A 230,686-nucleotide genomic window follows, 5' to 3' on the forward strand; every position below is an offset into this window, starting at 1 on the left:
CCTGCCGCCAGCGTTCAATCTGAGCCATGATCAAACTCTTCAATTAAATATATCGAATTATGAATCGTCGTATAGACACTCTTAACGAGTGCCCACACAGATTGTCTTGTCTAAATTGTTAAAGAACATAGCGACCTCGCCGCTATCTCACCGTAAGCACTTTGCTTCTTGGTGACTCACCCTGTTCGAGTGAGGTGCGCATTATACGCTGGAAGTTTTTACTGTCAACACTTTTTGAAAATTTATTTTCTGAAGCGTTTCTTCGAAACTCCCGTCTTTACTGCCTTACAAAGGTAGTAGAGACTAACTTCGCGGTGTCTGCCGTTTGGCTTTTCCCCCGAAGCGGATGCGCATTTTACTTATCTGCAGACTTTCGTCAATAGCTTTCTTAGAATAAAAAGCAAAAAAGCGACCGAGTGGTCGCTTTTTGTTCATAATGTTCAGTTATCGCTGATATCTAAGTTGAATACTCGGTTCTTCTCGCAGTATTAAACAAGACGAAATTAAGATAACAAGTCTTTACCCGTTTTTCTGTTCATCGCTGGGTTGCTCTACATCATTGCGCTTGGCACTTTTAAAATCTGCATCTTCTTCATGGTCGCCAACGACATCATCTAAAGTAACTTTATCAACTGTTCTAAATGTATTGATAGGACCAGCAAGTGCATATAACGCAAAAACAATAAATAAAACTAGCGCTGGTTCAGTTGCCACCACAATGAATATAAGTAGTACAAGTAGCAACGCGACAAATGGAACCTTTCCATGCCAGTTCACTTCTTTAAAAGAGTTATATTTAAAATTGCTTACCATAAACAAGCCAGCAAGGCCTGTTACTATAGCGACAACAATACCGTAGTCTGTACCGTTAACATCGTACTCTACGCCAACCCACACAAGGCCAGATACAACCGCCGCAGCTGCTGGGCTTGCTAACCCTTGGAAGAACCGTTTGTCTGCTATACCTACTTGCGTATTAAATCTTGCCAACCTTAACGCGGCTCCTGCTACATAAACAAACGCAGCAAGCCAGCCCAGCTTACCTAGCTCGGTTAACCCCCAGTTATATGCCACCAATGCTGGAGCCATACCAAACGACACCATATCTGCCATAGAGTCATATTCAGCACCGAAGTCACTTTGCGTATTAGTCATACGAGCAACTCGACCATCGAGCCCGTCAAAGATCATGGCGACAAAGATAGCAACAGCCGCAGCTTCGAAACGACCATTCATAGATGACACAACCGCAAAAAAGCCTGAAAACAGACCCGCAGTAGTTAACAAGTTGGGGAGCAAGTATATCCCTTTACGCTTTTGTTCAGACATATGTCCTCATAGCTCTACATATATAATGGTGTAATTATTCCATAGATATTGGTTTGCGCATAGTAAAGTAAGGAATGTTGGCTTTCGTAAGAAACATTATTAGTACCTTTTCCGCATTTTTTATGAGGTGACTAAATAAGCTCCTTGCTTTACCGCCCTCGTTTTCACACATAATAAATCTGTTTGCCTGCAGCCTATAAGCAATAACAAAGTATCAAGGTACATACCTAACTCTCTGACTCATTTATTTATCATCAGTATTCATCAATGCGCGTTTAGTACACGCCATATTTTGTGCCAAGCACTCATTTCAGAGCGCCAATCACAAGCTGGGCTTCAGGAGTCTTACTATGTACAAATCTTGCAATTCAAAATTAGGTCAAATATTTCTAGTTTTACCTATATTGTTCGCATTTATAGTGACCGCATCTCCAGCCTACGCAAAGAAAAATAAAGACTTTTATAAAAACTGTAATTCAAAAAGTGCGAAGCACGCTTGCAACTCTTCTTTAAAAGAAAATACACATAGCAACGATACAAACAAACCGTATGACCTAATGGCCGATGGTGTATCTTATGGAACTAATGCTGCAAACTCTAATGTAACCGTTAATGGAGTGAAAATTTCACTGGCAGCCTTTGCAGATACGCAAAATATTCACAACGAAGTTGTTGTTGGCGCTAGCTTAGAAAAAATATCTGACAAGTGGGCATATGGCGTTACAAATAATGATGAAGCCGGTTATTACGGATGGTCAGATCATGCGATAGACAACGTAAATCATTACAGCCCAGGCAGCGATAATGCTTATTATAGTGGCATGACAAATGTTGAACGTGATTATGATTTTGTTTTGTTGTCTTTTGATAAAGCAGTCACGCTCACGGGAGCTGGATTCTCATGGCTCGCAAATTTAGACGATAGCCAAGTTTCAGTTGCAGCACTTAATAATACGTCGCTACTAACGTCGGGCACCAGCACGTGGAGCAATATTGTGGACGATGCGCTAACTACAGGTTCATTTGACATAAAAAGCACTGGCAATTCTAATTATGCGGCCAATTTCACATTTAAAGATGCCGCAAATTACTGGCTAGTTGGTGCATACAATACTGTTTTCGGCAATATTGGTGGGCGTATTGGAAATGATGCGTTTAAATTAGCAGCTGTTGATTTTTCTGTTAAGGAAATTGCGGAGACATCAAACACGACTGAAGTGTCAGAACCTGGCACTGTGGGCTTGCTAATGGCTTGTTCTTTGTTTGTAATGTTGCGTCGTAAAACTCTGTTTAACTAAACTAGACTTTAGATCAATGATAAGTGGTACAACCTGTCAGTTTTTTACTCCAACTACCTTGCGCAAATCCAAAACCGATTAAAAACCCAAACAAATCAAACCACTAAAAAACTGGTACAAAACCTGCACTGTATAAGGCAATTTTGTGAAACTAATTCAAATTCGGTAGTAGTCCATATGAAGTATTTAGGTTTGGCCACAGTTTTTCTTTTATTTTCTGGGAACGTGTTAGGTAGCGACAGCAGTTTAGATGAGGGTACATACTCGCTGGTCAATAGTGGTGTATTGTATTCATTGGTAGGCGATTCTAAAAACGGGACCCTAGTGACTACGATTGATGGTAAAAAGATTTATGTAGGTCTTACAGCGTGGTCAGATACAGGACGCTACGATAGCACTAGGGACTCGTTCGGAGGAGGTTGGACTTACTCTAGGAAACAAGGATTTAAGTACGAACAAGGAGAAGATGACGACTTGGTCGTAGACCAAGGTCGCCTCGATAGGTGGACAAACTCGGGCAGCAATGCGGTAGGTTATGGCCTCATAAATAAGGACTCGACTAAGCAATATGATTATAGTGTCTCGAGCGATTTCGGCGATGCGCATACAATCGATAATAGAAGAACAGGTAAGGACAGAGGAAAACAAGACTTCGACATGGTTCTGTTGTCTTTCAGCGAAAAAGTCACGCTAACGTCTGGCTCTTTCTCTACCATAGAACGGTTCAACACCGACCAATCATCAAAAGAAGTATCTGTGGTTGGACTTGACGATATTGATAAGTTCCAAAGCGGTGGAAACTTTACATGGAGTGATATTGTGCCCAGTAGCGCCAAAGGTGCAACGGGCCATTTCTCAGTAGAGAGTCAAGTCGGCAGCTATCATCAATCTAAATTTATTGGTTTGAGCGCCGCTAGATATTGGTTAGTAGGTGCATACAATACCATTTTTGATGGCGGTGCTTCTCAGGAAAGCGATTTCGGCTTCAAGTTGTCTGCACTTGGGTTTTCTATCAACAACACTCCTGATACCCCTTCAACTGAAGTTAGCGAGCCAGGTGCTCTTGCTCTAATGAGCTTAGGCTTGGGTTTAGTGCTTTACAGACGCAAACGTCGCGCTTAATTGTTTTAAAACAGTTAAAAAACACGTATCTTTACAAGGTGGCTGAGGCCACCTTTTTTTATGCTATTTTTATGCTTGAGTAGGGCAAACCCAAAGGTAACTATGAACTTGTTTAATAATAAAAAGCGCTTTGTTAAACGCGCTCTCTTCTTTGTCATCGCCACCTCTTTTTTCACCGTGAACGGTTTTGCCACAACATCAGAGGATTACGAGAAGGCGTTAACGGCGTTTAATCAAAGTGAGTATGACGAAGCCTATATACACCTTAAAAACAGCCTGCAAAAAGACCCTGAAAATTTAGCCGCTAAAATTCTCATGGGAGAAATCCTACTTATCAATGGTTACCTTACCGCAGCTGAAATAGAGTTTGTTGAAGCATTAGAAATGGGGGCCGATATAAACTTAGTCGCTGAGCCTCTAGGGAATACCTGGCTATTTTTGAACAAATACCAAGATATCGTCGACTTTAGCGAACTTGACAAGCTCTCTGGTGACTCTGAGCAAGAATGGCTGCTTATCCGCGCCACTGCATGCATTCGTTTAGAAGATGAAGCCTGTGCGCTTAACGATTACAACGCACTCTTATCTCGCGCCCCCAACTTTGTGCCTGCGATAAATGGTTTAGCCTCAATTGCTCTTCAAAACGAAGATTTAACGAAGGCGTCGACGCTCATCAACAGAGCTATGGATGCAGAGCCAGAAAACGCGATAACGTGGCGATTGAAAGGGCAACTTGCTTATCGTCAGGGCGATAAAGATGCAGCAACTGCACACTTACAAAAAGCATTAACCTTTAATCGGGACGATCCCATTGCTCTGCGTAATCTCGTAGACCTCTATTTAGAAGCTAAAGACTACGACACCGCTAAACTGTTTGTAGACGAGATTATTGAAGATACACCGAATGATCCGCTTGCCATACTTCTCAACAGCTGGCTTCAAAGTAGAGACAACGAACAGGCAATAGATAATGAAAAGCTAAAAGAGCTGAATGAGTTTATGGCGCAGCTAGACCCAGAACTTATTACCTCACAACCTATGCTTTTGTACATCAGCGGGCTAACTAACTTTTTCAATAACAATATGGAAACTGCAGCGAAGGATTTCACTTCTTACTTGCAAAAAGAGCCTGACGATCTGCAAGCAGTGTTGATGCTAAGTCAGGTTTATATGGCCACACAGCAGGATAAGCAAGCGCTACTACTACTTGAACGTCATCAGGAAGCGCTTATGGAAGACCCCGATTCAGCACTTATGCTTGGCAATCTTTTTATAAGCCAAAACAAAGCGTTTAAAGCAGAACGTTTACTGCAAAACTTAGAGTATAAATATCCTAACGAAGGCAAGTTACAGCTTTTCAAAATTAAACTGATGGCCGCAAGAGGCAAGCGAGAAGAGGCACTTTCTATATTAGAAGACAATCTACCAGCGTACCGTGATAACGGAGGATTCCTATTTACTTATTCGCTAATGAACTTGCAAGCCGAAAAATTTGATAAAGCATTGAATGGCGCAGAGCTCCTTAGTGCCTTATTTCCTAATGAAGCCGAAGTGTATAACTTGAAGGCCGGAATTCTAATACGTCAGGGACTTCTTGAAGACGCAAAAACCAATATAGAAAAAGCGCTGGAACAAAACCCTACGTTATTCCCAGCGAAATTTAATTTAGCCGCCACGCACAGTAGATTAGGCAATGTTGAGCAGTCTAATCAGCTTATCGAAGAGCTATTAACGCTATCTCCTCAGCACAACGAAACATTGATGCTCAAAGCATTTAACCTTTCAAAAGAAGGTGAGTTAGATAAGGCTAAACAGATTTATCTAGATATTCTCACGCTATCACCATCAAACATGGCGGCAAGAGAACGCCTTTCATCTTTATATCAACAGCAGGGCGACACCAAAAATGCGCTGTATCACTTAGATCTACTGCTAAAAGATGATTTTGATAATGCAGACTATCTTCTACGTAAGGCTGCATTGCAAATACAAACCAACGAACGCGCTGATGCAGAGAAAACATTAGGTATTGTTCGCAACTTTATCAACAATGATGTGGGTAAGTTAATCACTTATATGGAGCAGGTTCGCGCTATTGGTAACAACGAAGCAGCAGAGGCTGCCATGGCAAGAGCCTATGAAATTTCCAACGGCAATACGTTTGTTACCTTACGCTACGCGAGCCTTTTACTAGACCTACAAAACAATGAGAAAGCGAAAACATTACTAAGCAGCCTATCGAAAGAACAGCAGCAGAGTCCGGTCTATCATTTCTTAACGGGTAGGCTTAATGCTAACCTAGACAAAAGCGAGTCCGCAGTTAACGCTTATAAACGCGCATTAGCTATTGATCCAAGTTTTGCCCAAGCTTTCATTGCTATCTATAACTATGCTCTCAACGAACAGTTTGTGGATGTTTTTCTAAGCACTGCCCGAGAGATGGTAAAAGAAAACGGAAACAACCTACTGGCCAAAAATTTATTGGCGCAGTATTTATTTTTTATCCGAGATTTTGAAGAGTCTACTACTTTATATGAAGAGTTGGTTGAAGAGCCTAATTTACTTAACCCAGCAGAAGCCTATAATCGACTGGCAATAATGAGCATAGAGAATTCACTCGTTACCGCGAGAAACTATGCGCAAAAAGCCTTTGAGCTCCAACCAAACTCAGCAAGTATTTTAAATACCTATGGCCATATAAAGGCGCTGCGAGGTGAGTATGAGCAAAGCTTAAAAATGCTTAGAGACGCTTTTGCCAGAGATGCTAAAGATCCAAATATTCGCTATCACCTTGGCTATACCCTCGCAAAACTCAACAGAATCGATGAAGCGAAGAAAGAACTTGAGTATGCGGTAAATGTAGAGCGCCCATTCTTCAAGCGCCCTCAAGCAAGGGCACTATTGGAGAGCCTATAAAAAGCGCTGCATAATTGGGCATGAGTAGTTCGTCAGCTACACACAGCACGCACAATTTCTTACATACTTATCCATCCCACCGATGCCTGGATTAAAGGTATTGGTGGGGTCTAGCTCTCGGTAGAACTTTTGAAGACCATCTTCCGCTGTATACAAATGCCCTACGTTATGCTCAGCTGGATATTTGGCTCCACGGGTGTCGAGCAATGCGAGCATATCAGCTTTAATTTGTTTGGCATCTGCGTCCTTTTTAAGCACGTAGTCTTGATGAAATACGTGGCAGAAAAAGTGTCCGTAGTAGAGAGATTTATCAATATGCTCTGAGATATGCGCAGGTAGTGTTTCCAGCCAGTCTTCGTCATTGCGCCTAAGTGCAATATCCAGCGCTAACACTTCTCCCACATCTTGTGCGTGAAGCGTTTGATAACGAACGGCTGCACCCGCTGCTGCAAACCTGAGTAAAAATGCCCTTGCCGCTTCTTCTTTATTGCAAATAATAAATTCCCCGTTCCCCTCTTCATCAAATAACCGGCTTAAATAATCTTTGGCCTCTTGAACACCTTGGTTACTCATTTTAATAATAAGATGATGCTCGTATTTATCTCTGAAATTAGTTAACGAACGAGGTAGAAACGCGGGAAATAAGCCGCCTACAAACTGCATTACTTTGTCTGTGAGGTGACTTGGAAACAAGGGCGATTTATTCAGAACGGCGTCAATACGTCCCTTCATTGCGAAAAGTTTTGGAAGTGCATCGGTACCCAAATGATGGATACTCAGGCACGTATCTTTGCCATACTTTTCTGCAATATTAAACATATCTCTGTGCAAATACTCCCCTACCTCAGGTAGCTGGGAAAACTGCTCCAAAAAATCTCGCCTTATGCGCGTCAAGACATTAGGGTCATTGGTTCCCACGTAAAAAGTTTGCTCTTCGTCAGGCACCTCAAACGTATCTACGATTACCGCAAAAACAGCGATTTTGCCCGCACATCCGCTTGCTTCATAAAGGCGTGTTGTATCAGCGTTAAATCGGCTTGGCGTATCCGCACTTGTGTCTCTTACTCTTTTCTCATAGTCACTGGCCGAGGCTTTTTTATCCCATTGCAACCCGTCTTTAGAAAAACGACCTGAAGAGAGGTTTTGAATTATATCTTCGGGTGAGCTTCCTAAATCGATACCTAAATGATTAACAAGGGTTAAATTACCCTCACTATTTACTTTGGCAAATAGCGAGAGTTCGGTATAAGCCGGCCCGCGTTTAACCAATGCACCGCCCGAATTGTTCGCAACCCCGCCGATAATTGAGGCGCCTAAGCAAGAGGAACCAATAACAGAATGCGGCGCTCGCCCCATGGGTCCTAGCATTTTCTCAAGCTTGTGAAGCGTGGCACCTGGGAAGCTTAAAGCCTGCTTTCCCTCATTAAGCAGTACTATCTCATTCATCGCTAAGGTGTTAATAATTACCACAGGCCTGTCATAGTCGTCGCCACTTGGCGTAGAACCCTCGGTCAACCCCGTATTAGCAGCCTGCATGATGATAATACAGTTTTCAGCCACACATACTTTGAGCACTTCCCAGTATTCCATTAACGTTTGAGGGAATAAGACAGCGAGCGCCTCGCCTTTCCCAGAACGCCAGCCCGTTCGATAATGCTTAGTTCTTTTGCGCGAATGCGAGACAGCACCGTCACCTAAAACGCGCTTAAACTGCTCAATAATTTTGATTGTTTCCACCTGCATTTTCTCTTGCTGCCCTACTACTATTTCAGTCACTTAGATCTTCAGCCACTTGTGTCTAGCTATTGAACGCTTATGTATATTGCTAGTTTTCTTATACCAATCATCATAATCTTTGAGGGGATTTAGCCCAACTAAAATTGCAATAAAAAAAGCGGGTGCCTCGCGACACCCGCTTAATCGTATCTATAGTTTGTTACCTAGCGCCGTGGCTATAAATGTATCTTATCGCTTGCGAACCGCACGGGGTAACACTTAAACAAATAGCAGAACATTCTCCCTTCTGTTTCCTACTCGCTTACGATAAACAGTTTTTCATTGTCTGCATCTATTCTCACTGTCGACTCTGGCAGTAAAGCACCGCTTAACAACTGCTGCGCCAGCGGATTTTCAATTTGCATTTGAATAGCTCGCTTGAGCGGTCTTGCACCAAAGACAGGATCAAAACCTGCTTCTGCAAGTTTATCCATTGCCCTGCCAGATAGCGTGAGCTTATAACCTTTATCTGCAAGCCTAGCACGTAGCGATGCGAGCTGTATCTTAGCAATTGCCTTAATTTGCTCTTTACCCAGCGGGTGAAATACTACAATGTCATCTACACGGTTTATGAACTCTGGGCGGAAGTGCTGACCAACCACATTCATTACTAGTGATTTCATTTCTTCGTACTGACTTTCATCGTGCTTGTCTTGAATAACATCAGAACCAAGGTTTGACGTCATTATCACTACGGTATTTTTGAAGTCTACAGTACGTCCCTGCCCGTCAGTCAAACGCCCATCATCAAGAACTTGCAGCAGAATATTAAATACATCTGGGTGTGCTTTTTCCACCTCATCAAGCAAAATGACTGAGTACGGCTTGCGACGAACAGCCTCAGTTAGGTATCCGCCTTCCTCGTAGCCTACATAACCTGGAGGCGCACCAACGAGTCGTGAAACTGAATGCTTTTCCATAAATTCAGACATATCGATACGGATCATCGCGTCTTCGGTATCGAACATAAAGCCAGCCAACGTTTTGCAAAGTTCGGTTTTACCAACCCCTGTTGGGCCTAAGAAAAGGAAAGACCCGATAGGCCGGTTAGGATCAGCAAGCCCGGCACGTGTACGGCGAATAGCATTTGATACCGCATTCACTGCCTCTTGCTGCCCCACAACACGTTTGTGCAACACATCTTCCATACGAAGTAATTTGTCACGCTCTCCCTCCAGCATTTTAGACACAGGGATACCTGTCCAACGAGAGAGTACATCGGCAATTTCAGCATCGGTGACTTTATTTTTCACCAACTTAGTTTCGCGAGTTTCATTCTCTGCAGCCTGCTCTAATTTAGACTCCAACTCAGGGATACGTCCATATTGAAGTTCAGACATTCTATTGAGATCTGAAGCTCGGCGAGCAATTTCTAAGTCTAACTTCGCTTGCTCTAACTCAGACTTTATGGTCTGAGTGCCCTGCATAGCGTCTTTTTCGTCTAGCCAGACCTTTTCAAAATCAGCATATTTAGTTTCTGCCTGCTCACGCTCTAGCTCAATCATTTCAAGACGCTTGTGACTCGCGTCGTCGGTCTCTTTCGCTAACGCTTGCTCCTCTAGCTTTAATTGAATAATTCGGCGTTCCAGCCTATCCATATCTTCTGGTTTTGAGTCAATTTGAAGGCGAATACTCGATGCCGCCTCATCAATTAAATCAATGGCTTTGTCAGGTAGTTGGCGATCACTTATGTATCTGTGAGACAGACTTGCTGCTGCTACAATAGCAGGATCGGTAATGTCTACTGAATGGTGAAGCTCGTAGCGCTCTTTAAGCCCCCGCAAAATAGCGATGGTATCTTCTACACTTGGCTCTTCAACAAGTACTTTCTGGAATCGGCGTTCAAGTGCTGCATCTTTTTCTATGTACTGACGATACTCATTTAATGTTGTAGCGCCAACACAATGAAGCTCGCCTCGAGCAAGTGCGGGTTTGAGCATATTCCCTGCATCCATAGCACCATCACCTTTACCTGCACCAACCATAGTATGGAGTTCGTCTATGAAAAGGATAACGCGACCTTCTTCCTTCGATAATTCATTAAGTACAGCTTTTAAACGCTCTTCAAATTCACCACGATATTTGGCCCCAGCAATGAGAGCTCCCATATCTAGAGACAATACTCGTTTGTTTTTTAAACCCTCTGGCACTTCGCCATTTATAATACGCTGAGCCAAGCCTTCTACAATAGCGGTTTTACCCACGCCAGGCTCACCAATGAGTACAGGGTTATTCTTTGTCCGTCGTTGTAGCACTTGTACTGTTCGGCGGATTTCGTCGTCTCTGCCTATCACTGGATCTAATTTACCCTGCTCTGCTCTTTCTGTTAGGTCAGTTGTAAACTTCTCTAGTGCTTGGCGTACGTCTTCTGCATTGGGGTCGGTTACCGTTTGCCCCCCACGCATATCATCAATAGCGGCTTCAACGATATCCTTAGTTACATTTAGGCTTCTAAGTATTTCACCGAGTCGCCCTTTGTCGTCTATCGCTGCAACGACAAATATCTCAGACGTGATGTAGTCATCTTTGCGTTGTTGCGCAATTTTGTCGCACAAGTTAAGTAAGACAATACTGTCCTTACCCAACTGTACTTCACCACCAATACCCTCAATTCGCGGTAGGCGCTCTATGGCCTGGCTCAATGCAGAGCGCAATGCGTTAACATTAATTTTTGCCTGATCAAGTAAAGGACGTACAGAGCCACCTTGCTGATTCAGCATGGCAGTCATTAAGTGTACTGGTTCAATATATTGATGGTCTCGACCCAATGCGAGTGATTGAGCATCGGATATAGCGAGCTGAAACTTGCTGGTAAATCTATCTAATCTCATAACCTCAACCTTTAAATGAAAATTTGTTTATATTCTATTAATGGGAGCTTATGAATGACGATTCAAGTAACTATTGCTAAAGATGATAAAAAACTTGATTCAGCGCAATGTTATCGAAAACCAATAGCGCTCACAATTCGACCTGTGGCTTTGGCATTATCATGCGTAGCTTTGCGGTGGGAGTAAAACATATGGCTTTCACAATAAGTGCACAGGCAGCTTTGTGTTACTTGGTTCACGCCAAGACTATTAAGCTGTAATTGTGCGATTAGCGGTAAATTTAAATAGTACTTATCGGAGTTTTTACTGGGTGTTACAACACCGTCATATTGCGAAAATCGAAATGCCACGCCACTGTCTACTTCGTAGCACTTGTTACAAATAGCTGGACCAATCCACGCCATAATACTGCTTGGAGAATTCGAAAAGCAGCGCAATGTCTCAGCAATGATTTTTATATCTAATCCTTTCCAACCAGCGTGCACGGCCGCCACCTCACTACCTGCTGTATCGCAAAGCAGGATGGGCACACAATCTGCGGTCATAACCGCACAAAATTGTTCAGGTTTATCTGTATATGCGGCATCAGCCGTTACCGCTGTAGTTGGAAGAGTAGCAACGGTGCATCCGTGCACTTGTTCAAGCCAGGTTATTTTTGAGCTGAGTGGCAGCTTTGAGCGGTTTTGTTTTACCACCGCTAAATCGTCACCAACATGAGCCCCAACATTGAGGCCCTCATATATACCGCGGCTTATGCCCCCATTTCGCGTAGAGGTATAAGCTACAACATTATCAGGGCATAACCACGCTGGTGTAATAAGGTCAGTTTTTGAAAGCATGCATTTAAATCATATCTTCAGGATTTTCTTTTGTATCTTGCCTTACCGCTTCCAATAAATCTTGCATATCTCTGGGCAGTGGCGCTTTCCATGTCATCCACTCTTCACTTTCTGGGTGAAACAAAGATAACTGAGCAGCATGAAGTGCCTGACGCTGAAACCCTCTAAGGGTATCTATAAAGGCGTTAGAAGCCCCTTTGGGTAATCTGGGTCTTCCACCATATGTTTGATCGCCTAGCAGTGGATGCTTGAGATGCGCCATATGGACACGTATTTGGTGAGTACGCCCAGTCTCCAGCTTCAAACGCAAATGCGTGTATGCTCGAAATTTCTCAATGACGCGAAAGTGCGTTATTGCTGGCTTGCCATCTTCTCTAACCGCCATATGCGTGCGTTTCGTTGCATGACGTCCTATTGGCTCATCAACCACTCCACCAGCAACCATTGTTCCCATAGCAATGGCCTCGTACTCTCTGCTCATTTCTCTGCGCTGAAGCTGATCCACTAAATGAGTTTGAGCGGGTACAGTTTTGGCTACGACCATTAAGCCGGTGGTATCTTTATCGAGCCGATGTACAATTCCGGCTCTTGGCACGCGGTCTATATCAGGAACGTGATTAAGCAAAGCATTGAGCACTGTACCGCTAGGATTGCCTGCTCCAGGGTGAACTACTAAGTCGGCCGGCTTATTGATTACTAGAATATGCTCATCTTCAAAAACAATATCCAGAGCGATATCTTGAGCTACGCTGTTTACCTGAACTTCCATTTCTGCGTGAACAGTGATGACTTCATCTATTTGCATTTTATGGCGTGGCACTGTAATTACTTCGCCATTCACGGAAACGTTACCGTCTTGGATCCAAGTTTTTAACTTAGAACGTGAATATTCAGGGAACAAATCGGCTAATGTCTGATCTAACCGTAGACCAAAGTGTGCGGCTTCTGTAGAAGCCTCTAATTGAATTGTGTTTGGCACTTGCGTCATAACACCTAACATTACGTGTAAAAAGGGTATTATAACAAGGAATCACCCTGTACACTGCGTTGTTTGCGAATTTGTATAGTTTTTCTCTTCGTTAGTACGTTAGAATAAGAAAATCGTGTTGTTATTTAGCACATGAGCTCAGACAGCGAAGTTGTAGAAACTGTTTAGCAGGATTATAGAATTATTATGAAATCATTTCGTCTTTTAGCACCTGTACTCATTGGTACTGTGGTAACGCTAGCGGGTTGTAGCTCTTCAGAATCTGAAGAAGAAAAAATTGTGCTTGCTAATATGGGTGCTCAGCAGCTCTATGAGAGAGCATCAGAAAGCATGGAAGTGGGTAACTTCAGTGCTGCGGCGCAAACACTCAGTGCCCTAGATTCTCGTTACCCGTTTGGACCGCTATCTCACCAGGTTCAACTCGACCTTATTTATAGCTATTACAAGTCAGGAAAGATTGACGAAACGCTTGCGACTATCGACCGTTTCATTCGCTTGAACCCTAATCACTCTGACGTGGATTATGCATACTATATGCGCGGTCTAACCAACATGGAATCAGATAGTAACCTCTTCCAAGAGCTGCTGACCATAGACCGTTCAGATAGAGACCCTTCGAAATCTCGCCAAGCGTTTGAAGACTTTAGGCGTTTAATAGAGCAGTACCCAAACAGCAAATATGCTGCTGACGCCAAAAAGCGTATGCTACATATTAAAGACCGGCTAGCTAGGTATGAGATTGCGATTGCGCGCTTTTACATGAGAAGACAGGCCTATGTAGCTGCGGCTAATCGCGGTCGCTATGTCATAGAGCATTTCCCAGATACTACACAAGTAAAGGACGCTCTTGAAATTATGGTGTCTAGTTACGAACAGCTTGGCTTGGACGACCTAAGATTACATGCGATGAAAACGCTTAAACTCAATTTCCCAGACAGTGACTTTATCAGCTAAGACGCGGGGCTTGCTTACCCTACGTTCTCAAAGCTAGGTACGCAAAGCTACGTTAGTAAAGCCATTTTCGCAAAGGCAGCCTGCCAAAAAGACAATAAAAAACGCACCTTTCGGTGCGTTTTTTGTTTATCTTCCGAATGACTCAGAAACTAAGAGTTACCTAAAAAATAAGTGACTGAATGGATTTAGCAGCCTTGCCAAACCAGAAGTAAAATGTAGCGGTTGGTCAACAATACTAAATACTAAACATCCCTCTTTAGTATCAGACCTTGGTGTGTGTGTTTTATTTCCGTCCATAAAAATAAAATCTCCAGTATCATAGTCACTCAAACCATCACTGAATTCACCATCGATGACTAACGTATATTCCGTGCCTCTGTGGGTATGCTCGGGAACGCTTCCTCCACTACCCATGAATATAAAATTAGCGACTCCTTGATTGCCTAAGTCCACAGGAGCTTGCCACAATTTACCCACTAGACTTGACCAGTTCCCTGTTTTATCGACATAACGATGCAAAGTTCTTGGCAATTTAAATGAGCGACCGTCCAATTCTATCGATACCGTTCGCTCGCCAAGATTACTGGCGTAGCTTGATGAACTACCGTCAACCTCAATTGACGAAGGTGATTGGGTAATCTGCGAAAGCATATCACCAAACTGCGCAGACTCATCAAAACTCTCTTCAATTTCAGACACCAACTCTGCTGCTAGTTCTTCAGTTTCGCTCTCAACGCGAAGCTGACATTGCTCACACATGTCACAATGAGCCGACACTAACAGAGAGACCGCGGGTGTTAAACTGCCCTCAACGAATTCTTTGAGTTGTTGAGAGCTAGGATGAAACTTAATCATTGTCGTTCAGCATACCTTTTAGACGTTGAAGCGCCAGGCGAGTCCTAGACTTCACAGTTCCCAATGGAATAGACAGTTCATTCGCAACTTCTTGCTGAGATTTACCGTCTATGTAAATTGCTTCAATAACCGCTTTTTGCTTAACCGGTAACTCTTCGAATAAATAACCGATTTGCTCCAATGTAACCTGTTCATCAAGAGGGGCTTCATTCAAATCTGCAGTCTGTTCGCACAGAACAGGCCACAAATCATCAGAGCAAACATCCTCTTTACGGTTCTGTAGCTTTCGTAGCATGTCAAATCTAATGTTTCGTGCGATTGTAAAAATCCACGTTGATGGTGACCCTTTCTCTGCATTAAAAAGGTGTGCCTTTTGCCATACATTCGACATTGTGTCTTGCACCAACTCCATAGCTAGTGCTTCATTGCCCATTTGCTTTAGGGCATAAGAGCGTAGACGTGGAGCAAAATAATTAAAAACTCGGGAAAATGATCGTTTACAGCGAGCGTCAGCAACCGCTACAAGGTGTTCAGACATTTCGGTAGCACATTCTTTAGGTTTGATTGTGCTGTTGCTTTGTTCCAATGGAATTCCAACTAACATAGTATTCGTCCGCCTTTCCGTTTTGGTGCTTTCATTCTACGGGTTTCTGACTTAAAACGTTCGGTGAAATCGCATATTTTAGGTTACGATTTTGTAATAAAGGTAGCATGGTTACGCTATCAGTGTAGACAGATACTTGAGCAAATTCGTGCATTCTCGTTGTTGTAGAAAATGCTGTTTTTGCGCTCCATCTACGGGAAGCAACTCCAACCATCTATTCAATACCCAATTGGGACAATCAAATTTTGGTTCATCATACAATGATGCTAGCTCTTCGTAATTTCCGAATATTTCTTTAAGTCGCTCGTCCATAGGCGCTAATTGCTGGGATGAAAGGTCACAATTCCAAGATTCAATTGGATTACATATACCCGTTCTTAGTTCGTCGTGTTCAACGTGTATATCTTCCACCTCAACTAGGTGAGAACCAGCAACCTTTATGCCAAGCAAGCCATCGTCAAGCATATCAAAGTCTACCACCGTGGCATATGTACCTATTCGATGTATGTGTTCGTTAGCCGATTTATCGCCATTTGCATTTAACATACACATAACAAAGCCTTTGTTTTCGGCGCACGCCTCTTTCACCATGCGAACATACCGCGGTTCAAAAATGCGCAAGGCCATGCGACCTTCTGGTAACAGATGGGCTGATAAAGGGAACAAGGGAAAACGTTTATTACTCATACACCACACTTCCAAGAATACATAAGGAGTTACGCGAGTGGGAATGAATTGGATCCATGTCGGAAAATTTTTCACACTGTGGTTTTAGAAGGTGATCTTATTGGCACGCTGTCTTGTAAAGTTGAGCTTTCTTTTATTTTCTGCAGTAAAAGAATGAAATGAATTCAAGCGGTTGTGGTTAGAACAAAAAAGCATCATTGTTACACGACGATGATTCACATTTGCAGATTCGATCAAATTGCTGAGCATAATTTCAAAAAGACAACGCAAGAAATCTATATAAGTTGTACTTTATAAGCGCAAAATAGGCTTTAAAGTCACCGTGTTAATTACCCAAAGCGCATATACACAGAGGCGTGTGAGGAAGATAGAATGGAAGTTATTCAACGTTTTTGTAAGATTTACACAGATATTTGTAAAATATCTACCGATGATCTTGCCAGTATCTATGCAACCGATGTTTTGTTCATAGACCCGATAACAACACACCAAGGCCTCACCGAAGTTAAGTCCTATTTTAATAACCTCCTGGAACAAGCTGAAAGCTGCAAGTTTGATATTGCTGACATTTTTCTATGCGCTCGTGATGACCTTTCTAATTCACGTGTGACCCACATAGCAAATTGGACAATGAAGCTTGTACTAAAAGGTAGCGAAAAGGTGATCACGCTTGATGGCACTACTCAGCTTGGGGTGAGCAACAACATGATTGTTTACCACAAGGATTATTACGATTTGGGCGAAATGGTGTATGAGCACGTACCCGTATTAGGTTTTATAATTAAGAAAATCAAAGGGAGGCTCGCCAGATGAAAACATTGCTAATCACTGGAGCAACATCAGGTATTGGAAAATCACTTGCAGAGCATGCAGCCGATAGAGGGTACAAGGTAATCGCATGTGGCAGAAATGAAGAAGCATTAACTAATCTTGCAAAACACGAAAACATTTCACCATGTCAGTTCGACGTGTCTAACCTCGAAGATACAAAAAAAGCGCTAAGTGACGTGGAGTTCGATATTGCAGTTTTAAATGCAGGTACATGTGAATACGTCGATATTGAGGAGTTTGAAGCTGATATGTTTCGTCGTGTCTTCGAACCCAATTTTTTCGGCGTAGTTAACTGTGTAGATGCCTTCGTCAATAAATTAAAAAAAGGTGATAAATTAGTTATTGTTGACAGTATGGCTAGACTCCTTCCCTTTACTCGCTCACAAGCCTACGGCGCCAGCAAAGCGGCATTACACTATTTTACCAAGAGCTTAGAAGTAGACTTACATGATAGAGGTGTAAAGGTGCAAGCTGTATCGCCGGGCTTCGTTGAAACGCCACTGACTGATAAAAATGACTTCGATATGCCAATGAAGATCACCGCAGAAGAGGCGGCTAGAAGTATGCTCGAAGGAATAGAAGGAAATAAACGTACTATCTTTTTCCCAAAAATGTTTGGCTATATATTAAGATTCATGAATCTATTACCATCAGGCCTACAAACACGTTTGTCCCTGTCGATGCGCAACGAAAAATAAGTAGTTTAAGAGAACGTTAATAATGACAAAAAAAGTAGCAATTGTGGGTACAGGTATTTCAGGTCTCACCTGTGCTCATCTTCTCAATAAGAAAAATGATATTACCGTATATGAAGCAAACGACTATATCGGTGGACACACGGCAACAAAAACCATTACTGATGAAGGTGAAACCCACGACATCGACACAGGGTTTATCGTTTTTAACGATTGGACTTACCCTAATTTCATCAAACTAATGAATTCTTTAGGCGTTGATTATCAACCAACTGAGATGAGCTTTTCGGTGACCAGCAAAAAAGCGAATCTAGAATACAATGGCAACACCATCAATAGTTTGTTTGCCCAACGCAGAAATATTTTACGCCCCAAATTTTGGCGAATAGTTCGAGATATTCTTAAATTTAATAAAGCCTGTAAGGCGATGGTTGCAGATAAAAGAGACACCTCCGCGCTGACATTACAAGATATTATCGATGAATTGGGGCTTAGCGAAGACTTTGCGCGGTATTACATTCTTCCTATGTGTGCTGCCATATGGTCGAGCAGCTTAGAGCAAACTCGGGGGTTCCCTCTCACCTTTTTCCTGCAGTTTTTCAACAATCATGGACTGCTCAATATTACAGACCGCCCCCAGTGGTACACCATCAAGGGCGGCTCTCGCCAGTATATTGCGCCTTTAATTGAAGCGTTTAAGTCGCAGATAAAATTGTCTTGCGGTGTTAAGAATGTCAGTCGTATTGGCGATAAGTGGTCTGTTACAGATGTAACCGGGAATACAGAGGAATTCGACGACGTGGTTTTTGCGTGTCACAGCGACCAAGCACTGGCTATGCTCGAGAACCCAACCGACCTGCACCGTGATATTCTTGGCAACATCCCATATGGCGATAACGACGTTGTAATGCACAAAGACGTGGGCCAGCTTCCAAAACGCAAACTTGCTTGGGCCAGCTGGAATTATCGACTTAAAGAAGATACGACCGAAGAAATGCGTCCAGCTTCGGTTACTTACAACATGAATATTCTGCAGCGTCTTTCCGCCAAGAACACTTACTCAGTCACGCTCAACAACACAAGCGAAATAGATAAAACGCAGATTTTAGGCGAATATCAATACGCCCACCCGCAATACAGTGCCACGATGGTTAAAGCACAGCACCGCAGAAGCGAAATTTGTGGTGTAGACAATTTGCATTTTTGCGGGGCGTATTGGTACAACGGGTTTCATGAAGACGGTGTTGTAAGTGCGCTTGACGTTTGCAAACGGTTTGGTGAGACATTGTGACAGCAGTTGATACTGAAAGTGCAATTTATCGCGGTACCGTTTACCACGAGCGTTTCAAACCAACGCAGCACAAGTTTTTATACGACATTTATCTGTTTTGGCTAAAACTTGATGAAGAAGAGCTTACTGCCCTGTCTGAAAACCTGAAGCACTTTTCTATTAGCAGTTGGGCCAGAGCAAGGTTTAAACGTCAAGACTATCTAGATGATGACAGCAAGCCGCTAAAAGACGCAGTGCTCGACAAAATGACGTCATTAAACGGTAATAAAGCACTCAGCGGTGAAGTTTTTATGCTGGGGCAGCTAAGAATGTGGGGGCTTTATTTCAGCCCAGTTAATTTTTATTACTTAAGGCAAAATGACGGAAGCTTCTCTCACATGCTTGCTGAAGTGAGCAATACCCCGTGGAATGAGAGGCACTATTACTTAGTTGACTTAGCGACACAGGATGACACAAAAAAAGCCTTTCACGTCTCTCCTTTTAACCCAATGGATATGACCTATAAATGGCGAATTACGCAGCCTTCAGATAGACTGTCATTGGTAATGGATTGTTTACGACAGGACAAAGAATTCTGTGCTGGAATAAATTTGAGCAAAATTACTTTAGATAATGCGAATCTAACTAAAGTGATGAAGCGTATACCTAGTATGACAATGAAAACTGTATTGGGAATTTATTGGCAAGCGCTTAAATTATTTTTAAAAAAGACGCCGCTATATACACACCCAGAAAAGAGTCAGGAAAAATAAAAAATGTCTTTTGGTGAATCTGTATTACTCTCTACGTCAGAGGTCTCGGTTGTTGACAAGGCCTGTAGAACGCTCTTCCTTAAATGTTTAAAACACCTACCCCTTGGTAGGTTAACCATTCAAGAAAACGGCGACACTATTGCAACATTTGGCAATGAGCATGACGAGCTGTCAGCTATCGTTAATATAAAAGATGTAAAAGCATATCGAAGCCTATTGCTTGGCGGCAGCGTAGGTGCTGGTGAGGCCTACATGGATGGGCACTGGGACAGCAATGATGTCACTGCAGTAGTGCAAATTTTTGCGCGTAACTTACCCACACTTGACGAGTGGGAAAATAAGTTTAAATGGTTAACTATGCCGGTGATGAAACTGCAACATTTCACCCGCAGAAACACCACAAGCCAAGCAAAGAAGAACATCGAGGCGCATTACGACTTGGGTAATAAACTTTATACTCGCTTCCTTGATGGCACTATGATGTACTCTTCTGCTATTTATCCAGACCCAAATGCATCACTTAACGAAGCGCAAAACCACAAGCTTAAAACCATATGTGACAAACTAAAACTGGATGAGAATGATCACCTGCTAGAAATTGGCACTGGCTGGGGCGGCCTAGCGGTATATGCCGCAAAACATTACGGATGCAAAGTAACCACCACGACTATCTCTGAAGAGCAATACGCTTGGGCTCAAGAATGGATAGAAAAAGAGCAAGTTGAAGACAAGGTAACCCTATTAAAGAAGGATTATCGATTACTTGAAGGTAAATACGACAAGCTTGTTTCTATTGAAATGATTGAAGCGGTAGGCCGTTCGTTCTTGGGTAACTTTTTTGAAAAATGCTCTTCATTGTTAAAAGACAATGGCTTAATGCTTTTACAGTCGATTACCATTGACGACAGACGCTATGACAGTTACTCCAAAAGCGTAGATTTTATTCAGAAATACATATTCCCTGGCGGATTTTTACCATCACAATATCAGCTGAACGCTCACCTTAAAAAGCATTCAGATATGATGATAAGAGACCTGCACGACATTGGTATCGACTATGCAAAAACGCTTAATCACTGGTATGAGGCATTCATAGCTGCAAAGGATGAACTGTTGCAGGATGGATACGATGAGCGCTTTGTACGTATGTGGACTTATTATCTGAAATATTGCGAAGGTGGTTTTTTGGAAAGAACGATAAGTACGGTGCAATTGGTTATATCTAAGCCTCAATACCGAGATTTATTGGCGCGCTAGCGCTAGCTTTTCTTACTAATAAAAAAACGACGCAGCTGCGTCGTTTTTTGTATGATAAGATTTTTAAAACACTTAGGCTTACACCTGCTCAGCTTAGCCAAGCTTAAATAATAAATCGTTGCCTCTATTTACAAGTATCTAGAGCTAATCATTAACTACGGAAATGGGTTTTGAGATCATAGGCTCACCCTGGTTAATATTAATTTCCACTCTTCGATTCTTCGCTCTGTCTTGGGGAGACGTTGCGTTTTCTACAATAGGCTTTGTGTCTGCCAACCCAACCACCGACATTCTACTCTCATCGAAACCTTGAGCCGTTCGCATTGCCTCGGCAACAGCGACAGCACGCTGGGCGGACAGGTCCCAATTTGAACGGTATAGCTCGTTAGCAATATGCTGACCATCGCTATGACCGGATATTGCTATCTCGCCAGGTACATCTGCAAGTAAAAATCCGATTTTTTGTATAATCGGCTTGAATTGAGGTTGCAGGAAAGCAGAGCCTGCCGAGAATGAACCGTTCTCTCGAATTCGAATAGTAAGCTGTTGCCCTAAAGACTCCATTTCTATTGAACCGTCTAATATTTGCTTTTGCAGTTGCTGCGCCACTTTTTTCATTAGCTCAGCCGTTTGCGATTGTTCAGAGCTTTGTGAGGCTGATGAAGAGGAATCCGTAGCAGTCTGTTGAGCCTGTCCACCGCGCTGTTCGCCACGCTGTTTCTGCCTACCCCCAGCAGAGTCTTCATCGCCCGCTTGAAACTCAAGCATTTGCTGAGTCATTTCGATAGTTTGCTGTTGAATAGTTTCTATGGGGGTGGGATCAGGCTTACCTGGCCTGAATTCCATAGCAATAACGCTTGTTCCCTTGGGAATGTCCTTTACCTCTATCTTGTTTTGAACCCCGAAAGCAAATTTCATTGAACCCGCTATTTGCTTAAATTTTAAAACGTCCATTTCTGAAAATGAGAGCAAGAGTACAAAGAAGCACATTAATAACGACATCAAATCGGCAAATGTACCCATCCACGCAGGAAGGCCTTCGGGTGGGCACTTGGGACATTCTTCTTCAGCCATTACTCTTCCTCACCTGAGCCGCGCTTACTCGCTGCTAAGTAATTCTTTAATATTCCGTCGATAACGCGAGGGTTTTGGCCATCAGCAATGCCCACAATGCCATCTAGTATCAGGCTTTGATTAAGCTGCTCTTCTGCCGCTCTGTTAGACAACTTCACAGCAATAGGCAAACAAACGATATTGGCAAAAAAGGCACCATACAAAGTTGTTAACAAGGCTACCGCCATTGCCGGACCGATAGATTTAGGGTCATCCATGTTAGACAACATAGCTACCAAACCAACTAACGTGCCAATCATGCCCATGGCTGGAGCCACATCGCCCATACCTTTAAATATAGTTGCACCGAATTCGTGACGGTCCGATGTCATCTTGATATCTTTAGACAGGGTTTCTCGAACTACCTCAATATCGTGACCATCCACCAGCATGTCCACACCCTTTTGCATAAACTCATTGCTTATTTCGGCCTCTTCCAAGGCTAGAAAACCTCCTTTGCGGGCAGCGTCAGCCATTTCAACGATCTTCTCAATCAACTCTTCAGGTGGCTCAATTTTAAACATGAAGGCTTTTCCGGCGATTTTACCGGCACCAAAGAATTGGCCTAATGTGAACTGAGATAGCACAACAAATAAGCTTCCACCGAACACGATGAGAAGCGAGGGTACGTTGATAAACATACTCATACTACCGCCCATCAACATTGCCATTACAACAAAGCCGATGGCTCCCAACATACCTATGACCGTTGCTAAATCCACTTACTCTTCCCCATTTATGCGCAGCCAATGCTATTGATATACTTTGATTCTATCGGCAAAGTATAGAAAATCTAAAACAACATAGTTGAAAAATATCACAATTATGTGAGTTCGTTTATGCAAAAATAGATTTTTAATCCGTTTATTTCTCGGTGACAATTATCAAATTGTTTTAGGTTAATTGTTCTTGATTAGTTGTAGCTCTACTTTGAACAACAATCCACCGTTAGGTTAACCATAGGCAGTAAAGTTTTAGCTGACCAGAGAGATATACTTAATATGAGGACAAACCATTTGACCCTTGTGCAACCGTCCGTTAAGGTTCGCGTTATGTTATTGACGCCTACAGCTGAGCTCTCTTATGACAACAAAAAAGGACACTGCATCGTTTGAAGAAACGCTTGCCGAATTGGAATCTATTGTCGATGAAATGGAAACTGGCGACCTTCCGCTTAACAAAGCGCTGGAAAAGTTTGAACGCGGTATAGCGCTGTCTCGCCAGGGTCAAAAATCTCTCGAAAATGCAGAACAAAAAGTTCAAATTCTTCTAAATGAACAAGGCGAAGACGTATTAAAATCGCTGCCAGAAAGTGAACAACCCTAATCTGCTCACTTGTTAGCCACAGGTATCCTAATGAATTTCTCTGCTCTGCATCAGCAAGTAAAGCAGCAAACTGATGCGTCCTTGCTACAACTAATTGAAGAGTTACCCGATTACGCTCCGTCACTCAAAGCGGCCATGCGGCACGCTCTACTAGCTGGTGGAAAGCGAATGCGTCCCCTACTCGTTCATGTGGTAGGCAACACGCTAGATGTGCCCAAAAAAGATCAAATAGCCATCAGTATGGCTATTGAGTGTGTTCATGCCTACTCGCTTGTGCATGACGACCTCCCTGCTATGGATGATGACGATTTACGTCGAGGTATGCCCACTTGCCACATTGCTTTTGATGAGGCAACTGCAATTTTAGCAGGTGATGCGCTTCAAACACTTGGTTTTAGTATATTAGCCGATTCGCCAATGAGCGAATACGGCGACGCCCATAGAGCAAAGCTTCTCAGTATTTTGGCGAAAAGTGCAGGATACCTTGGTATGTGTGGAGGCCAAGCAATAGACTTGGCAAGTACAGGGAAAACCATAGACATAGAGGCATTAAAAACCCTTCATACGCTCAAAACAGGTGCGCTGCTTCGCGCTTGCGTAGAAATGATTGCTACTGTGTGCAGCACATTGGACAAAGAGGCGGAGACAGATCTCATGCTCTTTGCCAATAATATCGGGCTCGCATTTCAAGTCCAAGACGATATTTTAGACGTAGAAGGTAGTAATGAAAGTTTAGGTAAGCCTGCAGGTTCCGATGAAGCACTCGGCAAAAATACTTTTCCTGCAAAACTCGGGCTGAGTGGCGCTAAAGATGAGTTAGCAACACTTCACGAGAATGCACTACAAGCATTAGCCCGTTTACCTTACAATACAGATAGTTTAATCGCGTTTAGCGAGCTTTTGGTAAAACGTGACCATTAGCCACGCGCCATGTTGAAAAGATAATAAAAAAATGAGTTTAGATCTCCAACATTATCCAACGCTTGCCCTTGCGCAAACGCCGGACAAACTAAGGAAGTTACCACAAGATAAGCTCCGCGATCTCGCTGATGAACTTCGCGAATACCTGCTGACTTGTGTGAGCCAAAGTAGCGGGCATTTTGCTTCTGGCCTAGGCACTGTGGAATTAACAGTTGCGCTTCACTACATATACAATACTCCTTTCGACCGTCTTCTTTGGGATGTGGGACATCAGGCATATCCGCATAAAATCCTAACCGGTCGCGCGGAGAAAATGTCTACAATAAGACAAAAAGACGGCCTGCACCCGTTTCCATGGCCGCTTGAAAGTGATTATGACACCTTTGCAGTGGGCCATTCATCCACCTCAATAAGTGCCGCGTTAGGCATGGCTGTTGCCGCTGAAAAAGAAGCTAAAGGCAGAAAAATTGTATCAGTCATCGGCGATGGTGCAATGACTGCGGGCATGGCCTTTGAAGCCATGAATCACGCGGGTGATATCAAAAAAGACATGGTTGTTATTCTCAACGACAACGAAATGTCTATTTCGGAAAATGTTGGTGCACTAAACAGTCATTTAGCACGCCTGCTTACGGGGAATCTTTTTAATTCAATCCGTGACGGTGGTAAAAAGCTGCTGAGTAACGTGCCGCCAATAAAAGAGTTTGCTAGCCGTGCCGAAGAACACTTGAAAGGCATGGTAGTGCCAGGCACTATTTTCGAAGAACTAGGGTTTAACTACATCGGTCCTATTGACGGACACGACGTGAATGCGGTTGTTGACACTCTTCGCAACATGCGTAAGTTTGAAGGCCCTCAACTACTGCATGTAGTGACCAAAAAAGGTAAAGGCTACGCGGTTGCAGAAGAAGATCCTATCAAGTTTCACGCTGTTCCCAAGTTTAACCCTGCTGACAATGCGCTTCCAAAATCTAAAGCCACAGCTCCTACCTATTCTGCTATTTTCGGGCAGTGGTTGTGCGACATGGCCGCTAAAGACTCAAAGTTAATGGCTGTTACTCCAGCCATGCGCGAAGGCTCCGGTATGGTGGCGTTTTCACAGCAATATCCAGAACAGTACTTTGATGTGGCTATAGCAGAGCAACATGCGGTCACCTTCGGAGCTGGTTTAGCAAAAGAAGGTCTCAACGCTGTCGTTGCGATTTACTCTACATTTTTACAACGGGCATACGATCAGCTTATACACGATGTAGCTATTCAAAACTTACCGGTTCTTTTTGCTATCGATAGGGCTGGCATTGTTGGCGCAGACGGGCCTACACACCAAGGTGCTTTCGACATTGCATTTTTACGCTGTATTCCCAACTTAATTGTTATGGCCCCTTCGGATGAAAATGAGTGTAGGCAAATGCTTTACACTGGCCATATAGCACAGCAACCTGCTGCGGTGAGATACCCCCGTGGTGCAGGAATGGGCGTAACACCAGATGAGACCATGACAGCGCTGGAAATAGGCAAGGCTCGAGTACTGAAAGAAAGCACCGCAGAAGCTTCCAAGCGCGTTGCGATCCTTAACTTTGGCTGCCTACTACCACATGCTCTTGAGGCCGCAGAAAAGCTCAACGCCTCGGTGATAGACATGCGTTTTGTCAAGCCCATAGATGGCGACGCCATTGCACAAGCAGCCAGTAATCACGATGTATTGCTAACGCTTGAAGATGGTTGCGTTATGGGTGGCGCCGGTAGTGCTGTTTTAGAGTACCTTCAACAACAGGGTATAATGAAAACCGTTAAGATACTGGGGCTACCTGATAGCTTCATATTACAAGGTACACAGCAAGAAATGTATAAAGAGCATGGGCTTGACGCAGAAGGAATAATACAAACCGCTGAGCAACTACTATCTTAACTCTTTTGAGTTTTGATAAATTGGCAAATTTTTTAAAGCATGAAAAAAGCCCTCGCCGAAGAAGTTACTCTTCAGCGAGGGCTTTTTACTGTAAGTAGAATACTGAAAATTAAATTATCGTTTCTAAAGAAGGGTAAGCACCGCAGGCCAAAGATTAATCGCTATGTGCAAACATCCGCAAGCCATAGCACCGGCAAGCAGATCGTCCAACATAATCCCTGTTCCGCCGTGTAATCTTTTATCAATAATGCCGATAGGCCACGGTTTTAGTATGTCGAAGACTCGAAATAACAAAAAACCAATGACAAGGGTAGATGCCGTGACTGGCAAAAATAAGAGCGTTACAAACATGCCGGCTATCTCGTCCCACACGATAGAGCCATGGTCGTGCACTTGCATATCATCAGCAGTTTTACCACATAGATAAATGCCAATCACCGACGCCATTAGCGTTATCGCAATGAAAGAGAGAGTGGATACTTGAGCGAACAGTAAAAGTAAAGGTATCGCGGCTAACGAACCAAATGTACCCGGCATAACCGGAACAAGACCGCTGCCAAACCCTAAAGCCAAAAAGTGCACCGGGTTTTTCATACTCACTCTTGCACGAAACTCAGCCTGCATAAAAAGCGCTCATTCTAAAACGTGTGTTCGTAGCCGCTAGATTGCTTCGGCTCGTATTTTTCATCATTTTTATACAACATTAACTTGTCTGAATGACCGGTTAGTTGCCCAATACAGGTGACTTTCACGTTAGAGCTGGCGATAGAAGTTTCAAGACTGCCCCGCTGCTCTTCAGACACAGTGAAAAGCAACTCATAATCATCGCCTGCAGAGAGCGCGTATTCTATCGCTTCTTCTTGTGTTACCGCGCTCGTTAATGCGCGAGATAATGGAAGGCGATCGACATGAATGTTAGCACCACAGCCAGAAGCGCTAAGAATATGCTTCAGGTCCGAAATAACACCGTCCGATACATCAATACAAGAAGATGCAATACGGCGCATAGCGGTACCTACAGCAACTCTCGGAGTCGGAAAATAATGTCGATTGATGAGAACATCTCTGGCCTCTCCAGACACATCAAGCTTACCTTGAAGAATATCCAAGCCTGCACCTGCATCTCCCAAAGTTCCGCTGACGTAAACCCAGTCTCCCGGTTTAGCACCGCTGCGGGTAAGTTCAGAGCCCGGAGGAATAAAACCTTGTGCGGTAATAGTCATCGCCATGGGGCCTTTTACAGTATCACCACCAATGAGCTGAACCGAGTAGTATTGTGTAAGCTCGTACAGACCTGAAACGAAATCACTTAACCATGTTTCTTCTACTGCAGGAAGTGACAGCGATAGGCTTATCCATGCAGGCTCAGCCCCCATCGCAGCGAGGTCGCTAAGATTAGCTGCTACGGCTTTGTAAGCTACTGACTTTGCGGGCGCGTCTCTTAAAAAATGTACATCTGCTACAAGCGTATCGGTAGTTACTGCCAACTGCTGATTTTCAGGTACCATTGTCACGGCACAATCATCACCAATACCAATAACTACGTCTCGTCTTTTGTGGCCGCCAGCAGAAAAGTAGCGGCCGATAAGGTCGAATTCTTTCACGGTATTTATTAAAACCTTAAGTAACGTCCAGTGTCACTGAAATAGGTTAATCACGCTCGTCTTTTCGCAGTGTTTTCACTGCTTTGTCGAGTGCACCATTTATGAATTTATGACTATCTTCAGCACCAAATGATTTAGCAAGCTCAATGGCTTCATTAATAATCACGCGGTATGGCACATCGATGCGTTCAGTGAGTTCCAGTGTTGCAATGCGAAGAATCGCTTTTTCAATTGCATCCAACTCTTCTGGTAATCGGCCAAGATAAGGCTTTATCGTCGCATCCAACTTACTTGCGTTATGGGCTACTCCGCGCAGTAGCGCTTGGAAATATGCCATATCGACCTTCTGCATGTCGTTACTGGTTGCTAACGCCAGTTCAACTTGCTGAATATCGTTATGACTCATTTGCCATGAATAAATGCCTTGTAAGGCTAACTCACGGGCTTTACGACGAGCTGAAACTTTCACTAAATAATTACCTTAAAGCTTTTCAACGGCATCGATAACGTTAACCATTTCAAGCGCGCCTAGTGCAGCTTCTGCACCTTTGTTGCCCGCTTTAGTGCCTGAACGCTCGATAGCTTGTTCTATTGAATCTGTTGTGATGACACCAAATGACAAAGGCACGCCGTATTCTAATGATACTTGCGCTAACCCCTTATTACATTCACCAGCTACAAAGTCGAAGTGTGGTGTTCCGCCGCGGATAACCGCGCCTAGTGCAATGATGCCGTCAAATGATTTTTTCTCGGCAAGTTTCTTAGCAACGATAGGTAGTTCGTACGCACCCGGTACTCTTACAACCGTAATGTCATCACTGTTCACTTCGCCGTGACGCTCTAGGGTATCAAGTGCACCTTCTAATAAGCTTTCAACAACAAAACTGTTAAAGCGTGATACAACAATGGCGAATTTTTTGCCCGTCGCACGGATGTTACCTTCAATAACTTGCATGTTTTCATTCCTCGAGAAAAAGCGGCGCGAAGTATACCATAACTGCGCCTAAACTAAATCGATTGTTTCTTTACCCAACAATTTTATTGTGCAGACCGCGCAATCGTTGAAAAGAAGGTTGATATTAATTAAAAGCAAATTTGTTCGCCGCCGAAGTAATTATGACGGCGATGCCTTTTAGAAATAAGGCCTATTCAATGCGCTACAGGGCTAATCGTGAACGTATTCCACAACCTCTAAGCCGTAACCTGATAGTGCATGATACTTTATGGGTTTACTTAACAGCCGCATTTTGTGAACACCCATCGATGCCAAAATTTGACTGCCCACACCTATTGTGCGTGAAGAACCTTGCCAGTCTGCACCAGCGGGGCGCTCTCCCCTATCTTCTGCAGCAAAGCGACGCACTTGATTTTCAATTTGTTCGTCTTTGCCAAGTAACACAAGAACTCCACCCTCATCGGCTATCTTTTGCATACCCTGAGACAATGTCATCGAGCGGTTGATACCACGGGTAGACCCGAGCAGATCACTGAATGTATTGTGCAAGTGAACGCGAACAAGCGTAGGCGTATTTTCTGAAACCTCACCCTTTTTCAACGCAAAGTGTAGCTGATTATCGATGCTGTCTTTGAATGTGTGCAGTTCGAAGTCACCGTACTCTGTAGGCATATTACACTGAGCAACTTTCTCTATCGTTGTCTCATTGAGATTTCTATATTCAATAAGGTCGGCTATTGTTCCAATCTTCAAATCATGCTTTTTGGCAAACGTTTCAAGCTCTGGCCTACGAGCCATAGTGCCGTCTTCATTTAAAATTTCAACAATCACACCAGCGGGTTCAAGACCTGCTAAACGCGGTAAGTCCACGCCGGCTTCAGTATGACCCGCTCGATTTAATACACCTCCCTCTTTTGCAATAAGAGGAAAAATGTGGCCGGGCTGCACAATATCGGTGGCTTTAGCGTCTTTGGCTACAGCGGCCTTTATTGTTGTGGCGCGGTCGGCAGCGGATATACCCGTTGTAACCCCGGTAGCCGCTTCAATAGAAACGGTAAAGTTGGTGGAGAACTGAGCTTCGTTTTTATCAACCATCAATGGCAGATTGAGCCTACGGCAACGTTCTTGTGTCATTGGAAGGCACACTAAACCTCTAGCATGGGTTACCATGAAGTTAATGGCTTCTGGCGTAACGTGTTCTGCCGCCATTATAAGATCGCCCTCGTTTTCACGATCTTCATCATCCATCAAGATAACCATCTTGCCTTGACGGATATCTTCAATAATTTCTTCTGATGTATTAAATGCCATATTCTTTCTTCTTGTAGGGTTATTTTTTTAAAAATCCATTCTCTGCTAGAAAGGCCATATCAATGCCTTTCGCGGCTGGCTCAGCCGCCTTGTCACCTAACATTAGGCGCTCTAAATACCGAGCAATGACGTCAACTTCCAAATTCACAGCAGTACCTATCTTATAGGTACCTAGTACTGTCTCTTTTAGCGTGTGTGGAATAATCCATAACATAAATTCGGCACCATTAACTTCATTAACGGTTAAACTCACGCCGTCTACGGTTATGCTTCCTTTATGTGCAATATACTTTGCAATGGCCTCTGGAGCCTTTACCCAAATTTCAACATAGTCAGTGTGTTTAATAATTTGGCTGACTTCTCCAACACCATCTACGTGGCCAGATACAATATGACCGCCGAAACGGTCTGTAGGCCGCATCGCTTTTTCTAAGTTAACAGTAGACCCAACGCTGTAATTCTTAAAGCCAGTCAACTTGATAGTCTCAGTAGAAACGTCAGCGCAATAATAATCATCACCTGCATCGGTTACCGTCAAGCAGACGCCATTAGTTGCAATGCTATCGCCAAGGGCTACATCAGTCATATCTAAATGCTGAGAAGATACAGTTAGCCGAATATCTTTGCCTCGGTTATCTAACTTTTGAATTGTACCCAGAGCTTGAATAATACCAGTAAACATAGCTTTCCTCTTTGCCGCGTTTAATCTCGCGAGCTATCTGTGTCCGGTCGATATACAAGCTTAATGTCGTTACCAACCTGACGATTTTCAATAAGCGTGAGTGAAATAGATTGCTCAATAGAAGTATAGGATGGCAGATTCACCATACTCATGCCTTTATTTCCCAATAACATAGGCGCTTGATAACAAATAAATTCATCAACTAATCCAGCGTCTAATAGTGCGCCTGCCAAACCAGGACCTGCTTCTACCCAAACCTCGTTATATTGCTTGTCACCAAGTGATTGCATAAGAGCCTCTAAATCAACTCTTCCCTGCTTTGGTGTGATGGTTAAATAGTGGCGAGCGGCCGTGTCAGGGTGAGGGTTAATGGTGGCTATGAGCGTTGTATTTCCGTCCTTCAAACACTGATAATCTGAGTTAACTACCTCTTTACTATCCACCACCACGCGAGTAGGTTGACGAATTCTTTCAAGTGGATAGTGGCTAAACTGCGCTTCGTTTGCCCGTACCAATAAGCTAGGATCGTCAGCTATCACCGTGCCAGAGCCAGTAAGCACGCAACAACTACTGGCGCGATAGCGCTGCACATCTCTTCGGGCCTCAGGGCCTGTTATCCATTGGCTTACACCATTTTCTAACGCTATTTTGCCGTCTAAACTTATGCCGAGCTTAACTCTGACAAAAGGTTTTCCTGTAAGCATGCGTTTAATAAAGCCAGGGTTAATTGCCGCAGCCTCTGCAGCCATAATACCGCTTACCACTTCAATTCCTGCTTCCTGCAATTTTCGTATCCCATTGCCGCTCACATTTGGGTTAGGATCTGTCATTGCAATGACTACCTTGCCAATGTTGGCCTTTATAAGTGCTTCAGCACAAGGAGGAGTACGACCATAGTGGCTGCAAGGTTCAAGTGTGACATAAGCTGTAGCATTGCTAAGCGTGTTTCGACCAGCTTTACTGGCTTGCTTTAACGCGTGTACTTCAGCGTGAGGTGTTCCGGCCTGTATATGAAAACCTTCGCCAATACATTGATTGTTTCCATTAACAATAACACAGCCTACTCTGGGATTGGGCGACGTGGTGTAAAGCCCTTTTTTGGCAAGTTGAATGGCTTTCGCCATCCAATAATAATCAGATTTTATGCTTTTATGCTGCACGTGCTGTCCTGTAGTCAGTCTCCGAGTCTCGCGATTTCTTCACCGAATTCTCGTATGTCTTCAAACGAGCGATAGACCGACGCAAACCGCACATAAGCTACTTTATCTAGCTCTTTTAACGCTTTCATGATGAGTGTACCAAGAAGCTCACTTTCAACTTCTCGTTCACCAGTTGCTCTGAGTTCTGATTTAAGGGATAAGATGCACTGCTCTACTTTTTCAGTACTGACGGGGCGTTTTTCGAGCGCTCGTTGTAAACCCGCCCGCAGTTTATCCTCATTAAAAGGCTCCCGCGAACCATCGCGTTTTATCACGCGGGGCATAACTAGTTCGGCACTTTCGAAGGTAGTAAAACGCTCATGGCACTGGGCGCATTCGCGTCTTCTGCGTACTTGATGCCCTTCTGCAACTAGCCGAGAATCGATGACTTTTGTCTCTTGCGCTGAGCAAAAAGGGCAAAACATAGAATATCCTTTATTATTGCGTACTTAGCCTAAAACATCTCTGCATTAGTACCAAAGTACGCAATAAAAGACAATCTTATTTACTTAAGCGTAAACAGGATATTTTGAGCACAACGCAACCACTTCACTTTGAACGCGTTTGATAACAGACTCATCGCCCATGTTATCAAGAACATCGCAAATCCACGTTGCTACTTGCTCTGCCTGCTCTTCTTTAAAACCTCTGCGAGTAATAGCTGGGCTACCAATGCGAAGTCCGCTTGTTACAAACGGAGAGCGAGGGTCGTTTGGCACTGAGTTTTTATTAACAGTTATATTTGCTGCACCAAGGGCCGCGTCAGCATCTTTACCAGTGATATCTTTATCAATAAGGTCTAATAAGAATAGGTGGTTGTCAGTACCGCCAGAAACAATTTTGTACCCGCGGTCTTGCATTACTTTGACCATCGCTTTCGCATTTGCAACAACCTGCTGCTGGTAAACTTTAAACTCAGGTTCAAGTGCTTCTTTAAATGCCACGGCTTTAGCAGCAATAACGTGGCAAAGTGGGCCACCTTGGTTGCCAGGAAATACCGAGCTGTTAAACTTTTTGTAAAGCGTTTCGTCGCCGCACGATGAAAGAATCAGACCGCTACGAGGACCCGCAAGGGTTTTGTGTGTCGTTGTGGTAACAACGTGTGCATGCGGTAATGGGTTAGGATATACACCCGCGGCAACCAAGCCCGCAACGTGAGCCATATCGACAAGTAAGTATGCGCCTACGCTATCAGCGATCTCTCTGAACTTAGCCCAGTCAACAACGCCTGAGTATGCCGAAAAACCACCTATGATCATTTTAGGCTTATGCTCTTTCGCCAAAGCTTCTACTTGCGCGTAATCAATTTCGCCCGTTTCATTGTTTAGTCCGTACTGAACAGCGTTGTACGTCTTGCCCGAGAAATTAACATGAGAACCGTGGGTAAGGTGTCCGCCCTCAGAAAGGCTCATACCTAATACAGTATCACCAGCATCTAGTAACGCCATAAATACGGCAGTGTTTGCCTGAGAACCTGCATGGGGCTGTACGTTCGCGTATTCAGCACCAAACAGCTGTTTAGCTCTATCAATGGCTAGTTGCTCAACTACGTCAACATGCTCACAACCGCCATAGTAACGCTTACCCGGGTAACCTTCGGCATACTTGTTAGTAAGCTGAGAGCCCTGAGCTTCCATCACACGTGGGCTACAATAGTTCTCAGAGGCAATAAGCTCGATGTGATGTTCTTGACGCTCAACTTCATTTGCCATTGCTTTGGCTAATTCTGGATCAAAGTCAGCTATGTTCATTTCGCGAGAAAACATGGGGGCTCCTTAACTGCGATTATTTTTTGGCATGATGCGTCGGATATGGACTGCATAATTTTGCAGCCATATTCTAGTCATTTTCGGATGCTTGTATACCGCTTTATGGCTAAATTAATTTAAATGGCGTAGGTTTAACGTAAATCGCAGGCTACAGGCACATCAGACCTGTTTTTCTAGCGCTTTTACACGGTCAAAAAGGCTACCAATCTTTTGTAAGCGCACCGCATTTTTACGCCATTCTCTGTTTGTTTGTGCTGGTTGTCCTGATGAATAGACACCGGGTTGTGTAATGTCTTGTACCACCATGGTGTAACCTGTTACCTGCACATTGTCGCAAATGCTGATATGGCCATTGATTCCTACCCCACCAGCAATGATCACATGCCGGCCGATGTTGCAGCTTCCCGCAATACCAGTAGCACCGCAAATACAGGAATGGTCACCAATAACGCAATTGTGACCAATTTGAACTTGGTTATCTATGATAACGTTAACACCTATAACCGTATCGTCTAGCGCGCCTCGATCGATACTAGTATTGGCGCCAATCTGACTGTCATCACCAATGCGCACACCACCGAGTTGGGGAATAGGCAACCAAACGCCCTTATCGTTTGCATAACCAAAACCCGACGAACCGATAACGGTTTGGCTGTGAATAGTTACCCGCTTTCCTATTACAACACCGTGATACACAGTAACGTTTGGATAGAGTGTACTTCCCTCTCCAATATGAGCGCCTTTTCCAACGACGGTATTGGCACCTATGCTCACGCCATCACCAAGCACAACGTTATCCTCAATAATAACGTTGTGGCCTAACACTACATTGCTACCTATCCGCGCCGAAGACGCTACTTTTGCAGTATCTGCAATACCGGTTGCTACCACGGGTGTCGTGTCGAATAACTGCGCAATGCGAGCAAATGCAACGTGTGGATTGTCTACGATAAGCGCCGCCCCGGTTACGCTCTCTTTTACATTTTCGTGAACAATCACCGCTCCAGCATTTGTGCTTTTCAACTGCGACTTGTACTTAGGATTAGTTAAGAAAGAGATTTGGTGACTTTGCGCACCAGACAGTGTGGCAACTGAAGATATAGTAATGCCGCTATCTCCCTGAACAACCCCACCTACGTGGTTGGCAAGTTCTTCTAAACTATAATGACCTTTATCAATGGTTGTCATACGCTTCATTACCTATTTAATTTCTGACCGTTTGTATACTTTATGTTGCCGTAACTCGTTCAACTCGTTCAACTCGTATCGACTTTCGAAATAACAAAAACCGTTTTGCTAGTTCAGAGGTACGTTTTTTCGCTAAGTTTAACTGATTTCTTTTCATGCTTTGATGCAATATTGGAATTTGATGCATTAAGCGAACAAAAAAAATGCAACTGCCGCATACAATGGCTTTACGCACTGGCGCGAGCTATAGTGTTGCGATTACAATGTCATTTTATTTTCACCGCGTTTTTAGCGAGGTTAGAGCATGGCTCAGTACGTTTATAGTATGCACCGCGTTGGCAAAATTGTGCCACCGAATCGACAAATTTTAAAAAATATCTCTCTTAGTTTTTTTCCAGGAGCAAAGATCGGAGTTCTAGGCTTGAATGGCGCAGGTAAATCGACATTGCTGCGCATAATGGCAGGCATTGATACCGAGATCGAGGGCGAAGCCCGTCCACAGCCGGGTTTGAAAATTGGTTACCTCTCTCAGGAACCAAAGTTAGACGAGACTAAAGATGTGCGTGGCAACATCGAAGAAGCCGTAGCCGATGTTAAACATGCTCTCACCCGTCTAGACGAAGTTTATGCAGCTTATGCAGACCCAGATGCTGACTTTGACGCCTTAGCAAAAGAACAAGGTGAATTAGAAGCAATCATTCAGACAAAAGACGGCCATAATCTTGATAATGTACTTGAGCGAGCCGCTGATGCGCTGAGACTTCCTGCATGGGATGCCGATGTAAGCAAACTTTCGGGTGGTGAGAGAAGACGGGTTGCACTATGCCGTTTGTTGCTGGAAAAACCTGAAATGCTATTACTTGATGAACCGACGAACCACTTGGATGCTGAATCGGTAGCCTGGCTTGAGCGCTTCTTACACGATTACGAAGGAACCGTTGTAGCGATTACCCATGATAGGTATTTCCTGGACAATGTTGCTGGATGGATTCTGGAGCTTGACCGCGGTGAAGGTATTCCATGGGAAGGTAACTACTCATCTTGGCTTGAGCAAAAAGAAAGTCGTCTTGAGCAAGAGGAGCGCGTTGAATCGGCCCGCAAGAAGAGTATTAAACAAGAATTAGAATGGGTTCGCTCTAACCCTAAAGGCCGCCATGCAAAAAGTAAGGCTCGTATGGCTCGCTTTGAGGAACTGTCCACTAGTGACTACCAAAAACGCAACGAAACCAATGAGCTCTTTATTCCACCTGGAGAGCGACTGGGCGATAAAGTCATTGAAGTGTCGAACTTGAAAAAATCATATGGCGACCGTGTTCTCATTGATGACCTTTCGTTTAGCGTACCTAAAGGTGCCATTGTGGGTATTGTGGGGCCAAACGGGGCTGGTAAATCTACCTTATTTAGAATGTTAACGGGGGCAGAACAGCCTGACTCGGGAACGATTGATTTAGGTGACACCGTAAACATTGCCGCTGTCGAACAGTTCCGAGACCACATGAATGAAAAAAATACTGTGTGGAAGGAAATTTCAGACGATCAAGATATTATTCGTATTGGCAACTTCGAGATAAACAGTCGCGCCTATTGCAGCCGCTTTAACTTCAAAGGCAACGACCAGCAGAAGTTTATCAAAGACTTGTCGGGTGGAGAGCGAAACCGTGTGCATTTAGCTAAGCTTTTAAAAGCCGGCGGCAACGTGCTTTTACTCGATGAGCCCACCAATGACCTCGATGTGGAAACACTCCGAGCATTAGAAAATGCTCTGCTTGAGTTTCCGGGTTGTGCCATGGTTATCTCGCACGATAGATGGTTCTTAGATAGGGTTGCAACTCACATTATGGACTATCGTGATGAGGGGAATATTAACTTCTTTGAAGGGAACTATGCCGATTATGAAACCTGGCTCAAACAAGAGTTTGGTAAAGACGTCGTAGAGCCTCACCGTCTTAAATACAAACGTATGGCGAAATAAAAATAGCTTTCAAAGAGGCCTTCTTAACTGGAGGCCTCTTTTTTCCCCTTCCACTTTTTCTATACACCATTTCGACACTACGTAAACTCCGATGCACATGAATACAAAAATATTTATTCTTACGTGACATTGCGAACCTGTCATTATTCACCAATACTGAGAGTATCAAGGTATTTTTTAAGATTTTATGTATGACAGATAAGCGCCAGTTCCAGAGGGTTGAATTAGACGTTCCCGGAACACTCGCCCACGAAGGTAAAGAAATACACGTCATTGTTCATGATGTATCGTTGCAAGGGATAAAGCTGCTTGCTAGCGAAAGCGCTTTATCAATACTCCCTTTTGATAGTCACGACCCTTACGTAGCGACATTTCAAGCTAATGAAGACAGCCCTGAAATTACACTTTACATAGAACAGCTTTATCGACATGCAGATACCCGACAGTCGCTGGTTTCTCTGGGCTGTAAAGTCGCCCGAATGGACATTAACTGTGTAAGTGCACTCAGGCGGCTAATTGCGTTAAATAGCGAAGATGAAGGCATTGAAGAGAGGGATTTAAACGCCCTAGTCAACGCTGTTTATCAGCAAGAATCTAAGGCGGGTTAAAAACATTGGAGGGTGAAGTAACGCTATTCAGTATCTAACGATCACTCCATAAAGATCACTCGATAACGATCACTCCAAAGCGTTCAGTGCTTCGCTAAGCCGAGCAACAGGTATAACTTTCATCCCCTGCATAGTCTGCTTCGGCATATTTGCTTTTGGTACTATAGCGCGTTTGAAGCCATGCTTTGTAGCCTCAATGATCCGCTCTGTACCGTTGGGAACAGGTCTTATTTCTCCTGCCAACCCCACTTCACCAAAAACAATGAGATCGTTGGGAAGCGAACGGTTTCTAAAACTGGAAATCATTGCGAGTAAAAGAGCTAAATCTGCACTGGTTTCCGTTACTCTTACCCCACCAACTACGTTCACAAATACATCTTGGTCGTTCATTTGAACATTACCATGACGATGTAGAACAGCGAGCAGCATCGACAAACGATTTTGATCGAGTCCTACGGCAATTCGTCTTGGGTTCGACATTTGCGAGTAATCAACCAAAGCTTGAATCTCTACGAGAAGAGGCCGAGTTCCCTCCCAAATGACCATCACACTAGAGCCCGGCGTTTCATTCTCATCACGACTTAAAAAGATTGCCGAAGGATTTTTTACCTCCTTGAGCCCCTTTTCTGTCATTGCAAAAACACCGAGTTCATTAACAGCACCAAAACGGTTTTTGTGGCTTCTTAGGGTGCGGTAACGACCGTCACTTTCCCCTTCCAGCATCATTGAGCTATCAATACAGTGCTCTAGCACTTTCGGCCCCGCCAAATTACCGTCTTTAGTAACGTGACCGACAATAAACATAGCAATATGGTTTTGTTTGGCAAAACGCGTTAAATAGGCCGCACTTTCTCTCACTTGAGACACGCTGCCCGGCGCAGACTGAACATCGGCAACATGCATAACCTGAATAGAGTCGATGACCATAATTTTTGGACTTTCAGCCAAGGCCAGCTCGCAGATAGTTTCTACGTTGGTTTCTGCCAGCATCATTAAGTTGTCATCAGGCAAAGCAAGGCGCTTTGCCCTCATTGCAACCTGTTGCAGAGATTCCTCTCCCGTAACGTAAAGGGCTTTCTCTGTTTTAGCCATCTGACACATCACTTGTAGCAGCAGCGTACTTTTTCCGGCTCCAGGAGACCCGCCGATCAACATAGCAGCTCCTGGAACAATACCGCCACCTAATACTCTATCTAACTCTTTAAAACTGGATGAGAATCGGGGAAGTGCCTCTAGATCGATGGCGTTTAGCTTTTCAACTTTTGCTGCCGTTTGCCCAGCGTAACCTGAATTTACCTGTCTAGTTGCGGTTTTAGCACTTGCCACCACAAATTCGCTTATCGTATTCCACGCTTTGCACTCTGTGCATTGTCCCTGCCACCGAGGAAATTCTGCGCCGCAATCGGAACACACGTAGGCAGTTTTACGTTTTGCCATTTTCCAGTTTTATCCACAAGTTAAAAAGAGTATTCTATCATTAAATGGCGTTAGTTTAAGTACAAGGCTTTCTTGAACTTAACCGAGAAAAAGACGGATGCCGGCCAAGGGTGCGAGGTTAAGGACTTTTCACACATAGCCGATAAAAACTAAAATGAAAAAGTAAACAGTGAAGTTGCGCATAGATGAGTCAAGACTTAGCACAGTATAAAGACATAATCGAACAGTTGAAGCCTGTGGTGAATGAGCCTGAGTTCAATCAGGTATTGCAGCAAGTTGCAGCTGATGTTCCCAAAGAAAAGCGCTTTCTTATAAAAATGGAAGTAAAGCGTCTGGCTAAGCCGTGTCTTCGCACAATCGACCTTCGTGGCAATGTTGATGGCAAGTGTAAAAAATATACCCATGAAGGTCGAAATCACTTCATGGACGACATCGCTGTTGATAAATTCGAAGAACAACTTCGAATATTTGGCCGTTACACCTATGGTGTATACGAAGCAGTGCAAAGCACAGAAAATAACTTCCGCCTTATGCAAGAGCGAGAAATTGCGCAAGAGAGAGCAGAAAGAGCACAGCCCGATGCTAGGAAACGTTCTGCGGTGCTCGAGCAGTTCAAAGTAGATACGGTAAACCTGCTAGATTATCAGCAGCGCAATACCGAACGCATGAATTTTGCTGTGGCGGTGGAGATATTCAACCAGTACAATGAGTCTATGCGGGGCCTCAGTGTTGATATATCACTTGAAGGATTACAAGTTAAACTCCCCAAAGATATTATCTTCGAGAAAGGTGAACTACTTTTCGTTTATTTCAGAGGGCTTGAAAACGAATTCACTTTAGATAAAAAGCACGGTATTGCTTATCGATTAGTGAAGATTTCCGAAAAAAACGATGTAAAATATCTAGCCTTCCAAAGAGCGGTAGACCACCCAAATAAAAGCTTCGATAACTTTTTAGAAAGTTTTATACACGGCAATAAACGCCGTTATAAAGTGAATATGAATAACACCATTGAGGCTATCACCAGTAAAATATCTGAACAGTACTTTTCACCCAGAAGCCCTACTTTGCCAGTTTACATTGACGTGGTAAACGAAACGCTCGTTCCCCGGTTTGCCATGATGAATGAAGTAAACCGGGAAACTATTCAGTACTGGCAAGATGAAGAAAATACCTGCCGCTTGAGCTTTCTACTGACTCAAGAACGTTTGCATCACCTGCTCAGAAAGTCAGACGAGGTGAGAGAATGTTTTATTTTTAGCTTCACCCATCTGCAAAATAGCAAGGTCTATTTTTACTCGGCATCTTATGAAGAGCTGCAACAAAAAGAATTACTAAAACAGGTATTTTTAGGCTTTGGGTCGAAAAAAGCGAGTTGGCGAGTATTTAAGGTAACGCTTACGGACATGACTCCAGAGCAGGCCCATATTCCACTTTCTATTCCTGATTCTGTGGGTAGTAAAGTAAAAAAACTAAATACCCCTCCCTCTGCACGTTTAATGGGGAGACTCAAAAATCTGCGTTATTTAGCCCATGTGACAGACGTGACCTCGTTGACGGGACAAGAAACTTACAGCGATTTTAAATTTAACCGTGAAAACCTTACTTATTTAAAGAACTTTGGACACCCACGCAATCGAGCCCCTTCAAATATAGAAATAGTTCGATTTAAGAATGAAGAACAACGCATAGAAAGCCGCTATCGACTGCGTACGCATATTGAGGTGCGCTTTAACGGCGAAGATACGGTTCACAAAGGCGTTAGCGAAGATATTTCTGTAAGGGGCTTAGGGCTTCGGGTGGAATTAACCAAAGAATATGGAGGCAGCCTGGAAGATCGTGTAGAGGTGGCTTTTCCGCGCCTTCAATCGATTACAACTGCTTTTGATGTTATGAACCTTCAATACGACATTGTTTATCATAATATCGAAAAGAACATCTTACACCTGAAAGCTGCACCAGGAGAGGAAGGTAAAACCGCCCGAAACTTCTTTGAAGAGTTAATAAAGAAAAACAAAGCCAACCTTCAAGCTGAGTCTGATGAAGAAGAAATTCCGGGTATGGGGCAAGCGCTACGCTGCATAAATGCGAGAAATGCGACCTCTTTATCATTCCTGATGAGCAAGGAAGGAGTACGGTATACGCCTCAAGCAGGTATTATCGGGAAACAGGATGAACGGATTACTTTGCTAACCACGCAGTATGCAGAAAGAGGAAAAGTGAATCTTGAATTCTTATTCCGCGATCGAAAGCAAGACTCGCCGTTCGTACAAAGCGGTATAAAAACTGTCAAGCTGGAAAATATGCCGTTGCGCCAAGAGCTTTTTGTTTCTTTCGACAATTCTCAAAAAGATTCTCGAATGGCTATAATTCCTCGCTATTCCCATAAGTTCGACAACAATCAGCAAAGAAAGAGCTTCATAAGAGAAGCCATGAATAGAGGGCAGTTCATTGCTATCCATGTGATGTTAACAACAACGGGCAAACCCGATCTCTCTATGCTGCAAACAGAAATTAACTACGTCACCATGTACGCGATGCACAGAGCAAGAGAGCTTGAGAAGAAAATGTGGAGCATTGCCGCTTGCTCTCATCTTATTGATGTTACTGATGAAGTCTTAATTCGCTACGGCTTTAGCAGTGAGGAGATTACTCAGAATAGAACGCCCTTAGGCACTTCTCAGCATCAAAGCGCCTGACTTTAAGAGAAGCCGATTTCAGCATACAAAGCTAGGTGGCTGAAATCGGCTCGCTACTATTCGCTTAAAAAGTAGAGTAAAGAATGAAGACTACCGGTTCGAATTGCCACGTCGGCTTTTTCGTTGACCACAGGCTTGCCATGACACGCCACACCCAGCGCAGCCTCTTTCATCATAACGAGATCATTTGCTCCATCTCCCATTGCTACGGTTTGCTCACTATCGATGTTCCATTTTGCAGCAAGTTGTTTTACGGTCTCTGCTTTCACATCTGCATTGACTATTTCTCCAACTACCTTCCCAGTAAGTTGACCGTTGTCGACTTCCAGCGTGTTTGAGGTAGCAAAGTCCAGCTCTAGTCGTTGTTTTAAATGATCAGCAAAGTAGGTAAAACCACCCGACGCGATGGCCAGTTTCCATCCATGCTTTTTGAGTTCGCTCAGTAAGGCTTGGATCCCCGGCATTATCGGCAAGCTGTCGCGAATTTTGCGAAGATGCTCTACAGGTACACCTTCTAAGCAGGCTACACGATGGTTAAGGCTTTCGTTAAACGCAATCTCTCCCCTCATGGCTTTTTCTGTAACTTCAGCCACTTCTCTACCAACATCAGCTAGCTTTGCAATTTCGTCAATACATTCAATGCCAATAACTGTACTGTCCATGTCCATGACCAACAAGCCACCTTTTGACAAAGATGGCTGTGAAAGCTGCAAACCAATGTCTATGTTGAAAGTTGCAGATAACGCAGTCAGCATTGCTTTTAATTCGGACTTGTTGTCTTTTATCAGGTTACCTCTTGCCACTACCACATCATCACCTAGCTGCTGGTGTAAATGATGGAACGCAAGCGTCCCCGTGTCGAAATGTGACTGAATGTCAGATAACACATTGCCAACAATATAAGGCGTTAATGCTTGACCTATAATGGTTAAAGACGCGTGAAAGTCTACGTCGGTACTCTGTCCGTTTATTAAACCGGCTAACGCTGATGATGAATGGATACTATCGCTTTCCTTGTCGCCTAAACGAGATTTAAAAGTGTCGAGCACGGCTGGGAGTTCCTTAAACATTGAAGTGGGCTAATGCTACCCAATTGGGCGCCGTAATAAAATATGGTCTTTCAAATTAGTAAGATTTATCCTACTGTTATCGATACGTTTATCCCTTTACGGAATTTTATATTGGCAAAGGCCGAAACACCATTAACAACTGCATCAGTAAACCATTCCCACTCTCTTTACACCGTTATAAAAAGAGTGATGCATACGCTATTGGCTAGTCTTGTTATTGCTCTATTAGTTGCGTTATTGCTTATGCTGCAACGTTACCAACAAGAGTGGCTGCATGCTCAAACCGCCTATGCGGGAAACAGTGCCGCCCGTCAATACGCCAAACTATTACAACCGCTAATGAGCAAGCCTGACGCCAATGACGATAAGAGTGCCAATGCATCTGTTGCCCCTCAACTCGGCAACCTCAAGTCAGTAATAAAGGTTTTAGCTGACGAGCCCCATGTCCTTGGTATCTCAGTATTTGATGAAAAAGGTCGATACCTCGCACCTTTACCTAAAACTGAAAGTGTAGTCAGTCTTAATCGATCGCACGACGTGCTGCCTATCACGTTTGTTGAATCGATTGTTAGCGAGCAAGGACGAGTTGTTGGCTACCTCCACATACATATGGACACAGAGAAAGTGTTAGAGGCGCCGTTGTCGCTTCGCTCTCAGCTGTTTGTGATTGCGGTAATAGTTTTATTTATTGCGTTGGTAGTAGGCATTTACGTGACAAGAGGCTTTTACAAATTCCGGCCTTGGCTATTGGATGCCATCACTCAAATATTAAAAAGGCGATTGTAATTTGTTGTCGTTATATTAATAAGCTCAGATGGCTCGATGTCGCTAAGCGCTGTCATTGCGTCTATCACATCGGTAATAAAGCGTGGCATATTGGCCTTACCTTGTCTCCCCGACATCGGCATATCCGGTGAATCCGTTTCTAGTAATATTCTGTCAGAATAGTAGCGGATAAGATGAGCTACTGTATCTCGCGTTTTCTTCGCACGTTCATAGGTAATTGTTCCGCCAACACCAAGATAGAACCCTTTGTCGATATAGCGTTCTGCCACATCGATACTGCCCGAAAACGCATGTATCACGCCAGAGCCTGAAAATACCGATGACTTAAGTGCTTCAAGTAGCAGGTGGTGAGACTTACGATGGTGGAGAATAACTGGCAGGCCTTGCGCTTCTGCAAGATTGAGATGGGCGTGAAGGCTTTGCTTCTGCATTTTCATACATACAGAGACATGACCGTCTAACCCTGTCTCACCAATAGCGCGAACGTTACTATCAATGGTCTTTTCTAACATAGCCAGTGATTCGGACAATGACTGCTCATTCTGCAAAAGAAAATAAGGATGTAGACCTATCGCGATATCAATCGGCAAAATATCAGAATACGTATTTTGGTAGTATCGTAATGTACTCCAAGACTCGGGAGTGATCCCCGGTACCATGAGCCTCTTCAAACCATTTTGTTTTGCAGTCGCTAATACGTGTGGGATGTCGTCGCATAAGGGGGGCAGGTTAAGATGGCAATGACTGTCTATCATGTTCCCCCCTAATCACGCGTATTCCAATTAAGGCATAAGCCGTTGGGTATTCCACTGGCCTTGCTCGTCTACATTGTATTCAATTCGGTCGTGGAGCCTATCTTCACCACCTTGCCAGAATTCGATTTGATGCGGCACTATTCTAAATCCGCCCCAAAAATCGGGCACTGGCAGTTCTTTGTTAGCAAATTTATCTTTTAGCTGCTGGAACTGAGTAAGTAGTAACTCTTTACTTCCAATGGGCTTACTTTGTTTGGACGCATAGGCTGCCAGCTGACTGTCTTTTGGACGAGAAAAAAAGTAGGACGCATTTTCAGCCGTTGACAATTTCTCTACTACCCCGCAAACCCGCACCTGACGCTCCATAAAAAACCATGGAAAATGGCAAGAAACCTTAGGGTTTGACGCTAGCTCCTGAGCTTTGCGACTTCCCAAATTGGTGAAGAAAACAAACCCGTTTTTATTTACATCTTTAAGTAATACTATGCGCTGAGAGGGTTGACCAGTTGAATCAACGGTAGCCACAGTCATAGCAGTTGGATCAGGTATGTTCGCGTCAATAGCGTCTTTAAGCCACTTATCGAACAGTTGAAAAGGAGTGTCGGTTAAGTCAGACTCACTCAAGGTTCCCTTTGAGTATTGCCTACGCATATCAGATATAGCCATCAGTCTCTCCCGCGCAACCTAGCTAAAACTACTTTTAAAAAGCGTTAATAGGTTGCGCATATACGAAAATCTACAAGACCTTAAAAACGGAAAAGGGCTAGGAAGGGATCACATACTACAGGTTGCTGTCATCGCCATAACCCAGTGAGCGCAAAGCGCGCTCGTCATCAGCCCAACCTTGCTTCACTTTCACCCAGAGTTCTAGAAACACTTTATTATCGAAAAGGTTTTCCATATCTTTGCGTGCATGCTCGCCAATGGTTTTTAGATGCTTTCCGCCCTTACCTATGATCATCCGTTTTTGTGTTTCACGCTCAACTAGAATAAGACCGCTTATTCGATAGACGCCGTTTTCGGCCATTTTGAACTGCTCTATTTCCACCGTAGTAGAATAAGGTAATTCGTCACCGGTAAAGCGCATTAGTTTTTCGCGGATAATTTCTGCGGCCATAAACCGACTTGAGCGGTCGGTAATATAGTCCTCAGGGAAAAAGAATTCACTTGGGGGTAAAGATTTAGCCACGAGCTCGCGAATATCATCAACCATTTTGCCCTGCTTCGCACTAATGGGGACAATATGTTCGAAACTGTGTTTTTCACCAAGCATGCGCAAGTGAGTAACAAAGCCTTCTCTGTTCTCAACCTTGTCCATTTTATTAACGATGAGATAGCACGGTAGGTTAGACTGTTTGACCTTGGAGAGCACCATTTCATCTTCGGCATTCCAGCGATCGCCTTCAATCACAAACAGTACTAAGCCCACCTCGGCAAGTGAACTTGACGCAGCGCGGTTCATGTAGCGGTTAATGGCGCGCTTTTCGTCTTGGTGAAGCCCTGGCGTGTCAACATAAATAGCTTGGTACTCACCGTCAGTATCGATACCCAGTATGCGGTGTCTCGTGGTTTGTGGCTTTCTTGAAGTAATACTGACTTTTTGACCAAGCAGACGATTAAGCAAAGTGGATTTACCAACATTCGGACGGCCTACAATGGCAACTAGACCACAGCGTGTCTGCGGTTCACCTTGATCAATATTAGTCATCGAGCTTCTCCAGCGTTAGACGGGCTGCTTCTTGTTCGGCCTTACGGCGGCTATTGCCAGATGCTTTTACTGGCTCAGCCAAGCTTTCCACTTTGCAGCTAACTTGGAAGACTTGCGCATGGTCCTTACCTGAAATGGACAGCACTTCGTAGGTAGGAAGAGGAAGTTTACGACCTTGTAAAAATTCTTGCAGTCGCGTTTTATTGTCTTTTGGATGGGCATTGGGGTCGAGTTTGCTGATCCTGGTTTCCCAGAGTCTGTCGATAACACCACGAACTTCGTCCATGCCAGAGTCTAGGTATATGGCGCCAAGCAGTGCTTCAACGGCATCAGCTAATATAGAGCTTCGGCGATTGCCACCGCTTTTTAATTCACCGGGCCCCAAGTTCAATAGCTCACCCATACTCGCCTCTCTAGCCAACTCGGCAAGCGTATCGCCTTTGACCAAAGTAGAACGCATTCGGGTTAACTTTCCTTCAGGCACATCGGGAAACCGCTTATAAAGGGTTTCGCCAATAATCATGCCTAATATGGCATCTCCCAAAAACTCCAGACGCTCGTTGTGCAGCTTAGCTGCGCTTCTGTGAGTAAAAGCTTGGTCCAGCAAAGCCACATCGTTAAATGTATAGTCTATCGCCTTATAAAGACGATGATATTTATCGATTCCTTGCATCAATGAATGCCGCCTACGCGTTCAAAGCGAATGCCTGTTGGTATCCACGAAGGCAACACATCTTCTTGCTTACGTTCAAACTCAAATGAGACCCAGATAGCGACGGCTTTACCCACTAGATTTTCATCAGGTACGAAGCCCCAAAAGCGGCTATCTCGACTGTTGTCTCTATTATCACCCAACACGAAGTAATGGCCTTCAGGCACTATCCACTCGTTGCGGCGTGTTCCTGGCTGGGTGTAAAAATTCACCGGAGAGATATCGCGCATTGGGTGGCGTAAAATATCATGCTCGATATCACCAAGGGATTCTGTGTAGCGCATCAGCTGTGCCATATCTTGCACAAATTCACCTCGTTCTTGAAACGAAAGTGGAACAGCCTCTAATTTAGGACAATTGTTTTTATCTGTGCATTTAGGTTTTATAAATACCTGCTTATTTTGATAAACCACGGTATCACCCGGCATGCCGACTACGCGTTTTATATAGTCAATTCCAGTGTCTTCAGGATATTTAAACACAACCACATCACCGCGCTCTGGAGCACCAGTTTCAATAAGCTTGCTACGAAAAACAGGGTCTTTCACGCCATAAGCAAACTTTTCAACTAGAATAAAATCCCCTACTAACAGCGTTGGCATCATTGAGCCTGAAGGTATTTGAAACGGTTCATACAAAAAAGACCGCAATACCAATACAAACGCAATAACCGGAAAAATTTGCTGGGCGGTATCGACCATATATGGCAACTGAGGATCTTCACCATACCCCGCGTTCTCTGCTGTTGATGCCGCCTGCAATCGAGCTTTGCGCTTTGGCGCAAACACTAGGCTATCGACTAGCCAAATAAGCCCTGTAATTAGCGTTAGCGCCACTAAAATCAGGGAAAAGTAGTTCGCCATTATTTACCTACCTTCAATACTGCAAGGAACGCATCCTGTGGCAGTTCAACGTTACCCACTTGCTTCATGCGCTTCTTACCTTCCTTTTGCTTTTGAAGTAGCTTTTTCTTACGACTAACGTCACCGCCGTAACACTTAGCAATAACGTTTTTACGTAATTGCTTAACCGTGCTACGCGCAACAATATGGTTTCCAATAGCTGCCTGAATGGCAATATCAAACATTTGTCTTGGTATTAATTCACGTAATTTTTCAACCAGTTCTCGACCGCGGCCCTGAGAATTTTCTCTGTGCGTAATAACCGCTAACGCATCCACTCGTTCCCCATTTATTAGAATATCCACACGCACCATGTCAGAGGTTTGGAAGCGTTTAAAGTTATAATCTAACGAGGCAAAACCACGGCTAGTCGACTTTAAGCGGTCGAAGAAATCTAGTACAACCTCAGCCATAGGAAGCTCGTATGTCACTGCAACTTGTTTGCCGTGATAGGTCATGTTTGTTTGCATGCCGCGCTTTTCTACACAAAGCGTAATAACATTGCCAAGATATTCTTGCGGAACCAAAATATTCGCTTCGACTAGAGGCTCTCGAATTTCTGCAATATCATTCACCGGCGGCAGTTTCGCTGGACTGTCCACCGTCAGGGTTTCACCCTTTGTGGTTTCAACTTCGTAGATTACTGTTGGCGCTGTGGTGATAAGACCTAAATCGTATTCACGCTCTAGACGCTCTTGAATGATTTCCATATGCAGCATGCCAAGGAAACCAATTCTGAATCCAAATCCAAGCGCTGCTGAACTTTCTGGCTCATAAAACAAAGACGCATCGTTCAGGCTTAGCTTTGCAAGCGCATCGCGGAAATCTTCATAGTCGTCAGAGCTAATTGGGAATATACCGGCATAAACCTGAGGTTTGATCTTCTTAAACCCTGGCAGCATTTCGGTAGCAGGCGCTTTGGCTAATGTGATGGTATCGCCTACCGGCGCACCTTGAATATCTTTAATGCCGGCAATGATGAAACCAACTTCGCCAGCTCTAAGAATACCTGTATCCAGAGGCTTTGGCGTAAATACACCAATTTTATCAACTTGATGAATTTGTCCGTTCGACATGATTTGTATCTTGTCTTTTTTGTTGAGTTGCCCCTCAACAATACGAACTAGCGACACAACCCCTTGATAGTTATCGAACCAGGAGTCTATGATCAGCGCTTTAAGCGGCTTTTCTCTATCTCCCTCTGGCGGCGGGATTTTGTTAACAATAACTTCAAGTACATCTTCAATACCAATGCCTGTTTTCGCAGAGCAGCGAACGGCCTCTAGTGCGTCAATGCCCACTATATCTTCGATTTCTTCTGCTACGCGGTCAGGATCGGCTTGAGGTAAGTCGATTTTATTCAAAATCGGAACCACTTCCATATCCATTTCAATTGCAGTGTAACAATTTGCTAGTGTTTGAGCTTCTACGCCCTGACCTGCATCAACAACCAGCAGTGCTCCTTCACAGGCAGCCAAAGAGCGCGACACCTCATAAGTGAAGTCGACGTGTCCCGGAGTATCAATGAAGTTCAACTGATAAGTTTCACCATCTTTGGCGTTGTATTCCAGCGTTACGCTTTGTGCTTTAATTGTAATTCCGCGCTCTTTTTCCAAATCCATGGAGTCAAGAACCTGTTCAGCCATTTCACGGGTGGAAAGTCCACCACAATGCTGAATAAGACGGTCAGACAAGGTCGATTTACCATGGTCAATATGGGCGATAATACTGAAGTTACGAATGTGCGATTGTTGCATAATGCTGGAAATTACCTGCAGAAAAATTCATTAAACGAAAAATACCACTCGCTTTACGCTAAAACGTAAACGCGGCGCGTGCGGATTTTACCCATTTATCCGCTGAAAAGCGAATTAGCAACAGCATATTTTGCTAAAAGGCGTATGCGATGAGATGAACTGTTAGTGAAGGAAGGTGGAAAGAGATTGTTGTGATGATTTACTAAGGATGCAAATGCGATGAGGTTGAGCGGGCTAAGGATTGTTAGAAAGCAGGTTGATACAAGGTGGACGGTAAGTGAGCTTTAGAATAGTTGAAAGCAATAAAAGCTTACGTTAAGGGCATTATTACTCATTATCGGCAAAATGAGTGTTGAGTAACACGGGTTGATACTTTGATGATTCAACACGACGCAGCTTTTTCGCAATGTATTTATACACAATAACTGTCGCAACTACGCTAGGTAAAACACCCCACAATTCCTGCGTAAGATTCATTTGCTGTAGAAAATAAGACGCAAGTGAGAAGCAAATAATAAAAAAGATTAGGGGCAGTAAATAAAGCCATGCCGATGCACTAAGCACACCCGCTTCAGGTATACCAATAGTGACATTTTGCCCCACTTTCACCGTCATAGGGGTAGATAATGTTAGCCGCTGCGTCTTAGGCGCTAGGGCACGAGATATTGCGCCGGTGCCGCAGTCGCTCTGCGCCTGGCAACTGCTGCATGTTGACTTTATCGCAGCTTCAACTGTCACTTTGTCGCCCTCTACAGCAACGACTCTTGCTGACTCTTTAATCATTGTTTTTACTAACTGAACTGATTGATGTCGCTATGGCTTTCGCAGTTTGTAACGGTATTTCGCCAAGTATCGTCACCTGCGCTTTACCCGCTTTCAACGTAAGAAATGTACTCACTTCATTACGTAAGGCTATATCGCCACCTATCGCCTCTTCAGCAGGCTGGACATAAACTGAAACGTCTACTAATCCATCACTGAACATTTTGTATTCCACTACTTGTCCAGTTAACGCTAAACGTCGAGTATCTCTTTTCACTTCGCTCATACCAACAGGTAAATAGTTAACCTCCCACCCGTGCGCTCGCGACTGTGTACTTGGCATTGTTATAGGGTCTGGTAATGACGATTGATTGATGCGAGAAAAATAAACAGAAGGCGTTTCCGTGATAGTGAACGCACTCACTTGAATTTGTTCTAGCACGCCCCCCTGCAAATCGAGCATGTTGAGTTTTAATAGCATGCCAGACTCTTCATCTAGCCAAAGTTGGTAGCCAAAACGTGTGTTATCTCGACTCACCACTCGTATTTGCTGCGCCGGACGCCCAGCTACCCTCGCCCTGCCAACAAGCACAAACTCATAGCTTTGCAGCAGTGTCTCTGGGTTGTGCAATAGAAGGCTTGGAATGGGCCCATTGATAAAACGCGAACGGATGCTGTATGGCTGGGTATCAGGTTCGAAAACACTCACGATGCTGTCAACACGAATAAGCTCTCTGCCTGGCCCATTTTGCAGATTTAACTGCTCTACCTTGGTCCCATCATCAAGAACCGCATGTCTCCACAGATAGGGAACCGTTTCCTTACCCACCGTCGTTTGCACGAAAGAAACTTGGTAATTTGCCGAAGTAATGAGTGACTGGAGTCGCTTGAGCCACTCTACCGACGTTGTAGGCGAAGCGCTGTCATCACTTTCTTGGTTCGTAGGTTGCAAGTTTGATTGGGCATTTGACGAAAATGGCGTAACAAAAGAGAGTGTGAGTAAGAAAAAGAAAACAGATTGATTACAGCGCATTTTTCCTTGCCTTTAAAACAGACATACCAGCACGACTAAATGCTGGTATGTGAAGAAACTAATTGAACACTTTTTACACAATTAATTACGTGACCTCGTAGGATAATTGATCGTGCTCATTGGACTGATAGTGGTTAAGGACGATCTGGTTCCTCAGATACCTTTTCCTCTTCATCTATCTGTACCTGTTTCAATTTTACTTGCTGCTCGTGGTCTGCGATAAGCGCATTAATTTTGCGTTTTTTTGCCAGCACTTCGTTCATATCGTTACGCGGTAACGTTCGTGTTTGTTCTAGGCTAACTGGCGCAAGACCACCCTGAGGACCAGCAGTTGGGGCCGTAGTGAAAGGTTCAGACGGCGCCGGTTGATTCAAATGCTGAACCCCTAAAATAACTGCTAACGCTACTGAAGCTGCCACGGCGAACTGTCCAGATTGTGCAGCAAATGGAATAACATTGCCAAGCACAGGGATAGAACGCCATCGAGATGTTTTTGGTGCAACAATCGCTGGCTCATTATCTAGCGCAGCAGCGATACTCGCAGTAAGGTCCATTTCTGGCGCTACGCTCGCTTCTTTTCGCATTGTACTTCGGATGACGTGGTATCTCTGCCACTTAGCTTGAAGCTCCTCATCTTGCTTTATAGCATCGATGATTTTATCGTCTTCTACTTCACCATCCATGAATGCGGACAATTTTTCTTGCTGTTGCGTCATATATTCATATCCAGATCGACTTGATCGTTAACTACCCTAACACAGCTGTTAGTCATCTCAGAAAAAAGAAAGTTCATCTTTTTTAGAATTTATTTAAATTTAATTTTCTAACAGCGGTTGAATCACTTTGTCTATTGCTTCTCTTGCCCTGAATATGCGAGATCTTACTGTGCCAACAGGACAAGACATAACACTTGCTATCTCTTCATAGCTAAGACCTTCAATTTCACGCAGCGTAATTGCCATTCGCAAATCGTCGGGAAGCTTTTCGACCACTTTAAACAGGGTTTCCTCTAATTCATCAGAGAGTAAACTGCGCTCTGGTGTAGATTGCTCTTTAAGCGCATCACTTCCCTCATAATAGTCAGCCTCTTCTGCGTCCACATCACTAGCAGGTGGCTTTCTCCCCTGGGAAACGAGATAGTTTTTCGCGCTATTAACCGCTATACGGTAAAGCCACGTGTAAAAAGCACTATCTCCACGAAAATTAGGTAACGCCCGATACGCTTTAATAAAGGCTTCTTGTGTAACATCTGCTACGTCGCCAGTATTTTTCACGTACCTAGAAACTAAATGCATAACTTTGTGCTGATAACGTGTTACCAACAAATTAAATGCGTTCTTATCTCCACGTTGTACTCTTTCGACCAGCTGCTGGTCGGTTATCTGCTCGCTCATTCGAGCCATTACTCCCTACTTCACATACACAATAGCTCTATTAAGCCTGTGTGTAGACGTGTTCTTCTAAAAAAAGTTCTAATAAAGCATTAAATATTTTAAAAATACTTTACTCACGCCCTAAGAATTATTGTGTTTTGCCACTCATCCATTAGACTTGCCGAACCTTTGCTCGTTTGAAATGATATGAAAATACATGAAATCTGGATCGTCTTCACTAACTTCCACACCAAATGGCATAGAACATCGGTGTGATGTGTTAATAATCGGGAGCGGCGCGGCTGGTTTAAGTTTAGCATTAAAGCTCGCAGATCACTGCCAAGTCATTGTGTTGAGTAAAAGCGACAGAAACGAAGGCTCTACTCGCTACGCACAAGGCGGTATTGCCGCGGTATTCGATGAGCAAGATTCTATCGACGCCCATGTTAACGATACATTGAACGCAGGCGGAGGCTTGTGTGAGGAGCCGGCGGTTCGCTTTACTACAGAACGAGCCAAAGAGGCACTAGAATGGTTAATAAGCTATGGCGTGCCCTTCGACAGAGAAAAAACCGAATCTGGCGAAGACAAATTTCACCTTACTCGTGAAGGGGGTCACAGCCATCGCCGTATTCTTCACGCTGCAGACGCGACCGGCGAAGCGTTACAAATAACGCTAAACGACGCTGTATCTACGCACCCTAACATTCATTTTTTTGAACGTTATAATGCAATCGACCTCATTCCTTCACAAACAGAAGAGAATACCTGTGTTGGCGCCTATGTGTGGAACCGTCAACAAGAACATGTAGAAGTTATTCGCGCCCCCTTTATCGCTCTAGCAACTGGGGGTGGAAGCAAGGTTTACCAGTACACCTCTAATCCTGATGTTTCGAGTGGCGATGGCATTGCCATGGCGTGGCGCGCAGGATGTAGAGTGTCTAACATGGAATTTAACCAGTTTCACCCTACTTGTTTATTCCACCCGCAAGCACGCAATTTTCTTATTACTGAGGCATTACGAGGCGAAGGCGCCAACCTCTGCCATGCTGACGGCACTCGGTTTATGCATAAATTTGATGAGCGCGGTGACCTTGCCCCACGAGATGTGGTAGCGCGCGCCATTGACTATGAGATGAAGCGACTTGGCGCAGATTGTATGTATTTAGATATCAGTCACAAACCTGCTGACTTTATCGTTAAGCATTTTCCGAATATTTATCGAAAATGTCGCTCTCTGGGTATCGATATTACGCGAGAGCCTATTCCTGTGGTACCGGCAGCACATTACAGCTGCGGCGGAGTTGTTACAGACTTCAACGCAAAAACTGACTTAAATAACGTTTACGCCATTGGTGAAGTAGCCTATACCGGCCTTCATGGCGCGAACCGAATGGCGTCGAACTCGTTACTTGAATGCGTTGTTTTTGCTAGCGCCGCTGCAGACCATATTATCAGTAGTCTTCCGACACAAGATTGTGATGAAGTGATTGCGCCATGGGACGAGAGTCAGGTGTCGAACTCAGATGAAGAAGTCATTATTCAACATAACTGGCACGAACTCAGACTGTTCATGTGGGACTACGTTGGTATCGTTCGCACTGATAAACGCCTAGAGCGCGCTATGCGCCGTATCAAATTGCTCGAACAAGAAATCACTGAATATTATTCTCACTTTAGAGTAAGTAATAATTTACTTGAATTGAGAAATCTCGTGACGGTTGCCGAACTTATTGTTCGTTGCGCTATGGCTAGAAAAGAAAGCCGTGGACTGCATTTTAACCTAGACCACCCTGGTCAACTGAGTAACCCTAAACCCACTGTTTTAGTGCCGCGGAAACAGTTGTCGGGTGAAGATGTAGGTGCGTTAATTACTGAAGGCAGCTTTAGCGGAATGTCATAACGGCGTTTCTCATTGCCTCTGATAACCCCGATAGCCCGCTTGAAGCAACAGTCTGGTTAGGGCGCGTCAGAGGCAGTAATTAATAATCAATTTGGGCAGATAAATGCGTGATGGTATCGTCGATACTACTCACTTCTAACTGAACACTCTCTTTTGCGGCCGATGGACAATGCGATGGAAGTCGATAAATTGTCAGCACTTCTGGCAATAGCACTGGCTTTTTAAACGTACACACTATTCGTTTAATCTTTTGCGTATGCGACTCATCGCCATCGCCTAATCGAGAGGCTACACAGGCCAACGTCCACATTCCATGAGCGATTGCGCGCTTAAATCCAAACACCTTTGCAGAGAGCATCGATAGATGAATGGGGTTGTAATCTCCCGAAATAGAAGCGTAGCGCCTACCTGTGTCTGATGTTGCGTCAATTTTTGCGATAAGTTCTCGCTGCTGGTTTTCCAAAACCTGAGAAGTTGTATCTCTGCCCTGCTCGCCGAATTTGCGATGTGTATGAGTCGGCTTAGGAGCAACATGTACGGCTTTCACTTTTACCAAATAGCTACTTACTGCACGATAAACAGATTGGCCGTTTTGCAATGCATCAAGCACTATGTCTACTTCCCAGCCTTTAGTATGTGCTCGTACGTCATTGAACCTCACGCGACACTCAAAAGGCTCGCTGAAATCACAGTCTTCAATCACATGTACATCATTGGCACAGTGAATTAAACCTAATAGAGGAAAAGGGCTTTGTTTGTCGAGCAAGCAGCGCATTTGAAGCGGTAGCGACAGCATTTGTAAATAAAGTGGATGCATTTTGTCGCTGTTGGGCCACGCAACTTCCTCACAATATTTACTGTAGTGTTTGTTATCAATACGCAGAGTTTTTGTATGAATTCGTTGCGGCAGCCTAGGCGGCTTGAATTGCATTAGTTGACGCTTGTCTACACGTTTAAATAGCGCTTTTGAATATTCACTTAGCATACATTTCGTCCCTCGGGCATGTTGACCTAAGCCTTTTTTCTAACATAATTTACTGCTCTACAGAGCCTGCGATAATCCCGCTCGGAACATTCACCTTTTAAAATCCAACCAAAGTGCGTGTGGCTACGACTAAAACACTTTGTTTTCACACGAGCCGTCTCAAGACAAATTCCCCATGGATATAATTGAGATGAGCAGTGAATTTGAAAGGCACTGTTTTGCTCTGTGTCGCTGGAGATGTAAGTCACGAGATGCTGTTTAATGACTTTGTTAACGCTGCGATGGCCCCCATTATCGTCATAGCTAACGTATATGCCCCCCTCATCCGTCAACGTAAAATCGAAACTTTCTTGGTGGTGTCTATACCTAGTATCATGTCTAAGCGACGAACATACCCATAAGACTAAGGCGACAGACGCAAAAATAGTTACCGTCGCCATATCAATCCATGTTGAAAAGGCATCGGGCAACGACATCAAGCATACAAGACAAATTAAGCTTAAGGCGGCCCGATTAAGCGCAGTTCTATAACACGTAAAAGTTACGTGTATTCTATACTTTGACACGGTTTACGACAGTGGACACCATCGCAGCTAATTCAGGGTCTTCGCATTTTTGATGTCCCATGAACCATGCGTACAAATCAGGATCGTCACTGGTTAGCAAGCGTTCAAATGTTTCTTGATCTTTATAAGTCAGCTCGTCGAACGCTTGCTCTACAAAGGGAAGCAATAATACATCTAATTCCAACATACCTCTTCGGCATGCCCACTTTAGTCTCGCAAGTCTTTTGGGTTCAAACATAAATTTTTTCAACCTTATTTGTTATCCCTAAATAGTACCACGGGCGTCGTGCCAGGATCACTGCTCTTTTGGTCTGATAACAAAACTAACAGTAACTTAACGCTTAGAATTTTAATCTTATTTAGCTCGCCCCTTGATAAAATCGAGTTTTGCCATACCTTGACATAACGAACAGCAATAAAAGAGTTTGACCATGTCTCATTCCAATACCTTACTTACCTTAGATTCACTGCCAACCGATTACACGGTAGAGCTAAACGGCAGTATGATCATTTCACTAGAGGGTGAGCAGGCAGATAGCTACTTACAGGGCCAATTAACCGTTAATATAAATACGTTAGATGAAAAAACGGTTCGCCACTACGCGCATTGCGACAATAAAGGTAAAACATGGTCTTCAGGGCTTATTGCCCGTTATGGAACCAAAATCCTTTTACTGACAAATAAGGATGCAGGCGCTCGCACTCTTGCTGAGCTTAATAAGTATGGCGTTTTTTCTAAAGTCGACATTGTCGATAACAGTGAAGAAATGCATGCATATTTTGTATCTCGTTCAGCGGCAAAGAATTTATTAGGCCCGCTATTTTCTAACTCCCCTTTCGTAAACGATGAGTCTCCTGAGCCTCTTATCAGTCATCAAGCCAAAGAAGGCCTGTGTTTTGAAACTGACACCAAACAACCTGGCTATGTTGTAATACTGAATGCCAGCGCAAGTGAAAAACTCAGAGAAAACATAGCTGAGCACGCCATTGCCTCATATTCACACACCGTGTACGACGCAATAAAAATATCCAATGCGCACGCTCAAATTAGTGGTGATACTGTGGGCGAATACGTCCCGCAAATGCTCAATTTGCACGCACTCAATGCGATAGATTTCGACAAAGGCTGTTACATGGGTCAAGAAGTTGTTGCAAGAACTCGCTTCTTGGGTAAAAACAAACGCGCAGCATACGCTTTTCACGTTGCAGAAAGCGTTGAGTTATCAGCGGGCGATACGGTTGAAAAACAGCTTGGCGATAACTGGAGAAGGGCTGGTCAAATTATCAGTGTTGCTAAGCTGGAAGGTGAGACATGGTTTATGGCGGTGCTATCAAATGAAACAACCGAAGAAGATTTACACCGTTTGGCTGATCATAGCGCTATAACCTGTTACCCTTGCCCCTTGCCGTATAGCATAGAGCAACAAGCCAGCAATATCGTCAAGAAACGTCGATAGGCGCAGCGGCAACCGATTTACATTCATTTACCCTCACGGGACAACTTAGGATTTTTTATGACTATTACCTCTGACAGCGTTGTTACACTTCACTACACTGTTTCAACCGAAGATGGAACCACTCTGGACTCATCTGAAGGAAAGGAACCGCTAGTTGTGTTACTCGGTCAACGCTTCCTTATTGAGGGACTAGAAGACGCACTAATTGGCAAAGAAAAAGACGAAAGCTTCAATGTTTCTGTTGCACCGGAAAAAGCATACGGCGAGCGAATCGACGAGCTAGTACAAACAGTTCCACGCTCTATGTTCGAAGGCACAGAAGTGGAAGTAGGCATGTCATTTCGTGCAACAACACCTCAGGGCGAGCAATCGGTCATTATCATAGAAACCACCGATGACGAAGTTGTTGTTGACGGAAATCATCCTCTTGCAGGTATTCCGCTAACGTTTGACGTTAATGTTGTTGATATTCGTGAACCTACCGCAGAAGAGCGCGAACACGGTCATGTGCACGGACCAGCAGGTTGTGGACACGACCACTAAAGTGGGCGAATCTGAATATCAAAAAAGGGAGCTATTTCGCTCCCTTTTTTAGTGCATTTTGACAAGTTTCAAAACTTATATAGCGTCTTCGTTTTGCTCACCGGTACGAATTCGCACAGCGCTTTCTACGTTATAAACAAATATTTTGCCGTCGCCAATTTTACCCGTTTTAGCTGCTGATTGAATGGCATCTAAGGCTTGCTCAACGCGTTCGTCGTCGAGCACTAGCTCAACCTTGATTTTAGGTAGGAAATCAACTTGGTATTCAGCTCCGCGGTAGAGCTCCGTATGGCCTTTTTGCCTACCGAAACCTTTTACCTCGGTTACTGTCATCCCTGCAATACCGACTTCAGCTAAGGCTTCCCTGACATCGTCCATTTTAAATGGCTTAATGATAGCTTCGATTTTTTTCATGATTACAACTCATCGTAAATTGTTGGAATGGGTACACGCTTGTGTTGTGTACGTTCATAAATATAAAGCAATTTCTCTTCCACTTCAGCAGGCACTGGCTTACCTTCGAGAAAATCATCAATCTGATCATAGGTCATACCCAGCGCCAACTCATCGGCTTTCTGCGGCGCAAGACTCTCTAAATCGGCGGTTGGCGCTTTAGTAATAATATTATGTGGCGCTCCCAAATGAGCAGCTACAGCGCGAACTTGTCGTTTGCTCAGCCCAAACAAGGGTGCAAGGTCACATGCGCCATCACCATATTTTGTGTAAAACCCTGTAATATTTTCAGCTGAGTGGTCTGTACCCAACACAAGTCCGTCTACCATGCCGGCAATTTCATACTGAGTGACCATGCGGGTACGCGCTTTCACGTTCCCTTTTACAAAATCTTGTTTGGCAATACTGTCGGGCAACAACCCTGCAGCTTCCAATGCTTGGCTTGTCGAAGCGTGTATTGCATCTACTCCCGGCTGAACGTTTACCGAAACTGAATGCGTGGGCTCAATAAAGTCTATAGACTGCTGAGCATCGTCTTCATCTGCCTGAGTGTCGTAAGGCAGTCTTACCGCTATGAACTGGTAGCTTTCGTGATTTTCATGGTTTAGTTCATTAACAGCGAGTTGTGCCAACCGACCTAACGTGCACGAATCTATGCCACCGCTAATTCCTAATACTAAGGCATTTAACCCTGAGGTAAGCAACTGCTTTTTAATAAATGAAACTCGTCTCGCAACCTCAAATTCAACATCGATTTCAGGAAGCACTTGCATCTCTTTAATAACTGCTTGTTTTTGCATCATAATATCCACGTATATTTTAAGCGTCTTAGTAGGAGAGTTTACGATAATATGAATGTAGATGTTAGTGGCAACGTAAAAGGCCACGTGTCATAGTATTGAGCGTCATTAGGTTATCGTAAAGACGTATAGCGAACCATGCGCAATAGGAGCAACATATACCCTATTGCGCAGAGTTTTAGTGTACGCTAAAACATACGCCATTTGTGCATCAAATTTAATGCTTCGGATTAAAAAAGTGTCAGACTTTCAACATAAGCTTTGAGTAGTAATGATAAAACAACAAAATCAACATAGTCGAACTCAACCTGATTTAGCGTTAGGCCCTCGGCAAGCGGGTCTCACGCTGCTTGAACTCTTAATTGCCGTCGCTATCGTTGCTATTATGTTAACGACAGTGGCACCTGCCATTCAAAGCATACTCATCAAAAGCAGAATTACGTCTGATTTAAATAGCTTAAGCGCTGTGGCTCAACGCGCCCGGTTTACCGCAGTCGACGAGCAATCGAGGGTTGTTATGTGCCCTACAGCGAACTATACAAGCTGTGTAACCGACTGGAAAAATGCGACTATGATCTTCGTTGATGCTAACCTCAATGGCTCAAGAGACGCCTCTGAAGAACTCATTACCACCAGCGATCCACTTAACAGTGCAAACTCTATATACGGTATATCCGGTGCTATCACCTTTGATGAGCAGGGCGGTATTAGTCAAGCTGCCACCATTACTTTATGCCCGAAAGATAACAACACCGAATATGCCTCTGCGCTTCTGTTATCTCTTTACGGGCGAATATCAGTAGCAGTGGACAGCGACGGTGACGGAAAAAAGGAAAACCTTTCTGGTGCTGCGCTGAGTTGTTCATAAGACAAGAAATAGTATAAAGATAAAAATCTAAAACCTGCTCCAGCAAGCTTTAGGGAGTAACTCGCTGGCATTAACAATTAGCGTACTGCAAGGTGACTTTTTGTCAAAGTATGTGAGTATAGCTTTAAATTCATAATGGCTTGCAGTACTCGCCACCTCTTTAATAAGTACGCCACTAGCATCGATATCAGGTAAGTGAGATAAAGAAACGTATGCACCAGTGCTAAGCCAATGACGGGACTGAATAGACTGAAGCTTTATCATGTGACTTTTGGCCAAAAACCTAGACGTTAGCCTTTGACTTTCTTTAAACGTCTGCATTGTCAGCAAGCTTAGTATCGCCACAATAGATATCGTTATTAACAGCTCCACTAAAGTAAAGCCCCTAGAATCACATTTTGAATTCCCTTCCATAGTACAGATTACCTTCTACGCCATTCACCGATACATTAAGCCTATCAAGTCATTTAGAAAGGGATAACCGATCTTGAGCACGGTTTTAGACGTGAGAGCTCCTCACAACACACTACACAGAGGCATGTCGCTAATAGAATTGATGGTGGCATTAGCAATTTTAAGCATTGTACTGACTCTTTCACTGCCATCCTTCGCTAAATGGCAAGAAGCTAACGAATTCAAACAGGCGCTTAGACATATGACACAGCTCGCCGAATCGGCAAAAGTGGCTGCCATATCATCACAGTCTGATATATCGGTGATAGTAGATATTAACTCGGGACAATGCGCTGGAGTCAGTGATTTGTCCTTATGCGACTGCACCGTTAAAAATGCCTGCAGGGTAAATGGCGTGGAACATATTTTTACCGCTGAAAGCCTTAAAACTAAGCTGACGACCTCTGACAACAAAAACCGTCTTATTACCTTTGATAAATTTGGTGCAGTGGATTTTGGGCACAACACCACTGTAAATGTGCATAGCGCCTCTTATTCTGGAAAAGTAGTGATCAGCGCATTAGGGCGAGTAAAGCAATGCTCTTACGGACACCTTGCCGGAGTAGCGAAATGCTAGCAAGCATAATTAAGTATAAAGGCAAGAGTAAACAAAATGGGCAGATCTCGGGTCGACAGATCTCGGATCGACAGATCTCGGGTCGACAGGCCGCGGGTCGACAACACCCGGGACAGATTAAAGTGAAAAGGAAGCAAACAAAGCGAGCAGAATACCGCACTTTAAAAAAGGGGCCATATAACGGATTTAGTCTCGTAGAATTACTCATCGCTATCAGTATAGCGGGTATTTTAATGGTATTTGCGACCCAGCATACTGCCTACTTCTACTCTAACTTATTAAAAGTGCAATTCGCGATTGCCATTGAAGAAGAGCTTGACGCCCTTGAACACGTGATATCAACACATCTAGAGAAAGCCGGATATCTGCAGCAGACAAAAGTCGTTCAACTTGCACTACCTTCAACATCGCTGGCTTCAGTAGCTATTTCACAATTTGGCAAAGAGGCTGCGAATAGTTGTATCACTTTTTCCTATGACCAAAATAGTGACGGTAAAGTAAGCACCTCACCCAACGAATTTTTTGGATTTCGACTTCGAGACAAAGCCATAGAGTATCGCGTAGCCAAACGAACCTGTAAGCAAGCCTACTGGCAAGATGCTACCGATAGTAAAGACATTCAAATAGACGACTTTTCAGTTGCTACTTCCGCCCTCACGTCATGGGGAGCCAGCTATACAGTAACCATAAAAGCATCCAGTCGAATAATGTCGAGTGTGAAGGCTACTAAAGTTTTTATCGTAGAGGTGGCGAATGTTAGACAAAAATAGAAAAGTACTCACCGCACTTACCATTAAGCTTAAGCATACAACCGATAAAAAACAACGTGGCGTGTTTATTATGGCATCTGTTTTAATGCTGCTCGGTATTTCTGCGTTCACTTTGGCCAGTATTAGTGCGGCCGTAAATCGCCATAAGATAATGAAAAGTACCACATCGACGGCGAAAGATAGCTATACCGCAACAAAAAATGAACTTCGCCGTATAGGTTCGCAGTTGCGTGTTGTGCCAATGAGCTCGATAAAATCGACCAACACAAATATGTCCCATACTATCTTAACAAGTAACTATGAGGGAGCAAACTCTCAGCCACTTAAAGTATTCGACGTTACTGTTACCCATCATGATAGTCACTTTGACACTGAGGTGAGCCAGCGCTTCCTTAACTACCCTGCCATACTTAATATTCCAAGCATTTTTCAGTCAACGTCCTCCGATACAAACATTACGCAATGGTTGTTTAATAGGAGTGTTAGCACGCTGACAGCAAAATATTTTCCACTTAGTAATACCACAAACGAGTGTGTAGACCTTAAAGAGGCGACTATGCACTGGGTAACAGGAGACTGCGAATTAAACTATAACGATGTCGACCACAGTAGCGCGTCGACCCCAATGCTGCTTATTGTTGAAGATGGAGATGTTCTTGTTACCGCAGGTACGCCTTTCTACGGCATGATAATAATGCTGTCAGGCAATACCACTAAACACAGCGTTACCATAGAACACGGAGCAAGTATACAAGGTGCACTATGCTCAAATACCCCAATATCGCTTCAACAATTTGGTTCAAACAGTTACGCCAAGCAAGTTCTACTCAACCTTCAAAAAGCCCCTAAACTTGCAAAAATAATGTCTATTCCCGGAAGCTGGTCTAATAATCTGAAAAAGGAATTGTAAAATATGAACGAAATCAACAAGCAATCGAAAGCAGGTGATAGTGTTAGCAGTCAAGGAGGTGGTGCTTTGATAGAAGTGCTGATCGCAAATGCTTTGTTTCTCACAGTTACGGCGGGGCTGATGAGCGCCTTTGGCCATACTGAGTCTTTGTGGAGCGCATTAAAAAGTGCAGAAACGTCTCACCAGATGATAATTAACAAACAGCGGGAAAACATTATTTCTGAGCCATACGAGCAGACTTGGGATGATATACAAAGGCTCACCCCGATTAACTCTGCTACTTAACTGTATTGCCACATAAAGACAGTACTTTTAGCAAGACCAGCAATACTCTCCCGAATCTAGAGAGCCGTTATTATTTTTGTCCCACCCTTTGCGTCCATCGCTAAAATAGAATAATGCGCCATCGCTAGCCTGACCTGAGCCACTCACCGGCGTTGCTTTGAGTTCGTAACTGGTTGCGTTGGCAGCGACAATAGTTAAATTATAACGCTTGTTCGCCGCATTTTCAGATGACGGTGAGTAAGTAGCAAAAATAGCGGGCGCCCCAGTATTACTGCCGCCGCTTCCTGCGCCTTCGTAGCTGAATGAACCACTTTGATGCCGCTCCATAGCAGCAGCAAATGCAAGCAAATCTGCCTGTCCAGTCCCTCTATAGCCATCTGCAATAACGCCCTGGTAAGACGGATACGCAATACCAGCAATAATGCCAATAATGGTGACCACAATCATCAATTCTATTAATGAAAAACCTTTTTGGCTTTGTTTACTCACAATCACTGCTCTCGCTCTGTTTCAGAATGCCAACTGCCCCGCTGAATGCGCTCAAACCTGCCATAAATATTTTGACCCAAGCATTCAAACTCAGAAGCACACGCTTTATCATTACCGTCTTCATCAACCTCAATTACCGCAGAAACACATTCTGTTCCCAAGCAAACCACTGGGCTAATGATATTTTCAATCAAAATTTTAGTGTCTGGCGCAATACCTGTTTGCTTCAGATCGGCGGAGCGATCGTCGTTATCAAGAATGCCGTTGATGTTTAAGTCGGTCAGTGCATTACCATTAAACATACTTACTAGATACGCCCTACTATTCCCAGTAGGAGGTGCACATGCGCTTGTACTGCTAGAAGATGGAACATAGGTTGTAAAGAAAACCTTATAATCAATGATGAGCGGTGAGGAAAGAACTTTTTCTCCCCCGGTTGTCAAATTCAGATACCACCCTGATTTATTGGCAAAATCTTGAGCGGCAATTTTTCTTTCCGATTCGACACTGCTGGTTAACGCATGACTCGTCGCATTGTACATGTCACTCTCATACACGGTCGGCATAAAGGTGTAGTCTCCATCGGTATCCCGATTGAAAACTCCATCGTCTTTTAGCATATAAAAATTATCTTCAACCACTGTATCAAGTGGAGAAGCGCGCCAACCACTGCCTATGGCAACACCATAGTAAAGTTCATCACGCAACGCTATTTCTGTGACATCTGGTCCGTAGTAAAAGCGTCGATTCGACTCTGCTGTATCGCCACCAAAGTCAGCCAGTCTAGCCCCTTTAATAAACTCTGCTCCAGTCTCACCGTTATAGATATCTAATCGGAAAAGTTGGCCACCCGTATCACTCACATACATATGGTCGGCTAAACCATCGTTATCTCTATCGATAACTGAGATTCGCCCTGGAATACTGTATTGCATTGAAGGGATAGTTAAATCGGCCCCTTCATTACTGGCATGCCATAGAAGTGCTCCAGTATCGGCATCAAATATAAATACAGCGTTTCCGAAGCCGTCACTCGCTCTTACCATTCTGTCATCTTGAGCGTTATCATAACCGCCTCCGACAATCATAACGTTTTTAACCGAACCACCCATTTTTACTTTTGTTATGGTAGGTCTTGACCACGTTTCACCTAACTTAGCCAATGCGCCAGCGCCACCTTCAATCTTGTATTTTAGTACTGGTGACGTTTTCTGAGTAACGTCGAAAACATAGTAATTTCTGCCACCTCTTCTCATGCCGACATAGAGATAAGTGCTGCTTCCCACCGTTCTCAGAACCATATCTCCGTCTATTCCATATTTATGATTAAACGACGAGAGATCTTTATAGAAATGATCAAGATTTGGTAACAGCTCTTTGGGCATAATGGCAAAATTCTCAGCGCCGGTCTCAGTATCAAAGGAGTGAATCATACCGTGATTGGTCGCCACAAATATTGCAGAGTCATTTTCACCGTAGTTGACAATAATAGGCTGAGAATGAATAGGGTCGCCCATTCTAGGCACAAAGTCGCTTGTGCTGCCATCACCATCAGAGTCTTTTACATCAACTCCTCTTGCCCACTTTAAAAGTACATCTCTAAGGGCCTCTGCATCATCTTCATCTGCAATCCCTAAATCCGACTCTGTGATTGATTCATTGCGCTCGTGCAGTTCATTGGCACTTCGAACTATGGCGCCTGTACTATCAAAAACATACAAGTTTCTCTCTGACGAGAGTTTGCTCGCGGCTCCCCCTTCACGCACATCTTTGCCGTCGGCTAATACTGACCAATAGCTGTGAGAATTTTCGGAAAAGAATCCTGTCACGCTATCAACAGCACTGTTGCCATTTTGATCTAGTACCTTGTCCCCGCTAAGTTGATAGCGCTTTAGGTTTCCTGGCCATATTGCCCCCTCGCTGGGCTTAAACAGTGCAAAATACAGCTCGTCGCGATGAGTTAAACGGTTTAGCTGGTTCACCGCCACACCGGGTGAGACGAATGTGGCATTAATATCCTTAACAGAGCGTAAAATCGTATTGAATGCCTCTAACAAATCTGCACTATTATCAGCTTGATAAAAACCACCACCACTTTGAACAGCAAGTTGATTCAAAAAGTTATTTGCCGTACTGTTCGCGGCAAAACCAATGGTATGAGTAATAACGCGGGGACCAATGACAGAGGTCTCTGCTTCACTAATATTACGCACTAAATCAAGTCCACATTTTTCACCGCCGCTACCGGTACAGCTTTCACCTAGTAGAGCCTGTATTTTATTTACACTGTGATTGTTATTTGCCTCACCGTCAGAAAGCAACACAATATGGTTATTAGTTTGGCATTGAAGGTCTGATACTGGCGATATATAGCTGGCGCCTACCGGTATACGCTCATTGATACAGTTACTGTCAGACAAGTTATCTTCCAAGCAACCAGAGGGTCGAATGGGATCTGCACCGATATAAGAGGAACGGTGGCTGACTCGTGTGCTCCTTCTGACAGTGCTACTTACATCACTTTTCCCTCTCTCCAGCCCGTAATCCACCGCATTGCCGCCATAATAGTTGGCTGCTTCATAGAGTGTATCAACTATCGGGGTAAGACCATTTGCACTTAATTCGTCCACTTTACTCATCAAGTGTTCACGCACAGTGAAAGAGGCCCCGGGCGTTGCTGCACCGTTGTATTTGATGACTAATCGAGGCGCAAGTGACGCCTCGCCAGAATAAGTGAATGCTCCTCGATATCCTTGGAAATCATCAAAAACAAACGCCATATCGTTTCCAGGTCGCCAACCAGAACGATCGACTATTTCCTTTAATATACTGCTAATATTAGGGGTTCGGTAATCACTGTAGCTGTAAAAGCTGGGCATTGACCAAACCAAGCCCGATGTTTTCGGGAGATCTCTCAATGTATATTGAGCTCTGTTCCTGTTTCTTCTGCCATTTGTATTAGGGAAAGATGCTGCGTCATCTTGAGCGACGCCGCGAATTTGCATACTTGCATTTGAAGTTGTGGTCGTATCGTAAGCACTGAACTCTATGAATGCCTCTTCTATTTCTGCACCTTGAGGCAAATTTATGTTATTAAAGCGTACCGCAATATAACTGTTATATAGATTGCTAAACGACAATACATCCCCAGTATTAGGGTAACCGTTCGTGTCCTCCTCGTAATTCTCTCCTTGAGATGCTACTTGGTAAACACTTTCACCCTGCGTACACCCTGTAGCGGTAGTATCGTCATAAGATACAACAAGTTGAGGAGAGCCGCTCAACCCCTCGTCAATCGCTCGTGCTTTTCTATCACTGAGGGGGTTAATACTTGAACCTTCAATCAGTATGTTGATACTTTTTCCACCACACCAATCTGAAAGATTAATCACCTCTTGCAAAACATTGCTTATATCCGGCGTGGTAACCACTTCACCTGATGTTGGAAAACTGTTGTTTGTTGTCCATTCTACATTGGCCGCGGTTTTAACACGGGATGAAAGGTTATTTGAAGAAGCAGAGAATTCAGACCCGCTTGCAGATGCCTCTGCAGATATTACTAAAGAAGTATCAGCTATATCAAAACCTTCTGAAGTAAAACGGATATTAGCGCTTACTATGCTTGCTCCCTGGGGAATTTTTAGACCATCAAAGCGCAAGCCTGATGTAACTGTGTTAGTACCTTTACTTAAGATCAGTTCATTTGACTCTGTAGTGACTGAGCCGTCAATTTCATGGGCATCATTGTTGTTTTTACCGGTAGAGAGCACAATTTCAGGTTTTACCGCATCGTCGATATCTCTTATCGGATAAAGAATGGGTCCGCCGTAATCGGAGAAGCGCATCAGTCCTGCATTGATGTTGGTAGCAGATCCTAATGCATTTTTAAGTGCATTCTGTACTCTTAACATACGAGATTGAGTTGTCCCATCGTAATTTCCCATACTTCCCGAAGAATCCATAATAAAGAGCACATTCGGATTATAAGTAACAGCACTATCAGCATTGCCGAGGTAGATATCCAGATCATCGCCTAGGGCAGAAAAACCGATACAACTAAACAGAACGCTTGATGTTAAATAACTTATTAACTTTTTCATAATGCTACCTATTGAGATGCCGGACCAAAAACCGAAGCGGCAAGCGAGTTTGCTACTACTGTAGGTTTCCCTGTCACTTTTCCACACCCTCTAATAATAAAAACATGGCAATTCACGTTACTACCGCCAATGACGTTGCTCGACCCGCGGCATGCTTGCTCTCTAATAAACGCTGTTCTCGACCAGCTTTTCGTCTTCATAGAAGATTGATAGCTTCCCGACGTTACATGCCTGCTGCCAGTAGTAAGGCCCCCTGCTGTCATGTGTCTATCGGTCCAATCACCTTCATCAAAACAACTCATATCATCAACATCGGGGTCGAATATTGTTCCCTGTCGCGCTTCCGAAAGCGGGTCTGTTAGCGTATCGTCTGCTAATAGCACTTCGTCTTCAGATTCAAAAAACACGCCGGCTATGGCTGATTCAGCTGCATCAAAAGCCAAACCGCTTTGCTGCATCGACATAGCCATTTTTGACTGAGATAAACTACTCGTTACAGCGCTCACACCCAGTACCGTAATTGAGAGAAGTACTAGGAGCGCGAATACCATTACCAAACCATGCTGTTTCATCGTGAACTCCTGACAAAGTTTTTCATATTTCGAAGCGCTAACGTTTTAGAGAAGACCTGATAATAATGTGCGGTGTCCATGGTTTTTTCTGCTTCGTTAAGTAGTGCAAACTTTTGTGCGGTAGTTTGCCTGACCTCGTTTTGATAGCTTTTAAGCATAAGTGCCCAACGCAATGAGACCACAAGTTGGTTACTCGCGCGCAGGTTGGCTAATTGATCAGCAGTAACATAAGAAATAGCCTGCCCCTGCGACGTCATTATTTCGTCCGATACACCAAATTGTATTTGAAAGCTTTCAACATTATCTAACAATGTCACCGTAATAGGAGACACAGTTTGAGACTTAAGTCCTCGCAATACGCGGCCGTCATACCCCGTGCATTTAAGCTCGCTACCCACGACAAAATAATGATTTACAACGTGGAATTCTGTATCGACAGGATAACCGTGACGATTACCAGTACAGTCACTCGTGCCAAGTAAGCTAACGACTAGCTTGTCGCTTCCTCCACTGCCCGTTTGAACGGTGCCGAGAGTAGCATTGTTGATAAAATCTCCGGCCAGAGCTACCGAATTGTTTTGCACATAGGCAGCTTCAGCGACAATATCCACCGATGTATCTATATTTGCAGTGATTAAATCGTAACGCCCCACTTCGTAAAACTCTTTCGAAAGCCGGCTCATTATAAATCGACCTGACTCCTGAACTTGAGAAACGGCCTGGTTTAATTTATTAGTTACACTGCTGCTTACTAGTACCTGAATAATTGCGCCAGAAATGATTAGCCCTAAGGTGAGAGTTATCATTAATTCCACCAATGAAAAACCTGCATGCTTCTTATTTTTAGCAACAATATTGTTACCTTGAAAACCGTTTGCAGAATGCAAATTCATAGTGTTATATCCTTCAAAACACAGGCATTGCTTGTGCCTGTTGAAGGGTTGCAACGGGTGTTTAGCGTATACTTTTGGTTGCCCGATGACGATACTGGCCACGATAGTATAATTTCAATACGAGAACCCGCGCTGCAGGTATATATATCGGCGCTGTTGTTATCATTACACCCTACCGAAATTGTTGTTTGGGGATTAGTTTGAACTGCCGAACACGACAAGGCCCAACCGTCATATTGCGCCATCTGTTGTTCAGAACATTCGTTATTTTCACAATTTGGGACAGCTGCGGGTTTAGACAAGCAAAAACACTGATAAGGCTGAGTTGAACCAGTACAGCTGAGCGAAGAAAAATTGTAGGGCGATGTGGAGAAATAGGCATTATTTACTACCATGCCGTCACCTACCGTGGCTGGGCGTGCAGCAGCTCTAAGTCTCTCAGCTACTTGCGCTGCGACTAATTCTGCCTGGGTTCTGCTGATTGCATCTTTGTTCGCAAAAGAGCCCACAAACTGCAAAGCGGCAACACCTAGCAGACCCACCGCTAAAATAAACAGCGTGATAAGGATCTCAATCAATCCTACGCCTTTTTGAGAGGTGATGTGGTTGTCCTTAACGTGCTTCATTGTTTCCTTTAGCGATTCTATATTTACTTAACCAGCTAGTCGTCGTTCACACTGTTGCCAGTTCAGCAGTTTAGACTCAAAAAATCTCAAATTAAGTATCTTTGATTATTAAAACGTATAACTTTATGAAAATAGTCTTTTAATGATTCACCTTTACTATTGTAACGACTTATATCTCGACCCAACAGCATTATAGATACTTTCCTTAAGCTGATGATGCAAAAAACGAAAGGTTTAATGTCCAGTATCGGCATATAATTTTGACCGTTATTGGTATGATTATCCATTCTTTTTAGCTTATTAACAGTAGACAAGAGCATAAAAAAACCGCAGCTTTTTGCTGCGGTTTTAAGTTTATCGTGTAGTTGCGGCTGTGGCATTGTTTGAAGGTTTGAGGGCTAGATAATAATCAGCTTACCTGCTTTACGCGCAGCTCCTTAGGAACAGCGAACTCAACATTTTCCTCTCTGCCTGAGCGCTCCGACGCTGACACCGCGCCCCATTCTTTAAGGCGATCGACGACGCCTTGAACCAAAACCTCGGGAGCTGATGCCCCGGCTGTAACGCCAATGTGATTTACATTCTCCAACCACGATTTCTGGATACAATTCGCGTCGGCAATCAAATACGCTTTCGCCCCTATCTTTTCTGCCAACTCACGCAGACGATTTGAGTTTGAACTATTTTGCGCTCCAACTACTAATAGCACATCGCAATCGGTTGCAAGGTCTCGCACTGCATCCTGACGGTTTTGCGTTGCGTAACAGATATCATCTTTACGAGGCCCTTTGATAGCAGGAAACTTTTCTCTCAAGGCATCAATAACGTCGGCGGTGTCGTCTACCGATAAAGTAGTTTGGCTGCAGTAATAAAGGTTAGACGGATCTTTAACTTCTAGCTTTTCAACGTCACTTTCTGACTCAACCAGGTAAATCCCGCCATCATCATTGCTGTACTGGCCCATGGTGCCTTCAACTTCAGGGTGACCCGCATGACCAATTAAAATACACTCAGTGCCGGTTTTACTCGCTCGCGTTACTTCCATATGTACTTTTGTTACTAGAGGGCAAGTAGCATCAAACACCTTTAAACCGCGTGATGTGGCGTCTTTGCGTACGGCCTGCGATACGCCGTGAGCAGAGAAAATAACGATACTATCATCTGGCACCTCGTGAAGTTCGTCCACAAAAAGAGCACCGCGTTCACGCAGTCCATCAACAACAAACTTGTTATGAACCACTTCGTGACGTACGTAAATGGGTGGCTCAAACATTTCAAGAGCCCGCTCTACTATGGTAATTGCACGGTCTACACCAGCACAAAAACCCCTTGGGTTTGCTAGATGAATTTGCATATTCTAATTCTCGCTTTGGGCGTGCGTGCCTGGTTTAACATCCAAAATTTCGACATCAAAAATGACAGTTTGCCCCGCCAATGGATGATTAAAATCTACAGTAACCGAGTCTCCTGCGACGCTGCGAATGATTCCGGGTATTTCAGATCCATCCGGCTGCGCAAAAGCCAGAATCATACCTTCCTCAATTTTGAGGTCTGCACCAAAACGGCTTCTGTCCATGTAGTGCATATTATTAGGATTTGGCTCACCAAAGGCGTCATTGGCCTCTAAAGTAAAGGCTTTTTTATCACCCTTTTTCAAACCCACTAAGCACGCTTCAAAGTTAGGCGTAAGACTACCGTCTCCCATCACTAATTTCGCTGGCTTGTTGTTTACGCGGGTGCTGTCTGCCGCAGAGCCATCTTCCAATTTCAAGTCGAAGTGAAGAATAACTTCACTGTCATTACCTATTACCAATGATTCTGTCATATTCAATCCGATTACTGCTGAGAGGTTTTGCTGTTATCAGCCTGTGTTTTGTCTTCGCTTTTATCGCCATTCTTAAGCATATCTACGATAAGTAAAGCCGCACCAATAAAAATTGCGCTGTCTGCAATATTAAAGGCAGGCCAATGCCAGTTGTTTACGTAGAAGTCGAGAAAATCGATGACATAGCCATGCACAAGTCGGTCATACACATTGCCTAAGGCGCCACCTAAAATAAATGAAAATGCCACCGGCAGCAGTTTTTGTGAACGCGGCGATTGCTTTAGCCACCACAAAATGACAGCGCTGATCCCTATCGCTATAGCGGTAAAAAACCACCTTTGCCACCCGCCGGCGCTGCTTAAGAAGCTGAACGCTGCGCCGTAATTATGAACATGCGTTAAATTGAAGAAAGGAAGAACTTCTATCGATTGATACAGGTTCATCGAGTCTAAAACCGCGTACTTGCTCCACTGATCAAGTGCAAAGGCGACGACACTGATCCACAGAAAACGAAGACCAGTGTCACGAAAAAGCCCAGTTTTTGACGACGTCATATTAGGCATACTGGCGGACTTCCCCTTCACCATCGATGTTCGTTACGCAGCGACCGCACAACTCCTCGTGGCCTGCGTGTGAGCCAACATCTTCAAGGTGATGCCAACAGCGAACGCATTTTTCACCTTTCGCTTTGCTCACGCTTAACCACAAACCATCAACATCGGTTTCTTGGGCACCTTCTGGCTTAGCTTCTACACGCTCAAGTGAAACGCCAGATGTGATTAGCACAAAGCGAAGTTCATCACCAAAGCTTGATAGTGTTTCGAACAGCGAATCTGTCGCAAATAAGCTAATGCTTGCTTCTAGTGAGCCGCCTAATTGCCCCTCTTTACGGGCTTTTTCCATGGCTTGGTTGGCCGCATCTTTCACTCGAATAACGTCGTCCCACAGTGAATCACTGAATGTATCACTTTGAGTAAAGTCGTTAAAACCGTTATACCAAGTCTCAGTGAACACAAACTCACTGCGTTCGCCTGGTAACTCTTCCCAAATTTCTTGAGCTGTAAAGCTTGTGATTGGAGCAATCCAACGAACAAGTGCCTCAACGATGTGATACATAGCAGTTTGACATGAACGACGGGCGATACCGTCAGATTTCGCTGTGTACTGGCGATCTTTAATCACATCAAGATAGAAAGAGCCAAGCTCAATTGAGCAAAAGTGGATTATTTTCTGGGTAACAACCAGAAGGTCGTAACTTTCATACAACTCGAACAACTCGTCTTGCAGAGCTTTCGCTCTTGCTACAATCCAGCGATCCAGTGCAACCATCTCACTCTCAGGCACTGCATCTTCCACTTTAAAGCCGTTCATATTCGCCAATAAAAAGCGCGCGGTGTTTCGTACCCTGCGATAAGAATCGGCGGCGCGTTTGAGAATTTCATCAGAGACGGCTATTTCACCGCGATAGTCGGTAGACGCTACCCATAAACGCAGAATATCGGCACCCAATTTGTTTGTGACTTCTTGAGGTGCCACAACATTGCCTAAAGACTTAGACATTTTCTTGCCGTGTGCATCAACGGTAAAGCCGTGGGTTAAAACTTCTTTATATGGCGCGTGTCCGTGCATTGCAGTAGATGAAATTAAAGACGACATAAACCAACCGCGGTGCTGATCCGACCCCTCTAAGTACAAGTCTGCACTTGCCGGTAGGTCTTCTCGGCGGTCAACCACAAAGTAATGGGTCACACCAGAATCAAACCATACGTCCAGTGTGTCTGTTACTTTGTCATAGTGGTCAACGTCACTACCCAATAGGTCGGCGTCATCGATGTCCCACCATGCTTGGATACCTTTTTTCTCTACTTCCAGTGCCACTTTTTCCATTAACGCAGAAGACTGTGGGTGTACTTCGCCCGTTAACTTATGCACGTATAAAGGAATGGGTACTCCCCAAGTACGCTGGCGAGAAATACACCAATCGGGTCGCCCTTCTACCATTTTTTCAATGCGGTTTTGACCCCACTCAGGGATCCACTTAGTTTGTTTTATTTGTTCCAAAGACTCAGCACGAAGACCTTTATTGTCCATGCTGATAAACCACTGAGGGGTAGCACGGAAAATAATAGGCGTTTTATGGCGCCAGCAGTGGGGATAGCTGTGCTCGTATTTAACATTGAGGACAAGGTTCCCCTTCTCTTCAACCGTTTCGATAATAGATTCATTTGCTTTGAAAACAAACTGACCGGCAAATAGCGGCGTGTTTTCAAGGTACACACCGTTATTACCAACAGGGTTGTAAACTTCAATGTCGTATTGCTTGCCCACGTTAAAATCGTCTACACCGTGCGCAGGGGCAGTATGAACACAGCCAGTACCCGACTCAGTAGTAACATGAACGCCCAGAATTAATGGGATTTTGATATCAAGAAACGGGTGATTGACCTGTAGCTTATCAAGAGCATCACCAGTACATGTTGCTACTTCGCGGAATTCTTCTACACCGTAACGCGTCATACAGCTCTCAAGCAGATCTTGAGCCACTACATACCAATCATTCGACGGCTGAACTTCCACAATGGTGTAAGTAAGCTCTGGATTCAAACTAATTGCACGATTTGCTGGTAACGTCCAAGGTGTTGTTGTCCAAATAACAACGCCAGCGTTGTGAGCTAACAAGTCACTTTCTTCAACGCCAAAGGCGGCCGCAATTTCCTTGCTGTCAGCAACGGGAAATTTCACATCAATGGCAGGTGAAACCTTATCTTTGTATTCAACTTCTGCTTCGGCTAGTGCCGAGCCACAGTCCGTACACCAGTGAACAGGCTTAAACCCTTTTTCAAGATGCCCTGAGTCTACAATTTTGCTGAGCGCTCGAATAATGTCGGCTTCAGAAGAAAAGTCCATAGTTTTGTAAGGGTTGTTCCACTCACCAAACACACCAAGACGTTTGAAGTCGGCCATTTGACCATCTATTTGCTTTTGTGCGTAATCGCGACATTTTTGACGAAACTCTGCAGCTGTTACTTTATTGCCTGGCTTACCCACTTTCTTTTCTACCATTAATTCAATAGGTAGACCGTGGCAGTCCCATCCAGGTACATAGGGCGAGTCAAAATCGGAAAGCGTTTTTGACTTTACAATAATGTCTTTTAGAATTTTGTTAACCGCGTGTCCAATATGAATGTTACCGTTCGCGTAAGGAGGGCCATCATGAAGTATAAAAGGCTTCTTGCCTTTTTTTGCTTCGCGGATCTTGGTATACACCCCTTTTTCCTGCCAGTCTTTAAGCATCTTCGGCTCGCGCTGAGCAAGGTTACCGCGCATGGGAAACGCAGTTTCTGGAAGGTTCAATGTGGCTTTGTAATCACTCATAAAATTGTATTATCCGGTTACCTTAAGTTTCATCCAATGTCTCTGTGACACTGCGAAGGCGTTATATGATGCGGTTGCATTTACATTTGGTTGCTTTTACATTTAAATGCGCGCTGCGACTTTATCACGATTAACTATGCTAATAACAGACGCGCCTTGGCGGCATCTGCCTGTATTTGTTCTTTTAATGCTTCAAACGAAGCGAACTTAATTTCATCTCTAATTTTGGCCATGGGCAGCACGGTTATGGGTTTGCCATACAAATCTGCCGATAGGTCAAAAATATGTACTTCCAATTGGTTACGAACGCCGTCAAGGGTTGGTCGCGTGCCGATATTCGCTACACCGTCATAGTGCTTACCGTCAATGTCCACACGCACGGCAAACACGCCATGAATCGGTGTTTTAAACCGCTTGAGCATAACATTGGCGGTGGGAAATCCGATGGTTCTGCCTTTCTTTTCACCATGTACAACACGCCCGTGAACGGCAAAAGGGCGCCCTAACATCTCTGTTGCCAAGCTAAAGTCGCTTTGCGCAAGCGCATCTCTCACCGCAGTAGAACTTATTCGATGAGCATGCATAGTAAAACTTTGCGTACTGACCACATCGAAACCATAACGACGGCCAGCTGCCTCAAGCATGGTGAAGTCGCCCTTGCGACCAAAGCCAAAACGGAAATCATCGCCAACGACTAAAAATTTAACGCCAAGTTTATCCACCAGTAAATCGTGAACAAAGGTGTCGGCGCTTTGTTTTGCAAACTCAGCGTTAAAACGAACAGCAAGCAGTCTATCAACACCCTGCTGCCTCAACAGCTCGTATTTCTCACGCAGAGGACTTATTCGAGCAGGTGCTTTTTCTGGCGTAAACACTTCTTCAGGCTGTGGTTCGAATACCATAACAGTGGCGGGTAACGACAGCGAGCTCGCTTTTTCCATCACGTTGGCAAGTACGGCCTGATGTCCTCTGTGGACGCCATCAAACTTACCAATCGTTAGAATACACCCCTTATGGTGGGGTTTTACATTATTTAGCCCGCGGATAAATTCCACTGTTTACCACTACCTTTTTAACTGCTAGAAATTTAAAGCTCGCGATTATAGCCGACCCCGCCTCTAATACCAAGCATACAAGGGCTGGCAAAACTTTCCTTGCTCAGTAAAGACATTAGAAACGTTGTAATATGATTATAAATAACAAACAACGATTGCCATTTTGAGATGTTTACTCACTACTGCTTACTCACCACCACTTCTAAAATGACGAGGCCTCATCCCTAACAGCACCATGGTAGTCAGGAAGCCACCAACGGACAGTAATATGGTGATACCTACGTCTTTCATTTGCTCTATAAGTGCAAGATCGAAAAAAGCCAAGCCGCTGTCGCGATAGTAAATTATTACGCCCATAACAGCACTTGCTAGTAAAACACGCGCAATGAAAAATAATGACGTGCGACTTAATTCAAATACTCCTTGTTTACGCAGCGTGATGTAAAGCAAAGCGGCGTTAAGCGTAGCTGACATACTGGTAGCAATAGCTAAACCGATATAGCCGAACGGAACGGCAAAGATAAGATTAAACACCATGTTCGCCACCATGCACCAAATACCAAATTTTACGGGCGTTTTCGTGTCTTGACGGGAATAAAAGCCAGGGGCCAGTATTTTAACAAGCATAAAGCTGATTAAGCCAAAGGAGTACGCTGTTAAAGAATAAGAAGCCATTATGGCGGTATCGGCGGTAAATGCACCTCTTTGAAAAATAACCGTCAAGATAGGGCGAGCCATAGTACCAAGGCCTACAGCAGCTGGAATGCCAAGTAAACACACCATTCGAAATGCCCAGTCGATATTTGCAGCGAACGCTTTAGGATTGTTTGTTACATGGTTTCTCGATAGCGTTGGCAATATCACTGTGGCAATGGCTATACCAAAAAGACCTAGCGGAAACTCTAATAACCTATCTGAATAGTAAAGCCAGCTAATAGAACCTGTAACTAAGAAGCTGGCAATGAAGGTGTCAAATAACAAGTTTATTTGCCCTACAGACACACCGAACAATGCCGGTATCATTAAGGTTCTTACCTTTACAACATTTTCGTCGTGCCAACCCCATTTGGGTTTCACCAGTAGTCCAGCTCGAAATAAGAAGGGTAGCTGGAATAAGAATTGAACGATGCCGCCAATGAATACGCCCCATGCTAAGGCAAACGCAGGCTGAGATAAGCTAGGCGACAGGTAGATTGCGCACAAAATAATGCATACGTTCAGCAACACGGGAGTGAATGCTGCAACGGCAAATTTATTCAAGGTATTTAAAATGGCCCCAGATAGCCCGGTTAACGATATAAAGGCTAAATAAGGAAAGGTGATTTTTAGCATTGCCGAGGCGAGCTCGAATTTGTCACCGGCCTCATCCCCCTGTAGCCAGGCAACAAACCACCCGGTACCAAAAAGTGCCGCGAGTACTGGCGATGCAATAACTCCCACAATAGAAACCAAAAAGACAATACCGCCTAACGTTCCGCTTACCTTTGCAACAAACTCGCGCAGTTCTTTTTTATCATCGTTGTTATGTACTTCTGTCAGCACAGGAATAAATGCCTGAGCAAACGCTCCTTCTGCAAATAGCCGACGCAAAAAATTGGGGATTTTATTGGCAAAGAAAAAAACATCAGCAGCTGCGCCGTCTCCCATAAGCCTGGCGACAACCACGTCTCTCACGAGACCTAACACCCTTGAAACTAGGGTCATTATGCTAACTATTAAGCCAGATTTGATTAACTTCCGTGACACTTCTGCTTCCGATGGACTATAAAGAGGGGGATAAGCAAATCATGATAACCAAAGGCGATAGCAGGTGAAATGATTTATTCAAAATAGTTGTGCATTTCTATCTATTTTATTGCTATAATCCGCGCCCGTTATGGGATGCAATGTTTTTGTATAGCTTTCGCGACGAATGCGCAACGTGTTGAGCACATCTACTGTTTTACAATAGGCTGTGTTTAATAGATTGTGCTTTCAAAATGACCAACGAATCACATCGTGAAATCGTTTGACAATTTAGCGATTGGTAGGCACAATCCGCACCCTCGTTTTTGACATGAATTTATTTGGGAGTTACACCTTGGCTAACATTAAGTCTGCTAAGAAACGTGCAATCCAAGCCGAAAAGCGTCGTCAGCACAACGCTAGCCGTCGTTCTATGACTCGTACAAGCATCAAAAAAGTAGTTGCTGCTATCGCTCGTGGCGATAAAGAAGGTGCACAAGCTGCATTATCTGCTGCTACTCCAGTACTTGACAGAATGGCTACTAAAGGCTTGATTCACAAAAATAAAGCTGCTCGTCATAAGAGTCGCCTAGCTGCACAAATCAAAGCACTAGGTTAATCTTTACGATTAGCAATTAAAAAGCGCCTTTCGGCGCTTTTTTTATGTCTATAGCTTTTTCAAATAAACTTGAGGCCAAAGTCGCTTTCGCGTAGCCCCACTTTCATAACGCGCTCTTAGCTCATTTTTCTAATGGCACTTGCAGGCGCAATGCGCATTATCCAATGCAATACAGCCCACGGCCACGCGGGTACAAAGGCGTTTGCTTTTTCTTTTTCAATAGCACTTACCATTGCGCGACAGCCAACATCGGTATCGACAATAAAAGGGACTTTTTCCACTTTTTCATTTATTTCGCTGCGAATAAACCCTGGATGGATACACGTCACCTTGATAGGAGTATTCATCACATCCATGCGTATTCCCTCAGACAAAGACGTCAGCCCAGCTTTGGTTGCAGCATATACTGTCATCGCTCGCCTAAAACCTCTCACTGCGCTGATAGACGAAATTGTCACTAAATGTCCGCTATTTTGTTCTCTGAATATGGTCATGGCAGCTTCACACTGCGCCAGCGCAGACACAAAGTTGGTTATCGCCGTTTGCTTATTTGCGTGAAAATAACCCGTGCCAATAGACGCCCCCTTCCCCATACCGGCATTAACAATAACTCTATCCAGAGATCCTAAGTCTTGCTTGAATGCATCGAACACCTCAAACACTGCATCGTGATCATTAACATCTAAAGAACGAATTGCCACTTTGATATTGGGGTTAAGCGCTAGCAACTCTTCTTTCAATGTTTCCAGATTTTCAAAACGCCGTGCGCACAGCGCCAAATTACGGCCTTTCTTTGCAAATTCGATGGCCATGCCTTTGCCCAGTCCAGAGCTTGCGCCGGTAATCAGAATATTTTCTCTCGTTGTCATTATTTTTTTCCTGATGCTTTTATGGCTTTATTGCAACGCCATAACAAATAGTGAATGAAGATCCAAAACCGTTTAAACGCCGGGTTGTTAGTTTGACCGTGGTGATAACGATAATAAATTTGCTGGGCAATACCGGCTAAGCGGAAGAGTCCGTAAACTTCATAAAAGGTAAAGTCGTCTATCTCTATTTCCATTTTATTGCAGTAATAAGCAACTACTTGCTGTCGCGTTAGCATCCCCTCTAAATGAGTTGGCTGACGCCGTGTTGACTGCGCTAGAAAGTCATCGTCTGCATTTACCCAATATGCAAGCGAATTACCTAAATCCATTAGCGGGTCGCCCAGTGTTGCCAGCTCCCAGTCAAGCACGCCAATGATTTCTGTATAGTTATCTGGATTTAGCACAACGTTGTCGAAGCGAAAGTCGTTATGAGTAATGCAAATGCGTTCATTGTCAGGCATATTTTTTTCAAGCCAATGCATAACCTTTTTTCCCGACGGTACGTTCCAGGTTTTAGCTTTACTGTAACGCTGACTCCACCCGCTGATTTGCCGTTCTATATAGCCACTGCCTTTGCCTAAATGAGACAAATCGGCCTGTTTATAATCCACCTTGTGAAGTTCAATTAAACTATCAAGTACATTTGTGCATAACTGAGCAGTTTGTGCCTTAGTAGTAGCTAAATTTCGGGGCAAGTTTTTGCGAGGAATAACACCGGTAAACTTCTCCATCACATAAAAGTCTGTGCCAATAACGCTTTCATCTTCACAGTAGGCATACATGTTTGGAACATATCGATAGACAGGCTTGAGTGCGTGCTGAAGTCTGAATTCTCGGCCCATATCATGAGCGCCTTTTGCTTTCGTTCCCGCAGGCGCTCTACGAAGGATCAGTGAAGTGTCTTTGTAATCTAAACAATATGTCCAATTTGATGCGCCTCCCGAATATTGAGTAACGGAAGGAAGAGACGAGCAATTATCACAGCTTGCTTTTACTTGGTCTGATAAATTTTGCTTAAGCCACGCATTCACAGCATCAACATCAAGCTCTTCACCCTGTCTTACATTTTGTGCTTTGTCTACAACACTCTTATTCATTATCTCTCCGCTTGGTTCGGAAATACTCAGACATTCGCTTTATGCTGCTCTACACGCTACTACAAGAAAGCGCGCTGTGCCCGAAAAACCCGTTATGCAAAAAAATCCATTACGCGCTTTGTTTAGCCATCGCCTTTTTCATTGCTTTTGTTTTCGATAGCATCATATTTATGTAACGCTTCGACGGGAGAAGTTTTTTCAATAGATATGCCTGTTTACCTAACTTATGGGTCAAAATTAAGAATCGTTTGGCCATAACCTGCTCATAAACGATATTAGCCACATCTTCTTTACTAAGGTCAGCTTTTGCAAAAAGCTTTTTGAGCATTGTGTGCGATGCAGGATTTGAACTGCGCATCGACTCATCAAGATTAGTTTTGAAAAAACTTGGGCATACCACACTAACATTTATATTATCAGGTGCTAGCTCAAGCTTAATTGTTTCAGAGAACGCCACTACTGCGGCTTTCATTGCGTTGTAGCTTCCCATATATGGAATGGGGGTTAATCCTGCTTGTGAGGCGATATTGACGAAATAACCATGCCCTTGAGTTTTCATCATAGGTAAAAATGCTCTACTCACGCGCACCATTCCCAGCATATTGATATCACATACCCACTGCCATTGTTCGAGTGTTTCATCAAGTAAACTTCCCCCCGTAGCAACACCGGCGTTGTTGAAAACGTAGTCGACGCCTTCCCACTTTGTACGCAGTGTACTGGCAAGCTTTCCTACATCGGTATCCGAGGTGATATCACAAGAAATAAAAAATGCGTCTGCGCCAAGGGACGTTAGCTCATGTACGGTCTCGTTACCTCGCTCACTGTTCACATCGGCAATGCAAATTTTAATTTTTTCGTTCTTCTCTGCCCATTTGATAGCAAGGGATTTTCCCAGACCTGTTGCTCCACCTGTCACCACGATACGCATATTGTTTTTCTCTTATTATATTTTTATGTGCTCTTTAAATGTTCGAAATTTTTAACAACCTTATTGCTAGGGCGTGTTGAGCATTGCTGACGAAACATTTTATTTACATCCCGCAGTTTACTTACTTTTTCAGTAAATTCAAAAATGTATGCTTACCTAACAAACTGCTGCAATGGAGGAGAATGCGTGGAGCGATGCCATAGAGGTAGAAGATTCAAGGTGAGCATGTAAACGAGAAATACACATATCAATGTTCTTCGTTATTACAATCTGTGCGTTTGCTTTTGTAAAATAACTGACAAAAAAGTATGTCAAAAACGTCACATTGCACTGTTATCGTTTGCAAAAACACGAGAGAAACTATGTTTACTGTCAACGACGTTTTAACCAAACATTACCCTCAAGTTGCGAACAAGCCATTATTGTTTAAGTCACTGTCTTTTGCCCTTAGCCATCTGCTGCACGAAAAAGACATTCAAGAGTTTGGAAAAACCTATCCGCACTACCATGACATCGATTTTGTTGAACAAGTTTTAGCCTATTTCAATATTAGTTACTCTACCAGAGATATTGAAAAAGAGCGTATTCCCCATGAAGGGCGAGTGGTTATTATTGCAAATCACCCTATTGGATCTCTCGATGCCCTAGCACTAATAAAGTTGGTAAGTGAAGTTCGCCACGATTTAAAAGTAGTTGCGAACGAAATGCTTATGGCTATTTCGCCGCTACACGACATGCTTTTACCGGTTAATAACATGGAAGGTGGCACGGCCAAGCAACATTTATCGGCAATACATTCACATCTTGCTGAAGAGGGCGCCGTATTAATTTTTCCTGCAGGCGAGGTATCTCGTCTTCGTCCTCAGGGTGTGCGTGATACCCATTGGAACTCAGGCTTTTTGCGCATCGCGCGCCAAGTAAAATCCCCTATTCTTCCGGTTTATATCGACGCCAAAAACAGCCCACTATTTTATGGCGTTTCGATGATTTATAAACCCCTCGCCACTGCTTTGCTAGTTAAAGAGATGTTCAAGCAGCGACGCAAACACCTGCCAATACGTATCGGTGAACTCATTCCGTTTGAGTCTTATCAGCGACCATCAATAAACATTAAAGAAAAAGTAAAACTGTTTAAGCGACACCTTTACCGAATTGGCAGTAATAAGAGTGGTGTTTTTGAAACGCAGGCGCCTATTGCTATGCCCGAAGATAGAAAAGTCCTTTCTCAGGCCATTCGAAACTGTGAGCATTTAGGTCAAACCTCTGATGGGAAATCGATTTATTTATACCAGCATAAACACTGCTCTCCCGTAATGAGAGAAATAGGTCGACTGCGCGAGATAGCATTTAGAGCCGTTGGAGAAGGAACCAACAAACGACGGGATATCGATCAGTACGACTCACACTATTATCACCTTGTGCTGTGGGATGCGGACGATTTGGAAATTGTTGGTGCATATCGCTTCGGCGACGCTGAAATACTCTCTAAAGCTAACCATGAAACCGGGCTTTACTCTGCAACACTGTTTGATTACGGCGATAACAATGACGCACTTTTTCAACAAGGTTTAGAGCTGGGAAGAAGCTTTGTTCAACCTCGCTATTGGGGTAAGCGTAGCTTAGATTATCTCTGGTACGGCATTGGTGTATTTTTAAGTCGCTACCCAAAATATAGGTATTTGTTTGGTGCAGTTTCACTAAGTAACGCTTACCCTGAGCCAGCAAAAAATTTGCTAGTGCAGTTTTACTCCACGTACTTCCCTCCAAAGTTCGGAAATGCTAGCTGTAAGCGCCCCTTTCAGGTAGGAAAGGACATTCCACATGTGTTTAAGGGTGACAATTACAAAGTGGAGTTCACCCAACTAAAACACTTACTGGCCAATATGGGGGTGAATGTGCCAACACTGTACAAACAGTATTCAGAAATTGCCCGTACTGGCGGTGTTGCTTTCCTCGGCTTTAACGTAGACCCAGACTTTAACGACTGTATAGATGGGTTAGTGGTAGTGGACACTATTGAAATAAAAGACAAAAAACGAAAAAGATACTTAGAACATGAAGAGTTAAAGGAAACGGCCTAGGCAAGCCTACCGCCCTTTTTGTTTGGCAACATGAAAACTTATTTATGAATGCAGCTGTAACGTTGTGATGTTGGCATTTAATGCAATAGATTGGTATAAGAGACGAAGTTTCGTTTAGACCCGTCATTTGTCTAATGCGTGCATCCCAGTAAACGGCCGTAAGAAAGATAAAGGTTTTTCATGATAAAAATAATTGTACTCGTTCCATTAATCTTATCGCTACTATGGTTTGGTTATTTACAAGCAAATAAATACACTCTGGAACAAGGCAAACAGGGCTTTCTCTATATTTTGGTTTTGTCTGGAGTTATAGCGCTGTTTTACACCCTTATGATGTTCTTAACACATTAGAAGCAGCCATTCTCCCTCCTCAATCGTTTTTACTGCGTGGCGTTTCAGTTTCGCTGCAATGTGGCTGTTTTTTATCGCTGATATTTTCCGGCGTCGTCAACGACATCAATAAGCGGTTCAGTGTCAGCTTCAATACCTGCTTTAAAGTTTCACTTCAATCCTTCCAATGCATAAGACAGCCTCAGAGCATGGCTAGCGCTTTGTTTACAAGCGCTCTTTAAATGCATATGCATTTGCTCCTAGCGTTGCGTTATGAACTTTACCTACAGGTAGGCGTACCCATGTGTAAAGAGGCGTCTTATGACGCCGTTCAATAACGATACGGCTCTACAAACGGTTTATTCAAGTATATGAGAATATTGAAATAATAAAGCGCTAAGCTTGGTCCTCGACGTTTTATTTCGGGATGCTATTTAGCAGACTACTTTTACGCTTTCAGATTGAATTGCCGCCCTTGCTTTAACATCTACCCTGTTACGAATACTCGGTATCAGTAAGCAATTAAGGCATTGCCCGAGGAGCTAAACATAAAAGGAAAATCTGCATGTCTGATAAAATGAAGTGCCCCATCGCCGGCGGTTACGAAACGATAGAAAGTAAACGTATTGGTGGTGCAATAGGCACTCCACCTATGAATGCTAATTGGTGGCCAGGTCAACTGCCCATTGAGCTGCTGCATAGCCAATCTCCCGCTGCAAACCCGCTGGGAGAAGATTTTGATTACCCTGCCGCCTTTGCATCTCTTGACCTAGACGCTGTAAAAAAAGATATCTTAGAACTGTTAACTAGCTCTCACGATTTTTGGCCCGCAGACTACGGCAACTACGGACCGCAAATGATCCGCATGGCGTGGCACTCTGCAGGCTCGTACCGTGTATTTGACGGCAGAGGTGGCTCTGCACAAGGCCTTCAGCGTTTTGCTCCACTTTATTCATGGGAAGATAACGGCAATATTGATAAATCTATCCGTTTACTCCAACCCATCAAACTGAAATACGGCGACAATATATCGTGGGCAGATTTGATCATGCTCACGGGAAATCTCGCTCTTGAGCAAATGGGCTTTAAAACCTTTGGTTTTGGTGGCGGCAGAATTGACTGCTGGGAAGCTGACGATGCGACTTATTGGGGGCCAGAGACTGAAATGGCCACTCAAGACAAACGCTGGACAGGCGAGCCCGGTACCGAAGACTACGATCTTGAAAATCCGCTTGCAGCATCACGTCAATCATTGATTTACGTTCATCCCGAGGGCCCGTTTGGGAATATGGACCCTGTATCTTCAGCCCAAGAAATACGTATCACCTTTGGCAGAATGGGAATGAACGATGAAGAAACCGTTGCTTTAATCGCGGGTGGGCACGCATTTGGAAAGAGTCACGGTGGCTCTGACAAATCTCACCTTGGGCCAGAGCCAAGCGCTGCTCCCATTGAAAGCCAAGGACTTGGTTGGTTAAACAGCAACGGCACGGGTAATGCCCAATACACCACAACGAATGGTATAGAGGGTGCGTGGACATCAAACCCCACACGCTGGGATCATGAGTACCTGAAAAACTTGTTTAAGTTTGAATGGGAACAAACGGAAAGCCCCGCCGGTGGTAAGGCTTGGCGCCCTAAAAATGGAGAGGCAGCAGATCTCATTCCAGATGCACATGTGGAAGGACTTCGCCATCCTCCTATGATGATGACAACAGATATAGCCCTGATAAAAGATCCAGCCTACAAAGAAATATGTGAAAAGTTTTTAGCTGAGCCAGCATTGTTAGACGACGCGTTTGCGAAAGCCTGGTATAAACTGATTCATAGAGACATGGGGCCTAAAAACAGACTACTAGGCCCTGATGTCCCTGATGAGACTCTTATCTGGCAAGATCCCATTCCCAAGTGCGATCACGAGCTTATCGACGAAGACGATATTGCCGCATTAAAGGCGAGCATTCTGGCCAGCGATCAAAGCATATCTGCTCTTGTTAGCGCGGCATGGGCATCGGCCTCTACGTTTAGAAAAACAGACCTTAGGGGCGGCGCAAATGGTGCAAGAGTTCGCCTTGACCCTATGATTAATTGGGAAGTCAATAATCCAAAGCAATTAAAGAGTGTTCTGCACACCCTTGAGGACATTCAAAAAACCTTCAACGATGCGCAAACAAGTAAGCGAGTCTCCTTGGCCGACCTGGTAGTATTAGCTGGTGGCACTGCGATAGAAAAAGCAGCAGAAGAAGCTGGTATCGAAATCATTGTGCCTTTCGACGCCGGTAGAATGGATGCAACGCCAGAACAAACCGATGAGCACAACATATCGTTTCTTGAACCCCACGCAGACGGTTTCAGAAATTATATAAAACCAGGCAGTTCGTTAGAAGATCGTACGGTAGATAGCGAGCGTATGTTAATCGATAGAGCTCATTTATTAGACCTGACTGCGCCAGAGTTGACAGCACTAGTTGGCGGTCTTAGGGTGCTTGATACCAATTTCGACGGCTCTCAGCACGGCGTATTTACGCAAACGCCAGGTGTATTGAGCAATGACTTTTTCGTCAACCTACTCGACATCAACACCAAATGGGCTCCTGTAGACGACAAGAACCAAGTGTTCAATGGTAAAGACGTGGCTACAGGTAAAAAGAAATGGTCGGCTACTCGCTGTGACTTAGTGTTCGGTTCAAACCTGCAATTAAGAGCGGTTTGCGATGTTTACGGAGCATCTACTGGGCATGAAAAGTTTGTGAATGCATTTGTTAAAGCCTGGTATAAAGTAATGAACTTAGATCGTTTCGACTTGCAAAATGAGCATTACCGCTCATAGCTTTTTGAGTAAAAACTGATTTACCTGAAAGCCTAGCCCAAATAGCTAGGCTTTTTATTTTACTGCAAATCAAGGATGGAACACTTTCACGCTATGACTAGCTCGGTAAATGACAACGTGCAAGTGCGCGGAACGCGCGTTCACAATTTAAAATCTCTCGACGTTGATATCCCAAGAAACTGTATTGTCGCTTTTACAGGGATATCTGGGTCTGGTAAATCTTCTCTCGCATTTGGGACTCTATTTGCCGAAGCACAGCATCGTTACCTAGACTCAGTATCACCCTATGCCCGACGACTAATAGATCAGATTGAAAAGCCTGAGGTAGACAGTATTGAGGGTTTACCACCAGCAGTTGGACTTCATCAGCATAGGGGGTCTCCTTCAGTGCGTTCTTCAGTAGGTAGTATCACTACCATATCGAACAGCCTACGCATGCTATATTCCCGCGCCGGTGAATATCCAGAGGGACAGAACATCATCTATGCAGATGCGTTTTCACCTAATACCGTCGAAGGCGCCTGCGATAAATGCCAAGGCATAGGCAAAGTTTTTGATGTTACCGAAGATAAACTGGTACCAGACCCACACCTCTCTATTCGTGAAGGAGCAATAGCGGCTTGGCCAGGTGCATGGCAGGGTAAAAATTTGGTGAGAGTACTGCTATCACTGGATATTGATGTAGACATTCCATGGAATGAACTGCCTGCAGACACGCGTCAATGGATCTTATTTACCGACGAGTCACCTCAAGTTCCTGTTTATAGAAATTATAACTTGGCGCAAACTCGTCGTGCGCTAAAAGACAACGAACCCGCTAGCTATAAGGGAAAGTTTGTCAGCGCAAAAAGCTATGTGCTTGAAACATTCAAATATTCACAGAAAGAAAAAATAAAGCGGCGTGTTGCCGAGTATTTGAACGTAGCTACCTGTTCTCAATGCAATGGTAAGAAGCTTAAACAGTCGTCGCTCTCTGTAACGCTTTGTGGCAAAGATATTATTGAGTTTTCACGTCTTTCCCTAAGTGATGTTGCTTCACGACTATCTGACTTGCTCGAAAGCGTTGCAAACCAACAAAACGAAAAAGCGAAGGTGTTGAATAATATCGCTAACGATATTCTCGCGCGACTTGCTCCAATTATTGCTCTTGGCCTTGGCTATCTCTCTTTAGAACGAAGCACAACTACAGTGTCTGCCGGTGAACTTCAGCGTTTGCGTTTAGCCACACAAATCAAATCTAAACTTTTCGGCGTTGTGTACATTATGGATGAGCCGTCTTCGGGCCTACATCCAAACGACATTGATGCGCTTTTAGCGGCTTTTGATGAACTTGTTAGTGCCGGCAATACTGTATTTCTGGTAGAGCATAACGTACGTGTAATAAAGCATGCAAATTGGGTGGTAGATGTGGGCCCTAAAGCTGGAGACGGTGGAGGCCAAGTCGTATTTAACGGCCCAGCAGAAAAGTTAAAAAACGCAACTGAGTCAGAAACATCGCAATTCTTATTTAATAACGCCCTCAGCCTTCCCCGCTTCAATCGCAAACCTACTGGCTGGCTTTCGTTAAAGAATATCTATAAAAACAACTTAAAGGGTTTGGACTGCAAGTTCCCCCTTGGCACGATAACAACGGTAACTGGGGTGTCTGGCTCGGGTAAATCGAGTTTAGTCAGTCACGCCCTAGTTGAATTAATTAAACAGGCGCTTACAAGCGCTGGCAAAGGTAAGAGCACCGATCGGAGTTTAGATAAAAACTCGCATTTAGACGTTGATGAAACAGCACTTTTAAACAGTGACAAAGACGAGCCTGCTAATGGACACATAGCAGGTGGCTTGGAACAGGTAAAACGTCTGGTCGTGGTAAACCAAGCTCCTATAGGCAGAACGCCTCGCTCTAACTTGGCAACATACACAGGTCTTTTCGACCACGTGAGAAAACTATTCGCCGCTACCGCTTCTGCAAAACAGTTGGGCTATAACGCTGGCCGCTTTTCATTTAACACCACTAAGGGTAGATGCGAGAATTGTGAAGGTGTTGGCTTTGTCTCAGTAGAGCTTCTATTTATGCCAAGCGTTTATTCCCCCTGCCCGGTTTGTCATACAAAACGATACGACGAAGATACGTTATCAGTAACATGGAATGGCCTTTCCATTGCCGATGTTTTATCACTGAGTGTGGCAGAGGCGCACGAGATATTTGCCGACGAAGCCCCTATTTGTCGGGCACTAGAGGCATTGCAGCAAGTTGGGCTAGATTATTTACGGTTAGGTCAACCTGCAACCGAGTTATCTGGTGGCGAAGTCCAGAGAATAAAATTAGCAACCGAATTAAAACGGGTTGAAAAGAAGAACGCGCTTTATGTCCTTGATGAGCCTACCACAGGACTGCATCCAGCTGACATAAGCTTGTTAATGGCACATTTGAATACCTTGGTCGATGAAGGCAGCAGCGTAGTTATGGTAGAGCATAATATGCAGGTAGCGTTTGCTAGCGACTACATTATAGATATAGGCCCGGGTGCAGGAATAGAAGGTGGTGACGTTGTGGCACAAGGAACACCTCAAGAAGTATCGGCAAACAAAAAAAGTAAAACTGCTCCCTTTTTAAACGTCCAATAAAAAGGGCACCTTTCGGTGCCCTCTTGTTTCTATTCGATGCGCTTTGTACTATTTCGCTGTTTTTACTATGACGCTCTTTTTACTATGACGCTTTGCGCAGAATAGAACAGCACGCTTATATGCTTTCAGCGACAGTAACTTCAGCCTGTGAGCGAAGCGCTTCTATATATTGCTCGTACATACGCTGACCGTTCATCTGGCCTAAACGCTCTTTTAAGCTATTGCCTAGTTCAGCTTCTAACACTGGTGCATCGTTAACGCCTTCAAGCTGAACCACAGCTACATCGCCATTTACTGTTGTTGCAACATCGATATTACCATCACCCTCTGGCGCTAGCGTAAACAATGTCTCTACAACAGCAGATGCCAAGTTATTACTATTTCTAGCTACAGCTTGTGCCGTTTCCCAAGACACCGACTTTTCAGAGAGTAAAGATGATACATCATCACCTGCACGAACCTTACTCGCTACGTCTCTTGCCCAAGCCTCTGCTGCTTCTTGCGCTTTTGTTACTTTTACAGAGGCTTCAATACTTTCTCTAACCTCATCAAGAGACTGTGTGCGTTGAGGCTCGTGTTCGATTACACGAACGGCAACAATATTTTCATCATCTATTTCAATGATGTCACTATTTACACGTTCATCTATTAGCTCTGGAGAGAAAGCAACCTCTAATACTGCCGGCGAGTTAACACTCTCTGGTGCAGAAGTGCGGCTAAACATAGTGGTTTCCTGAACAGGAAGGTTTACGGCATTGGCTGCATCTTCTAACGTATCAGGCACCTCAAACGCAATCTCAGCTAATGTGTTTTGAAGCTCGAAATACTTTTCCATTGCTTGGTCGTAAAGCAATGAATCTCGGATGTCACCAGCAACTTCTTCGAAAGACTTTGTTTGAGCTTCATTGATGTCGGTCAGCTTAATGATGTGAAAACCAAAATCGGTCTCAACAATATCAGAGATATCACCCACACTTTCTAATGAAAAAGCGGCTTCATCAAATGCTGCATCCATCATTTCAGGCGTTATAAAATCAAGATCACCACCGTTTTCTGCAGAAAAAGTATCATCTGAGTTTTCTGACGCCAAAGTGGCAAAATCAGCACCGTCATCGAGTTGTGCTTTCAGCGCTTCAATTTCTGCTCTTGCGGCATCAACATCATCACCTGACTCAATTAGGATATGTGATACACGACGCTCTTCTTCTTTTCCGTAGCTCGCTAAGTTATTCTCATAGTAAGTGCGCACTGCATCTTCATCAACAGATACTCTGCTCTTAAGGTCTTCTACGCTCAACTTCACGTAAGCTAACTTTACTTTCTCTTCTGTATCAAAAGAGGCAATATTGTTGTTGTAGAAGGCATCGATGTCTTCTTCGCTCACTTCTACGCTATCAGCAAAAGCATCAGCACTTACAACTGCATATTTTGCATCACGAGTTTGACGTTGTAATGTATTTGCTAGCTCTACTTCGCTGTCCAGAGAGAACGCAGACGTTGTTAACGCCGCGGCTAACTGATTTTGCGTCATTTGAATACGAAGATAATTGCGAAAGTCCGTGGGGCTAAACCCATTTTGACGGAGAATAGTTTGGAAGCGTTCATTATCAAATTGACCACCAAACTGAAATTCAGGCATTTGAACAATCGTTTCTCTAATTTGCTCGTCACTAACGCGTAGGCCCAGTTCCGTCGCCTGCTGCTGTATAAGCTTCTCAGCAATTAGACGATCTAAAGCGTTACGGCGGAAGTTAGCCAAGTACTCTTCACTTGAGAAAAGCTGAGCGACACTCTCGCCAAACTGCGACTCCATTTGTGCCCGCTGGTTTTGATAGGCACGGTCTAGCTCTTGGGCCGATATTTCTTCGCCATTTACTGTGGCCACCGCTGAGGTGCCTGGTGATGTAAGGTAGCTACCCACACCCGCAAATACGAAACTCAAAACGATTAGCGCAATGATTGCCATCGCCCATGGGCCTTGAGAACCTTCTCTGATTCTTTCTAGCATGATTATTCTTCAACTCCGTTGCTTACTACTGATACCCGATTAACTCTTTAAGCTAGTTATGAGAAAGATTAACCGATGGTAAATAAGCGATGATTATAACCTAATGCCGATGAAGATAAACGACCTAAAACAACTAATCTGTGTGTTCCGAAGACAGTTTTATCACGTTTACCGAAAAGCAAACCTATTCGCGGCGGGGTTATTGATTATGTTACTGACAAATAAAAAAGGCGATGGACCAGCCATCGCCTTTTTCTATATTTTTTAACTTAGTTACAAGCGTCTTTCAGAGCTTTACCGGCTTTGAAAGATGGAACTTTCGCAGCTGAAATCTGAATAGTCTCACCAGTTTGTGGGTTACGGCCACTGCGAGCTGAACGTTCGCGAACTGAGAAAGTACCAAAGCCTACTAGTGCTACTTGGTCGCCGTCTTTAAGCGCGGCTGTTACTGAGTCAGTGAATGCGTCAAGCGCGCGCCCAGCAGCTGCTTTAGAAATATCTGCACCAGCAGCGATTTGGTCGATAAGTTGAGACTTGTTCACTATTATGATCCCCTTCGATTGTTATTATACTGTTTGTCCAAAATTATGATTGGACGTTATAACAAGCTTGATTGTTAACATCAAGCATCTGTCACAATTAATTAACTTTTAAAATTAACCGCTGCAATCCCTTTTGTGGCAAGGCTTCAAGCGATAACCATTTTAAGGTAACACAACTTTTCAGTCTTGAAAGCCCTAATTTGGAAAAAATCAGCAATTCTTTAATTTTACGTACATTTTTTAATCAAAAATTAAAAATAATCGGCTGCACCCCTTTAAAATCAAGCATTGCAGCCAACTAGTTTTGCTATTTATTCACCACTTCAAAGCTTTCTACCGGCTCCTGAAGTGCAATATCTAACACATCATCAATCCACTGTACTGGGTGAATAGACAAATCTTTTTTCACGTTATCTGGAATTTCTTCTAGATCGCGCTCGTTATCTTTTGGAATAACGACGGTTTTTATTCCACCTCGGTGAGCCGCTAAAAGCTTCTCTTTTAGACCGCCTATGGCCAATACTTCGCCACGCAATGTAATCTCACCTGTCATGGCTACATCACACTTCACAGGGTTACCTGTAAGAGAAGACACTAACGCGGTGCACATGGCAATACCCGCACTTGGTCCATCTTTTGGCGTTGCCCCTTCTGGAACATGCACATGAATATCGCGTTTTTCGTAAAAGTCGCTGTTAATGCGCAGTTTATCAGCACGACTCCTCACAACTGTCATAGCCGCTTTGATAGACTCCTGCATAACATCGCCAAGGGAACCGGTGGAGGTCATTTTACCTTTACCAGGTACCGATGTTGTCTCGATTGTCAGTAAGTCACCACCTACTTGCGTCCACGCCAAACCGGTAACCTGACCAATTTGGTTGTCTTTATCCGCTTTGCCATAGTCGAAGCGCTGTACGCCAAGATAATCTTTTAAGTTATCTTGAGTAACCGATACCTTGCCTTTGCTCTTCTTGAGTAGAATATCTTTAACAGCCTTACGACAGACTTTAGAAACTTCCCTTTCAAGGCTACGAACCCCGGCTTCCCGAGTATAATAACGAATCATACCAATCACTGCCGAATCGGTAATTTCTAGTTCTTTCGCCTTTAAGCCATTGCGCTCCATTTGCTTACCTATAAGATGGTTTTTCGCAATGTTAAGCTTCTCATCTTCGGTGTAACCAGACAGACGAATAACTTCCATACGATCTAATAATGGACCGGGAATATTCATACTGTTTGATGTTGCCACGAACATGACGTCTGAAAGATCGTAGTCTACTTCTAAATAATGATCGCTAAAGCTGTTGTTCTGCTCTGGGTCGAGTACTTCTAAAAGCGCTGAGGCTGGGTCACCGCGCATATCCGACGAAATCTTATCAATTTCATCTAGCAAGAATAATGGGTTTTTCACCCCGACTTTTGCCATTTTTTGCACTAGTTTACCAGGTAACGAGCCTATGTAAGTGCGGCGGTGACCGCGAATTTCAGCTTCGTCTCTCACGCCACCTAAGGCCATGCGAACATACTTTCTGCCAGTCGCTTTCGCAACAGATTGCCCAAGGGAGGTTTTACCTACACCAGGAGGCCCAACAAGACACAAAATAGGCCCTTTCAGTTTTTTCACGCGCTGCTGAACGGCGAGATATTCAAGAATGCGCTCTTTAACTTTTTCCAACCCGTAGTGATCTTCATTAAGAACACTTTCCGCTCTCGCTAAGTCTTTCTTCACAGGCGAGCGTTTATTCCACGGCACATTGGTAAGCCACTCGATATAGCTACGCAGCACGGTAGCCTCAGCAGACATTGGAGACATCATCTTCAATTTTTGAAGCTCAGCCTTGGCCTTGTCTTCCGCCTCTTTTGGCATCTTCGCGTCGGCAATCTTTTTAGCTAGCGTCTCAAATTCGTCTGGAGCATCGTCAAGCTCGCCAAGTTCTTTTTGAATGGCTTTCATTTGCTCATTCAAATAGTACTCACGCTGGCTCTTTTCCATTTGCTTTTTAACGCGTGTGCGAATTTTCTTCTCTACCTGCAGCAGATCGATTTCGCCTTCCATCAACGCCATTAAGTATTCAAGGCGCTCGTTAACGCCCTGCATCTCTAAGACCTTTTGCTTTTCAGCAAGCTTGAGCGGCATATGCGCAGCCATGGTGTCAGCTAGCCTAGCAGCGTCTTCAATCCCGGTTAGCGAAGTAAGAACCTCTGGTGGAATTTTTTTGTTAAGCTTTACATAACCTTCAAACTGAGACACAGCAGAGCGAATAAGTACTTCTTGCTCACTTTCTTCAATGCTCTCATCATCAAGCTGATCTACATTGGCAACAAAGTACGGCTCTGATTGCTTATAGCTTTCGATTTGGCCGCGTACGCTCCCCTCAACCAGCACTTTTACTGTGCCATCAGGCAATTTCAATAGCTGCAGTATGGTCGCTATTGTACCAACGGTATAAATATCATCAGACTCGGGCTCATCTACGCCAGCGTCTTTTTGTGCTACTAAGAAAATTTGTTTGTCGTTCTCCATTGCCGCTTCTAGGCAACGGATAGATTTTTCACGCCCTACAAAAAGGGGTATGACCATATGCGGGTATACGACCACGTCCCGCAGGGCAAGCACAGGAATTTCAATGCGATTTTCACGCTCAACTGTCATACTTGTTCTCAATTAGTTTTCCGATGTCGTTTTATATGGGGATGTAAGGGCAAAGTTCAATCAAAACTTATTAAAGTGCGTTAATTCCCTACACCCTACTCTCAAATGTCTCTTTTCGGGACATTCTTACTACGTGAACTATACGAAACCGATACAAATATTATTGATATCGAAGCACTTTAAATCGCAATTTTTAGATGTTCACCTGACAACCATTATCGATTTTTGCGCTGATGGCAACCGTTTGATAGTAAATCTAGAATAAAGGATAGTTTTTTAGGGCACATTCGCTTAAATAACGACCAAAAATAGGATTTGTTTGCGTCAAAGACTTATTCACGATGCCGCACATCTATAGCAACACATACGCTTTAAAAACAAAAAAGGCCCCGAAGGACCTTTTTAAATAATCAAACCCGTAAAACACTCACTAGGTTGATGGATTCTGTTTGCGTGTTAAAGCAATTATTCAGACGCCGCTTTTTTCTCATTACTGTCGTAAATCAAAATAGGCTTAGACTCGCCGCGGATAACGGTTTCGTCAATTACCACCTTACTCACATCTTCCGTAGAAGGTAGGTCGTACATTGTCTCTAGCAACACTGCCTCAACGATTGAGCGGAGACCACGAGCTCCAGTTTTGCGCTCCATTGCTTTTTTTGCAATCGCATTAAGCGCATCTTCACGGAATTCAAGCTCAACATCTTCCATAGAGAATAGCGCACCGTACTGCTTAGTAATCGCATTTTTTGGCTCGCGAAGGATCTGTATAAGCGCTTCTTCGTTAAGCTCTTCTAAGCTGGTTACAACCGGTAGACGACCAATAAACTCTGGAATAAGGCCATATTTGACCAAATCTTCTGGCTCAACTTGCTTAAACAATTCACTAATTTGCTTACCGTTTTCTTTAGATTTGACCGTTGCGCCAAAACCAATGCCGGTGTCCTTCTGAGCACGTTGCTCGATAACTTTATCAAGCCCAGCAAATGCACCGCCACAAATAAACAGGATCTTCGACGTATCAACCTGCAAGAACTCTTGCTGAGGATGCTTGCGGCCACCTTGAGGAGGAACAGACGCTACTGTGCCTTCAATAAGTTTAAGCAAGGCCTGTTGTACACCCTCGCCCGACACATCACGAGTTATAGATGGGTTGTCTGACTTGCGTGAAATTTTGTCAATTTCATCAATGTAGACAATACCACGCTGAGCTTTCTCTACGTCGTAATCACATTTCTGAAGGAGCTTTTGAATGATGTTTTCAACATCTTCACCTACGTAGCCCGCCTCAGTTAACGTTGTAGCATCGGCCATGGTAAACGGCACATCTAATAGCCTAGCAAGCGTTTCTGCTAGAAGCGTTTTACCACTTCCTGTAGGCCCTATAAGAAGGATGTTACTTTTACCAAGCTCTACACCGTCGTGCACGTCGCCGTTGCGCAAACGCTTGTAGTGGTTGTAAACCGCAACAGAAAGCACTTTTTTAGCGTGATCTTGCCCTATGACATAATCATTTAAATGCTCGTGAATTTCTGCGGGTTTAGGTAAAGCATCCTGCTTTTGCTTAGGCGCAATTTCCTTTATTTCTTCGCGAATGATATCGTTACATAACTCAACACACTCGTCGCAAATGAATACGGACGGCCCCGCTATCAGCTTTCTCACTTCATGCTGGCTTTTGCCACAAAATGAGCAGTACAGTAGCTTGTTATCGCCGTCACCGCTTTGCTTATCACTCATTACTTTTGCCTCTGCCTTGCCTGAGCCTTAGACCAAATCACACATAATGTTGGCTCAGATTTACTATAACTATACTACTTTGTTGCAGCAACGTCAGAACGGTTTGCTAAAACTTGGTCAACAAGTCCATATTCTTTCGCATCGGACGCATTTAAGAAGTTATCGCGATCCGTATCTTTAGCTACTTTCTCGTAGTCTTGGCCGGTGTGCTCAGCCATTAGGCGATTCAATTTCTCTTTAATGTAGAGTATTTCTTTCGCATGTATTTCAAAATCTGACGCTTGGCCCTGGAAGCCGCCAAGTGGTTGGTGAATCATAACGCGAGAATTTGGTAGGCAATAACGCTTCCCTTTAGCACCTGCAGATAGCAGGAACGCGCCCATACTTGCCGCTTGCCCCATACATACAGTGCTTACGTCAGGTTTGATAAAATTCATTGTATCGTAGATTGCCATACCGGCTGACACAGATCCGCCTGGCGAGTTGATATAAAGGAAAATGTCTTTTTCTGGATTTTCCGCTTCTAAGAACAACATTTGCGCAACGATAAGGTTGGCCATGTGATCTTCAACTTGCCCCACTAAGAAAATAACGTTTTCTTTTAATAGGCGAGAATAAATGTCGTAAGAGCGTTCACCTTTAGAGGTCTGCTCTACTACCATTGGAACAAGTGCATTCATAGGGTCAAACGGAGTGTTAGTCATAACTACCTTTATTATCTAGCGTTAAAAACAAAAATGCTCGGAAGGCTCCGAGCATTTAAGCAGTTGCTGACAAGTAATGTCAATCAGACAGTAAAAAATTACGCCTGTTTGTTCATTACCTCGTCAAAAGCTTTTGTTACTTCAGTAACATTCGCTTGCTCAAGAACCCACTCGATAGCTTGCTCTTCAAGCGCAACGTTTTGCATTTGCTGCATTAGCTCTTGGTTGTTGTTGTAGTACTCTACAACTTCACTTGGATCTTCGTACGCTGAAGCCGCAGTTTCGATCATCTCTTTAACGCGTTCTTCGTCTGCTTTAAGCTCGTTTTGCTTAATAACTTCACCAAGTAAAAGACCAATAGATACACGACGCTTTGCGTTATCAGTAAATAATTCTGCCGGCAGGTCTGGCAAATTCTGACCACCGCCTTGCTGGCTAAAGCGCTGTTTTGCCTGTTCGCGAAGTGTATCAACCTCTTGGTCGATAAGTGCTTGAGGAACTTCAATTTCGTTGGCTTCAACAAGCTTAGAAATAACGTCTTCTTTCACTTTGGCTTTCAAGGTTTGGTCTAGTTCGCGCTGCATATTCTTGCGCACTTCAGCTTTAAGTGCGTCAACACCGCCTTCCTCTACACCAAACAGTGTTGCAAACTCTTCGTCTACTTTAGGAAGAGATTGACCTTCAACTTTCTTCACTGTTGCTTGGAATACCGCATCTTTACCTTTAAGGTTTTCAGCATGGTAGTCTTCAGGAAAAGTCACTTCAATAGTTACTTCTTCACCTGCTTTAGCACCAACAAGTGGCTTTTCAAAGCCAGGAATCATTCGGCCTTGGCCTAATTCTAGTGCGAAGTCTTCAGCTTTTCCGCCTTCAAACTCTTCGCCGTCAATAGTGCCAACAAAGTCGATAACAACTTTATCGTCTTTCTTCGCTTTGCGCTTAACTTCTTTCCAAGTAGCGTGCTGCTTTTGAAGCGTTTCCATCATGTTATCAAGATCTTCGTCAGTAATCTCAACTACTGGCTTTTCAATCTCAATATCACCTAAACCTTTAATTTCCACTTCAGGATAAACTTCGAAAGACGCCGTGAACTCAAGGTCCTTGCCATCTTCGTCTGTGGTCAAATCGAACTTCGGCATACCGGCAGGTTGAATCTTCTCTTGGATTACTGCTTGGTAGAAGTTTTGCTGCATAACATCGCCAGATACTTCTTGACGAACTGCTTGGCCGAAACGTTTTTTGATTACGCTTACTGGCACTTTTCCTGGGCGGAAGCCGTTGATGCGCTGTGTTTTCGCCAACTGTTGTAGGCGTGATTTAACTGCTGAATCAACCGCGTCAGCTGGAACGGTGATAGTAAGACGGCGTTCTAAACCCTGGGTCGTCTCGACTGAAACTTGCATTATATTACCTCAACTATACGCCTTTTAAGGCGTTTTGTTCTCAATCCCCTCACCCGCCATGCTTTTAGGCACATCACTCGGGGAAGAGGTCGTTAAAATTCGTTTATGGTTTCAAAGTGGTGAGAATTCAAGTGTAGAAACAGAATTCATATATAAAAACACACAATTTGAAATAAACGCATTGGTTAAAAAAAGACGCGGTAGTATACAGCCGCACACGATGAGAGTCGAGAGGGAAACACAAGTTTGTAGCGCCGATCTGTTTAGATAACCCACAGATAGTGGAATTATTGCATCAAAACAGAAAGTTTTAGCTCGTTTGCCGGATTAGCGAATACGCTGAAATTTGAAAATATAGGGAAAAAGCAGTGGTCGGTGAGACAGGATTTGAACCTGCGACCCCTTGTACCCAAAACAAGTGCGCTACCAAGCTGCGCCACTCACCGACTGTAAATGCTGAAAGAGCTTTTGAAAGAAGCTTGAAACTATGGTGCGGAAGGAGAGACTTGAACTCTCACGCCGTGAAGCACTGGAACCTAAATCCAGCGTGTCTACCAATTCCACCACTCCCGCGAAAAAGTGGGGTGGACGATGGGACTTGAACCCACGACAACCGGAATCACAATCCGGGGCTCTACCAACTGAGCTACGCCCACCACTGAGGTGTTTGCTAGTTTACATGCGAATTGATAAACATGTAAACGTAAAGATTCTGCCAATTTAGTCAGGACCTACCTGACCCGCATGGCGCGCCCGGCAGGATTCGAACCTGCGACCCACGGCTTAGAAGGCCGTTGCTCTATCCAGCTGAGCTACGGGCGCTCGACGAATCTTATTGCAAGTTTTCTCACAAAGGTTATTGCAAGAAAATGGTCGGTGAGACAGGATTTGAACCTGCGACCCCTTGTACCCAAAACAAGTGCGCTACCAAGCTGCGCCACTCACCGACTGTGTAACTGCTTTCGAAGCGTTTTGCCTCTGTGCCGTTACGGGGTGCGAATATTACTGACTTGCCCCCACCTCGTCAAACACTTTTTTAAATAAAAAAAACAACCGCTCACAAAGCACGCATTATTGTGTTTTTTTGAACAAAAAGAGTACTTTTTAGCCAGAGCGAAAGATATTTTCTCGTTTAATTGTCCAAATTAAGACTGTTCACCGAAAACTAAATTAATTCATAAAAACTAAAGGGAATTGATCTTTGCTGTAGATTTAGCCCAAAATTCTTACAACAAAGCTCAGCATGCACGTATATTAACTGAAATTTTGTTCTCCAACGTATTTCAATGTAGAAAAACATCTCACTCAGAACACTTTCCTCTGGTTTCAGTTACCCGTTTTGTGAAACAATAAAGGTCAATCATTAATGACTTTATGACTGAAAATATGACCGCTCACCTTATTGACGGCAAATTAATTGCCAAACAAGTTCGCCAACATGTAGCTTCTTACGTCACCTCCTTAACACAAGCTAAAAAACGCCAGCCGGGTCTTGCGGTGGTATTGGTAGGTAGTGACGCTGCTTCACAAGTATATGTTTCGAATAAGCGTAAAGCATGTGAAGAAGTCGGTTTCGTGTCTCGCTCTTTCGATCTCCCCTCAGATACGTCGGAAGAAACGCTGCTTAAATTGGTGGATGAACTTAACGATGATAAAGAGATAGACGGTATTTTAGTTCAGCTTCCGCTTCCTGCAGGGCTTAACGCCGAACGAGTACTAGAGCGTATTCATCCTCATAAAGACGTGGACGGGTTTCACCCATACAATATCGGTCGTTTAGCTCAACGGATACCAGCGCTTCGCCCCTGTACGCCAAAGGGCATTATGACGATGATTGAGTCCACTAAACGCCCTGTTAAAGGTTTAGACGCCGTTATTGTTGGCGCATCGAATATTGTTGGTCGCCCAATGAGCCTAGAACTATTATTAGCGGGCTGTACGGTAACAACGTGTCATAAGTTTACGCAAGATTTAAAGAGCCATGTTCAGCGTGCAGACCTTCTTGTGGTTGCGGTAGGTAAACCTAACTTTATCCCAGGTGACTGGATTAAGCCTGGTGCCATTGTTATCGATGTGGGTATTAATCGAGTAAGTGACGGTTCGTTAGTCGGCGATGTCGAATTTGATAAAGCGAAAGAGCGTGCGGGTTGGATAACGCCGGTTCCGGGTGGTGTCGGCCCTATGACAGTAGCAAGTCTTATCGAAAACACGTTAGAAGCTTACGTTAAGTACCATTCGTAAAAAATGGCAACTAATCGGTTATGAACTTGCCTTCACTCAACGCCCAAGCAGATCAAAATACCCATTTCATTGAGGCAACAATGAAATGGGTAGATGACATTGTGATTCGCCACAACTTTTGCCCGTTTGCTTCTTATGTGAGAACTCCTAACCAGATTCATTGCTGCGTAATAGCAGGCAATACAGGAGATGTGTTAGAGGCGCTTTACGATGAGTTATCTCGGCTGGAAAAAGACAACAATGTTGCGACCACATTAATGGTTCTGTCTAATAGTGTTTTTGCTGATTTTGATGAGTATTTAGACGTGCTCGCTATTGCTGAAGCCATGCTAAACGATTGGGGTTTTTCGAGTAAATATCAGCTTGCCAGTTTTCACCCTCATTATATGTTTGAAGGCAGCGATACGGACGCGCCTGAAAATTTCACTAACCGCTCACCCTACCCTATTTTGCATATCATTAGAGAGCGTGACATTTCTCGTTTTATGAAAAACGAAAATGACGCAGAAAAAATTTATACCCACAATATCGCAAAAGCAAAAGAGCTTGGATGCCCATACTTTCTTGAAGCGCTGTCAAAAATAAAAGCAGAAAACACAGTAAAAGACAGCGAAAAATGACGGCAGAAAACACGTTTACGATTCAAAAAATTGCCACTATTTCCACGCCGTTTAACCAAAAGTTTGGAATACCGCGACAGCCCAACTTAAGTGTAGCGAAAGGAATTATTACCTTTGAGGACACCTTTGATGATGCGAATATGCTGAAAGGCATTGATAGCTATAGTCACCTCTGGTTACTTTTTATCTTTCATCAAACAATAGACAGAGGCTGGAAAAGCACGGTTAAAGCGCCTCGTTTAGGCGGTAACTCAACCATGGGCGTTTTTGCCAGCCGCAGTACCCACAGACCCAATGCTACAGGCATGTCTGTCGTAAAAAATAGGGGCCTGCATCTCATAAATGGGAAAAAGAAACTCATGGTTGAGGGCGTAGACCTTGTTAATGGTACTCCCCTGGTTGATATAAAACCTTATCTTCATTACGCAGACAGTGTAGATTCCGCTACCGATAGCCTTAACCAACTTCGACCTATACCTCAACGAGAGGTGGTTTTTGAGAATAATGTAAAGCCTCAACTTACAGAGGTAAGTCGCCGCCACAGTGACTTTACACAATTAGTATGTGATGTATTGGCGCAAGACCCACGCCCAGCCTACAAACAACCTTTAGATAACGACGACAAAACCTACAAAGTCTCGCTATACAACTTCGATATTAGTTTTATCGTAAAAGGAGGCATTGTTGTGGTTACGCAAATTGTTGCGCTATGAAAATTTTCGAGAAAGTACCTGTGAATATGTCTTTTTAACTAATTGTGCAGCTGTACCTAGAAAATTCCTCCAAGAAAATTCCTCAAACGCAGAATGGGTCTAAACCGTAGACGTTTCTCAACAGTTTTTTCAAAAGCTTTCTTCACTCAACATAGATTATTTCAACATAAAGCAACGAGTGTATAGCCTAATGGCTCTCACTTAATTAGAATAGATAAGATCACATTTTAATTTACAGGAATACTGGTTTACATGCGCACTAGTCAATATTTGCTCGCCACGCAAAAAGAAACACCCGCTGATGCAGAGGTTATCAGCCACCAGCTAATGTTACGTGCTGGAATGATTAGAAAGCTAGCGTCGGGGTTATACAACTGGCTTCCTTCAGGCCTTCGCGTTCTCAATAAGGTCGCTAATATTGTTCGCGAAGAGATGAACAAAGCCGGCGCTATCGAAATACTGATGCCTGTCGTGCAGCCGGCAGATTTGTGGGAAGAATCTGGTCGTTGGGAAGAATATGGACCTGAATTGTTGCGTGTAAAAGACCGCCACCAGCGTGATTTCGTGTTAGGCCCCACTCACGAAGAAGTTATTACCGCCCTCGTTCGCAACGAAGTTAGCAGTTATAAGCAGCTACCGCTTAACCTGTACCAAATACAAACTAAGTTTCGCGATGAAGTCCGTCCTCGCTTCGGCATTATGCGTAGCCGCGAATTTACGATGAAAGATGCGTACAGCTTTCACTTAGAGGATTCTTGTTTAGAAGCCACTTATCAGAAAATGTATGACGCCTACAGCAATATATTCTCTCGATTGGGTTTAGATTTTCGTGCTGTTATCGCCGATTCTGGTTCAATTGGTGGCAATCATTCTCATGAGTTCCATGTATTAGCAGAGTCAGGGGAAGACGCCATTGCGTTTTCTAATAAGAGCAATTACGCCGCTAATATTGAAATGGCACCGGCTACGGCCCCTGAGAAAGCATCTGCCTCTGGCGCTGCACGTGAAACCAAGCCTGTATCTGGTCACACTTTAGAAGAGGCTCTTGGCAGTATTGATATTGCAACTAGCAATGCGGTAAACGTGTTTGTGGTTAAAGGGGCTGAAACTAGTGAAGACAACGCTGACGCTGCTCTAAATAGCGATGAAAAGTGGGTTGCCCTTGTACTTCGAGCAGACCATACATTAAACGATATTAAAGCCGAAAAAATTGATAGCGTTGCTACACCGCTTGTTCAAGCTTCTGCTGAAAAAGCGGCACAAGTGTTAGGTGTTTCTCCTTTATTTGCAGATGCAACCAGCCTGAACATTCCTACTTACGTTGATTCAAGTGCTGCAGCACTCGCCGACTTTACTTGCGGTGCCGGTGAGCAAAACAAATTAGCTATCAATTCAAATTGGCCTGAAGAGATAAACGCGGTTGATATTCGTAACGTAGTCGCTGGCGATATATCTCCTGACGGTGAAGGTACCCTTGAAATAAAGCGCGGCATTGAAGTAGGTCATATTTTCCAACTTGGCAGGAAGTACTCTGAAGCCATGAATTGCGGTGTTTTAAGCGAAACAGGTAAGCATCAAACGTTAACAATGGGATGTTACGGTATCGGTGTATCTCGAATTGTTGCTGCCGCGATAGAGCAAAACCACGATAAATTTGGCATAAAGTGGCCAGATGCCATAGCTCCTTTCAAAGTGGCTATCATTCCCATGAACATGCATAAATCACATCGCATTAAAGAAACAGCCGAAAAGCTGTATGAAGAGCTATTAGGCTTGGGAATAGACGTACTTTTTGATGATAGAAAGGAACGTCCAGGTGTTATGTTTAATGACATGGAATTAATTGGCATACCTCATAGTATTGTTATTGGCGAAAGAAACTTGGATAATCAACAGGTTGAATATAAAAATAGACGAACTGGCGATAAACAGTTATTAGATCTCAGTGCCGCTAAGGATTTCGTAGCCGCGCTCTAACATCTGACGTTGCCCGAACAATGAAGAACGGGGTGGGTATATGCGGTTAACATTTTACGGTGTAAGAGGGTCGATACCCACACCCGGAGCGGACTTTGTCCGCTACGGCGGCAATACAGCCTGTGTACATATAGAGCTTGAGGACGGCACGGATATCGTCCTCGACTCGGGTACAGGCATCCGCTTGCTCAGCCCCTATCTCATTCAAAAAACAACACCCATTAATATTTTACTTAGCCATAATCACTGGGACCACATTCAAGGCTTTCCCTTCTTTACGCCTATTTATCAAAAAGACCGAGAGATCAATATTTTTCCAGGACAGACCAATTTGGATGAGCCTGATCAGATCCTTAGGCAAATGGAAGGCTCTTTGTTTCCTGTGCCTAGAACTGCCCTTCATGCAAATATAACAATACAGCATCTTGATGCTCAGCAAGATGTCTTTTCTATTGGAAGTGCAACCATTAAGCGGGTTCCTATGAACCATCCGGGTAAGGGAAGCGCTTATTGTATCGAGGCAGATGGCTATAAAGTGGCGTACATCACTGACAACGAGCTTTACCCTCCCTACAAGAAAGAAACTGATTTTCAAACATTCGCTACCTTTGCCAGTAACGCAGATCTATTAATCCATGACGCTCAGTACATGGGGTCAGATATGCCCGCAAAGAATGGATGGGGACACTCTGTGGCAGAAGAAGCTGTTAAACTTGCTATGGCAAGTAACGTTAAGCGACTCGCGCTATACAGTCATGACCCCGAAAGAACAGACGATGATATAGATTTTGTGGTTTCTCATTGTAATGACTTCGTATTAGCTGCAGAATCACCACTGCATGTCTTTGCATCAGCAGAAGGCCAAGTTTTGGACTTCAACCAACCGTAACTATCACCACGGAGAATAAAAGGTGACTTTAAAGCCTTTGTTATTTATAGCACCAGTCGTTTTATCACTCGGTGTTATCACTACTTCTGTCGCGCAAGAATCTCAAAAGTCAGATAGCCCTCAAACCTCTCAATCTACAGAATCACCCAAGTCTGAAGAATCGTCGCAAGATAACGATTTGTCTTCCGCTATAGAAGAAGGCATCGAGGTTATCGATATTATTAAACGAGACACCACAACTCAAAGTGCCCTCGATAGTCGCTTAGAAGGCGACAAAGAAGCGTTAGATAATGTATTTGCTATTACTCAGCATCGCCAAAATTACCTTCTCCCTTTTACTCATATAAAAAATCCTAATTCGGCGGGTAATCAAGACCTTACGGAAGAAAACGTTGACAGCAAAGAAGCAAAATTCCAGTTAAGTATGAAGCTGCCACTTTACATGGAAGATACTGGTTTTGATGGCGTGTATTTTGGATTTACGCTTACGTCATTTTGGCAGTTATATAACAGTGAAGTATCGAAACCCTTTAGAGAAACCAACTACGAGCCTGAAGTTTTTTGGCAGAAAACCGGCGACTACTCAGTTCTAGGCTATAAGTTTAATACTTTTCAAGTAGGCTTCAACCATATGTCTAATGGGCAAAGTGGACTTCGCTCAAGAAGCTGGAACCGCATTTTTGCCTCAATTGTGTTTAGCGACGACGATGATATTTATTACTTAAAGACCTGGTACCGCGTGCCGGAAGATGAAAAAGAAGATCCTTTAGATCCAAGCGGCGACGACAATCCAGATATACAAGATTTTTACGGGCGATTCGAATTTGGTTATGGCCGTAAAATTGGCGCATTTAAAATGCTTGCTCTGTGGAGAAACAACTTAGATTTCAATGATAATCGAGGCAGCATTCAATTAGACGTGACCTATCCTATGTCAGATCGTTACGATCTTCTCATTCAGTACTTTAATGGCTATGGAGATTCATTAATCGATTATAACCGTTCTCAAGAGCGTATCGGTCTTGGTTTTCAGGTAAAGTTCCTGTAGGTGAAAGCACTTCTAAGTGAAAGCCCACTCTAGGTAAACGACTAGTCGATAACCCCTGCAGCTCGATAGAGTTGAATATGCACATCTACCAGCGCGTCAATATCGCGCTGGTAACCACCACCAATCACGGCAGCTATAGGTAACCCTTTGTGCTGCGCCAACTCAAATACCATTTTATCCCGCTCGTACACCCCTTGCGTTGTTATGTGCAGATGGCCTAAATCATCATTAACGTGTACATCAACGCCGGCATCATAAATTATGGCATCGGGCTGATACTGTCGGAAAGCCAGTGTAATAGCTTGTTCTAATGTCGATAAATACTCATCGTCTGCCGCCCCTTTTACAAAGCCAATATCAATATTAGAAACCTGCTTTCTATGTGGAAAATTCTTTTCACCGTGCAGAGACAAGGTAAAAATATCATTGTCATTTTCGGCCAGCTTGGCAGTACCATCCCCTTGATGAACATCTAAATCGATAATTAGAACATTATCAATACCCGGGTGCGTCTGCATGGCCTTGGCCGCCAGATAAAGATCGTTAAACAAACAAAAACCTGAGCCAAAATCTGCAAAAGCGTGATGATACCCACCGGTCAAGTTTAGCGCTTTGCCCGTTTCGATGGCGAGATTTGCGGTTAAGCATGTGCCTGCAACTGCCGTTCTTGTGCGCTCGATAAGCTGCTCAGACCAAGGAAAACCTATGCGTCGCATGGCTTTTTTATCAAGGTTGCCAGTTGTGAGCTGCTGAACATACTCTGGGGAATAAAAACGCATTAGAAGATCGTTTTCTATCGGGTTTGGCTTACTGAACTGAGACGCGCTAATCCCCCGCCTCATTAGCTCATCTCTAATACCCTTGTATTTCTCTATTGGAAACCGATGCCTGTCGGGAAGCGATAATTGACTGTAAATAGGATGGAACACCAGCGGGATCATAAACTATTGATTCTCTTCAGACTGTATTTAAACAAGCTTAATAACTTACGTTAAATACTGTCAAAGCCCGCTTAGCGGGTCAAACTGTTCACCACCTTTTCAACGTTGTGTGACATATTCTTCATTGAACGAGACATATCGTCGCGCTGTGCTAGTTGATGATAACGCTCAGCCGAAGACACAACATTGCTAATAATAGACTCTACCTGGCCCAATACGGCCTCTTGTTCATCCGCGGCTTCATTGAGCGCAACCACTACACTGGCGGTTTCTTGAATGTCTCTTACTACCGTGTTTAATCGCTCAAGCGCCGACTCAGCTTCGGCTGCATTGGTGTCTGAAAGCTGCTTACCTGAGGTCATGGCGGTTACAGCTGTTTTCGCTTCCGACTCAAAACTACTTAAAATATCGTTTATTTCTCTGGTAGATTGCTGCGTTTTAGCTGCAAGTGCTCTCACCTCGTCAGCAACAACCGCAAAACCCCTTCCATGCTCGCCGGCTCTCGCAGCTTCTATCGCAGCATTTAGCGCAAGCAGGTTAGTTTGATCAGCAATTTCATTAATTACATTCACCACTTTAAGGATATTAGTACTGCGTGTTTGAAGCTCAGTTACAATATCACTCGACTCTGTAACCGTTTGTGCAAGCTGCTTAAATCCGACGTTAGCCTTTTCGAATGTCTCATAGCAGCTGGCAACGTTTTGCTCAGAATTATTGGTTGCAACGGCAACTTGGTCAGTAATCGCCACAAGGTTTTGCACAATACCTTTTAACTTATCAGTACTGGTATCTAAAGAGCGAGATGTCTCTCTTTGCTCGCTGGCCCCTTCCATAATGGATTGACTAACACTGTCTAGAGTAGAAAATGCGCCACTCATTTCCCTTTCCGCATCTTGCAACTGCTCTACAGATGACTTCAGCTTACTCTGCAACGCACGGGCTGAGTTAGCTAAAACGCCTAGTTCGTGATTACTTGAATAAGTGAGTGAATAATCGTAATCACTATTTGCTAAATTTGAGATACAGGTAGCAATTTGCTTGGTTGGCTTAATCACCTGCGAACGCAATCTCGCAATAACATAGCTAAGAGACGCAATTGATAAAAGAACTGCAGCAATGAGGATAAGCCACAGCATATTACGAGTATCACTCTTGAGCGTTTTGATAGCGCCAGCTGACTGTGAGGCAATATCATCAGCAATGCTGCCTAAGAGCTTTGCAGGCTCTCTATCGATGCCGCGTACGTAACTATCCCCTACTTTTGGATCGAATCCAGAATTCACAAAAGCCTCGTAACCTTCGCGATATTTTGTAGCCATAATACCGTGAGCTTTTTGAAACTGACGTATTTCTGTCTTGGCCTTTGCGCTAATTACGTCGTTTTGCAGCATCGCAGTAAATTTTTTAGTGATTTCCTGCTCTCGAGCTTTAAATCGTTCCCAGTATTTTTCAAGGTCAGCTTGGTTATGACCGCGAAGAAGCACATTTTTCCACTCTTGAACCTGTGTTTTAAACGTACTTAGCACATCGTTGACATTACGCTCTGATTGCACAAGCGTATTTTCAAGCTCATCAAATGCGTTAAGCAGAGTAAATGACTTGAGAATTGAGGCGCCATTGAGTAAAACAAGAAGAAAAAAGCTAGCGAGAACAGGCGTTATCACTAAACGACTGATGCTTGTGTAATTGAACACGAGGAGGCCTTAACATTTGGAAGTACTCCTTTATTGAATGATATTTTTGTGACATTTACGTGACAGAAAAGGTATTAAACCAAATACTTAATTATACCTAGTTATAACCAAATAGTGTTTATAGTCTATCTGCGATCTCTGTTTGGAATTTCTATCTAGTCTTTTTTTATCGTCTTTGTACTTGGGCTTGTCGTTTGTAATTTCCAGCAGGTCTGCGCTAACAAAAAAGAGCCCGAAGGCTCTTTGCAATGTTAGTTATCAGAGATGGTTAAGCCCCTCAAGCTTATTCCCACTCAATCGTAGCGGGAGGCTTGCCTGAAATATCATAAACCACACGGGATATACCATCGATTTCATTGATAATACGGTTAGACACTTTACCTAAGAAGTCATAAGGTAAGTGAGCCCAATGCGCCGTCATAAAGTCGATGGTCTCAACAGCTCGCAAACTTACTACCCAATCGTATTTACGTGCATCGCCCATAACGCCTACAGAGCGAACCGGTAAGAATACGGTGAATGCCTGGCTCACTTTTTGGTATAAGTCTGCGGCGTATAGCTCTTCAATAAAGATGGCATCGGCACGACGCAAGAGGTCGCAGTACTCTTTCTTAATTTCACCAAGAACACGAACACCTAAACCAGGACCAGGGAACGGGTGACGGTAAAGCATGTCGTACGGCAAGCCAAGCTCTAGGCCAATCTTACGCACTTCATCTTTAAATAACTCACGCAGAGGCTCAACAAGACCTAACTCCATATCATCAGGCAAACCGCCAACGTTATGGTGAGATTTAATTACATGGGCTTTACCTGTGGCTGAGCCAGCAGATTCAATGACATCGGGATAAATAGTGCCTTGTGCTAACCATTTTGCATTGGCAAGCTTGCCGGCTTCTTCATCAAAAACACGAACAAACTCGTTACCAATTGCTTTACGTTTGAGCTCAGGATCTTCAATGCCTTCTAAACGCGCTAAGAAGCGTTCTTCTGCATCTATGCGGATAATGTTTAACCCAAAGTGGTCGCCAAACATTTCCATTACCTGGTCAGCTTCGTTCAGGCGTAATAACCCATTGTCTACAAAAACGCACGTAAGGTTTGTACCAATAGCGCGATGCAACAACATGGCAGTAACCGATGAATCTACACCACCAGATAGGCCTAAAATAACTTCATCGTCGCCTACCTTTTGCTTAATGCGCTCAATGGCATCTTCAATGATTGCACCCGCTGTCCACAGTTTTTCACACTTACACACATCCATAACAAAATGCGTTAATAACCGCATACCTTGACGAGTGTGAGTCACCTCCGGATGAAATTGAACTCCGTAGAACTGTTTTTCTTCATTGTACATTGCAGCATGAGGACAAGACGCAGTTTGCGCAATGGTCTCAAAACCTTCGGGAATAGCTGACACTTTATCACCGTGGCTCATCCATACATCAAGGCGGGCTGCACCATTGTCGCCAATCGCATCTTCAATTTTATCGAGTAACGGGCTAGGCTTGATGACTTCTACTTGCGCATAGCCAAACTCTCGTTTGTCTGAACCAAGTACTCCACCACCAAGCTGATGCGCCATGGTTTGCATGCCGTAGCAAATCCCCAACACCGGCACGCCGGCATCGAACACGTAATCAGGTGCTCGGGGAGAACCTTCTTCGGTTACCGACTCTGGCCCGCCAGACAAGATAATACCCTGTGGATTAAATGCACGAATTTGTTCTTCGGTTACATCCCAAGCCCAAAGCTCACAGTAAACGCCAATTTCGCGAACACGACGTGCTATTAGCTGTGTATATTGCGAGCCAAAATCCAAAATAAGAATGCGTTGAGCGTGTATGTTTGAACTCATAAAAAGCCTTTTTTTCTTTTCAACCACTAAGCCACATTGCTTTATCATAGCGTTATATAGCGAGGGCAAAGTGTTTGTAAACAACCTGTCCGAGGCGTGGATGCCGAGGCCAAGCTCCCAATGGGTGGGTTTACAGCGTGGTTGTGTCAGACACTATGCCCACGCTGAACGGTAACTCGCCTTAACCTAGACGGTAGTTAGGCGCTTCTTTAGTAATACTCACGTCGTGCACGTGGCTCTCACCCATACCTGCAGATGTTACACGTACAAATTGAGCTTTGGTGTTAAGCTCTTCGATGGTCGCACAGCCGGTTAACCCCATTGCTGAACGAAGTCCACCCATTTGCTGGTGAATGATGTTCGCGATAGGACCTTTATAGGCTACGCGACCTTCAATTCCCTCGGGCACCAGCTTTTCAGCATTATTTGACTCTTGGAAATAGCGATCTGACGAACCGTGGCTTTGATTCATTGCGCCTAACGAGCCCATACCGCGATATGACTTATAATAACGGCCTTGGAAAAGCTCTACTTCTCCCGGAGCTTCTTCAGTTCCGGCCAACATGCTGCCTACCATTACGCAGCTAGCACCTGCGGCTAGCGCTTTTGCAATGTCACCAGAGAAGCGAATACCGCCATCCGCGATAACAGGAATGCCGGTTCCTTCAAGCGCTTCTGCCGCGTCAGCTACTGCTGTAATTTGTGGCATACCACATCCAGTAACAATACGCGTAGTACAGATTGAACCTGGACCTATACCTACCTTAACAGCGTCTACGCCCGCATCAGCTAACGCTTTAGCCCCTTCGCGAGTGGCAACGTTTCCAGCAATAATTTGCACTTCGGGGTAGTCTTTGCGTACCTTCTTCACGCGGTCGATTACGCCTTGGGAATGACCATGAGAGGTATCAATTAACAGCACATCTACGCCAGCGTTGACCAATAGTTCAATACGCTCATCGGTACCCGGCCCTACACTAACTGCAGCACCAACGCGCAAGCGACCTAAAGAGTCTTTACACGCATTTGGCTTATTTTCTGCCTTTTGGAAATCTTTTACTGTAATAAGCCCGGTAAGCTTGAACGCGTCGTCCACAACAAGGATTTTTTCGATGCGATGTTCATGCATTAAATCGAGCACTACGTCAGAGCTAGCGCCCTCTTTAACCGTAACTAGGTCATCTTTGCCTGTCATTACATTGCTGATTGGAAGCTCTAGACGCTTTTCAAAGCGAAGATCCCGACCTGTTACAATACCAATCAGGTTGTTTTCTTCATCTGTCACTGGGAACCCCGAGTAGCCTTTGCTTTTCGATAGCGCAATGACATCGCCTATGGTGGCGTCTTTCGTTACGGTAACAGGGTCAGATACAACGCCACTTTCATACTTCTTCACCTCAAGTACGTGCTTTGCTTGCTCTTCAGGCGTCATATTTTTGTGAATAAAACCAATACCACCTTCTTGAGCCAAAGCAATGGCCAGCGGCGCTTCAGACACTGTATCCATAGCGGCTGATACCATAGGGATATTCATAGTTACACCGCGCGTAAGACGCGTTTGTAAGTTAGCTGTATGAGGGAGGACGGTTGAGTGGCCAGGAACTAGCAACACATCGTCAAAAGTAAGGGCTTCTTGGATGATACGTAGCATGCAACAACACCTATTCAGTTGAGGGTTAATTGCGGCGTGATTGTAGTGTTTTTTGGTTTTAAGGTAAACTCTATTTGTATTAAACCGAGTGATTTTTTTTATGTTTACAAATTCGCCATCAACATCTCGACAAATTTTAACAGTCACCAAGCTAAATCGATTAGCTCGAACCGTACTTGAGGGCGAAATTGGCCTAATTTGGCTGTCCGCTGAAATATCCAATTTTGTGTGTGCGGCATCCGGACATTGGTACTTCACGTTAAAAGACAATAAAGCCCAAGTGCGAGCAGCCATGTTCAAAGGTGCGAACCGCTCGGTACGTCAGCGCCCGAAAGAAGGCGATAAAATATTAGTGAGAGCGTCGGTGGGTCTTTACGAGGCTAGAGGCGACTATCAATTAGTTGTCGAACATATGGAGAGCGACGGTGAGGGTGCGTTAAAGCAAGCTTATGAAGCGCTTAAGATGAAACTTCACAGCGAAGGCTTGTTCGATGCCGCCACTAAGCGAAGCTTGCCAACGCAAATAAATCGTATAGGCGTTATTACATCATCAAGCGGCGCTGCTCTGCACGATGTACTTAGTGTATTAAAACGGCGAAGCCCACAAACCGAAGTTATTGTGTACCCTTCTATGGTACAGGGAGAAACAGCTCCTACCCAATTGATTAATGCACTAAGAAAAGCAAACGAAAGAAATGAAGTCGATGTTTTGCTTCTTACTCGTGGCGGTGGTTCATTGGAAGACTTATGGTGTTTCAACAACGAAGCATTAGCTCGCGAAGTGTCTGACAGTGCATTGCCCATTGTGAGTGCTGTTGGCCATGAGGTCGATTTTACTATTTCTGACTTTGTTGCAGATTTGCGTGCCCCTACTCCATCGGCTGCAGCTGAATTACTTAGCCAAGACTCTCTAGAGATAGACCGAAAACTAGTTCAGCAGCGAGAGCGCCTCAAAAGAGTCCTGTCGCACACTTTAGTGCACAATAAACAGAAGCTCGCTATTTTGCGCCAGCGCCTACAAAACTTACATCCGCAAAGTAAAATACAGCATCAATGGCAATCGCTAGACCGTTTGCAAATGCAGTTGCTTCATCACATGAAACAAGATGTTGCTAAAGCAGACAGAAAACTACAATCGCTCATAAATAGACTTAACACACATAACCCAGTGCAACGACTTACGCAGTCTAAAAGTGCCCTCAACTATGCTCAGACAAGATTGGTTAATGCCACCACTGCGCTATTGAGGAATAAGAAAAATCGCCTGGCATCTGGAGCGTCTCTACTTCAATCGGTAAGCCCCCTGTCTACGTTAGCGAGAGGCTATAGCATTACGTTGGCGAATAAATCTGCCATTACTAGTGTTGAAGCGGTAAATACTGGCGATACAATCACAACTCGGGTGACGGACGGTGAAATAACCAGTACAGTAACTAAAACTCGGAAAGAATAGTTCATCAACATGATAGTTAAACAGTATTGTCCATACGGCATGATTTCTAAGTTGCCAATTCAATGATGAATTGGTGTCGCAAGGAGTTAGCGATAAATGCCGGTGCTTCGCAAAAAGCATCCCGACTCACACTGCTTAAATTGGGGATGGCATTGGTTAGGCAAGCGTGTTTGGTAACGACTTGTTTGGCCTTGCTTGCTCACACCGCTAGTACTAAAGCTGTGGCTTCAGGTATAAATGCTGCCACACAAGATTTGATTAACGCGAGTTCAAGCTCTAGCGTTATAGCCGTTCCAGTATCTGCATTTTCCACTTATCCGTCGTCTCTTGTTGTAAGGCAGTGTGAAGAAAACACGTTAACAGAATCGGCTTTAGAAAATAGTGCATGCCAAGAAGACATCATTGCGCCAGATACATTTATTGATGCGCTCCGGGAATCGTCATTCTTCTCTTCTTTACATCCCTATGAAGAAAAAAGTGACTATCAGCTGCTTATTGCAAATGTAAGTAACGAAAATGCACACTTAGCGGAAATAACATTGCAGTGGCGCAGTATGGAGATAGCTTCACACGTGCTTCAAGTAAACGTGCCGAAAATTTCGCAAAACGGGAAAGCACACTATGCCGCTGAATTAGTAGCTCAATGGCGAGACCTCGCAATTAAGCAAAACTTATTTTCTGCCAGCTACCTTTACCAAGCACTTGACGCTAGCAACTACGAACGTGAACTTGTTGTGCCACAAACGGTGGGCGAATTCAAAAAACTCGATACGCAATTGTATGCAGACCCTTTTAGTGGGGCTATCACAAGATATGTTCACCCCACTTATGAAGAAGCGTTACTTGATATCATCGTATATCCCTTCACGCATAAGTTGAGCAAGGAGAATAACCTACTACTTAATGAGCAGTTGAAGGCAGATTTAGAAAAAGCAGGTGAGATAGCCAAGGCGCAGGAATTGACGTTAACTCTTGCTAATCCAGCTGCGCCCTATAAATCTAAAGGAGAGGAAAACGGCTGGAGGCTGGGTATTGCAGCACAATCAGAAAAATCCCCCACGCTCTATGCGACAACTTACGTATTCAGAAAACACGATAAAATAATCAAGATAGCGACAACTTTTCCCGCTGACTTTTCCGACCCACTTGTCGACGAACTTATGCAGAACGTCGATGTGCCAAAAGAGTCGGTACTTATGCGAAGCATAAGAGAGTTACTTTAGCGCGAAGCATAAGAGAGTTACTTTAGCGCGAAGCATAAGAGAGTTGCTTTAGCGCGCTACACAAGAAAATTGCTCAGGTGCAGCGCAAAAGTAGATAGATCTAAACAGCTATTTTTTATCTTTATAAAACGACATCATTCGACGGCGTTTTCTTTGCTGAGCAAGGGTAAGATTATTCTTCTTACCTTCAAAGGGGTTATTCCCTTCTCTAAACTCAATTTTTATCGGCGTTCCCATGATCTCCAACGCCTTTCTGAAATAATTCATCAAGAATCGCTTATAGGAGTTAGGCAAGTCGTCAACTTGGTTGCCATGAATAACAATAACAGGAGGGTTATATCCACCCGCGTGAGCATACTTCATCTTCACGCGTCTTCCTCTTACCAGAGGTGGCTGATGGTCGTCCTGCGCCATTTCCATAATTTGCGTTAGTATTGACGTATTAATTCGCTTAGTCGCGCTTTGATACGCTTCCTGCACAGATGCAAACAAATTTCCCACGCCAGAACCGTGAAGTGCCGAAATAAAGTGAATACGCGCAAAATCAACAAAGCCTAGGCGTCTGTCCATTTCCCGTTTTACATCATCTTTAACATCAGTGCTTAAACCGTCCCACTTGTTTACCGCTAAAACCAAAGAGCGACCAGAGTTTAAAACGAACCCTAGTAGGCTTAAGTCTTGATCTGTAATTCCTTCCCTTGCATCAATTACCAACAATACAACGTTAGCTTCTTCAATAGCCTGAAGGGTTTTCACAATAGAAAACTTTTCTACCGCTTCATTAATTTTCTTGCGCTTTCTCACCCCAGCCGTATCGATAAGCACGTATTCGCGCTCATCTCGCTCCATTGGAATATAAATACTGTCGCGAGTTGTACCCGGCTCGTCGTATACCACTACTCGCTCTTCGCCTAAAATGCGATTGGTGAGCGTAGACTTACCAACGTTAGGTTTTCCTACAATAGCGAGCTTAATGGGCAAGTCTTGAAGCCGTTGACGCTGTGCTTCTGCATCCTCTTCTCCTTCAGGCTCAACCTCTTCTACAATTTCCATATCTGGAAATTCAGATTCCAGAGGTGCCAAGCCATCTTGCAACAACTGGCTTACGCCTCGACCATGAGCGGCAGCAATTTGCTTCACTTCACCCAGGCCAAGTTTATAAAACTCAGCGCTTTCACTGTCGCCGTCAATGCCGTCTACTTTATTGGCAACAATGAATACTTTTTTATTGATGCGACGAAGATGGTCCGCAATACCTTGGTCTGCCGGCAACAGGCCAGCTCTGGCGTCAACCAAAAACATCACAACATCAGCCTCTTCAATGGCAAGAAGAGACTGCTGAGCCATTTCAGCATCTATGCCTTCTTCGTCTCCTGTTATGCCCCCGGTATCAACTACAATGAATTGACGTCTTTCGAATTTGGCTTGGCCATATTTTCGATCCCGCGTAAGGCCGGGAAAGTCTGCAACAAGTGCATCGCGAGTATTAGTAAGACGATTAAATAAGGTCGACTTTCCCACATTGGGACGGCCAACCAGAGCAACAACGGGTAACATTTATCAGATCCTAGAGGTCATGAAAGCTAAAAAGCACAAACCGCAAGCGTTAAACAACGAATTTATCCGTGCTAAAAATACCAGCACTTATGCTTCGTTTACTACTTGCGGTTTTTGAATGGGCGCATTATACCCTTTAAGGGGGTTAATACCAATTCAGATTAACAGGAGAAAGAAATAGCAAAGGGAAATACTTAAAAACAAAAAGCGCCGTTAAGAACGACGCTTTTAGAGTACTGTAAATGTCATGCTTTTCGAGTAAGGTTGTTTACTGTTTTTTAAGACAACTTACTCAGGGAGCGTTCAATTTAAGGGACATTCACCGACACCACCACACCATTACGTGTGACAGCAACAACAGAGTCTTCTACTACAATAGGAGCAGCGTAGATAGCGTCGTCTTCATCGTCGCCACCCACATCCAAGCGAGCTACAACTTCTCCACTCTCTTTTTCTATCCAGTGTAGATAGCCCCAATTATCACCAACAACTACATACTCACCAACCGGTGTAGCTGCTGTTAGCGAGCGTTGCTTGAGCAGCCCCTGCGACCAAAGCTCTACGCCATTTCGTCTGTCTAACGCGAAAACGTTAGAGGTATTATCAACAACGAAGATTTGGTTGCCGTCAATGTTCAAGTTACGGAATGATGAATACTCACGTTTCCAAATAACACGACCAGAGCGCAGTTCTACTGCGGCAAGCGTACCGTTGTAAGATACGGTATAGATAGTTCCGCCATACAGTACCGGCGTAGTATCAATATCTACAATCCGCTCTAGCTCTGTTGCGCCTGTTGGGGTTGAAATAACGGTTTCCCATGCCAGTACACCAGAGTCGATAAGATTCACCTGGATTTTTCCAGTAGGCGCTCCAACAATGACACCGCCATTCGACGCAATAGGACCGGAGATACCGCGTAATGTTAGTGGCGGAGTATCACCTTCATGACGCCACAGCTGCTCGCCGGTGCGAATATTAAAGCCGAATAAACTTCCAGCTCCGGTGTTTACTACCAAAATACCGTCATCGGCCGCAGGCGCTGCCAAAATTTCCCCAGGCACACTTGCATCCCACACCAAATCGCCGGTTTCGGCATCAAGGGCTGCGATATATCCGTTCTCAGTGCCAACGAAAAGGTGCTTATCAGCGACAAAGATACCGCCTATACGAGCGCTTTCACCGCTGCTCCACAAATTGCTTACCGAACTAAGCATGCCTTCTGAGCGAAATGTAGCAAAGTTTTTCTCCCACACGACTTCGCCAGAGTCTGGCTTCATTGCCACTACGTTGCCGTGACGGTCTGCTGCATAAAGTTTGTCGTACGCGTATACAGGGGTTAGACGAGAAAAGTAATGATTTACCCCGTCGCCAATGTCTCGCTCCCACTCTATGGCTGGCGAAAACTTCGCTTCAATGGGCTTTAAGCGACGAATTTCAAGCTCTTCTTCATCGGCAAACCAGTCTGAAACCGTTGAACATCCAGATAGAGTAATCGATACCGCCATCGCCATGGTAACAGCGCGAGCAAAACGACCTTTACGGCCACTGGTATTGTGAAACAAATTGCGTACCTCTTTAATTTTTATCAGCCTTTCAAAGCGCGATTACTGTGCTGCTTCAACAGCAAGATTATCGAGTTTCATCTGCAAAAGCGGATTGTTGGCATTTTCTTCTAGTGCACTTGAGTATGCTAAACGAGCTTCGTCGAACTTATCTTGCTGCTTATAGATATCACCTTTCAATTCCGATACCTGTGCAGAAAACGCTTCGTTTGCAACCGTGCCAAGCGTAGACAACGCAGCGTCAAGCTGGTTCATTTCAATTTGTACTCGCGCTAGTCGAACAGATGCTAGCTCTTTCATTTGAGCGTTGTCAGCAAATGTAATCACTTGATTCAAGTGAGATGCTGCCGCGTCTAGATCGCCATCCTCAACTGCTTTTTTCGCTGCCAAAAGACTTGCAATACTGGCATAGCCAGTATCTTTATTTTCTTCGATGAACGCCTCTAAGCCAGCGCTGTTGCCTTGCTCAGAGAAGTTCTCTACCGCTTTTTGATAGGCGACTGAAGCGGCTTCTTTGCTTTCAGTTTGCATATCTGAATATTGGCGCCAGCCAAAAAGACCGCCTAAACCAAGTGCTGCACCGACAATAATAGCCGTGCCATGCTCTTTCCAAAAACGCTTAATCGCTTCTACTTGTTGTTCTTCTGTTGCGAACTGTTCCATGATGTCCTCTTTTTATTTCTCGCCCAGCAGTTCAGATACTTTTTCGCAAAGGCTATCAAAACTCACTGTAACTTGCTCTTGACCATCGCGTAGTGGCTTTACTCCCACATTGCGTGACTGCATTTCGTCCGAGCCTAAAAGTAGCGCTAGACGAGCACCGGTTTTATCCGCGCGCTTTAATTGTTTTTTAAAGTTCCCGCCGCCACAATGCATCATGATGCGTGCGTCGGGCAATCTATTTCTTAGGTGTTCAGCCACTTCAATGGCATAAGACTGAGTATCATCGCCCATGGCAGTTACATAAACATCGGCGAAGCTATCGTCTTGTGCTTCTTCACTCAGCGTGGTGATTAGCAGCACTAAACGCTCTATACCCATAGCAAAGCCAACCGCCGGTGTAGTCTTACCACCAAGCTGCTCTACCAAACCATCGTATCGTCCACCAGCACAAATAGTTCCCTGAGCGCCTAAGCTATCGGTTACCCACTCAAAAACAGTGCGGTTGTAATAGTCTAAACCTCTAACTAATCTCGGATTAACTTCGTATGCGATACCGGCTTCGCTCAGCCTTGCACACAAGGTTTCGAAGTGTACTTTCGACTCTTCATCTAAATGGTCGATTAAAGACGGCGCATCGGCTATTGCAGCTTGAACGTCCGGGTTTTTGCTGTCGAGTACGCGAAGAGGATTAGTTTCTAAACGGCGTCTTGAGTCTTCATCAAGTTGGTCTTCTCTTGCTTTTAAAAACTCGACCAGTATATCGCGATATGCCGCTCGTGCTTCATTAGAGCCCAGCGTGTTAACTTGGAGCTTAACGTGCTTTTCAATGCCAAACGCTTTCCAAAAACGAGCGCTTAGCAAAATAACTTCTAAATCGATATCCGGACCATCAATACCGTAGGTTTCTACACCAAACTGATGGAACTGGCGATAGCGTCCTTTTTGCGGACGCTCGTGGCGAAACATAGGCCCCATGTACCAAAGGCGCTGCTGCTGATTGTACAAAAGTCCGTGCTCATTGCCGGCTCGCACGCAACTCGCTGTGCCCTCTGGACGAAGTGTTAAGCTATCGCCATTTCTGTCTTCAAAGGTATACATCTCTTTTTCAACGATATCAGTGACTTCACCGATAGACCGCTTGAAGAGATCTGTACTCTCAACAATAGGGGTACGTATTTCCTGATAACCGTAGTTCGCAACGACTTGGCGAAGTACCGATTCTACTTTCTGCCATGTACCGGATATTTCCGGAAGGCAGTCATTCATGCCTCGTATTGCCTGAATAGTCTTAGCCACGTGAAATTCTCATACTGCTAAATAGTGAAAAGCCCCGCATTATAGGGGCTTTGGGAACAAACAACAACGTTACAGGCTTAGTCTTTCACCGATACCTGAATTTTGTTTTGGTCGCTAATGCGAGAAGCCTTGGCGCGGATTTTTGCTTCTAACTTATCTACTAAGTCATCATTAGGTAGGCGCTCTTTTACGCGTTTACCATCCTCATACAATCCGCTCATGTTTCTAGCGCCAGTAAGGCCTAAATCAGAGACTTCCGCCTCGCCTGGACCGTTAACCACGCAGCCAATAATAGACACATCCATAGGTGTTAATATATCTTCAAGGCGCTCTTCCAACGCATTAACCGTTCCAATCACGTCGAACTCCTGACGAGAGCAACTTGGACATGCAATAAAGTTAATACCCCGTGAACGGATACGCAACGACTTGAGAATATCGAAACCTACCTTGATTTCCTCAACCGGATCGGCAGCAAGCGACACTCTGATGGTATCGCCTATCCCCTCGGCAAGGAGCATTCCCAGCCCTACGGCACTTTTTACTGCACCGGCACGCTGACCACCGGCTTCGGTAATACCCAGATGCAGAGGTTGATCGATTTGTTGAGCGAGAAGGCGATATGCCCCCACGGCTAAAAACACATCAGAAGCCTTAACGCTAATTTTAAACTGGTCGAAGTTAAGTCTATCGAGGATGTCAACATGACGCATGGCCGATTCGACTAACGCCTCTGGCGTAGGCTCACCGTACTTTTCTTGCAAGTCTTTTTCTAAAGACCCGCCGTTCACCCCAATACGAATGGGGATATTCTTATCTTTCGCACAATCGACTACCGAGCGCACGCGCTCCATATTGCCGATATTACCTGGGTTAATTCGCAGGCAATCCACGCCATACTCGGCAACCTTCAGCGCTATGCGATAATCGAAGTGAATATCTGCAACTAAAGGCACATTGACCTGACGCTTTATTTCTTTAAAGGCCTCGGCCGCGTCCATAGTAGGAACCGAAACACGCACAATGTCACCACCAACAGCAACAATGCGATTTATTTGCGCAACCGTAGCCTCAACGTCCGTGGTTAGCGTATTCGTCATTGACTGAACAGCAATGGGAGCGCCATCGCCTATGGGAACGTTTCCTACATTAATGCGCGTTGATTTTCTGCGTTTAATAGGGCTTTCTGCAAACATCTAAATACCTATAAAGGAAGCGTGAAGCGAGCAATTTTTCCGTTTTGGAACGACGCGATATTCGCTGGCTCGCCATTAACTGATATGCGCACATTATCAGGCGCGCCAAGTGTAACTGCAACAGGCGGGATGCCCTGAATGTCCATTACGCGTCCCTGACGCTTTACGCCAGTGGCGATAACCTCACCAGTGGCGTCTTCAATATTTACCCAGCAATCTTCACCAAAGGTGAACGTCATAGAGATTGGGGCTGCCGAAGGGCCGTCACCAAAGGCTAAGTCTTGTTCAGCTTCACCCAAATTCAGTTCAACGTTGTCGTCTTCGTTTATATTGCTAACAAGAGCAGTTAAATTATTACTGTCGTCAACTGTTGAGGGCGGAGCATTAATTGGACCATCGTCCAGCGCATTGGCCACAACGGCGCTGTTTTGCGGGTTTTGATCGGCTATTTCTTCAGATTGGGGGGCATTCTCACTTTGACTAAAGGTGCTTTGGCCTGCAGTGCCAGAAGCACTATCGAGTTCAACTCTACCATTCGTCACCGCTATCTCATCACTCGATTCAGGGGAGCGAGCCGAGGCAATAACTTCATCTTTAATCGACTGCACAAGTGAAGCGTCAGTTGGTGAATCGTCACTTGGCTGTTGATACCACCACACCACTACACCGCCAATAATCAGCAATAAAATGATATAGGTAACCATCATCCAGCGATCGTCATGTGTCTGTTTTGCAACACGCTTTGAAAAACTCTGCAGCTTTTCAGAAGACGGCACTTCACTTTGATTATGAAACTTCTCGAAGGCTTCAATTACCTCATCTGACGGTAACCCCAACTGCCTTGCATAATTTCTTACATAACCCTTGGTAAAGGTTATCGACGATTTCTCATCAATAGCATCATTCTCTAAATCATTGATTTGTGACGATTTTAAGAATAATTTTGTCGCGACATCTTGCTGTGAAAGACCCAGCGCTTCGCGACGCTCTTTTAAAAGGGCTCCTGGGCTTGGCGTACTTTTTTCTTCTTGCGAATGAACTTCTTTGCTCGCGTTTTCTTCTGACACCATTAACCTCTATTCCTCCTGCATACTCGGTGGTACTAACCAAAGTTTTTGACCAGCAATAATAGCGCCAGTATTCTCTAGGTTATTCCACTTTTGCAGCGTCGCCATTCTAATATTGTATAATAGCGAAATACGATATAAGTTTTCTGCTGGTTTTACTACATGGATTTTAGGTGATTGCGCAGTTAAATCGTCTGATTTACCGCTACTTTCACTCTTTGTTGTTTCAACGGCGGTTTTGTTTTGTATATCCTCGCCAGCTCTTAAAGCAGACGCGGTCTCTGATACCGCTTCACCCGAAGTGATTTCAGGCGCAGGTTCATCACCCTTTTGCCCGTCATCACTACTTTCGACAACCAATACCGTTTGTTCAAACGTATTATCTTTACCAACAGACTTGACCGTTTTTATCACTTTAGCATCTAACTGCGAACGCTGCGCCAAATACCGTTTTGTCAATGTGCTGTCTGGGAATAGAGAAATCAACATATCGCCATAGCCTTTCGCAGTGGCTTTGTCACCTTCTCCTTTGGCTATCTCAAAAGCGAGCCATAGCGAGTCTGGAGAAACTTTGGCAACTCTCTCATATCGTCTAAGTGTGGACTTCGCGTCTTGCCACTGCTCCGTAGCTGCATAAAGTTCAGAAAGTAAAAATAGTGTCTTTGCTCGGGTAGGTTGATGCTTCAAAGCGCTTTTAAAGTAATCGATAGCATCTGACATGTTATTTTGGCTTTGCGCGCAAAGGGCTAAATTTTCGTAAGTTTGCGCTGCGTTTGAATAAGAGCGATTGTCGATAGCCTGTAGGAAGAAGTCTTTAGCGCTTTCGTACTGCCCATTTTGGCATTTAAATGCGCCAAAGCTGTTGGCAATATCGCCGTTGTTGGGCTCCAGATCGAGCGCTGATTCGTAATAGCTTTCAGCTCGCTGGTTTTCACCAACAAGCTGATAATAATAGGCCATCGCATATTGGACATCCGCAGAGCGCGGATCGAACGCTATCGCTTTATCAAGATTGCGTTTAGCTTGAGTATAATTATTGTTTTGTAGATAGGTAAGACCCAGCGACATGCGGGTTCTCGCCGCTTCTTCCGCGTCAAAATCTGCGCTATTAATACCCGACTGGCTGCTACTTACGCAGCCTACGATCAACAGTGATGCGCCAGCAATTGTGGCGCGCACACTTTGTTTAAATCCCATTCGCAATCCAGTTGGCATAGTCTTACCCTAATATCCTAATGATTATTGGGCTATTTTTACCGAAATTGCTTCGCCCTTCACCTGTTTTTTTAACATTCTTTTCGTTCTATCAACCACATCACCTACTAATTGACCACAGGCAGCATCGATATCATCGCCACGGGTCTTTCGTACTACCGTGGTAAAGCCGTATTCCATCAGCACCTTGGCAAACCTATCAATGCGCGAGTTACTCGAGCATGTGTAGGGAGAACCCGGGTAAGGGTTGAACGGAATTAAGTTTATTTTACTCGGAGTATCTTTAAGTACTTTCGCTAGTTCGTGAGCCTGCTCGGTACTGTCGTTTATGTGGGAAAGCATAACATATTCTACTGTAACCCTACCCTGATTCGCTTTAGACTTCGCTAAATAGCGACGTACACCCGCCAAAAATGCTTCAATATTGTACTTTTTGTTCACAGGTACAATTTCATTACGCAACTCGTCGTTTGGCGCATGCAATGAAATAGCCAAGGCAACATCAATCTGATCGCCCAGCATGTCTAATGCAGGGACGACCCCTGACGTACTCAAAGTGACTCGACGTTTTGACAGTCCGAAACCGAAATCGTCTAACATAATGTCCATTGCCGGCACTACGTTTTTCAAATTAAGCAGCGGCTCGCCCATGCCCATCATCACCACATTGGTAATGGGGCGCTGGCTGGTATCTTTAGAGAGCCCTAAGAATGTTGCGACTCGCCATACCTGCCCAATAATCTCACTCACGCTCAAGTTTCTATTGAAACCTTGTTGCGCGGTACTACAGAAAGTACATTCTAAGGCGCAGCCTACTTGAGATGATACGCATAATGTAGCGCGCTCTTCCTCGGGGATCCAAACAGACTCAACTTCTTGACCGCCCTCAAGAGTAAGCGCAAACTTAATTGTGCCATCGCTTGCTTCCTGGAAGTAGGCAATTTCAGGCGCTTTTATTTCACAGTTCTCAATCAGCATGGCGCGAAGATTTTTATTGAGATTACTCATTTTTTCAAAATCGCTTTCGCCGTGCTGGTATATCCATTTCATCACCTGATCGGCGCGAAACGGTTTCTCCCCCTTTTCCTTAAAGAAGTTGCGCAAGCCTTCGCGATTTAGATTTAATAAGTTTGTTTTTGCCATGAATAAAATGACCCTTTTACCTTGCGAGGATGTGACCTCGAACTGCTTAATTTAGATTACTATTACCGCAAAAATGTAATGAAGAGAGAGGCTTATAACACTATCGTTTGTATTTAAACGCTAATTTTTATAAACCACAATACCCGTGCGCTTATAACAAAAGCCATGCAGTAAGAAGTCATATTTTTAACGCGTATAAAGCGGCGCTTACGTGTTTAAAATTTGCGCAAATACTATCATATATGGCTCTGCATAAAAAGTGATGAGTATCTTTACCCTCTTCCAGATATAAAAAAACGAGGCCGAAGCCTCGTTTTCGAGTATTAACTACTCTATGTCTGTTTTGTTTGTCTGTACTTAGCGAGTACGTGGACAAATCTCTTCTTCAGAGAAGAAGTATGCAATTTCGCGAGCTGCAGATTCAGGTGCATCAGAACCGTGAACCGCGTTTTCGTCGATTGATGCAGCGTAGTCAGAACGAAGTGTTCCAGCAGCAGCATCAGCAGGGTTTGTAGCCCCCATGATTTCACGGTTTGCAAGAACAGCGTTTTCACCTTCAAGAACCTGAACCATTACCGGACCAGACGTCATGAAATCAACCAAAGCACCAAAGAAAGGACGCTCTTTGTGTTCTGCGTAGAAACCTTCCGCTTGCTCTTTGCTCATGTGGATCATCTTAGAAGCAACAATGCGAAGACCAGCAGATTCAAAACGGTTGTAAATTGCACCGATTACGTTTTTAGCTACCGCATCAGGCTTGATAATCGAAAAAGTGCGCTCAAGAGCCATGTTTTTTCTCCAAACAAATAAAGTGTGTTTTCAATTTTGGCGGCGAATTATAGGCAATAATTATCGCGTTTACTAGTGACTATTATGAAACCTCGAAACAAAGCCTTGGATTTAGCCAAACCAGCCTGTTGCTTTATATGTATGGAGCGAAATAAAGCACTGAATTTAAAGTGAAATCAGTTTTTCATTGAAGTTTATTTATCTCTGTTAAACTTTTATGTACGCTTTATTTTTTCACTAGAGAAGCGCTATCTTTGTCTGCAATTTTTATTTTACGACAAATTAGCTCGCGCTAGGTCTTGTATTTTGCCAACAATAGCGCGCAATCCGTTACCGCGGGTTGGCGTAATGTGGCGCTCTAAATCTAGCGCTTCAAAATAACCATCGACATCAAACTGGGTTATCTCTCGGGGAGATTTATTGTTGTAAGCTGCTAGCACAAGTGCCAATAGGCCTTGAACAATAACAGCATCGCTGTCTACGTCGAATGTGATCTTACCATCTTCATAAGACTCAACTAGCCATACGCTACTTTGACAACCTTTAACCAAGCGGTTTGGCGTCTTTTCGTTGTCTGGCAAGCCCGGAATAGACTTACCCAAGTCGATAATATACTGGTAGCGTTGCTCCCAATCATCGAAGAACGCCAAGTCATCTACAATTTCTTCACTGCTTGGTAGTTGCATGTTATGTCCTGTATTTAAAAAAAGAGACCGGCTTCTAGCTGCGCTTCTTCACTCATCATGTCACGAGACCAAGGAGGATCGAATACAAGCTCCACGTTTACATCATTGACATGTGGAACCATGGCAACGCGATATTCAACATCACCAACCAGAACTGGGCCCATACCGCATCCGGGGGCTGTCAGCGTCATATCAATGTTTACGTTACCACTGTCTTGGTCTATGTCGACCTTATAAATTAAGCCAAGTGACACTAGGTTAATGGGGATCTCTGGATCGAAAATAGTCTCCAACGCATCCCACACCTGCTGCTTACTTATCTGACCATCGCTAGGCTCTTCGAAACTTAACACCATTTCTTTGCGGCCAATGGCGCCAGCGTCAGTGCCGTCTATGCGGTACATATTGCCTCGCCAGGTGATGGTAAAATTTCCACCAAGCTCTTGGGTTATGCTGACAAATTCTCCCTCAGGAATGACTGTCGGGTTTCCAGCCGGCACCAAGCGCGCTTTACATTCGCGCTCAGTTACCACCATTTTTTGCTTCATAAACTGCTAGTGCTCTTTTGTCTTTGCAAAGTTAACCAACGTTGAAGCTTTCGCCACAACCGCATTCGTCAACAACATTTGGGTTATTGTATTTAATAACACCGTTTACACCTTCTTGAACGTAGTCAATTTCAGTGTTTTTTAAGAGGTCTGTTGCATCTGCCGCAATAGCCACATTAAGCACAGGCGATATTTCAACAATCTCATCATCGTCTTTTGCACTGTCAGCAAAATCCAGCACATAAGCATAGCCTGTGCAGCCACTCACTCTTGTAGAAAGACGAATGATCTGACCTGGCTTATCTTTAAGCTTGCTCTCAAAATGCTTAACGGCACTGTCAGTAAGCGAGATGAGCTGTGTACTTGGAACAAACGTTTCAACACTCATGGTGCCTCCTTAGGCCAACATCATTTTTGCTTTCTTAAGTGCAGCAAAAAGGCTGTCCACTTCTTCAAGCGTGTTATAAATTGAAAATGAAGCACGAGCAGTACCTGGAATACCAAATCGCTTCATTAGAGGCTGAGCGCAGTTATCGCCGGTACGAATAGCAACGCCCTGCCTGTCTAGAATAAAACCAATATCCGCTGGATGAGCGCCATCTAATAAAAAGCTCAGCACACCAATTTTGTTGGGTGCTGTACCCACAATTCGCATACCATCAAGGGCTTCGGCTTGCTCAGTGGCATAGTTTAGAAGTGCAGTCTCATGCTCATGAAGAGCCTCGATATCGAGTTGTTTAAACCACTCGACAGCAGCGCCCATACCAATAGCACCGGCAATGTTAGGCGTGCCTGCTTCAAGTCTATTCGGCAGTGCTCCCCAAGTAGCTTCGTGGTAAGAGACATCTTTAATCATCTCACCACCTACTTGCCAAACGGGCCAAGACTCTAAAATTTCTTTTTTACCCCACAAGCAACCGATGCCGGTAGGACCAAAAAGTTTATGACCAGAGAACACGTAAAAGTCGCAGCCGATGTCTTGAACATCAACACCGCCATGAGCAATACCTTGCGCACCATCAACAAGTACCCAAGCTCCAACGCGTTTTGCTTTTTCAGTCAACACTTTAATAGGGTTCACTGTGCCCAATGCATTAGAAACATGTGGAAATGCAACTAGCTTTGTTTTGTCAGAAAGCAGCTTTTCAAACGCTTCAATGTCTAGCTCACCATTATCAAAAATAGGAACGATATTGAGCGTAGCGCCGGCTTTTCGACAGGCTTGTTGCCATGTTACCAAGTTCGCGTGGTGCTCGAGCTCTGTAGCCATGACTTCGTCGCCCTCAGCTAAAAGCTGAGATAACCCATTTGCCACTATATTAATAGCTTCGGTAGTACCCGCAGTCCAAATAACTTCTTCACGAGCGCCGGCGTTGATAAAACTTGCCACACTTGCTCTCGCATTTTCGTAGCGACGAGTTGCTTCGTCTGATAAATGGTGAGCCCCACGATGAACGTTAGCATTTGTGCCAGTATAAAAATCGACAATAGCGTCGATAACCGCCTGCGGCTTTTGCGTGGTCGCAGCGTTATCTAAATATACCAGAGGCTTCCCATCTACAGTTTTGGAAAGAATAGGAAACTGTGCACGAAGTGCGTTAACGTCTAAGCTCATTTAACCTCCATTTGGGAGAAGCGCTTGCTGAGTAACGGCTGTAGCCACTCACGAATTGCGCTATTTGGTACATCGTTGACCAGTTCTTGGATAAACCCAAAGTTAAGCATTACCAGTGCTTTACTACGCGGTACCCCACGAGTTAGCAAGTAATAGAGCGCTTCTTCGTCAATTTCAGCTACGGTAGCACCGTGAGCACACTTCACATCATCAGCATAAATCTCTAACTCAGGCTTGGTGTTAATCACACCACGGCGAGAAAGCAACAAGTTGCGATTATTTAGCTCTGCCAGCGTTTTTTGTGCATCGCGATGAATATGAATCCGACCGTTGAATACAGCGCGAGACTTATCACCCACGATACCGCGAGCGTTTTCTTCCGTAGTGCCGTTTGGCATTGCATGCTCAATGGTTGAGTGAAGGTCGAATAATTCACCTTCAGCCAACAAATAAATCGCATTCATTTTGGCATCAGCAAACTCACCAGCGTGGTGAATGTCTACATCCAAACGCGACAACTCACTGCCGTAGCCTACCATGGTTGAATTTAGCGTTGAGCGGTTGTGCAATTTAAAATGACTTCCACCGAGCTGCTTCGCCGCGGCTGTGAACATGGCGAAGCGATAATGCTCCAAATGCGCATCATCAGCAATATCGTATTCAGCAAAGGCGGTAGTTAAACTGTCTACGTCGCCCACGCCCTGCTCAATAACAGTGGCGCTTGCACCCTTTGCTACTTTCACAACAACACGAGTATGTGCATCGACATTTTGCGTGGCCATGTTAACAATACGAACAGGCGTGTCGATTTTAGTATTTTCATCAACACTGATAAAAATACCGTGCTCGCACAGTGCATCGTTAACTAACCCAAACATGTGTCGAGTAGGCTTAATTTGCCCGTAAATGCTTGATATTGCTTGCTGCGTTGCCTTATCGTCGTGCTTAAGCGACGTAATGGTCATGCCTTTAGGCACATCTAGCGTATTCACTTGCGTGATCAATACACCGTCAACGAAAACCAAGTCGATAGCATTTAGGTTATCGATAGCGGGTACCGGCAGAACGTCGGCCTGTGTTGTCGTTTTCGCTTCGCGCTTTTCTACAGAAGTAAGCGGCGTAAAACGCCAGCTCTCATTTCGACGAGCGGGCCAACCATCGGCTTTTAATTGGGTTAAGGCCTGTTGACGCACGGGCGCTAAATAATCGTCGAACTGCGCCCCGCCAATGACCTGATCTAGCCATTGACTCATGCCTCAGCCTCCTCGTACGCCTTCCCTAGGAATGCGTAACCTTCTTTTTCTACTTCGTGGGCGAGTGATGCGTCACCGCTTTTCACAATTTTGCCATCAGCAAGAATGTGCACGAAATCTGGCTTAATGTAATCGAGCAAACGCTGATAGTGCGTTACTACAATAAAGCTACGTTTTCCGTCGCGCTGGCTATTTACACCGTTAGCAACAACCTGAAGTGCATCTACATCAAGGCCAGAATCTGATTCATCAAGGATACATAAGGACGGCTCTAGCAAAATCATCTGCATGATTTCGTTGCGTTTCTTCTCACCACCTGAGAAACCTTCGTTAACACCGCGCTTAAGGAAATCTAATGGCAGCTGCACCTGCTTGCAGGCTTCTTTTGCTTTCTTCAGAAACTCAGCAGCAGAAAGTGCCTCCTCGCCGCGCTGTTCACGCATAGCGTTAACAGACTCTTTCATAAATTCCATGTTGCTGACACCAGGAATTTCTACCGGGTATTGAAACGCTAAGAACAAGCCTTCGCGGGCACGCTCTTCAACGTCAAGGTCTAGCAAATCTTTACCGTTTAGCGTTACGTCGCCTTCGCTCACTTCGTAGCCATCACGACCTGACAACACATAACCTAACGTACTTTTACCGGCACCATTGGGGCCCATGATAGCGTGTACTTCACCAGGCTTAACGTCTAGGTTAAGACCTTTAATGATGTTTTTCTCTTCTACGCTGGCATGTAAATTCTTTATACTAAGCATTGATTACCCCACTGAACCTTCAAGACTAATTTCGAGCAGCTTGCCGGCTTCTACGGCAAATTCCATTGGCAGCTCTTTGAATACTTCTTTACAAAAACCGTTAACAATCATAGAAACGGCTTTCTCTGTGTCTAAACCTCGTTGGCGACACAGAAACAATTGCTCGTCACTTACCTTCGATGTTGTCGCTTCGTGCTCAACTATTGCCGACGGGTTGCGACTTTCGATATACGGGAACGTGTGTGCACCGCACTTATCACCAATAAGCAGCGAGTCACATTCGGTAAAGTTACGCGCGCCGTCTGCACGAGGTCCCATCTGCACCAGACCACGATAAGCGTTGTTACTTTTACCTGCAGATATTCCTTTTGAGATGATGGTTGAGCGCGTATTTTTGCCCATGTGAATCATCTTGGTACCGGTGTCAGCCTGCTGACGACCACGGGTAAGCGCCACTGAGTAAAATTCACCTACGCTGTTGTCGCCTTTAAGAATGCAGCTTGGATACTTCCACGTTACCGCTGAACCAGTTTCAACCTGAGTCCATGAGATTTTAGCGTTGGTGTGTGCGATACCGCGCTTGGTCACAAAGTTGTAGATACCGCCTTTACCGTTCTCATCACCTGGATACCAGTTTTGAACCGTAGAGTATTTGATTGTGGCGTCGTCCATTGCAACTAACTCGACCACTGCGGCATGCAACTGATTCTCATCGCGCTGCGGCGCTGTACAACCTTCTAAGTAGCTCACGTGGCTGCCTTCATCGGCAATGATCAAGGTACGCTCAAACTGACCGGTGTTCATTTCGTTAATACGGAAGTAGGTGGAAAGCTCCATAGGGCAGCGAGTGCCTTTTGGAATGTAAACAAATGAACCGTCAGTAAATACTGCGCAGTTTAGCGCAGAAAAATAGTTATCTGTACGAGGCACTACTGAGCCAATGTATTTTTTAACAAGGTCAGGATATTTTTGAATGGCCTCAGAAATCGGGCAGAAAATGACGCCGGCTTCTTCCAGCTTAGAGCGGAACGTTGTGACCACTGATACAGAGTCAAACACGGCATCAACCGCAACGCCTGCTAACATTTCTTGTTCGTGCAGCGGAATACCTAACTTTTCGTAAGTACGCAGTAGCTCGGGGTCTACTTCATCTAACGACTTAGGCTTGTCTTCCATACTCTTTGGTGCCGAGTAGTAAGAAATTGCCTGAAAATCAATTTTTGGGTATTCCACATGGGCCCAATCAGGCTCTTCCATTTCAAGCCACGCATGATAAGCCTTTAGACGCCATTCGAGCATCCACTCAGGCTCGTTTTTCATTGCGGAAATGCGACGAATAATCGACTCATCTAGGCCGCTTTCAAACGTGTCCGATTCGATCTCTGAATAAAAACCAGCATCGTACTTTCTTTCTAACGCCTGTTCGATCTGTTCACTCATGTTTGGGTCTCGCTTGTTTGCCTGCATTTGCTGCCTAAGCCTTCCATTCACCTTGGCTTGGAAAATTACCCCACGGTCTTGGTAATTTCCCTTAATTCACCGCACAAACCTCGTGCAGTAAGCATTTTACAATGGTGGCAGCCTTAAAAATTGGTGCGGTATTATATAATACCTGAGTATTCCACTCAAATATTCAGCGACGTATTTTGCGCTACTTGCTTTAAAAAATCTTAAGCTAACGCCACTTGCCGCAATCGGTTTGTTACATCTGTTACTTTGTTTACTACGTAATCGATGTCGTCTTGGGTCGTAAATCGTCCCACACTAAATCGAATACCTGCATGGGCCAGTTCGTCACTTCGTCCCAATGCTTTGAGCACGTACGAAGGCTCTAAACTTGCCGATGTACATGCAGAGCCAGATGACACAGCAATATCATTTAGCCCCATCATCAAACTTTCGCCATCTACATCAGCAAAGCTGACATTTAAAATACCCGCGATGCGCTTTTCTTCATGGCCGTTTAGGTATACGCCCTCAATCTTGCTTAGCCCATTCCACAATGCGATACGAAGCGCTTTAATACGCTCGTTTTCAACTTCCATGTCTCGACTAGCTAATTCGAGTGCTTCGCCCATACCCACAATTTGGTGCGTCGCCAGCGTGCCCGAACGCATGCCGCGCTCATGACCGCCTCCATGAATCTGTGCCTCTAGATTAATCTTAGGACGGCGGCGCACATAAAGCGCTCCCATGCCCTTCGGCCCGTAGAACTTGTGTGCCGACATAGACAATAAATCAATAGGCAACGCAGCTAAGTCGATGGCCATCTTGCCCACGCTTTGGGCACCGTCGACATGAAAGAGAACATCTTTTTCACGACACACCTTGCCGATACTTTCAATATCCTGAATAACACCCAGTTCATTGTTCACATGCATCACAGAGACTAATATCGTGTCTTCTCTGAGCGCACTTTCCAATTCTGCTAAGTCTATTAAACCGTCTTGTTGTACCGGCAAGTAAGTAATATCAAACCCTTGCTGCTGAAGATAAGCACAGGTATCTAGCACGGCTTTATGCTCAGTATTTACCGTAATAATGTGCTTACCTTTTACCTTGTATCCTTCAGCTACGCCTTTAATCGCTAAATTATTCGACTCGGTAGCACCAGAGGTAAATACAATCTCTCTTGGGTCGCAATTCAGCGCATCGCTTAACTGGTTGCGGGCGATATCAACAGCTTCTTCAGCCATCCACCCAAAACGATAGCTTCTTGACGCAGGATTACCAAAGTTGCCATCTAACGTTAGACACTTTGCCATTGCGTCGGCTACGCGCGGGTCGACGGGGGTTGTTGCTGCGTAATCTAAATAAATAGGGGGTGATAATGCCATATTTATAAATGCCTATTTAAAGTCTAATGCTGACTTCAATGTCATTAGCTATATTGCGAAGAGAACTGTTACTGTCTTGGCGACCGGCAACCTCTCGTACATCATGCTTTTCCATTAACTCACCAAGGGTGATGGAATGTAGGAAGCTAGAAATACGATCGCTTAAATCTTGCCATAAACTGTGTGTTAAGCAGCGATCGCCGCCTTGGCAGTCTGCTTGACCTTGACATCGTGTAGCGTCAATCGATTCGTCAACCGCAGATATCACTTCACCTATGGCAATCTCATTAGCGCTGCGACCCAGTAAATAGCCGCCGCCAGGACCACGTACGCTTTCTACCAACTGCTCTTTGCGCAGTCGAGAAAACAGCTGTTCTAAGTAGGAAAGTGATATCTCTTGTCTTTCTGATATATCGGCAAGGGGAACGGGGCCACGCTTGGAATGTAATGCAACGTCTAGCATTGCGGTTACCGCATAGCGACCTTTAGAGGTAAGTTTCATTATTGTCTCCCGCCTTTATCTGTATGGCGGAATTTTCACATACCTGACTAAAATGGTCAAGTATAAGACCTAGTAAATTAGTCAGGTATTATCAATTCACAACTTAACTGCCATCGATTTGAAGAAAGCAGCTTAAGTATGAAAGAAACTGCGTTATTTTTGCTTTGTTAACCTTCCTATTATAGACCAATAAGATACTGGCATTAAGCGCTCAATAAACGACAACAGTTTTGCATCATAACCAATGAGTAAACGAGGCTTGTCACGTTCTATCGCTGTAATGATTGCTTTAGCTGCTTTTTCTGGCGGCATTCTCAGAAATGCATTCATTATCTTGCGCTGTCGCAGTACTTCGGCCTCACCCACCTCAGCGGGCGCTCTCGCGTTATTTGCAATTGACGTTGCAATTCCGCCTGGATGAACCACCAGCAAGCTTACATTCGTGTCTTTTAATTCATAGCGAAGGGCATTACTGAACCCACGAAGCGCGAATTTACTGGCGCAGTAGGCGGCTTGTCCCGGTGGCGAGATAAGCCCAAACAAGCTTGAAATATTCACAATTTTTGCTGGGCTTCCATGCCCGCGCATAGTCGGCAATGTATTTCGGATTAGGGAGACGGGTGCATCAAAGTTTATTTTCATTAGCCAATTAAAATCGTTCTCGCTAACTTGCTCAAAGTCGCCGCCTAGTGCTACACCAGCATTGTTTATTAGCACATCAATAGTATGGTGCTGCATAAGGATCTGCTCAGGTAACAATTTTACTTTATCCATAACAGACAAGTCGCAGACATGCGATGTGACCTTTTGTCCGTTATCGGGCAACAGCGATATTGTTTCTTCTAACCCCTGTGCGTCGCGGTCAACTAGTGCTAAATGACAATTCATTGCTGATAATTGAAGGGCTAATGCCCTACCAATACCGCTTGCTGCTCCGGTTAACACGACAACAGTATCGTGAAGTCTCATGCTATTGGCCCTTATTTAATTTCTCTTGTTTAAGTTCTCTTGTTTAATTGAATGTGCGCTAAGATACTATCGGCTATACGATGGCCTTGTATCGTATCTATTTGGTGACGTAAGCCACGCAAGACTTGGTGCTTTGCACCTGCAATAGCCTTCGCTGTTGCAGCACCGCCACTGGGGTGCACCATCCGGTCCACATCACCATGAATAACCAATGTGGGAGCAGCCACTTTGTTCAGTAATTGGGTACGATCGCCAGACTTCATAATCGCACCTATTTGTCGAAACATAGCTTTTGAATCGCTCTTTGAGCCGTTTCGTTGCCAAGCCAGTTTTGCATACTGCTGCCATTGACTTATTGCGCCCTCTGCCGTGCTATCGCCAATGTGTGTCATCATGGCGTGGTAATTTTTAATTGCCTCATGTTCGCTTCTGGGGGCCTTTGCTCTCGCCATTCGCCATAACGTTGAGTAAGAAGGCTGGCCTACCCTTCTGCTGCCGGTTGTCGAAAATATGGAGGTCATTGACTCAACAACGTCTGGGTACATACTTGTGAGTGTCTGTGCAATCATTCCCCCCATCGACATACCTACTATATGAGCGCTTTTAACATGTAGCCCGGCTAAAAGTTGCGCAGTATCTTCTGCCATGCGCTCTAGCCCGTATGCTCCTTTTGGCGCTTTCCCACGCAATTGTTGCAGTACACTAGGATGCGGAGTAGTGCTTCTTACAGAACGACCTGCATCGCGGTTATCAAAGCAAATTACACGAAAATCGCTTGCTACCAGCCGCTCTATCAATGCGCTGGGCCAATAAACTAATTGAAGCCCAAGCCCCGCAATAAGCAAAACGGTGCCATTTTTATCTTGCCCGTGTTCGGCATAACAAAACGTATCTCCGTTTTGCAGTGTAATAAACTGTTCTTTGTGCTGCGCTAAGCTCATTGTGCTTCTCTCACTGTACTTGTCTCACCGTACTTATCTCACTGTACTTCTCTCACCGTGCCTTCTTACTCAACGCTTTTCTCAAACTTTAACGCCGGGTCGTCTACCCTACCTTTACGAAAAATCTTTACATCTTCAGCATAATTCCACGACATAGACCAAGGGAAACGGACACCCTGGCGCGGTAGCTTATCTATTGAACGTTGGATATATCCGGCGCCAAAATTAAGCAACGGTTGTGTTTCCATATTCGGGTCTGCAATAGGTGTGCATTGCAGATAATCGTGCTGTTTCATATGATTCAATAGTCGTGTGAAGTGCTCGCACAATAGCCCTATTTTGAGGGTCCACGATGATGATGTATATCCCACGGCGATAGCAAAGTTTGGCACTCCGCTTAGCAACATTCCTTTGTAGGTAACGCATTGAGGAAGCGAAACCACCTTTCCATCTATTTTTGGAATTAGGCCACCTAAGGGAAGCAAATTTAGACCCGTTGCAGTGATAATCACATCTGCATCGATATGGTCTCCAGATTCAAGCTGAATACCTGTGTGGGTGAAACTGTTGATGTTGTCGGTGACAACCGACGCCGCTCCCTCTGATATCGCATTAAAAAGGTCGCCGCCAGGCACTGCACAAAGCCTTTGTTCCCATGGGTTATAGGGTGGATTAAAATGCTTATCAACAGGATATCCTTCTGGCAGCATTTTTACGTTCAAATTGCGTATAATTTTTCGAGCTCGATTGGGAAAGCGCTGACAAAACGCGTACACCCAACGCTGCTTTGCTATATTAAAGCGTCGAGCAGCCTTAAAAGCTAAATCATCACCGAATAGAGGCCTCAAAAACTTTGCGACAGGATCTTGAGTTGGAACGGGTAAGATATACGAAGGTGTTCTCTGTAACATAGTCACATGAGCAGCGCTTTTCGCCAGCGATGGCACTAAAGTAACAGCAGTGGCACCGCTGCCGATTACAACCACACGCTTACCTTCATAATCTAGGTCTTCAGGCCAATGCTGAGGATGTATAATGTCTCCCGAAAAATTCGCTTGCCCCTTAAATTCAGGTGCATACCCCTTGTCATATCGATAGTAACCTGACGCGTTAAATACCCATCGAGCCGCTACCTGCTCGGTATGTCCAGTCTCTTCACAACGCAGCGTTACCAGCCAATACTGCTTATTACTGTGCCAATCTAAATCCACAACGCGCGTTAAAAAACGTATGTTTTCTCTGATGCCATTTTCGTCGGCGGTTTGCTCAACGTAAGCCTTTATTGAGCTACCATCGGCAATTGCCTTTTTCTCTTTCCACGGCTTGAAGTCGTACCCAAAAGTGAACAAGTCTGAGTCAGAACGAATACCAGGGTACTTAAACAAGTCCCAGGTTCCACCAAGGTCTGCACGAGCTTCTATGATGGAATAAGTCAAATCCGGACACTTATTTTGCACGTGGTAAGCGCAACCGATACCTGAAATACCGGCTCCGACAATCAATACATCTAAAATTGGCACTGTGTTTTGCATGCTCGCCTCAAGAAGTGATAACAAACGTTATCACTTTAATGTATGTTGTTGTAACAAGGTCGTCAATGCATAATATGTCAGCTATGAAAAATACATCTATCTCTTGTGAAGCAGCCACAGAACGCACATATTCTGGCATTTCAATGTCCGAACGCATTGCGCTGCGCCGACAGCGTTTTATCGAAGCGGGGATTTCACTTTTTGGCACTGTCGGTTTTCAGTCAACCACTATGCGCATGTTGACCGCACAGACCGAGTTAACAAACCGCTACTTTTACGAGTCCTTCACTAACTTAGAAGATTTATTGGTAGCCTGTTATGAAAAGCTTATGGATGATTTCCGTCTTCGACTAGAAGAAGAGCTTGAAAGAGCAAGCAAGTACAGCGAGCCATCGCAGCGTATTCGCCCGGGCCTGAATTGTTTTTTTACATCTATGGCAGATCCAAAGTTTGCAAGAATAACTCATGCTGAAGTATTAGGGGTGAGTGAGCGCGTAGATAGACTTTATAGTCGTTGCTCCGCCGACTTTGCCGCATTAATGATGTCTTATTTAACCTCATCTGTGTCCGACAAAAAGCAGCTTTCAGACACTCAAATGCAGTTTATTGGCGCTGCGCTTACAGGCAGTTTAATCAACAGTGCAATGGTATGGGTAAACAGCCAATACGAAGCCAGCATTGACGATGTTATCGATGCATCACTGGCTATTTTTATTGGCACGGTAAACCAACTGCGGTTAGCGTAGCTTATTGAGTCGGTTTGTACGCAAGTCTAGAGCGTTGATCTTTCCTTTGAATAACGAAGGCCATGACTATTTGCGGGAGCGTGCCGATATCACTACCACCATTGTTTAGGCTAGCAGAAAGCTGACGCTTGAGTTCGCAAGAATACTCTTTTATTACACCAGTCCGCACAGATAATTCCCCTCTCAGCGAGACTATGCGAATTAATGGTATTACCCATTATCTTTTATCGATTGCATCGATACATAAGTAGATGTAGACGCCAAATGAGGTAACTGTGAAATAGACTCTGCTATCACCTTTCTATATTGATTGATGTCAGACGTTCGTATCTTTAGTAGATAATCAAAAGTACCGGCAATGAGATGGCATTGTTCAACTTCGGGGATTTTACTTACTGCAACATTAAAGTCTGCCAACGCAGACTCTCTGGTATCAGACATTTTAACCTCGGTAAATGCCACCATTTCCCGCTCCAGCTTTGCATGATCAACAATAGCGCGAAAGCCAAGAATAAAACCGCCGTCAATTAATCTCTTTAAACGATTTTGACATGGCGTTTTCGACAATCCGATACGATTGGCGAGCTCACTAATCGATAACCTACCGTCAAGCATAAGTTCCGCAATGATTTTTTTATCAAAATTGTCCATTTGAACTCACATGTTTTATTTCCCAGTTCATTTAACCGTTTAAGTACCATAAATTAAGTTCAAAAAACATACTTTGAGTATTTTTTTAGTTCAAAAAACTCACCAAATAAAAGTATGCTCTTTCTATCACTTCATCGCGTTAGAAAATTGAGCCAGTTCCTTTACTACAGGGGGAAATGCACTCAAACCCCAAATGCCTAATATCAATTCTAATATCACTCTTTTGGATAGGCATGGCAACGGGCGACGAAGTGATAAAAAAGAAAGGCAATATATGAATTATTGAGCTAGAACTTAATGCATTAACACTCAAAAATAAGTGTAACCGCAAGCGTTACACACAATAATAATTACACAAAAACAACAAGGTGAGGAAAACAGATGAGCAAGCAAGCTTTGAACAGAACGATGCTGTCAATGTCAGTATTAATGGCATTGTCAGCAACCGCAGGCTTCTCAGGCACTGTGCATGCGCAGGAGAAGCAAGTAGAGGAGGAGCTGGTTGAAAAAATTGCAGTACTGGGCTCTCGAAGAGCACAGTCAAGCTCAACAATGGAAACCGCTAGCCCTATCGACATCGTCGACTCAGACCAACTAATGCGCCAGGGTAGTACAAACGCTATAGATGCACTGACTGCAGTCATTCCCTCTCTGAACGCAAGTAGAGAGCCAATTTCAGACGCAGCGAGTATGGTTCGCCCCGTTAACTTACGCTCTCTGGCCGCTGACCAAACCCTTGTACTCGTTAACGGTAAGCGCCGCCATCGTGGTGCGGTTGTGGGCGAATTTGTCTCCGGTGTTAACCGAGGCGCGCAAGGTGTTGATGTAACTCCTTTGTTTGGCGCTGCTTTAAAACGAGTCGAAATTCTTCGTGACGGCGCTGCTGCTCAGTATGGTTCTGATGCGATAGCAGGTGTAATTAACTATGCACTTGAGGATGATCCTGAGACAAGAATGATTACCGCACAGTATGGTCAGTCATATTATAACGACGGAGAAACATTTGAGGTTTCTGGTTCTTATGGCTTTCATCTAGGAGACAAGGGTTTCGCCGTCGCTTCATTCCAAGCGAAAGATTCGGGTGCAACCAGTCGAGGGATTCAAGACGGTGAAGGAACTAACAGCGGCGCAACTGCGCTTGATGCTGCCGGCTTCCCAGTGGCCGACCCTGTTGTTATCTGGGGCGCTCCAGAAGTGACAGATGACTACAAATTCTTCCTGAATTCAGGTTACGACATCAATGACAATGCGCAAGTCTACTCATTTGCTAACTATGCAACACGCGATGTAGACGGCAGCTTTTTCTATCGCAATCCTACGTCTCGTCAAGGCGTTTTCGCCAGTGGCTCTAATGTACTATTTGCAGACTCGACTGGCGAAGGATGCCCGGTAGGACCACTACCAACAACAAGCTTTACTGATGCCCAGAATTTCGTCAACGGTGCCGGTGACAACTGTTTTGCTTTCTTCTCACAGTTTCCCGGTGGTTTTACCCCTAGGTTCGGCGGCAGTGTTGAAGATTTTAGTATAGCACTCGGTGTAAAAGGTGAACTTGATAACGGCTTAGTCTACGATTTTAGTGTTGTTAATGGTGAAAACAACTTGTCGTATGAGATTTATAATACGGTCAATGCGTCATTAGGTGCTGCGTCGCCAAACGAGTTCTACCTTGGCGCTCAAATCGAAAACGAAACCGTAGTCAACGCAGACTTTTCACAAGCTGTCGAAGTGGATGCATTTTCATCAGATTTAAACATAGCGTTTGGTCTTCAATATCACGACGAATCATTTGAGATTACGCCGGGAGACGAAGCTTCTTATACGGCAGGCGAGTTTGTATCGCAAGGTTTTTCCGTTGGCTCAAATGGTTTCCAGGGTTTCAATCCAGACATTTCTGGTAAATTTTCGCGTAACAGTACGAGTGCTTACGTCGACTTCGAGGCTGACGTCACCGATAGCCTATTATTGGGTTTAGCTGTTCGCTATGAGGACTATAGCGATTTCGGCACTACCACAAATGGTAAGGTGTCAGCGCGTTACTTCCTCACAGACGATGTCGTTTTACGTGGCGCTGTCAGTACTGGTTTCCGCGCACCTAGCGTAGGACAATCAAATCTGCAAAGAGCTGCGACCAATTTCAACAATGGCCAGCTTGAAGAACTGTTAGTTGTATCGACAACAAGTCCTTTTGCAACCTTGTTTGGTGGTGGTCAACTCGGCCCGGAAGATGCCAACAACCTCAGTTTAGGTTTTACCACTCGCTTGGGTGACCTATCGCTTACTGTTGACTATTTCAATATTGAAATTGAAAACCGTATTGCTCAAGTTACCCGCGAGTTGACGACGGAACAGCGCGATCTACTCGTCGCTGGAGGCGTCGCTGAGGCCGCCACTGTAAGTCAGGTATCATTTTTTGTGAACGACTTTGATACTGAAACATCAGGCGTGGACGTTGTTGCTGACTATCCATTAGATTGGGATAATGCGATGACCAAACTCACGCTAGCGGTTAACTATACCGATACCAAAGTGACCAACAGAGGTGAAACAGTTACCGACGCGCGAGCCCGTGAAGTAGAAGATGCACTTCCTGATTTTCGTACAACGTTTACTATTGACCATACTTTTGAACCATTTAACGCATTAATACGCGTAAACTACTATGGCGAAGTATTTGAAAACCTGTTTAACGATGAGAGTTTGCCGATTGTGACGCCAGGTCTATTTTTGGTGGATGCAGAAGTGTCTTATGATATCGATGAAAATATGTCGGTTGCCATTGGTGCGAAAAACTTATTCGATGAATTTCCTGATGAGTGGGAAACCGAAGGTTTCACTGGCCGAGATGGCGGTTTCTTAGGTGCAATTTATCCTCTTAACCATCCAGCAGGATTAGGTGGCGGAAGTTACTATATGAGATTTACAGCGAACTTCTAGAGCCCCGGTTATAGCAAATAGCCTTCTGTTTATCTCATAAGCAGAAGGCTAGTTTTTTGTGTTCAATCGTGTTTGGTAAATCGCGTGCTTTAAAAATAGAGCCTTCGCTAAATCGTTGGGTCAAAAGCGGTATGCTTGCTGCTGCTATTGGCATTGCTTTCATTTAACTCAAAACCAGTATCAACAAAATCTTCCGCGCTAATGTTATGAAGATTTTCTGTGCACACATCGCCACCTAGAGATTGGATAACCTTACACATCTCTTCTACTTTTAAGTCCATCTGATGCATATGCTCGAGCATAATACCCATAGCATTTGCAACAGGATCAGGATTGTCCTGCGCTACAGCATAGGCATCGAAACCATATTTTTGTGCAATTTTATCTCGCTGAGGATTCATTGAGGCATTGGCATCTTTTTGCTTGGAAACAATTATCCGCCCTGGAATACCCACCGCGGTAGCGCCATCGGGAATATCTTTTACTACCACAGAGTTAGAACCCACTTTGCCATTTTCGCCAATAGTTATGGGCCCAAGAACCTTAGCACCAGCCCCTACTACCGCACCGTTTTTCAGAGTTGGGTGGCGCTTCCCGGCCTTCCAGCTTGTGCCCCCAAGCGTAACTCCGTGATAAAGCGTAACATCGTCACCAATTTCTGCTGTTTCACCAATAACCACACCCATGCCATGGTCGATAAAAACGCGACGACCGAGCGTGGCGCCCGGATGTATTTCAATACCCGTAAGCCAACGACTAAATGTAGACAGCGAGCGAGCTAGCCATTTCCACTTTGCATTCCATAGTTTATGACTAATTCTATGCAGCCACACTGCATGTAAACCGGGGTAATTAGTTAATACCTCGAACGTATTGCGAGCTGCGGGGTCGCGATGAAATACGCCTTGAATGTCATCTTTTATTCGGCTGAACATGCTTTACTCTTTGCTTTTCTGACTGATTGCTATTCTGACCAATTGCTTTTCTGGCTAATTATCATCCTGACTGATCGTTTTAGCAGCAGCGTCGTCTGCTAATGCTTGCGAAGACTCATTATTAGCATCTTGTTCATTTGTTTGAACCGACTTTTCAATGGACGCTAAAATTCCGCGCAAAATGTTAAGCTCTTGAGACTCAGGACGTGAGCGATTAAACAAACGACGTAACTTGGTCATAACCACACCAGGGTGGCTTTTGCGTATGAAAGAGGTTTTCTCCAACGTAGATTCTAAATGCACGTAAAAACGCTCTAAGTCTTCGTTCAAAGGATACTCTTCTTGAAATTCCGGAAAAGTTTCTCTATTCAAATAAGCCATGCGGATTTCATAACACAGGGTTTGCACCGCTGCGGCTAAGTTCAGCGAGCTGTATTCTGGATTAGCTGGGATACACATGTGAAAATGACACTGCTGCAGCTCTTCATTGGAAAGCCCGCTGTTCTCACGGCCAAAAACTAATGCTACAGGATACTTACTCACCTCCTGAATCAACTTTTCACCACAGTCACGCGGGCCTAACATAGGCCATGAATGCGTGCGAGAGCGTGCAGAGGTACCTACAACTAAACCACAATCTTTCACAGCTTCTTCTAACGTGCCTACTATTTTCGCGTTAGCCAGCACATCACCGGCACCTGCAGCTAGCGCGCTTGCTTGGCCATCGGGTTCATTAACAGGGTCAACCAGATACAGGCTACTTAACCCCATGGTTTTCATAGCGCGAGCCGTGGAGCCTATGTTTCCTGTGTGTGAAGTGTTGACCAAAATAATGCGAATATTCTCAAGCATGCTTACGATACCTACGTACTGACTAAATGTGATTAACGCTCTTTACGCTACACTTATTTTGCTTTTGTTAGGCTTAGAAGCTTTTCATGATAAAAGACCAATTGCACACACGGTTATGCGCACAGTTGTTATTACAAAAGCAAGGAGCGTAGGAACGTCGTTATTGCCGGGAAGTGTAGCATAGCGGCGGTATAGATGGCGATATTTGGACAAAGCGAATGGTTTAAGATCAAGTCAGCTGAGGCAAATTCATTTGCATCATATGCCTATTCTGTTAAACTCCGCGCGTTTTCGAAAATGATGAGCTATTTTTTATACAGTTCTTCATTTCATTGGTCTTTTACAATTGGTGGTTTATCTATGCATCCTATGCTGAATATTGCAGTGCGTGCTGCGCGTGCGGCTGGAACAGTTATTGTTCGTGGTTTTGAGAAACATAATGAAATTGCAACTGAGTCGAAAGGTCTTAACGACTTTGTTACTCAAGTTGATAAAGACGCAGAACAAGCTGTTATCTATAAAATTCAGCAGTCATTTCCCAATCATTGCTTTTTAGGTGAAGAGTCAGGGGAAATATTGGGGTCAGATACAGATTATCAGTGGATAATCGACCCGCTAGATGGTACCGCCAATTTTGTGAAAGGCATTCCCCACTTTGCTGTATCTATCGCGCTTCTTCATAAGGGCCGTCTAGAGCAAGCGGTTGTATTCGATCCTATCCGAAGTGAATTATTTACTGCAAGCCGCGGTCAAGGTGCCCAGCTAAACGGTTACCGAATTCGTGCATCTAAGCCTCGCGACCTAAGCGAAACCATCATTGCTACTGGCCTGCCGTTTAAAAACAAATCACAGTTTGGCGAATATGCCCTTAGCCTCAATAAAATTTTCCATGAAGTGGGTGACTTGCGTCGTGCAGGCAGTGCCGCACTTGACCTTGCATACGTTGCTGCTGGCCGTCACGACGGTTATTACGAGCGCGGTGTTAAATCTTGGGATATCGCTGCGGGCGAGCTTATCGTTCGTGAAGCAGGCGGTTTGGTGACAGACTTTAAAGGCGGAAACGACCCACTGCACAAGGGCGAAATCGTTGCTGGAAGCGGAAAGGTAGTTCAAGGTCTGGTTAAGCATCTTAAGTAAACTTTACTTATTATCTGTGTCTTACTTAAGTATCACTTAAGACAAAAGCGCAACAAATAAAAAAAGGTCGCTGTGAAAACAGCGACCTTTTGTTTTTATACTTGATAAACGTAGCCAGAACAATTATTCAATCTATCAGGCAACGCTGTCTTTCTCTGGTAATTGTACCAACTTTCATTTAAGCCAAACCGTTTTACAGCGGCTCTTGGTCAGCACCTTCCTTCTCCACCTGCGGTGGCATTAAGTCTTCTTTGCTAATACCCAGTGCTAAAGCAACTGAGCTTGCAATGTAAACCGATGAGTAAGTACCTACTACCACACCAAATAATAGTGCTGTGGCAAAACCGTGAATTAATGCGCCACCTTTATAGAACAAAGCAACCAACACTAAAACTGTGGTTAGTGAGGTAATTATTGTTCGGTTTAAGGTTTGGGTGAGTGAGATATTGATAATATCAATAGGCTCGCCCTTACGAATTTTGCGGAAGTTCTCGCGAATACGGTCTGATACAACAATAGTATCGTTGAGTGAGTAACCGATAACCGCCAGCACCGCTGCCAATACTGTCAAATCGAATTCAATTTGCAGTACTGAGAATAAGCCCAAGGTTAAAATAACATCGTGGGCCAATGCAGACACTGAGCCTAGCGCGAAGCGCCATTCGAAGCGCATTGCTACGTAAACCAAAATACAGATAAGTGCTACTAGCATAGCAAGACCGCCCTGCTCTGTTAACTCTTCACCAACATTTGGGCCAACAAATTCGATACGACGCATTTCAACTGCCGTACCGTCTGCTCTCAATGCGTCTATAACTTGATTACCAATAGTGACGGCTTTCACACCTTCGCGAGGCGCAATGCGAATTAGCACGTCTTGGCTGCTACCAAAGTTTTGTACAATCGCATCTTCAAAGTCGGCGTTATTTAGCTGAACGCGAATAGATTCTAAATTCGCACTGTCTTCATAACCCACTTCAATAAGCGTACCGCCGGTGAAATCTAGGCCCCAATTTAAGCTGTTAACGCCTAATGAAACGATAGAGCCTAAAATAAGTAGGGTTGATAGCACCATCGCAGGTATGCGAAGGCGCATGAAATTAACGGTTTCGGATAGTTTTAATAATTGCATGTTACGCTCCTTAAATCGCCAATTTCTCTAGACGTTTTCCACCATATACAGCGTTAACAATAACGCGCGTAACTAAAATAGCGGTAAACATAGAAGTGGCAATACCAATCATAAGCGTAATAGAGAACCCTTTAATTGGACCTGTACCCACTGCGAACAAAATAAGCCCCGCAATGAAGGTAGTAATGTTGGCATCTAAAATAGTCGAAAATGCGCTGTCGTACCCGTGGTGTATAGCTTGCTGCGGGCTGCGACCGTCTCGCAGTTCCTCTCGGATTCGCTCGAAGATAAGCACGTTAGCATCTACCGCCATACCAACGGTAAGTACAATACCAGCCATACCAGGCAGGGTTAATGTTGCCCCTGGTATCATAGACATAATGCCCACAATCATGACCAAGTTAGTCACCAGCGCAACGTTAGCCACAATACCGAAGGCTTTGTAATACACCAGCATAAAGGCAAGTACTGCTAGCAAACCATAAACAATGGCCTGTGTGCCAAGTTCAATGTTTTCTTTACCTAAGCTTGGGCCCACTGTGCGTTCTTCAACAATTTGAATAGGCGCGATAAGTGCACCAGCACGAAGAAGTAACGCAAGGTCGCGGGCTTCTTTTGGCGAGTCTAAACCTGTAATTTGGAACTTACTGCCAAGCTGAGCGCGGATGGTGGCAACAGAGATAACTTGCTCTTCTTTTTCAAAGATAAGCTTGTCTTCTTTATTGCGCTCGCCAGTGGCTTTATATTCAATGAAAACAGTTGCCATTGGCTTACCGATGTTGCCGCGAGTAGAGCGCGACATTTTGTTTCCGCCTTCAGAATCTAGCGAGATGTTTACATTGGGTAGGCCGTATTCGTCTACACCGCTGTTTGCATCAATAATGTGGCTACCAGTAAGCATGATGCGCTTTTCTAATAGCTGCGGTACGCCCTGCTGGTCTTCAATAATTTGAGAGCCAGGAGGCACGCGACCGTTTAATGCATCGCGAACATCGTTTTTCGGATCCAACATACGAAACTCAAGCGTTGCCGTAGCGTTCAAAATCTCTTTTGCACGCGCTGTATCTTGAATACCGGGTAATTGAACCACAATACGATCGGCACCCTGCTTTTGAACAAGCGGCTCGGCCACACCTAATTGGTTTACACGGTTGCGGATAATTGTGATGTTTTGCTTCACTGCATTATCACGAATTTCTTGCAGCTTGCTTTCAGCAAACGTTGCGCGCAACGTCAATTCACCAACTTCATCAAACGTAAGGTCACGGCTTTGATTACGGAGGAAAAACTTCGCTTTATCTAACGCATCTTCATCGCGAAAGGTAATGTCGATATGGTTGCCCACTTGTTTTACACCACGGTAGCGAATCTCTTCACCACGAAGTGATGTTCTGAATCCACTTTCTGCATCTTCAAGGGATTTAGTGATTACCTCTGACATATCAACTTCCATAAGGAAGTGAACGCCACCACGAAGATCTAGACCTAACTTCATCGGCGTGCCTCCCAGACTTTCAAGCCATTCTGGCGTGTCTGGGGCGAGGTTCATTGCAACAAAATAATCGTCACCAAGGAGGCGTTCTAGCGTTTCACGAGCAATAAGCTGTGTATCTGAATCGGAAACTCGAACTAGAATTTGGTCATTTTCGAATTCGATGCGTTTTGGCGTTATCGACTTTTCAGCCAACGCAGTTTTAACTTGCTCAACCATTGATTGAGTAACAACAGCGTCGCGGCCTGCGGAAATTTGAACGGCGTGATCTTCGCCGTAAATATTGGGAAGAGCGTAAAGTGCACACATTGCAACCACAATAAGCGCACTTAACACTTTCCATATTGAATTTTTGTTTAGCACTGGATAATCCTTTCGTGCCAACGCCAAGCAGCAACTTGGCGCCGACGTTTGTTACTTACAGCGACTTCATTGTGCCTTTTGGCAATACAGCAGTCACTGAAGATTTCTGTACAACGATGTTGCTTGCTTCGTTAAGCGCTACTTCAATAAAGTCTTTATCGTCGGCTACCTTAGTAATTTTTCCTACTAGGCCACCTTGCGTAAGCACTTCGTCGCCTTTACTTAGTGAAGCTACTAAGTTTTTGTGCTCTTTTACGCGCTTAGCTTGTGGGCGATAAAGAAGAAAGTAAAAAATTAAACCGAAAACGGCCAACATAATTAGCATTTCCATGCCACCGCCTTGAGATGCACCACCAGCAGATTGCGCGTATGCGTTTGAGATAAATAGACTCATAAAATTCCCCGAGTATTGTTGTTATTTAAATATTTTCTTTGTTTTTCAACATTAAAGCGCCGGTACCGGCAACCCTTTCTGTTCATAGAAGGTGTGAACGAATTCATCCATTGTGCCTGCTTCAATAGCATCGCGCATGCCTTGCATAACACGCTGGTAATGACGCAAATTGTGAATAGTGTTTAGTCGCGCACCTAATATCTCGTTACACTTATCTAAGTGATGTAAATAAGAGCGAGAATAATTTTTACAAGTGTAACAGTCACAATTTTCGTCTAATGGTGATGTATCGTTGCGATGTTTAGCGTTGCGGATCTTAATAACGCCTTCACTCACGAACAAATGTCCGTTACGTGCATTTCGCGTTGGCATAACGCAGTCGAACATATCGATACCGCGGCGTACTGCTTCCACCAAATCTTCAGGTTTACCCACACCCATAAGGTAACGAGGCTTATCTTCAGGTATTTTTGGTGCTGTATGGTCGATAATGCGGATCATGTCTTCTTTTGGCTCACCTACTGATAAACCGCCGATGGCATATCCGTCGAAGCCGATTGCCTCAAGCCCGGCAAGCGACACATCACGAAGACCTTCATACATACCGCCTTGGATAATGCCAAATAAAGCAGCAGGGTTATCGCCGTGAGCATCTTTACTGCGCTTCGCCCAGCGCAACGACATTTCCATAGATACACGCGCTTCTTGCTCGGTTGCAGGATAAGGCGTACATTCATCAAAAATCATGACGATGTCTGAACCAAGGTCTGCCTGAACTTCCATCGACTTTTCTGGCGTAAGCAATATTTTTTCGCCGTTGATTGGCGAACGGAACGTAACGCCTTCTTCGGTAATTTTGCGCAGATCGCCTAAGCTAAATACCTGAAAACCGCCAGAGTCGGTAAGAATGGGTCTGTCCCAATTCATAAAATCATGCAGGTCGCCGTGTTGACGGATAATACCGGTACCAGGGCGTAACATCAGGTGAAAAGTATTTCCCAAACATATGTGCGCGCCGCTTTCTTCTAACTCTTCTGGCGTCATGCCTTTTACAGTACCGTAAGTACCTACTGGCATAAATGCGGGAGTTTCAACAACACCACGCTCAAATTTAAGACGACCGCGTCTGGCGCGACCGTCAGTTTTTACTAACTCAAATTGCATGTAAGAACTTTCCCGTCTTAGCTCACATTTTTTTAGTTCTTGCTATTTTTGCTTTTAGCAACAACAAAAAGTGCGCTTGGTAAAAACCTGCGCCCGATATAAAAGCTTTAATATCTACACTTACTACCGCTTAATAAGATTGAAGCTTGTTATAGCTCGACGCTTATTAAAGACCGAGCGCTGGACAATAAAAATAATTGCGCGAGATTATACCAGCAATTTGTATGAGATCATGCCTTGTATCTATATTTCTACTGAAGTGAACGAATAAGAAGGAACTTTTCGCTATTCGCCTTTTTCTATAAACATGGAATCACCGTAGCTAAAGAACCTGTATTCCTTCTCAATAGCCTCTTGATAGGCTTTCATAACATGGTCTTTGGTGGCAAAGGCACTGATAAGCATCATGAGTGTAGATTCTGGCAAGTGAAAGTTGGTAAACATGGCGTCAACCACCTTAAACTCAAAGCCAGGATATATAAAAATTTCGGTGTCGTCGTAGAAAGGCCCGATAACATTATCTTCTTTGCGCTCAGTGCTGAATTTTGCCGCAGACTCTAATGAACGTACCGACGTTGTGCCTACCGCAATAACCCTTTTACCGGCGGCTTTTGTTTGTAGCACTGCATCTACAACTTCCTGAGGCACCTCTGCATACTCTGCGTGCATTTTGTGTTCTGTTATGTCGTCCACACGCACGGGTTGGAAAGTACCTGCACCTACATGCAAAGTAACAAACACTAAATTAACGCCCTTTTCTTTCAGTGCATTCAGTATTTCGTCATCGAAGTGAAGGCCCGCTGTTGGCGCTGCAACAGCACCCGGCTTTTCGTTGTACACCGTTTGATAGCGCTCTTTATCTGAGCTTTCATCGGGCCTGTCTATGTAAGGTGGTAGCGGCATATGACCGTGAGCTTCGAGTAACTCAAGCACAGTTTCATCATGGTCGAATTGCAGAATAAACAGCGCATCATCTCGACCTGTAACCGTCACGTTTACTTTATCTTCTAGCACCAGCTTAGTACCAGGCTTAGGCGCTTTACTTGCTCTTACATGAGCAAGGGCACAATTGTTACCTGTAATGCGCTCAATCAGTACCTCTACCTGTCCACCCGTTTCTTTTTTGCCCAGCAAGCGCGCTGGAATGACACGAGTATTATTGAAAACCAACAGATCACCGGGTTCAACAAGGTCAACCATGTCAGCAAACATTGAGTGCGCCACATCTCCCGTTTTACCGTCTAGGCGCAGAAGCCTACTTGCAGCTCGTTGTTCAGTAGGATATTTTGCTATTAGTTTTTCGGGAAGTTCAAAGCTAAAATCAGAAAGTTTCATAACGTTACGGCGTACTCTATTAGAATTTAAAAATGTATAAGATTGGATAATTCATTATAAAATCACATACCTAACAACATTGCTCAAAATTAGCGCAATCAATCTTAATCGGTTAAGATACTTGTCAGATAGTGATGACGTTCTCCCTGACAATTCTTTATCTTTTTTATTCCCTTTTGATACCCAGCATTGCTGGGTATTTTTTTATCTGCTGTCTTTATCTACTGCGAAATCTGCCGCGTGATCTACCGAGAGAACCACCGAGAGAGCTACCGAGAGAGCTACTCGCGTTCTCAACAAGCATGCTCTTAAGCTTATAGTGTTAGTTCATTGCTTTGCTGCATAGTTTACCTAACTTACGCGCTAAGGTCAGTAAGCATTAAGGTCAGTCAGGATCTCTTCTAAAACCGAGGCATCTATTGGCCTAGCTTTTAACACTAAAAGTATTTGAAGCAGTAAATCTGCTCCCATTATTCCCTTATTCACTTTATTCCTTAAATTATCAGCGCTTTGCTCTATACCAATGGCAGCAAGACGCTGGCTCAAATCTTGATACTTCACACCGCGTACTGACATTTCTGATTTAACAACCCGTGCCACGGTTTGTCTCCACGCATTTTTTGCACTCAGTTCGCTCTCCAAAACCACCTCCACCACTAAACCACACCACTAGACTGCACCCATTTGTGAATCATTGTTTACAAAAACACACTTTTTTACACTTATGAAGTGTTTTTGTTATTGACGATTATGGCACAAAGGATCTACACTTCAAGTCAAGATGTTGGCGTATGTGAAAAATACTGGTTACAGTAGCAATTGCTAAAGGCGTATTAACCTAGCAACTGACATTGATTCACATACGACATTATCGCTTCAATCATTTAAGGAGAACACTATGAGTTGGGAACTGGAAAGCATCGAAACCTTATTAAAAGAGGTAGATGACTTTGTGGTAACACGAGAAGAGAACTGCTTACTCATTGCAAATCAAGACGGCATAGACGCTTGGCTAGCAATAAGCGGTGAACAAATAATAGTAGAAAGCCTATTATTTTCCGCCTCTGAAGTTAAAGACAAAGCCGCTCTTGACCATGAAATTCTGTCATCTCATATGGTGTTTCCACTCACCACGGTAGGTATTTCTACAATAGGTGGAGATGAATACTACACCGCTTTTGGCGCATTAAGTGCGCAGTCAAAAAGCGAAAGTATCATTATTGAAGTTGAAACCTTGTTTCAGAATGTCGCATCGTTTTTAGATGCTTACGAAATTCACCTTAACTAAAATTTTCTTTTAAGGAGAAGCATATGTCAGTGTGGAAAAAATTAATTACCGCTGTGAAAGGTGGCGCTACCGAAGCCGCTCAGTCTGTTGCCGATAGCCAGGCTATTCGAATTCTGGAGCAAGAAATTAGAGAAGCAAAAGAGGAATTACGCAAGTCTGATCACGCTCGCACGCAAATTCTTGCTAAGTGTAAGCTTTCGCAACAAAAGGTAGAGAGCTTCAATGCATCTATTGCTGAATACGAAGCACACGCGAGAAAAGCGGTGGATAGCGATCGTCAGTTAGCGCTAGATTGTGCACAAAAAGTATCAGAGTTGAGTGAAGAGCGAGCGCAAGAGCAATCGTACTTAGATCAGTTCAAACAGTCGGAGAAACAACTGGCGCACAATATTCAGCAAGCAAAAGCGAATCTTCGTCGCTTAGAGCAGCAGGTTGATATGGTGAAAGCGACAGAAAGCGTGCAAAAGGCTCAAGTGGCCGTGTCATCAAGACACATGGGCGCGAACAGCAAAATGAAGACAGCGACGGAATCTTTGTCTCGCATTCAGGACAAACAGAAACTGCGCAATGCCGAACTTCAGGCCGCAGAAGAGCTGGCAAGCGAAGAGTCTAGCAGCGACCTTGAAAAGCGTCTTGCCGAAGCTGGCATTAAAGGCGGCAAAACGTCTGCCGACGATGAGCTTGCTAGAATTTTAGGTAAGTAGTAATAACAAATCAAAGGGGAGCTTAGCAGCTCCCCTTTTTTTGCTAGTAAAAAACACTTAGTGGGCGTGACTCTTAACACACGCCTTGTCTAGACGGCACAAAGACCGTTGCGACTATCAAAAGCAACGTTCAACATCCCCTAGACAAATCAAAGGCTTCAGGGCACAGTAGCAGCACGCATAACAGGGGTTGTTTCGTTTATGTCTCCATGGATAAAACTGCGCAAAATCATGCTGCAATATTTTGCAGAATCTCGCTGGTACACCATATTAGGTGCTACAGCATTTTATGCCGTCAGCAGCTATTGGCTGCTGTATGCTGCAAATGAAAACGAACTCATCGGCAATGTCGATTTTCTTTACTGGCTAGCCGTTACTGCCTCAACCGTAGGTTATGGCGATCTTTCGCCCGTAACCTCAGCGGGTAAACTAATTGTCGCCATTTACGTTATTCCACTAGGCTTGAGTATTTTTGCCATGGTAATTGGCAGAATGGCTGCCTGGGTGTCTGAACAATGGAGAAAAGGATTATTGGGTATGACTAACTTAGCTGTAGAAAATCATATATTGGTCATTGGCTGGAACGAGCAGCGCACCATGCTATTGCTTAACTTACTGCTTCAAGAGCGTGAAGCCATGGTGCCGCGGCCAGACATTGTGCTGTGCGTAAAAGCTGATATTAGCAACCCTATGCCAGGCATAGTGGAGTTCGTCAAAGTTGACTCCTTCAATAAAGACGAAGACATGGACCGAGCCTGCGTTGCATCAGCCGCCACGATTTTAATTGATAACCCGCAAGATGATGTAACCATGACCACGGCCCTGTACTGCTCTAGACGTAACCCAGACGCCCATCAAGTAGCTTACTTCGAAGACGAAAGCTTAGTGGGCTTATTACAAGATCATTGTCCGAAGGTTGAGTGCACGCCAAGCGTAGCGGTAGAAATGTTAGCAAAAGCAGCTTTTGACCCTGGCTCGAGTATGCTGCATCACGACTTATTAAGTGTTGATGAGGGTCAAGCTCAGTTCTCAGTAAAAATACCGGCCTCAAGCCCAACCATTTCGGTGGCAAAGCTGTTCATTAATTTAAAGCGCAAACACGACGCAATATTTATTGGCTATGCCCCAGGTGGGCAGGTAAAAGATATGGTGGTCAACCCTCCCCTTGATGAAAAACTCAACCCGGGAGACACCTTGTTTTATATTGCAGTTAGCCGCATTAATGCCATTGACTGGTTAACATTAGACGCAGATTAAGAGGCTTGCTATGTTCGGTAAACTATTTAAAAAAACACAACCCGAAGCGCCCAAAACACCAGAAGTCATGGGCTTGTATTTAGGCGGTTCGTTTGAACTCGACAACCTGAAAATGACTCTGTTAGAACCGTCGCTAACCATTGAAAGCGCCGCGCGCTCTCACCTCATACAGGCCGTTGGAGAGGCGCCTCTTGATACTGGCGGTACCATTTTACGATTTTACACCGACGACGATGCTTTTTTGCAGGTGATCCTCGACGGTGGCATGAGTGAAAATCACATTACTGATGTGAAATTATGGCACTTTTACGACACTCAAACTATTGGTAGCGATGCGCAGTGGAACAAATGCCTATCGGATATTATTAGTCAGCCTACCTATGAAATTGACGGCACTGTTTTTACACGGGTGTGGGGAGCAATTGGCGACGAGTCGCCGCCCGTTGCCGTAACAGAGACCACCTATGAAGAAGATGGTGACATTAGTAAAACAGACCAGTTTATGATGCTTTACGAGCGCCCAATAGATAACGATCGCGTTGAGACACTGCTTGTTGTGGGTGAGGAAAAACAAGTGGGTAGTAATTTAGACAGATGCTTGGTTATCTCAACCGGCATTGACATTGAACCAGCAGATTTAACGATTAACGGATAGGAACAGAATTATGATGGATACAATCATGCAATCGCTCGCGGGCTTAGACAATTTCGCATTGTACTTTGGCCTTTCTATTGTGTTCTTGTTTATTTTTAAACTTGTTTACGCATTAGTTACTCCTCACGACGAATGGAAGTTGGTAAAAGAAGAGAAAAATACCGCAGCTGCGATAGGTTATGGCGGCGCGATTATCGGTTTTGCGATTGCGCTAGGTAGCGCTGCATCTAACTCTGTTGCGGTAGTAGATTTTGCCATTTGGGCCATAGTGGCAGTTATTGCTCAGTCGTTGGCGTTTGGTATTTTGCGCTTTAGTTTTATGCCCAAAATCGCTGAGCGCATTAACAACAACGAGGTGTCGGCAGGCATTATGCTAGCCAGTATGTCTATTGCTGTAGGCCTACTCAATGCGGCATGCATGACCTATTAAGGGGGCAGCAATGACAGACTCAATCGATAAAAAATTTACACAACGCAGTAATGTGATTAAGGCCGACAGTCAAATCACGTCGGCTCAGCCTTCTGAAAACCCTAAGCCCGTGGCCACAACAAAGCGAAGTAAACACATAAACTTAAATCGCATGCGTAAGGCGTTTAGTGTGAAGCCACTTACCCTAGGTGTGGCCAGTGTTTTACTTTCTGCATGCGGTGCCGAGCGTGAAGAAGCAAAAATTTATACTTCTATAGACGATTGTAAGCAGGATTATCCAGACGCACTTGAAAAGTGTGAAGCTGCATATCAAACAGCCGTTGATGAGGCCATGCGCACCAGCCCACGATTCAACTCAGAATACGATTGTGAGTATGAATTCGGGCCCAACCAGTGCAGAAGTGTAAATACCAATAGCGGCAGTTTTTTTATGCCATTTATGGCTGGTTATATGGTGAGTTCGCTACTTTCACCTAATCGGTATTACTCACAGCCACTTTATACCTCATCCTCCTATAACTCCCCTTTTCGCTCTCGCTGGATAACGGCAGACGGTTACGTGTTCGACGGTGATATTCGCAAACGCAACTATCGAGTAAGAAAAGAAACCCTTAAGCCTAAGCCAACAGTGAACCGCACAATGAAAAGAGGCGGCTTTGGAAGTAGCGTACGCGCTAAATCATCGTGGGGCAGTAGCAGCCGCAAAGGCGGATGGGGCGGCTAGCATGTTTAGAATGCCATGCCAGCCAAGGAAGGGCTGGCAGCAGCTTGCTTCTGAGTTTGGCTTTAATTTCCACACTATGTACGGTGAGCCCTACTGGGATGAAAGCGCCTATTATCAATTTTCTATTGAGCAAATTGAAAAAGGCATAGAAGATCCTACAGCCGAACTTCACCAAATGTGCTTGGCTGTTGTAGAGGAAGTGATAAATAGCGAAGCCCTACTCCAACGCTTTGCTATTCCTCAACAACACTGGGAGCTGGTTCGCTCTAGCTGGTTTAATGCCGATCCTAGCTTATATTCCCGCTTAGATTTAGTTTACAACGGTTCTGGCCCGGCCAAATTACTGGAAAATAACGCCGACACCCCCACCAGCTTGTATGAATCGGGCTTTTGGCAATGGCTGTGGCTTGAACAAAACGTGAATAGCGGGAAGCTGCCAAGGCATGCTGATCAGTTTAACAGCCTACAAGAGAAGCTAGTTCACCGATTCCGTGAAATTACCAAGCATTATAACATTCAGCAAATGCATATGGCTTGCTGCCAAGATACCGACGAAGATCGCGGCACTGTACAATATTTGCAAGACTGCGCCGCTGAAGCTGGGTTGCTGACAGACTTTGTTTTTATTGAAGATATTGGCATTGCTGACACCGGCGTATTTACCGACCTAAACGACTCTCCTATTACCGACTGTTTTAAACTTTATCCTTGGGAATTCATGTTGCGAGAGGAATTTGGTGACGCATTAAGCGACGCCGACGTAAATTGGTTAGAGCCACCGTGGAAATCGGTTCTCTCGAACAAAGCTCTTTTGCCCATGCTGTGGAAAATGTTCGAAGGTCATCCTAACTTACTGCCTGCCTACTTTGGCGATGAAGCCCATAAATCCACCGCTCAGGGTAAATGGATTAAAAAGCCTCTTTACTCACGAGAAGGCGCAAATGTTTCTATTATCCAAGACGGTAAAGAGAGCGAGCTTAGCAGTGGCCCTTACGGCGAAGAGGGGTTTATTATTCAAGCCTTTGAGCCCTTGCCAACTTTTGGGCAAAACTATACGTTAATTGGCAGCTGGTTGGTGGACGACATGCCCGCGGGTATTTCAGTAAGAGAAGATACATCGTCGATTACCCAAGACTTATCTCGCTATTTGCCGCACATTATTTTATAGCGTTATCACCCTTTTAGCATCATAGCTTGAGTATTGCTTACCTAGCTCTGGAACCTTTAAGCAAGCAAGACACGCTAAAAATTGTAAAAAGGTACGTGGCAACGATAAATAAAAAGGATTCACTATGGAGTCTCTGTCTATGCAGATTCGTATTATTCTCACACTAGGTGCGCTGTTAATTCTTATTGAAGTAGCAAACCTTCTTACGGGCAATTCACTCAATGCATTTGGTGTTGTTCCCCGTTCTCTTGGGCACTTGCCTTTTATTTTTACAGCGCCATTTCTGCACGGCACGCCCACACATTTAATGGCCAACCTTTTACCCCTTATGCTGTTTATGTGGCTTACTATGCAATGGGGTAAACGCACCTTTATTATTGCTACCCTTTGCGCGCTGCTTATAGGCGGGTTAGGCGTGTGGGTGTTTGGCAGAAGTGCAACTCATATAGGCGCTAGCGGCATGGTATATGGGTATTTCGGCTTTTTAGTACTGGCAGGGTTTCGCAGTAATAAAATGAGATATTTGTTAATTTCTCTTGTGGTAGCGGCGCTTTACGGTGGAATGTTGGTCGGCGTGTTGCCTACTTCAAAATTTATTTCTTTTGAATATCATTTATTTGGCTTTCTAGGCGGGTTATTTGCCGCATGGCACTGGGCACGCAAATAAGTTTCCGTATAATCAAAGCATGAAATTAGACGTTATAGATTAATATGTCAGCAGTACAACAACCTTCACAAAAAAATCAGGGGTTCTTTGGCAACCTAGCCTTCAACATTATTATCCCTGTCGTACTGATGAGCTACGCAAGCTCTGAAGATTATTTAGGACCGGCATGGAGTATTGTTGCCGCGCTGAGCTTTCCTATTGGTTATGGACTTTACGATTTAAAGCAGTCGGGTAAGGTAAACGGCTTTTCGATCTTAGGGATAATCAGTGTATTGCTTACCGGTGGTTTCAGCCTTTTAAAACTTCCAGCAGAATACATCGCCATAAAAGAAGCAGCGATACCTGCAGTAATAGGCATTGCGGTATTAGTAACGCAATACAGTGAAAAACCGCTGGTAAAGATGCTTATTCTTAACGACCAAATAATAAATTGGCCGCACTTAAACGAGGTGCTTGATGCAAAAGGTAAGCAGGTTGAATTTAATAAAAAAGTGGCAGTAAGCTCCTACATTGTTGCCAGCTCTTTCTTTTTGTCTTCGGCGCTTAACTATATTCTCGCAAAAATGATTTTGGTTAGCGAACCAGGCACTACAGCCTACACGGAAGAGCTAGGTAGAATGACTGCACTTAGTTACCCAGTTATTGTGATTCCGAGCATGGTGTTGTTAATTGCAGCCTTGTGGTATCTGTTTGCACAGATAAAAAAAGTTACCGGTGAAGAATTAGATAACTTTATTAATCAGTAACAATTAATCAGTAGGGCGGGCACCCTATCTTTAAAACAAGCCATGGCATTTCTTTTGCCGTGGCTTGAACGTTACTTCTATCCCTCATCTCAAGTCACCTCTTTAAAAGCGAATAAGCATTGCACCATAAGCACCATCTAAGCGTATAAGCTTTCGAAATGAGGCGGGCTGAAAAGCGCTGCACCAGTGCTTTGCCTCTATGCTTTTTTATTAAATATCGTTTGACCTCAAATGCACGGGCGGCGCATTCTCCATATGCTAAAAATTGAAAAATTATCTAAAACCTACGATACCGTTAGTACACCTATTCTTTCTGCGCTAGATCTGGTTGTTGAAAGTGGGCAATCTGTGAGCATTCAGGGGGCGTCTGGCTGCGGTAAATCTACGCTGCTTTCGCTTATTGCCGGCTTTGATAGTCCAACCTCGGGCAGCATCGCTATCAACGATTACTGTTTACGGCCTGTAAAAGACCCTGCCCATGAAATTGATAACAACAAAAGCGCGTCGCTACAAAGTAAATACGTAGACGAATTTCGAAAAAACGAGCTGGGAATTGTATTTCAAAGTTACAACTTATTTGATTGCTTCAATGCGTGGGACAATATTGCGTTTACCGCAAGACTAAAAGGAAACTATAACAAGCACTATCAGACTGAACTTATGCAGCAATTAAATATACTGCAGCTTGCTAAAAAGCCTATCTCGCAGCTCTCCGGCGGCGAACAGCAACGCTGCGCTATTGCAAGAGCGTTGGTGCACAAACCTTCACTGGTACTGGCAGACGAGCCTACTGGTAACTTAGATGAGGCCACCAGCCAAGCGGTTTCAGATATACTTTTCGACGTGTGCCGTAAAATGAATACCACTTTGCTGGTAGTAACCCATAGCGCTGATGTTGCTCTAAAAGCTGACAATCCACTTTGGCTGCACGCAGGCAAGCTGTTTACAGACAAAGCATTAACAACGCCATGGAGCCATAGCCCATAGTCAATAGTCCATAGCCCATAGGAATGATCTTGAAAAGAACATTAGCGCTAACTCTAAAAACCCTATTGGCGATGTCGCGGGTGCGGCCGTGGGAGCCATTGCTCATCATGTTCGCCATTATTTTAGCCAACGCTGGGCTTATCACTGTACTGCTTATTAATGAGGGCGCGTCGCAAGGTGAACTTGTAAACGGGCAAAGCTCTCTGTTTAGCGGCAGTGTTGTTACCGCAAGCGAAGGCTATACCCTCACCAAGGCCCACTATGCAAAAGCAAGAATAGGCGGAGCCACCCAGCTGATTGCCTTCGCTCAAAAAGAGTACCCTTTTTATTGTGAGCAGTCTGATGACAATATCAATAGAACGGACACCAATAGAGCCGATGCCGATAGAGCTAAAGCTTCCGCGCGCTCACTCATCTTACTCGGCATAGACACACAAGCGTTATACAGCTACCCGTTTGATAATACTAATGGCGAAAATGGTAGAGAGAGCAGAGACAGCACCAAAAATATAGCTAACTCAGGTATCGGCCTGTTTAACGGTATAGCTAATCAAACTGCCTCCACATTAAAATATGAACAGGTCGCTCCTGCGATAACAGCAGGTGTACACCCTTTAACCATGGCGAAACTGGCCTGCAACAACGTGTCGATTGCAAAAACAGACATCGCGGCGACAACATTAAACCATGCAACACCGCGCTTTCGGTTAGGTACAAGCACTGCAGTACCTAAAGACAACATATTAGTTTCTATTGCAGATTTTTATCGTCAGGATGTCACTACTGAAACCTTGCCACTTTCAGGGTTTATTTCGTTAACGCCTTTATCAAAAGAACAGATTAAAGATCTAAAAAGCATTATTCCCGTGCCCATCAATGTGCAGCAGCTGAGTAATTCACAGCAAGACACCGGCTCGTTGCCCGACAGTTTTAAGCTTAACCTTTGGGCAATGGGAGCGCTTATGGCGGTGGTGGCACTTTTTATTGTGTTAAACGCATTGAATTTAATGTATCGCACACGACTTCCCAACATAATAAGGCTTAGACAGCTTGGTATAGCAAGCCGGTACTTAACGATAGGGCTACTCATAGAGCTCTTTTTATATTGCTTAGTGAGTGTTCCCATAGGATGTGCTTTAGGTTTTTATGCAGCGTCTATGCTGTCTCCCATTATTAGCGGAACATTTTCTTCATTGTTCGACGCGGTATTTGTAACACCCAATGTTAGCTTGCTTTCAACCTTGTCTTTATCGGTGTGCATTACTTTTTTGGCGTTAGGTATTTTTGCTCTGCTGCCTGCGAAGCAGCTTTCAGGGGCGCTTTCAATTAACAATGTAAAAGCCGCACCTGCATTTACTAAACGGTTTGTGATTTGCACTACGCTAGCTGGATTAAGTCTGTTACTCGTTGCCCAATGGTTTGTGTCATCAACACTGCATGCTCTTTTATTTGTTGCATTGTTGCTGCTGGTTAGCTGTACGCTGGTGATTTTATGGCTGCCCTTGCTGGCAAACTGGGTGGTATCTATTACGCCCACCCACAAGCCTGTTTTGCATTTTATTATTGCCAGCACGGCTCAACTTTCCTCTCGCACAAAACTGGCAGTGTGCGCCTTTTTCATTGCGCTTACCGCCAATATTGGAATGAACGTTATGACCGACAGCTTTCGCTCGGCAACAGAAAGCTGGTTAACACAACGTCTTTATGCACCAGCGTATCTATACACAGACGTACCTCTTTCTGAAATTGTGTTGCCTGAAGGCGCAGTAGCCACGCCCCTTTTAAGACTTCAGGGTAAATTAGCAGGCAATAAACTTGAAAGTTCGAAGGCAAACGCATTTGCTGTATCAATAAGCAGCTACCCTACTCATAACGAGGGGAAGCTAGCATTTGTGGTAGATAGCGAAGTGCAGAACGCATGGACAAAATTTGAAAAAGGTAAAGGTGTCTATATAAATCAGCAGCTTGCATTTGCTCACGATATAGAAATTGGCGATACGCTTACAATAAACAGCATTGCCGCTGAAAACGTTGCCTCTGGTAATGTTGCTTCTGGAAATATTGCTTCTGGAAATGTTGCTTCTGGAAATACGTATTCCAAAATGACGAATAACCATTATTTCAGTAGTACGCCGTCGTTTAATGTACTGGGTATCTATCCTGACTATGGCAGCATGCGCTCACAAATCTTACTTCCACTCTCCCAGTTCAACAGGGCTACTATTGGCGATGAGGCTTTTTCTGGAGTGCTTGCAATTTCATACAATAATAAGGAAATGTCAGCTTACCTATCGAATACCGACATACTGGATGCTCAGGGAAACTTATTCACTAGAGACGAACTACTCAAGCTTTCCATGGATACCTTCGATAAGACCTTTATCTTAACTGACGGGCTTAATATTACTACGCTGCTAGTGGCCGGCATTGCGTTTGCCGTCTCTTTGAGCATATTGTCGCTAAGCAATGCTTCGTCGCTATCTGTATTGCGGGCACTTGGTGTGAGTAAAACTAGGGTAAAGTTAAGCTTGCTGGGACAATATATTTTCTTGTGCATACTAACCGCCTTACTTGCTGTGCCGTTCGGCATTTACCTGGCCTATGTATTTATTTTTCAGGTAAATAGGCTGGCTTTTAACTGGGTTTACCCCCTTTCGATTGATGCTGGCGTTATTATTACAAGTGTAGCCGTGTCTCTTGGCATTATCTGCCTAGTTATTGCGCTTCCGCTAGGCAGAATGAAACCTAAAGTCGATTTACGTCAGGATACCCCACTGTGATTTTTCAAAGTGCTAAACAAACTGCTCTAAAACAAACTGCTCTAAAACAAACTGCTTTTAAGCAATACATTGTCAAACAAGTGAAGCGGGCCTGTGTCGTCATTTTTTCTGCGATAACACTACTATGCGCTGCCTGCACAGATAACACTGGCGAACGCTCTAACACTGCTGACGGCTCTTATCTCACTAAAGGCTCTTATTCAGCTAAAAGCTCTTACTCCGCTGAAGGCTCTAACTCCGCTAAAGGCTCTGCCGAATCAGCCGACACCGGGCCCTCGCAGTTTTTTGGTGCTTTTTCACAAGAAACTGAAAATGTGTACATGCCTGTAAGTAAGGCACGCCCCATGAGACTGCCAGAAGATCACAAAAGTCACCCAGAATTCCAATTAGAATGGTGGTATCTCACCTTTGTGTTAGAAGATGAGGAGAACAACGAATATGGCCTTCAATACACTTTATTCCGCTTCAGCAATGCGGCTGATAGCATGGTAAAAACTGCATGGTCTGAGCCTCAGCAGTGGATGGGGCATGCTTCTTTTCACAGCAAAACCGAACATTACTTTGAAGAGCGATTGGCCGCAGGAGGTGTGGGCAACGCCTTTGTCAAAACCTCCCCATTTAGCGCTGTAATAGACAACTGGTCTTGGACATCTGAGGGAGCATCGCCCTTCCCCGCCGCTCTTGCTTTTTCAATTAACCAAGACGTTGATGTGGCGTTGTCGCTATCAACACACGGACCTTTCATAAAGCAGGGCGAAAGTGGCTATAGCAAAAAAACACGAAATGAGCAGCTTCGCTCTTATTACTATAGCCAGCCTTTTATTGATGCAAACGGCACGGTTACTATCAACAATCAATCATTTAACGTAAAAGGTCTGGGTTGGTACGATCATGAATGGACAAGTCATCTTGCTAACGACAGTGCCATGGGCTGGGATTGGTTTTCACTGCATTTGAATGACGGCAGTAAACTTATGGCTTTTCGCATGCACTCGCTAGACGAAAGCCAAGTTGCCAACAACACAGCCAGCGACACAAGAAGAACACAAAACGAAATTTATACAACGGGAACTTACATTACCAAAACTGGTAAAGCAGAAACCTTGCAGCAAAACGATATACACATTCGCCCGTTAAAAAGAGAGAGAATTGTTACTGAAAAAGCCTCAGACAAAAACAACACTAAGCATGAAGCTGAACATAGCGTGCCAACGTCTTGGGAGATTTCCATCCCCAGTAAAAAACTTAAGATAAACGTGTCTGCATTTAAAACTGGGCAGTGGAACCACAGTTTATTTCCCTACTATGAAGGGCGAGTATCAATCTCGGGAACTCACGACGGCAAGGGTTTCATGGAACTGACTGGATATTAATTTGCAAAAAAAAGCAGTAGCGCCTAATAAATAGACCAGTTAATCCGCTCACTTAGCGAAGTTAATGCTGCTACGCCAAGCTGCGAATTACCCACACTATTTAGCGCTGGCGAAAATACGCAGATAGTAAAACGCCCGGGAACCACAGCAACAATGCCGCCACCTACGCCACTTTTACCCGGCAGACCTACTTTAAAGGCAAAACTTCCGGCTTCATCGTACATGCCGCTTGTGGCAAGTAATGCATTAACTTGCTTGGTTTGATAAGGCGTTAATACCTGTTCGTCGGCACACGCAGACTTACCACTATTGGCGAGAAAGCTGATTGAGCGAGCTAAGTCTTCACAACTCATTTCCAAAGCGCAGTTGTGAAAGTAATTGTGAAGCACATCTTCAACTTCATTTTCAAAATTGCCGTAAGCTTTCATTAAGTAAGCCATTGCTGCATTGCGCGAGCGATGTTGAAACTCAGATTCCGCAACCACTTTATTCACCATTATCTCGCCATTGCAAGACAAGCGACGCACAAAATCGCGCATGGCAATATGCGGTGACGCAAACCGCGACTGCACCATATCGCTCACCACCAGCGCACCAGCATTAATGAATGGGTTTCTTGGCAGTCCATTTTCGTACTCAAGCTGCACCAGTGAGTTAAATGGAAGGCCCGAAGGCTCGCATCCAACTCTATCCCACATGGTTTCGCCGTAATGGTTAATGGCCAGTACCAAGTTAAATACTTTGGAAATACTTTGAATGGAAAAGGGAACTCCGGCATCACCGATTGATGTGATATGCCCTTGAATATCACATATGGCAATGCCGAATTGACGAGGGTTAACGGTAGCAAGCGCGGGTATATAGTCGGCAACCTTTCCCATACCAAGCATGGGTTCTACTTCGTTATAAATATCTTGAAGTAGCGCTCGCATATCGTCATTCATCAAGTTATGTCTTCCCTATTTTACGTGTTTGAAGAACCTTTTATAGCAATCCTAAATCTTTGCCAACAAAGCAATACACTATGCTGGCAAATCTGCATAGCTGCTAAGTCAATTCAATCAATTGAGTCAACTAAGTCAATTAAGTCAGTCGTTGATTAAAGAACAGGTTTTGATACGGACTTTTCTTCTAAAAGGCCGAATATTTTCTTAGCAATATCAGTATTGTCTATTTGCCCGATAAACGATGTGTATCCCGCACCGAACGCAAACACTTCAACATCAACGCCAGTGTGACCAGACGTTGTCCACCCTGTATTGGTTTTCACATCAAGAAATGACTTAATAGCAGAGTAACGGGTTTCTTCATCTTGATCCGATACGCTGTCCAACATAGCAAGCTCGTCGCTTGTAAGAGAAAGCCCTAACTTTTCAGCTGCGTACTCAGCAGACATTTCGTTATCCACCATGCCTTTTGCAATTGTGCGTGCCGATGCTGACATCTTATGCAAATGTTCCGGGCTCCAACGATAGTCGCCTCCAGCTCCAATAGTCAGGCCTCCAGTACTGTGGTCGGCGGTGAGCACAACAAGCGTATCTGGGTTATCTTCAACATAACCACGCAAATACTCTATGGTTTGCGCCAAGTCATGCATTTCGGCCATTGCAGAGCCAATATCATTGGCATGCCCAGCCCAATCTACCTGGCTTGCTTCTACGAGCAAAAAGAACCCGTTATCGTTTTCAAGATGCCTAACAGCCTGCTTAGTTAAATAAGCTAGGCGATCTTTTCGCACATCATCGAGAACTGCGGGCAATGCAACCGGTGCGAATAAACCAATTACGTTGCTACCTTTGGGCACATCAGCAAGGTTTTCATAAGAATCTGCGTAGTGATACCCATCGTTGATGAATTGGGCAAGAATATCTCTGTCTTCGCGCTTAAAGTAGGTAGTTCCGCCACCTAACATGACGTCAGCCACTGGCTCGCCATTCACTTTAATGTCGTAAAAATCGTTGGCAATGTCGTTGTAGTTTTTGCGGCTTTCATTGTGAGCAATGTAAGAAGCAGGCGTAGCATGAACTATTTGCGATGTAACCGCCAAACCGGTTCTCATGCCTAAGCCCTTCGCATAGTGCATTACTGAATTTACTGGCTCCATTTCTACATCAACACCAATAGCGCCATTATACGACTTGGTGCCGGAAGCCAGAGCTGTAGCCGCAGCAGCTGAGTCGGTAACATAGCCTGATACATGTGCAGGGTGAGTAGATGCATTACCCACTAAGATATCATCGAAAACCACTTTTTCTATTTCAGGGGTATTTTTATCATCTACAAAGTTGCGATAAGCAGTGGTATACGCAGGGCCCATTCCGTCTGCAACAACCATAATGATATTTTTGGGGGCGTTAGTTGCCACCGTTTTATCGATATTATTATTTGGCTCAGTAACTGTGCATCCAGCGAGTAATGCGATAGAGGCGCTGCTTACTAACGACGCACGTACAACTTTTTTAACCATGAATAGCTTCCCTGAGTAAGTAACATGCACATATCAGGAGGCTCATAGCAAAAACTGACTACAGCAAAACCTGAAAGCGCATACCGTTACGCAATAATTTAAATAGATACTAGGGCGTGTTGATCTTTGCTGTACATTTAGCCCAAAACTCGTACAACAAAGGTCAACACGCCCTAGATAGAAAGAATGTTTTATAGCAGGAGATTGTAAAGCACACAGGCATTAACCACAAAACTTTAAGATAAGTCAGCGATTACTTGCGAATAAACAGCGGTTGGTACGCTAAACCTTACTCACCGTGTTCTGCAAGGTACTCTCGCATGCGTTGCTGCGCAACATCGACCAACATGTCGGGTTGGAATTTAGATATAAAGCGATTGCATCCCACTTTTTCCACCATCGCATCGTTGAAGCTGCCGCTTAACGATGTATTTAATGCAATAAACAGATCACTCATTCGCGGATCACTTCTCACTTCAGCGGTAAGCCTGTAACCGTCCATTTCTGGCATTTCAGCATCGGTGAACATAAGTAGAATCTCATCCACGGGGTTCTTGCCCTCATCGGCCCACTGCTTCAACAGCGCAAGCGCTTGAGCACCGTTTTTACGTTCAATAATACTTATACCTAACTGAGAAAGCGTATCGTTTATTTGTTTTCTAGCAGTGCTGGAGTCATCCACAATCAATACTTTCTTGCCAGCAAAGTGGTTAACAATTTCGGTGTCGAGTATTTCTTCTGATATAGAGATGTCGTAATCGATGATTTCAGCAAGTACCTTCTCTACATCGATGATCTCCACCATCTCATTTTTACCTTCAACATTCACCTGCGTGATGGCGGTAAGATAATTAGACTTACCCATGCCACTTGGCGGGGGCTGAATGGTATCCCATGATGTATTCACAATGCTTTTCACCTGACCAATGATAAAGCCCTGCACGCTGCGGTTGTATTCGGTAATAATCACGTTTCTGGCGATTTCATCGGTCGCTGCACCGCGCATTTTTATTGATTGGCGCAGGTCGATAACAGGAATGGCGCTGCCTCTATAATCCATTACTCCCCGTAAGTTATCGTGAGAGCCCGGCATAGAGTTTAGCTTAGGCATATTAATAACTTCTTTTATCTTAAAAACGTTCATCGCGAATATATGACGTGTACCTAGCTGAAACATCAATAGTTCCAGTCTATTTTCACCAACTAACTTGGTTCTTTGGTCAACAGACGACAATACACTTTTGCTCATACTACTCACTTTTACTCTGTTTAAAGATGCCTAAAATTGAAGCCGCAATAGACATTTGCTATTACTTTGCTGTTACTTTGTTTTTAGAGTGTCGCAACTTTCCATATATATCCTAACTATAGCGTTAAACATAGGAATCTTCCTGATAAATTAAAATACCGAATTCTTGTAAGTGCGGCTCCTGCTTTTCTAAGTTCAATTATCGCGTCTAACATAGTCTCTAACATAGTCTCTAATGTAGCCTCTGATGCCGCTCAGTGCATTCACAAAATAAATGACCGTAATGCAAAATATATATTTCTATTATTCACACAACCCCACTAGGATAAAATGGAACTCGCGGAAACGCCCTACAGCTTGCACATAGTGAATGACAAAAGCGCGTTATACGTAAAAAAATATAAACATAGACGGGAGAGACGCTCATGTCGCAATACCAACAAGATATTGATAACTTCGCAACATTGAAAGCAGCACAAAAAGGCACATGGGAAGGCATTAACCCAGAGTATGCCGCTCGTATGAAGCTTCAAAACCGTTTTAAGACCGGTTTAGACATCGCTCGCTACACTGCCGCAATTATGCGTAAAGATATGGAAGAGTACGATGCAAACTCATCGCAATACACACAGTCTTTAGGTTGCTGGCATGGTTTTGTAGGCCAACAAAAAATGTTGTCGGTTAAAAAGCATCAGGGTACAACAAGTAAAAGCTACCTTTACCTTTCTGGCTGGATGGTAGCGGCACTTCGCTCAGAGTTTGGACCTCTTCCAGACCAGTCGATGCATGAAAAAACTACCGTTTCATCGCTTATCGAAGAGCTTTACACTTTCCTACGACAGGCTGACGCAAGAGAACTAGGCGACCTTTTCCACAAACTCGACGATGCCAAAGCAAACGGCGGCGACGTGGCTGCTATTCAAGCAGAAATTGAGAACTACGAAACACACATTGTTCCAATTATTGCCGATATCGATGCAGGCTTTGGTAACGAAGAAGCGACGTACTTACTTGCAAAGCAAATGATTGAAGCGGGTGCATGCTGTATTCAAATTGAAAACCAAGTATCTGATGCCAAACAGTGTGGTCACCAAGACGGTAAAGTGACGGTTCCTCATGAAGACTTCTTAGCTAAAATTAACGCAGTACGTTACGCGTTTCTTGAGCTAGGTGTAGACGACGGCGTTATTGTGGCTCGTACAGATTCACTTGGTGCAGGACTTACTCAAAAAATCCCAGTGTCTCAGTCTGAAGGCGATTTAGCTGCACAGTACAACGCGTTCCTGAAAACAACTGAAGTAAACGGTGCCGACGATGTTAACGAAGGCGACCTTCTGCTTAAACAAGGTGGTAAGTTAGTAAAACCTGAGCGCCTTCCAAATGGCTTGTTCAGATTTAAAGACGGCTCTGGTTTCGACCGCGTGGTACTAGACTGTGTTACATCGCTTCAGCACGGTGCAGATTTACTATGGATTGAAACTGAAAAGCCACATGTAGGTCAAATTGCCGAAATGGTTAACGCTATTCGCGAGCAAGTACCTAATGCGAAACTAGTTTACAACAACTCACCATCATTCAACTGGACACTTAACTTCCGCCAGCAAGTATTCGATGCTTGGAGCGAAGAAGGTAAAGATGTTTCTGCTTACAACCGTTCGGGCCTTATGGCTGTTGAATACGACGATACCGAGCTTGCAGCAGTTGCTGATGAGAAGATTAAGAGCTTCCAAGCTGATGCAGCACGTGAGGCAGGTATTTTCCACCACCTTATTACGCTTCCAACTTACCACACTACCGCCTTGTCTACAGACAACCTAGCGAAAGGCTACTTCGGCGAAGATGGTATGTTAGCTTACGTTCGCGGCGTGCAGCGCCAAGAAATTCGCCAAGGCCTTGCGTGTGTTAAACACCAAGCGATGGCAGGTTCTGATTTAGGTGATACGCACAAAGAGTACTTCTCTGGTGATGCGGCACTTAAAGCATCGGGTGAAGATAACACCATGAACCAGTTCGACGTTTAACGGAAAGTTCCCAACCTTTCCTTTACTGGGCACCTTCGGGTGCCCTTTTTTATGGGTTTAGAAAATCTATATTCATAACTCTTATGAAATATATATTTACATACACGTTAAATAAGCTCCTTTGCCCAGCTAAATAATCAAAAACTGTCGCCAGCGCATATTACAATAAAAAATAACAACAGAATTTCATATAGTTAGATTTGAGCGTAAAAAGCAGCATAAGACTAAACGCTTATCTGACAAGCGCTACAAAACCCTTTATAATACGTTTTAAATATCATCTTCATAAAGAGCATTCCAACTATGAATATAGCGAAGGTCGACCTTAATTTACTGGTTTACTTAGACGTTTTATTGCGTGAGGGCAGCGTTACAAAAGCGGCTAACCAGCTCAGCATTACTCAGCCCGCTATGAGTAACGGCTTAAAACGCCTTCGCGACCTGTTTAAAGATCCGCTCTTGGTAAGAACAAGCGATGGAATGACGCCCACTAAACGTGCACTAGAACTTCAGCCAATCATCCGAGATGTATTAGGACGTTTAGAAAGCTCTATTCAGCCAGAAACCGAATTCGATCCGCTAACCAGTGAAAGAACATTCCGCATAATGACTAGTGACTATGCAGAGAGTACTCTCTTACTCGAGCTGGTAGGCAGACTTGCCGAGTTAGCGCCTAATATTACGCTAGATTTAATTACGCCGAGCGACGTAACCTTTCACGATGTTGAGCAGGGCAAAGTAGACATGGCAATAAACCGCTTTGACGAACTGCCTCTTTCATTCCATCAGAAAGTAGTTTGGTACGACACGTTTAGCTGTGTAATGAGCGCAGATCACCCCCTAGTGCAACGCTGCGATTTAGAGAGTTACTTGAACGCCCAACATATTTGGGTAAGTAAAACAGGCTTCGGTGTAGGAGTAGGTATCGATCCTAATGAAGTACAAAAGTTAGGCTGGGTTGATGCAGAGCTAACCAAGATAGGAAAACAGCGTGCTATTCGCGTGTTCACCCGCCACTATCACGCTGCGCTTCAAATTGCGAAAAAACAAAAGCTTATTGCTACATTACCTAGTAAAGCAGCGAAGTTATTCAAACACGATCCGGACGTGGTAATTAAAGAGCCTCCTTTTGATATTCCGCCTATTGCATTGAAGATGGCATGGAGCGCTCTGCTTCATCACGACGCCGGTCACATTTGGCTGCGCAGGTTAATTAGCGACGTTGCCAGTGAAATGAATGCGGTGTAGCGAGAACATTCACCCAGATTATGGCAAAGATACAAACCATAAATTAAAAAACTATCTCTATACGCACTACACTCTAGGCTATGTACTGTTTAAATGTTCGCTGAGTTTATTGGGCAACTTGAAAACACGCCAATGATGAACTCGGCTCTAAGCCAAGTACTGCATTAAGTTAAGTACCGATAAGTTAAATATCGATTGGGTACTTGATTCTGTAACAGCCTAGGCAAAAACACAGCAGTAAGAATACTTACCTATAAAAAACAACGTATAGAGGTAGTTATGCAAGGATATATCACTCGCGGCCGTCTGCAGGTTGCAGAACAACTCGATAATTTTATTAATCAGCAGGCCATTGTAGGCACAGGCGTGCAGCAAGATACGTTCTGGAAAGGCGCTGAAGCACTCTTTGCAGAGCTCATACCTCAAAATCGTGCGCTGCTTGAAAAGCGTGAACAGCTCCAGCTTGCCATCGACGACTACCATAAAGCGGGCAACCCTGCATCGGGAAGCGAATACACAGCATTCTTAAAGAAAATTGGGTATTTGGTAGAGCAACCAAAAAGCGTAACCGCGACTACAGCAAATGTAGATGCGGAAATTGCCACTATGGCGGGGCCCCAACTCGTAGTGCCCATCAACAATGCTCGCTACGCACTAAACGCCGTTAACGCCCGTTGGGGAAGTTTATACGATGCTCTATACGGTACAGACGTTATAGGTACAGAAGGCGGAGCCGAACCTGGCAAATCTTATAATCCTGTACGCGGCGCTAAAGTAGTCGCGAGAGCGAAAGCCTACCTAGACAGCATGATCCCCCTTGCCAAAGGTAGTCATGCCGACGCCGCAGAATACAAAATAGAAACGGGTAAGCTATCAGTTCGCCTAACAGACGGTGATATCACTACACTGGCTAACACAGAACAATGGCTGGGCTATCAAGGTGATATTAACGCGCCTTCAGCACTGCTTTTTGCTCACAATGGTCTTCACTTTGAAATTCAAATAGATCCTACTCATCCTATTGGTGAAAGTGACTCAGCCAATGTGAAAGATGTACTGGTTGAAGCTGCTTTGACTACTATTATGGACTGCGAAGATTCGGTGGCAGCCGTAGATGCTGAAGATAAAACATTGGTTTACAGCAATTGGCTCGGCCTAATGAAAGGCACACTAAGCATTGAAATGACAAAAGGTGGTAAAAGCATAGTGCGAGCAATGCACAGCGACCGTGTATACCACCCATCAAAGCATGCGGCTCAGGAAAAAACATCTCAAAACGAATTAGTGTTATCGGGTAGAAGCTTGATGTTCGTTCGTAACGTAGGTCATTTAATGACAAACAACGCCATGCTGTTCGATGGTGAAGAAGTGCCAGAAGGGATCATGGACGGGCTTATCACTTCTCTTATTGCTAAGCACGACTTACTCGACAACAGCGAGTTTAAAAATAGCCGTGAAGGTAGTGTTTATATTGTTAAGCCTAAAATGCACGGGCCAGAAGAAGTGGCGTTCTCCAACGTATTGTTTGAGCGTATTGAAGACATTATTGATGTACCACGCAACACGCTTAAAATGGGTATTATGGATGAAGAGCGCAGAACCAGCGTTAACCTTCAAGCCTGTATTGCCGAAGCACAATCTCGCGTTGTGTTTATCAATACTGGCTTTTTAGATCGCACCGGCGATGAAATACACACCTCTATGCTCGCTGGGCCGTTTGCAGAAAAAGCAACATTGAAAACCATGCCGTGGATTAAAGCCTACGAAACGGCAAATGTAGCCGTTGGCTTGCGCTGTGGACTATCTGGCAAAGCTCAGATAGGTAAAGGTATGTGGCCAACCCCTGATGAAATGCAAAATATGATGGAAGCCAAAATTGGTCACCTTAAAGCGGGAGCGAATACAGCATGGGTACCCTCTCCTACTGCTGCAACGCTGCACGCACTGCATTATCACGATGTAAACGTATTTAATGTACAAAAGCAGTTAGATGAAAACTTCGATGGTTTAAGTGACATTCTTACTATTCCGCTTTTAGAAGACACGTCAAGCCTAACTCGTGACGGAATAAAGCGTGAAATCGATAACAATGTTCAGGGAATTTTAGGCTACGTTGTTCGCTGGGTGCATCAAGGTGTAGGCTGCTCGAAAGTGCCTGACATTAATGATGTAGGCTTAATGGAAGACAGGGCCACGCTGCGTATTTCTTCGCAGCATATAGCCAACTGGCTAGAGCACGGCATTGTAAGCGTTGATCAGGTGAAAGAGTCGCTCTCTCGTATGGCTGTGTTAGTAGACGAGCAGAACGCGGGCGACCCAGAGTATATACCGATGGCGCCAGACTTAGAAAACTCTATTGGCTTTCAAGCTGCTAGCGATTTAATTTTTAAAGGGAAAGAACAACCATCAGGTTATACTGAGCCCTTACTGCATGCTAAACGCCGTGAGATGAAAGCTAAACTGGCTAGCTAGTTTTTTCGAGAGTAAGAAAGCAAGGAACTACAAAAACGGGCGCCATAGGACGCCCGTTTTTTAGTTGTAAAACACAAGAGTAGCCTAGCCCTTGGCGATAATAATTGCTTCCAATTAGTGGCTATTTACCTTGCCTACACTATGATTAAATAATTCATTGTAATTACCTACTTTTACAATGCATTTTGCAGTAAACCTGAGACCAGTATGCTAAGAAAACCTATGCCAACAGAGCCTGCGCCTCGCACCCACATCGTTCCTATATTTTCTGGTGGAGGAACCCGGTTAAGTGCGCACATTGGTATATTAAAAGCGCTGCAAGATATGAATATAAGCTTTTCAACATTGGTAGGTGTCTCGGGAGGCTCTATAGTTGCTGCGTTGTTTGCCAAAGGCTATTCCGTTGAGCAAATGCGAGAGTTAGCCCTTAATACCGATTTCAAACAATTTACGGCGTTCTCTATTTTCCGTTTACTCCGGGAAGGCGGTCTTTCATCTGGCGATGTATTTCAGGAATGGATTGATGAGCAACTAGAGGGTGCCACTTTCAACGATATGCCCATGGCATTGAATATATTAGCGACCGATGTAAATGGCGGCGGGCCGGTTCTGTTTAACCGCACTACTACACCGGACATGAAAGTATCCGAGGCAGTTCGCTATTCTATGTCTATTCCGCTCATTTTCTCGTTTAAGCCTTTTAAAGAATACCTACTGGTAGACGGCGCTATACTGTCTGAAGATGCTCTTTTTGAAGACTGGCAAGGCGACGGCACTCCTTCAGTGTGCTTTCGACTACAAAGCACTAAGCAAAAACGTAGAGAAATAAAAAAGAGCGTATTACAACTTCCCCAATATGTGGGCATGCTAATACGCACTTTCATGACAGCCATGTCGAGGGAGTATGTAAATGCGCGCTACTGGCACAACACAGTGGTCGTGAATACAGGCGAAATATCTGCGGTTGATTTTTCACTCACGCCAGAGATTAAAAACGCCCTTTTCGACCTTGGGTATTCTACGACTAGGGAGTTTTTGCCTAGGAAATATGCGGGGTATGTTCAAAGTAACAGGCGATCATAACCTAGTTTGAATAGTAACTTTTATACCACAGTGCAAACTTCTCTACCCCCTCTTCTATCGACGTCTTAGGTTGATACCCGGTCAATTCAGTCAATCGAGATACGTCTGCATAGGTATCTGGTACATCGCCCGGCTGTATAGGCAACAAGTTTTTACTTACCGTGCTATCAAACGCTTTTTCCATCAATTCGATAAAGCTAAGAAGATGCACTGGCGTTTGAGCACCTATATTAATTACTTCATATTTATCGCCAGAGATATTTGTGTTAGAACCTTTGCAGTCGACTCTATCTAACGACCTTACTACACCCTCAACAATGTCATCTATGTATGTAAAGTCTCGTCTATGCTCACCATAATTATAAACATCAATACTTCCTTTTGATGATATCGCTTTGGCAAACTTCATGGGGGCCATATCTGGTCTGCCCCAAGGCCCGTATACAGTGAAAAAACGCAGGCCGGTTGTCACTAAGCCATATAAATGGCTATAGGTATGTGCCATCAACTCGTTGGCTTTTTTGGTGGCGGCGTAAATACTAACCGGGTGATCCACATTATGCTTTTCAGAAAAAGGCATTTCTTTATTTGAGCCGTAAACAGAACTTGAAGATGCATAAACCAAGTGCGGAATATTGGTATGCCGACATCCCTCTAAAATGTTCATAAAGCCAACGACATTACTATCAATATACGCGTTAGGGTTTTCAAGAGAGTAGCGAACGCCAGCCTGCGCGGCTAAGTGAATAACGCCATCGAACTTTTGCTGCTCGAAAAGTGCAGCCATACCTTCACGGTCTTCCACACCCATTTCAATAAACGAAAAACGAGATGCGGCGCTCGATGACTTGATTCCGGCTAGCCGTGCATGTTTTAAATTCACATCGTAGTAATCGTTAATATTATCTATTCCAACAACCTCGTCACCGCGGTTAATCAAGTATTGAGATACGGCAGCGCCAATGAAGCCGGCTGCGCCGGTGACTAAAATTTTCATAACTTTCCTTTCAGTCGAAATGATGTTGACCAAGCAGCGAGCCGACAATCATTCGCCATAGTTTTACGCAAGTATGAGGGAGAAGAATTTTTAGAGGCATTTTTTTTAAATGACCGCGCACAACCATAATAAACGAACAAACCTTCGTAATTTTAGAGTCTATTAAATTATGTCGTAAAACTACAACGTGGATAAGGATATTTTTTACAAAAAGCTTTTGCCAAGAACTTATATTAAGCGTCAGCGCCAGATTGCTATAATAAGGTTTATTGTACTTGATTTCTAATAAGTAAAGGCTGAAAGCCAACTCGTCTTTGAACCCGTGCTCCTTTGCAATACTACATGCACTCTCTATTCTTTCCTCTTTACATGCTTTATCAACCAAACATTTAATATCCCAAAAATCTCTGAACGGCTTGTCATAGTCTTCATTATAAAAAAAATGGATAATACAGTGAATCAATCTCCATTCTATACAAAGGTACCCAAGGTCATCTGCATATTTCGCTTTCTTCACAATATCACTCACTGGCAATTGTTTACCAGTTATCGGAGGAATTAAAGTATGGTGTACGTCAAGAGTAGCTCCAGTACGTTGATGATAGAAGGGCGGAAGCTCATGACTCCACTGACGGTAATATCTATCGTCGTAATTCGAAATTTCTTTTTCATGCCACCCACATTTCTTTAACTGCTTTTCAACGTAGGGCAGAGAAGATTTATTTACTAATATGTCAATATCTGACATCAGTCTTCCGAAAGCATTTTTATCTTTCGCTAGAGCGTACGCGGCACCTTTCAAAAAAATGGGAGCTACGTTAATTTCGTTTAAATCACTGTTAAGTAAATATGCCTCATGAAGTACTTGTTGTTCTTGTCTTCTAGCATATGTTGATGCCGCTTGAAGGTGTTTCTGTGCATAACTGGAATTAATTTGTACATCGCACTCATCTACTATCGCCGCAAGCGTCGCTATCATATCGTTATACCGCAGTAGCCTGAGCAAATCTTGCCATTGGAGATCGTTTAAATTGCGGAGCGAGAAAGGGTTAACGAAACAAGTTTCGGCAAACTTCGATGAAATACAAAAAATCAATCTATTAACCCGTCTAAAAAAGGAGTTATTTGTTCAAAGCTAGAATATTTGACACTAAACCCAACCGATCGTTGAACTATCTCATTAACGGTTTTGAACCCACTTACACCCAATACACTGTAGTTAAAACTGTTTTTAACTAGCATTGCAAATAGTTGTACAGAATTCAGCTTATTAATTGTTAACTCAACACTCTCTCTGTATTTAGGTGAAATTACAGCGCATATTTTCTTCGGCTGAAGTTTTTTAAAATCGTCGAAAGTCGAAGTTTTTAAATGAGCTACTGAACCTTTCTGAGTTCCATTTGTTGTTGCGGAGAATACTGACTGTGGCGCTATGTCTTTTATGATATCAATGGAACGATTTTTCAAAGATGCGGGACGAAATATAGGGTTTACTGTGTTACTTTTTAAATCTACTATTGCCAACTCATCCGAAAACAACTTCCAGCCGTGTAACCCCAGGTATGCCGACAAGGTACTTTTTCCTGAACCCTGTGAAGCTGGGAGTATGATTGCCTTGCCTTTTTTTTCGACTACGGCAGCGTGAATAAGAAGGTGGTGATGGTCGGAGCTACCGATACACCAGTTCATCGCCCACTCAACAGAAGGAAGACAATTTTTAACAGGAACTGGGTTAAAAATACGCTGACTGTCTAGAAAAAAAGTCCTTTGGGGCCTAAACAAGCGCCTAAACAAACCGCTCGTTTGTAAGTCCACCGTGTAGTCAATGGGAACATCACTAAGGTCACAAAGCCCTTTATCGTAAAGAAGTTCAAGTTGTTCATGGAGATAATGAGGTAACCTAGTAAAGCGATATGTATATAGTCCAGTATCCAAATCTAGGTTCATGTTCTTATCAAAATACCCGAATTCTCTAATTGCAATAAAAAATTTTCCAATGCAGCATTACTTTTTGCAGCGTTTTCTGTTTTTTTCCAATCAATACTATTGTTCACGATATCTATATCTTTAGTGGAAGAGTCTGAAGAGAAAATAGTTTCGCCACTAGGTGAATCAAAGAACACAATGCCCGAACTATCAGGCATTAACTCATAGAAAATATCATCATTTAGCCTTGTCACCTAAACTCTTCTCACATTACAGTGGACACAATTTCGTCGTGTCTATTTGACCGTTGGTTTTAAACTCTTCGACATAAGGAATTTTCCCTGTCTCTCCAAACCTAATACTTGAGCTGCCATCGTCCCAGTATTGCGTAACTATCTCGCTTGATATCTCTAAGTCTTCTGGCACAGGAAACCTTGGAGTGCCATTTCTGTTTTCAGTACCGTTATCCAATGCACTTGATACTAAATGCGAGCCCCAAAAATCTTCGACAATGTCGTCATAGAAAGGATTTATCTCTGTATTCCAATCCGATAGGCCAAAGAATGCGTTCAGGTACATAGCCGCTAAGTCCATCTTGCTATCACCGGTCACCGTCTTTCCTAAGACATCTTGCAAGTTAAACACAACCTGCTCAACTGTGTCACCGTCTCCTAACGTAACTGTTGTATCTCTGATAAATTTCGCAACTCCGGCAATGTACTCAAGATTCATATCTTTGCCGTTATCACCGAATATCTTTACAATCGCATGCAGCGCGTGTTGAAGACCTATTGGAACTTCGTCGGCAGGTGCCTCAGATGTGTCCGCAATGCTGCTGGAACTTTTATAATTTTTGTTACCTTTGTTACCGTTTTTATCTTTGTTACTAGAACTTTTGCTGTCGGCTGATGCTGCACACAAATTAGGAAAAGCTAACTTTTTCCAGATACCGGGAGACCACCCGCCGGATATTTCGGGCACTTCGCAGGTCACGGCTATTACCCTAGAGCCACCAGAAATACCGGTCGCGTTGCATGCTCCCCAAACTGATTGAGCGGGCAAAGAACTTATAGCTACTCCGGCCCCTATTCTTTTAACAAACGCTCTTCGAGTATTTTTTACATCTGGTTCAGCCATGTCTAAATCCTTATCTTCTTCTTACCGATCAATATGCAAAATTTGCACCACAAAAAAAAGCATTAAAATACAAACTCTTTCGCAAAAGATAAATTAGAATCTTGATGAATTGTAAAATATTTGGACATAAGTATACGCCTCTGATGCGAGCTAGTAAATAATATTGAAAATTGCTTTTGTTTGTTTCAATGTTATCTTAAGTGGCATGTAAAAAGTCAATTTGAGACATTTATGAACAAGCTCATTAGTGCAATAAGAAGCCGGTTAAAGTTGACGGAAAAACAAGTTTTTGAAGTTGCAAACAATATGGTTACAGAGGCTTTCCCCCGCCCGCCTACGAATTGCATTTTTGTTAAAATAGAAACTAAAGAACAGATAGCCTTTCTCTTAGAACTAGCACACGAATGTGCTGACTCAGGCTTTCAACAGTTTTCTATCTATCCAATATCAACAGGTAGAAACTGGGGATATGGCTCTTCATCACCCAATATAACAAATACGATAGCCGTGGTCTTAGACCTATCCGGATTGAAAGACATTAAATATTTTGATGCAGAAAGCGGCATCGTTACCGTTACTCCTGGCGTTACACAACAGCAGCTTTACGACTTTTTGCAGGGAGAGCAAGCTCCCTTTATGGTTCCCGTTACAGGTGCAGGCCCTACAACAAGTATTCTTGGCAATGCATTGGAGAGAGGTTATGGCATAACCCCTGTCGCAGACCACTTCAGCGCTGTAACAGCAATTAAAGGTTTTTTAGCAGACGGGAGCTTTTACGAATCTTCGCTGCAAGCTATGAGCGATACAGCAACCGACAATTCTTCAGACTGTTATGTAGATAAGACTTTCAAATGGAAGCACGGACCTTATCTTGACGGAATCTTTACTCAATCTGGAAATATAATAGTTACTGAGATAACTATTGCACTTGCACGTAAAAAACCTGCTTTTGACTCTTTCTACATGAGGTTTTTTGGACAAGATAGCTTCGAAAATGCTTATGATATTGTTAAAGAAATTTTTAATAATCTAGAGGGTGTTGTCGGCTCGATTAACTTGATGGATAAACGCAGAGTATGCGCCATGGTTGCGGAAAACCCACAAGGTAAGGGCAATCATGCTGTGATGACAGAAAAGCAAGTGGACTATATTGCTAAAAAATACGACGTGCCAGAATGGACCATCGTGGGTACTATTTATGGGACAGAGAAAGTCGCAAGGGCAGCCAAAAAGGATGTAAAAGCTATTGCTAAAAGGAAAGCCGATCAAATTTTATTTTCGAGCAGCTTGCTAATTAAATTAGGGGTATTTGCAACACGTAACCTGCCAGTTAAAGCATTAGCCAACGCTAAAATTCAGTTAGAAAAGCTACATAAAGGCATGGATGTGATGCAAGGAAAACCAAGCGAAGTCGCACTACCTCTTGCCTACTGGCGTAATTCAAGGGTGTCACCGAATAATCGGCCTGAACATTTAAACCCAGCTAAAGACGGCTGTGGTCTTCTTTGGTATGCCCCGCTTGTTCCAGCTCGTACAGCTGATATGAAAAACTTTATCGATATGGTACGAAGTATCACCCCAAAGTATAATATCGAACCAATGATAACCTTTACAAACTTAAGCGGCATTTCAACAGATAGTACTATTCCAATCGTTTTTGATTTAGAAAACCCTCAAGCCGTAAGAGACGCGCATGCATGTTTAAATGAATTAGTTTCTAAAGGCCTCAAACAAGGCTTCATTCCTTACAGATTAAACATAAAACAACAGCAAGAATTAAACGCAAATAGTACATTTTGGAAAACTGCAGGAGAAATTGCACACGCATTAGATCCAAAAGGAATTATTAGCCCAGATCGTTACAATCCCTATAAAATAATTAAACCAACCGACCGCAAGTAACAACAGCGCTTTGCCTAGAGGTTTTGCTTTTCCATCAGTTTTAAAACATGGCGCACCGGAATTGCATAGCTTATACCGCTAGGTGCGGACAAAGCTGACTCTTTGCCCTGACTAACAAAAACTTTGTTAATTACGCCAACTACTTCTCCACTGCCCACATCGTAAACTGGGCTTCCTGAATTACCGGGATAAGCCGTCGCATCAAGCTGATAAACCAACTCTGGTTTCCGCAATCTATTCAGCATAGTCGCCGTTAACTTATTTGAATTTTGAACTGGAATAGCGTCTGGCGTAATAGCCGACACCATACCTCTGTGCGTTGCAGGATAGAGTCCAATAGCTGCACCTATCGGAAACCCAGTAAAAGCAACATCAAAACCTGGTTCCACCATCTTGCCCGAAGATAATACAGCACTGGTTAACTTCCCTTCAAAACGCAATAATGCAAGATCATGCAAAGGATCTATTTCTAAAATTTCAGCTTTGAATGCTGTTATTTGACGTCCCTGACCTGTTACAACCACATAATATTGGACAATTTGAGGATCTAAAATTTTCGACACTACATGATAGTTAGTAACAACATGCTTGCCATCTCCCACCACAAAACCTGTTCCTAACACCTGATTTCCACTGTTTTCGATTGGCGTATAAAGCCCAATAGCAACAACAGATGGAGTTACTTGCTTGATAACCTCAGAGAGCCCCTCTGATTTTGCATGACAAATAACTAAGGCGATTAGTAAAGATGCTGTTCGCATAGTTTTGTTAAATACAGTAACCTTACAACTCATGTAAACTCCTTTTTATATCATCTGGTCTGAATATGGATGTTCTGAAGCTTATCACTCTTCAACTTATTACGCCGCTTAAGCTAACACTATTATTATTATTAATTAGCGTGATACTAAACTTCCTTTCGAGACAATATGTAGCAAAGCTCATAAGGAATGTAGCCATATTTTGGTTATTGCTTTGGTCTCAGCCATACGCAAGCGACGTACTTTTGCATTTTGTGGAATACAAGGCAGATAACCGTCTGGCTCGGCAAAACCAGAAGCCTGACTATATTTTTGTTCTCGCGTGCTACTACAGTACACAGGGCGACGTTTCTGATATTAGCAGGTGGCCCGAGTGTTCGTTACAACGAAATGTGGAAGCAGCTAGACTTCATTTCAAAACACAGGCACCTGTGATAATTACTGGTGGTAATTTTCTCCACAATAAGGCAGTTAATTATAGCCATGTAGCAAAGCAATTTTTTCTTTCAATGGGCATTGAACCAAAGCATATAATCACGACTAGTAAGGGTACCAACACCCATGAAGAAATAATTTCCGCAAAACATTACCTTAATAATAAGAATGTATGGGTAGTATCCTCTGCTAGCCATATCCACCGACTACAACGGGAGTTGTCGGGCATAACGTCTTTCACTACATTCTTCCCCGTTGACTATCATAGCAAGGGAGACCTAAGCCCCTATTTAACCCTTCCATCACAGAAAGCGCTTGAAAATGCTAGGGTTGGTATTTACGAACTTATGGCAAGAGTTAAATTTATTCTTACTTTTTAATTATTTAAGATAGAAATCTTATACTAATTAATAGCGCGTTAATTATGTATTAATGCGCGTAAAATCTGCTAAGCTAAAACTAAATATAGACGCAACTAAAGACGAATAATATGCGTGGCTCTAAGCAGACCAATATATTGGAGAAAGTTTCAGCGCTTGTAGGTAAAAGTAATAAGCTAGGCAAGCTCATCTCTGGCTACAGCAAGCTAAAAGAGGCTAACTACATCTCGTCTCACTTTTCTACTTATCTAACTCCAACTGTCGCTAATTGTGACGAGTTAAGGAGAGAGGTTTTTCGAATACGCCATAATGTTTATTGCGAAGAACTTAAGTTTGAACCTATTAGAGAAAACGGACTTGAACAAGATGAGTTTGACCCTTTCTCTATGCACTGTTTAATTCAACATATCAGCTCAAGAAACTATGCGGGCACCGTAAGAATCGTCAGACCCACTGAGCAAGGTCAAAAGCTACCTATAGAAAAATATTGCCTAAACTCAATAACTGACGATAAGTTAAACCCAGCAAATTTCGCGAGAGAGGATATATGTGAAGTTTCTAGGTTAGCAGTTCCGCGAGCATTTAGACGACGCCAGATGGATAACCATGACGGTGCTGCTATAGGTATTATCAATCAACACTCTTATTCAGAAACAGAGATGAGGTGCTTCCCATTTATTGCTATAGGTCTTTATTTCGCGGCTGCGGGGATGGCTCTAGAGCAAGACATAAAGCATGCGTACGTGATGATGGAGCCGAGATTAGCGAGAAGCATGGGGTTTGTAGGGATCAAATTCAAGCAAATAGGGCCCGTAGTAGACTACCATGGTTTACGTGCACCATATTATATAAACCAAAATCTTCTTCATACCAGCCTGTCACCAAGCTTTGCAAAAATGCTGGTTGATATCAGAGCAGGTCTCAGCTCGGAGCATTGCTGAAAAAATATTGAGTTGACTACATATTAAGTCGGATAAACGCGGACCCTATTGTATTATTTGGTTTTGAAATTACGTTACCCGATTAAGAATTCCACGGAAACTTTGTAATCTACTCAAGCACCAAGATTCATCTCATCGAAAATTTTAGAATACCTGAAAGTGTCAAAACCAATAAAAAGACCAGCTCTAACGCTGGTCTCAAAAGAGTTCTTTAAAATCGACTGGATACAACTTTAAAGTAAATGTGAATATAAAGTATTACTTATGCTTACGACGACCGAACATTGCTAAAGCGAACAATGACACTCCAAAAATTCCGATTGTTGACGGGGCTGAAACTTTAGTTGTCAATTCACCCGTAGCTGCATCCGAATAAGGAGAGCTAGATGTATCACTGAACTGAGCGCTGGAACTATAAACAAAATCGCCCATAAAATCATTTGTATCAAGCGCATTGACAACGTCTGATTTACCACCGACTATTGAGATATTCGCTCCTGGAACAGTTCCAGCAACAAGACTTCCAGAAAATGGAAACGAATCGAATGCGAAAGACCCCCAAAGCTCTCCATCCTGAGCCTCCTCGTACCTTGAATACGCTGTAGAATTGACAGCACCAAAGGCGGCAGGTCGCGTACCCGGAACTGTGACTGGTATAGTCGAGCCATCAGGTAATGTGGCATCCACAACTGTTCCCGATAGGTCCTCATAATAAACATTAAGCCAAGCTGTAGAAGAGTCAAAAACCCCCTCTGAGATTACCCTTAAACCACCAAATGCGAAAGTAAGCTCGCAGTTGCTTACACCGTTTACACAAAAAGACGGGGTTTCAGTTTGACGTCTACCATCCGAAAATGAATCGAATCTACCAACGCCCGATAAATTGACCATTGCGCCAGAGTCAAGTGCTAAACCTACCTCACTAGCGAATACACCTGGCGCAACTTCGGTATCGCGAGGGTTTAATGCTAAAGATGAAGACGCGGTTATTGTTGATACGTCAAAACCATCATGGTTCTCTGTGCCATACACTCCCGATGTAAACCACTGCTGAAAACTGAAAGAAGCAGAAAGGCCATCTACAGTTCCAAAATCAAGAGTATCCCACTGAATGCCACCAGCAGACTCTACTGCTGATACGCTTGCAGAGCTCAGTGTAAATGCAATCGCTAGAGCAATCTTTTTCATAAGTAACCTCATTATTGGGTTTTGTTAATTTACATAAAAACCTTAGCAGTTACCATGCCACAAAAAAAAACACTTCCCTAACAGAGACTTAAAGAATTAACAACCAGAGAAAACTTGAACATGTAAAATAAACTGACAGCAAAAAATTATTAAAGACGCTGCCATTTTTTGTTAACAAAAGCTCGTTCTCTCCCAAAAGACTCCTTAATAAGATCAGCATGGGACTCAAAGCCTAACTCAATCGCTCCACTATACAGTACTTTTAATTCACTCTCATCGGAAAGGTTGTTCAACACACCATCCCTAAGCGCTTTAATGGCAGCCGACTTTCGACCACTCTCATACAAGAATTTCGCTAATTGCACACTATATCTTGCAACGTTAGTCTTTGCTGCTTTTTCCGTGCTTTTCAACGCATTTTGCAAATCTCCAATGCGGTAAAATGCCTCTCCAAGATTTGCATAAAGAACTAGAGAGTTGATACCAAGCTCTTCCATATCCAAGTAAATATCTATTGCCTTCTTTACATCGCCTACCGATAAGAAATACTCTGCAAAACTGTGTAAGCGCTTTTCATCTTTTAATTCTAATTGCTGATAAGAGTTAGCCATTATCTCAGTAGCTTCAGCAGCACGGTTTTTTAGAGTTAATAACTTACCTAGTGTTACCGCTGTCAGATAAGTTGGGGTTAGGTTATGAGAAGAGATTAAATATTTAATCGCCTTATCATATTGCTTCATCTCTATGGCAATCTCACTTTCAAAAAGCTTTACAAGCGATGTGGGAACAGACTTTTCGGCAATGCGCTCTATTTCAATTAAAGCCTTGGAGTAATCACCTAGATCCTTATACAGTTTGTAAAGATAAACGTTTATTCTAGGATCGTTATTGAAATCTGACAGCACGCCTTGACCAAAGTCCACTGCTTCTTTATATTTTTTATTTGAAGCAAGCACCCCTAATTTAGCCAACGCTGCAGCTTTTGGAGTATCGCCAACGCTTCTCCATTCATCCGAAACCCTCAATGCGTTCTCGAAATCGCCTTCCTCCAACAACAAATTTATCAGCAATTGGAAACCAGAAACTGGCAGATTGCTCTGATTCCCCTCCAAGAATTTGATTGCATCTAGTCGCGCCCCCTGATTTGCCAGCGCAACTCCGAACTCGGTTATAAGTTCATTCTTTTGCTTTGATTGTGACAACTCTTGTTTGAATTGCTCAACTAATTCAGATGACTCGTTTAGAAAAAGAAGGGCTACAGTGTCAATTGATATTTGCCTATTTGAAGGGTCATCTTTTGCAAGAGCATACGCCGTTTCAAAAGCTTCTTGAAGCTCACCGAGTTCATAAAGCGACAAGAATAGTACTCTTTTCGCCAGTTTTGAGTCTGCATCTTCACCAAGTTTTGATTGTGCGTATTGCCTCGCGGAGGCATAGTTTCCCGCATACATTTCAACCAGAGCGGCAATATCAGCTGCTGAAGCTCCATACTCTTTTATTAGATTTCGTCCCATTTCCCTTGCTTGAGTAATTTCTCCTTTGTCGAGGAGGTTTTTAATATTGAGGTACTGAGATATAGATGAGCCCCCTCTTTCACTCATCATTAAGTTAAGATTTTTTGCCGCCAACGGAAGGCCGTTCTTTGACTTCAGGACTTCAAGCTGAATAACTTCCTCGAGGTTTTTTTCTGCATCTTCATAGCTAGAAAGGTATTCATCATATATTTCAACTGCATCACTCCCAAGCCCCTTGAAATCTAGGAAGGTTGCAGCTCTTTTTACGTAGGGAGATGCAAGAACATTGTCATTTGATATTACTTTTTTTATAGACTCGAGCGCCTTTTCATTTTCACCTAGTTGCAACTGAGTCTCAGCTAGCAGTGCTAAAGCTGTATTGCTTTTATTTCGAAGGTAAGCAGTTTCAAAACTAGAATATGCGGTCTCCCATAACTTCAATTGAGAAGCGACTATGCCATGTAAAAGCCAAACATCGCCAGAATCTAATCCTCCATTTATTGCAGTCTCAAAGTGGTTAATTGCGACTGTAAAATTTCCGTTCTCCGCTTCCATTATTCCTGTAAAATAGTTTACCCAAACGGATTTGGGAGAACTTTTAAGCCATTCATTAAGCCTTAACTCTGACGCCTCTTCATTACCTGACACCAAGCCAATTTCTATAGCATTCATTGCCACACTTGGAACTTTAGGCCATGCATCAGCGACTTCGTTTACTAAATTAAACGCATGTTCGTATTTGCCCAAAAATCTGAAAATAGTGCTCTTGAATAACTTATATTCATAGTGAAAAGCTTTCGGAGTCTCCGAAAGTGGGGGGAGCATTTCTAGCGCTCTCTCGTATTGGCCCTCAAAATAACTACTATACGAGTTAAGCAACTGAAGCGAAGTTGTACTGCTATGACGACGAGCTTGAATCAGATTTTTTTCCACTCCGGCATCAAGCTGCTTCGCAGCTAAAAAATCAACAAGAGTTTCGAAAGGGGTTAGCTTTCTTTCAAGTGAGTTAATAACTAATAAAACGCTCTCATATTGTTTCTGATGGTATAGTGACATCTGAAGTGTCAAAATTACTTCTGATGAGCTATCCCCTAATTCTACAACGCGAGTTAGTTGAGACACTGCCCCCCCTAAATCTCCAACTTTAAACAATAAAAATCCCAATGTTTTTCTAGCGGCGATATCTGAAGGTGAGTCTTGAACTAATGACTTTAGTTCGACGATAGCTCTCTTGTCATCGCCGCTTTCAATAAAAGCTTCGGCTTTTTTCAAGCGCTCTTGTGGCGTTGATGGAGAACATCCGATCAGCAAAGAAAAAAATGCCATAGCTAGAACCGTTTTTATTTTCACTATTTGACTCCAGTTTTATATGTAGGGGCGCGAACATTTAATCAGATTAAAAATTTCAGAAACGTAGAATGTCACGACTTTCTGTTAAATGCGAATAATATACAAAACTTAATCCACCACAAATCCAGTGAACTTTTCGCTATCATAAGCTTTTGCATGTGCCAACTTGTTATCTTTGTTATCGTTATAAGCCTTGATTTTTGTGTTTTGATACCTGTGATTATGAAAGAATTAGATGAAAGAGCTCGTATATGCGTAGACTTAGTAAGTGGATTGAAAAGAGACCAAGCTCTGAAATATTGGAAAATAATATCAAGAAAAAGTAATTTAGCGTCACCTTTCCTCTCATACAGCTGGGTTAATGCGTGGATAAACACTTTAGCAGAAGTCCCGCTCGTTGCCTTATTAAGGAAGGATAACGAAGAAATTGGCATGTGCTTCCTCGGGGTACAGAAGCATAGTTATTTTGGACTGAAAATTCGAACGGCTTTTTTAAACCAAGTTGGAAATGAAAAAACGGACCAGATTTGGATTGAATACAACGGCGTTATTTGTTTGAGTGGATTCAGGGATTTGTTTTTCCGAGAACTTTTCAAGGAACTAGCCAGAAATGGGATAGATAGACTCATCATCTCCATGACCGAGAAAGAAATTTCGCAAACCATATTAAAACAATCTCAACTTTTTGCTAAACATATCAGCACGATTGGTTTCGTAGCGCATTTATCAAAAAGTAAGGATGTCTTGTCTAGCCACTTTATCTCTAAAAACACACGAAATCAGATAAAAAGAAGTAACAAAAAAATTGAAGACTTATATGGCCCATTGACAATTCGCAAAGGTGTTACATTCCAGGAAAAAATTGAGATATTTGAAAAACTTGCAACAATGCACCGCATTCAATGGGGACATACAAGAGAAGGAAGTGGCTTTAATAACAGTTATTTTACTCAGCATCACATGACTCTGCTGGAAGAATCAGACTTTTTCGAATTAGTAGAAGTCAAGGGGGGTGAAACAGTTTTGGGTTGCGCTATAAACTTTTTATTTGATAAGACGGTTTACTTTTACTGCTCTGGCATCAATCATCAAATATCTACAAAACACATAAAGCCTGGATACTCTATGCATAGTATTCTAATGGAGTTTTATCGCAAACAGGGGTTTGAAAGGTATGATTTCATGGGTGGTGACGCTCAATATAAAAAAAGCCTAAGCGATACACAGGTAGATTTCATTTCAATTTCAGCCCCGCTAGCAACTCAAAAAGGTCGCTTGATCTCATTATATTACAGGTTAAAAAACCTTATTTCTGTAAAGTAAATCACTCACGAGTTCCAATTACCCTAGCCGGGTTTCCGCCAACAATCGTGCGTTTTGGCACATCATCTATTACTACTGCACCAGCAGCAATCACACTCCCATCTCCAACATTTGCCATAATCAAAGCGCTATTGCCTATCCAGCAGTTCTCTCCAACACACACTTTCTTGAATACGCCGCCTTGATCTTTTATTGGCTTTGAAGGGTCTGAAAAATTATGCTGCCCCTTCCCGCTCATAATGTGTACACCACTACCTAACAAAGTGTTTTTACCAATACTGCATTTACCAATGTTGCATTGGGGCCCAATATACACTCCCTCCTCAATGCTTGTATCTTGCTGGGAAAACAATGTACCAAACGAAATGACCGCATCAGATGAGCAGTGTGTAAATACGAAGCGGTAAAAACCACTGCGTAGGTAGCTTCCCAACTTACCCGGTAGCAGCGACAGTGCCTGACTATAGCTTGAAATGAGCGCATCTTTATTTAACACCAACGTCATCAGAACATAAGAAATTGTCAGTGGACTTATTAAAAGCGCTAAAACAAAAAAAACACCACGTTTAAGAAGTTGGTTCATATTTTTTCAATGCCTGTTTAAGTGGCTTTAACTGTTGTTCCCAAGAATATGTATTGTGTAACGCGCTATATGCATTATTTACTAACTGTTGTGCTGTGTCAGCTTTTTTTACGCAATCAACACAAGCGTCGATAAAGCTGCTCTCTTCATCAACGATAAACATAGTTGATTCATTAGCGTAATTTATTCCCTCTGCCCCCATACTGGTGCTTATTACAGGTAATTTGCATGCAGCAGCTTGTAGCATCTTGTTCTGAACACCCCTGGCAATTCGAAACGGAGCAACAAAAGCCGTCGCTTTATGAAAGTAAGGAAGCATGTCGTCTACAAACCCGGTAACTTCAATAGTCTTGTCTCGTTCTGACAATTGCTGTATCTCTTTTGTTGGATTCATACCTCCAACTGTAAAAGTAGCGCCAGGCAAACGTTGCTTTATTGAGGGCCAGCAACGTTCTACAAACCACATTACTGCGTCTACATTTGGTTTGTAATCCATTACGCCAGTGAAAAGAAAGTTTGTGTCTGTGACTTGTGCGGGCGCGGGGTAAAAAGCGGAAAAATCTAAACCGTTTCCCAATACTTTGACTGGTTTAAGGGCACTCACTGTTTTTTCAAATAATCGGGTTTCTTCTTTTGCAATAAGAAATGTGTCTTCAAAATCTTTGTTCGCTCTCGCTTCAAGTCTTTTTATTAGCTTACCCTCTCGACGATACACTGCGCTCATGAGAAATGAACTCGACTCAGCATACTGCCGCCACTTATCAGAGTCTACATCCATCATATCCATAAAGAGCGCACAGGTTCGTGCGTGATAATGGGGAGCATTAAAAACGTAATAACCTAAGCTTGAGGCGCTGAGTAATAGTGCGTCGCAGCCACCTCTTAAACGCGCATTTACTTCCTTCTGAAGTGCGCTGCTATAAAACGCGCCAACACTAATGGCTTGCCGGTGAAGCATTGCCCAACTGTAGCGCAACACTTTATGAGACAACGGGTATACGGTGACTGAAATATTAAGCTTTTCACGAAGCGCGTTAGCATCTGCATGGTCCTGTTCGCTTTCGCCTAAACACAGCACATCAACTTGATAGCCAAGTTGCGTTAAAAATTCAACTTGATGATAAGTACGAAGCTTTTCGCCCTTATTCGGCGGATAGGGCACCCGTTGAGATACGACAGTAATGTTGCGCGGCTTCGCCATTTTTGCGTCCATTAACAAAATTTTTATTTCCCGCCGCTATAGTACGTTGAAGGCTGTAACTCGTCAAAATTACGAACAGTAAAAGTTTCGATTCCAACCTATTGGACGATTGCATAAGCAGGCAAACACATTGGCATTGCATAACAACTAATATAAAGTATTGCGAAGATATTACATTACCCATCACGGATGAAATATAAGTAGCCCAATGCAGTATAATGTTTTTAGTTTACATAACGCGAGTGCGCATACTCAACGCGGCTCATTCTGTGTTGGAGTGCCCTGCCCTAGAGGTAAATTCTCGGTTTCAGACTCACTCGAGTTGATTGATGAAAATAGCGATTACGTACAAGCCTCTATAGAAGCGCGGCATTTGTGGCACGATGGTTCAGTTAAGTGGCTGTACATCACGGGTATAACGTCTTTATCGTCACATGAATCGAAAAAATACTCGCTTAAATTGGCGACAACTTCTCAGCCCACGTACATTAACCCAGTTAAACTCATCGATTCGAATAGTCAGTTAGAAATACAGTTGTCAAACGGCAAGGTGGTTACAGTAAGTCGAAATCGCCCGGGGTTCATCAATTTTAATAACGAACTTACAACCTCGTTTACCCACCATAGCGATAGTAAATACAAAACCCTATCCTTTGTGCATATTAATGAGTTCAGTTATGAGGTGTTAAGAAGCCATTGCCACAATGTAGCAGTAAAAATTAAGCACAAAGGGCAGCTTGAAATACAAAACAAAGCACTGGATGTTGAAATTGAAAGCACAATTTTTTTAGCAGATGGTGACGTGCTAAGCGACATCACCATAACGAATCCAGCGGCATCTTTGCACCCAAATGGGCAGTGGGATTTAGGCGACCCTTCATCAATTTACATTAATGAACTGTCACTCGCGGTAAACAAACAAGCGAGCACGTTAGTTGTAAACGATGAACTGAAACTTAATGCGCCCTTTAATAAGACGGTCATTCATCAAGCATCTAGTGGAAAGGCCCATTGGCAAAGCCCCGTGCACGTTAATGCAGCAGGTGAGGTTAACTTAGCCCACAAAGGGGTTAACGTTTATTGCAATGGCGAATTGGAATACGAAACTGAGCAATGCCAACCGCTCGCTACATTTGAATTAGAAGACAGCGTCTGCCTTACGCTTGACGCTAAAGAGTTTTGGCAGCACTTTCCCTCAGTAATGACCGCCACCAAAGATAGTACATTCGTGAGCCTACTGGGCGCAAAAGACAGTGAACCGCAAGAGTTACAACCAGGTGAGCAATTAACGCGCCGAATAACGTTATCCACAGGCCCACTTACAACCTTTGACGTGACACTTAGCAAAAGCTGGGTTCAGCACTCCTCTTGTCTTCCTTTTGCCCCATTTAACGCACCTCAACAGCTTCAGCAACTGGTGGATAAGGGAATAAGTGGTGACAATTCATTTTTTCACAAACGGGACGCTATTGACGAGTACGGCTGGCGGCATTTTGGTGAATTGTATGCCGATCATGAAAAAGCACTGGCACCTGATACGCCATTTTTTGTGTCGCATTACAATAATCAGTACGACCCCCTCTGCGGCATGCTGTATCAGTGGGCAGTAACCGGCGAGCAGTGCTGGAAGGAGCTTGCCGACAACTTAGCCAAGCATGTAGCAAACATAGATGTGTATCACACCACGCTAGATAAACCTGAATATTCTGGCGGGCTGTTTTGGCATACCGATCATTATGTGCCTGCCCATACGGCCACACACAGAACCTACTCCCAAAATCAGCCCACTGGGGTATATGAAGATCACGCGGGCGGCGGCGGCCCGGGTGGTCAGCATTGTTACACCAACGGATTACTGCATCATTACCTGTTAACCGGCAGTACTACCTCTAAACAGGCCTTACTGAAAATTTGCGGATGGATAGAGGGTTATTACGAGGGCGACGGCACACTATTAAATGCACTACTGTTGATAAAAAATGCCGGCACAGAAGGATTAAAAAACGTAAAAACTGGCCAATACCCTCTCGATAGGGGTACCGGCAATTATCTACAGGCCCTAATGGACAGGTACGCGGTATTAAACGATATAAGCGACCTTAAAAAGTGTGCCCATATTATTAAACACACGGTATCGCCAAGCGATGACATTGCTCAGCGCCAGCTACACAATGTTGAATCCACCTGGTTTTATACTGTCTTTTTCCAAGCTGTGTGCCGCTTTATTCAAATAAAAGAACAGCTTAACCAAAGCGACTACGACTATACCTATGCGGTATATTCATTAACCCATTACGTAACTTACATGCTTGAGCATGAGTATGCGTATTTAGACAAGCCCGATATTTTAGAGTTTCCCAACGAAACCTGGACAGGCCAAGACTTGCGCAAACTTTGCTTATTCGCGTTTGCAAAGGCCTACATGCCAGCACTTGCACCGGCATTAGAACAAAAAAAGCAAAGCCTGCAACAGCAAATTATTGAAAGACTGCAAAACTCAGAAGAAAGCGAAACCACCCGTCTTTTATGCCTTATGATGCAAAATATGAATTTTGTTGACTACGAACAAGCAGCATCACCCACCACTGATTTTTTGAATGCACTTTCATGCGGGCACAGCGCTAATGACTACGGACCATTTTCTGTTAATACAGAAAGCCTAATCACTTTCGTTATGCGCACGCTTCGTAAGTTTTCGCTGCGCAGAGAGCGCAGCCAAGCGGTTAAACGATTCCCGAAATTTCAGCAATGGTTGGGTAAGCCATGATTGCCACAACAACCCGTTTAATATCATGAATAGCGATATAAGCAGCCCTATGAGCAGCAGTACAAGTAACACTCAAATACATAAAGTAGTCAGCTTTGTAATTCCTCATAAAGGCCGCGAGACTATGCTGCTACAAACGCTGGATAGCATAAAACGGCAAACGCTAGACGCTGAAAAATTTGAAGTAATTATTGTTAGCCAAAACGAAAACGTATCGCAAACCTTAGCCGAATACGAACGGCATTTCTCGCTCACAGTAATGCATAACGACGATGCTAACAGCATCTCGCACTCTAGAAACATAGGGGCAGCGAAGGCTACTGGCACCTACCTAGCTTTCCTTGATGCCGATGTAAGCCTAGCGGCAAACTACACCACCATCATGCTGCAAACGCTACAACACACACCTTCACTCGCCCTCGTTGCTGCTATGCAAGTAAACTCAGAACACGCACCACCTTTAGAGCGAATTAGAACAGCGCTAAGTAACGCCGAGCTTGATACCACCGTTAGCTTTTTACCCGGGCGAAATCTCTTTCTACACCGAGACACGTTTGCGACCGTTGGCGGGTTTCCAGAACACCTGCTCACCTGTGAAGACTATTACTTTACCGGGCAAGTGAGAGAATATGGCGGCCTTTACTACACGTCTGAAACACATTACGTGCACTTAGGGGAAGATAAAGACTTTAGCCCCATGTTTAAAAAAGAAATATGGCGCGGGCAATCCAATATTGCATCAACAAGCGGCAGGCCCATTCCCCTTCGTGAGCTACCTAGTTTTATTGTGCCCTTTGCTGTCACCTTGGGCGTTTTATTTTTATTAATTTGCCTGCTGTATTCATACACCAACTTCGCTATTATGTTTAGCATAATCGCAGGAGCACCTCTTCTGGCGTACACATTTAGGCTTAAAAAGCTGGTAGGCAGTAGGGTATCGTTTTTCAATTGCCTTAGCTTTTACCTTGTGTATTTTCCAGCAAGAGCCATAGGAACAGTATTGGGAGTACGCGGCGCGGTAACCACCAACTCGCATAAATAATAATGAAAATATTGCAGTTTATATGTTCTACAGGGTTTTACGGCGCAGAGCGCTGGGTATTAGCACTGTCTAAACACATGCCTAGCAATGTGACTAGCGAGCTGGCAGTAACATTAGAGCCGGGCACGGAAGACCTAGAGCTTGTTAAGCAATTTAAACCCATTGGTAAAACCCACCATGTTCCTATGCATGGACGTTTCGATGTAGGCGCGGTAAAAAAGCTGGCAGCCCTGATTAAAGACAACAACATCGACATTATTCACACCCACGGTTACAAATCAGATATTTTAGGGGTTATGGCCGCTAAAAAAGCCGGTATCCCCTGTGTAGTAACGCCCCACGGTTTTGAAAATGCGGCAGACTTTAAGCTTCGCCTGTTTATTTGGGCTGGCTGCCAAGCCATGCGCTTTGCCGATAAAGTGGTTCCCCTTTCTAAGCAGTTACTTGCAGACGTGAAAAAATTTAACGTTGCTGAGCACAAGCTTGCTTATATTCAAAATGGCGTAGACTTATCAGAAGTTGAGGCTGTAAGAATAACCAAGAAACCAAAGCCGGAGAACAGTAAAAAGGTAATAGGTTTTGTGGGGCAAATGATAAGCCGTAAAAACATTACCGCCATACTCGACTGTTTCGATGCGTTGTATAAAAAACGACAAGACATTCAGCTGGTGTTTCTTGGTGATGGCGAAGATCGCCCTAAATTAGAATCGTATGCGGATACCCTTGATAGTGACCACGCTATCTCATTTTTGGGTTTTAGAAATGACAGGCTAGAACAGCTTCGCGATTTTGATATGTTTGTAATGACCTCCACCCTTGAAGGCATTCCCCGCTGTTTAATGGAAGCCTGCGCCATGGAAATTCCGGTGTCGGCTTACGATATTGCGGGCATCGATCAACTCATTACCCACAAAGAAAGCGGTTTACTTACTCCTTTGCATAACACCGAGCAATTACAAAAAGACTGGGAAACCCTGCTAGACGATACCGACTACGCCCAGCAACTCGCACAAAATGCGCGTGCCTTCGTACAAGAACACTTTTCGGCACAGCGCATGGCCGACGAATACTATGCGTTGTTTTCAACCATGTTAAACGAGAAGCGCCATGGGTAAACCCAACGTTTTATTTGTGCTAACCATAGACACGGAAGAAGAATGGCAGTGGGACGATGAATTTCCACAACACGATTGTTCGGTACAAAACGTAAAACAGCTTCCTGCATTTCAAGCCTTTTGTGAGTCGCTAGGCATAAGGCCCACCTATTTTGTTGACTATGCTGTGGCCAACGACGCTCAAGGCAGTGGTATTCTTCGCGAGTTTGTACAAACCAAAAAAGCAGAAGTTGGTGCACACTTACACCCATGGTGTAACCCACCTTACTTTGGCAAAACCACCGAAGCCGAAAGCCACGTGATTAATTTGCCGGAAGAACAAGTTGTACAAAAGCTAGATGAACTAAACCGGGTGATCAATGAAAAAATTGGGGTAACGCCACGTTCCTTTAGAAGCGGCCGTTGGGGTATGAAGGGTAAAACCCTTGAGCTACTTGCCTCGAGAGGTATTACCGTAGACAGCAGTGTATATCCGTTTTACAAGAACGACTTTTTTCACTGCAAAGGTGCCCCTGTTACTCCCTATTACCCAAGCTTCGATAACGCCCTTGCCCCCGGTGAACAGCAAAACATTATGGAGTTGCCGGTAACGGCAGGGTTTAACACCACTCATTTCTCCATGGCAGACAAAGTGCATACTGCGTTTTCTAGCGGTATTATTTCAGCCATAAAGCCTGTTGGTATTTTGTGGCATACAAAACTGCTACGAAAAATTTATTTAAGCCCAGAGCTTACGCATAGCGAAGACATGAACACCCTAGTAGATATCTGTTTAGATAAAAAGTACCCTGTAATACACATGTATCTGCACAGCTCTAGCTTAATTGATGGGGCAACTGGGCTGTTAAATATAGACGACGCTTTTGGCACAATTTGCACGCGCATAAGCGCTGTTGTTTCTCATCTTCAAGAAAGGGCGGATGTGTCGTTTTGCACCATTACCGAAGCGGCGACACGATTAAAAGCAGCACCCGCAGCCGTGCAAACTTGCGCAGAAGGCCAATACAGCTATGAGTAGTACTAACGCTATTTCAACTAGCCTTGTATCGCTTGCAGATAAAGCCGAGTGGGATAGCTACGTAGCCGCCCACCCCCAGGCCACTGCGTATCATAAGTTTGCATGGCAGCAGGCCGTAAACCATGCCTACAAGCACGCTATATACGGCGTAATAGCCAAGCAAGAAAATACAGGTAACACCGTAGGCGTTTTGCCCTGCGTATTAATAAAAACGCCACTAATAGGTAAAAAGCTGTGCAGTTTACCTTACTGCGATGTGGGCTATGCGTTGGCCGATAGCAACGATATAGCACTGCAACTGCAGCAGTGTTTAACTCAGCAGCTTTCTGTAACTGGCAGTAAGGCGCTAGAAATGCGCGCGGTACAGGCCGCCCCCGTCGATACAAGCCAGCTTAACCATCAAAAAGTGCGTATGCTTTTGCCGCTGCCCAATACCAGTGAAGCATTAATGGCGGGCTTCAAATCTAAGCTTCGTAGCCAAATAAGAAAAGCAGAGAAAAACGGGCTCACCGTTTCGCTGGGTACTAAGCAAGCATTAATTAACGACTTTTATACGGTATACACCAAGAACATGCGTGACTTGGGCTCGCCCGTGCATGCAAAAAAATGGTTTGAGCAAATAGTCAATGCTTACGAAGAGAGCTGTATTCTCAGCGTAGTGTATAAAGACAACACGCCCATTGGTGGTGGATTAGTAATTAAGAATACTACCAATGCCTCTATTCCATGGGCTTCTACCCTGCGCGATTACAATAAACTTGCTCCAAACATGTTGCTATATTGGTCGCTATTAGCACACTGCGCAGATTCAGGCATTGAAACCTTCGACTTCGGCCGCTCTACCTACGAAGAAGGCACCTACAAATTTAAAAAACAGTGGGGAGCACAGCCGCAGTTGTTAAATTGGCAGAAGTTTGATCAACACGGTGTACTGATAAAAGAGCAGGTAGCAGCTACATCACCAGGTAAACTGCGCCCCATCGCTGAAAATATGTGGCAAAAGCTTCCTATTACGTTTACCGTAACCGTTGGTTCGGCAATTAGACCGCATATCAGTTTATAGGGAATAAGAAAACATGTGTGGCATTGCAGGTTTTAGTTTATTTAATTACAACGAAGGTGGTGAAAAGGCGTTGCATGACATGCATCACGCTATTTTGCACCGCGGGCCCGATGCCAGCGGTACCTATCTAGATGAGCACATTGGTTTGTGTCATCGCCGCTTAAGTATTCTGGATCTTTCAGAGGCGGGCAACCAACCTATGTTCTCTGCCGACGGTAACTTAGTTATTGTATTTAATGGCGAAATTTATAACTTTTTAGAGCTTCGCGAAAGCTTAGCAGCACAAGGGGTACAATTTAAAAGCCACACCGATACCGAAGTTATTCTCGAGCTATATGCCCGCGAAGGTATTCAATGCCTTCAAAAGCTGAACGGCATGTTTGCCTTTGCTCTGTGGGACAAAACAAAACAAGAGCTATTTATTGCCCGAGACCGATTAGGCAAAAAGCCCCTTTACTATTTTTCTGACAATGGTCGCTTTGCCTTTGGCTCAGAAATTAAAGCCATTCTGGCCTTACAAGATATTCCTCGAGACATTCGCTTAGACGCCGTATACGACTTTTTTGCCTATCAATACGTACCAGACCCTAAAAGCATCTTTCAGCATATTCATAAACTGCCACCTGCGCACTATATGGTGTTGAACAAAGATGGTTTTACCATCACCGAATATTGGGATTTAAGCTTCAAAAATACGTCAAGGGAGAGCGAAGAACACAACAAAGCACGATTAAAAGCTCTTCTGGAAAAAGTAACAAAACAACGCATGATAAGCGACGTGCCGTTAGGTGCTTTTTTAAGTGGAGGTGTAGATAGCTCTGGCGTGGTTGCCATGATGGCAGAAGCAAGCCCAACGCCTGTAAAAACCTGTACCATTGGGTTTGATAACAAAGACTTTAACGAAGCAGACTTTGCGCGGGAGATAGCAGAGAAATATAATACAGAACACCATGAGTTCACAGTACATCAAAACGTTGCTGAGCAATTAGAACATATCGTTAGTTTTTTTGATGAACCCTTTGCCGACCCATCATTGGTGCCCACTTATTTTGTATCGGAACTTGCCAGAAAAGCAGTAACGGTAGCCCTTGCTGGTGACGGTGGCGATGAAATGTTTGCAGGGTATGAAAAATATACCACTGATAACATTGAAAATAAGCTACGCAATAAATTTCCAGAAAGCGTGCGCAAAACCCTATTCCCAACTCTGGCAAGCCTTGCCGGAAGAGTACCAGGCACAGTAGGCAAAAAAGCAAAATCGCTGTTAACTACTCTAAGCCACGACGCAGCCATGGGCTTTTACATTACCAACAGCATGATTACCGATGAAATGTGGAATAGCTTGGTAAAACCCGACGTAGCTGAAAAGCTGCAAGGCTACCATCCTAGTCACTACACTATCGACACTTATCACAAAGCCGATGGCCCGGATCATTTAAGTAAAATATTGTACACCGACATTAAAACCTACATGACAGGCGATATTTTAGTAAAAGTTGACAGAATGAGCATGGCAAACTCGTTAGAAGTGAGGGCGCCCATTCTAGATTATCAAGTAGCCGAATTTGCCGCTTCTCTGCCCTCTGAACAAAAATATCGTGACGGAGAAAAAAAATACCTGCTAAAAGAAGTATTCAAACCTTTCATTCCTGAATCTTTACTTTATAGAAAGAAAATGGGATTCAGTACTCCATTAGATGAGTGGTTTAGAGGTGAGTTGAAGACACTTGCTGAAACTCGTTTTTTCGACCGTAAAAGTGGGTTAACTGATATTTTTAACGTTTCTGAATTTCAAAAGGTTTGGACAGAGCACCAATCTAAAAAATCTAACTTTGGCATAATACTATGGAGTATGCTCATGTATGACTTGTGGTATAAGGCATATGTAGCTGAGAAAAATGAATAAAGAAACTTCACTATACCTTGATTTTGTTAGGTTCATTAGCGCTTTAGTCGTTTTTCTAGGTCATGCGGCCGGTAAGCTGACGAGTGGATTTTTGTGGCAATTGAATGAGTATTTGTCAGCAGCGGTAATGGTATTTTTTGTCTTATCTGGATACGTTATAGCTTTTGTAACTGACAAGAAAGAAAAAGATGTACAGAGTTACTTAATAGCGCGAATATCAAGATTTTCTTCTGTTGCAATTCCTGCGTTATTACTTACAGCCCTCCTTGATGGAGTTGGAAGCAGTATAAATAACGAACTTTACTTTGGCGGTCCTTGGCCAGAGCCAAATAACAACTTGATAAATTATGTTCTTTCAGCATTATTTATACAAAACGTCTGGGGGCTAAACCTGAACCCTGGCATCAATGTTCCTTTCTGGTCCCTTAGTTTCGAATTTGGGTTTTACTTGATTTTCGCAGCTTTTGTATTTACAACTGGAAGAAAAAGAATCCTTACAATCATAGGACTGTTTTTATTTCTCGGACCAAATATTATTACCTATTTACCAATCTGGCTAATGGGTGTCGTTGTATATTTTGCCCATAAGCATGTTATTCCGAAGAACTCTATAGTTTGTGGAATTGCTTTTATTGCAACTGCTCTTGCGTTAGTTTTTTTAGTTCCTTCTATTAAAGATCACTTTCATCATACTCCTTCTTTCTTCTTAGGTAAGAGAAATGTTCTCGCTGATTATATTTTTGCGCTCCTATTCTCGGCCAACCTTTATTTAAGTATCTATGCTACTAGTTTGATAGCTTTGCTCGCCCCTTTCCGGCCTCATATTATTTATTTGGCAAGCTGTTCATTTTCATTATACCTTTTCCATAGACCCCTCATACAGTTCTTTGCTGCACTAGAAGTCGGAGAACCATCCAGCTTTAGCAGTAGGTTTTTAGTCATCGGCGGTACCCTTTTTGTTGTATTTACCTTTGGTGCTTGGGCTGAAAGGCAAAAAACTTTTGTAAAACAAAAATTAACTGAACTAACAAAAAAGTAATTATTACTTATGAAAATAGGAATTTATTGTGAATCGGTCAAAGTGTCTAATAAAACAGGGATTAGCCGATATGTTATTGGACTAGTTGAAGCGTTGCTGAAAGAAAAATCCGATAATATTTTTTATCTATACTATCAATCCGACAGTGTTTTTTCTAAGCCGTTGCCTTGGCTCTACTCACATCCGCAAGTTATACATAGACCAATCTTCAGTCCTAGCGATTTAGCATCGAACAGACCAAGGATATGGTGGGACTACTTACTTCCATTTCATATCTGGAAGGATAAGATCTCGGTTTTTCATGGTCCTAATCACTTCCTTCCCAAGACAAAGGTACCTACCGTATTGACTATTCATGATCTCGCTTACTTTTATATGAATGTCCATGGCCCCGGACTTGACAGAATTTTACGGCATTGGACAACTACAAGTATGCAAAGAGCAACAAAAGTGATTACTGTTTCTAACTCAACCAAGAACGACTGCATACGTGAAAACTGTCCGTCAGAAAAAATTTCGACTATTTATCAAGGGTTTGAAGGAAACAGGCTCGCTAAGTTGAGTGAACCAGATTTACAAAAACCATACATATTGTTTTTGGGCACGCTGCAACCTAGGAAAAATATTGATTTTTTGATAAACGCTTTCTCAAACTGCGCTCAGAAAATACCTCATCAGCTGATCATAGCAGGTGCGCCAGGGCCTAGTTCAAGGGCTGTACTAAAGGCAATAGAACATCACAATCTTGAAGAACGAATAAAAGTAACTGGATTTATTTCGGATACAGAAAGACAAGAACTCTATTTGGGTGCGAGTTGTTTTGTTTATCCCAGTAAATATGAGGGTTTTGGTTTGGTTGTGCTAGAAGCAATGTCGTACGGCGTTCCCGTAATAACAACTAACAACAGTTCTTTGCCTGAAGCAGTAGGATCTGCTGGAGTTACAGTTAACGAAAATAGCACCGAGGAACTCTCAGGAGCAATTTTAAAAATAGTAACCTGTGAAGAAACTCGACTGGAACTTAGGAGAAAAGGCCTTGCACATGTGAAGTCTTTTTCATGGGATAGATGTTCTAAAAATACGCTTAAAGTATACGAGGAAGCTACAAAGATAAAAGGAATTAAGCAATGAAAAGCATAACTCTAGTCATCGCAACGTACAATAGCGTAAATACCTTAAAAAGAACTTTGGAAAGTGTAAACTCTCTTGAGCCTGTGCATGGTGTAGAAACTCAAGTCGTGGTTATAAATAACAACAGTACTGACAAGACCGATGAATTTCTTAATGCATACAATTGCCAGTTTCAATTCTTAAAATTGTTTCAAATCAACCAGGGACAGAATTACGCCAAAAACACTCTATTTTCTGAAAAAGTTAAGCTCGGCGATCTAGTAGTTTTCACTGATGATGACGTTATTCTTCCTCCTCACTTCTTGCAAAAATATGCCGATGCAGCAAAGCAGCAAAGTAATTTCGATATATTTGGAGGCACCGTTGAGGCCTTATGGCCCTCAAACCCACCGCCAAATATGTTAAGAGGTATCGATGTTGCCGTAGCATTTGCTGTCACGCCAGAAGAAAAGGGATATAAAACTGGTGAAGTCAGTCCTACAAAGATGCATGGCCCAAACTTTGCCATTAGGAGACGTATATTCGACGCGGGATTTAAATTTAATGAAAGTGTTGGCCCTAATGGCAGTAACTATATGATGGGAAGCGAGACTGAGTTGCTATACCGGTTAAAGAACCATGGTTTTAGAGCATTTTTTGACTCATTAAACGCTGTTCAGCACATTATTAGAGAAAAGCAGCTTACGGATGACTGGATAGCAAGCCGAGCACACAAGGCTGGCCGCTCTTTAATTATGCATCAAGCTAGGCAAGGCCAAAAAATATTGTCATCTGAACTTTTTGGTTATCCAAGATGGGCAGTTAAAGAAAAGTTGTTGCTAAAAGCTAAATTGGTACTAGCTCCGAAAGGACATGTCGACTATTACAGATTGCTATGGCGTTACAATCACATAGCGGGATATTGTGCCGAGTACAAAAAAAAGGCGTTTTTGGATTTTCTCTAAAAAATATCTACTTGGGTGAAGCTGGAACATTACCAGCTTTCACCATACAGTAGTTTGTGCTCATCAAAACAAGAAGAAAATAAAATGGCTCGAACACTATAAGATCAAGAAAAACGGCTCCAACAAAATACCCCACTAAGCCACCTGCGCAAGCCAGATTAATATAGCCATTAACAGAATCACCCTGTTTATGTTTTCTCACATACTTGTATTGCCTGAAAGACACAATGAAAAAAGATAAATAGATCAATCCAGCCATTATTCCCGTGTTTGCAGAAAAATTTAAAAACGTGTTGTGAGCAACGTGAGGCGACTTTCCTGGAAACAGCACAGCAGACGCATACTGAAAGCGTTGCGGTCCGGCTCCAAGAAGCGGATGCTCTAGCGCAATATCAAAACCAACCCCCCAAGATACCAGTCTTGGGTTTAAAGGAACATCTGCATTCTCTTGTTGCGCCTGCGCTACCGTTGAAGTAGTTCTACTTGTTAACATAGCGCCCTGCCAAATAAGCATTGCTGCAAACCCTGCTAGCACCGCTAAGTTCAATGTTTTAGACCTCATTACCATTACGAAGAACAATGTAACTGCGGCAGCGCTGAGCAATGCACCACGAGAGGCAAATAATATTAATGCGTGCCAAACCAAGGGCACTGACAATATAAGGAAGTATTTAATGAGCTTTTGCTTAAAAAAAGTAATGCCAAACATTACAAATCCCAGGCCTGTTGTTAAAACGATTGACATTACATTTCCATCTCTATATGGACTTTTATGTAACCCTAACAATCTTCCCCATTTAAACATGTACCAATTACCAGCGAAGTAATGATCATTAGCCCAATAAGCAAAATACAACACCACTAAAATATACATAAAACCAAAATACTTGATCGTATTTTCACTGTTAATAAGGCCCAGAACAACGGTATACATGATCGCTATAGTCGTGAAGGTTTCAACCATTAAATCACCGCTAACCAATGAGAAATAAGTATCATACGGAGTTAATGCGTTTGATAAATGAAAGATTAAAAGTAGCCCCATCACCCCCTTAAACTGGCCAGTTTTATAAACTTCCCAATTAACATTCCCCTGAAGTATCTGCCATCCCCAAGCTAGAATGGCTATAGCTGCTGAAACAGTGAATATTGAAAAACTATCGAACGCCCAGTTCCAAATGTATTGAGGTTGAAGTATTGATACGGTCGAATAAAGTAGAGCTGATACCCAAGGAGCACTACTAATAAGAATAGCACTGATAAAAACGCTAAAAAAAACAAGTAACTTAATCATTTAGATATTTCAGCGCCATTTATTTTGATAAGAGTTTAATGAGGCGACGTCTTACTAAACGACGCTGAAACCATGATAGATGAGCAGACTTGTTAGCAAAATCTTTCCATATTTCTTTGTTTATTCCATGCATACTTGCTGGCCAGTTTGATAAGGCCGTGTTGTCAAGAATACTTTCTTGAAGTTTGCCCAGCTCATAACGCGCAATTCTGTTGAAATAAAGATTTATATCATCTCTTTTGAACACTGACAGACTTTCAAAACTGTAGCCTACATCCTCAAGCCATGTGGTACGCTCAGGTAAGTTTGTTTTTTCAAATTTCAAGTCAGTATTAACTGCTTTTGTTAGAAAAGAGTCTATCCAGTTTAACCCTATAGGCAAACGAAAGTTAGCCTCTCTAATTCTTTGAACAAAACTATTTTTCACACCATATAGATTTCCAAAAAAACACGAACGCTCTAAGACTAATTCGCGATAAAATGTAAGGTTTCGTCCAGTTAATGGTAGTCCGGCTATTACAACTGTTCTTTCTGGTGTACTTACCAACTTATTGTGCAGTTTAGGAAAACAGTTTTGTGAAAAATTTACGTCTGCATCTACGAAAAAGTGTGTGCTTACATCGTCGGCCAATTCATGCATGTACTTATTCCATGCATTACACTTGTCACCTAGGCGAATAACTTCTATACAGAGCTTGTCAAACCCAAGAGCATCTCTCGCGGCATTTGCTACTTCAACAGTTCTATCTGAGCAACCGTTTGCGATTAAATAGAACTTATTTAGCGACTCATCAACGCTCTCAAAAACACTGTTAATCGAAGATGTGATGTTTTTCTCTTCATTATAAGCAAACATCACAACATTATATTTCATCGCTATTAAATCCTTAAACGCCTAGTCTTGTCTTTGAGCTACCGTTTTTTTATTGATATGCAGAATAAAAGACACAGCCAATAAAATAAATGGGAGAAGCCATTTTAATAAATAGGCTGCTTTCTCAAAATAGTATTTTTTTGTTACAAAATGAGCGGTGCCATCCCAGTGCTGGAACGTACCTCCTTTAACACCTTTGGCAACTATACCTTCTCCATCCCCCGTTCTTCCTAGTTGTGATTGAAAACCGCCTATAAGCTCATCTGTGGCATTTGTGTAATAATCAATACCGTTATCTAAAACAACGCCAAAATCTGCATCTAATAATAACGTTTTATTATCTATATACGCTTCAACCATAACATGTCCCGGAATGGTGACAATTTTATTCTCTATTTTATTTTCATCTAGTAAACCGGAAAGTGTCATGGATGCATCACCACAAATACCGATACCTCGTTCAATACTTTTCTGCGGGTTAGTAAAGTGATAGCGCTCAAACTCAGGAATAGGAGTTATAATACCGACGATATAGAGTATATAGTTTTCCCATACTGGAACGCGTTGATGATATTTATCTGGGTCGTAATTCTGCCACTTTAGGTGAGCTATGCCTGCAGCCAAATCATAAGTTATGCGACGAGAGAACTGCTCATCCGTCTCATCCGCTTTCTTTTTGATTCGACTTTTTAAGTCATCGTGACTGATACTAACGTCGTTAATACCAAATCTCAGCACATCTGGCGTAAGTCCTTCTGGCTTTAAGCTTTGAGTCAAACCATAAAGATTTACCGACAGCAGCAAGGTTCCAATGAAAAAAAAGATGAATTTCGCAATAGTCATTCACCTTTTCCTAATTTCATATACTTTTCTCTAAATGCGCAGACCATTGTAGATACTGAGAACTTTTCTTCGAATCTGCGTATCGACTTTTCTGGCATAGCCATGAAGTTCTCACTCTTCAAAAGTCTGATAATAGCATTGCCAAAAGCGTCAGAGTTATTATTAGGAGTCACGAATCCGTTGTAGCCGCTCTTGATTACCTCGGCGTTGCCTCCCGCGTCTGTTACCACACATGGCTTGCTAAGGCTCATGGCCTCAAGAAGTGTCATAGATGTGCCTTCACTAAAAGAAGATAGTAAGAAAACATCAAATATATTCAGGTAGGGAGCGGGGTTCGATTGATAGCCAGTTAAGGTTACATTTTGACGAATACCCAAACGCTCGATTTTATCTTCTATGTTAGCTCTTTCCTCGCCGTCACCAACAATAACTAAATGAACGTTGGGGAACGCTTTTAGTACAAACGAGAAAGCGCTTAGCATCATAGTATGGTTCTTAATTGGGTCGAACCTTGCAATGGTCCCCAATACTAAGCAGTCAGATGGTAAACCTATAGAGCGTTTTATTTCAGCAATATTCACTTCGTCAAGTTTCTTTAACGGCTCAATACCATTATATATAACATCAATTTTTGCTTGATTCAGGTTCTCATATTTTATTAAGGCGTTTTTTGTCGCCATAGATATCGAGGTAATATTAGATGTTAGTAACGACAAAAGTGGGTTGATTAGTTTTCGTTTCCATGTACCGAAATCGGGAAAGAACCTGCCGTGCTCTGTAAATATAACTTTTGCAGGCGTAAGAGCACTCGCAAGTGCACCATACACCCAGGGAGTGTACTGGTGACAGTGCACAACATTAATTTTATTCCTCAAGATGTGCGCCCTAATAGCAAATATAAGCTTCCAATCAAAACCTGCACGTCTGCTAAATTGGGAAATATTTACGCCTTTTTCTCGAAGCTGCTGTCCCCATGGCCCTAAAGGTGACTCAATACAAAAAATCGACATATCAATTTCTGTATTGTTAAAAGACTCAACCAGACTTTTTATCACCATTTCAGTGCCGCCAATACGCATGTCGTAAGTTACATGAAGAACTTTCACTTTTTTTGCCTAGCACGTCGCGCTTTTCTTAGCTGATATTGTAATTGGTACTCTCCAACTAGCGCCTGGTGAATCAAATAACCGTACTTTTCAAGCGTCTTGGGGTGATGCGTTTGTTCTATTTCATTTAAAAAGTGTAGCTGCTGCATTAAGCTTTTACAGACGGCGTTTATAGTACCAATTTGACGACGGCTTAACGTTCTTTTCCACTTATTAAGGCTGTTTTGATTTATAGGTTTACGAGTGTTTGCGTTGGAAGCATTTTGCGAAAACTCTAAGGGTTTTTGATGATAGTTAAGCATTAATTCATCATAGTCTACACCAATAAACTCTACTACGTCTTCCAAACAATCGACCGTGCTTTCTATTAAAGATTCGTATTTAAGAAGCAAGCACCTATCAGGGTAAACATTCAACAACGTGAGTTGGTGAGCTACTTCTTTCTTCCAGCGCAAAGCGCCGGTATAGGCGTTAGTACCTAACCCCCAAGCATTTTCAATGTAGGAGGCAACTACTGCCCGCGGGTCTCGCACTAGAACAATGAACTTAGCATCAGGATAAGAGGCCGCTAACTCAAAGATATGTGGTGTTAACATTGGGTCTTTCCAACCCCATCGCTTTTTCTTTTCTTGTAGCTCTTTTAAGTTAACGCCATGTGAGCACAATTTTTTAGCAATTCGTTCGTGAAGTTCTTCAGGAGCGTAGGGTTTATGAAACACTCCCCAGTCCCCCATTTCGTTCTGTATAAAGAGTTCCGGATGAGCAGAAAGCATTCGAGTTAGAAGTGTAGTACCGGAGCGCTGTGTACCTATAATAAAAATTGGCTTTTTAATCACTACTCGGAACGTCCTTTCACCATTATGTTGATGTTTTTCAGCATTAATTCAAACATTACGAACTTCTTCCTAGCTGAACTTGGAGATTTGAATAACTCTAGCCAAATACGCCAAGATAATTGCTGCTTACCATTCACGACTTGCTTTGCCAACATGATTAGGTAGTCGTAATAAATCGCATCTCTTAAATTATGTTGCCTGAAAAGTTCATGAAGAAACTCCACATTTAGCTCTATGTGCTTCAATTTTTTAGGCGACCGTGTCGTCATTATACTTCCACTTCTAAGCCGATAAAACAACACCTTGAGGTCTACGAATTCCACTTTGATAGAGTTGAACAAAAGTTCGTGGGTAAAAGGTACGTCTTCACATAGTCGCCCTGGGATAAAATTCATATTGTATTTTGTTAAGACTTCTCTACGGTAAACTTTGTCCCACGCGGTAACGAAGTTGTAAAGCCTTCTCTTATAAAGCGCTTCCATATAAGTAAGGCTATTCACCGCACCTTTACCAATCATTGGGTTAGGTACTCTGTACATATTTTTCTTGACACCGGTGTCATCAACATACTGGTAGACATCGTATATAATAATATCTGCAGTTGTATTTCCCAAGCCTTCTAAGACTATGTTTAAATTTTCAGTATGGAAGAAATCGTCGCTATCAATGAATATTACCCAGTCTCCAACCGAATGAGATAGACCAGTATTTCTCGCACAAGATAATCCTGAATTCTCTTGATTAATAAGCGTGGTCTTATTTTTATATTTCTCTGCAAATAGAGAGGCTATCGAATTGGAGCTATCTGTGGACCCATCATCAATCAGTATAACCTCATAGTCACCTCTCTCAAGCGAATACAAACTCTCCAAACACTCAGTTAAATACTCTTCAACATTGTAAATAGGCACAACAAACGAAACTAAAATTGGAAAACTCATTTAGCACCCAGCTTTTAAATTCATAGAGGTTCGCCTATGATATTTTTGAACGCAAGAAAAACCAAAATCATGCGTTTCCTAAGACTTAAAGAGTTAGTAAAAAGTGACCAAAGTATTCTTTTATCAACTTTTACCTTTCCTTTTATAACTGTTCCTACTAGAAATACCAAATAGTCGTAGAAGACAGTATCTTTTACATTATTTAGCTTAAAAAATTTATTGAGCATGATAATGTTTTCTATAACATGACCTAGCTTGTTACGATTGTAAGCTGTCATAATACTCCCCTCACGATTTACCCTGTAAAACACTACCTTTAAATTAATGTATTCAATTTTTAAGTGAGAGAGTAGCAACGGTATTATAAAAGCAACATCCTCATGAATTCGTCCCGGAATAAATCTAATAGCAAGCTTGTCTAGGGCGCTCTTTCGATAAGCTTTGTCCCAAACTGTCACAAAATTAAGAAGCTGTTTATCAAGTAGTGTTTTTGCATAAAGATTTGTGTCGACAATACCCTCGTTAGTAAAGGGGTTGGGCTCTCTATACATATTAAGCAATTTGCCATTGTCGTTGACGTACTTGTACGCATCGTATGCGATTATATCCGCTGTAGTTCGTTCACATTCTTCCAACACTTTACGTAGTGCAGAAGGGTCAACAAAATCATCACTATCAACGTATATTATCCATTCACCGTTAGCACTATCTATTCCTTCGTTTCTTGCGTTGGCAATTCCCATGTTTTCTTGTCTAATAGTTCGGCAGATATTCGGGAACAACTCACAATAATGACGGGCAATACCGCTAGAGCCATCAGTGGAACCGTCGTCAATTAATAGCACTTCAAAGGCATCACATTTTGTTTCAAATATACTTTTTAAACATTCGTCTAAGTAATCTTCAACATTAAAGAAAGGAACAACAATCGTTGCTAAAGGTTTTGTCATAAATCACCTTAAAGCTTGAGTGTTAAATATATAAAATAATATAACTTTACGTAAAGAAAACGTATTGCATATTTTATGCTGGTTGTAATGTCGTAATCATTAATTATTGGGTAACTGTAAAACTCTCTAAACTTATCCTTAGCGGGGTGAGGATCTAAGGCTTTCCAAGGTTTTATACCAGAGGAGTAATGCATTATTTTTACGTTCGGGTAAACGCTTAAAATGCCTCTTCTCCGCAAACGATCAAACTTATGTATTTTTCTGAGATAGAACGTTTGAAAGTTGAACTCAATGGGAAGTTGTAAAACTTTTCCATCAGCGACTATGTTAAAAACATCCTGATCGTGGAACATCAGCTTTTTAGCCTCATTTCTTATTACAAGATGTGCTTTTGAATAAAAGTCATTCTCGCGCATGAATTTTAAATTGAGGAGCATCATACCTGAGTTAAAATAAAAGAAATTTTTATCCACTTCCAACTCATCGTGCCGTTTAAAGAATGGGTTTTCGACTGCGGCAAGAAAGTAATTATCTAGGTTCAAATCAGTAAGTTCAGAAAGGCTGCCGGTTACAGCCATATCAGCGTCGAGATATAATACGGTATCGAGTTCTTCTAGAACTTTTACAAGTTCAATTTTGATAAACGCTGCACTAGACACATGGTTTTTAGGTCCCACATTTTTAATTGAAACATCAGCTCTCTTAAAAACTAAATGAGTAAGCGCATCGCAACAACTCTGTAAAAGTGCAAGAGAGTCAGATGAGAGTTGCTTATAAACAACAAATACATTTTTTTGAAGACTTGGATTATGCTCCTGAAGCGTTTTGATTACCGCTGTTGCTGGCTTAACATAATTATCATCCAAACATAATGCTACGTCCAAATCTCGTTTCATTGAGCCCCTCATACAAAGTAAATTTTATTCAAGAATTCCCATGATAGCCCATTACGTGTAGTGTATAAATTCAGGGCTGAACCGGTGCACTCTTACCATAAAATTCATGATGACAGGAATTGATGAGAACAGGAAGCTTCGATATTGCTCTTTCCCTGAACTAGTAACAGTGTCGATGTGAGGTTAGTCATATTATTCTGCCCGCTTTACATATAAAAGAATGTTGCAAATAATTCAGTGAACTGGGTAGCCGAAGATGGTTAACACTTTAATCTTGAAAAAAATAAACAATTAGTTGACTTCACTTTCGCTGGTTTAACGCATTAATATCAGTAAACTACATAAACGTCGAGCGGGGATACAAGACAGCCCCTTGTTAAACGATAAATACAACAAGTATTAGTTGCAATAGCTATTTAGTAATGGTTGCAATAGTCTACAAAGCTAAAAGTGATGGAAATGCTATGAAAATATTAGATTGCACCTTGAGAGATGGTGGGTACTATAACAGCTGGAATTTCCCAAAGCCTGTAGTATTAAATTATCTTACGGCAATGGCTGCTGCAAAGGTAGATATAGTTGAGCTCGGACTTCGCTCGCTCAAAAATACAGGCTTTAAAGGCGCCTCTGCCTACACAACAGACTCATACATTAGCTCTTTGAATGTTCCGCAAACTTTAAATGTAGCCGTAATGATAAACGCTGCTGAATTAGTCGCAGCAAGCTCTTTAGAAGAAGCACTTGAAGAATTCTTTCCTTTAAACGCTAATGAGTCTCCTGTTGATGTTGTTCGTATTGCTTGCCATGTCAACGAGTTTACGGCGTCTTTGCCTGCAGCTTCATGGTTGAAGAGCAAAGGCTTTGTCGTCGGCTATAATTTAATGCAGGTAGCAGAACGGTCACGTGAGGAGGTCGAAGAATTAGCACGCGCTGCATCAGACTATCCTATTGATGCACTTTATTTCGCTGATTCAATGGGAAGCATGGGGCCTGAACAATGCAAGAAAATTATTTCTTGGCTACGCGCACATTGGCAAGGCGCTTTAGGTATTCATACCCATGACAATATGGGTAAAGCATTACAAAACACCCTTACAGCGATAGAAGAAGGTGTAACATGGCTTGATGCCACTGTAACAGGTATGGGCCGTGGCCCTGGTAATGCTAGAACTGAAGAGCTTGCTATTGAAGTTGCGAACATGCGCGGCGAACAAATCAATCTTGTACCTCTTTTATCTGTAATTAAAAGTTACTTCCAGCCACTAAAGAATGAATGTGGTTGGGGTTCAAATCCATATTACTTCCTTTCTGGAAAATATGGTATTCACCCTACTTTTGTTCAAGAAATGCTGGCAGACCCTAGATTTGATGAAGAAGATATTCTTGCAACACTAGAGCATTTGCGCGTTGAAGGTGGTTCAAAGTTCAGTAAACATACTCTATATGCTACACGCAACTTCTATTCTAAAAAAGTTGAGGGATGCTGGTCACCTAAAACAGAGCTTTCAGGCAAAAACGTGCTTATTCTTGGTGCTGGACCGGGTCTGGAAGAGCATAGCAATGCTGTACAATCGTACATTGATAAGTATTCACCCGTTGTCATTGCTATGAATACCCAGTCTATTTTGCCCAATAATAAAATAGACCTACGCATAGCGAGTCACCCAGTAAGGCTTCTAGCAGATTGTGACAAGCACGCACTACTGCCGCAACCACTTATTGCGCCAGTAAAATCACTTCCTAATGATGTACTTGAATCATTAGGTAACAAGCAATGTCTTGATTTCGGTTTACAGGTAGAAAAAGGGACATTCACTGTTGGCGAGACAAGCGCTGTATTACCTAACTCTCTTGTTATTAGTTACGCACTTGCGGTTGCTGCAGCTGGTGAATGCGAGCAAATCTACTTGGCTGGTTTTGATGGCTTTGGCGCCGCAGACAATCGTTCATTAGAAATGCAAAAAGTATTTAACTTGTTTACCGAAACAACAGGTAAATCACTGATATCGATAACAAACACCACTTATGATATTCCTTCAACTTCAGTGTACGGGTTGTAGTTATGAACAAAAACTTAACTTCTGCTGTGGTTATACCGGCTAGATTTGCTTCTAGCCGGTACCCTGGGAAGCCACTTGTTCCGTTACTTGGTAAACCGATGATAATTTGGGTTGCGGAATTGGCGGAAAAAGCCGTTGGTAAAGAAAATGTATACATTGCGACCGACGATAACAGAATCAAAGATATTGCAGAGGCAAAGGGCTTTAAAGTTGTAATGACGGGAAAAGCCCTTACTGGCACAGACAGGATAGCTGAAGCCGCACAACAGGTTAATGCAGATATCATTGTGAATGTGCAGGGTGATGAACCCCTGGCCGATCCGCAAGATATTTTGAACATTATCTCTGAAAAACAGGCTTGTTTAGATATGGTCATCAATGGTTTTTGTTATCTGAATGAGAGCGAAGACCCACGAAATATCAATATACCTAAAGTTATAACGACCGAAGATAATAAGTTGATCTATATGTCGCGCGCTGCGCTCCCCGGGTATAAAGAAGCGACGAACGCACCAACAACCTACAAAAAGCAAGTTTGTATTTATGCTTTTACAAAAGAAGAACTAAAGAAGTATCAAGATTTCGGTCGTAAAAGTGAATTAGAGCATTCAGAAGATATAGAAATTCTTCGGTTCTTAGAGCTTAACGTGGGCATAAAAATGATTGAAACCAAGCCAGGAAGTTACGCTGTAGATACTCCAGAAGATGTTGCTGTGGTAGAAGCGGCACTGACAAAGGCTATGTCCTCATGACAATTGACATAACACAATATGACACCATCGCATTTGACTGCGATGGTGTCATTCTTGATTCTAATAAAGTTAAGACTCAAGCATTTTACAATGCTACTGTAGAATTTAACGAACCAGCTGCGCACGCATTGAAGCAATATCACATAGAAAATGGTGGTATCTCACGTTTTAAAAAGTTTGAGTGGGTTATCAAGAATTATCTCTCTCACCTAGATAAAGAAAGCACACTAGATAAATTACTAAAGAACTACGCTAACGAAGTGAGTCATGGCTTGCGCACCTGTAAAATTAACCCTGCACTCAGTGATCTTAAAAAACTCAATGAAAGTGCAAATTGGCTCGTAGTCTCAGGGGGAGCGGAATCAGAATTACGGGAAATTTTTGCAGAAAGGGATTTAGAGAAGTTTTTCCCAAATGGAATATTTGGCAGCCCTGATAGTAAAGATGAAATATTCGCTCGAGAAATAGCTAACGGTAATATCAGTGGAAAATCTCTATTTATTGGTGATAGCAAGTACGATTTTTTTTCCTCAAAAGAGGCAGGCTTAGACTTCTTGTTCGTTGGAGCATGGACCGAAGTTGAAGATTGGAGGAACTTTTGTCTGTCCCAGTCAGCAACTTATATAGATTCATTGAATGCCCTTATTTGAAGCTCCTTACCTAAAAGAACCTGGTACCATTGATTTTTAATTTATACTATATAAAGAAAAGAGAGTCGCATAACCATGACCTGTTTTATTTTTCTCACTATTGTGAGTTAATTGAGGCCTTAAAGCTTACACAAGAAATAAAACTCCAATCAGATGGAAATAGAAAATGAGTGATTTTAAAAGAAGGCTCAGGGATGCTTCCTTGAATTCAAATACTGACGAAGAGCTTATTAGAAATCTGAAAAATTTATTTCATGGGAAAACTGCGTTTATCGTATCAGCTGGCCCTTCAGCGTTACATTGGAAGAAAGTCTATGATTCGATAGTGCATGATTGCCCAATTGTGGTGTGCATAAAACAAACTATTTTTTTTGATGAGCTGAGTTCTTTATGTGACATTCATTTCATAAATTCTTATAACGTCAAGAAATGGAAATATAGTGACTCTAGAGTATTTAAAATCCTTACTAAAGCAGAAAATGATCCACCTTCATTTTGCAAATCTGATCTTACGTTAAATTTGCAGAAAAAAGAAAGTGACGGGTTGACTGATACACTTTGCAGTCACTTGCAGTTCGATGATTATACGTTCGATAAAAGTGGTCTATCTCGCCCTTGGGGTCCCGGTATTATGCATGAATCTGTGATATTCACATTATTGCACTTAGGAATCGCAAGAATAGTAACTATTGGTTGGGATATTGCAGACGCGAAAGGTAATAATACTCATATCGATGATAATGAATATAAAAATGATAGAGAAAAGCCGGGCAGGAAATTAAAATGGTTACGTAAGCTCCGTTTAATGAGATTAATCAACTTCGTCAAGTTTCATTTTGGAAGAACGATAAATCAAGCAGGTATGATGGATGGCGAAGCAGCTCTTACAAGTAGTTCTATTCCCTATCTGCGTAGCTGGTTAAAAAAACATGGAATTACCCTTGAAGTTCATTCTAATTCTACTTGGATACATTAGCTTTATCAGACAACTTGGACCATGGGTTTAAAGAGCATATTGAACAGTGCCAACCTCACCATTTAACCGAGAGTAACTTACTCATTCCCTGTATTTAGGACTAGCGAATCACATGAAATTTACCGAGCGCTTTTAGAAATAGTGTATGCAAGTAAGCAAAAGCTCTCACTTTACTCCTTAACGTTCTAATAATAACAAAAACAATCGTACAATATACGACTGAAACAGTAGTCACTTTTAGAATAAATTCAACAAATTCGGACTGAGCCAGGATTAACCTCTGCGATACAAGATCCCCCACGGTTATTGCAACAACTGCAGGTATTCCAAATAAAATCAACTTAAAACATTCAGACAGACTAAAAACTAAAGCGACTACAAACAAGAAAAACAATGAAATGGCCGCAATATCAACAGAAACCTTATATATTGCCAAGTCAAAAACTGAATTAAATTCACCAAGACTAAAAATTATAATCTGTAATAAAGTAGTGAATATAGAATATCCAAAAAGGATACGTGTCATATCTCTAAGCATTAGTATTTGTGACAAAAATTGATTAAACGCCATAACAACTGTCATAATCGAAAAAAAAGAGAATAACGGATAATACTTAACCCACTGCTCCCCCAAAACCAAACTAATTACAAATTCTGCATGACTTTGCATGAAATAGACTATCGGTATACTAATCGAGAAAAGAACAAAGATAACGACACGACATTGCTCTTTAAAATAGTGATGGTTGGTTTTAAACTCAGAGAATTGCGTAAGGAGTGGCCCTAATGCTGGTTTTATAAATACGTCACCTGGCATCGTTGCATAATAACGCATTGAGTTGTAAGCGCCAAAAGATGCTTTGTCAAACCACGAACTCACAACGATAGCGTCTATTTGACTACGAAAAAAATTTAATACTGATTGCGGAAGAATCCACTTGGTAAACTTCCACTGTTCTGTTACGTTCGCCAATGATATTTTCGGCTTTGCTGGGGCAATAACATATGTAGCACAAACATGTAAAACCGCACTCGTAAATTGGCCCACTACCAGAGCCCAATATGATTCATAAATGTATGCTATTGTTATTGAAGTGATTGCGGTAATAATTTTTATATACACTTCCCATTTTGTAATCTCGCCCAGTTGCAAATTTTTTCTTTTGTATATCATTGCTGGACTGCCAAGAGATTCTATAAAGATTTGTGTAGCCATTACAACAACCAGTGGCACTAACCTTGGGTCATTATAATAGTCTGCAACTAATGTGCTAAAGAATGCCAGTAGGATCGCAAGGCTGGTTTTAATAAGAAAGTTTAAGGTCCAACTTGTAAAAACCATTTCGCTTGTTAGCCTGTCTCTGCTCAATAAATACTGTCCCCCTCCAGTTGTTGATATGACCTGTACAAAGTTCATCAAAAGTAACGATATTGCAACCAAACCAAAATCACTAGGTGCTAATATTCTCGCAAGTATGACCATACTAATAATGCTGATTAGCCTTCGTGTGAGTTGTGAAAAAATTAGTAATCCACTAGCTATAAAACTGGATTTAGCTGTGAGCATTATAATTACACCTGTTTCATCGTTGGTAGGTCGAGAATCAAATTTTTTGTGCAAGGTTTTTTTGCACTCGCTTTCATTGGTGCCCAGCACGTGAAAATATATATTTCACTGATTATAACTCGTGTAAGGCACAAATTTTTAGACTTTATCATTTTTCTAATTACACCATTTGTAATGAAAAAAGTTTGCATTAAAACACCTCAGACTTTAAAGGTGATTATAATAGTAAAACATAGAAATTAAAGTAATTATGAATTGACCATTTTTTAAAAACTAGGATATAAGGTAATATGTATTTAACTTAGAGAACGAGGATTTTGTGCGCCAGAAACTGAATTACCTGATACCTATCAGCTACAAAAATATAGTGAGTATGGATATATGGGCGGCTCTTTTGGCGATAAAAGAGCATACAGCAATATTTCAAGTTATTAGGCCTGACTTCTTTGCTTTTAAGACATATTGGGACCAAGAAAAACTTGTTACTATATAATTTCGTGAGTCATCCAAATTTACCTCCATTTCGCTGGATAGCTTATTGAGTAGATTACTAGATAGTTTGTTTACGTTGGAACAATCGATAACATCCCCGGTGTTCCCGATTATCATAGTCTCCGCAGTACCACCAGACTCACCAGCAATCACATATTTACCGCAGGCTTGAGCCTCCACCAAAACCATACCAAATCCCTCAATATCATTCCCAATCGTTCGGTTGGGTAAAATGAAAAAATCGCATTGTTGGTAGGCCTTCACCAGTTGTTCATCTGAGAAGTCGGTGTGAAGTGTAACGCATCTTTCTAAACCTAACTCACTAATTGAATCTCTTAACTCTTTTTCTAGCTCTCCCCTTCCTACAACTGCATAATGCAAATCAGGTTTGTGCTTGAGCAGCTCAGGCATGGCCTTTATCAAAAAATCTTGCCCCTTTCTTCGCTGCAATCTTCCTACGGTTAACATAACAGTTTTATTCTGCCAGCCCACCTGCTCTCGAAATAATTCGTCGGGTGCAGCTGGTTTAAAAACGTCTGTATCTACACCTGGGTGCAACACACTGCACACTCCTTTACTCGCAAAGCCGAGCTTTTCTACTAGCATTGCGGAGTTATGGCTGTTACAAATCAAACGCGATGCCTTTTTACATACTTGGCTTACCAGTGCTGAATGCTCTCTACTGGTTGCGGCAGTTTCTACATCTTCTCCATGAACAAAACATTTATAAGGAACACCAGTGAACATTTTAACTGCTAGAGCAATAACTCCCTCATGGATAACGCGCCCGCAATGTATTTCTTCTATTTGGTGTTTTTTTACCAACTTCATTACATTTTTTATTGAACGCAAATAAAAAAGAATACCTGCAAGGCTAATAATTCCCCATTCTTTACTAAACAAAGGAATTCTTTCTACCAGCATGTTGTGAGTATTATCAAACTGTTCACTACCATCAACAATATCGGTAGCCACAACTACTTTATCAGTAGGGAGTCTAGAATATAACTCCCAAAACCATCGGCAGCTCCCGCCATCAGTTGGGGGAAAATTTTGAGTTAAAAGAAGCACTTTCTTCACGTTTTTTTTTGCAGTATCGAAACCCTTCCTTTAGATTAAAGCATTAAAGCATTGCGATACAGTAGAAATTGAGATTGAATAGAATTTTAGAGTTTCGATGCACAACGTTACCCAACTGGATTAAGAATGCTTAAAATAAAAATTTTTCTTTTTTTTCTGGTTGTTTATGGCTCTCTATACCCTTTCTCTTTTGAAGCGCCAACAAATTTAACTTCATCATTAAACTCCCTCTTAAGCTTTAATCCACTACAAAGTGGAATAGCAGACTCTTTTGCAAACTTCCTTCTTTTCGTTCCAATTGGTCTGGTTGTAAAACCAAACTTTACTTCTTTCAAACAGGTAGCGTTAATATGCGCGGGGCTTTTCGTATTTGCGTTTGCTATACAGGTGGTTCAAGTATGGTCTATTACTCGAGTTCCCTTCGGCGCAGATGCAATATGGAATACGTTGGGGGCAGTAGGCGGCTTGATGATATCTCCTTTCTTAAAGCCCAAAATAAAAGACATAAAAGAAAATCCCCTTACCGTAAAAAGCCCTCAACAGGTAAGTTTTTTAATTTTTATCGCATATGTAACTGTGGATTTATTTCCTTTAGTACCTTCACTAGATATCGGCTACATAGTTGAGAACACTAAAATATTGATAGATACAGAGCGCTTGGCGACGTTAAAAATAATTAAGTACTTTGCCTTTTATACTTTAATCATTTTTTTTGCAAAGCAGTCTGAAAAACTTGCCAAACCCAATTTAATGCTCTCACTTACTCTTCCTGTATTTTTAGTATCTCAAATCTTCATCATCTCAAATACAAACGATATAAATACTGCATTGGGTTTAGTTGCCAGTTTGGTATTAAGTCCTCTTTTTTCTCGTCACAATAAATACACTGTCGCTTTTGTCATAAGCTTTATATTAATTGTTACAAATGGTTTGGGATCTTTCGAGTACACTGGCAAGTTAAATAGCTTCAATCTTATCCCATTCGCACCTGCCTTAGGCAGTAACACTCTAATCAACATTTTTGCATTCGTCGAAAAAGGACTTTATTACTTTAGCTTTACATATCTTGCTATTAGAACAGGACGGAACACGCTTTTCATCTTAACAACGTTACCGGCTACTGTTTTAACAATAGAGTTATTTCAAATACGCATAGTCAATTCAACACCAGACATCACCGAGTTTCTAGTATGTATATTCGTAAGTTACTCTACTCTTAGTTGGCTATCTTCACTACCTCCCTTCTCTTTCATTAAAAATGAAATAATTAACTATCACCTTCTTACAAAAAAGCTACTCTCATCCTCTGCAGTGTTCACTTTTGCTTTACTAATTTTCATTTTAACGAGTCTTCAATATTGGTTAATGAACCAGCCTAACCTTCCTTACAATATTGCTGAAATGTTTGTAAACTCAGGTTCAATAAAAGCATACTTTTTTACTTCTACGGCAATAATCTCATTCGGTTTTGGAATTGCATTCGTTACTTTTTTTGGGGGGAATAGACTAACAAATAAACCCGTTATCCAATTTAACAAGCAAATACTTCAAGTGATTTGCGTAATTGCCATTTCGTTTTTACTTTTAATGGTAGGCATAACAAGAGAAACAATTGCTGACATAAACGGGTCATCTAATATTACCTGGCAACTAACTGGTGATAAAATTTTAGGTGACTTTGGCGTGAACCTTGTTAACTTTTTTGGTCGAGATCATGTTTACAACATCAGTCAATTAATAGAACCTATAATAAGGTTTGCGCTTTTATTTGCACCGTTAGCAATATCCCTAAGTGTTGGGCTTCGCTTAACGAGTCTCCGTGGAACAACCAGCCATCACAATGATTTACCAACGCAATTAAAACTTGGCCTATGGTTAATACTTTGGCTATTCCTGAGTAAGGTCATAACTTTTGATTACTCTTCAACAGATAACCTCAACGAACTCATTGAGAGAGATGGTGCATTTGGGCTAGGCGGCGGTATGTACCTTTATATGCTCATTGCATTAGTCGCCATGGTTGTAGTGAGCTTGGTGAATAGCACCGGAAAGAAAAAACTTTTTCGAATGCTCATCTCACTAGCTTTCTTCCTATTGAGTATCCCCGTCAGTTGGACTCTGTTGGCTAATGGTCTTGAAGACAACGTTTTTAAATACGGTCACACTTTTTCAGGAATCGACTTCCTTTTAGGGGGCAGTCGCTCAGAATTGCTTCCTACTGAACAACTTCAAATTCGCTGGAGCATGATTTATACGCTTATAGTTATTGGTCTAACTGTAACGGTTAAAATAGGCTTAGATTTTACTAGCACTTTAAACATCATACTTAAAAACTTACAAAGCGAACACTCTTTCAGTCAGAGCGAGTTTAGAATGGCTACAGAACCAGAAAAAACAAAGTCGAGTAACAAAAAACTACTTATCAAAACCTTTGTGGCATTACCTGCAATCGGAGTAGTCATAGGCATTTGCGCACTTTTTACTGTTAATTTCAACAATGCTTCTCACCATACCTCTGCGAAAGTGAGAAACATTCCTTGGTCGAATGCCAATGCGACCCTAATCCTCGATCATCACACACACACTACCTATTCTGATGGAAGCCTTACAATAGATGAATTAAGCGAAAAAGCTAAACTATCAGGCTGTGATGTGCTAGCAATAACAGACCATACTGACAGCAAAAGAACATTAAACAAAGACCGTCTAACCGACATTAAACTTGCGAGAATCTTTCATGAACCGCTAATGATAATCAATGGACTTGAATTAAACGCGCCCTCATACGGAAAACAAGAACACATCAACTTTTTGGTTGAACCAAATGTTGAAGAAGAATTTTACTCAAAATTTAACCATTTAATGCTCGCCCCTTCACCCAAACCTAAAACTGATCGCGAGCTCTTCGATTTAATTAATGCCTTAGTGGGTAAAAATAGTGACTCTTTCGTAGCATCATATAACCATCCGTCGAGAAAAATAAATTCTGGCAAAGAGATCTATAACAACTATTTAGTTTGGAAAATGGATAATCTAATGAACGCGTTTAGCGGAGCGCCTGGACACCAAAAATCTACAAATATTGGCAGTTACAATGAAGAGAACCTAACTAAGCAAAGGTGGGACCCAGTCACTGCCGAGGCCGGCGGTGTTTTAGATTTGCTTCTTGATGAAGGTCATGATGTTTTTGGTTCTCTGGCACCGTCAGATTATCATAATGATAAATTAGATTATTCTCCATGCTCTTTCTCAAAAACACACCTTATAGTTCCAACCAACGATTATGTTGGGGTTTTTAAAGCGCTTAAAAATGGAACGTATTGGGGGAGTCACGGTGGTTTTCTCGAACAATATCATTTCAGTGTTGAAACCTCGCCTACACAAAAGGCGCTTAGCCCCGGAGAAATTGGGGAGACCAGTAAAGGGGATTTAGTTTTGATTGAAGTTGCAGTTAAGCGAACTGCACAGCACTTCGACGTGCCGCTGCAAGTAGATATTTTCACGAATTGTACAGCAGGAAGGCCAGAAATTTTAGAAGCTCTCGCACTTCCCTCGCACCAAGATAGAGTAACCGCATTAATACCCGCAAGAAGCTATGGTGCAGACACAAAATCATGTTATGTGAGAAGTCGGATAAGAGCAGTAGTAGATAGCGAGGAGTTATTCGCGTTCAGTAATCATGTTAGGATTTATTTGAATTAAAGTATCTGCTTTTTTACATCTACTGCGAAAAAAGCTCTCAGTATTGCGTTGATAAAATTTTCGATGCATTCATCTCCAAAACATCTCTACTTTTTGCCGCAATAACAAGGAACTCACCATTGTTGGGTAAACCTTTTAGTAAAATAAAAGTTTGATATAGTTTGGCTTCAACATCACTTGTAAAAACTTTACCATTGATGAGATACCAATGTGTTACATAAAGACTTTCTCCACTCGGTGAAGTCAGTCTCAGGCCGCTCAATGATGAGGGGTCATCATTTTTAGTTATTATGCTAAAACCTGACTCTCTTGCCCACATTTCAGGGTCGTATAATCTGTTTAAGTCACTAACTAACTCGTTTTCTACTCCACTGAACATTGCACGAACTAGCAATGATTCGCAGGGGGTAATACCGTTAAGCGTTTGTGTTTTAGTAATATCAGGCTTGTTCAATAAAGGTCTCCAATTGAGCTCTTCAATGCATTTCTCATCGACCTCGAATTCATTTTCATATTCACTGCCCAATAGCCTTACAGAATACTTTCTATCTTCAATCATCCCACCCCAGAAGGAAAACAACACCAAACATGTAGCTGCGATTAATATCGTTGCAAAGTCATGTTTCTTGAACCTCACAGTTACATCTGTTACCGAGTGATTGCTACTACCTGCTTGTTTCTCCCGCAAGAATTCGCCTATGCCTAACAAGCAAACTATAACAAACGCAAAGAAAAACCAGCCGTAAATAATGTGGTCGGCTCCCGCCGCATGCTCCATATCTGTCCAGTAGGCTATTAAGATGATGCCATAAACGCGCACTATATTGGCTAAAACAGGAAAAATTAGAGATATTGCCACGAAAGCTATTCTGCGCTTTGTCGATACCAAGTTTAGGTAGGAATATAAGCTACCTATTACAAAACTGGCGATAAAAAAGCTAACGCCAGAGCAGGCTTCAGCTACCAAAAAGCGCCCTTGTGGAATTTCGATGTATAAGCCACTTCTGAATAAGGGCACGCCTGTAAGTTGTAGCAACATAACAGAGCCATCGGCCGCTATTTCTTGCAAATAAGGAATCAGTTGCTCGCCAACCGGAATACTAAACAACATAAACACAAGTGGGAATAGAATGGTTTTAGCGGCTTTTGTGCCTATCAATAACCAAATAAGTGCAGGAAGTAATGTGAAGGTGGCAGTGTGAAGAAAAAGCTGTATGTCCCCCGCTATGCCAATAATGTAGAGCAGTAATGCCGGTATAACAACAATAAAGGCAAGCAGTGAAGTTTGAAAAGGCCTAGCAAGTAGCTCTTTGCGTTTTAAATAAATGAGGTAAAAAGCACCCGGAACAATAAAAAAGCCATGATTAAATATTTCATTGCCGTACCATATTTCAACTACGGTCTGCAGTCCCTGCCAGCTAAAAACCAACCACAAGCAAAATATCGCAAAGCTAGAAGTCAAGAACGCTTTATTTTTAGCAAACGGTAATGCCGATGCTTCCTTTTCGTTTTCTTTAAACGATTCACTTTTACTCATAAGTACTTCCCTGCCCTATTTTCTTATTTTTTGGGCTTATTTTATTTCGTAGGCTTCTTGCATGGTTACCCAGTTGAAGTCTTTTATTAATTTTTCAATTTTACCTTCCATTTTCGATAGGTTGATATAATGGCGAATCTTAGATTTCCACGGCGCTTTATCAAACCTAGGTTGCTGTGCATCTATTTCCCACGGATGAAAATAAAAGCTGTAAGGCGCGCTTTCCGCTTGCATGAATTCGATTATGCGCCGTCTCGATAGCCAGTAGGGGTAAAGTCTGAAATAGCCGCCTCCACCAATACCCACGTTGGTGCCTTTTTTAATGATCGTAGGAATGGGTATTTCGACTAAACCGTTGTCCCGTGTGTATTTAAATCGGGGCCATTCGGGCACGCCGTATAAATCGTGGTTAATTGGGTAAGTACTTGAAGAGTAGGTAAAGCCCAGGTCTTTTAAAATATCATAAGCCCAGGTGTTAGAATCGTTAATGGAAAAGCTGGGCGCTCGGTATCCTTTTAGGGCAACCCCACCAATATTTTCAAGAATATCTTTGCTCTGCTTAATATCATCAAACAGTTGCTTTTCTGTCATAGTAGTGGCGCGTTGGTGTGCTAGGCCATGGCTGGCTAGTTCGTGTCCTTCATTGACAATACGCTTAATTACATCGGGACAACGCTGCGCTACCCAACCTAGTGTAAAAAATGTTGATTTGACATTGTTTGCGGCAAAAAGATCCAAGAGCCGGTTGGTATTGTCTCCAACTCGAAGGCTAATTGAATCCCAATCTTTCTTATTTACCACACCTTCAAAAGCAGATACCTGAAAGTAATCTTCAACATCAACCGTCATCGCATTTAGGCGATTTTCTAACTTCATATGCTTTCGCCCTTACGCTATCGACCTTTACCAAAAAGTACAATTTCTACTGTGCGTATTAGTATCAGAATATCTAATAATAAACTCTGATGTTTAACGTAATAAAGATCGAATTTTAGTTTCTCCATTGAATCTTCAACACTTGCCCCGTAGGGGTAGTTTAATTGTGCCCATCCAGCCAGGCCAGGTTTCACATTATGACGTTGATTGTAATATGGAACTTCGCGAACTAGCTGCTCAACAAACTGTGGCCGTTCAGGACGAGGTCCAATAAAAGACATTTCGCCTTTGAACACGTTTAATAACTGAGGCAACTCGTCTACACGATATTTACGAATAAAATTACCAATGCGCGTTACGCGAGTGTCGTTTTTGCTGGCCCATTTGGCACCATCTTTTTCAGCGTCAGGGCGCATACTACGAAACTTTATAATTTTGAAAAGCTTACCGTTTAGTCCTACTCGTTCTTGCTTGTAAAATACTGAAACACCTGTTTTTCTGCCATCATCAAGATAGATCACTAACGCGGTGAACAACATAATTGGCCACACAAAGAAAAAAATGATGAAAGCAATGATGGCATTAAACGTATAATCTAGAGAGTCACGAAGGTAGTTTTGTGTTTGGAAACCGTTCGAATAGATGACCCAACTAGGGTACATAAGATTGACAACTATTTGCCCAGTTTCTCTTTCCATAAAGTCAAGTAGTTCTGTAACTTCGATGCCACGTAGCCTGCAATCAAAAAGTACTTCTACTGGTAATGTACCTCGACGTTGGTCGCATGCGATGACGATTTCTTCGATATCATTGTCTAAAATAAACTGTTGAAAACCTTCATCTATTTTTAAATGAATAAGCTTTTCTTTTTTGATCCCCTCTTCCCGGTTATCACCTGGGATGGGTACAAAACCTACTAGTTCGAAACCTATTCTATCTACATCTCTACGCATGCGTTTTTCGATTATAGACGCACGCTCACCTGCGCCCAACACCAGTATTCTTGCCTTTCCTAGGCCCAGCAGTCCTAATCTGTTCGTAAAATACCTAAAAATAACAAGTGTGATAATAATAGCGCCTACCGATGCGGGCAGGAAGTAAGGGTCCATTAATAAATTATCGAAGAAGGCTCGACTTATTACTTCCACCAAAAAGTAGCTTAGCCCCACACTAACAAATATGCGGCGAATTATGCCTCTAAATGTTTCCCGTAATTTTGCTTCATACAGCCCAACCGATAGTGAACACAACAAAATAGCTACAGTGAGCATTCCAACATTCACAATAAGCTTCTCTACCGGCACTTCGGAAGCCATACCCATTTGGTTTAAAATAAAATGAGATATATAGCCCATGTAAGATATAAGTAACGCTTCTGAGAGTACGAGAATATTCGAACGTTTACTTTGGTTGCGCTTGTTGCTTGCCACCCCTGGCCTCCGAAAAACTTGAGCATTTTCCCCATCATAAAGGGAATTTTTATAATAGACTAGAACTGTTATTGGCATTATAGTGACATTTCCCGTAGGGTAAACGCCAAAGGCACCTATTCAACCATAATGAGTGTAGGATGATCTCTTATGTTTCGTTTTAAAACAATATTCATTTGCTACGTAATACTGACATCAATAGGCTTAACAGGTTGCGGAAGTTCTGGCGTTTTGCCTGAAGCTACGACAAGAGCTTCGCTGACAACTGACGTAAATGACTACCAGTATTTGATAGGCCCTGGAGATTCACTAACCATTTTTGTTTGGCGTAATCCCGAAGTTTCGGGCAGCTTTATTGTACGCCCAGACGGAAAAGTAACTACTGCATTAGTAGAAGATATTGATGTAGCAGGCAGAACACCCACGATGCTCGCGAGAGAAATTGAGGAGCAATTGTCTGTTTATATTAATAATCCAAGGGTAACTGTTAGCGTAAATAACTTTTCTGGGCCGCTTAGCGAGCAGGTTCGTGTAATTGGAGAAGCCACCAATCCGAGCGCAGTTAGTTATACAGAACATATGACCCTGCTTGACCTAATGATTGCAGTAGGTGGTTTAACGGAATTTGCAGATGGTAATAATGCGAAGCTTGTTCGCGTAATCAACAATAAACAAACGACGTTCGACATCGCTATTGACGACCTAATAAGAGATGGGGATATAACTCAAAATGTCGACATGCTGCCGGGAGATATAGTGATCATTCCAGAAGCTTGGTTTTAGAAGTATAAGTTAACGGAACTAAAAACAACATGCAGGATTTACAGAAAACCCTCACCGAAGTATTAGACTATTTGAAAGGTGTTTGGATTAAGAAGAGATATATCATTATCTCTTCTTGGCTTATATGTCCTATCGGTTTTTTATACGTAGCAAATATGCCAGATACTTACAGCTCGAGTGCGAAAGTATTTGTAGACACAAGATCGGTTTTAAAGCCATTGCTACGTGGTTTAACAATTCAAACTAGTAGTAGCCAAGAAGTTAGAATGATGGCACAGACGTTGCTCAGTCGAAGTAATGTGGAAAAAATTGCGCGAGCGAGCGATCTTGATATCACCACGTCAACTGAAGAACAATTTGAGTCATTAGTCACCAACCTGTCTAAACAGATAAAATTATCATCGACCGGTAGGGATAATATTTACAATATATCGTTTAACAATAAGGATCCTCTTGTTGCGCAACGAATAGTTCAAGAGACACTTGATTTATTTGTTGAGGGTTCTTTGGGTTCGAATAGGCGTGGTTCAGACACAGCAGAGCGCTTTATAAACGACCAAATCGCCGAATATGAATCTCGATTAGAAGAAGCAGAACAACGGTTAGCGGCCTTCAAGCGCCAGTATAACGACATACTTCCATTGGCAGGTAGTTTTTACTCAAATCTTCAGCGCCTAAAGAGCGAACTTGAATCTACCCAACTTGAAATTAAAAGAACGAGACAGCAGGCAAGATCGTTAAATAGCCAATTAGGAGTCGATAAATCGTCGGATAGCTTCGGTGTAACGGGCCCAGATGAACCGCTATTGCGAACTAGATACGATGAGAGAATAAGATCCATTGAGGAAAACCTCGATAGATTAAGGTTACGATTCACAGATAAACACCCTGATGTTATCGAGGCAAAAACTTTACTGAGCGCGCTTGAAGAATCAAGAAAAAAGGAAATTTCTGCGTTTCTACAGGCTGAAGAAAATGGTGAGGTAGCACCGTTAAGCGAACTCAATAGAGAATTAAAGTTGGAATCAAGTAGGCTTGAGAGTCAAATAGCTTCCCTAAGAGTAAAGGAAAGCGATATTGAAAGTAAAATTGCAGACCTCGAGAGTAAAGTTGACCTTATACCCCAAATAGAGGCAGAGTCTACAGCTCTTAACAGAGACTATGGAATCACTAAACGCAAGTACGAAGAGCTTTTATCAAGAAGAGAGTCAGCAGATTTATCAAGAAGAGCAGATGTATCGGCGGAAGATCTGCAGTTTAGAATTATCGAGCCTCCTTTACTACCGAAAAAACCAAACGGCCCAAATCGTCTAATTTTTTATTCTGCTGTTTTGGCCGTTGGCTTTGGCTCAGGTATAGTGATTGCATTTTTGATTAGTCAATTATTACCTGTCTTAATCAGACCACAACAGCTACTTACAGTAACAGACTTTCCAATATGGGGAACGGTTACACACTTAAACATTGATTCTATAAAGAAAAAAAACCGATTTCGTCTTTTTATCTTTTTATTGTCATCAGGAGCGATTGTTGCGATGTATGCTATCTTGGTATTAGCCGATACAATGAATATTAATTTGTTGGAGGGCATACTGTGACAAAAAATACTATAGAAAAAGCGCTTCAAAAAAAGAAAGAGAGTGGTTTTGATACAAAAAATCAAGGAAGCGATAAGACTTCTACTTTAAAAGGTCAAGTTCACGCTCAAGAAACCGACCAAACTATTGCGAAATCGAATGAAACGTTCAGTGCAGAAACGCGCTCAGGTAAATCTAGTTTACCTGAATATAAAATAGACTCAGCTAAACTGGAAAAGAAAGGCCATGTATCGGTAACTGGCGAAAGAACACAAATAAATGAAGAGTATAGAGAAATAAAACGAAAGTTATTATCCAACGCCTTCGGACCTATTTCAAAAACACTACACAACCCCAATATAATAATGGTAAGCAGTGGCAGGCCCAGTGAAGGAAAGACATTTACTGCAACCAACTTAGCATTAAGCATTGCCGCCGAACAGGACAAAACTGTGTTACTTGTGGATGCAGATGTACTCAGACCAAATGTACTCAAAACTCTGGGTCTCGAGAGAAGAAAGGGATTAATGGAGTACCTCACTGGCGAGGTAGATAATATTGCGGATGTTCTTTACCCAACCAGCATCGAAAAATTAAAAATCATTCCAGCTGGCAAAACTCATCATCTATCCACCGAATTGCTTGCTAGCCAAAAAATGCATGAAACTGTAGATGAGTTTGCAAATAGATATCCTGATAGGATAGTGATTTTTGATACCCCCCCGCTGATAGGTATAACAGAAAGTGCAATTTTGACCAACTTCGCGGGACAAGCTGTCGTTGTTGTTGAGGAAGGAAGAGCGAAATTATCAGACGTCAGATTAGCTGTACAAAGGTTAAATCCCGACATGGCGATAGGTTTTGTAGTTAACAAATCTGTTCACAAAGACACCGATGGAAGCGGCTACTATGGATATTACTATGCAGAACGGGAAAAGTAGTAACTACTGTGTAGGTAGTTCAAAGAATCCAATTCTTTGGTTGATTACCCTACTTTTCTTTCAAGATTTTGCATATGCTGATTTAGATGTTTCTGCAGGAGTTACCTCTAGTAATATTTATCAAAATGTGAAATCTGAAGATAGAAAAAGTGTTTCCCTAAACACTTTTTCTATAAACCCATCCTTGAATGTTAGCTATGAATCTAGAACGCTTCGCGGTCGTTGGCAAACACAACTTACTTATCTAAAGCGGGATCGGGATGACATCAATATTGAAGATAATTTTCAAAATTATGCTTATTCTGCACAATGGTCGCCATTGGATGACTTAATAACATTTGAAGCCTCGGGCGCCTTAAGTTATCAAAATGCTCAGCCTGGCAACTTTTTGGTCTCAGACTTTAATACAAACGCGAATTCTCTTGCTAAAACTCGGTCTAACAGACTGGCGTCTACGTTAAATATAAGAGAAGCCGACTGGATTCAAGTTCAAGGCATGGTGTCGTATTCTGACGTCGCTTCTGAGCGAGCTGCGAATGGCCAAGGTAATGCTCTAAATAATGATACTTACCAACTGTCCGGCACTGCAAGAAATGGAGATAGAGCAAAGAAGTTAATTTGGCAAATAACAGGAAGTTATCAAAATACAAGCAGAGCACAATTACAAGGTGGAGAATTTATTTCGAGAAACGCCTCTGGTTTTTCCGATTTCAATATCATAGGGAACTGGGCAATACGCCTGTCTGGAACTCATGAAGCTAATCAGATTTCAGACAGAATAGATAGCTTAAGCGCTACTCGTGAATTTAATACTTTTGGAGCTGGTATTACCTATCGTCAAACCGCAAACCGTTTTATATCACTAACCGCAAATCGAACGAACACGGAGCAGACAGAAGATGATTCTGATAACTTTGTTGGAGTTGATTTACAGTGGGCTTTTACACCAAGAACATCGGCTAGTTTGACTTATGGAAGAAGATTCTTCGGTGAAACAGGGTCGGCTAATATTAGATACAACTCCAAATACCTTCGTAGCGCTTTCATTTATACCGAAAATGTAACGAATACATCAAGGCTACTTGCAAACCCTGAAAATATCGGTGTTTTTGTATGTCCAATAAACTCAACATCGATATCGAATTGTTTTCAACCAAATAATCTCAATTACGTTCCTGCTTCTAACGAGCAGTTTGTGCAGTTTTCAAATCAAAATGTGGAGTTCTCGGACAATATAATCGTACGAAAATCTAGCAATTTACAGTTGGGTTACGATTTCTCACGAATTACCGTCGGGTTATCTTTTACTTATTCTGAAGACGATGCACTCGACGCCAATCGGCTGTTGAGAACATTGTCCTCTGGTATTACTCTTTCCTATCAAATTGGTAGCTATACGAACGCTAACGCTTCTATTAGCTATGCAAATGTTGATCAACAGTCAGATGGTACAAACAATAATGGAGAAAGCGATAACTGGAATTTTGAATTGGGAATCACCCGCTCCATAGGCAGAAATTTAAATTTTTCAAGTGATATTTCTTATATTAAGCGAGCTGGCGATGATGTGATTGGAGGAGGTTTTAATACCGGTTTGTTCGGAGCAAACTTTACAGACAGACGCATTTCTGTATCGCTTACATATACATACGATTAAGCACAGGCTAATAATTTTAATACTAACCTGTGCCACTAAAAAGTCACTCACCTTTCCCATCGTCACTCTTCAACCTTACATACGTCTTAAACTTCTTTTTCATCAGCTTATCAACATACTGAGTCATTTTGACTTTTTGCGATATGGCGTCATCTAGCGCGTCTACCAATTCTGCCAACATATCTAAGTAGTACTTTGTATCGCGGATAACATTGCCTTTTGGCGTCATGATAGTTTTGCTTTCTGGGCTGTCTGCAAACCCCATGTGCTCAGTCACCTCAGCACCGGTTTTATCGGGCTCGAACATCTCAGATTTAACCTCTTCGATGACTTCGTCTACCGATTCCGCATTGAACGTTTCTAGCTCTTCCAAGAACCCGTAAAGCATTATTCTATCCATCAGCGTGTTTACCTTGCGAGGAATGCCTCGGGTAAACATATGAATGCGCTCATATGCGTCATCTGAGAAAAGCTGTGAGCCGTTCCAACCAGCATGATGCAATCGATATTCTATGTACTCTCTACACTCTTCAATGGTAAGTGGAGCTAGATGACACGACGCTACAATACGCTGCCTAAACTGCTCCATATTAGGCGCTCGTAAAATAGGCTGCAGCTCTTCTTGCCCCAATAAAAAGCTCTGAATAAGCGGTTTTCCGTTAAATTGAAAGTTACTTAGCATCCGCAGTTCTTCGATAGACTCTAACGGCAAGTTTTGCGCCTCGTCGACAAGAAGCAATGCTCGGCGCCCTGCTCTGTTTAATTCAAATAGGAATATTTCTAATGCCTTTAAAATATCGGCTTTGCTTCTACCTTCGGTGGCGATATCGAACTTAGACGCCACCATTTTCACTAATTCATCGGGTGAGAGCTTAGGTGTAACAATTTGCGCAGCGGCAATATCATCTTCAATCTCTTCAAGCAGGCTATTTGCTACAGTTGTTTTTCCTGTGCCGATACCACCGGTTATGACGATAAAACCTTCTGCCTGCGATAAACCGTATTGAAGATATGACATAGCGCGCTTGTGCCACTTACTGGCAAAGAAAAACGCGGGATCAGGTGTTAGCTGAAACGGTTTCGAGTTAAGTCCGTAGTAACTTTCGTACATGCAAAATACCGAGTAGTTGTTCCGTTAATAAAACACATTGCAGCCTGTTTGAAGGCTGCAATTCGCTTGAAATTAGCGTTTAAGACTAGCTAGCTATTGATTGTTTATTACAACACTTTTTAACTGGCCTAGCCCAGCTTATTTTTAGTTATTCGCTCAATAATTCCGGTAGTAGAAACCCCATCAGCAAAGCTGAGCACTTTTACCTCGCCACCGTTTTCCATAACTTCTGTGCCACCGGCTATTTGGCCAACACTGTAATCGCCGCCCTTAACCAATACATCGGGTAATAGGCGTGAAATAATACGCTGTGGCGTGTCTTCACTAAAAGGCACAACCCAATCTACTGCACTTAACCCTGCGAGCACAGCCATTCTTCGGCTTTCGTTATTTACCGGTCTGCCAGGGCCTTTTAGTTTAGTTACCGAAGTATCTGTATTCACAGCAACAATCAGCCTATCGCCCAACTGAGATGCTTCTTCGAGATAAGCCACGTGTCCAGCGTGCAGAATATCGAAGCAGCCATTGGTCATAACAATTCGCTCACCACGGGCCTTCGCTGCTTCTACAGCAATTGCTAATTGGTCTTCGTTCATTACGCCGCCATCTAGGTGAACAGACTCTTCGCCTAGGGCTAACGCTAGCTCGGTATTCGACACTGTAGATGTGCCTAGCTTGCCCACCACAACACTCGCGGCCAAATTAGCTAACACGCATGAGGCTTGAAGAGGAAGCTTACATGCCATTCCCACCGCAATGGTAGATACTACAGTATCGCCAGCACCAGTAACGTCATACACTTCTTTGGCTTTTGCAGGCAAATGAAATTCAGTATTATCACCTTCAAAAAGCGTCATGCCCTCCTCAGAGCGGGTAACAAGCAGCGCGCCTAACTTTAATTCGTCTTTTAACTGGCTCGCCTTTTCGACCAACTCCTGTTCTGATACCACAGGA

The 230,686-nt window shown here is 43.2% G+C and carries 198 protein-coding genes and 5 tRNA genes (1 of these 203 cut by a window edge); 77 read left to right on the forward strand and 126 right to left on the reverse strand.

Annotated features, from left to right (window positions below):
• Positions 1-519 precede the first annotated feature (519 nt).
• Entirely contained in the window at positions 520-1,329 is an 810-nt protein-coding gene (gene pssA, locus GTW09_RS07895) for a CDP-diacylglycerol--serine O-phosphatidyltransferase (protein ID WP_100972502.1), read from the reverse strand.
• Between the two features lie 350 nt (positions 1,330-1,679).
• Between pssA and xdp1 (GTW09_RS07900) the strand changes: the two genes are divergently transcribed.
• From xdp1 (GTW09_RS07900) to prsT, 3 genes are all read left to right on the forward strand, one after another.
• Positions 1,680-2,627, forward strand: coding sequence for an exosortase-dependent surface protein XDP1 (xdp1, locus tag GTW09_RS07900; RefSeq protein ID WP_239059324.1), 948 nt, complete (start codon positions 1,680-1,682; stop codon positions 2,625-2,627).
• Between the two features lie 177 nt (positions 2,628-2,804).
• Positions 2,805-3,749 (forward strand): exosortase-dependent surface protein XDP1, encoded by a 945-nt coding sequence (gene xdp1, locus GTW09_RS07905; RefSeq protein WP_163111455.1) that lies wholly within the window; start codon positions 2,805-2,807, stop codon positions 3,747-3,749.
• Positions 3,750-3,851: 102 nt separating this feature from the next.
• A complete protein-coding gene (gene prsT, locus GTW09_RS07910) occupies positions 3,852-6,665 on the forward strand; it encodes an XrtA/PEP-CTERM system TPR-repeat protein PrsT (RefSeq protein ID WP_163111457.1) in 2,814 nt (937 codons plus the stop codon).
• Between the two features lie 36 nt (positions 6,666-6,701).
• Here the strand turns inward: prsT and dld are convergent, their stop codons facing one another.
• From dld to rluD, 4 genes are all read right to left on the reverse strand, one after another.
• Positions 6,702-8,408: a D-lactate dehydrogenase gene (dld, locus tag GTW09_RS07915; protein ID WP_203565692.1), complete on the reverse strand. Its 1,707-nt coding sequence runs from the start codon at positions 8,406-8,408 to the stop codon at positions 6,702-6,704.
• Positions 8,409-8,695: 287 nt separating this feature from the next.
• Positions 8,696-11,272 carry an ATP-dependent chaperone ClpB gene (gene clpB, locus GTW09_RS07920; protein WP_163111459.1) on the reverse strand — a complete coding sequence of 859 codons (2,577 nt, stop codon included), beginning with the start codon at positions 11,270-11,272 and terminating at the stop codon, positions 8,696-8,698.
• Positions 11,273-11,382: 110 nt separating this feature from the next.
• The gene (pgeF, locus tag GTW09_RS07925) at positions 11,383-12,111 is read right to left on the reverse strand and encodes a peptidoglycan editing factor PgeF (protein WP_163111460.1); all 729 of its coding nucleotides are present in this window, start codon (positions 12,109-12,111) and stop codon (positions 11,383-11,385) included.
• A 4-nt stretch (positions 12,112-12,115) separates the two neighbouring features.
• Positions 12,116-13,099 (reverse strand): 23S rRNA pseudouridine(1911/1915/1917) synthase RluD, encoded by a 984-nt coding sequence (gene rluD / locus GTW09_RS07930; protein WP_163111463.1) that lies wholly within the window; start codon positions 13,097-13,099, stop codon positions 12,116-12,118.
• 186 nt (positions 13,100-13,285) lie between these two features.
• On the opposite strand from rluD, the gene GTW09_RS07935 reads away from it, so the two are divergent.
• Positions 13,286-14,053: an outer membrane protein assembly factor BamD gene (locus GTW09_RS07935; RefSeq protein ID WP_163111464.1), complete on the forward strand. Its 768-nt coding sequence runs from the start codon at positions 13,286-13,288 to the stop codon at positions 14,051-14,053.
• A gap of 156 nt (positions 14,054-14,209) precedes the next feature.
• Here GTW09_RS07935 and GTW09_RS07940 read toward each other — a convergent pair whose 3' ends face one another.
• The 3 genes from GTW09_RS07940 to GTW09_RS07950 all read right to left on the reverse strand — a co-directional run bounded on the left by GTW09_RS07940 (position 14,210) and on the right by GTW09_RS07950 (position 16,199).
• Complete coding sequence (locus GTW09_RS07940; RefSeq protein ID WP_071980068.1) at positions 14,210-14,908, reverse strand: ChrR family anti-sigma-E factor; 699 nt, start codon at positions 14,906-14,908, stop codon at positions 14,210-14,212.
• Complete coding sequence (locus tag GTW09_RS07945; RefSeq protein ID WP_163111465.1) at positions 14,901-15,512, reverse strand: sigma-70 family RNA polymerase sigma factor; 612 nt, start codon at positions 15,510-15,512, stop codon at positions 14,901-14,903. The genes GTW09_RS07940 and GTW09_RS07945 overlap by 8 nt, the downstream gene beginning before the upstream one ends.
• A 111-nt stretch (positions 15,513-15,623) precedes the next feature.
• The gene (locus GTW09_RS07950; protein ID WP_071980070.1) at positions 15,624-16,199 is read right to left on the reverse strand and encodes an LON peptidase substrate-binding domain-containing protein; all 576 of its coding nucleotides are present in this window, start codon (positions 16,197-16,199) and stop codon (positions 15,624-15,626) included.
• A 372-nt stretch (positions 16,200-16,571) separates the two neighbouring features.
• Here GTW09_RS07950 and GTW09_RS07955 point away from each other — a divergent pair, with 372 nt between their 5' ends.
• Genes GTW09_RS07955 through GTW09_RS07975 form a run of 5 tightly spaced genes read left to right on the forward strand, consistent with a single transcriptional unit; the run spans position 16,572 to position 21,025 of the window.
• Positions 16,572-17,012: a nuclear transport factor 2 family protein gene (locus tag GTW09_RS07955; protein WP_163111466.1), complete on the forward strand. Its 441-nt coding sequence runs from the start codon at positions 16,572-16,574 to the stop codon at positions 17,010-17,012.
• Entirely contained in the window at positions 17,009-17,728 is a 720-nt protein-coding gene (locus GTW09_RS07960) for an SDR family NAD(P)-dependent oxidoreductase (RefSeq protein ID WP_163111467.1), read from the forward strand. Before GTW09_RS07955 ends, GTW09_RS07960 begins: the two co-directional genes overlap by 4 nt.
• Positions 17,729-17,750: 22 nt before the next feature.
• On the forward strand, positions 17,751-19,016 hold the full coding sequence (locus tag GTW09_RS07965; protein ID WP_163111468.1) for an NAD(P)/FAD-dependent oxidoreductase: 1,266 nt from the start codon (positions 17,751-17,753) through the stop codon (positions 19,014-19,016).
• On the forward strand, positions 19,013-19,768 hold the full coding sequence (locus GTW09_RS07970) for a DUF1365 family protein (RefSeq protein ID WP_163111469.1): 756 nt from the start codon (positions 19,013-19,015) through the stop codon (positions 19,766-19,768). The genes GTW09_RS07965 and GTW09_RS07970 overlap by 4 nt, the downstream gene beginning before the upstream one ends.
• Positions 19,769-19,771: 3 nt before the next feature.
• The gene (locus GTW09_RS07975; protein ID WP_163111470.1) at positions 19,772-21,025 is read left to right on the forward strand and encodes an SAM-dependent methyltransferase; all 1,254 of its coding nucleotides are present in this window, start codon (positions 19,772-19,774) and stop codon (positions 21,023-21,025) included.
• A gap of 144 nt (positions 21,026-21,169) precedes the next feature.
• On the opposite strand, the gene GTW09_RS07980 is transcribed toward GTW09_RS07975, so the two are convergent.
• On the reverse strand, positions 21,170-22,099 hold the full coding sequence (locus GTW09_RS07980) for a flagellar motor protein MotB (RefSeq protein ID WP_071980076.1): 930 nt from the start codon (positions 22,097-22,099) through the stop codon (positions 21,170-21,172).
• Positions 22,099-22,860, reverse strand: a complete 762-nt coding sequence (gene pomA, locus GTW09_RS07985) for a flagellar motor protein PomA (RefSeq protein WP_071980077.1) — start codon at positions 22,858-22,860, stop codon at positions 22,099-22,101. Before pomA ends, GTW09_RS07980 begins: the two co-directional genes overlap by 1 nt.
• 361 nt (positions 22,861-23,221) lie before the next feature.
• Here pomA and xseB point away from each other — a divergent pair, with 361 nt between their 5' ends.
• The 3 genes from xseB to dxs are packed head-to-tail and all read left to right on the forward strand — an operon-like array spanning position 23,222 to position 26,294.
• Positions 23,222-23,464, forward strand: a complete 243-nt coding sequence (gene xseB, locus GTW09_RS07990) for an exodeoxyribonuclease VII small subunit (protein WP_163111471.1) — start codon at positions 23,222-23,224, stop codon at positions 23,462-23,464.
• A gap of 30 nt (positions 23,465-23,494) precedes the next feature.
• Positions 23,495-24,385, forward strand: coding sequence for a farnesyl diphosphate synthase (locus GTW09_RS07995; protein ID WP_071980079.1), 891 nt, complete (start codon positions 23,495-23,497; stop codon positions 24,383-24,385).
• Positions 24,386-24,416: 31 nt separating this feature from the next.
• The gene (gene dxs, locus GTW09_RS08000) at positions 24,417-26,294 is read left to right on the forward strand and encodes a 1-deoxy-D-xylulose-5-phosphate synthase (protein WP_163111472.1); all 1,878 of its coding nucleotides are present in this window, start codon (positions 24,417-24,419) and stop codon (positions 26,292-26,294) included.
• A gap of 123 nt (positions 26,295-26,417) precedes the next feature.
• Here the strand turns inward: dxs and GTW09_RS08005 are convergent, their stop codons facing one another.
• The 10 genes from GTW09_RS08005 to lpxD all read right to left on the reverse strand — a co-directional run bounded on the left by GTW09_RS08005 (position 26,418) and on the right by lpxD (position 35,002).
• Positions 26,418-26,918 carry a phosphatidylglycerophosphatase A family protein gene (locus GTW09_RS08005; RefSeq protein WP_163111473.1) on the reverse strand — a complete coding sequence of 167 codons (501 nt, stop codon included), beginning with the start codon at positions 26,916-26,918 and terminating at the stop codon, positions 26,418-26,420.
• Between the two features lie 14 nt (positions 26,919-26,932).
• On the reverse strand, positions 26,933-27,898 hold the full coding sequence (gene thiL / locus GTW09_RS08010) for a thiamine-phosphate kinase (protein WP_163111474.1): 966 nt from the start codon (positions 27,896-27,898) through the stop codon (positions 26,933-26,935).
• A gap of 46 nt (positions 27,899-27,944) precedes the next feature.
• A complete protein-coding gene (gene nusB / locus GTW09_RS08015; protein WP_071980083.1) occupies positions 27,945-28,367 on the reverse strand; it encodes a transcription antitermination factor NusB in 423 nt (140 codons plus the stop codon).
• Between the two features lie 12 nt (positions 28,368-28,379).
• Positions 28,380-28,853, reverse strand: coding sequence for a 6,7-dimethyl-8-ribityllumazine synthase (gene ribH, locus GTW09_RS08020; RefSeq protein ID WP_163111475.1), 474 nt, complete (start codon positions 28,851-28,853; stop codon positions 28,380-28,382).
• Positions 28,854-29,063: 210 nt separating this feature from the next.
• A complete protein-coding gene (gene ribBA, locus GTW09_RS08025) occupies positions 29,064-30,164 on the reverse strand; it encodes a bifunctional 3,4-dihydroxy-2-butanone-4-phosphate synthase/GTP cyclohydrolase II (RefSeq protein WP_163111476.1) in 1,101 nt (366 codons plus the stop codon).
• Positions 30,165-30,183: 19 nt separating this feature from the next.
• A complete protein-coding gene (locus GTW09_RS08030; protein WP_163111477.1) occupies positions 30,184-30,846 on the reverse strand; it encodes a riboflavin synthase in 663 nt (220 codons plus the stop codon).
• 20 nt (positions 30,847-30,866) lie between these two features.
• Positions 30,867-32,006, reverse strand: coding sequence for a bifunctional diaminohydroxyphosphoribosylaminopyrimidine deaminase/5-amino-6-(5-phosphoribosylamino)uracil reductase RibD (gene ribD, locus GTW09_RS08035; RefSeq protein ID WP_163111478.1), 1,140 nt, complete (start codon positions 32,004-32,006; stop codon positions 30,867-30,869).
• Between the two features lie 14 nt (positions 32,007-32,020).
• Positions 32,021-32,470 carry a transcriptional regulator NrdR gene (gene nrdR / locus GTW09_RS08040; RefSeq protein ID WP_071980087.1) on the reverse strand — a complete coding sequence of 150 codons (450 nt, stop codon included), beginning with the start codon at positions 32,468-32,470 and terminating at the stop codon, positions 32,021-32,023.
• Between the two features lie 84 nt (positions 32,471-32,554).
• Positions 32,555-33,811 carry a serine hydroxymethyltransferase gene (glyA, locus tag GTW09_RS08045; RefSeq protein WP_071980088.1) on the reverse strand — a complete coding sequence of 419 codons (1,257 nt, stop codon included), beginning with the start codon at positions 33,809-33,811 and terminating at the stop codon, positions 32,555-32,557.
• A 162-nt stretch (positions 33,812-33,973) separates the two neighbouring features.
• Positions 33,974-35,002: a UDP-3-O-(3-hydroxymyristoyl)glucosamine N-acyltransferase gene (gene lpxD, locus GTW09_RS08050; RefSeq protein WP_163111479.1), complete on the reverse strand. Its 1,029-nt coding sequence runs from the start codon at positions 35,000-35,002 to the stop codon at positions 33,974-33,976.
• A 304-nt stretch (positions 35,003-35,306) separates the two neighbouring features.
• Here lpxD and ettA point away from each other — a divergent pair, with 304 nt between their 5' ends.
• Both ettA and GTW09_RS08060 read left to right on the forward strand, forming a co-directional pair.
• Entirely contained in the window at positions 35,307-36,974 is a 1,668-nt protein-coding gene (gene ettA / locus GTW09_RS08055) for an energy-dependent translational throttle protein EttA (protein WP_163111480.1), read from the forward strand.
• 191 nt (positions 36,975-37,165) lie between these two features.
• Positions 37,166-37,582, forward strand: a complete 417-nt coding sequence (locus GTW09_RS08060; RefSeq protein ID WP_163111481.1) for a PilZ domain-containing protein — start codon at positions 37,166-37,168, stop codon at positions 37,580-37,582.
• A 69-nt stretch (positions 37,583-37,651) separates the two neighbouring features.
• Here the strand turns inward: GTW09_RS08060 and radA are convergent, their stop codons facing one another.
• Positions 37,652-39,019, reverse strand: a complete 1,368-nt coding sequence (radA, locus tag GTW09_RS08065) for a DNA repair protein RadA (RefSeq protein WP_071980092.1) — start codon at positions 39,017-39,019, stop codon at positions 37,652-37,654.
• A 185-nt stretch (positions 39,020-39,204) separates the two neighbouring features.
• Between radA and GTW09_RS08070 the strand changes: the two genes are divergently transcribed.
• On the forward strand, positions 39,205-41,718 hold the full coding sequence (locus tag GTW09_RS08070) for a PilZ domain-containing protein (RefSeq protein ID WP_163111482.1): 2,514 nt from the start codon (positions 39,205-39,207) through the stop codon (positions 41,716-41,718).
• Between the two features lie 56 nt (positions 41,719-41,774).
• Here the strand turns inward: GTW09_RS08070 and serB are convergent, their stop codons facing one another.
• Positions 41,775-42,767: a phosphoserine phosphatase SerB gene (gene serB, locus GTW09_RS17560; RefSeq protein WP_338024934.1), complete on the reverse strand. Its 993-nt coding sequence runs from the start codon at positions 42,765-42,767 to the stop codon at positions 41,775-41,777.
• 132 nt (positions 42,768-42,899) lie between these two features.
• Between serB and GTW09_RS08080 the strand changes: the two genes are divergently transcribed.
• Positions 42,900-43,574: a hypothetical protein gene (locus tag GTW09_RS08080; RefSeq protein WP_203565685.1), complete on the forward strand. Its 675-nt coding sequence runs from the start codon at positions 42,900-42,902 to the stop codon at positions 43,572-43,574.
• Here the strand turns inward: GTW09_RS08080 and GTW09_RS08085 are convergent.
• The 10 genes from GTW09_RS08085 to rpoE form a co-directional block, all read right to left on the reverse strand.
• Positions 43,550-44,329, reverse strand: coding sequence for a TatD family hydrolase (locus tag GTW09_RS08085; protein WP_163111484.1), 780 nt, complete (start codon positions 44,327-44,329; stop codon positions 43,550-43,552). The genes GTW09_RS08080 and GTW09_RS08085 overlap by 25 nt on opposite strands.
• A 27-nt stretch (positions 44,330-44,356) precedes the next feature.
• Positions 44,357-44,995, reverse strand: coding sequence for a pyridoxamine 5'-phosphate oxidase (pdxH, locus tag GTW09_RS08090; protein WP_071980096.1), 639 nt, complete (start codon positions 44,993-44,995; stop codon positions 44,357-44,359).
• 115 nt (positions 44,996-45,110) lie between these two features.
• Positions 45,111-46,037 (reverse strand): GTPase Era, encoded by a 927-nt coding sequence (gene era, locus GTW09_RS08095; protein WP_163111485.1) that lies wholly within the window; start codon positions 46,035-46,037, stop codon positions 45,111-45,113.
• Positions 46,030-46,710, reverse strand: coding sequence for a ribonuclease III (gene rnc / locus GTW09_RS08100; protein WP_071980098.1), 681 nt, complete (start codon positions 46,708-46,710; stop codon positions 46,030-46,032). The genes era and rnc overlap by 8 nt, the downstream gene beginning before the upstream one ends.
• Positions 46,710-47,612, reverse strand: a complete 903-nt coding sequence (lepB, locus tag GTW09_RS08105; RefSeq protein WP_163111486.1) for a signal peptidase I — start codon at positions 47,610-47,612, stop codon at positions 46,710-46,712. The genes rnc and lepB overlap by 1 nt, the downstream gene beginning before the upstream one ends.
• Positions 47,612-49,408, reverse strand: coding sequence for a translation elongation factor 4 (gene lepA / locus GTW09_RS08110; RefSeq protein WP_071980100.1), 1,797 nt, complete (start codon positions 49,406-49,408; stop codon positions 47,612-47,614). Before lepA ends, lepB begins: the two co-directional genes overlap by 1 nt.
• 327 nt (positions 49,409-49,735) lie before the next feature.
• Positions 49,736-50,191 (reverse strand): SoxR reducing system RseC family protein, encoded by a 456-nt coding sequence (locus GTW09_RS08115; protein WP_163111487.1) that lies wholly within the window; start codon positions 50,189-50,191, stop codon positions 49,736-49,738.
• Positions 50,184-51,203 (reverse strand): MucB/RseB C-terminal domain-containing protein, encoded by a 1,020-nt coding sequence (locus GTW09_RS08120; protein WP_163111488.1) that lies wholly within the window; start codon positions 51,201-51,203, stop codon positions 50,184-50,186. Before GTW09_RS08120 ends, GTW09_RS08115 begins: the two co-directional genes overlap by 8 nt.
• 134 nt (positions 51,204-51,337) lie before the next feature.
• Positions 51,338-51,919 carry a sigma-E factor negative regulatory protein gene (locus GTW09_RS08125; protein ID WP_071980103.1) on the reverse strand — a complete coding sequence of 194 codons (582 nt, stop codon included), beginning with the start codon at positions 51,917-51,919 and terminating at the stop codon, positions 51,338-51,340.
• A 99-nt stretch (positions 51,920-52,018) separates the two neighbouring features.
• Positions 52,019-52,597, reverse strand: coding sequence for an RNA polymerase sigma factor RpoE (gene rpoE / locus GTW09_RS08130; protein WP_071980104.1), 579 nt, complete (start codon positions 52,595-52,597; stop codon positions 52,019-52,021).
• Positions 52,598-52,793: 196 nt separating this feature from the next.
• On the opposite strand from rpoE, the gene nadB reads away from it, so the two are divergent.
• A complete protein-coding gene (nadB, locus tag GTW09_RS08135; RefSeq protein ID WP_100972528.1) occupies positions 52,794-54,479 on the forward strand; it encodes an L-aspartate oxidase in 1,686 nt (561 codons plus the stop codon).
• A gap of 79 nt (positions 54,480-54,558) precedes the next feature.
• On the opposite strand, the gene GTW09_RS08140 is transcribed toward nadB, so the two are convergent.
• The 3 genes from GTW09_RS08140 to GTW09_RS08145 are packed head-to-tail and all read right to left on the reverse strand — an operon-like array spanning position 54,559 to position 56,268.
• Positions 54,559-55,464: a MaoC/PaaZ C-terminal domain-containing protein gene (locus GTW09_RS08140; RefSeq protein WP_163111489.1), complete on the reverse strand. Its 906-nt coding sequence runs from the start codon at positions 55,462-55,464 to the stop codon at positions 54,559-54,561.
• A gap of 26 nt (positions 55,465-55,490) precedes the next feature.
• The gene (locus tag GTW09_RS17800) at positions 55,491-56,030 is read right to left on the reverse strand and encodes a protein YgfX (protein WP_420809545.1); all 540 of its coding nucleotides are present in this window, start codon (positions 56,028-56,030) and stop codon (positions 55,491-55,493) included.
• Positions 56,017-56,268, reverse strand: a complete 252-nt coding sequence (locus GTW09_RS08145) for an FAD assembly factor SdhE (RefSeq protein ID WP_071980107.1) — start codon at positions 56,266-56,268, stop codon at positions 56,017-56,019. Before GTW09_RS08145 ends, GTW09_RS17800 begins: the two co-directional genes overlap by 14 nt.
• Before the next feature lie 193 nt (positions 56,269-56,461).
• Here GTW09_RS08145 and ygfZ point away from each other — a divergent pair, with 193 nt between their 5' ends.
• The gene (ygfZ, locus tag GTW09_RS08150) at positions 56,462-57,487 is read left to right on the forward strand and encodes a CAF17-like 4Fe-4S cluster assembly/insertion protein YgfZ (RefSeq protein ID WP_163111490.1); all 1,026 of its coding nucleotides are present in this window, start codon (positions 56,462-56,464) and stop codon (positions 57,485-57,487) included.
• A gap of 57 nt (positions 57,488-57,544) precedes the next feature.
• Entirely contained in the window at positions 57,545-58,030 is a 486-nt protein-coding gene (locus tag GTW09_RS08155; protein WP_163111491.1) for an FKBP-type peptidyl-prolyl cis-trans isomerase, read from the forward strand.
• 75 nt (positions 58,031-58,105) lie between these two features.
• Here GTW09_RS08155 and GTW09_RS08160 read toward each other — a convergent pair whose 3' ends face one another.
• Together GTW09_RS08160 and nadE are read right to left on the reverse strand one after the other, a co-directional pair.
• Positions 58,106-58,444 (reverse strand): P-II family nitrogen regulator, encoded by a 339-nt coding sequence (locus GTW09_RS08160; RefSeq protein ID WP_032096901.1) that lies wholly within the window; start codon positions 58,442-58,444, stop codon positions 58,106-58,108.
• 2 nt (positions 58,445-58,446) lie between these two features.
• Entirely contained in the window at positions 58,447-59,283 is an 837-nt protein-coding gene (nadE, locus tag GTW09_RS08165) for an ammonia-dependent NAD(+) synthetase (RefSeq protein WP_071981303.1), read from the reverse strand.
• Between the two features lie 271 nt (positions 59,284-59,554).
• Here nadE and GTW09_RS08170 point away from each other — a divergent pair, with 271 nt between their 5' ends.
• The gene (locus GTW09_RS08170; RefSeq protein WP_163111492.1) at positions 59,555-60,151 is read left to right on the forward strand and encodes a GspH/FimT family pseudopilin; all 597 of its coding nucleotides are present in this window, start codon (positions 59,555-59,557) and stop codon (positions 60,149-60,151) included.
• Between the two features lie 27 nt (positions 60,152-60,178).
• Here the strand turns inward: GTW09_RS08170 and GTW09_RS17805 are convergent, their stop codons facing one another.
• Complete coding sequence (locus GTW09_RS17805; protein ID WP_157812692.1) at positions 60,179-60,565, reverse strand: type IV pilin protein; 387 nt, start codon at positions 60,563-60,565, stop codon at positions 60,179-60,181.
• Positions 60,566-60,638: 73 nt separating this feature from the next.
• Between GTW09_RS17805 and GTW09_RS08180 the strand changes: the two genes are divergently transcribed.
• The 4 genes from GTW09_RS08180 to GTW09_RS08195 all read left to right on the forward strand — a co-directional run bounded on the left by GTW09_RS08180 (position 60,639) and on the right by GTW09_RS08195 (position 63,146).
• A complete protein-coding gene (locus GTW09_RS08180; RefSeq protein WP_163111493.1) occupies positions 60,639-61,181 on the forward strand; it encodes a pilus assembly FimT family protein in 543 nt (180 codons plus the stop codon).
• 122 nt (positions 61,182-61,303) lie between these two features.
• Positions 61,304-61,951 carry a prepilin-type N-terminal cleavage/methylation domain-containing protein gene (locus GTW09_RS08185; RefSeq protein WP_071981304.1) on the forward strand — a complete coding sequence of 216 codons (648 nt, stop codon included), beginning with the start codon at positions 61,304-61,306 and terminating at the stop codon, positions 61,949-61,951.
• Positions 61,935-62,861: a hypothetical protein gene (locus GTW09_RS08190; protein ID WP_163111494.1), complete on the forward strand. Its 927-nt coding sequence runs from the start codon at positions 61,935-61,937 to the stop codon at positions 62,859-62,861. Before GTW09_RS08185 ends, GTW09_RS08190 begins: the two co-directional genes overlap by 17 nt.
• 3 nt (positions 62,862-62,864) lie before the next feature.
• The gene (locus tag GTW09_RS08195) at positions 62,865-63,146 is read left to right on the forward strand and encodes a hypothetical protein (protein WP_163111495.1); all 282 of its coding nucleotides are present in this window, start codon (positions 62,865-62,867) and stop codon (positions 63,144-63,146) included.
• 27 nt (positions 63,147-63,173) lie between these two features.
• On the opposite strand, the gene GTW09_RS08200 is transcribed toward GTW09_RS08195, so the two are convergent.
• The 11 genes from GTW09_RS08200 to murJ form a co-directional block, all read right to left on the reverse strand.
• Complete coding sequence (locus GTW09_RS08200) at positions 63,174-63,638, reverse strand: type IV pilin protein (protein ID WP_071981305.1); 465 nt, start codon at positions 63,636-63,638, stop codon at positions 63,174-63,176.
• Positions 63,638-67,735: a PilC/PilY family type IV pilus protein gene (locus GTW09_RS08205; RefSeq protein WP_163111496.1), complete on the reverse strand. Its 4,098-nt coding sequence runs from the start codon at positions 67,733-67,735 to the stop codon at positions 63,638-63,640. Before GTW09_RS08205 ends, GTW09_RS08200 begins: the two co-directional genes overlap by 1 nt.
• 8 nt (positions 67,736-67,743) lie before the next feature.
• The gene (locus GTW09_RS08210) at positions 67,744-68,307 is read right to left on the reverse strand and encodes a pilus assembly PilX family protein (protein ID WP_163111497.1); all 564 of its coding nucleotides are present in this window, start codon (positions 68,305-68,307) and stop codon (positions 67,744-67,746) included.
• Entirely contained in the window at positions 68,304-69,200 is an 897-nt protein-coding gene (locus tag GTW09_RS08215) for a PilW family protein (protein ID WP_163111498.1), read from the reverse strand. Before GTW09_RS08215 ends, GTW09_RS08210 begins: the two co-directional genes overlap by 4 nt.
• Positions 69,197-69,826 carry a prepilin-type N-terminal cleavage/methylation domain-containing protein gene (locus GTW09_RS08220; RefSeq protein ID WP_163111499.1) on the reverse strand — a complete coding sequence of 210 codons (630 nt, stop codon included), beginning with the start codon at positions 69,824-69,826 and terminating at the stop codon, positions 69,197-69,199. The genes GTW09_RS08215 and GTW09_RS08220 overlap by 4 nt, the downstream gene beginning before the upstream one ends.
• 409 nt (positions 69,827-70,235) lie before the next feature.
• Positions 70,236-71,180, reverse strand: coding sequence for a 4-hydroxy-3-methylbut-2-enyl diphosphate reductase (gene ispH / locus GTW09_RS08225; RefSeq protein WP_100972548.1), 945 nt, complete (start codon positions 71,178-71,180; stop codon positions 70,236-70,238).
• Between the two features lie 3 nt (positions 71,181-71,183).
• Positions 71,184-71,651: an FKBP-type peptidyl-prolyl cis-trans isomerase gene (fkpB, locus tag GTW09_RS08230; RefSeq protein ID WP_100972558.1), complete on the reverse strand. Its 468-nt coding sequence runs from the start codon at positions 71,649-71,651 to the stop codon at positions 71,184-71,186.
• An 11-nt stretch (positions 71,652-71,662) separates the two neighbouring features.
• On the reverse strand, positions 71,663-72,214 hold the full coding sequence (gene lspA / locus GTW09_RS08235; RefSeq protein WP_163111500.1) for a signal peptidase II: 552 nt from the start codon (positions 72,212-72,214) through the stop codon (positions 71,663-71,665).
• Complete coding sequence (gene ileS / locus GTW09_RS08240; RefSeq protein WP_163111501.1) at positions 72,207-75,026, reverse strand: isoleucine--tRNA ligase; 2,820 nt, start codon at positions 75,024-75,026, stop codon at positions 72,207-72,209. Before ileS ends, lspA begins: the two co-directional genes overlap by 8 nt.
• A 134-nt stretch (positions 75,027-75,160) precedes the next feature.
• Positions 75,161-76,081, reverse strand: coding sequence for a bifunctional riboflavin kinase/FAD synthetase (gene ribF / locus GTW09_RS08245; protein WP_163111502.1), 921 nt, complete (start codon positions 76,079-76,081; stop codon positions 75,161-75,163).
• A 186-nt stretch (positions 76,082-76,267) separates the two neighbouring features.
• On the reverse strand, positions 76,268-77,827 hold the full coding sequence (gene murJ / locus GTW09_RS08250; RefSeq protein ID WP_163111503.1) for a murein biosynthesis integral membrane protein MurJ: 1,560 nt from the start codon (positions 77,825-77,827) through the stop codon (positions 76,268-76,270).
• Positions 77,828-78,161: 334 nt separating this feature from the next.
• Here murJ and rpsT point away from each other — a divergent pair, with 334 nt between their 5' ends.
• A complete protein-coding gene (rpsT, locus tag GTW09_RS08255; RefSeq protein WP_071981307.1) occupies positions 78,162-78,425 on the forward strand; it encodes a 30S ribosomal protein S20 in 264 nt (87 codons plus the stop codon).
• 116 nt (positions 78,426-78,541) lie between these two features.
• Here the strand turns inward: rpsT and GTW09_RS08260 are convergent, their stop codons facing one another.
• From GTW09_RS08260 to GTW09_RS08270, 3 genes are all read right to left on the reverse strand, one after another.
• Entirely contained in the window at positions 78,542-79,294 is a 753-nt protein-coding gene (locus tag GTW09_RS08260; RefSeq protein ID WP_163111504.1) for an SDR family oxidoreductase, read from the reverse strand.
• On the reverse strand, positions 79,294-80,391 hold the full coding sequence (locus GTW09_RS08265; protein ID WP_163111505.1) for a phosphotransferase family protein: 1,098 nt from the start codon (positions 80,389-80,391) through the stop codon (positions 79,294-79,296). The genes GTW09_RS08260 and GTW09_RS08265 overlap by 1 nt, the downstream gene beginning before the upstream one ends.
• Before the next feature lie 109 nt (positions 80,392-80,500).
• Positions 80,501-81,322, reverse strand: a complete 822-nt coding sequence (locus tag GTW09_RS08270) for an SDR family oxidoreductase (protein WP_163111506.1) — start codon at positions 81,320-81,322, stop codon at positions 80,501-80,503.
• Between the two features lie 362 nt (positions 81,323-81,684).
• Here GTW09_RS08270 and olsF point away from each other — a divergent pair, with 362 nt between their 5' ends.
• The 3 genes from olsF to GTW09_RS08285 all read left to right on the forward strand — a co-directional run bounded on the left by olsF (position 81,685) and on the right by GTW09_RS08285 (position 89,182).
• Entirely contained in the window at positions 81,685-83,403 is a 1,719-nt protein-coding gene (gene olsF / locus GTW09_RS08275; protein ID WP_163111507.1) for a bifunctional ornithine lipid synthase OlsF, read from the forward strand.
• Positions 83,404-84,385: 982 nt separating this feature from the next.
• Positions 84,386-86,563: a catalase/peroxidase HPI gene (gene katG, locus GTW09_RS08280; protein ID WP_420809547.1), complete on the forward strand. Its 2,178-nt coding sequence runs from the start codon at positions 84,386-84,388 to the stop codon at positions 86,561-86,563.
• Positions 86,564-86,656: 93 nt separating this feature from the next.
• Positions 86,657-89,182, forward strand: a complete 2,526-nt coding sequence (locus tag GTW09_RS08285; protein WP_163111509.1) for an excinuclease ABC subunit UvrA — start codon at positions 86,657-86,659, stop codon at positions 89,180-89,182.
• A 115-nt stretch (positions 89,183-89,297) separates the two neighbouring features.
• Here the strand turns inward: GTW09_RS08285 and GTW09_RS08290 are convergent, their stop codons facing one another.
• The 11 genes from GTW09_RS08290 to GTW09_RS08340 all read right to left on the reverse strand — a co-directional run bounded on the left by GTW09_RS08290 (position 89,298) and on the right by GTW09_RS08340 (position 99,185).
• Positions 89,298-91,190 carry a SurA N-terminal domain-containing protein gene (locus tag GTW09_RS08290; RefSeq protein WP_163111510.1) on the reverse strand — a complete coding sequence of 631 codons (1,893 nt, stop codon included), beginning with the start codon at positions 91,188-91,190 and terminating at the stop codon, positions 89,298-89,300.
• A gap of 269 nt (positions 91,191-91,459) precedes the next feature.
• Positions 91,460-91,732 (reverse strand): nucleoid-associated protein HU-beta, encoded by a 273-nt coding sequence (hupB, locus tag GTW09_RS08295; protein ID WP_012518978.1) that lies wholly within the window; start codon positions 91,730-91,732, stop codon positions 91,460-91,462.
• Positions 91,733-92,039: 307 nt separating this feature from the next.
• Complete coding sequence (gene lon / locus GTW09_RS08300) at positions 92,040-94,391, reverse strand: endopeptidase La (protein WP_071980131.1); 2,352 nt, start codon at positions 94,389-94,391, stop codon at positions 92,040-92,042.
• Positions 94,392-94,856: 465 nt separating this feature from the next.
• The gene (clpX, locus tag GTW09_RS08305; RefSeq protein ID WP_071980132.1) at positions 94,857-96,131 is read right to left on the reverse strand and encodes an ATP-dependent protease ATP-binding subunit ClpX; all 1,275 of its coding nucleotides are present in this window, start codon (positions 96,129-96,131) and stop codon (positions 94,857-94,859) included.
• Positions 96,132-96,205: 74 nt separating this feature from the next.
• Positions 96,206-96,835: an ATP-dependent Clp endopeptidase proteolytic subunit ClpP gene (clpP, locus tag GTW09_RS08310; protein ID WP_071980133.1), complete on the reverse strand. Its 630-nt coding sequence runs from the start codon at positions 96,833-96,835 to the stop codon at positions 96,206-96,208.
• Between the two features lie 98 nt (positions 96,836-96,933).
• Complete coding sequence (gene tig / locus GTW09_RS08315) at positions 96,934-98,238, reverse strand: trigger factor (RefSeq protein WP_163111511.1); 1,305 nt, start codon at positions 98,236-98,238, stop codon at positions 96,934-96,936.
• Positions 98,239-98,607: 369 nt separating this feature from the next.
• Positions 98,608-98,684, reverse strand: a tRNA-Pro gene (locus GTW09_RS08320).
• A 42-nt stretch (positions 98,685-98,726) separates the two neighbouring features.
• Positions 98,727-98,811: transfer RNA gene (locus tag GTW09_RS08325), tRNA-Leu, on the reverse strand.
• Positions 98,812-98,818: 7 nt separating this feature from the next.
• Positions 98,819-98,894, reverse strand: a tRNA-His gene (locus GTW09_RS08330).
• A gap of 89 nt (positions 98,895-98,983) precedes the next feature.
• A tRNA-Arg gene (locus tag GTW09_RS08335) sits at positions 98,984-99,060 on the reverse strand.
• Between the two features lie 48 nt (positions 99,061-99,108).
• A tRNA-Pro gene (locus tag GTW09_RS08340) sits at positions 99,109-99,185 on the reverse strand.
• 439 nt (positions 99,186-99,624) lie between these two features.
• Between GTW09_RS08340 and folD the strand changes: the two genes are divergently transcribed.
• The 6 genes from folD to GTW09_RS08370 all read left to right on the forward strand — a co-directional run bounded on the left by folD (position 99,625) and on the right by GTW09_RS08370 (position 105,726).
• Positions 99,625-100,479: a bifunctional methylenetetrahydrofolate dehydrogenase/methenyltetrahydrofolate cyclohydrolase FolD gene (folD, locus tag GTW09_RS08345; RefSeq protein WP_071981308.1), complete on the forward strand. Its 855-nt coding sequence runs from the start codon at positions 99,625-99,627 to the stop codon at positions 100,477-100,479.
• 20 nt (positions 100,480-100,499) lie between these two features.
• On the forward strand, positions 100,500-101,099 hold the full coding sequence (locus GTW09_RS08350) for a DUF1415 domain-containing protein (protein WP_163111512.1): 600 nt from the start codon (positions 100,500-100,502) through the stop codon (positions 101,097-101,099).
• Positions 101,096-101,812: a tRNA (N6-threonylcarbamoyladenosine(37)-N6)-methyltransferase TrmO gene (tsaA, locus tag GTW09_RS08355; RefSeq protein WP_163111513.1), complete on the forward strand. Its 717-nt coding sequence runs from the start codon at positions 101,096-101,098 to the stop codon at positions 101,810-101,812. The genes GTW09_RS08350 and tsaA overlap by 4 nt, the downstream gene beginning before the upstream one ends.
• A gap of 252 nt (positions 101,813-102,064) precedes the next feature.
• A complete protein-coding gene (locus tag GTW09_RS08360; RefSeq protein WP_163111514.1) occupies positions 102,065-103,789 on the forward strand; it encodes a proline--tRNA ligase in 1,725 nt (574 codons plus the stop codon).
• Positions 103,790-103,829: 40 nt separating this feature from the next.
• Entirely contained in the window at positions 103,830-104,678 is an 849-nt protein-coding gene (locus tag GTW09_RS08365) for an MBL fold metallo-hydrolase (RefSeq protein ID WP_071980139.1), read from the forward strand.
• A 178-nt stretch (positions 104,679-104,856) separates the two neighbouring features.
• The gene (locus tag GTW09_RS08370; RefSeq protein ID WP_239059331.1) at positions 104,857-105,726 is read left to right on the forward strand and encodes a phospholipase A; all 870 of its coding nucleotides are present in this window, start codon (positions 104,857-104,859) and stop codon (positions 105,724-105,726) included.
• 41 nt (positions 105,727-105,767) lie between these two features.
• On the opposite strand, the gene GTW09_RS08375 is transcribed toward GTW09_RS08370, so the two are convergent.
• The 4 genes from GTW09_RS08375 to guaB form a co-directional block, all read right to left on the reverse strand.
• On the reverse strand, positions 105,768-106,667 hold the full coding sequence (locus GTW09_RS08375) for a histone deacetylase family protein (protein WP_163111515.1): 900 nt from the start codon (positions 106,665-106,667) through the stop codon (positions 105,768-105,770).
• A gap of 71 nt (positions 106,668-106,738) precedes the next feature.
• Positions 106,739-108,361: a methyl-accepting chemotaxis protein gene (locus GTW09_RS17745; RefSeq protein ID WP_163111516.1), complete on the reverse strand. Its 1,623-nt coding sequence runs from the start codon at positions 108,359-108,361 to the stop codon at positions 106,739-106,741.
• A 283-nt stretch (positions 108,362-108,644) separates the two neighbouring features.
• Complete coding sequence (gene guaA / locus GTW09_RS08385) at positions 108,645-110,222, reverse strand: glutamine-hydrolyzing GMP synthase (RefSeq protein WP_163111517.1); 1,578 nt, start codon at positions 110,220-110,222, stop codon at positions 108,645-108,647.
• Positions 110,223-110,403: 181 nt separating this feature from the next.
• Complete coding sequence (gene guaB, locus GTW09_RS08390; RefSeq protein WP_163111518.1) at positions 110,404-111,873, reverse strand: IMP dehydrogenase; 1,470 nt, start codon at positions 111,871-111,873, stop codon at positions 110,404-110,406.
• Between the two features lie 100 nt (positions 111,874-111,973).
• Between guaB and xseA the strand changes: the two genes are divergently transcribed.
• On the forward strand, positions 111,974-113,326 hold the full coding sequence (xseA, locus tag GTW09_RS08395; protein WP_100972584.1) for an exodeoxyribonuclease VII large subunit: 1,353 nt from the start codon (positions 111,974-111,976) through the stop codon (positions 113,324-113,326).
• Between the two features lie 62 nt (positions 113,327-113,388).
• Positions 113,389-114,549, forward strand: a complete 1,161-nt coding sequence (locus tag GTW09_RS08400) for a hypothetical protein (protein WP_163111519.1) — start codon at positions 113,389-113,391, stop codon at positions 114,547-114,549.
• A 108-nt stretch (positions 114,550-114,657) separates the two neighbouring features.
• Here the strand turns inward: GTW09_RS08400 and der are convergent, their stop codons facing one another.
• The 21 genes from der to GTW09_RS08505 form a co-directional block, all read right to left on the reverse strand.
• The gene (gene der / locus GTW09_RS08405) at positions 114,658-116,106 is read right to left on the reverse strand and encodes a ribosome biogenesis GTPase Der (RefSeq protein WP_163111520.1); all 1,449 of its coding nucleotides are present in this window, start codon (positions 116,104-116,106) and stop codon (positions 114,658-114,660) included.
• A gap of 308 nt (positions 116,107-116,414) precedes the next feature.
• Positions 116,415-117,671, reverse strand: a complete 1,257-nt coding sequence (bamB, locus tag GTW09_RS08410; RefSeq protein WP_083595284.1) for an outer membrane protein assembly factor BamB — start codon at positions 117,669-117,671, stop codon at positions 116,415-116,417.
• Positions 117,672-117,713: 42 nt separating this feature from the next.
• Complete coding sequence (locus tag GTW09_RS08415) at positions 117,714-118,334, reverse strand: YfgM family protein (RefSeq protein WP_071980153.1); 621 nt, start codon at positions 118,332-118,334, stop codon at positions 117,714-117,716.
• A gap of 12 nt (positions 118,335-118,346) precedes the next feature.
• Positions 118,347-119,630 carry a histidine--tRNA ligase gene (hisS, locus tag GTW09_RS08420; RefSeq protein WP_163111521.1) on the reverse strand — a complete coding sequence of 428 codons (1,284 nt, stop codon included), beginning with the start codon at positions 119,628-119,630 and terminating at the stop codon, positions 118,347-118,349.
• A gap of 77 nt (positions 119,631-119,707) precedes the next feature.
• The gene (gene ispG, locus GTW09_RS08425; RefSeq protein ID WP_163111522.1) at positions 119,708-120,826 is read right to left on the reverse strand and encodes a flavodoxin-dependent (E)-4-hydroxy-3-methylbut-2-enyl-diphosphate synthase; all 1,119 of its coding nucleotides are present in this window, start codon (positions 120,824-120,826) and stop codon (positions 119,708-119,710) included.
• An 8-nt stretch (positions 120,827-120,834) separates the two neighbouring features.
• Positions 120,835-121,896: a RodZ domain-containing protein gene (locus GTW09_RS08430; RefSeq protein ID WP_163111523.1), complete on the reverse strand. Its 1,062-nt coding sequence runs from the start codon at positions 121,894-121,896 to the stop codon at positions 120,835-120,837.
• A 6-nt stretch (positions 121,897-121,902) separates the two neighbouring features.
• The gene (gene pilW / locus GTW09_RS08435; protein WP_163111642.1) at positions 121,903-123,090 is read right to left on the reverse strand and encodes a type IV pilus biogenesis/stability protein PilW; all 1,188 of its coding nucleotides are present in this window, start codon (positions 123,088-123,090) and stop codon (positions 121,903-121,905) included.
• A 42-nt stretch (positions 123,091-123,132) separates the two neighbouring features.
• Entirely contained in the window at positions 123,133-124,251 is a 1,119-nt protein-coding gene (gene rlmN / locus GTW09_RS08440) for a dual-specificity RNA methyltransferase RlmN (protein ID WP_071980157.1), read from the reverse strand.
• A 357-nt stretch (positions 124,252-124,608) separates the two neighbouring features.
• Positions 124,609-125,040, reverse strand: coding sequence for a nucleoside-diphosphate kinase (gene ndk, locus GTW09_RS08445; RefSeq protein WP_012519000.1), 432 nt, complete (start codon positions 125,038-125,040; stop codon positions 124,609-124,611).
• A gap of 272 nt (positions 125,041-125,312) precedes the next feature.
• Positions 125,313-125,726: a SufE family protein gene (locus GTW09_RS08450; protein WP_163111524.1), complete on the reverse strand. Its 414-nt coding sequence runs from the start codon at positions 125,724-125,726 to the stop codon at positions 125,313-125,315.
• Positions 125,727-125,740: 14 nt separating this feature from the next.
• Complete coding sequence (sufT, locus tag GTW09_RS08455) at positions 125,741-126,274, reverse strand: putative Fe-S cluster assembly protein SufT (protein WP_071980159.1); 534 nt, start codon at positions 126,272-126,274, stop codon at positions 125,741-125,743.
• 31 nt (positions 126,275-126,305) lie between these two features.
• Positions 126,306-126,662 (reverse strand): HesB/IscA family protein, encoded by a 357-nt coding sequence (locus GTW09_RS08460; RefSeq protein WP_163111525.1) that lies wholly within the window; start codon positions 126,660-126,662, stop codon positions 126,306-126,308.
• A gap of 9 nt (positions 126,663-126,671) precedes the next feature.
• Positions 126,672-127,889, reverse strand: a complete 1,218-nt coding sequence (locus GTW09_RS08465; protein ID WP_163111526.1) for an aminotransferase class V-fold PLP-dependent enzyme — start codon at positions 127,887-127,889, stop codon at positions 126,672-126,674.
• Positions 127,886-129,142 (reverse strand): Fe-S cluster assembly protein SufD, encoded by a 1,257-nt coding sequence (gene sufD / locus GTW09_RS08470; protein WP_071980162.1) that lies wholly within the window; start codon positions 129,140-129,142, stop codon positions 127,886-127,888. The genes GTW09_RS08465 and sufD overlap by 4 nt, the downstream gene beginning before the upstream one ends.
• On the reverse strand, positions 129,139-129,900 hold the full coding sequence (sufC, locus tag GTW09_RS08475) for a Fe-S cluster assembly ATPase SufC (protein WP_071980163.1): 762 nt from the start codon (positions 129,898-129,900) through the stop codon (positions 129,139-129,141). The genes sufD and sufC overlap by 4 nt, the downstream gene beginning before the upstream one ends.
• Positions 129,901-129,903: 3 nt before the next feature.
• Positions 129,904-131,340: a Fe-S cluster assembly protein SufB gene (gene sufB / locus GTW09_RS08480; protein WP_163111527.1), complete on the reverse strand. Its 1,437-nt coding sequence runs from the start codon at positions 131,338-131,340 to the stop codon at positions 129,904-129,906.
• A gap of 230 nt (positions 131,341-131,570) precedes the next feature.
• Complete coding sequence (locus GTW09_RS08485) at positions 131,571-132,737, reverse strand: IscS subfamily cysteine desulfurase (RefSeq protein WP_163111528.1); 1,167 nt, start codon at positions 132,735-132,737, stop codon at positions 131,571-131,573.
• Positions 132,738-132,753: 16 nt separating this feature from the next.
• Positions 132,754-133,239: a Fe-S cluster assembly transcriptional regulator IscR gene (gene iscR / locus GTW09_RS08490; protein ID WP_071980165.1), complete on the reverse strand. Its 486-nt coding sequence runs from the start codon at positions 133,237-133,239 to the stop codon at positions 132,754-132,756.
• Positions 133,240-133,392: 153 nt separating this feature from the next.
• The gene (locus GTW09_RS08495; RefSeq protein ID WP_163111529.1) at positions 133,393-134,208 is read right to left on the reverse strand and encodes an SDR family NAD(P)-dependent oxidoreductase; all 816 of its coding nucleotides are present in this window, start codon (positions 134,206-134,208) and stop codon (positions 133,393-133,395) included.
• Positions 134,209-134,237: 29 nt separating this feature from the next.
• Positions 134,238-135,149, reverse strand: a complete 912-nt coding sequence (locus GTW09_RS08500; RefSeq protein ID WP_163111530.1) for an alpha/beta fold hydrolase — start codon at positions 135,147-135,149, stop codon at positions 134,238-134,240.
• Between the two features lie 65 nt (positions 135,150-135,214).
• A complete protein-coding gene (locus GTW09_RS08505; RefSeq protein WP_163111531.1) occupies positions 135,215-136,681 on the reverse strand; it encodes a flavin-containing monooxygenase in 1,467 nt (488 codons plus the stop codon).
• Between the two features lie 65 nt (positions 136,682-136,746).
• Between GTW09_RS08505 and GTW09_RS08510 the strand changes: the two genes are divergently transcribed.
• On the forward strand, positions 136,747-137,427 hold the full coding sequence (locus GTW09_RS08510; RefSeq protein ID WP_163111532.1) for a TetR/AcrR family transcriptional regulator: 681 nt from the start codon (positions 136,747-136,749) through the stop codon (positions 137,425-137,427).
• A 1-nt stretch (position 137,428) separates the two neighbouring features.
• Here the strand turns inward: GTW09_RS08510 and GTW09_RS17455 are convergent, their stop codons facing one another.
• On the reverse strand, positions 137,429-137,596 hold the full coding sequence (locus GTW09_RS17455; protein WP_203565686.1) for a hypothetical protein: 168 nt from the start codon (positions 137,594-137,596) through the stop codon (positions 137,429-137,431).
• A 41-nt stretch (positions 137,597-137,637) separates the two neighbouring features.
• Positions 137,638-138,078 (reverse strand): Lrp/AsnC family transcriptional regulator, encoded by a 441-nt coding sequence (locus tag GTW09_RS08515; RefSeq protein ID WP_163111533.1) that lies wholly within the window; start codon positions 138,076-138,078, stop codon positions 137,638-137,640.
• Positions 138,079-138,459: 381 nt separating this feature from the next.
• Between GTW09_RS08515 and GTW09_RS08520 the strand changes: the two genes are divergently transcribed.
• The gene (locus GTW09_RS08520; RefSeq protein WP_163111534.1) at positions 138,460-141,015 is read left to right on the forward strand and encodes a TonB-dependent receptor plug domain-containing protein; all 2,556 of its coding nucleotides are present in this window, start codon (positions 138,460-138,462) and stop codon (positions 141,013-141,015) included.
• A 107-nt stretch (positions 141,016-141,122) separates the two neighbouring features.
• Here the strand turns inward: GTW09_RS08520 and cysE are convergent, their stop codons facing one another.
• Positions 141,123-141,950, reverse strand: a complete 828-nt coding sequence (gene cysE, locus GTW09_RS08525; RefSeq protein WP_163111535.1) for a serine O-acetyltransferase — start codon at positions 141,948-141,950, stop codon at positions 141,123-141,125.
• 54 nt (positions 141,951-142,004) lie between these two features.
• Positions 142,005-142,802, reverse strand: coding sequence for a tRNA (cytosine(32)/uridine(32)-2'-O)-methyltransferase TrmJ (gene trmJ / locus GTW09_RS08530; protein WP_163111536.1), 798 nt, complete (start codon positions 142,800-142,802; stop codon positions 142,005-142,007).
• Positions 142,803-143,162: 360 nt separating this feature from the next.
• Between trmJ and suhB the strand changes: the two genes are divergently transcribed.
• Positions 143,163-143,939, forward strand: a complete 777-nt coding sequence (suhB, locus tag GTW09_RS08535; RefSeq protein ID WP_100973267.1) for an inositol-1-monophosphatase — start codon at positions 143,163-143,165, stop codon at positions 143,937-143,939.
• 193 nt (positions 143,940-144,132) lie between these two features.
• Here the strand turns inward: suhB and secF are convergent, their stop codons facing one another.
• The 6 genes from secF to GTW09_RS08565 form a co-directional block, all read right to left on the reverse strand.
• Positions 144,133-145,071 (reverse strand): protein translocase subunit SecF, encoded by a 939-nt coding sequence (gene secF / locus GTW09_RS08540; RefSeq protein ID WP_071980174.1) that lies wholly within the window; start codon positions 145,069-145,071, stop codon positions 144,133-144,135.
• Between the two features lie 10 nt (positions 145,072-145,081).
• Positions 145,082-146,926 (reverse strand): protein translocase subunit SecD, encoded by a 1,845-nt coding sequence (secD, locus tag GTW09_RS08545; protein WP_163111537.1) that lies wholly within the window; start codon positions 146,924-146,926, stop codon positions 145,082-145,084.
• 55 nt (positions 146,927-146,981) lie between these two features.
• Positions 146,982-147,320: a preprotein translocase subunit YajC gene (gene yajC / locus GTW09_RS08550; RefSeq protein ID WP_071980176.1), complete on the reverse strand. Its 339-nt coding sequence runs from the start codon at positions 147,318-147,320 to the stop codon at positions 146,982-146,984.
• Positions 147,321-147,371: 51 nt separating this feature from the next.
• Positions 147,372-148,484 carry a tRNA guanosine(34) transglycosylase Tgt gene (gene tgt / locus GTW09_RS08555; protein WP_071980177.1) on the reverse strand — a complete coding sequence of 371 codons (1,113 nt, stop codon included), beginning with the start codon at positions 148,482-148,484 and terminating at the stop codon, positions 147,372-147,374.
• A 285-nt stretch (positions 148,485-148,769) separates the two neighbouring features.
• Positions 148,770-149,819, reverse strand: a complete 1,050-nt coding sequence (gene queA / locus GTW09_RS08560; protein WP_163111538.1) for a tRNA preQ1(34) S-adenosylmethionine ribosyltransferase-isomerase QueA — start codon at positions 149,817-149,819, stop codon at positions 148,770-148,772.
• A 369-nt stretch (positions 149,820-150,188) separates the two neighbouring features.
• Entirely contained in the window at positions 150,189-150,461 is a 273-nt protein-coding gene (locus GTW09_RS08565) for a DUF6471 domain-containing protein (RefSeq protein ID WP_269529595.1), read from the reverse strand.
• Positions 150,462-150,717: 256 nt separating this feature from the next.
• Between GTW09_RS08565 and GTW09_RS08570 the strand changes: the two genes are divergently transcribed.
• The 12 genes from GTW09_RS08570 (at position 150,718) to GTW09_RS08625 (ending at position 162,598) form a co-directional block, all read left to right on the forward strand.
• Positions 150,718-151,107, forward strand: a complete 390-nt coding sequence (locus tag GTW09_RS08570; RefSeq protein WP_071980179.1) for a DUF2170 family protein — start codon at positions 150,718-150,720, stop codon at positions 151,105-151,107.
• 23 nt (positions 151,108-151,130) lie between these two features.
• Positions 151,131-151,811 carry a PspA/IM30 family protein gene (locus tag GTW09_RS08575; protein WP_071980180.1) on the forward strand — a complete coding sequence of 227 codons (681 nt, stop codon included), beginning with the start codon at positions 151,131-151,133 and terminating at the stop codon, positions 151,809-151,811.
• Positions 151,812-152,012: 201 nt separating this feature from the next.
• The gene (locus GTW09_RS08580) at positions 152,013-153,068 is read left to right on the forward strand and encodes a potassium channel family protein (RefSeq protein WP_203565687.1); all 1,056 of its coding nucleotides are present in this window, start codon (positions 152,013-152,015) and stop codon (positions 153,066-153,068) included.
• 10 nt (positions 153,069-153,078) lie between these two features.
• Entirely contained in the window at positions 153,079-153,723 is a 645-nt protein-coding gene (locus GTW09_RS08585) for a YjfK family protein (protein ID WP_163111539.1), read from the forward strand.
• Positions 153,724-153,736: 13 nt separating this feature from the next.
• Positions 153,737-154,153 carry a DUF350 domain-containing protein gene (locus GTW09_RS08590; protein WP_071981314.1) on the forward strand — a complete coding sequence of 139 codons (417 nt, stop codon included), beginning with the start codon at positions 153,737-153,739 and terminating at the stop codon, positions 154,151-154,153.
• Positions 154,154-154,304: 151 nt separating this feature from the next.
• Positions 154,305-154,877: a DUF1190 family protein gene (locus GTW09_RS08595; RefSeq protein ID WP_071981315.1), complete on the forward strand. Its 573-nt coding sequence runs from the start codon at positions 154,305-154,307 to the stop codon at positions 154,875-154,877.
• A gap of 1 nt (position 154,878) precedes the next feature.
• Positions 154,879-156,045: a glutathionylspermidine synthase family protein gene (locus GTW09_RS08600; RefSeq protein ID WP_163111644.1), complete on the forward strand. Its 1,167-nt coding sequence runs from the start codon at positions 154,879-154,881 to the stop codon at positions 156,043-156,045.
• Positions 156,046-156,169: 124 nt separating this feature from the next.
• Entirely contained in the window at positions 156,170-156,712 is a 543-nt protein-coding gene (locus GTW09_RS08605; protein WP_163111541.1) for a rhomboid family intramembrane serine protease, read from the forward strand.
• A 44-nt stretch (positions 156,713-156,756) separates the two neighbouring features.
• Positions 156,757-157,458 (forward strand): VC0807 family protein, encoded by a 702-nt coding sequence (locus GTW09_RS08610; protein WP_071980184.1) that lies wholly within the window; start codon positions 156,757-156,759, stop codon positions 157,456-157,458.
• Positions 157,459-157,713: 255 nt separating this feature from the next.
• Positions 157,714-158,445: an ABC transporter ATP-binding protein gene (locus GTW09_RS08615; RefSeq protein ID WP_163111542.1), complete on the forward strand. Its 732-nt coding sequence runs from the start codon at positions 157,714-157,716 to the stop codon at positions 158,443-158,445.
• A gap of 23 nt (positions 158,446-158,468) precedes the next feature.
• Entirely contained in the window at positions 158,469-161,225 is a 2,757-nt protein-coding gene (locus GTW09_RS08620) for an ABC transporter permease (protein WP_239059327.1), read from the forward strand.
• Positions 161,222-162,598, forward strand: a complete 1,377-nt coding sequence (locus tag GTW09_RS08625; RefSeq protein WP_338024935.1) for a lipocalin-like domain-containing protein — start codon at positions 161,222-161,224, stop codon at positions 162,596-162,598. Before GTW09_RS08620 ends, GTW09_RS08625 begins: the two co-directional genes overlap by 4 nt.
• A gap of 23 nt (positions 162,599-162,621) precedes the next feature.
• Here GTW09_RS08625 and glsB read toward each other — a convergent pair whose 3' ends face one another.
• The 3 genes from glsB to GTW09_RS08640 form a co-directional block, all read right to left on the reverse strand.
• A complete protein-coding gene (gene glsB, locus GTW09_RS08630; RefSeq protein ID WP_071981317.1) occupies positions 162,622-163,530 on the reverse strand; it encodes a glutaminase B in 909 nt (302 codons plus the stop codon).
• A 167-nt stretch (positions 163,531-163,697) separates the two neighbouring features.
• On the reverse strand, positions 163,698-165,065 hold the full coding sequence (locus GTW09_RS08635) for an alkaline phosphatase (RefSeq protein ID WP_163111544.1): 1,368 nt from the start codon (positions 165,063-165,065) through the stop codon (positions 163,698-163,700).
• A gap of 289 nt (positions 165,066-165,354) precedes the next feature.
• Complete coding sequence (locus GTW09_RS08640) at positions 165,355-166,314, reverse strand: chemotaxis protein CheV (RefSeq protein ID WP_163111545.1); 960 nt, start codon at positions 166,312-166,314, stop codon at positions 165,355-165,357.
• A gap of 425 nt (positions 166,315-166,739) precedes the next feature.
• Here GTW09_RS08640 and GTW09_RS08645 point away from each other — a divergent pair, with 425 nt between their 5' ends.
• The 4 genes from GTW09_RS08645 to GTW09_RS08660 all read left to right on the forward strand — a co-directional run bounded on the left by GTW09_RS08645 (position 166,740) and on the right by GTW09_RS08660 (position 173,138).
• On the forward strand, positions 166,740-168,335 hold the full coding sequence (locus tag GTW09_RS08645) for an isocitrate lyase (protein ID WP_163111546.1): 1,596 nt from the start codon (positions 166,740-166,742) through the stop codon (positions 168,333-168,335).
• A 303-nt stretch (positions 168,336-168,638) separates the two neighbouring features.
• On the forward strand, positions 168,639-169,583 hold the full coding sequence (locus GTW09_RS08650; RefSeq protein WP_071980190.1) for a LysR family transcriptional regulator: 945 nt from the start codon (positions 168,639-168,641) through the stop codon (positions 169,581-169,583).
• 279 nt (positions 169,584-169,862) lie between these two features.
• Positions 169,863-172,055, forward strand: a complete 2,193-nt coding sequence (locus tag GTW09_RS08655) for a malate synthase G (RefSeq protein ID WP_163111547.1) — start codon at positions 169,863-169,865, stop codon at positions 172,053-172,055.
• A gap of 222 nt (positions 172,056-172,277) precedes the next feature.
• On the forward strand, positions 172,278-173,138 hold the full coding sequence (locus tag GTW09_RS08660) for a patatin-like phospholipase family protein (protein ID WP_071980192.1): 861 nt from the start codon (positions 172,278-172,280) through the stop codon (positions 173,136-173,138).
• 1 nt (position 173,139) lies between these two features.
• On the opposite strand, the gene GTW09_RS08665 is transcribed toward GTW09_RS08660, so the two are convergent.
• Genes GTW09_RS08665 through GTW09_RS08685 form a run of 5 tightly spaced genes read right to left on the reverse strand, consistent with a single transcriptional unit; the run spans position 173,140 to position 177,198 of the window.
• Positions 173,140-174,135, reverse strand: a complete 996-nt coding sequence (locus GTW09_RS08665; protein WP_163111548.1) for an NAD-dependent epimerase — start codon at positions 174,133-174,135, stop codon at positions 173,140-173,142.
• Positions 174,136-174,145: 10 nt separating this feature from the next.
• A complete protein-coding gene (locus GTW09_RS08670; protein ID WP_163111549.1) occupies positions 174,146-175,231 on the reverse strand; it encodes a nucleotidyltransferase family protein in 1,086 nt (361 codons plus the stop codon).
• Positions 175,228-176,082 carry an HprK-related kinase A gene (locus GTW09_RS08675; protein WP_163111550.1) on the reverse strand — a complete coding sequence of 285 codons (855 nt, stop codon included), beginning with the start codon at positions 176,080-176,082 and terminating at the stop codon, positions 175,228-175,230. Before GTW09_RS08675 ends, GTW09_RS08670 begins: the two co-directional genes overlap by 4 nt.
• Complete coding sequence (locus GTW09_RS08680; RefSeq protein ID WP_163111551.1) at positions 176,079-176,315, reverse strand: hypothetical protein; 237 nt, start codon at positions 176,313-176,315, stop codon at positions 176,079-176,081. The genes GTW09_RS08675 and GTW09_RS08680 overlap by 4 nt, the downstream gene beginning before the upstream one ends.
• A 16-nt stretch (positions 176,316-176,331) precedes the next feature.
• The gene (locus tag GTW09_RS08685) at positions 176,332-177,198 is read right to left on the reverse strand and encodes a hypothetical protein (RefSeq protein ID WP_163111552.1); all 867 of its coding nucleotides are present in this window, start codon (positions 177,196-177,198) and stop codon (positions 176,332-176,334) included.
• 231 nt (positions 177,199-177,429) lie between these two features.
• Between GTW09_RS08685 and GTW09_RS08690 the strand changes: the two genes are divergently transcribed.
• Complete coding sequence (locus tag GTW09_RS08690) at positions 177,430-179,100, forward strand: FAD-binding protein (protein WP_163111553.1); 1,671 nt, start codon at positions 177,430-177,432, stop codon at positions 179,098-179,100.
• A gap of 14 nt (positions 179,101-179,114) precedes the next feature.
• Here GTW09_RS08690 and GTW09_RS08695 read toward each other — a convergent pair whose 3' ends face one another.
• Complete coding sequence (locus GTW09_RS08695; protein ID WP_163111554.1) at positions 179,115-179,894, reverse strand: S1 family peptidase; 780 nt, start codon at positions 179,892-179,894, stop codon at positions 179,115-179,117.
• Between the two features lie 32 nt (positions 179,895-179,926).
• On the opposite strand from GTW09_RS08695, the gene GTW09_RS08700 reads away from it, so the two are divergent.
• Both GTW09_RS08700 and GTW09_RS08705 read left to right on the forward strand, forming a co-directional pair.
• Entirely contained in the window at positions 179,927-180,676 is a 750-nt protein-coding gene (locus tag GTW09_RS08700) for a YdcF family protein (RefSeq protein WP_163111555.1), read from the forward strand.
• 110 nt (positions 180,677-180,786) lie between these two features.
• Positions 180,787-181,617, forward strand: coding sequence for a PEP-CTERM/exosortase system-associated acyltransferase (locus GTW09_RS08705; protein ID WP_163111556.1), 831 nt, complete (start codon positions 180,787-180,789; stop codon positions 181,615-181,617).
• 258 nt (positions 181,618-181,875) lie between these two features.
• Here the strand turns inward: GTW09_RS08705 and GTW09_RS08710 are convergent, their stop codons facing one another.
• Together GTW09_RS08710 and GTW09_RS08715 are read right to left on the reverse strand one after the other, a co-directional pair.
• Positions 181,876-182,805 carry a hypothetical protein gene (locus GTW09_RS08710; RefSeq protein WP_163111557.1) on the reverse strand — a complete coding sequence of 310 codons (930 nt, stop codon included), beginning with the start codon at positions 182,803-182,805 and terminating at the stop codon, positions 181,876-181,878.
• A gap of 149 nt (positions 182,806-182,954) precedes the next feature.
• Positions 182,955-185,669 carry a tetratricopeptide repeat protein gene (locus GTW09_RS08715; protein WP_163111558.1) on the reverse strand — a complete coding sequence of 905 codons (2,715 nt, stop codon included), beginning with the start codon at positions 185,667-185,669 and terminating at the stop codon, positions 182,955-182,957.
• 222 nt (positions 185,670-185,891) lie between these two features.
• On the opposite strand from GTW09_RS08715, the gene GTW09_RS08720 reads away from it, so the two are divergent.
• On the forward strand, positions 185,892-186,992 hold the full coding sequence (locus GTW09_RS08720; protein WP_163111559.1) for a GNAT family N-acetyltransferase: 1,101 nt from the start codon (positions 185,892-185,894) through the stop codon (positions 186,990-186,992).
• A gap of 1 nt (position 186,993) precedes the next feature.
• On the opposite strand, the gene GTW09_RS08725 is transcribed toward GTW09_RS08720, so the two are convergent.
• Complete coding sequence (locus GTW09_RS08725; RefSeq protein ID WP_163111560.1) at positions 186,994-187,575, reverse strand: acyltransferase; 582 nt, start codon at positions 187,573-187,575, stop codon at positions 186,994-186,996.
• Positions 187,559-188,776 (reverse strand): glycosyltransferase, encoded by a 1,218-nt coding sequence (locus tag GTW09_RS08730; RefSeq protein ID WP_163111561.1) that lies wholly within the window; start codon positions 188,774-188,776, stop codon positions 187,559-187,561. Before GTW09_RS08730 ends, GTW09_RS08725 begins: the two co-directional genes overlap by 17 nt.
• Before the next feature lie 208 nt (positions 188,777-188,984).
• On the opposite strand from GTW09_RS08730, the gene GTW09_RS08735 reads away from it, so the two are divergent.
• Genes GTW09_RS08735 through GTW09_RS08775 form a run of 9 tightly spaced genes read left to right on the forward strand, consistent with a single transcriptional unit; the run spans position 188,985 to position 200,801 of the window.
• Positions 188,985-191,543: an RIFT barrel domain-containing protein gene (locus GTW09_RS08735; RefSeq protein WP_163111562.1), complete on the forward strand. Its 2,559-nt coding sequence runs from the start codon at positions 188,985-188,987 to the stop codon at positions 191,541-191,543.
• A gap of 49 nt (positions 191,544-191,592) precedes the next feature.
• Complete coding sequence (locus GTW09_RS08740) at positions 191,593-192,585, forward strand: glycosyltransferase family 2 protein (RefSeq protein ID WP_203565688.1); 993 nt, start codon at positions 191,593-191,595, stop codon at positions 192,583-192,585.
• Positions 192,586-192,587: 2 nt separating this feature from the next.
• Entirely contained in the window at positions 192,588-193,700 is a 1,113-nt protein-coding gene (locus GTW09_RS08745) for a glycosyltransferase (RefSeq protein WP_163111563.1), read from the forward strand.
• On the forward strand, positions 193,693-194,718 hold the full coding sequence (locus tag GTW09_RS08750; RefSeq protein WP_163111564.1) for a polysaccharide deacetylase family protein: 1,026 nt from the start codon (positions 193,693-193,695) through the stop codon (positions 194,716-194,718). Before GTW09_RS08745 ends, GTW09_RS08750 begins: the two co-directional genes overlap by 8 nt.
• On the forward strand, positions 194,711-195,781 hold the full coding sequence (locus GTW09_RS08755; RefSeq protein WP_163111565.1) for a FemAB family XrtA/PEP-CTERM system-associated protein: 1,071 nt from the start codon (positions 194,711-194,713) through the stop codon (positions 195,779-195,781). Before GTW09_RS08750 ends, GTW09_RS08755 begins: the two co-directional genes overlap by 8 nt.
• Before the next feature lie 13 nt (positions 195,782-195,794).
• Positions 195,795-197,687: an asparagine synthase (glutamine-hydrolyzing) gene (asnB, locus tag GTW09_RS08760; RefSeq protein ID WP_163111566.1), complete on the forward strand. Its 1,893-nt coding sequence runs from the start codon at positions 195,795-195,797 to the stop codon at positions 197,685-197,687.
• Positions 197,680-198,726, forward strand: coding sequence for an acyltransferase family protein (locus tag GTW09_RS08765; protein WP_163111567.1), 1,047 nt, complete (start codon positions 197,680-197,682; stop codon positions 198,724-198,726). Before asnB ends, GTW09_RS08765 begins: the two co-directional genes overlap by 8 nt.
• A gap of 9 nt (positions 198,727-198,735) precedes the next feature.
• Positions 198,736-199,857 carry a glycosyltransferase family 4 protein gene (locus GTW09_RS08770; RefSeq protein WP_163111568.1) on the forward strand — a complete coding sequence of 374 codons (1,122 nt, stop codon included), beginning with the start codon at positions 198,736-198,738 and terminating at the stop codon, positions 199,855-199,857.
• Entirely contained in the window at positions 199,854-200,801 is a 948-nt protein-coding gene (locus GTW09_RS08775; protein ID WP_163111569.1) for a glycosyltransferase family 2 protein, read from the forward strand. Before GTW09_RS08770 ends, GTW09_RS08775 begins: the two co-directional genes overlap by 4 nt.
• 7 nt (positions 200,802-200,808) lie before the next feature.
• Here GTW09_RS08775 and GTW09_RS08780 read toward each other — a convergent pair whose 3' ends face one another.
• The 8 genes from GTW09_RS08780 to GTW09_RS08815 are packed head-to-tail and all read right to left on the reverse strand — an operon-like array spanning position 200,809 to position 208,541.
• Positions 200,809-202,095: an O-antigen ligase family protein gene (locus GTW09_RS08780; RefSeq protein WP_163111570.1), complete on the reverse strand. Its 1,287-nt coding sequence runs from the start codon at positions 202,093-202,095 to the stop codon at positions 200,809-200,811.
• 19 nt (positions 202,096-202,114) lie between these two features.
• Positions 202,115-202,969, reverse strand: coding sequence for a glycosyltransferase family A protein (locus GTW09_RS08785; RefSeq protein WP_163111571.1), 855 nt, complete (start codon positions 202,967-202,969; stop codon positions 202,115-202,117).
• Between the two features lie 21 nt (positions 202,970-202,990).
• A complete protein-coding gene (locus tag GTW09_RS08790; RefSeq protein WP_163111572.1) occupies positions 202,991-203,812 on the reverse strand; it encodes a transglutaminase-like domain-containing protein in 822 nt (273 codons plus the stop codon).
• Positions 203,809-204,918 carry a glycosyltransferase gene (locus tag GTW09_RS08795; protein WP_338024936.1) on the reverse strand — a complete coding sequence of 370 codons (1,110 nt, stop codon included), beginning with the start codon at positions 204,916-204,918 and terminating at the stop codon, positions 203,809-203,811. The genes GTW09_RS08790 and GTW09_RS08795 overlap by 4 nt, the downstream gene beginning before the upstream one ends.
• A complete protein-coding gene (locus tag GTW09_RS08800) occupies positions 204,915-205,754 on the reverse strand; it encodes a sulfotransferase (RefSeq protein WP_163111573.1) in 840 nt (279 codons plus the stop codon). Before GTW09_RS08800 ends, GTW09_RS08795 begins: the two co-directional genes overlap by 4 nt.
• Positions 205,754-206,695 (reverse strand): glycosyltransferase, encoded by a 942-nt coding sequence (locus tag GTW09_RS08805; protein ID WP_163111574.1) that lies wholly within the window; start codon positions 206,693-206,695, stop codon positions 205,754-205,756. The genes GTW09_RS08800 and GTW09_RS08805 overlap by 1 nt, the downstream gene beginning before the upstream one ends.
• Before the next feature lie 20 nt (positions 206,696-206,715).
• Positions 206,716-207,645, reverse strand: coding sequence for a glycosyltransferase family 2 protein (locus tag GTW09_RS08810; protein ID WP_163111575.1), 930 nt, complete (start codon positions 207,643-207,645; stop codon positions 206,716-206,718).
• Positions 207,646-207,653: 8 nt separating this feature from the next.
• Positions 207,654-208,541 (reverse strand): glycosyltransferase family 8 protein, encoded by an 888-nt coding sequence (locus tag GTW09_RS08815; RefSeq protein ID WP_163111576.1) that lies wholly within the window; start codon positions 208,539-208,541, stop codon positions 207,654-207,656.
• 464 nt (positions 208,542-209,005) lie between these two features.
• Here GTW09_RS08815 and GTW09_RS08820 point away from each other — a divergent pair, with 464 nt between their 5' ends.
• The 4 genes from GTW09_RS08820 to GTW09_RS08835 all read left to right on the forward strand — a co-directional run bounded on the left by GTW09_RS08820 (position 209,006) and on the right by GTW09_RS08835 (position 212,979).
• Positions 209,006-210,601 carry an aldolase catalytic domain-containing protein gene (locus tag GTW09_RS08820; RefSeq protein WP_163111577.1) on the forward strand — a complete coding sequence of 532 codons (1,596 nt, stop codon included), beginning with the start codon at positions 209,006-209,008 and terminating at the stop codon, positions 210,599-210,601.
• Positions 210,602-210,603: 2 nt separating this feature from the next.
• Positions 210,604-211,353, forward strand: a complete 750-nt coding sequence (locus GTW09_RS08825; RefSeq protein ID WP_163111578.1) for a 3-deoxy-manno-octulosonate cytidylyltransferase — start codon at positions 210,604-210,606, stop codon at positions 211,351-211,353.
• Positions 211,350-212,003 (forward strand): HAD family hydrolase, encoded by a 654-nt coding sequence (locus GTW09_RS08830; protein WP_163111579.1) that lies wholly within the window; start codon positions 211,350-211,352, stop codon positions 212,001-212,003. The genes GTW09_RS08825 and GTW09_RS08830 overlap by 4 nt, the downstream gene beginning before the upstream one ends.
• A 166-nt stretch (positions 212,004-212,169) precedes the next feature.
• The gene (locus GTW09_RS08835; RefSeq protein ID WP_163111580.1) at positions 212,170-212,979 is read left to right on the forward strand and encodes a pectinesterase; all 810 of its coding nucleotides are present in this window, start codon (positions 212,170-212,172) and stop codon (positions 212,977-212,979) included.
• 100 nt (positions 212,980-213,079) lie between these two features.
• Here GTW09_RS08835 and GTW09_RS08840 read toward each other — a convergent pair whose 3' ends face one another.
• Together GTW09_RS08840 and GTW09_RS17750 are read right to left on the reverse strand one after the other, a co-directional pair.
• Entirely contained in the window at positions 213,080-214,546 is a 1,467-nt protein-coding gene (locus GTW09_RS08840) for an oligosaccharide flippase family protein (RefSeq protein WP_163111581.1), read from the reverse strand.
• 423 nt (positions 214,547-214,969) lie between these two features.
• Positions 214,970-216,118, reverse strand: coding sequence for a glycosyltransferase family 4 protein (locus GTW09_RS17750; RefSeq protein WP_163111582.1), 1,149 nt, complete (start codon positions 216,116-216,118; stop codon positions 214,970-214,972).
• 126 nt (positions 216,119-216,244) lie between these two features.
• Here GTW09_RS17750 and GTW09_RS08850 point away from each other — a divergent pair, with 126 nt between their 5' ends.
• Positions 216,245-219,820 carry a PHP domain-containing protein gene (locus GTW09_RS08850; protein ID WP_163111583.1) on the forward strand — a complete coding sequence of 1,192 codons (3,576 nt, stop codon included), beginning with the start codon at positions 216,245-216,247 and terminating at the stop codon, positions 219,818-219,820.
• Between the two features lie 37 nt (positions 219,821-219,857).
• On the opposite strand, the gene xrtA is transcribed toward GTW09_RS08850, so the two are convergent.
• The 3 genes from xrtA to GTW09_RS08865 are packed head-to-tail and all read right to left on the reverse strand — an operon-like array spanning position 219,858 to position 223,663.
• Positions 219,858-221,357 carry an exosortase A gene (xrtA, locus tag GTW09_RS08855; RefSeq protein WP_163111584.1) on the reverse strand — a complete coding sequence of 500 codons (1,500 nt, stop codon included), beginning with the start codon at positions 221,355-221,357 and terminating at the stop codon, positions 219,858-219,860.
• A 36-nt stretch (positions 221,358-221,393) separates the two neighbouring features.
• Positions 221,394-222,233, reverse strand: a complete 840-nt coding sequence (locus GTW09_RS08860) for an XrtA system polysaccharide deacetylase (RefSeq protein WP_163111585.1) — start codon at positions 222,231-222,233, stop codon at positions 221,394-221,396.
• Positions 222,234-222,250: 17 nt separating this feature from the next.
• On the reverse strand, positions 222,251-223,663 hold the full coding sequence (locus tag GTW09_RS08865) for a TIGR03013 family XrtA/PEP-CTERM system glycosyltransferase (protein ID WP_163111586.1): 1,413 nt from the start codon (positions 223,661-223,663) through the stop codon (positions 222,251-222,253).
• A gap of 150 nt (positions 223,664-223,813) precedes the next feature.
• On the opposite strand from GTW09_RS08865, the gene GTW09_RS08870 reads away from it, so the two are divergent.
• The 4 genes from GTW09_RS08870 to GTW09_RS08885 are packed head-to-tail and all read left to right on the forward strand — an operon-like array spanning position 223,814 to position 228,621.
• Positions 223,814-224,446: an XrtA/PEP-CTERM system exopolysaccharide export protein gene (locus GTW09_RS08870; protein WP_163111587.1), complete on the forward strand. Its 633-nt coding sequence runs from the start codon at positions 223,814-223,816 to the stop codon at positions 224,444-224,446.
• Positions 224,447-224,475: 29 nt separating this feature from the next.
• Positions 224,476-226,044 carry an XrtA system polysaccharide chain length determinant gene (locus GTW09_RS08875; RefSeq protein WP_163111588.1) on the forward strand — a complete coding sequence of 523 codons (1,569 nt, stop codon included), beginning with the start codon at positions 224,476-224,478 and terminating at the stop codon, positions 226,042-226,044.
• Positions 226,041-226,964, forward strand: coding sequence for an XrtA-associated tyrosine autokinase (locus GTW09_RS08880; protein ID WP_338024938.1), 924 nt, complete (start codon positions 226,041-226,043; stop codon positions 226,962-226,964). The genes GTW09_RS08875 and GTW09_RS08880 overlap by 4 nt, the downstream gene beginning before the upstream one ends.
• Positions 226,918-228,621, forward strand: coding sequence for a porin family protein (locus tag GTW09_RS08885; RefSeq protein ID WP_163111589.1), 1,704 nt, complete (start codon positions 226,918-226,920; stop codon positions 228,619-228,621). Before GTW09_RS08880 ends, GTW09_RS08885 begins: the two co-directional genes overlap by 47 nt.
• Before the next feature lie 43 nt (positions 228,622-228,664).
• Here the strand turns inward: GTW09_RS08885 and GTW09_RS08890 are convergent, their stop codons facing one another.
• Together GTW09_RS08890 and hldE are read right to left on the reverse strand one after the other, a co-directional pair.
• Positions 228,665-229,732: an XrtA/PEP-CTERM system-associated ATPase gene (locus GTW09_RS08890; protein ID WP_163111590.1), complete on the reverse strand. Its 1,068-nt coding sequence runs from the start codon at positions 229,730-229,732 to the stop codon at positions 228,665-228,667.
• A gap of 128 nt (positions 229,733-229,860) precedes the next feature.
• On the reverse strand, positions 229,861-230,686 hold the 3' portion of the coding sequence (hldE, locus tag GTW09_RS08895; protein ID WP_163111591.1) for a bifunctional D-glycero-beta-D-manno-heptose-7-phosphate kinase/D-glycero-beta-D-manno-heptose 1-phosphate adenylyltransferase HldE. 605 nt of this gene lie beyond the right edge of the window; the window shows 826 of its 1,431 coding nt (coding positions 606-1,431); its start codon lies beyond the right edge, outside the window — the gene reads right to left on this strand; it ends in the stop codon at positions 229,861-229,863.

Origin of the sequence: Alteromonas hispanica, assembly GCF_010500915.1 — a bacterium.
In the GTDB taxonomy this organism is placed as follows: domain Bacteria; phylum Pseudomonadota; class Gammaproteobacteria; order Enterobacterales; family Alteromonadaceae; genus Alteromonas; species Alteromonas hispanica.

What these genes read in the sequence shown, in the direction of transcription:
- pssA (WP_100972502.1), bottom strand. Translation starts at nt 1,329, where the DNA reads ATGTCTGAACAAAAGCGTAAAGGGATATACTTGCTCCCCAACTTGTTA.
- xdp1 (WP_239059324.1), top strand. Translation starts at nt 1,680, where the DNA reads ATGTACAAATCTTGCAATTCAAAATTAGGTCAAATATTTCTAGTTTTA.
- xdp1 (WP_163111455.1), top strand. Translation starts at nt 2,805, where the DNA reads ATGAAGTATTTAGGTTTGGCCACAGTTTTTCTTTTATTTTCTGGGAAC.
- prsT (WP_163111457.1), top strand. Translation starts at nt 3,852, where the DNA reads ATGAACTTGTTTAATAATAAAAAGCGCTTTGTTAAACGCGCTCTCTTC.
- dld (WP_203565692.1), bottom strand. Translation starts at nt 8,408, where the DNA reads ATGCAGGTGGAAACAATCAAAATTATTGAGCAGTTTAAGCGCGTTTTA.
- clpB (WP_163111459.1), bottom strand. Translation starts at nt 11,272, where the DNA reads ATGAGATTAGATAGATTTACCAGCAAGTTTCAGCTCGCTATATCCGAT.
- pgeF (WP_163111460.1), bottom strand. Translation starts at nt 12,111, where the DNA reads ATGCTTTCAAAAACTGACCTTATTACACCAGCGTGGTTATGCCCTGAT.
- rluD (WP_163111463.1), bottom strand. Translation starts at nt 13,099, where the DNA reads ATGACGCAAGTGCCAAACACAATTCAATTAGAGGCTTCTACAGAAGCC.
- GTW09_RS07935 (WP_163111464.1), top strand. Translation starts at nt 13,286, where the DNA reads ATGAAATCATTTCGTCTTTTAGCACCTGTACTCATTGGTACTGTGGTA.
- GTW09_RS07940 (WP_071980068.1), bottom strand. Translation starts at nt 14,908, where the DNA reads ATGATTAAGTTTCATCCTAGCTCTCAACAACTCAAAGAATTCGTTGAG.
- GTW09_RS07945 (WP_163111465.1), bottom strand. Translation starts at nt 15,512, where the DNA reads ATGTTAGTTGGAATTCCATTGGAACAAAGCAACAGCACAATCAAACCT.
- GTW09_RS07950 (WP_071980070.1), bottom strand. Translation starts at nt 16,199, where the DNA reads ATGAGTAATAAACGTTTTCCCTTGTTCCCTTTATCAGCCCATCTGTTA.
- GTW09_RS07955 (WP_163111466.1), top strand. Translation starts at nt 16,572, where the DNA reads ATGGAAGTTATTCAACGTTTTTGTAAGATTTACACAGATATTTGTAAA.
- GTW09_RS07960 (WP_163111467.1), top strand. Translation starts at nt 17,009, where the DNA reads ATGAAAACATTGCTAATCACTGGAGCAACATCAGGTATTGGAAAATCA.
- GTW09_RS07965 (WP_163111468.1), top strand. Translation starts at nt 17,751, where the DNA reads ATGACAAAAAAAGTAGCAATTGTGGGTACAGGTATTTCAGGTCTCACC.
- GTW09_RS07975 (WP_163111470.1), top strand. Translation starts at nt 19,772, where the DNA reads ATGTCTTTTGGTGAATCTGTATTACTCTCTACGTCAGAGGTCTCGGTT.
- GTW09_RS07980 (WP_071980076.1), bottom strand. Translation starts at nt 22,099, where the DNA reads ATGGCTGAAGAAGAATGTCCCAAGTGCCCACCCGAAGGCCTTCCTGCG.
- xseB (WP_163111471.1), top strand. Translation starts at nt 23,222, where the DNA reads ATGACAACAAAAAAGGACACTGCATCGTTTGAAGAAACGCTTGCCGAA.
- GTW09_RS07995 (WP_071980079.1), top strand. Translation starts at nt 23,495, where the DNA reads ATGAATTTCTCTGCTCTGCATCAGCAAGTAAAGCAGCAAACTGATGCG.
- dxs (WP_163111472.1), top strand. Translation starts at nt 24,417, where the DNA reads ATGAGTTTAGATCTCCAACATTATCCAACGCTTGCCCTTGCGCAAACG.
- GTW09_RS08005 (WP_163111473.1), bottom strand. Translation starts at nt 26,918, where the DNA reads ATGCAGGCTGAGTTTCGTGCAAGAGTGAGTATGAAAAACCCGGTGCAC.
- ribH (WP_163111475.1), bottom strand. Translation starts at nt 28,853, where the DNA reads ATGCAAGTTATTGAAGGTAACATCCGTGCGACGGGCAAAAAATTCGCC.
- ribBA (WP_163111476.1), bottom strand. Translation starts at nt 30,164, where the DNA reads ATGGCATTTAATACATCAGAAGAAATTATTGAAGATATCCGTCAAGGC.
- GTW09_RS08030 (WP_163111477.1), bottom strand. Translation starts at nt 30,846, where the DNA reads ATGTTTACTGGTATTATTCAAGCTCTGGGTACAATTCAAAAGTTAGAT.
- nrdR (WP_071980087.1), bottom strand. Translation starts at nt 32,470, where the DNA reads ATGTTTTGCCCTTTTTGCTCAGCGCAAGAGACAAAAGTCATCGATTCT.
- glyA (WP_071980088.1), bottom strand. Translation starts at nt 33,811, where the DNA reads ATGTTTTCTCGCGAAATGAACATAGCTGACTTTGATCCAGAATTAGCC.
- lpxD (WP_163111479.1), bottom strand. Translation starts at nt 35,002, where the DNA reads ATGACAACCATTGATAAAGGTCATTATAGTTTAGAAGAACTTGCCAAC.
- ettA (WP_163111480.1), top strand. Translation starts at nt 35,307, where the DNA reads ATGGCTCAGTACGTTTATAGTATGCACCGCGTTGGCAAAATTGTGCCA.
- GTW09_RS08060 (WP_163111481.1), top strand. Translation starts at nt 37,166, where the DNA reads ATGACAGATAAGCGCCAGTTCCAGAGGGTTGAATTAGACGTTCCCGGA.
- radA (WP_071980092.1), bottom strand. Translation starts at nt 39,019, where the DNA reads ATGGCAAAACGTAAAACTGCCTACGTGTGTTCCGATTGCGGCGCAGAA.
- GTW09_RS08070 (WP_163111482.1), top strand. Translation starts at nt 39,205, where the DNA reads ATGAGTCAAGACTTAGCACAGTATAAAGACATAATCGAACAGTTGAAG.
- GTW09_RS08085 (WP_163111484.1), bottom strand. Translation starts at nt 44,329, where the DNA reads ATGATAGACAGTCATTGCCATCTTAACCTGCCCCCCTTATGCGACGAC.
- pdxH (WP_071980096.1), bottom strand. Translation starts at nt 44,995, where the DNA reads ATGGCTATATCTGATATGCGTAGGCAATACTCAAAGGGAACCTTGAGT.
- era (WP_163111485.1), bottom strand. Translation starts at nt 46,037, where the DNA reads ATGACTAATATTGATCAAGGTGAACCGCAGACACGCTGTGGTCTAGTT.
- rnc (WP_071980098.1), bottom strand. Translation starts at nt 46,710, where the DNA reads ATGCAAGGAATCGATAAATATCATCGTCTTTATAAGGCGATAGACTAT.
- lepB (WP_163111486.1), bottom strand. Translation starts at nt 47,612, where the DNA reads ATGGCGAACTACTTTTCCCTGATTTTAGTGGCGCTAACGCTAATTACA.
- lepA (WP_071980100.1), bottom strand. Translation starts at nt 49,408, where the DNA reads ATGCAACAATCGCACATTCGTAACTTCAGTATTATCGCCCATATTGAC.
- GTW09_RS08115 (WP_163111487.1), bottom strand. Translation starts at nt 50,191, where the DNA reads ATGATTAAAGAGTCAGCAAGAGTCGTTGCTGTAGAGGGCGACAAAGTG.
- GTW09_RS08120 (WP_163111488.1), bottom strand. Translation starts at nt 51,203, where the DNA reads ATGCGCTGTAATCAATCTGTTTTCTTTTTCTTACTCACACTCTCTTTT.
- GTW09_RS08125 (WP_071980103.1), bottom strand. Translation starts at nt 51,919, where the DNA reads ATGACGCAACAGCAAGAAAAATTGTCCGCATTCATGGATGGTGAAGTA.
- rpoE (WP_071980104.1), bottom strand. Translation starts at nt 52,597, where the DNA reads ATGAGCGAGCAGATAACCGACCAGCAGCTGGTCGAAAGAGTACAACGT.
- nadB (WP_100972528.1), top strand. Translation starts at nt 52,794, where the DNA reads ATGAAATCTGGATCGTCTTCACTAACTTCCACACCAAATGGCATAGAA.
- GTW09_RS08140 (WP_163111489.1), bottom strand. Translation starts at nt 55,464, where the DNA reads ATGCTAAGTGAATATTCAAAAGCGCTATTTAAACGTGTAGACAAGCGT.
- GTW09_RS08145 (WP_071980107.1), bottom strand. Translation starts at nt 56,268, where the DNA reads ATGTTTGAACCCAAAAGACTTGCGAGACTAAAGTGGGCATGCCGAAGA.
- ygfZ (WP_163111490.1), top strand. Translation starts at nt 56,462, where the DNA reads ATGTCTCATTCCAATACCTTACTTACCTTAGATTCACTGCCAACCGAT.
- GTW09_RS08155 (WP_163111491.1), top strand. Translation starts at nt 57,545, where the DNA reads ATGACTATTACCTCTGACAGCGTTGTTACACTTCACTACACTGTTTCA.
- GTW09_RS08160 (WP_032096901.1), bottom strand. Translation starts at nt 58,444, where the DNA reads ATGAAAAAAATCGAAGCTATCATTAAGCCATTTAAAATGGACGATGTC.
- nadE (WP_071981303.1), bottom strand. Translation starts at nt 59,283, where the DNA reads ATGCAAAAACAAGCAGTTATTAAAGAGATGCAAGTGCTTCCTGAAATC.
- GTW09_RS08170 (WP_163111492.1), top strand. Translation starts at nt 59,555, where the DNA reads ATGATAAAACAACAAAATCAACATAGTCGAACTCAACCTGATTTAGCG.
- GTW09_RS17805 (WP_157812692.1), bottom strand. Translation starts at nt 60,565, where the DNA reads ATGGAAGGGAATTCAAAATGTGATTCTAGGGGCTTTACTTTAGTGGAG.
- GTW09_RS08190 (WP_163111494.1), top strand. Translation starts at nt 61,935, where the DNA reads ATGTTAGACAAAAATAGAAAAGTACTCACCGCACTTACCATTAAGCTT.
- GTW09_RS08195 (WP_163111495.1), top strand. Translation starts at nt 62,865, where the DNA reads ATGAACGAAATCAACAAGCAATCGAAAGCAGGTGATAGTGTTAGCAGT.
- GTW09_RS08205 (WP_163111496.1), bottom strand. Translation starts at nt 67,735, where the DNA reads ATGAAAAAGTTAATAAGTTATTTAACATCAAGCGTTCTGTTTAGTTGT.
- GTW09_RS08210 (WP_163111497.1), bottom strand. Translation starts at nt 68,307, where the DNA reads ATGAAACAGCATGGTTTGGTAATGGTATTCGCGCTCCTAGTACTTCTC.
- GTW09_RS08215 (WP_163111498.1), bottom strand. Translation starts at nt 69,200, where the DNA reads ATGAATTTGCATTCTGCAAACGGTTTTCAAGGTAACAATATTGTTGCT.
- GTW09_RS08220 (WP_163111499.1), bottom strand. Translation starts at nt 69,826, where the DNA reads ATGAAGCACGTTAAGGACAACCACATCACCTCTCAAAAAGGCGTAGGA.
- ispH (WP_100972548.1), bottom strand. Translation starts at nt 71,180, where the DNA reads ATGCAAATTCATCTAGCAAACCCAAGGGGTTTTTGTGCTGGTGTAGAC.
- fkpB (WP_100972558.1), bottom strand. Translation starts at nt 71,651, where the DNA reads ATGACAGAATCATTGGTAATAGGTAATGACAGTGAAGTTATTCTTCAC.
- lspA (WP_163111500.1), bottom strand. Translation starts at nt 72,214, where the DNA reads ATGCCTAATATGACGTCGTCAAAAACTGGGCTTTTTCGTGACACTGGT.
- ileS (WP_163111501.1), bottom strand. Translation starts at nt 75,026, where the DNA reads ATGAGTGATTACAAAGCCACATTGAACCTTCCAGAAACTGCGTTTCCC.
- GTW09_RS08260 (WP_163111504.1), bottom strand. Translation starts at nt 79,294, where the DNA reads ATGACAACGAGAGAAAATATTCTGATTACCGGCGCAAGCTCTGGACTG.
- GTW09_RS08265 (WP_163111505.1), bottom strand. Translation starts at nt 80,391, where the DNA reads ATGAATAAGAGTGTTGTAGACAAAGCACAAAATGTAAGACAGGGTGAA.
- GTW09_RS08270 (WP_163111506.1), bottom strand. Translation starts at nt 81,322, where the DNA reads ATGCGTATCGTGGTGACAGGTGGAGCAACAGGTCTGGGAAAATCCCTT.
- olsF (WP_163111507.1), top strand. Translation starts at nt 81,685, where the DNA reads ATGTTTACTGTCAACGACGTTTTAACCAAACATTACCCTCAAGTTGCG.
- katG (WP_420809547.1), top strand. Translation starts at nt 84,386, where the DNA reads ATGAATGCTAATTGGTGGCCAGGTCAACTGCCCATTGAGCTGCTGCAT.
- GTW09_RS08285 (WP_163111509.1), top strand. Translation starts at nt 86,657, where the DNA reads ATGACTAGCTCGGTAAATGACAACGTGCAAGTGCGCGGAACGCGCGTT.
- GTW09_RS08290 (WP_163111510.1), bottom strand. Translation starts at nt 91,190, where the DNA reads ATGCTAGAAAGAATCAGAGAAGGTTCTCAAGGCCCATGGGCGATGGCA.
- lon (WP_071980131.1), bottom strand. Translation starts at nt 94,391, where the DNA reads ATGACAGTTGAGCGTGAAAATCGCATTGAAATTCCTGTGCTTGCCCTG.
- clpX (WP_071980132.1), bottom strand. Translation starts at nt 96,131, where the DNA reads ATGAGTGATAAGCAAAGCGGTGACGGCGATAACAAGCTACTGTACTGC.
- clpP (WP_071980133.1), bottom strand. Translation starts at nt 96,835, where the DNA reads ATGACTAACACTCCGTTTGACCCTATGAATGCACTTGTTCCAATGGTA.
- tig (WP_163111511.1), bottom strand. Translation starts at nt 98,238, where the DNA reads ATGCAAGTTTCAGTCGAGACGACCCAGGGTTTAGAACGCCGTCTTACT.
- folD (WP_071981308.1), top strand. Translation starts at nt 99,625, where the DNA reads ATGACCGCTCACCTTATTGACGGCAAATTAATTGCCAAACAAGTTCGC.
- GTW09_RS08350 (WP_163111512.1), top strand. Translation starts at nt 100,500, where the DNA reads ATGAACTTGCCTTCACTCAACGCCCAAGCAGATCAAAATACCCATTTC.
- tsaA (WP_163111513.1), top strand. Translation starts at nt 101,096, where the DNA reads ATGACGGCAGAAAACACGTTTACGATTCAAAAAATTGCCACTATTTCC.
- GTW09_RS08360 (WP_163111514.1), top strand. Translation starts at nt 102,065, where the DNA reads ATGCGCACTAGTCAATATTTGCTCGCCACGCAAAAAGAAACACCCGCT.
- GTW09_RS08365 (WP_071980139.1), top strand. Translation starts at nt 103,830, where the DNA reads ATGCGGTTAACATTTTACGGTGTAAGAGGGTCGATACCCACACCCGGA.
- GTW09_RS08375 (WP_163111515.1), bottom strand. Translation starts at nt 106,667, where the DNA reads ATGATCCCGCTGGTGTTCCATCCTATTTACAGTCAATTATCGCTTCCC.
- guaA (WP_163111517.1), bottom strand. Translation starts at nt 110,222, where the DNA reads ATGAGTTCAAACATACACGCTCAACGCATTCTTATTTTGGATTTTGGC.
- guaB (WP_163111518.1), bottom strand. Translation starts at nt 111,873, where the DNA reads ATGCTACGTATCATCCAAGAAGCCCTTACTTTTGACGATGTGTTGCTA.
- xseA (WP_100972584.1), top strand. Translation starts at nt 111,974, where the DNA reads ATGTTTACAAATTCGCCATCAACATCTCGACAAATTTTAACAGTCACC.
- GTW09_RS08400 (WP_163111519.1), top strand. Translation starts at nt 113,389, where the DNA reads ATGATGAATTGGTGTCGCAAGGAGTTAGCGATAAATGCCGGTGCTTCG.
- der (WP_163111520.1), bottom strand. Translation starts at nt 116,106, where the DNA reads ATGTTACCCGTTGTTGCTCTGGTTGGCCGTCCCAATGTGGGAAAGTCG.
- GTW09_RS08415 (WP_071980153.1), bottom strand. Translation starts at nt 118,334, where the DNA reads ATGGAACAGTTCGCAACAGAAGAACAACAAGTAGAAGCGATTAAGCGT.
- ispG (WP_163111522.1), bottom strand. Translation starts at nt 120,826, where the DNA reads ATGTTTGCAGAAAGCCCTATTAAACGCAGAAAATCAACGCGCATTAAT.
- GTW09_RS08430 (WP_163111523.1), bottom strand. Translation starts at nt 121,896, where the DNA reads ATGGTGTCAGAAGAAAACGCGAGCAAAGAAGTTCATTCGCAAGAAGAA.
- pilW (WP_163111642.1), bottom strand. Translation starts at nt 123,090, where the DNA reads ATGGGATTTAAACAAAGTGTGCGCGCCACAATTGCTGGCGCATCACTG.
- rlmN (WP_071980157.1), bottom strand. Translation starts at nt 124,251, where the DNA reads ATGGCAAAAACAAACTTATTAAATCTAAATCGCGAAGGCTTGCGCAAC.
- ndk (WP_012519000.1), bottom strand. Translation starts at nt 125,040, where the DNA reads ATGGCTCTTGAGCGCACTTTTTCGATTATCAAGCCTGATGCGGTAGCT.
- GTW09_RS08450 (WP_163111524.1), bottom strand. Translation starts at nt 125,726, where the DNA reads ATGCAACTACCAAGCAGTGAAGAAATTGTAGATGACTTGGCGTTCTTC.
- sufT (WP_071980159.1), bottom strand. Translation starts at nt 126,274, where the DNA reads ATGAAGCAAAAAATGGTGGTAACTGAGCGCGAATGTAAAGCGCGCTTG.
- GTW09_RS08460 (WP_163111525.1), bottom strand. Translation starts at nt 126,662, where the DNA reads ATGAGTGTTGAAACGTTTGTTCCAAGTACACAGCTCATCTCGCTTACT.
- GTW09_RS08465 (WP_163111526.1), bottom strand. Translation starts at nt 127,889, where the DNA reads ATGAGCTTAGACGTTAACGCACTTCGTGCACAGTTTCCTATTCTTTCC.
- sufD (WP_071980162.1), bottom strand. Translation starts at nt 129,142, where the DNA reads ATGAGTCAATGGCTAGATCAGGTCATTGGCGGGGCGCAGTTCGACGAT.
- sufC (WP_071980163.1), bottom strand. Translation starts at nt 129,900, where the DNA reads ATGCTTAGTATAAAGAATTTACATGCCAGCGTAGAAGAGAAAAACATC.
- sufB (WP_163111527.1), bottom strand. Translation starts at nt 131,340, where the DNA reads ATGAGTGAACAGATCGAACAGGCGTTAGAAAGAAAGTACGATGCTGGT.
- GTW09_RS08485 (WP_163111528.1), bottom strand. Translation starts at nt 132,737, where the DNA reads ATGGCATTATCACCCCCTATTTATTTAGATTACGCAGCAACAACCCCC.
- iscR (WP_071980165.1), bottom strand. Translation starts at nt 133,239, where the DNA reads ATGAAACTTACCTCTAAAGGTCGCTATGCGGTAACCGCAATGCTAGAC.
- GTW09_RS08495 (WP_163111529.1), bottom strand. Translation starts at nt 134,208, where the DNA reads ATGAGACTTCACGATACTGTTGTCGTGTTAACCGGAGCAGCAAGCGGT.
- GTW09_RS08500 (WP_163111530.1), bottom strand. Translation starts at nt 135,149, where the DNA reads ATGAGCTTAGCGCAGCACAAAGAACAGTTTATTACACTGCAAAACGGA.
- GTW09_RS08505 (WP_163111531.1), bottom strand. Translation starts at nt 136,681, where the DNA reads ATGCAAAACACAGTGCCAATTTTAGATGTATTGATTGTCGGAGCCGGT.
- GTW09_RS08510 (WP_163111532.1), top strand. Translation starts at nt 136,747, where the DNA reads ATGCATAATATGTCAGCTATGAAAAATACATCTATCTCTTGTGAAGCA.
- GTW09_RS08515 (WP_163111533.1), bottom strand. Translation starts at nt 138,078, where the DNA reads ATGGACAATTTTGATAAAAAAATCATTGCGGAACTTATGCTTGACGGT.
- GTW09_RS08520 (WP_163111534.1), top strand. Translation starts at nt 138,460, where the DNA reads ATGAGCAAGCAAGCTTTGAACAGAACGATGCTGTCAATGTCAGTATTA.
- cysE (WP_163111535.1), bottom strand. Translation starts at nt 141,950, where the DNA reads ATGTTCAGCCGAATAAAAGATGACATTCAAGGCGTATTTCATCGCGAC.
- trmJ (WP_163111536.1), bottom strand. Translation starts at nt 142,802, where the DNA reads ATGCTTGAGAATATTCGCATTATTTTGGTCAACACTTCACACACAGGA.
- suhB (WP_100973267.1), top strand. Translation starts at nt 143,163, where the DNA reads ATGCATCCTATGCTGAATATTGCAGTGCGTGCTGCGCGTGCGGCTGGA.
- secF (WP_071980174.1), bottom strand. Translation starts at nt 145,071, where the DNA reads ATGCAATTATTAAAACTATCCGAAACCGTTAATTTCATGCGCCTTCGC.
- yajC (WP_071980176.1), bottom strand. Translation starts at nt 147,320, where the DNA reads ATGAGTCTATTTATCTCAAACGCATACGCGCAATCTGCTGGTGGTGCA.
- tgt (WP_071980177.1), bottom strand. Translation starts at nt 148,484, where the DNA reads ATGCAATTTGAGTTAGTAAAAACTGACGGTCGCGCCAGACGCGGTCGT.
- queA (WP_163111538.1), bottom strand. Translation starts at nt 149,819, where the DNA reads ATGAAACTTTCTGATTTTAGCTTTGAACTTCCCGAAAAACTAATAGCA.
- GTW09_RS08570 (WP_071980179.1), top strand. Translation starts at nt 150,718, where the DNA reads ATGAGTTGGGAACTGGAAAGCATCGAAACCTTATTAAAAGAGGTAGAT.
- GTW09_RS08575 (WP_071980180.1), top strand. Translation starts at nt 151,131, where the DNA reads ATGTCAGTGTGGAAAAAATTAATTACCGCTGTGAAAGGTGGCGCTACC.
- GTW09_RS08580 (WP_203565687.1), top strand. Translation starts at nt 152,013, where the DNA reads ATGTCTCCATGGATAAAACTGCGCAAAATCATGCTGCAATATTTTGCA.
- GTW09_RS08585 (WP_163111539.1), top strand. Translation starts at nt 153,079, where the DNA reads ATGTTCGGTAAACTATTTAAAAAAACACAACCCGAAGCGCCCAAAACA.
- GTW09_RS08590 (WP_071981314.1), top strand. Translation starts at nt 153,737, where the DNA reads ATGGATACAATCATGCAATCGCTCGCGGGCTTAGACAATTTCGCATTG.
- GTW09_RS08595 (WP_071981315.1), top strand. Translation starts at nt 154,305, where the DNA reads ATGCGTAAGGCGTTTAGTGTGAAGCCACTTACCCTAGGTGTGGCCAGT.
- GTW09_RS08600 (WP_163111644.1), top strand. Translation starts at nt 154,879, where the DNA reads ATGTTTAGAATGCCATGCCAGCCAAGGAAGGGCTGGCAGCAGCTTGCT.
- GTW09_RS08605 (WP_163111541.1), top strand. Translation starts at nt 156,170, where the DNA reads ATGGAGTCTCTGTCTATGCAGATTCGTATTATTCTCACACTAGGTGCG.
- GTW09_RS08610 (WP_071980184.1), top strand. Translation starts at nt 156,757, where the DNA reads ATGTCAGCAGTACAACAACCTTCACAAAAAAATCAGGGGTTCTTTGGC.
- GTW09_RS08615 (WP_163111542.1), top strand. Translation starts at nt 157,714, where the DNA reads ATGCTAAAAATTGAAAAATTATCTAAAACCTACGATACCGTTAGTACA.
- GTW09_RS08620 (WP_239059327.1), top strand. Translation starts at nt 158,469, where the DNA reads ATGATCTTGAAAAGAACATTAGCGCTAACTCTAAAAACCCTATTGGCG.
- glsB (WP_071981317.1), bottom strand. Translation starts at nt 163,530, where the DNA reads ATGCGAGCGCTACTTCAAGATATTTATAACGAAGTAGAACCCATGCTT.
- GTW09_RS08635 (WP_163111544.1), bottom strand. Translation starts at nt 165,065, where the DNA reads ATGGTTAAAAAAGTTGTACGTGCGTCGTTAGTAAGCAGCGCCTCTATC.
- GTW09_RS08640 (WP_163111545.1), bottom strand. Translation starts at nt 166,314, where the DNA reads ATGAGCAAAAGTGTATTGTCGTCTGTTGACCAAAGAACCAAGTTAGTT.
- GTW09_RS08645 (WP_163111546.1), top strand. Translation starts at nt 166,740, where the DNA reads ATGTCGCAATACCAACAAGATATTGATAACTTCGCAACATTGAAAGCA.
- GTW09_RS08650 (WP_071980190.1), top strand. Translation starts at nt 168,639, where the DNA reads ATGAATATAGCGAAGGTCGACCTTAATTTACTGGTTTACTTAGACGTT.
- GTW09_RS08655 (WP_163111547.1), top strand. Translation starts at nt 169,863, where the DNA reads ATGCAAGGATATATCACTCGCGGCCGTCTGCAGGTTGCAGAACAACTC.
- GTW09_RS08660 (WP_071980192.1), top strand. Translation starts at nt 172,278, where the DNA reads ATGCCAACAGAGCCTGCGCCTCGCACCCACATCGTTCCTATATTTTCT.
- GTW09_RS08665 (WP_163111548.1), bottom strand. Translation starts at nt 174,135, where the DNA reads ATGAAAATTTTAGTCACCGGCGCAGCCGGCTTCATTGGCGCTGCCGTA.
- GTW09_RS08675 (WP_163111550.1), bottom strand. Translation starts at nt 176,082, where the DNA reads ATGAACCTAGATTTGGATACTGGACTATATACATATCGCTTTACTAGG.
- GTW09_RS08685 (WP_163111552.1), bottom strand. Translation starts at nt 177,198, where the DNA reads ATGGCTGAACCAGATGTAAAAAATACTCGAAGAGCGTTTGTTAAAAGA.
- GTW09_RS08690 (WP_163111553.1), top strand. Translation starts at nt 177,430, where the DNA reads ATGAACAAGCTCATTAGTGCAATAAGAAGCCGGTTAAAGTTGACGGAA.
- GTW09_RS08695 (WP_163111554.1), bottom strand. Translation starts at nt 179,894, where the DNA reads ATGAGTTGTAAGGTTACTGTATTTAACAAAACTATGCGAACAGCATCT.
- GTW09_RS08700 (WP_163111555.1), top strand. Translation starts at nt 179,927, where the DNA reads ATGGATGTTCTGAAGCTTATCACTCTTCAACTTATTACGCCGCTTAAG.
- GTW09_RS08705 (WP_163111556.1), top strand. Translation starts at nt 180,787, where the DNA reads ATGCGTGGCTCTAAGCAGACCAATATATTGGAGAAAGTTTCAGCGCTT.
- GTW09_RS08710 (WP_163111557.1), bottom strand. Translation starts at nt 182,805, where the DNA reads ATGAAAAAGATTGCTCTAGCGATTGCATTTACACTGAGCTCTGCAAGC.
- GTW09_RS08720 (WP_163111559.1), top strand. Translation starts at nt 185,892, where the DNA reads ATGAAAGAATTAGATGAAAGAGCTCGTATATGCGTAGACTTAGTAAGT.
- GTW09_RS08725 (WP_163111560.1), bottom strand. Translation starts at nt 187,575, where the DNA reads ATGAACCAACTTCTTAAACGTGGTGTTTTTTTTGTTTTAGCGCTTTTA.
- GTW09_RS08730 (WP_163111561.1), bottom strand. Translation starts at nt 188,776, where the DNA reads ATGGCGAAGCCGCGCAACATTACTGTCGTATCTCAACGGGTGCCCTAT.
- GTW09_RS08735 (WP_163111562.1), top strand. Translation starts at nt 188,985, where the DNA reads ATGCAGTATAATGTTTTTAGTTTACATAACGCGAGTGCGCATACTCAA.
- GTW09_RS08740 (WP_203565688.1), top strand. Translation starts at nt 191,593, where the DNA reads ATGAGCAGCAGTACAAGTAACACTCAAATACATAAAGTAGTCAGCTTT.
- GTW09_RS08745 (WP_163111563.1), top strand. Translation starts at nt 192,588, where the DNA reads ATGAAAATATTGCAGTTTATATGTTCTACAGGGTTTTACGGCGCAGAG.
- GTW09_RS08750 (WP_163111564.1), top strand. Translation starts at nt 193,693, where the DNA reads ATGGGTAAACCCAACGTTTTATTTGTGCTAACCATAGACACGGAAGAA.
- GTW09_RS08755 (WP_163111565.1), top strand. Translation starts at nt 194,711, where the DNA reads ATGAGTAGTACTAACGCTATTTCAACTAGCCTTGTATCGCTTGCAGAT.
- asnB (WP_163111566.1), top strand. Translation starts at nt 195,795, where the DNA reads ATGTGTGGCATTGCAGGTTTTAGTTTATTTAATTACAACGAAGGTGGT.
- GTW09_RS08765 (WP_163111567.1), top strand. Translation starts at nt 197,680, where the DNA reads ATGAATAAAGAAACTTCACTATACCTTGATTTTGTTAGGTTCATTAGC.
- GTW09_RS08770 (WP_163111568.1), top strand. Translation starts at nt 198,736, where the DNA reads ATGAAAATAGGAATTTATTGTGAATCGGTCAAAGTGTCTAATAAAACA.
- GTW09_RS08775 (WP_163111569.1), top strand. Translation starts at nt 199,854, where the DNA reads ATGAAAAGCATAACTCTAGTCATCGCAACGTACAATAGCGTAAATACC.
- GTW09_RS08780 (WP_163111570.1), bottom strand. Translation starts at nt 202,095, where the DNA reads ATGATTAAGTTACTTGTTTTTTTTAGCGTTTTTATCAGTGCTATTCTT.
- GTW09_RS08785 (WP_163111571.1), bottom strand. Translation starts at nt 202,969, where the DNA reads ATGAAATATAATGTTGTGATGTTTGCTTATAATGAAGAGAAAAACATC.
- GTW09_RS08790 (WP_163111572.1), bottom strand. Translation starts at nt 203,812, where the DNA reads ATGACTATTGCGAAATTCATCTTTTTTTTCATTGGAACCTTGCTGCTG.
- GTW09_RS08805 (WP_163111574.1), bottom strand. Translation starts at nt 206,695, where the DNA reads ATGAGTTTTCCAATTTTAGTTTCGTTTGTTGTGCCTATTTACAATGTT.
- GTW09_RS08810 (WP_163111575.1), bottom strand. Translation starts at nt 207,645, where the DNA reads ATGACAAAACCTTTAGCAACGATTGTTGTTCCTTTCTTTAATGTTGAA.
- GTW09_RS08815 (WP_163111576.1), bottom strand. Translation starts at nt 208,541, where the DNA reads ATGAAACGAGATTTGGACGTAGCATTATGTTTGGATGATAATTATGTT.
- GTW09_RS08820 (WP_163111577.1), top strand. Translation starts at nt 209,006, where the DNA reads ATGAAAATATTAGATTGCACCTTGAGAGATGGTGGGTACTATAACAGC.
- GTW09_RS08825 (WP_163111578.1), top strand. Translation starts at nt 210,604, where the DNA reads ATGAACAAAAACTTAACTTCTGCTGTGGTTATACCGGCTAGATTTGCT.
- GTW09_RS08830 (WP_163111579.1), top strand. Translation starts at nt 211,350, where the DNA reads ATGACAATTGACATAACACAATATGACACCATCGCATTTGACTGCGAT.
- GTW09_RS08835 (WP_163111580.1), top strand. Translation starts at nt 212,170, where the DNA reads ATGAGTGATTTTAAAAGAAGGCTCAGGGATGCTTCCTTGAATTCAAAT.
- GTW09_RS08840 (WP_163111581.1), bottom strand. Translation starts at nt 214,546, where the DNA reads ATGCTCACAGCTAAATCCAGTTTTATAGCTAGTGGATTACTAATTTTT.
- GTW09_RS08850 (WP_163111583.1), top strand. Translation starts at nt 216,245, where the DNA reads ATGCTTAAAATAAAAATTTTTCTTTTTTTTCTGGTTGTTTATGGCTCT.
- xrtA (WP_163111584.1), bottom strand. Translation starts at nt 221,357, where the DNA reads ATGAGTAAAAGTGAATCGTTTAAAGAAAACGAAAAGGAAGCATCGGCA.
- GTW09_RS08860 (WP_163111585.1), bottom strand. Translation starts at nt 222,233, where the DNA reads ATGAAGTTAGAAAATCGCCTAAATGCGATGACGGTTGATGTTGAAGAT.
- GTW09_RS08870 (WP_163111587.1), top strand. Translation starts at nt 223,814, where the DNA reads ATGTTTCGTTTTAAAACAATATTCATTTGCTACGTAATACTGACATCA.
- GTW09_RS08875 (WP_163111588.1), top strand. Translation starts at nt 224,476, where the DNA reads ATGCAGGATTTACAGAAAACCCTCACCGAAGTATTAGACTATTTGAAA.
- GTW09_RS08885 (WP_163111589.1), top strand. Translation starts at nt 226,918, where the DNA reads ATGGAAGCGGCTACTATGGATATTACTATGCAGAACGGGAAAAGTAGT.
- GTW09_RS08890 (WP_163111590.1), bottom strand. Translation starts at nt 229,732, where the DNA reads ATGTACGAAAGTTACTACGGACTTAACTCGAAACCGTTTCAGCTAACA.